The organism is Paenibacillus solanacearum, from assembly GCF_910593845.1.
Lineage (GTDB): Bacteria > Bacillota > Bacilli > Paenibacillales > NBRC-103111 > Paenibacillus_G > Paenibacillus_G solanacearum.
Genome location: NZ_CAJVAS010000006.1, coordinates 57,672 through 257,915, shown reverse-complemented (window position 1 = coordinate 257,915; position 200,244 = coordinate 57,672). Strand labels below are relative to the sequence as shown.

Below are 200,244 nucleotides of genomic sequence, written 5' to 3'. Positions count from 1 at the left end.
AGTGCCGTCTTACGGGCTGGGGATGATACTTGCCTTCTTTGAGGATTTGATGGCATTCGTACAAGAAAAGATACTCCCCTTGCTTTTCGATGTCCGCAAGTGTCTCTCCGTCGATTCCAGCTGACCCTTTATTTGCTCGTACTCTCCTCCATGCTTCCCACAGAATATCCATCCGGTAGATCTTGTCATAAAGCGCATGGAATCTACGCTTCTTGTTTTCCTTGGCCGCATGACCTAGTTTCTCTTGGAGTTGTTGAACGTTTTCCTTTGGTGTTGTTAGCCTCTCGGCATTCACTGACTCGTACCTCCTTAAGAAACATGAACAAAGCAGGACCCCTTCCCTCCCGCAGGTTGTGTTGTCCTGCGTTCCTCGGTAGTATGAGCCCCTCGGACTCCCTTCCTGCAGACGAGTCACTTCACCTTCCGGGCTTATAGAACGTCTCTTTACGGTCTCAAAAAATTGATTCCGTGCAGGGGAGGGTCTCCCCAGTTCACTGCATCCTCTTTCTTGTCATGCCGCTCCCCATACGCCGGAGGATTCTTCGTTGCTGCTCCAAGTTCCAGGCAACTTCCATGGCCTTCGTCCATATTCACGAGACTCGGCTTCCTCTTGTCCCTCTTGCGAGGCCTTTTTGACGACGCGGCAGGATTCACTTTATGTTACGGCCTGACCGGTTGCTCGCCCCGTCTCTGACGGGTACTTTTGTCGATGCGCTTCTGCGCACAGATTTCTCCGTACGCAGGCATCCTAGCTACACGGGGGCTTGGCCCCTCCCGTGACCGGACTTTCACCGGCTAGAAGATGCGTGCTTGGCTGGGCACGCTGAACAAGAAAAAGCACAAGCCCCGCGTTTGAACCGCGTTGCTTGTGCTTTGTTCGTCGCTGCCTGATCAGGACAACGATCGGTTATTTCAAATCTTTCATCGCGACCATGTCCATGTCGGAGAACTCTTGGTTCTCACCGGCCATGCCCCAAATGAACGTGTAGTTGCTTGTGCCTACGCCGCTGTGGATCGACCAGCTCGGAGAAATGACGGCTTGCTCGTTGCGCATTACGACGTGGCGGGTTTCGGTCGGCTCGCCCATCAAATGGAACACGACGCCGTCTTCCGGCATATCGAAATAGAAATAAACTTCGGAACGACGGTTATGCGTATGGCAAGGCATCGTGTTCCACATGTTGCCCGGCTTCAGCAGCGTCATGCCCATGACGAGCTGGCAGCTCTTCACGCCGTTCAGGTGAATGTATCGGTAGATCGTCCGCTCGTTGGAGTTCGTAATCGAGCCCAGATGCTGCGGATCGGCCTGGGAAATCGCAATTTTCTCGGTCGGGTAGTTTTTATGAGCCGGCGTCGAGTTGAAATAGAAGCGGGCCGGATTGGACGGGTCTGCGCTGCGGAACGTCACGTCCTTGTTGCCAAGACCGACGTATAAACCGTCTTTGCTGTCCATCTCGTATTCGGTGCCGTCAACCGTAATGTAGCCTTTCGGCCCCACGTTGATGATCCCGATTTCGCGGCGCTCCAAGAAATAGTCCGCACCCATCGTATGCTTGTCCGCTTCGAGCTTGACCGGCTCGTTCGTCGGAATGACGCCGCCTGTAATAAAACGGTCCACGTGCGAGTAGACAAGCTTCAATTCGCCCGGCGCAAACAAGTTCTCGATCACAAATTCTTTGCGCAGCTGCTCGGTACCAAGCGTCTTCGTCTCTGCGGGGCTTACGGCATAACGGATTTCCATGATTTCAATTCCTCCCGGAGTGCATTTTCTTTAGCAACTCTATTATAACCCAAATGTTTATTTAAGTTCAAATACAAAAATTTTAAACCAAAATGAACCGAATTAGTCATGAGAAGCCCGTTCAATACGAACGCCGAGCCGTTCATATTTACGTACCGTTTCGTCCGAAACGGAAGGGTCCGTTACAATCATGGCGACTTCGGATAAGCCGGCGAACGTAATAAGCGCGGTTTTATCGAACTTGGCATGATCAGCCACGCAAAATACTTGCCTGGCGGTCTCGATCATCGCCCGCTTCTGCTCCACATGCATTTGCGTGAAGATCGTAAAGCCGTAATCGGCATGAATGCCGGTCGTCGATAGAAACGCCTTCTGCACGTTCAGCTTGCGCAGGAAACGCCCCGCATCTTCGTTGACCAGCAGGTTGCGGCTGCGGAATCCGCCGGGCACGACGAGCCGGATCTCCTCTTTCTTGATCAGTTCGCCGATAATGTACAGGTCGTTGGTAATGACCGTCAGCGGAATGTTCTCGAGGCCTTTGGCGATCTCCAACGTCGTGCTGCCGCTGTCGAGCGCGATGATGTCGCCTGGTTCGATGAACCCTAGCGCGCAGGCGGCCGCCTGCTGCTTCTCGTCCTTCCGCTTGCTGCTTGGCGCGTGCTCTTGAAGCAGGCCGGAATAGTTCTCGTTCGCCAGCACGGCACCCCCGTGGGTTCGCACCAGCACGCCCTTGCCCTCCAGCTTGACCAGGTCTTGCCGGATCGTCTTGCCGGTCACGCCGAGCCGTTCCGCGAGGTCCGCCACGGACACTTCCCTGTGAGCCATAAGGAGCTCCATAATTTTCTCGTATCGTTTGATGGCTGTCACCCGAAGACCTCCTGACGCAGTAAACGCTACCGTGGTAGCCGATTCTATCGTATCACAGCCGATTTACCAAAACCAAGCCGCCACCGTGAAAATATTCGCCGAAAGTTCGGAAACCGTCGTGACGCTGCTGCGGTAAAGTGATATAATATTGGCTAATGCCAATGAAGATCATGGAAGGATGGAAGGTAATGAACCCTCTGGCCCAACAGCTGTGCGATACGATCGCACAAGAGAACCCGCATGTATATGAGATGTTATCCGAGCTAGGCAAACAAATGTATTTTCCGAAGGTCGGCATCTTGAGCCAATCCGCGGAAGCGAAAGCCAAAGCGAACAAATTCAATGCCACGATCGGCACCGCTCTGGAGAACGGGCAGCCGATGCATCTGAAAATCATTCAAGATACATTGTCCGCGTATAACCCGAAGGACATTTACGAATATGCGCCGCCGGCCGGCAAACCGGAGCTTCGCGCGGCATGGAAAGCCAAAATGTTGGAAGAAAACCCGTCGCTGCAGGGCAAGCCCCTCGGCATGCCGATCGCGACGAACGCACTGACGCACGGCCTGAGCATCGTCGCCGATCTGTTCGCCGGCCCTGGCGACGCGGTCATCATCCCGGATAAAAACTGGGAAAACTATGAGCTGACCTTCGGCATCCGCCGCGGCGCCGAGCTCGTATATTACCCGCTGTACAACCAGCAGCGCAAGTTCAACGCCGACGGACTGCGCAGCGCCCTGCTCGCCCAGAAAAGCAAAGGTAAAGCGATCGTCGTCCTGAACTTCCCGAACAACCCGACGGGCTATACGCCGGGACCCGAGGAAGGCAGCGCGATCGTTGCGGCGATCAAGGAAGCGGCGGAAGCCGGCATCAATGTCGTAGCCGTCACGGACGACGCGTACTTCGGCCTGTTCTTCGAAGATTCGCTGCATGAATCGCTCGCCGGCAAGCTGAGCGATCTGCATCCGCGCGTCCTGTCGATCAAGATCGACGGCGCGACGAAGGAAGAGTTCGTCTGGGGCTTCCGCGTAGGCTTCATTACGTATGCCGGCCAAAGCGACGCCATGCTCGCCGCACTGGAGCAAAAGACGATGGGCATCATCCGCGCCACGATCTCCAGCGGACCGCATCCGTCGCAGACATTCGTGCTGCACGCGCTGCAATCGCCGGAATACAAGGCGCAGAAGCAGGAGAAATTCGAAATCATGAAAGGCCGCGCCAACAAAGTCAAGGCGCTGCTCGATAGCGGCAATTTCGGGGACGTGTGGGAATATTACCCGTTCAACTCCGGCTACTTCATGTGCCTGAAGCTGAAGACGGTAGACGCCGAATCGCTCCGCGTTCACCTGCTCAACAAGTACGGCATCGGCACGATCGCACTCGGCCAAACCGATCTGCGCGTCGCCTTCTCCTGCATCGAAGAGAAAGATTTGCAAGAGCTGTTCGAGTTGATCCATCAAGGCGTTCTCGATCTCGATAAAGTCGCTTCCAAATAAGCGGCGCACCTCTAGCGGCACAAGGCCGGGTTTCGCGAACAATCGCTATCGTTAGCGAAGTTCGCGGGACCCGGCTTTTTAATAGTTTTCGATCCGTTTCGACGATAAGGAGGCCCGCCATGCAAGGCTATAACGTCATCATGATATACAGCAAGGACAAGGAAAAGCTGCTGATGTGCAAGCGATTGAAGGAGCCGTACAAGGGATTAAGCAATCTTGTCGGTGGAAAGATTGAGCCCGGTGAATCGGGGATGGAGGCGGCTTATCGGGAACTGCTGGAGGAGACGGGCATAGGCCAAGACGATGTCGTACTGCACCATGTCATGGATTTTCAGTATTACTTTCAGCAATGCTATGTCGAGGTGTACGCCGGTAAACTGAAACGCGACGTCCGGATTTCAGGGGATGAGAACGAGCTGTACTGGTCGGATTTGAACCCGAATTTTTTTGACATGTCCCAATACGCGGGCGAAGGAAATATCGGCCATATGATCGAGCAGGTGAAGATGTGCAAGGACATCATTCTGGCCGATTAGATGCCTTTTCAAACGATACGGTTCCAATCCAAAGCGGCAGCCTGAACCGAAACGTTCAACAGACGTTCCCGGGTTCAAGCTGCCGCTGCATGCGTCAAATCAACAAATTGAACAGATGCGGATCCTTGTTGATCTCGCTGTAGCGAAACCCTTTTTGATGCATCCGCTCGACGAGCGGGCCGTAATCGTCCCGCTGCTTCAGTTCGATGCCGACCAGCGCCGGCCCGTTCTCCTTGCTCGTTTTCTTCGTGTATTCGAAGCGCGTAATGTCGTCGCTCGGCCCGAGCACATACTCGAGAAACTCGCGCAGCGCGCCTGCTCGCTGCGGAAAGTTCACGATGAAGTAGTGCTTCAGCCCTTCGTAGATGAGCGACCGCTCCTTGATTTCCTGCATCCGGTCAATATCGTTATTCCCTCCGCTAATGACGCAGACGACATTTTTGCCGGCGATCTGTTCGCGGTAAAATTCGAGCGCCGCTACGGGCAGCGCCCCGGCCGGCTCGGCGACAATCGCATTCTCGTTATACAGCTCGAGAATCGTCGTGCACACCTTCCCTTCCGGTACGACGATAATATCGTCGACTAGCTCGCGGGATATATCGAAGGTCAGCTCGCCGACCCGCTTGACCGCCGTACCGTCGACGAACTTGTCGATTTCGCCGAGCGTCACGATCTCTCCTTTGTCGATCGACTCGCGCATGGAGGGCGCACCCGCCGCCTCTACACCGATTAATTGCGTTGATGGGCTGATGCTCTTCACATACGTGCCGATCCCGGAGATCAGGCCGCCGCCGCCGATTCCGGCGAACACGTAATCAACCGGCTCCCGCATATCGTTCATCAGCTCCAGCCCGACCGTCCCTTGCCCTGCGGCGACTTTGGCGTCGTCGAACGGATGGATGAACTGCATCCCTTCCCGCTCCCCGCATTCCACCGCTTCGCGAAGCGAATCGTCGAACGTATCGCCCGTCAAGATCACCTCGACGAACGTGCCGCCGAACAGCTTGACCTGTGAAATTTTTTGCCTCGGCGTCGTCGCCGGCATGAAAATTTTGCCCGGGATCCCCAGCGCCTTGCATGAATAGGCTACGCCCTGCGCATGATTGCCCGCGCTCGCGCAGACGACCCCTTTGCGCAGCTTGTCCTCCGGCAAGCTTTTAATCAAATTGTACGCACCGCGAATTTTGAACGAACGGACGACCTGCAAATCCTCTCTTTTGAGGAACACATTGCAGCCGTATTTTTCCGATAAAATGAAATTTTTTTGCAATGGGGTGTGATGTACGACATCTTTCAGCACATGGCTGGCGACGATGATGTCTTCCAGCCTGATTCGGTCTTGCTTCATAATGGTCTCCGCTCCTCCGTCCGATTCCCTTCGCCGTCATGCAGCCACGCAAGTTCATCTTTTATAATAATTTATATAATTATACACGCTTCATGACGGCTGTCCACCCCCGGCCAAGCGATTCGCAGGTGAAATTTGAAGAGGCCTGTGTAAAGCCCGACGACAGAGAACGACGACAATCCGTAATCAGCAGCAAAAGAAGGACCCTCCCGCAGCGTAAATCCACCGCTGCCGGGAGAGTCCTTCTCCATTATAACGCTAACCTTTTTCTATCTTCTACTTAATGATGATCGTATGCACGAGCTGGTCTTTGCCTCTCAGCTCCAGTTGGCGTCCTTGCGTCAGCTGGCTTACGTCACCGGAAATATACAGTTCGGAGGATACATTGTACACGGCTGTCGTCACGCTGCCGCTCGCCTGCTGCTGGTTAATCGAAATCGAGCCGATTTCGCCATTGGCGTTCAGCGCGTAGCTGTTGAACGTGCCTGTTGCCGTAAAGTCGACGCGCTGCTGCGAGTCGGTCGAAGCGTTCAGCACTTCCACGTAGATCGCTTTGCCGCCGTAAGTGCGGATCACCGCTTTGTCACCGGTTTGCAGCTCGCCCGCCGTCACTTTGAGGCCGTTGCGGAAAATGAATGCACCCGGATCGAGCTCGACGCTGAGCGTCTCGTTATTGCTTGTTTTGATCGACAGCAAGTTGTTGCTCACCGTGCCAGTAATCGTGCCTTTAATGGAAGCATTGTCCGGAAGCTGGCTGCCGGTGCGGTCGAGCAGCGCCGCAAGCTCCGCGCGGGTCACTTGCTTGTTCGGGCGGAACGTATTGTCCTCATAGCCGTCCACGAGGTTGCGTTCAACCGCGACCGCTACGTAACCTACCGAGCCTGCCGGAATTTGCTTCGCATCCTTGAACGGAAGCTTCGCGTTCATCTTGGATTTCGCTTCATCCTGCAGTTTCATTGCTTTGACCAGCAGCGTCGTCGCCCAGAGACGGTCGGCTTCTTTTTCCGGTTGAATCATGTCCTCGGACTCCGAGAACAGGTCGTTTTGCAGCGCTACCGATACATACCCTACGGCCCAAGGGTATTTTTGCTTCAGCTTGTCGGCATCTTTAAAGTTCAAGTTCGCTTGTTTGGCCTCGGCCGATTCGGCTTGATCTCTCAGTCCCATCAGACGAACCGCCGCCGTAAGCGCTTCAATGCGGGAGATCGTTTTGCGCGGCTGGAACGTGCCGTCCTCATAACCTTCAAATACGCGTTTGGATGCCAGAGATGCGATGTATCGTTGAGCCCACTCCACGTCTTTGCCTTTCAGATCGTCGAAGCTGAGCTTAATGTTGAGATTAACGTTGATGTTTCCTTTTACCGTCGTTTCATACTTGCTGCGATCGTTATCTTGGCGGCCCTTCCCTTTATCGTCGTTGCCTTTTCCTTTGCCGTCCGCAAACGCAGCGGCAGAACCGCCAAGCACCATGGCCAGCGTCAATCCGGAAATCATCGTTTTCTGGAAAGTTTTGTTCATAAGTTGTCATTCTCCTTTGGGTTATGTAAGTGTAAGAACTTTCGCGCGAAGAGTTCCTGGATTTACTACATCGTTCGCTATTGCGAAATCGTTTGTGGGGGTGCTGAACATTTGCTGAAAAAAAGCTTCACATTTGCTGAAAAAATCGTTTTTGAACCGTTCTATGAAACATGGTAGACTTTAGAAAGGAAAATGATGATTGTTGCGGGAACCAAGTCAGTCGCCTGCATAGTAAAGGAGCGAATTCGCAAGGGATGAGAAAAAAAGGCAAAAGGCTCTCCGTAGGCCTCGCCGTACTGGCGCTTGTGGCGCTGGCGGCGATCTACAGCGTAGTCCAGTGGAACGCCGGAGCCAAAGAACCTCGCAATGCGGCCTCGCCGACCGGAAACGGCGGTACGGCAGATCCCGGCACCGTCAAGCCGGAATCGAAACCGGAGCCAAAACCAGAACCGAAAGAGCCGCCGCCGCCCACCGAGCAGGTCGACGTCGTCGTCATCGGCAGCGAGCTGGAAGGATTGTATTTGGCCCGTGCGGCGGCGGACGAAGGACTCAAGGTCAAAGTGCTTGATCCGCGGGCGGCGTTCGGCGGTCAGGTATTGCAAGGCGAGATGCTGTTCCTGGACGAAACCCGGGACGACCAGCATCGACTGCTCGTGCAAGGGCGGGCCAAGGAGCTGTTCGACGGATTCCGCAACGGCAAAATCCGCAAGCTGAAGGAATTCGAGCAATATTTTGACAAGCTGGCCAAAGATATTCCGGTCGAGCAAGGCATCCAAATCAACGGTCTGGAGCTGGCGCCCGGCTCGTTCGGCCCCCAAGCGATCAATGCGCTCGTCTATACGGGCAAGGACGGCCAGAAGAAACGGATTACTTCCTCCTACTGGGTGGAAAATACCGACTTCGCCGCGCTTGTAGGTAAGCTGCAGGTGCCGCGGATGCCGGGTCTTGAAGCGTTCTACGGGCAAACGAACGTCGAGTACATGAGCTCCGGCATGATGATGAAATTCAAAAATGTCGATTGGGCGAAGTTCCAATCGCAGTTCAACGCAACGCCGGCGGACGAGAAGCGCACCAAATACGGCTGGGGTTCAGTGGACAACAGCTACGCGATCAGCCTGGCCGGCATGACCGGCAAGTACAAGCCGTCGAACGACCGCGTGTTTTTGCGGGGACTGAATGCCGTAAGCCAGCGGGACGGGGAAGTCATCATTAACGCGTTTCTGATCTATACGGTCGATCCTGCGGACGACAAGTCGATTGCCGACGCAATGGCACTTGGCAAAAAAGAAATCCCGCTCATTCTCGAGCATTTCCGTAAAAGCCTTCCCGGCTGGGAGCATGCCGAGCTGAACGGCTTCCCGAATTATTTGTACATTCGCGAGTACAACCATTACGAAACGGATTACGTGCTGAAGCCGTCCGACATGCTGGGCGCGCGCATGTTCTGGGACAACGTCAGCATCGCCGGCTATCCGCTCGACCTTCAAGGCACGAGCGCCAACAAATGGGGCATCGAGATGGGACGTCCCGACAAATACGGCATGCCGCTGCGCAGCTTTTTGCTGAAAGACTACGACAACGTCATCATGGCAGGCAAAAACGTCGGCTCCTCGGCGATTGCCTACGGAAGCGCGCGCATTCAGCCGAACACGAGTCTCGCCGCCGAGTCGATTGGCGTCATTCTCGGACAAATCCAGGGCAAAAAGAAGCTTCGCGAAGTTAAGGAAGCGGACATGCCCGCGCTGCATAGCTATCTCGCCAGCAAGTACAACATCAAGCTGACCGGCGTCACCGGTAACAACAAGATCGCCGGCTGGACGGCGGATGAAATCGCGAAGCTGGATACAGGCGAAATCGTCTATCCGCAGTACATCCTGAAAAGAAAAAAATAGCGTCTCGCCACGATGACGACAAATCCCCCGTAGCGCCCGATGATCATTCGGACGAGCCGGGGGATTTTGCATGGCGAGACGGAGCTTGCGAGGCGCAGGCGGTGCAGACGGCACTCGCCAGGAATCGGCTGCCGGAGCGTGGCAAACGCGGAACGTTCGGGCGGCTGCCTGCATACGCTGATAAGAAAAAGCTTCTGATTCTTATAAAAAAACAGCCAATCCAGGCGGAGGTTAAGCTATGAGCTATCAGCATCCGGTACATTCGCAAGTATTGTATCAGGCGGATTCGCAGTCCGTTCACACCTTGAAGGCGATTCGCGATCGCATCCACCACATTTGCAAGCAGCACACCAATCAATTCGTCCGTATTCAGACGGTGGAAGGGCATGTGTACGAAGGCGTAATCGTCAGCTGCGACGAAGGGCATGTGTATGTGAGGGTTTCCCAGCAGCAAGGGCATCACGGGCATCGCGGGTTCTGGGGGCCGGGAGCCGCCGCCGCTTATAACAACGCCATACTCCCGCTCGTACTCTACAATTTGCTCGTCATTACGCTGTTGTACACTTGATCGTTAACGAGCGACCGTACGGGAGGGGATGGAGCTTCTACGGAAGCCCGTCCTTGTAAGGACCCCTTCATAAATCGGTACGGAACCCCAAACGAGCCATTTTGCTTACCGCGATCAAGCGGCAGGCAGAATGGCTCGTTTCATTGTCTTCGCACCCTCCGGCCAGGCCGGCTGCCGCAATCTGCGGCGCGCGCGAATCCCTAAACGCTGACGCGCGTTGCAACACTATATGGCGATCGGTCGAACCGGGCAGCCGGAGCGGCATCGCTTCACTTGGTCAGCACCTTCGCGCCGGGCGAAGCGCCCGGCAGCGGCTGCCTTCCCGCGCGCAGCATCAGCTGGCCAAGGATCGCGGTCACGCATCCGAGCAGGCCGACGATGACGAAGCCCTGCTGCAGCGTAAGCCAGTCGCCGGCCATGCCCATGAACAGCGGCCCGCCGAACATGCCCAGCCCGTAGATCGCCTGGTAGAAGCCCATCGCGGTCGCCCGCTTGCCCGTATCCATGTGCTTGATGCTGAGCGACATCAGCACCGGCGACGTAAATCCCCGGCCGAAGCCGGCGAGCGCCTGCGTAGCGATAAGCAGCCATAACGATCCCGTAAACGGAATGATCAGCGTGAAGAAGCCGCTGATCACAAACCCGATGACGACCACCCGCTTCTCGCCGATTTTCCGGGCCAGATGATTGCCGCCGATCCACGCGGCCAGCGCCGTCGGGAACGTAGAGAAGAATGTCAGCAGCCCCATATCGAGCTTGGAGGCGCCGAGCGACTGGGCGAATACCGGCGTAAAGCCGAACACGGTCGCGAAGGTCAGCACCTGGAACAAGATGGACAAGAACGACACGGTCAGCAGCGTCCGGTCCCCCGCAACTTCAAGCACACCCTGGAACGTAATTTTTTGCGCATCCGGATCGATCTTTTCCACCAGATAGAACGCCCCGGCAAGCCCAATGACGCCGACCGCGGCTCCGATAAGAAAGGCCGATTCCCACCCGTAAGCATCGGCAAACCAGCCGCCCGTCAAAATGCCGAGCATTTGTCCGAGCGAGTTGTACACCGACAGCGTGCCCATCGCCTGCGTCGTCGCATCCTTCGCGAAATAGCTGGCGAACAAGATCGTGAAATCGACCCACGTCGCCGCCGCCGCTCCGGCCAGCGCGCGCAGTATTAAAATCCACGTCAAATCCTGCGTGACGAGAATACCGACGCCCGCCAGTATGGAGAACACCAAACCGAAGACGATGAACAGCTTTCTTTTGTGGAAACGGTCCGAGATGACGCCGACCGGGATGCGCAGCAGCATCTGGCTCAGTCCGTACATGCCGACGATCAGGCCGGCCATCTTGTGGGACGCCCCCAAGTCCTCGACGTAAGCGGCCAGGATCGGCACGCACGTGTACATCGAGAACCAGAATAAGAGCGTCACCGCGCAAAATAACGGGATGCGGTATGAAGAAGCGTTGCTTGGGCCCTTATCCATGTCGATCACTCCACCGATACTTTTGTCGAAGCGAAAAACTTGCCGATCGCAAACGAGCACGCGCCGAGCACGGTTGCTCCCGAGCCCAGCGCGGAAAAACACACCTGCAGCTGCGCCCGCGGATAAGGCCAGCAGCGCTGTTCCACTGCCTCATGGACGGCTCCGCGAAGCCAGCGCTCCGCCTCCGCCAGCCTTCCTCCGATCACGATCAACTCCGGGTTGAAGCTGTTAATGATATTGACGATCCCAATGCCGAGGTAGCCACCCAGCCGCTCGAAGCAGTCGATCGCGGCGGCGTTTCCTTCTTCCGCCTGCCGGATAAGCGTTTCTACGCTGACGTCGATGTCCGGCAGGACGGCGCGCGCCTGCTCCAGCAGCGCACTCTCGGACGCGTACAGCTCCCAGCAGCCCGCATTGCCGCAGCGGCAAGGCTTGCCATCGTAGCGGATCGAGATATGCCCCATCTCGCCGGAAAAACCGGAGGAACCGCGAAACAGCTCATCTTTAATAATGATACCCGTGCCAATGCCCATCCCGATGCTGACGTATACGAGATGAGCCGCTTCCCGGCCCGTGCCGAACTGCTTCTCGCCCACCGCGCCCGCATTCGCTTCATTGTCGATCACGACCGGGATCGCAAATTCCTGCTCGATCCGCTGCTGCAGCGGCACGTTCTCCCAGCCGAGATTCGGCGCGAACAGCACTTGGCCCTGCTCGTCGCTGAAACCCGGAATGCCGATGCCGATGCCGACGATGCCGTAGGCGCTGTCCGGCGCTCTGCCGATCACCTCGCGAATGCAGGCGATCAGGTCGGCGATCACCGCTTCCACGGACGAATTGGCATGCTTCATCCGGTATTGCTCCACCCGATTGCCATTCAAGTCCGTCAGCGCCGTCAAAATATAGTTGATACCCAGATCCACCCCGACGGCGTAACCGGCCGTTCCGTTGAAGCGCAGCATGACGGGCTTACGGCCGCCGCTCGACTCCCCCGCGCCAATCTCGTCGACAAGACGGCTGTCGATCAGCTCGGACACAAGCGACGAAACCGTCGCTTTCGTCAGTCCCGTCAGCTCCGCCAGACGGGCTCTGGATACGGGCGAAGCGCTGCGGATATGGTGCAGCACGATCGATTTGTTTATTTTTTTGACCAGATTCAAATCACCGGTTTGCTTCATTGCTTATGCCTCCACGCTTACTGCGGCGTTGATCATGAGATGACCGGCGACCGCTGCAAGCGAACCATACAAGTATATTCGTGATGACACTGATTTTAACACGAATCGGACTCATTCTGCATTAACTAAGTTTGTTTAATCAATTTACAAAGTTCGCCGCTTCGTGATATGATGACGTTTGTAAGCGTTTCTGTACGGCGGCATGCCGTGGAACGGACTCCTACCTTTTATTATCCGGAGGGATGATCAATGAGCTATTTTGGCAACGTTTCGAAAATTCAATTCGAAGGCCGGCAGTCAACCAACCCGCTTTCTTTCAAATTTTACAACCCGGATCAGCTCATTCTCGGGAAAACGATGCGCGAGCATTTGCGCTTCGCAGTCGCCTATTGGCACTCGTTCACCGCAAACGGCACCGACCCGTTCGGCAGCGGCACGGCGGTTCGCGGCTGGGATCAGTACAGCGGCATGGACCTTGCCAAAGCGCGCGTGGAAGCGTGCTTCGAGCTGCTGAACATTCTGGACGTCGACTACTTCTGCTTCCATGATCGCGACATTGCCCCGGAAGGCGCCACGCTGCAGGAGACGAACCAGAACCTGGATGCGATCGTCGCGCTGATCAAGGAACAAATGCAAGCGTCCGGCAAAAAGCTGCTGTGGAACACGGCCAACATGTTCTCCAATCCTCGCTTCGTGCACGGCGCGGCTACGACCTGCAATGCGGACGTGTTCGCCTACGCCGCGGCGCAGGTGAAGAAGGCGCTCGAGCACGGCAAAGAGCTCGGCGCAGAAAACTACGTGTTCTGGGGCGGACGCGAAGGCTACGAAACGCTGCTGAATACGGACCTCGGGCTCGAACTCGACAACCTGGCGCGCTTCCTGCATATGGCCGTCGATTATGCCCAGGAAATCGGCTTTGACGCCCAGTTCCTCATTGAGCCGAAGCCGAAGGAGCCGACAAAGCATCAATACGACTTCGATGCGGCGACGGCGCTCGCTTTCCTGCAAAAATACGATCTGCTCTCGCACTTCAAGCTGAATATCGAAGCGAATCATGCGACGCTCGCAGGCCATACGTTCGAGCACGAGCTGCGCGTATCGCGGATCAACGGCGTGCTCGGCTCCATCGACGCGAACCAGGGCGACATGCTGCTCGGCTGGGATACGGACGAATTCCCGACCGACCTATACTCGACGACGCTCGCGATGTACGAAATTTTACAGAATGAAGGCGGCATCGGCCGCGGCGGCGTCAACTTCGACGCCAAGGTACGCCGCTCTTCCTTCGAGCCGATCGATGTCGTGTACGCGCATATCGCCGGCATGGACGCCTTCGCGAGAGGGCTGCAGGTCGCAGCAAAGCTGATCGAAGACCGCGTGCTGGACGATGTGACCGACAGCCGCTACGCTTCCTTCAAGTCCGGCATCGGCGCCGACATCGTCTCCGGCCGGGCGAATTTCAAATCGCTCGAAGCGTACGCGCTGCAAAACAAGCCGATTGTCAACCAATCCGGCCGCACCGAGCTGATCAAAAATGTGATCAATCAGTACATTAGCAACGTATAATCCTAGGCCGCATCGGACGCGGTAAAGCGGATGAGAGCAAATAGCCAAGCAGCAGCGCTCCGCAAACGGCGAACACGCTGCTTGGCCGAAGCATTCCCGAGTGGGACGGCACCGAACGGTTGGATCAGGGGGACCTGAGACCAACCGTTCGGTGCTTTTGCGATGTGTGTGGCTGCTTTTGGATGCGGGATGGATGGCGGCATCAGACATGGCCTCCAATAGCTCATTCACAATTTTGCATCGTGTCACTTCTCGCCCTTTCTCGGCACTTCACCTCTTACATCGGCCTAGACCGGTTGGGGAACGATCGCTGCGCATTCCCCTTGTATCGGCTTTGACTGGTTCAGCTAGACCAGGCCGTTTTTCTGCGCATTCCCCTTGTATCGGCTTTGGCCGGTTGGGCAACGTGAACAGGCCGTTTCTCTGCGCATGGCAAGCGTTTCTCTGCACCAAGCAAGCACAGAATTCTCGAAACGAAAGACTCTGAGCTATTGGACCCATATCCAACACGCGTGAATCCCAAGCGTACGTTTCGGCGCTGCGCAGCGGTCGGTCGAACCCCACTTGGATGAATTGGGGACCGGCTTCCTTTCCGACGGACCCGACCCACAGAAGCGACGAGACAAGCGCCGCCTTGCCCAACAGTGCGGTTATCCCCATTATTCCTTGGGTAAAACCAGCTAAAACCGGCGCAAACGGTCGTCAAACGCCTTACAGTAGTGCCAACCCAATTATTCAGAGGGATGGGGCTCTGAATAGTTCGGTTTGGCTACTACATGCCTCAAATCGGTTGTTTCAACGCAAAATATTACGGTTTGGCCCACTACTTATTGGTTTTATCGAACAATGACTTTCCAGCGCATGTGAAGCCTAAGCGAGTGTTCCGCCGGAGCGGCGGTCGACCTACCTATCGATGCTGAAGACGGTGGAACTACGTAGTCGAGTTATGTTTCATCGCTGCAAGCGTTCGAGCCGCGTTTCGTTGCTTGCTGCAGGCGGCGGTTAAGGAGGCGGTTAAGGAGGCGGTTAAGACGGCGCTGCGACGGTCGAGCCACATCATAACCCCCACTTCCCTCCATCCCACATACAGAGTGCAAGCCAAAAAGACGCATCCTGTTCACTCCCAAAAGGAGTCGGATGCGTCTTTCTTCTGTTCTTCATTCTGAGGCACACTGCGATTCCTTCATCGCCTACGATCTGCCGACATGGACCACTTCATGGCGAACCTTCCGGCGTTGCGCCGCAATTCGCCCAGCTCATCACGACGGCGCGGCTAGCGCAGCTTGAAGCTCAGCCTGACGCCGGCGTTCTCGAACGCAACGCTGCGAATCGCCGCAAGGCGAGGCAAGTAGTCGTTCAAATTCGCCTGCAGCGGCTCCAGATGAAACCAGGATGCCGGGATTTTGACCTGCTTCACGGAAGTTTCCTTATGCACGGCCACCAAGTAAGGCTCCATCCAAACGAGATCGAAGCGAAGCGTCGCCGCTGCCGCAATCCGGCGCTTGATCAGCACGTTCACGTCGGCGGTGAGCTGATCTCCCTGCAGATCGAAGCGCGCGCCTGTCACCGTCACGTTCGGACGCACCTCCGGACGGATGGCCAGCGCCTTCTTGAGCAGGCCGTTTACCTCCGGCTCCGTCAGCGTGATTTCCGGCTTCCCGTTCAACACCATGCCGGCCAGTTTGTCCCGAAGCGGCAGCTCCGTGTAGGCCAGATCGAGCCGCTGCTCCGGCTTGATGAAAGCGATGACGAGGAAGGAAGCCAACATTCCGATCATGAGCAAGCTTATGATTCCTTTGACTATGGAGCCCATCGTTGACCCATCACTCCTGCCTGCAAGCCTGTCCGCGCGCTCCTGCTTCCTTGCCGTTCGCTTCGTGAAGGTTTCCGATTCGCAGCGGCGACCGGTTAAGAGCGCGGCTTATCTGATTGGTTCTTCTTTTCTTTCAACCAGCGCGGCGCGCCTTTGTTTTTGCGGTCGCGCTCGCGGTCGGCTTTCCGCTTGTCCGGCGCGGGCGGTGTGGCCGCCGCTCTGGCCGGTTTGGCGGCGCTGCTGACGGACGCCTTCCGGTCCGCAGCTGCGGCCGCCGAAGGCTTCGGCGCCTGGGCAGGCTGCGGCCTCGCCTCCGCCCGCTGGGCGAAACGGCCGTCCCGTACGGGCGCGACCGCCGCGTCGGTATCCCGCGTCTTGACGCGCGCCGCCGGTTTTCTCGCTTCCTGGCGGATCGCCTGCTCCCGCGCGGGGTCGACGATGCGCCCGTGGAACATCTCCCGGCGTTCCGGCTCGATACCCAGCGTCTTGGCGAATTTATCGATGATGAACTGTTCTTTCGGCGTAATGATCGATACGGCTACGCCTTGTCGGCCCATCCGTCCGGTCCGTCCGACGCGATGCACGTAATGATCCGCGTCCACCGGCGGGTCCAGGTTGAACACATGCGTCACCTGCGGCAAGTCGAGTCCGCGCGCCGCCACGTCCGTAGCGAGAAGCAGTTGAAAGCGTCCCGCGCGGAACATTTGCATCGCCCTCGCCCGCTCCTGCTTGAACGAGTCGCCGTACAGCCCTTCCACCGACAGCCCGGCGTACTTGAGCTTGGCGATCGCCTCGCCGATGTCGTCGGTTTCGTTAATGAACACCATCGCCGCCTTCGGGTTGTACAGCCGCACGAGCTTGCGCAGTGTATCGACCTTGTCCCGTTCCTGACATACGAAGTACACATGCTCCAGCGTCTCCGACGTGCGCTGCGCCGGCTTGACCCGCACGTAATGCGGCTCGCGCATCCAGCGGTCGACGACCTGCTGAATCGGCGCGGGCAGCGTGGCGGAGAAGAACAGCAGCTGCTTCTCGCGCAGCATGCCTTTGAACAGCGCCTCCACATCCTGCATGGAGCCGAGCTCGAATACTTGGTCGACCTCATCGACGATGACCGTGCGAATGCCGTGCAGCTTCAGCTTGCGCAGCTTGACCAGCTCCTGCACACGGCCGGGCGTGCCCACCACAATCTGCGGCTTCAGCCTCAGCTTGTCGATTTGCCGCTCGATGGAGGCGCCTCCGATCAGCTGCTGCACGCGGATACCGGTGTCCTTGGTCAACTGCTCCAGCGTCTGCACGATCTGCATGCCCAGCTCACGCGTCGGCACGAGCACCAGCGCCTGTACTTCGCGCGAAGCTTCTTCTATCTTATGCAGCAGAGGAAGCGCATAGGCCAGCGTTTTGCCTGTGCCGGTCTGCGACTGGGCCACGACATCTTTGCCTTCCATTATCGGCGGAATCGCCTCGCGCTGAATCGGGGACGGCTCCGTAATGTCCTGTTCCTGCAGCCGTTTCAAATAAACGGGATCAATATGTAAAGACGCAAAGCCGCTCATAACATCATCCTTTCATTCCTTACATTATCGGCGTTTCCCTAGTATAACAGAATGATCCTGCGAATTCTCGGGCAATTTGGCGAGCGGGACTGCCGATAATTCCGCAGGAACACGGTCCAGCTTGTCCCGTATCCAGGCAAAAATGGCATCGAGCGCCCGCTCGTCCGCTTCCTTCGGAAAACGATGCGGCAGCTGGTCATACAGCTCCATCGTATAATCTTTGCCGGCCGCTTCGAGCGCTTGTCCCAGCTTGCGGGCTTGCTCCACACTCACTTGCGTATCTCCGGTGCCATGAACGATCATGACGGGCACGCGGATCGCATCGATCCAGTAGACCGGCGAGCGCCGCTCGTACGCCTCCGGCTGCTTGCGCGGATGCCCGACGACCCGCTTCAGCATGCGCCGCATATCGACGCGCTCCTCGTACGTGTCGAACAGATCGCTAACGCCGCCCCAGATGACGACCGGGCCGGCTTGCTCGCATTCCCTGGCAGCCAGCATCGCCATGATCGCCCCGCGGGAAAATCCGATCAGCGGCACCGGACCGGGCTGCACCTCGGGCAGCGATTGGACCATCGGAATCGCGTGGCATACGTCATACCGGTCGTCCCCGCCAAATTCATCCCGGCCTTCCCCGCCTTCGTTGCCTCTGTAAAAAGGCGCGAACACGACAAAACCGCGCCGCGCCATAGCCAGCAGCCGGCGCTTGCGCACCATGCCGACTTTGCGTATGCCGCCGCGGCAGTAGATGACCGCCGGGGCGGGCAGCGGCACGTCTTGCGGGACAGCCAGATAGCCCTTGACTTTGAAAGATTCGCTTGTATATGTAACAAGGTATAATAAAATGCCTTTGGCCTGGCAGCGGAGCGGCACTTTCTCAAGCAAGGCCCCTGCCTCGGGGACGCCGCCGCATCCGCCGGCTGCCGTTTGTTGTTCGTCAGGCATCGTGATGTCCATCGCTCACACTCCATTTTTTGACACTTGCGCTCACTAGGGGTACACTAAAACTTATTATACCTGAAAGGTGGATTTTTTAAGTGAATTCCCGGTTTTCCGTTGAATTTGATGCATTGGTCGAGAAATTTTCCGAGCTGCTGACTGGGGAATCCACCCCGGATATGGTCGACAAAATGAAAGTATGGGCGATTTACAGCCACATTCATAAAACGATGCCGGCGCTGGCCAGCCACTGGAGTCAGTCGCATCCGGAAAGCAGAGCGGAAATCCGCAAACTGTTCGAGGAAGTGCGCGATTTGAACCAGAAGCTGAAAGCGAAACAGCAGAACCCCGGGCCGCAAAGCGAGGACAACGGCGAAGCCTGAGACGGACGGCAACTAACTCGAAGCAACGGTTACTGCGTCAAAGCGGACAGCCGGAAACGGTGCGTTGATATCCTTCCTTTGCCGATATATAATAGTTCATACATGAACTGTTCCAAACAGAACTATTACATATGTCGGGAGGCATTTCGATGGATTATCAAGATCCGATGGTGAAGCAATCGGCTGCCGTGCTGCAATCGTTGTGGGCGATCGGCAAGATCACAACCCGCCTGTCGCAGCAGAACGCCGCCGGGCTTGGATTAACGCTGCAGCAGATGGCCGTACTGAATACGCTCTTCTCCACGCCCGGCATCACCTTGAAAGAAGTGACGGAGAAGCTCGATTCGGCCAAAAGCACGATAAGCGTCAGCGTTGACGGACTTGTCCGAATGGGTCTGGTCGAACGAAATGCCTCAGGCGGCGACCGCCGGGAGGTCCAGTTAGAGCTCACTCCGGAAGGAATCGAGATTTCCAGAAAATCCACACAAAATGCATACGCTTACCGTGCAATGGCGGACGCCTTGACCTCCATGCCCAAGGAAGACATCGATGCGCTGCTGCGTATTCATCGAGAGCTGCAGACGCGTTTGGAACAATTTCGAATCGACGCCGAATAGATGCGCGTCCACATGTACCGAATACGGAAAGACTTGGCGAGACTTACGTGCTTCGCCAAGTCTTTTTAGTTCGTCTGAACACTTCTGCTGGCAAGCTCGACCGGAGCTGACGTGCCGCCATCAAGCGGACTGCCTGGACCGCTCGCTCTTTGGCATGCCCGCGCTGCGGCTTTTCCAGCGTACGCAAAATCCCAAGCGCCAGTGCCGGATTGCACAGTCCTGTACAGCCAACCCGCTAGGGCCGGCTTTGCGGAGCCGCGCTCAAACCTCGGGCGATCGCCGGCCATTTGCCAATCCAGAGCGCCATCGCCTGCATCAGCCTGCTCCAGAGCAGACTTCCCTGCGGCTTGGACGGCTTCAGCGGCAGCGGCAGCCGCTCGTATAAGATGCCGATCGCCGCCTCCAGCAGCGCTGCGCCGACATCGGCCGTCTCCTCTCTGCGAATTTCGCGCAGCCGCGGCAAATAATGCAGGCGAATCGTATCCGCGAGCCCCAGCGGCGCAAAATCTCCCGATGCCAGGATGCGCAGCAGCTCGCTCTCGATTTCCCGGTCCTTCTCCGCCGTGAACACATGCGGGAGATCGTACAATTCGAGTGCCAGCGCGGCGACGTACAATTCCTGCAGCAGCGTGTCCTCCAGCTCCCGGGTCAGCACGGCATCCGCCGTAAAGGCGGCAAATACAGGCTGCAATACGCCCCATTGCTTGTCGATCGAAGTCATGGTCAGCTGTAACATGGCCGCCGCAGCCGCTTCGGGCTGCAGCTTATCGTTTGGTTGCATCTGGCGTCTCTCTTCCTTTCCGGTAATATTGCACGGATATTGTTGCCCGGAATCCCTGTTTACCCGTATCCCCGTTTCCGCGCATTTCGTCGGTTGTATGGCTCAGCCTTGCCCTAACGCAGCCCGGCTCAAAGGCTGAGGCTGAGCGCGGATGCGCATGGTTTCGCTGCGCTCCATGCTCAAGCTCGGCAGCGACCTTCACTTTTTGTTCAGCAGCTTATATGCGATCCCGTCGAACAGACGGGGGAACAGCTGGTACAGCTTCACGCCCGACGCCGCCATGAACGGCGTATTAACTTCGGGGATGCGGCGTTCGATCGCCGTAAGCACCTGGGCGGCGACGCGCTCCGGCTTGAGCATGAACCATTTTACGTTTTTCACGTAATGGCCCGTCGGGTCCGCCGTATCGAAAAACGGCGTATCGATCGGTCCGGGATTGACCGCCGACAAATGTACCCCCGTGCCGACCAGCTCCTGCCGCAGGCAGTTCGTCATGCCGAGCACCGCATGCTTGGTCGCCGAATAACCGCTCGACTTGGCGGAGCCGATCTTGCCGGCCATCGAGGCGATGTTGACGATATGCCCGCTCCCGCGCTCCAGCATGTGCGGCAGCACCGCTTTCGTGCAGCGGACCGTGCCCATATAATTCACGTCCATCATCTGCTCGAACGCTTCCAGCGGCGTCGAAACGAACGGCTCGAATATGCCGTAGCCGGCATTGTTGATCAGGATGTCGATCCGCCCGTGTCTGGCGATCACCTGCTCCATCGTTTGCGCTACTTGTTCCGCCGAAGTAACGTCGAGCACATGCACATCATGCGCTCCTTTTATCGCTGCGGCCACTTCCGCCAGCTTGCGCTCCGATCTGGCCATCAGAACCGGCACCGCGCCGCGAGCCGCAAGCATTTGCGCCATAAGCGCGCCGATCCCGCTGGACGCGCCGGTGATGACGGCAATCTTCCCTTCAAAAGACATGGATTCGCCCCCTGTACCCCTATTCGCCTCATAGCCGAAATGCGTCATGCAGCCGTGGCCGCATCCGTTCAATGCAAAAAAGCGACGGCCCCGGACGTAGAAGTCCGGAACCCTTCGCTTTCAAGATTACACGTAATCGATTCCCCATTTCAACTATGCAATTAGAACCTGGATATCAAGCTCTCCGATGCCGTCCATGATGAGTGGAATCGTGAGTGCTTTCTTTACCGCGAATCCGTCGAATATTTCCGAGTGCATCAGCTTCGGCGGCGTAATGTCCACATGAACGCCCTGGTTGTACAGCATCGTGCTGGCGTTGCCGCTGATCATGTTGCCGAGCTCGGATATCGCGCTCTTGCTCATATCGTCCATCTGGGTGATCGTATAGCCGCCCATCATGGCAGAAACCATGCGCAGCGCCACTTCCTCGTGCAGCCCGAAGACGATATCCCCTTGCATTTGTCCGGTCATTCCGATCATGATCCACAAGTATTTCTCCACAAACTTCACGTCTTTAATGCCCAACTTGCCGGTGCTCGGTCTGACATTGGCGACTTGCTCAATAACGACTCTAGCAGACTCGAGAAACGGATTGATTAACTCTGCCTTCATAGGGTGGTCTCCTTTTTCGACATACGCGTTCCTTCTTAGGACTTGTTGGTTCCCTCATTATACCTAAAAATTCCAAGCAAGTATAGAACCTTTGTCATATTTAAAGGAAAAAAATTAGCATACTTATACCCGAAGCACGGTCCTATTGCCCGAGCTATAGCGCCGCAGACCCCTATGAAAGAACCATACACCCCCTGCCGTAAGCAGCATCGCCATGCCAAGCGCCGCCAGCACAAACGGCATTTCCGTTTCGCGGAGCAGCCCGATCGGCAAATAGCTGACGAAGCCGGCCGGCAGCACCGTGAACAAGATGAGCTTTCCCCACCCTTTAAAGATGCCCGTCGGATACGTCGCGAAAGTCAAAACCGCATTGAACAGCTGCTGGCCGATCCCTTCCGCATTGCCGATGTAGAACGCGAGCGACTGCGCTGCTACGGCGAAGAAGAGAAAGATCAGCATGGCAATCAGCAGCGCCAGCCCGAACTTGAGCAGACCGGCCGCTGTCCAATGGCCGAACATCGCGTACAGCACCAGCGCAAACAGCACATCGCCGATCGCGGACACCGACATCCGGCTAACGAGCAAATGCAGCAGCACCGGCTTCGGCTGCGATAAATAGACGTCCAGCTGCCCGCCGGCCACGAGGGAAGCCAGACGGTAGGCGTTGCCGAACAATACGGCCGACAGCCCGAAGCCGCCCGCGCTGACGGCCCACATCATCATGACATCTTGCAGCGTCCAGCCGTTCACGACGTTGAAGCGTTGAAAATAAATCCCCCAGAACAAGATCCACACCGTATTGTTGACCATCATCATACCGGCCGTCATCAAGAAGCTGAGCCGAAACTCCATCGCTCCTGCGACATTCAGCTTCCAGCACGTCCAGACGAACTGAAGCAGCCGGACACTCTTGCGCGCGGCATGCGCCCATGCGACCATCGGTTCCATCCCCCTTAACAAGTCATCTCTCATTGACCGTCCGTCCTTTTGACATCTTCCTCAGCGGACTAGCCGCCGTTGACATTCAGCTTGCGGACGCCGCGCCGATATATCCAGACGACGGCCAGCGCAAGCGCCCCCGCCCAAGCCCACTGCACCGCCAGCATCGAAACGAGGCTCACGTCCTCCCACCGGACGGCCGTCTTCGCCGAAAAATACAGCACCGCCTGAAACGGCAGCCATTTGCATACGTGCTGCAGCGCTTCGGGAAACAGCTCCAGCGGCATCAGCATGCCGCCGACGGTAAAAAGCAGCTTGTTGTATACGAACTCGAGCCCCCGCGTCTCCTCCACCCAGAAAGCGCAAAGCGCGAGCGACATGCCGAGCAAAAAGTTGACCGTAATCGAACCGAGGCTCATGATGACAAATCCGGCCCAGCCCGTGCCGAAGGAAGGAAACCCGAACACCGCGATGCCGAGCGTACAGCCGACCGCTATATTGACTGCCAATCGCACATACACTTCGCTCACGTAGGACACATAATGGTAGCCGATATAACTGAACGGCTTCGTCAGCTTGTAGCCGACGTCGCCGTTTTTGACTTCTTCTTCGATCCGCAGCGCGAGGCTGGGGAACGCCATCGTAAGCGACTCCGCGAACAAGATATACCAGATGATCTGCTCGAAGCTGTAACCTGCGATCAGCGGCTTGCCTTCCCCTTGGAACGTAGCCTGCCACAACTGAATGAAGATGTACATAATGACGACAAGAAAGATGGAACGAACAAGGAAGTCGTACACGTAGGCAAAATGATTGCGCAGGCTGATGCGGCCGACCGCCGTATACTTAAGCGCCTTCGTTCTCATGAAGCACCGCCTTCTTCCCTTGCGTAAATATGCGTAATGATCCGCTCCATCGGCGGGTCCTCAATCGTAATGTCGGAGACGCGGTAATGCTGCACGAGATGCGCGAGCACCTCTTCCATCGAAGCGCGGCGCGTCTCCACGGACAGATGAAGCTCGCGGTCCGTCTGACGAAGCACCCGCGTGCCCTCGAAGACAAACGGCATGCCCGGCTCAAGCAGCTGCAGCCGGATCGATTTGTCCGTGAGCAGGTCGCGTTTCATCGCCTCGACGGTGTCGTCAAAGATCGCCTGCCCGTAATTGATCACGACGGCCCGGCGGCACAACTGCTCGATATCGCCCGCATCATGCGACGTCAGGAACACGGTCGTCCCCTCCTGGCGGTTCATGTCCAGGATGAGCTCGCGAATCTTCTGCTTCACCACCACGTCGAGCCCGATCGTCGGCTCGTCGAGAAACAGGATCTGCGGGCGGTGCAGCATCGCCGCCGCCACCTCGCAGCGCATCCGCTCGCCGAGCGACAGCTTGCGCACCGGCGTGTGGAGGTACGGCTCCAGCTCGAAGCGCCGGACCAACTCATCCCGCCGGGAGCGGTAGTCGCCTCGCTTCAGCTCGTAGATGCGGCTCATCAGCTCGAAGGAATCGATCGGCGGCAGGTGGTACCACAGCTGCGATTTTTGGCCGAAGACGGAGCCGATCCGGTACGCGAGGCGTCCCCGATCCTTCCATGGACATAGCCCGAGCACCTCGGCGCTGCCCTCCGTCGGATGCAGGATGCCGGTCAGCATCTTGATCGTCGTCGACTTGCCCGCCCCGTTCGGTCCGAGAAAGGCAAGCGTCTCTCCCCGCTCCACCTCCAGATCGATCCCCTGCACCGCCGCTTTCTCCGCATATTGCGGCCGGAACAAGGAACGCATGCTGCCAAGCATTCCTTCTGCCTTCCGCTTCACCGCAAACCGCTTGGTCAAACCGTGCACACCTATCGCTTTCATGTTCCCCTGTCTCCTTTCCTCTGCTAAAGCAGAAAAGACCTCGCTCCGTTCGCACCGTTATAAACGGCGGAACTTGCACGAGGTCTTCTATCCCCTGCTGCCGGCCGTCCCGAATATTCGAGATGCGGCGGCAACGTCGCTGTAGCGCTTCTATTGAACTGCGCCCGGCTTCGCTCGGTTCGCCCGGTTACCCGTCGGATCCCTAGAAGCCCTTCCACTAATGTTTTGAATATATTACCATGTGATGTCAGGTATGACAAGATTATTTTTCCATTTTTTTCATAAGTTCCAGCGCGCCCCCTTCTGCGCCTTTGCCCGATTCAGGAGACCGGATCGCGGACGGTGCCAAGAAACAGCAAGCTGCCTGTTTCCCGGTCCTGAATTGCCATGACGAAGGGCCGGTTCACCGTCATCTTGAATACATTTTTCGGCGGTGCCGATCCAGCCATGCCGACGGACGTGACGGCGGCCGCTTCCGTCCCTCTCTCATTGACGTCCACGTATGTCTTATGTATCACTTCGTTGATCGCAAGGCGGGGCGGTACGGGCGCCATCCCGGAGAAATCCGCCTTCTGCGGATCGAACGCTTCGCCCATGCCCAGCGCTTGCAGCGTTTCGTTCAAACGCCCTCCGTATTCCAGCTTGAACCGGGGGAGCTCCAGCACGCCCTGCTGCGTCGGAAACGGCCGGTTCCACAGCTCCGCGTCGGTCCACAGCTTCGATTGAAGGCCGTCCAGACCTGTCCCCTCTTCCGGCAAAAAGAGCAGCATCGCCATGTTTCGTTCGTCCCCGTACGGCAGCCGAACCGCTTGAAATCCGGCCTCCTGCATATATTCGAAGCTGCCGGACTGCACCATCATCGGTACTTGCCGGGAAGCGCCGGGCGACGTGAAGAAGCTCCCCGGAGCCGTAGCCGATTCGTTGAAAGGCCGCGTCCATTGCCCTTTAAACCAGATGGCGTTCACCAGCATCAGCATGGTCTGCCCGTCGGGACGATCGTCTACGATGCGCTCGATCTTGCCGTTCGTATGCTTCTTAACCCAGCTGTTGATCGTGCCGGCCGCACGCGAACTCGCGAAGTCGATCGGAATCACTTCCGCGCCGTAATACTCGCGGTTTTTTTGCAGAAATCCTTCCAGCAGCGGCTTCCCTTTTCGCGTCCAGATGGAATTCGCGATCGTAAGCTGCACCCCGGCCCCCTGGTGCTCCAGCAAGTCTCTCCACACTTTGCCTGCCCGGTTAATATCGTCGATCGGCAGTCCCTGCAGCTCGAGCGCCTTGGCCATCGCTTCCCGCGTCGAATCGGCGGCCCCGTTGTATGCCATCGTCAGCGCCATCGATACGCTCGCCGGCGACACAAACACGTTGGCGTCCGGCTTGGCCGCAACCGTTGCCTGGTGCAGCCGCAAGCCGAAAGCGTTGCTCGCCTGAACGATGCGGGAGTCCAGCTCCGACGCCTTATAGCTCCGCTCGGCCAGCGTGGACCGGGCGGCCGGCTCGCTGCAGCCGGAGCATAGGGCAAGGACAGCCGCCATAACGGGCAAAACCCACTTTTTCAGCATAACGCACAGAGTTCCTTCCTTTTTTTAGAAATGGACGCAGGAACAGGGAAAGAAGTTGCGCCGCTCGCAAAATTTTATGGACTGCCCCAACATCGTTCCAACGGAACCATGCGTCAAATGACAAAATCAAGCACCTGCTCGTAGGGATAGTAATTTTTCCCCCCGCTCAGTGCCGGCGCGTACAAATGGAACGATACCGCCCGGCCGTAACCGACGTTGCGCAGCTGATGAATTTGACCTTTGGGCGAGGAATAAAAGCTCCCCGGCTCGATTATCGTCTCCCCCGCGTACACCGGATAACCGTAAGCATCCAGCCGGTATATCCGGTTGGCGATTGTGCCTTCCAGCACCTTGGCGCAGCCGATCGAATAGCCGTGGTCGTGGATGTACGTTTCACGCCCCTGCGGCAAATGAATGAGCACGGCTTCCGTTTCGGGGGTACGGTACAGCGACGTGCGGCCGTAAGGCAAACTGCCCGGATTCGCAATCGCGCCGGCCACCTTCTCCACCGACAGGTTGAGCGTTTCAATCGCCGACTTGAGCTGCTGGACGGACGGCCAGGCCGCTTCCTGCAGCGCTTTTTCCATCGTTTCTTTCCAATCCATTTCAATTTCCTCCCTGCCGCAAGCTCGCCCATGAGACGAGTGCATAGCATCAATTTTATTGAACGTTCCCATAAGGAACGCTTATATATCATTCGTGATTCAGGACTACAATCTATTTCTTGTGTATTCCGAGGGCTGCGGATCGGTGTCTGTACGAACGGCATTCGTCATAAAAATCGCACCTTCAGCCGTGCCGGGGCGATCGCCGAGGTTCTCGCCGGAGCATAGACCGAAGGTGCGCTTTCGTATGGCTTCGTAGAGGCGGTTCACGCTCTGCGTCCGGTACGGATCAGATCGTTCTGAAGCCTGGCGGCAATACGCCGGTGCGTTGGATCGTCCGGATCTGAGCCAGCGTCAGGCGGGAGCTCGAAATGATCAATGATTCCGGATCGCTCCCTGCAATAATATCGTCCAGATCGGCAATATTGACGCTTCCCCGGAAAATGCGGAATCTGCCTTGAAACCGCGGACGCGAGAACAGCACAAGCGTCGCATTCGCGCTCGGCGAGAAAAAGCGCAAGCTTTCAATGTCGTCGTACCGTCTTTCCAGGTTCCGCAGACCTACATTGCCGCGCCAGATGAACCGGCGCCCTCTGTAATTCTCTTCCCGAAACAGGGTGAGCCGCGGAAATACTTGAGAGATCGTCGCTTTCAGCATCGCGAATCACCTCCTTTCATGCCATCATTGTATGAAGATGCGCGCGAGTTGCTTGTATATTAATCTATGAAGTGCGTTTTTTAGGAAGGATGCCGTGGAAAAGGGCGTATTAAGAATGTTTTAAGATTTGCGCTATTCATCCGTTAAGATATTGGGGCTATACTAAGCAAAGCAGTTCCGTTGTCAGACGGTTTCCGGAATGATATCGTGCCTGAGTTACGGATTCAAATCGCAAGAATGGAGGGAGCGCCAATGGCCGAGCAAACGGTGCTTTTGGTCGATGACGAGAAAGAGATTATCGATCTTCTGGAAATCTACTTGAAAAACGAAGGCTATCGCCTGCTGCGGGCCGGCAATGGTCTGGAAGCGCTCAGCATGCTGCAAAAAGAACATGTCGACCTGATCGTGCTGGATATTATGATGCCAAAAATGGACGGAATCGAGGCGTGCATGAAAATACGAGAACAAAAAAATATGCCTATCATTATGCTGTCCGCCAAAAGCCAGGATATGGACAAAATTCTCGGGCTCAGCTCGGGCGCGGACGATTACGTGAGCAAGCCGTTCAACCCGCTGGAGCTGATCGCGCGCATCAAGTCGCAGCTGCGGCGGTATACGAGACTGAACGTACCCCAGCCGAACAAGGAAAACGAAATTGAAATCGACGAACTGACGATCAACACGGCCACACACGAAGTCAAGGTCGACGGCCGCGACGTGAAGCTGACGCCGAGGGAGTTCGCCATACTGGAGCTGCTGGCCCGCAACCGCGGCATGGTATGGAGCATCGAGAAAATATACGAGACGGTGTGGAAAGAGGCGTACTTCGACGCGGACAACACCGTGATGGTTCACATCCGCAAAATTCGCGAAAAAATCGAAGAACATCCGCGCAAACCGAAGTTTATTAAAACCGTCTGGGGAGTGGGATATAAAGTTGAGTAAAAAGGTGAAAGTACCCAAAGTGCCTAAAGTGCGCAAGCCGGTGCTGGAACGGTTTCCGTTCACATGGTTTCCATTCAATCTGCTGCGCAGCCTTCTGCTGTTCATCCAGGATTTGTTTCATATGGCCCGCGCGCAAGTGGAACGCAGCATTCGCCTGCAGTTGATGATCACATTTGCGTTATGTCTGTTCGCGTCTATGCTGTTCTACGGGATCACCTCCCCGCTCTTCGGCCAAATCAATAAATCGACGGTGATCGACTACACGAACGGCATGAACCGTATCGACAACGAGGCCCGCAATCTGGTTGAAATACTCGAGCCGCGGAACCGGCACTTTGAGGAAGAGGATGGGGTGCCGGAAGCGCGGGCCGTGGAAGCAGGGCAGACCTCGTATGCCGGATCGTCGCAGAGCAGCGCCGGGACGCCGGCGCAAGGCAGCAGCGCAGCCCAGCAGACCACTCCCGGAGCCGTCGCTCCGAATGCGCCGCCAGCTCCGGGAGTGCCGAATGCGCCGCAAACGGGCAGCACAAACCCGCAGGCCGAGCAGCGCAAGCGTCAGCAGGAGGAAGATCGCAAGCGGGAATTTCTGAACCTGGTCAAGCGGTTGACGACGAACGAGAAGTACAAAATCGTCATTACCGATCTGGAAGGCCGGGTCATATTCCGCAGCGATAATGCGCCGGAAACGTACGTCGACGTGCATAACGTCATCCGCAACGCTATGGAAGCGCGCGACCAAAGCTCGCGGACGGAATTCTCCAGCTTTTATCCCGTTACTTACAACAATCAGAAATCATACTTAATCGTTTCGGGCATTCCGCAGCCGGATATCAGCTATACGAAAGAAGATAGCCCTCTATCGTATTTGGGCGCGCTGGCCGTCTTTATTTTCCTGTTCTACTACTTGACCCAAAAGAAAATGCGCTATGTCGAAGAGCTTGCCTCCGGATTGCGCATCATTGCTACGGGCAATCTCGATTACCGGGTTGCGGAACGGTCGCGGGACGAGCTCGGCTCGCTGGCCAAAAACATGAATATGATGGTCGAAGATTTGCAGCAAAAAATCGAGGAGGAACGCCGGGCGGAACGGGTCAAGAACGAGCTGATCACCAACGTGTCGCATGATTTGCGGACCCCGCTCACCTTGATTATGGGCTATTTGCGGCTGCTGCACGACAAAAACTACGAATCGCCGGAGCAGGCCGCCTCCTATGTAAGCATCGCCTACAATAAATCGGAGAAGCTCAAAGCGCTCATTGAAGATTTGTTCGAATACACGAAGCTGTCCAATCACGATGTGCCGCTATACAAGCGCGGCGTCATCATCAACGAAGTGCTGGAGCAGCTGCTGGAAGAATACGTAACGATCAGCGAGGAGCAGCAGCTCACGATGATCCGCAGCATTCCCCAGGAACGGTATACCGTGCACATCGATGTGGATAAAATGATTCGCGTCTTCGAAAATTTGCTCAGCAACGCCGTCAAATACAGTCCGAAGCCGGGCATCGTTTCGGTCGGGATGGCGAGAGACCGCGGGCATGTCATCATTCGGATCAGCAACAAAGCCGACGCCTTGTCGCGCGAGGAGCTGGAGCAGCTGTTCGACCGGTTTTACCGTGTGGACACCGCGCGCACCTCGGATTCCGGAGGCTCCGGCCTCGGCCTGGCGATCGCCAGAAGCATCGTGGAGTCGCACGAAGGCTCCATCTGGGCGGAATCGGAGAACGGCGAAATCCATCTATACGTGAAGCTCAAGCTGGTATCTTAGGATACCGGCTTTTTTCATATTTCTGCAGCAGGAAGTAAGTTCTCGCGTTAAAGCGCCACGGCCGGGCCTTCGCAGTCGTTACCGATGCCGGTGCGGCGATTCCGTGCTTGGCATTCCGCTGCTTGGCAGCTCGCGAACATTTGGTGTACAGTAAAGAAAAGCTTCTGACCGAAGCATTCGATGAAGATACATTCGTGACGCAGATGAAACATCGCTGCAGCGCACACGCATAAGGGAGGACGTAAGTATGCCAGGTTTTTTGCTTGATTTGGACGGGACGCTGTATTCCGGGGACCGCCCGATTCCGTACGCCGCGGACTTTATCGGCTGGCTTCGCCGGAACGGGCATCCGTTCTTGTTTCTTACCAACAACTCCTCGCGAACGCCGGAGCAGGTGGCGGCACACCTGAAACAGACGGGCATTCCTGCATCTCCGGGCGAAGTATTCACCTCCTCGCAGGCGGCGGCGCTGTACATGACGGACGAGGGGTTGTCCGGCCAGACGGTGTTCTGCATCGGAGAAGGCGGACTGCGGCAGGCGCTGCAGGAAGCCGGCTTCACGCTGCTCGCCGACGACGCGCCGCCGGAGGCTCAGGCCGCCGCCGTCGTGCAGGGCATCGACCGCGCGTTCAGCTACGGCAAGCTGATGACGGCCGTGCGCTTCATCCGGCGCGGCGCGCGCTTCGTGCTGACGAACCCGGACCATCTGCTGCCGTGGAACGGCGAGCTGACGCCCGGCGCCGGTTCGATCGCCTCCTCGATCGAGCGCGCATCCGAGACGGCCCCGGTCGTCATCGGCAAACCGTCGCCGATCATCATGCGTTACGCCGTCGCCAAGCTCGGCTTGCCTCCGGAGGACATATGGGCCGTAGGCGACAACTTGAACACCGACATCCGCGGCGGCGTGGATGCGGGATGCCGGTCCGCGCTCGTGCTCACCGGCCTCGCCGACGAGCATAATTACAAGGCGCAGATCGCCGCGACCGGCGTCACGCCGGAGCTCGTATGCCGCCATTTGATGGAACTGGCCGACCACATCGGCAGCCGTTCGTGACGGGTTAATGGGCAAGCCCTCTTGCTTGTCCGCTATAGGTGTATTGACAAACACGCCCTTTCGCGCTGCGAGGGGCGTGTTTGTCCTTCTTATGTGACGGCGCTCGGCCACAGCACGAGCTTCGTCCGATCCGCTTCCGCGCCGAGCCGCAGCAGCAGCTCCGCCGCGGCCGAATCCCGCACCGGCGTTCCGTTCCACGTCTCGATGACGAGCTTTCTTACGCCTGGCTGGCGAAGATAAGCCCGCGCCACCATGCGCAGCGTCACCAGCCATTCCTCGGCAGACAGCCCTTCTTCATGACCCGCTGCCATCTCCTGCATCGTATACATTCGCTTGCCGCTTCCCTCGATCCACAGCAGCCACCGTCCGTCCTGGAGCACCAGATCGTTGCCCGCTTTCCGCGCGAACGACATGCCGCCCTCCGGCAAGGACGGCCATTTGGCAGACAAGCCGAACGGATTGGCCGGATCGGTAGACGGCAGCAGCCTCACGGCGGACGTGCCGCCTTCCCAGCCTTGCCCGCGCAGGCGCCGGACGAGTTCCGGCGTGGAGAACTGCATCGTCGGCACCTCCCGCACCCATAAGCCGCGCGTCAGCATCCCCCACTGCTCCAGCCGCTTGAGCGTATTGTACGCATCGTCCCATGACCACGGCAGGTGCACTGCCGCGATATCCTTGGTCACAAATCCGAAAGCGCCGAGCAGATGATGGATCCAGGCGGCCAGCGAAGCGTCCGCGTCGTACGCTTCGTCCGCAAGCGAGGACACGGCGTACCAGCGGCCTAACCCGGATTGGAAACCGCCTGCCGCCGAAGCCCGCCCCCTGCCCGGCCGGCCGGCGGCTGCGCCCTTCCCGGCGCCTTTGCCGGAGGCTGCAGCGGTCCCATTAAGCCGCAGCGGGGCGAACTGATCGTTCGAGACGAGCCCTTCCCACGCAAGGCCGATCAGTTCCGCCGTCAGCTCCGAGGGCAGCTGATCCGTCTCGCGGCTGAGCGCGGACAGGAAGCTTGCGCCCTTGCGCTCCAACAGCTCGAGCAGCCGTGCCGCTTGCTGCTCGCGGAGCTGCGCCGCCTTCCGGACAAACGGTGCGTACAGCTCCTTCGATTCCGTCAGGAAAAAGGCGACGCGCCCTTCCTTCTCCTCCGGCTCCTTCCTGCCGAACCAGAGGACCTCCCCTCCGGCGCACAGCAGGTCGAGCGTCTCCTTGCGGTAATCCGGCAGACGCAGCGGGAAGACCGAGCCCTCCCACTGGGACAGCGGGAGGAAGAGCCCCTGCAGCCTGCCGATCACTTGACGAAGTCCTTCCTCGCCGGCGAGCCGTTCTTCGCTCTCCACATGCTGCAGCTTCAGCAGCGTGCGGCCGTAGCGAACCGGATCGACCGGCTCCATCTCGCTCCGCAGCGCTTCCACCCGGCTGCGTATGCGCCGGGCGGCGGCCTGCCGGCTAATCCACGCCGGCTCGTCCGCATCCTTCGGGGACGGCTCGATCCGTCCCTCATCTTCCCATGCCTTCAGCAGCGAGTCGACCTTCGCCTGCTCCAGCCCGAACCTGCCGGCCAGCTGCGCGGCCGTAAAATCGATCCCCCGTTCGATATACCGGGTAAGGACGAATCGCTCCGCCAGCGGATCGCCGGGAAACGCGGCATACGTCTCCGCTTCATCGCTGACGATCCATCGCTCTTCGCCGGCCAATGAGACGCTGCGAATTCGGCCTTCCCGCGCAAGCTGGCGCAGCCATAGCTCCGAATCCGCGCCGTTGCCGGACGCTTGGGCCGCTTCCCCGGCCGTCATATCCCCTTGCCGCTTTAATAGCTGCAGCAGCTCGTCGGCCGATGCCGGCATGCCCGCTTCGGCTGACGTTCCGGCCTGCTCCCCTTGCTCCTCTTGCTCATTCTTGTCCTTTTGGTCCTCGCCCAGCAGCTCCCGGATCGCCTGCTCTCCGAACAGCCGGCCGGCCAGCGACCGGTCCACCCCGAGCAAATGCGCCTGCAAATCCCGGCTGACGGCATCGGACTCGTACATCTGCACGTTGACGAAATCGGCGGTGAAGAGGGCGGCCAGCGGCGACGGGAATCCGCTCTGCCGCACAACGACCTCAAGCTCCCCCGCTTCGAGCCGCTCGAGCGTCTCCTTGACGCGGCCCATTTCCAGCTCTTCCTGCAAGCACAGCCGCATCGCTTCGCCGATGAACGGAAACTGCTCGGCATACGGCAGCGATTCGCGGAGCAGCTCCTCGCTGCGCAGCCGCTTCTTCCACCCCGGTATGCGCGTGAAGCTTCGGGAGAGCAGCAGCGACGTCTCCGCCAGCCGCCGGAACGCCGCCCCGAACAGCGGTGAAGCGGGCACCGCCTGGCGCAGCAGCGCTTCGAGCCGCTCCGCCGTCACCTCGCGCAGCAATGGCAGCAGTCGGGCCGCCCCCTCCGCGCCGCCTTCCCCCAGCATGAATTCGATGCCGTTGTCCTTGGCCGTCGCATACAGGCGGAACGGCAAGCGACTCTCGATGTGGAGCTGGATCGCCAGCTGCCACGTCCGGTTGAACGTTCGGCCGAACAAGCTGTGGATGACGAGATGCTGCCGCTTCATGTCGTCTTGAAACTGCTCGATCACGATACGGCGGTGCGTCGGCACGGCCGATACCGCTTTCTGGGCATGAATGAGGCTCACAAGCTCGTCCGCCGCATGCGCGTCCATACAATACTCCGACATCAGCCATTCCTGCGTCGCGTACTTGGCATCCGACGCCGTTCTCGCCTCCAGCTCCGCCATGAAACGCCCGACCTGCAGGGAGAAGCCTACGGTGCGTCCTTGACCTTCCCCGCGCCAAAACGGGATTTCGCTGAACGTATTGCCCGCCTCCACAACGTATACCCGGTCGCCGCGAATCGACTGAATTTTCCACGAGCTTGTGCCGAGCTGGAATACGTCGCCCACGCGGCTCTCGTGGATATACTCCTCGTCGAGCTCCCCCAGATGAATGCGGCTCTCCGCGTGGTGAACCGGGTAGGCGCTGCCTTGCGGAATCGTCCCCGCGCCCATGATCGCCGCCATCGCGGTGCTGCTTCGCCGCTGCAGCCGTCCGGTATCGCGGTCCCATTCGACAAGCGGCCGCACGAACGGGAAATAGCCGGACAGCACCCGCAGCACCGCCTCGAACCGCTCGCGCGAAAAGCCGTTGTAGCCGTAGCTGCGCTCCAGCACGGCGTGCAGCCGCCAGACGTCCCATTCTTCCGCAGCAACCATGGCAACCGTCTGCTGGCAGAGCACGTCGAGCGCATAGCGCGGAATCGCAATCTCCTCGATATGCCGTCCGGCAATATCACGCGCCAGCACGGCGCATTCCGCGAGCTGACCGCGGCTGCGCGCGATGACGACGCCGCGGCTCTCGCCGCCGACGGCATGCCCCGCCCGGCCGATGCGCTGGATGCCCGCGGCGGCGCTCTTCGGGGAATCGATCTGCAGCACCAGATTGATGTAACCGACGTCGATGCCGAGCTCCAGCGACGACGTCGCCACGAGGCAGCGCAGCTCCCCGTTCTTGAGCGCCCGCTCCACTTCAAGCCGCTGCTCGCGCGACACACTGCCGTGATGCGAGCGGGCGAACTCGTATCCGACGTGCTCGTTGAGCCGCAACGTCAGGCGCTCGCAGAGCCTGCGGTTGTTGACGAATATGAGCGCCGAACGGCTCTCTTCCAGCAGCTTGAAAATGCGCTCCGTCAACGGTCCCCATACCGCTTCCTGCTTGTCCCTTGTAATCAGCGTCTGCTCGGGCATCGTCACGTAGAGCCGGATGCGCTTCTCCATCCGGCTCTCGATAATGTCGACATGCCGCGGCCGGCTCGCACCCGGCTCTCCCTCGGCATCATCGAAGCCGCCAAGAAAGGCGGCTACCCGCTCGATCGGCTTCTGCGTCGCCGATACGCCGATCCGCAGCGGAGTGCGCCCGCACAGCTCCGTCAACCGCTCCAGCGTGACGGACAGATGCAGACCCCGCCGGTCCGCCGCCAAATCGTGGATCTCATCGACGATGGCGAATTGCACCGTGCGCAGCATGTCCCGGCCTTTCATCGACGTCAGCATAATATACAGCGACTCCGGCGTCGTCACGAGCACGTCCGGCGGCTGCCTGACCATCGCCGCTCGCGCGCTTTGGGTCGTGTCTCCCGTGCGGACGCCGGACGACAGTCCCGGCCACGCGGCGCCTTCCGCCTCCGCTTTCTCGGCCAGCTGACGAATAAATTCGACCGCATGGTGGTGAATATCGTTATTAAGCGCCTTGAGCGGCGTGATGTACAGCAGCTTAACTCCGCGCTGCGGCTCCGCCGCCGCCAGCTTCGCTTCCGCGATCGCATTCAGGCAGGGCAGCAGCGCCGCCAGCGTCTTCCCCGAGCCGGTCGGGGCAGCGATCAGCGCATGCTTGCCCGAGCCGATCGCCTGCCATGCCCGGACCTGGACGTCCGTCGGCCGGCCGAACGCCGCCTTGAACCATGACGCGACCAGCGGATGAAACGCTTCGAGCGCCTGTTCCGGTTCGGTCATCCTCATCTCTCCATTTCACCAAATGTATGTTCGTGAATATTATTGCCACCATCATACCATTTTGCTGGAAACGGTTCAAAGCGCATTGCGTGCGGGCGACAAAGAAACGCCCCCCATCGCCTGATGATTCAGCCGGGAGGGCGCCCATGTTTTGCAGCTTATTTGATTCGGTTCAAGTCATTCGGCGCACGTCCCGCCGCCTTAGTTGAGACTTTCCGCGGCCCGGACCAGCCGCTCCTTCGTCATCAGGGGAGAATCGCTCCCCAAGCCGATCGTCCGCGTTCCGCCGTCGGATGCTTCCGTCCAGCTGACCGTCTGATACCGGCCGCTTCCGCTGAACACAAACTGATCGTTGTTCCAATAATGCGCTTTATTCCCCTTCACGCTTAGCTGCTCATGGAGCGCAGAGTCGGGTGCCGTTACCTGCACCGTCGCGCCGCCCTCCACAGACTCGACCGTGAGGTACATCTTCTCCTGCTGCGCATTCACGTACGTGGTTGTGTACGTAACGATCGGGGGCTGCGCCGAGGCAGACAGCTTCTTCCATACGGACTTGCTCCCCGTCTGCTTGCTTTCCTGCTTCAGCGAATCCAGCAGCTTCATGCCTTCATCCGGCACGGCGCCCCCGAATGGCGCGCCTGCCGCTCCTTCGAGAAACCGGAAATCGCCCGCCAGCGTCTCCGGAATGCCTGACGTCAGCTTCAGCCGTTTCAACTGATCGGCCCAAACCGCCCGGTCGGCGATCGTCTCCGGCTTGTTCACGACGATGAGCGGGACAGCGCGGTACAACGGATTCGCCTCCTGCTCCAGGCCGGCAAAATAGACGACGGCGGACTCTCCATCAGCCAGCTGCCGCTTCACGTCGGCGGTTGCACGCTGCACTTCTTCCGTTGAAACATGCTTCAAAGCAAAGCTGTCGCCGGTCGTCCGGTATTCGACCCGCAGCGGGCCGTGTTCTTCGACAAACAGCAGCTTGCCGCCTGCGTAAGCGAAGCCGCTCAGAAGCACGAGAAGGACCGCAAACACCGCCGCTTGGGGGACGCCGATCCGCCCCGGCCTCCAGCCCCTCTTCCCTCCTGAAGCCTGCTTCCGGTATTGTTGCAAAATTCGGTCGTGAAGCTCGGCGGAGGGCCGCAGAGCTTGCGCTTGCCGTTCCAATTGCTGCTTTAACCGTTGTTCAATGGACATAGGACGATTCCTCCCGATTCGAGTGATCCGGTTTCATCTGGCTGCGCAGCTTGTTCAAGGCCAAGCGATGCCTGGATTTGACGGTGCCCAGCGGCACGTTGAGCAGTTGCGCGATCGTCTCCAGTGAATAGTCGTGATAATACCGCAGCACAATGATTTCCTTGAGCTTGTGGGACAACGTTTCTACCAGGGACAACAGCTCGAGCCGCTCACCCAGCCGTTCCTCCATCGCTTGGCGTGGCGAATCGGACGGCAGCGTCCGTACACGCTCGATCAGTCGGAACCTGCGCCACAGCTTGCGTTTCCAGCTGCGCACCTGGCGAATGAGCAGGCCGTGAAACCAAGGCTGGAACGGCTGCTCCAGACGGTACGACGGCAGGCTGCGATGCAGCTCCATATACGCCTCGCTCATAATGTCGTCCACGTCCGCCGGAACCGGGTGGAGGAAATAAATCGTGCGGTACGCCTGCTCGCTGGTCGCTGCATACACAACGTGAAACGCTTCTTCATCGCCTTCGCTCATCCGGATAAGCCAAGGTTTTAGATCGATACTTTTCATTCGGCCGGCCTCCATTTACACGTCTTACACCTTCTATTGGCCCGATCCGGTGCAAAAAGTTCACTCCTTCAAGCATCGCTTGTCTCACCATTCGGCAAGAGCGGACAGCATACCTTTGTTTGCCCTCTCTTCCCAATTGTCATATAATGAAAAAATACGAAAAAATGAATATCGGTGCGCAAATGGAAGGACTGCCGTCATGTTCATACGCTATGCATGCGCGCTGCGGAGCTATGCAGCCCGGGGCTTGACCGGCCGTCTGGCCGCGCCGTAACTGGCGTCTGTCATGCGCGCGTCTGAACGACTTTGGCAACTCGTTACCGTATTCGTTTGCTGCTTAGCGTGAACCGGCGGCCGGCGCAAGGGCACCATGTTTTTGGGGAGAGGGGGGAACGTATGTGAATTTGAACCAACTGGAAACGTTGATCACGATCTCGAAAACGATGAGTTTCCGCAAAGCCGGCGAGCTCCTGAATCTTACGCAGCCTGCCGTTTCGGCTCAAATCAAAAGCCTTGAGGATGAATTCAAAACCGTTCTGATCGACCGTAACCAGCCGGTCACGCTCACCGACAGCGGGCGGATTTTCCTTGAGCATGCGGAGTCGATTCTGCAAACGGTTGAAGATTTGAAACAGCGGCTCGCGGACCTGAACCAAACGCCGCAAGGGCATATCCATCTGGGAACGACGACTTCCATCGCGATTCAAATTTTGCCGCGAGTGCTGTCCTACTTCCAAAATCAGTTCCCTCTGATCAAAACGACGATTCATTCCATGACGACCTCGCAAATTATGCATAACGTGGAAAACGGGTCGATCGACATCGGCATCACGTATTTGTTCGACAAGCACCCCGCACTTGAAAGCTCCGTCCTGTACTACGATACGTTCGAGCTTGTCGTTTCGTCCGACCATCCGCTTTCCAGGTACGCTCATATTCCGATTGAAAAACTGCATGATTTGCCGCTGATTATGCTGTCTCCGGAAACCGCCGGTAGGCGGTTTGTGGATCAAATCTTACGACAGCTGTTCATTACGCCTCAAGTCGTTATGGAGCTTTCCAGCAGTGAAGAGGTAAAGCGAATGGTCGAGCTTAATCTCGGCGCCGCCATTATCTCCAAGCTGTCGATTCAAAACGAGCTTCGGCTCGGATCGCTCAAGATGATCAAAGTCAATGAGCTGGCCATCAGCCATCCGGTCGGCGTGGTTTACAAATCCGGGCGCTACCTGAGCTCGGCGCTTCATCAGTTTTTGCTGGATTTGAAAGGCATGCAGGAAATCCAATTCATAGGTTCGGAGTGAGAGAACAATGAAATTCGATCTACATACCCATCACGAACGATGCGGTCACGCCGTCGGGACGATCCGCGATTATATTGAAGCCGGCATCAAGCACGGGCTCGGCGTTATCGGCATCTCCGATCATTCGCCTTATTTCGCAAGCGAGCTGGACCGCGAGCAGCCGGGGATCTCGATGGCCAAGAGCGAGTTTGCCCGTTACATTGAAGAGGTGCTGAAGCTGAAGGAAGAATACAGCGGACGCATCGAGGTACTGCTCGGCGTGGAATCGGACTTTTTCCCCGAGCATGCGCAATTGTACCGCCAAATGTACGAGCCGTATCCGTTCGACTATATTATCGGGTCCGTGCATTTATCGGGCGGGGCGAGCATCTTCAACAAGAAACGCTGGAATGGACTGACCGAGAAGCAGAAGGTCGAGCAAAAAGAAATTTACTACGATTTGATCGAGCAGTCGGCCCGCAGCGGCATGTTCCAGATTCTGGGCCATATCGATGCGATGCGCGGCTTCTACCCTGCCTTCACGGATATTCAGACCGACGCCGTCGACCGGACGCTCCAGACGATCGCAGCGCACGGCATTGCTATCGAGATCAACACTTCCGGCAAAACGAAAGACTGCGGCGGCTGGTACCCGATCGACGCCGTTCTTGAGCGCGCGCATCATTACGGCGTGAAGGTGACGTTCGGCTCGGACGCCCACAAGCCGGAACGCGTCGGCGACGACTGGGAAGAAGTCGCTCAGCGGCTGAAAGAAATCGGCTTCAAGGAATGGGTATATTACAAGCAAAAACAGCCTTATACGGTGCCGCTGTAAGCGTTGCACCAACCGTCTCGGATAGGGACAAGTAGAAAGAAAAGCTGAACCTCCGGTTCAAATGCACATTTACCAAATATATACAAAAAAATCCGGTAGGCTGCAGCCTGCACCGGATTTTTTTGTGCATCATGCGTGAATTACAACAATGGCCGGTACCCGAGCCGGTTCATCTGCTCCGCGATGGTGCGGTAGCCCTGCTTGTTCGGATGAAGGCCGTCGGCGGACAACATCTCTGGCTCCCGGCCGAGGAATTGCCCGTAGACCAAAGCCATCTTGAAATTGCCGCATTGCAGACTATCGATATGCCGGTTGAAGCGCTGTACCCACAGCGCCGCCTCCGGCACTTTCGGATACGGATTGTACAAATCGGCTGCGCGAATAATATAGCGGTTCCCGTGGCTTGCTTTCAGCGTACGAATCGTATTCACGATCTCCGCGTAATGCTCCCGGCATTCGCGCAGCGCTTCCGGGAAGACATGCGGATCCGGCTTGCGGGCGAATTGTTTGGCCGCACGGATCAAATCGTTACCGCCGGCCGTAAGCGTAATGATGTCGGCGCGAACCAGCATGAATCGCAATCTCGGGCTGGACTTGACCAACCGGAGAATGTCTCCGGTCGTCGCGCCGGCCTTCCCGAAATTGATACTCTCCACATAAGCGTTCGCTGCTTTCGACGCGAGTGCGCGATATTGCGGCACGAGCCCTGATCCCGGCCAAGCGCCTACGCCCACGGTCAGCGAGTCCCCCACCGCCACATAGATGAGCACGGCCATCCCCTCCTTATTCCTGACCTTATCCGGCTCTACCGCTTCCTGGACTTTCTCCGCGCCGGACGGCGGCTGGAGCCGGGTTTCACACTGGCCGTCTTGGCTTGGGCTCCCCCCAATAAGCCGCCCAACCCGCCAAAGCCGCCGAAGCCCCCCATCAGTTTAAAGATCGGTCCCATTTGCTGGAAGAGCGTATACATCCTTTGGACTTTGCTCATGGTCGATATGATGCCGTCGAGGCCGCCTACCTTCTTGAAGAGGAACGATAAATCGCCTCCCCCCGTTTGCGGAGCGCCAGCCGCAGCGGTGCCTCCTTCCCCGCCTAACGCACCCAATACGCCTTGAACCTCCACTTCGTTCAAATCATACCGCGGCATGGCGATTCTCGGCTTGCGCGGTGCCGCCGCGTTCCGTTTGCTTTTGCCCGAAGCGGTCGCTAAATCCCGGCCTATGCCGGTCGCCCGATCATACACCCGGCTCCTTCCCCGGCTTGCGGCATCGACGGGAATGAATACAACGGGTTTCAACTGCCTTCTTTTGCTCATCGTAATCCCTGCCTTTGAAGAACTTGTCGTTACGACAGCCTTGTTCTACTTGTCTAATTCATCGTATGCCGCGCGGTAAAAAAAGGCTTGGGTCGTTGGACCGCGTGCACGAAAATAGGTAAGCGGCTTCGCGGAGACAGGCAGTTGTTTTATAACGATTTTTTCCGTTGACGCCTGTTCGGGGGCAGTGATACAGTGGACGATGTAGTTATTTTCCAGAAAAGGACGGTTACGTTATGTCAAATGCTGCGCATCGGATATTGCTCCATCAACTGCATAGCCTCGTTAGCGTAACCCGCCGTTTCCGAAGACCCTCGTAATATGAATGGGATCGAAATCAGGTGCGCACCGGTTACGCTGCCGTAATCATGCGCCTTTTTTATGCCAGCGCTCCGTCCGTAAGGACGGCGGCACGGGCACGCCCCGTTCCATCGGGGCCTAGAAGGCATACCGCTTGCCGGCGGATGCCTTTTTTTATTTTTATTTTCAGAAGCTGCAGGAGGGAATGATTATGTTTATCGTGCTGCACAAGCTGCGCTGGTTTTTTGCCGCGCATTGGAAAAGATACGCCTCCGCCATCATCCTGCTTGCGATTGCGGGCATCATCGATGTCATTCCGCCCAAGCTGATCGGATACTCCATCGACGGCATTCATACGGGCTCCCTGTCCGGCGCGGATTTGTACCGCCTGCTGGCCTGGTGGGGCGCGCTTACCGTCATTGGCTACTCGATCAACTATGTATGGATGTACCAGCTGTTCGGCGGCGCGTTCGTCCTGGAGCGGACGCTGCGCACCGGCTTCATGAAGCATTTGCTGCGGATGACGCCGACCTTCTACGAACGGAACCGGACCGGCGATCTGATGGCCCGGGCGACCAACGACTTGCGGGCTGTGTCGGTCACGGCGGGATTCGGTATTCTGACCTTGATCGATTCGAGCTTGTTCATGCTGACGATCTTGATTGCGATGGCTGCACTCATTTCGTGGAAGCTGACGCTCGCCTCGCTGCTACCGCTGCCGCTAATGGCCTGGCTGATGCAAAAGTTCGGCAAGCGCATCCACGAGCGTTATACCCGTGCGCAAGACGCCTTCGGGCGGATGAACGACCAGGTACTGGAGACGATCGGCGGCGTGCGCGTCATTCGCGCGTTCGTGCAGGAGACGTCCAGCCAGCATCAATTCAAGCAAATGACCGACGAAGTGTACGAGAAAAACCGGGCCGTCGCCCAAATCGACGCGCTGTTCGATCCGGTGATCAAAGTGCTGGTCGGCGTCAGTTATTTGATCGGGCTGTGCTACGGGGCTTACCTCGTATTCCATAACGAGATTACGCTCGGCGAGCTTGTGTCGTTCAACGTCTTTCTCGGCATGCTGATTTGGCCGATGCTGGCGATCGGTGAGCTGATCAACATTATGCAGCGGGGCAACGCTTCGCTCGACCGCGTGAACGAGACGCTCGCTTATACGCCCGACGTGGAAAGCGCGGAGCATCCCGCTGCCGTCGGCGTCCCTCACGACATCGTATTCGACAATGTTACGTTCCGCTATCCGTCTTCCCCGACGGACAACTTGAGCGGCATCTCCCTCCGCCTGGTCCGCGGACAGACGCTCGGGATCGTCGGCCGTACCGGCAGCGGCAAAACGACGCTGCTAAAGCAGCTGCTGCGCGAATATCCGGTGGGCAGCGGATCGCTGTCCATCGCCGGCTCCGCCGTAGACCGGATCGCGCTGGAGCAGCTGCATGGCTGGATCGGCTACGTGCCGCAGCAGCCGGTGCTGTTCTCCCGCTCGATTCGCGATAATATTTTGTACGGCCGGGAAGGCGCGGGCGAGCAAGAGCTGCAGCAGGCGCTGGAGCTTGCTTCCTTCGCCAAAGACGTGCAGTTCCTGCCGGACGGTCTGGATACGCTGGTCGGCGAAAAAGGCGTGGCGCTCTCCGGCGGACAGAAGCAGCGTGTTTCCATCGCCAGGGCATTGATCGCCGATCCGGAAATATTGCTGCTCGATGACGCGCTGTCGGCCGTCGATGCGAAGACCGAGACGGAGATCGTGTCCGGCATCCGCCGCGAACGGGCCGGCAAGACGACGCTGATCACGACCCACCGCCTTTCCGCCGTGCAGCATGCCGACTGGATCGTCGTCCTCGACGAGGGACGCATCGCGGAAGAAGGCAGGCACGAGCAGCTGCTTCGGCAGGGCGGCTGGTACAAAGACCAGTACGATCGCCAGCAGCTGGAAGGAACCTCCGAATCGGAATCAGGAAAAAGGTGATACGACGATGAAAAAAACAAACCGCACCGGCGCCAGGCTGTTTCAATACGCGTGGGGCTTCAAGAGGCCGATCCTCATCGCCCTCGCCCTGCTGACGCTGGCCGTCTGTGCCGAGATGGCCGGTCCGCTGATCGCCAAACGGATGATCGACCGGCATATTCTCGGCATCGAGTTCGCATGGTACGAAGCTTCGCCGGGCGATACGGCCGCCGTCCCGTACGACGGTAAACGGTATAAACGAAGCGACCATTGGGCCGAAGGCGAAGCCAAAGGACCGGAAGCTCACGTGCTGCAAGTGGGCCGCAGCTACTATTTTGTTGCGGAACCGCTTGCCTTCGACGGCCGGCGCAGCGTGGAGGGCGAGCGGCTGACCGTTCGCTCGCAGGACGGGCGGGAAGCGGCTTATACCGCAAAGCAGCTGACTGCTGCGGAGCTGTTCGGCTTTTACCGGCCGGAATTGTCCGTCCTGCTCGTGCTTGCCGTATGCTACTTCGGCCTGCTCGTGCTGAGCGCGCTGTTCACCTACGGACAGCGGTACTTGCTGCAAACGTCGGCCAACCGGATTATCGCCCGGATGCGCACGGACGTGTTCGCCCACGTGCAGCGGCTGCCCGTCCCGTATTTCGATAATTTGCCCGCCGGAAAAGTGGTATCGCGCATTACGAACGATACGGAGTCCGTGCGCGAGCTGTACGTGAACGTGCTCGCTAATTTTTTCTCGGGCATCATTTATATGGGAGCGATTCTCGGGGCATTATTCCTGCTGAACCCGACGCTGGCGGTGATCGCGCTGCCGATGCTGCCGCTCACGTACGTCTGGATCCTCGTCTACCGCCGGTTCGCAGCAGCGTATAACCGTGTCATTCGCGCCCGGCTCAGCGACATTAACGGCATCATCAACGAGTCGATCCAAGGCATGCCGATCATCCGCGCATTCCGGCGGCAGAAGCACACGATGAATGAATTCGAGCGGCTGAACGGGGAATATTTCGCTTATCAGAACAAGATGTTGAACTTGAATTCCATTACGTCGCACAATTTGGTCAACGTCTTTCGCAATATCATATTTCTGATCGTTATCTGGATGTTCGGCGGCCAGTATCTCGGTCCCCTGGTCACCGTCGGCGTGCTGTATGCATTCGTAGACTATATGAACCGGATGTTTCAACCGATTGTCGGCATTGTGAACCAGCTCAGCAACCTGGAGACGGCGCTCGTCTCCGCCGAGCGGGTGTTCGAGCTGCTCGACGAGGAAGGAACAGACGTCGTCTCCGGCAAGCTGGAGCGATACCGCGGCGACGTATCGTTCGAAGGCGTCCACTTCGCCTACAAAAACGACGAGATGGTGCTTCAGGACATTTCGTTCGAAGCAAAGCAAGGCGAAACGGTCGCGCTCATCGGTCATACCGGCTCCGGCAAAAGCTCGATTCTGAACCTGCTGTTCCGCTTCTACGACCCGCAGCGGGGAACGATCCGCATCGACGGCCGCGACATCAGCGGTATTCCGCGGCAGCTGCTTCGCCAGCATATGGGCATCGTGCTGCAGGACCCATTCCTGTTCACCGGTACGATCGCTTCCAATATCAGCCTGAACGACCCGGCTGTCACGCGTGACCGAGTCGAGCAGGCACTCCGTGACGTAGGCGCGTACGACATGTTCATGTCGCTGCCCGGCGGTATCGACGAGCCGGTCATCGAGAAAGGCAGCACGCTGTCCGCCGGGCAGCGGCAGCTCATCTCGTTCGCCCGGGCGCTTGCCTTCGACCCGGCGATCCTCATCCTCGATGAAGCGACTGCCAGCATCGACACCGAGACCGAAGCCGTCATCCAGAACGCGCTGGACGTGCTCAAGCAAGGCCGCACGACGTTCGTGATCGCCCACCGGCTGTCGACGATCCGCAGCGCGGACCAAATTCTCGTCCTCGACCATGGCCGCATCGTAGAGCGCGGCAATCATGAGGAGCTGATGCGGCTGCAGGGCAAATACGATCAGATGTACCGGCTTCAGGCCGGCGAAGCGCTCGCCGATGGGACGAACGATGCCGTACTGCGCCCGGCTCCGGCGCGCTAAACGGCGTGGGTTCTTGCGTGCTGTGACGCAACCGCCGGATTGCACAGCACATTCGGACTGTCACTGTCACTTTGTCACCCGAACCATTCCTGGTATCGCGCCCCGCGCCCGGTACAGGTTGGCTTTGCACACAAAAGACGCCGCCATCCCCGCTTACTTAGCGGTTTGGCGGCGTCTTTTGCGTACCGCCGAAGCACCTTGCTTCGAGCTAACGCTTTTACGTCTGGGGAGGAACGACGATCCATCACTTCGTTCAGACAGCACCGTACCAATGACGAGAAACCGCTATCGAGCGGACAGCAGCTTCTCAGTCGGTTTAGTTATCCAAATCCGTCACGGCGCCTCTGGAAGCCGACGATACGAGCCGGGCGTATTTATTCAACACGCCTGTTGAAAACTTCAGCGGTGGTTTGACCCACCGTTTGGCTCGTGCCTCCAGCTCCGCTTCGGATACTTCAACATGAATTTCCTGCGTGTCGCTGTCAATCGTAATGATGTCTCCATCCTGCAGCAAGGCGATTGGACCTCCAACCTGCGCTTCCGGTGCGACATGACCGACGACAAAGCCATGCGAGCCGCCGGAAAACCGGCCGTCCGTTAACAGCGCAACCTCGCCGCCGAGTCCTTTGCCTACCAGCATCGCCGTGACGGATAACATTTCCGGCATACCCGGTCCGCCCTGCGGCCCCGCATAGCGGATAACCACGACATCCCCCTTGCCGATCTCTCCGTTCATAATTGCCTGCGTGGCCTCGTCTTCGTTGTCGAATACGCGGCACGGGCCGGTAAAGCGCGACTTTTTCAAGCCGGACATTTTGGCCACAGCTCCCTCCGGAGCGAGGTTCCCTTTCAATACGACCAGAGGCCCGCTTGGTTTTAACGGATTGTCGATAGGACGAATGATCGTTTGTCCTTCCTTTAACGGTTGTTCGGAAGCCAAGTTCTCGGCCAATTTTTTTCCGGTGACCGTCAAACAATCCCCATGCAGAAGTCCTTGCTCCAGCAGAAGTTTCATAACCCCGGGTACGCCGCCGATTTCATTAAGGTCCTGCATCGCATATTTTCCGCTTGGCTTCAGGTCGGCCAGATGGGGCACTTTTCGCCGAATGCGCTCGAAGTCGTCCAGCGTCAGGTCCACCTGCACGGAATGAGCAATCGCCAGCAAATGGAGAAACGCATTCGTTGAACCTCCGAGCGCCATGACAACTGTAATCGCGTTTTCAAACGCCCGCTTCGTCATAATATCGCGAGGAACGATGTCGTTACGCAGAAGCTCCAGCACCGCCTTCCCGGCACGTTCGCATTCGTCCGACTTGCCGCTTGCAATCGCGGGGGTGGAAGACGAACCGGGCAGGCTCATTCCGAGCGCCTCTGCTGCCGAAGCCATCGTATTGGCCGTGTACATCCCCCCGCAAGCGCCAGCCCCGGGACATACCGTACATTCGATCCGATGCAGCTGTTTCTCGTCCATCATCCCTTCATGATACTGACCGACCGCTTCGAAAGCCGTTACGATGTCGACGCTCTTGCCGTCGAGGTGGCCTGGCTGAATTGTTCCGCCATATACGTATACGGCAGGTATATTCATTCGGCCGATAGCCATCAAACAGGCAGGTGTATTTTTATCGCACCCACCGATCGCGACCAGGCCGTCGAACCGTTCCGCGTTGGTGACGATCTCAATCGAATCGGCGATGATTTCGCGGCTGGGCAAAGAAAACAACATGCCCTCATGTCCCATTGAAATGCCGTCGGACACAGTGATCGTATTGAAAATGAGCGGAGCGCCACCATGCGCCTGCAGCCCTTTTTTTGCGTGCCTAGCCAATTGATCGATATGAATATTGCATGGCGTCACTTCACTCCATGTGCTGGCAACGCCGATCATCGGCTTTTGAAAATCCTCATCCTGGAAGCCTACGGCTCGAAGCATAGCCCTGTTCGGCGTGCGGTTGACACCTTCGCTGATGACTTTACTGCGGATGCGTAAATCTTCTTTGTCTGGCATACGAATCGATCCTTTCGATATAGGTTAGATCACAATAAGCTAGATTAAAGCATACAGCTCATTCATCGGCCGCAGCAGGTTTTGCTTCATAACCGCCGCAGCACCAGCGGCATCCCCCTGTTCCAAGGCTCGGATGATATCCGCATGCTCTTGAACCGAAGCATAGGTTGCAGCGACAGGCTGCTTTAGAAAGACGTACTTGAACCGGCGGATATGAATTTGCAGCGATCCGCTGAAAGAGGTTACGTAGGGATTGTCCGCAATCTCGATAATCAGATTATGGAATTGTTCGTCGAGCTCCATCGCCTGAAAAGGCTGCCCGTGTTCGATCGCTTGGGAGAACTGGGCATTCAGCTCCTTCAACTGCTCGATTTGTTCAGGAATAATGACAGGCGCCGCCAGCTCGGCAGCCAAGCTGTGGAGTGCGGCAAGCGTAGGATACATTTTCAAAACGTCGTCTTTTTCGATCGTCTTGACTCTCGTATCTTTTCCCGGATGCATCTCGATCAGATTTTGCATTTCGAGAAGCTGCAACGCTTCCCGGATCGGCGTTCTGCTGACCCCGAGCGCTTCGGCCAGGTCCGCATCGATCAATTTTTCGCCGGGCTGGAGTGTTCCGTCAATGATCCAACGTTGGATCTGCGATAAAGCCCGTTCTTTGGCTGACATACGAGCCGGTGTTGCGAAATTACTAGGAATTGGCATCGTAATCCCCCTTCTGTAATATGCAATATATCGCATATGGATGCAGAATTCAATACTATGTTACAAAAAAACTTAGCTGCGGATTTGGCAGCCTTCGAATGCGTTTGCCACTGCCTACGTCATATGCCCTCGGAACAGCAGAGGAAAATGAACTAATTGTTGGGCCAAAGCAATTATTCTCAGATGAAAATAATAATGCAAGGCAAATAAAAGACCAAATCGAACGATTCAGAGCCATACTCCTCCGAATTATTCGTTTCGGCCTATTCAATCGAATTTTTTTTATTTTCGAACGAAAATGATAGCTCTGTCCCATTAAATAATACGTAAACTGCAAAGCGGCCAACCTCTATGTTCAGTTGTAATGCCGCGCGCTTCTAATACCCCGTGCTGCGCAATGCTTCTTCGCCGAGTCGGTCTTTTAACTGCTGCACATACAGACTGCGCGGCTCCACATGCTGCCCGTGCGAATCCCAAAAGCCGTCCGGGCCCCGGTTGCCGCCTGGATCTTTTTTTCCGATATGGCCGATCGCCCAGTTTTGAGCCGTTGGCGGCTGATGGGCGACAAGCGTCCCTTCCGTGTTCCAAGCGACGTAGTTCGCGCCGGCCCAGCCGTGACCGGAGCCCATATTCAGCCGGTTCATCAGCGAGATCATGTCATGCACATTATCGTACAAACCTCCAACGGACCAGCGGTGATGCGGTTCGCTCCATGTAAGCGGCTGTTCGCCGATACAGTCTAGGAAGACGTTAGGTCCCGTTACCCGGGAGCCGAGCGTAAAGCCGTGGCGGTTGTTTAGCGCAAAGCAGCGCTGTACCAGCCCCGATTGGCCGATCAAGTAGAAGCCGTAACGGCCGACATAAATATTCGTCTCGTAAAATGTGCGTCCGGTCGGATCGTAGCCTTTGCCGTTATAGTACTTTCGGTCCGCGATCAAGTTCGAGGAATCCTGAATCGTAATCCACTTCGAGCCTCTTCCGGTCCGGAATGCGCCGTTCGTGCTGTTGAAATGTTCCAGCGTCACATTGCGTACCCACCCGTTTTTGCAATAATCCAGATCGACGAATTCGTCGGCATGCCGCGTATCGTCCACGCCGTCCTCATTCGGCTGCCAATAGGCAATGGCTCTTAGGCTTTCGACGCCGACCTGGCTGATGCGGCCCGGGTCTTCGAATTTGTATATTCGTCCGCCGCCCCACCGCTTGTCTACCGCGTTCATCAAGGAAGAATCGACGGTGATCCGATCCTGCTCGATGGCCGTGACGACATGTTCGAACTCCAGGCCGAACGGCGACCACTGCGTAATTTTACCGCCGTCGTCGCGTGGAGGAATGCGGTCCATCCCGATTTCTCCGATCCAATCGGCGTTCCCGCTCCGCTGCACGATAATCGTATCGCCGACACGGAACCGCTCCGGATGCTCGACGCGGAACGCATTCGCTCCGGCCGGGACGTAAGAGTCCAATATTTCGCTGCTGTCGGATGCCGGTACGCGGACCGATTGCTCCGAACCATGAATCTTCAACACCCGTCGCCGTACCGAACCGGTGGCGAGCAGCACGGTCGCCTCCGTCCCGGCGAGCGCTTCCTGCAGACGCGCCAAATCATAGCGCTGGTCCGGGTCGTACCACAGCTTCCGGACATCGCCCTGTCCTTCGCCGCGCAGTACGACGCCGCTCGCCTTCACCTCAATCGAGCCGGCGATCTCATAGACGCCTTTGCGCAGCAGCACAGCCCCGCGAATGCCGCGGTCGTCCAGCGGCAGCCCTGATACTCGATCAATCGCTTCCTGAATCCGGCCCGTGTTGTCTCCCGGCGCAGGCTCCAGCGTCGCCATAACCGGAACGTCCGGGATTGCCACGCCGCCTCCGCTATAGCCGACTCCTGAAAAATCCGGCAGCCGATTGCCCCGGTAATCCGGCAAATAAGTCATGCGCCCCCGCTCGTTCACGTATGCGGCTTTGCTGCTGTTCGGCGGCAGCCCCTCGACAGCGGTAAAATAATAACAGTCTATCTCAGGCGGGAGCCCGTCGAGCCGAAGCTCCGCTTTCATGCAGCAGACTCCGCTCTTATAAGCTGTCCCCGGAACACGAATAACAGCTACCTCTCCCGCTTGCAGCGGCTGCTCGGCTGCGACTGCGATCCGTTCGCCGCTCTCCTCATGAAACACGTTCACCGATACCGTCCCTGCACGCTTGCTCGTTACGGCTAGGCTCGGATAAGTTTCGCCCGGCGCAACAACAGCCGGATACCCGATACGCGCCTCCATCGTCTCATGCAGCAGTTGCACTGCTGCCAGTTCATGCATTGCGGGTTGTTTCGTTTTCATATCGATCCCTCCGAATCAAATCCTACGAATCAAACTCCTCCGAATCAAACTCAATCCGGGCTGTCCATAAAACTAAATCTGCCATCGATCATAACGCGTCGCCGCTCCTGGCATAAATAGCCAAAGTTCAGCTTTTTTTGTACAATGCTAACAAAATCAACGAACGGGAGGAACGCCGCTTGAGCAACCAGCATCGCATCTTATGGTTCGACGGACAGGTAAGGCTGCGCAAATACCCGAACAGTGCTGCACTCGCCCGTCAATTCGAAATTTCGACCCGGCAGGCACAGCGGGATATCGAATACATGGCCGCATCGATGGGAGCCCCGCTTCAATATGTCGCAAAGCATCGTGGTTACGCCTATACGGACGATACATATGTGCTGCCGAATATGTATTTGACCGAGCAAGAACGGCAAGTGCTGTTGTTTATGTCGTACCGTTTCGAGCAAGTGAACAAAGTGACCGGCGGCACGTTTCACAACGCCAACCGCTTATCCCATCTATTCAAACAAATGAGCGGGGCGCAGGGCGATCACAGCGAGTTCCAACTGCCCGCTTTCGAATACGACCCGAAGCTGCTGCACCGAATCAGCACACTGCACACCGCCATAAAAGACAAGCGGCAGGTTCAGCTTTGGCTTCCATCCGACGACGGCGAACGGATCGTCACCGGCGTTCCCGAACAGCTGCTATACCGATACGGGGAAGATTACGTGGTCGTCCGCACTGCGGATGCCCATGCACCGAGGGAAGAATATGTGGCGCTGCAGAAGATCCGCAAGATCGTCCTCGAGAAGGATGCGGCCGTCAAGCAAGCACCGGACACGCTCGAAGAAGGCGATCATACGACGCAATTACCTGCCCCCTCGACGCAACCGGCGAATTCCAGGCTAACGCAAACCATTTCTAAAAATCTAAAGCCTTTCCGTGCCCGCATTCGGCTGCAAGCCCCATTGAACAGCGCTCATTGGAGAGGGTATCCTGCCGCTCCAACCGAGGTGAAGCATGTATACGACATCGAGTTTTTTGATCCCGATAGGTTTACAGCCACGCTCATGGAAGAGGAATGGGAGGCACTGGAGTCGCCGGGATGGCTGAAGGACAAGCTTTATCGCCGATGCCAACAAATTATGGAAAAAATTGCCCCGTCCGAATGACACGACATTTTATGTCGTACCACGTGTATTATGATAAGACTATGCAGCGAGGAAAAGGAGGGCCGACCTTGAAAAGGACTGTTCCCGGCTTAACATGGTCCAGACAATCCAAGACGTTCGTCGACTGCCTGCATGCTGTCCTTGAAGCCGCAGGCCTCTGGAGTGAGCCTAAGTATATGCTTTCCGGCAAAACGGGGATGGCGTTCAAATTTTGCGTCCATCAGGAGCTGCTACCCTTGTCCGTCACCGCATACGGCGAGTGGGTGCAAGAGCATCAGCCTGCTGCCGAAAATATCGGGATTGCCTCGGCGATTTATGCCGGGCATACGCGGCATCATACGTTTCCGTTATACCGCGAGGCTGTTATGCGGGAGATGAAAGCTTCGATCAACCGGGGCGTCGGGGTTATTTTTTGGGAGCCGGAGTTTTGCGTCATATACGGATATGACGATGATGATCAAGTGTTTTTTTATTCCGATGGGCGTTCTGGGGAAGAAAAGATCAAGCTGTACGACAATTTCGGATTGAATTTTACGCCGTATTGGTACGCTCATTTGATCCTCGGCAAAGTGGAGCGAGATCCTCTGGACGTCGTCTTGCAATCGCTGCGCACTGCTGTCCGGGAATGGGAAACGCCCTACAAAACGCCGCCGAATACCGATATTGGTTCGGGGCAGCTCGCTTACCGTTACTGGATCACCGCACTCGAGAAAGGCGGTTTCCATTCGTTCGGGGCTTCGTACATTCTTTCCTCGGCGGCGCAGTCCAAGCGCGAGCTGCACGCCTATTTCCGCGAAGCGGCTCCGCTCGTTTCCGCGCTGACCTATATCGTCCCGTTGTACGGGGAGTTGGACGCGCTCTATCAAGACCTCGTTGCGCATCATTCCAAGAATCCCACGAAACAGGCGATGGCGTTAAAGGAAGCTTCCGCCATGGAGGAGCAAGCAATGCAATGCATTCGGGCGGTCCTGGCCGAACACCCTGCAGCCGACCGGCCGATGCCGCGATGGGGCTCGGCACCCCCGAGATGAAAGGATTATCACGATGAAACCATACTCACATTACATCGATGCCCTTCACGATGCTCTAACTGCATCCGGTTATTTTCACGGTTCGGAAGCGCTGCTGAGCGGAGTAACGGCGAATGCCTTCCGATTTCAGGTAGATCGCAGACTTACTGCGGACTCCATCCACACTTACAACTGGCAAGCCGAACACTGGCTATCAGCCGATTTTTTAGGAATTCACAACACGGTCTGGTGCGGCTATACAGACAGCCCAACGTTCCCGTTGTACAAGGAAGCCGCCTGGAACGCTGTCATGAATGCGAGTCGGCTTGGCCGTCCGTCTATCCTATGGACCGGAGCGTTTGCCGTGACCGAGCCCGAACGCGACGTGCCGGGTGAAGCCGATCTGCTGGGCAGCTGTCCTCCCTACTGGTGCTGCCAGACGTTCGGAGACAAGCTCGAGGTTCGCATGGAGGAGCTGTACCGGGAATCTCTCGTACAAGCCGTCTATTTATGGGAAAGGCATGACAGCGTATTGCCGTCCGATCAATACGGCTGCGGGAAACGCGCCTATGACTTCATGGTCCACGCTTTCCGTTCGGGCGACCTCGAGCGGTCCGGTACCGCGACCGTCGTAGGATGGATGCTGGAACTGAAACGATACGTCCTTGCTTACCTGCAAGAAATCGAGTCGCATGTGCCCGGATTGGATCCGGTGATCGAACGGTACCATCAGTTGACTACGGTTTTTGAACATATGGACGCGGTGCTTTTCAAAAAAGAGACTCATGAGGAAAAGACCTTTCAACTGCTCGCTGAAGCCGCTAGTGAAGCGAAGCGGATTGAGTCGGATGCGATGAACCGGCTGAAAGCGATGTTTCGCGAAATCATCGGCAGCCGCCATCGGAATATCGGTCTTCGATAAAAGGAGTGTGCATATGGATGAATTATACGGTTCGGCCATTTCGTGAAGCGGATCTGGAACCGCTTCATGCGATAGACACAGGCACTTGGGGACACTTCAAGTGGGACCGAACGATCGATCCGCTCAGCAGGTTCTGCGCTGCGGACGAACGGGACCGGCTCATCGGCGCAGGGGCGCTCATGTACAAGGACGCAAATTTAGTCATGACCATCGTACATCTTTCTTCGCTGCCCGAAGATGAAGCGTATCGCCTAAAAGTACAGCTGGCCGATGCACTCGTGCATCGATATCGTAAGCTTCACGAGGAAAAAGCCGGCGGCGTCCCCCGTTTGCTCGCCAGAATCCGCAATGAACAGGATCGCGACTTTTACGAAGGGAGAGGATTTAGGCCCACCGGGCACCTCATTTCGCTGTATTTGCGTAACGTTTCAGCGTCTCTCCCCCCGATTCCGCAGCTTCCGCCCGGCATCGAGATTCGGCCGTGGCCGATGCGTTCCGCTGCAGAAAAGGAAGCTTACCTGGAGGCGGATCGAGCCGTGCTCCGGAACGATTACTCGATGGAGATGCTGAACTATATGCAGGGCGGTCCGGTCTGGTTCGTGATGGCTGCCTTCCACGGGGATACGCTAATCGGAAGCTCCATGAGCTGGGGCACGGAAATCGGGATTACGGAACGCCTCTTCACCTTGCCCGGCTGGCGGAGACAAGGCATCGCCAAAGGGCTGCTTGCCGCAAGCTTGCGTCAGCACCGCGAGATCGGCAGAACGCATGTATCGGCTGCGGTATCCGGTACGAATGAAGCCGGAATAGCGCTGCTCCGGGACTCCGGTTTCGAACGGGAAGCACGTGAGATTCGGATCTATGAGTACTGCTTGTAATCAAATAGGAAACTAGCCTAAAAGGAGACATCGCCTATGTCTAAAAATAATCGAGGAAAAGCGCTGTGGAAAATGCCGTCCCACGGAAGAGGCACATGCCCCGTGTGCAAAACGACCCGGATCAAACTGCTGTACACGCGCAATAAATCGGACGGCACGCAGCTCAAAGTATGCAAGCGATGCATTAACGCTTCGCAGGACCGCGTCAACGGCGCGCAAAAGGTAGTGTAAACAAAAGACCGCGCCTTATCGGCCCTGTACAGGACCTATCGGGGCAGCGGTCTTTTGCTTATCGATCTTATCGGTCGTTGAAATCAAACAGTTGGCGAGCCGCCGACTCCAAACGAGCACTGGGAAATGCGTGAGAGATAATGTGCCCCTCTAGCCGCTGCGAACGAGCGAAATACTCGAAGCTCGCCGCCTGTGCTCCCCTGCAAGGCCAGCTAAGGTGACGACGCGTTCCCCGCTACGTGAACGGTCACCTGCTTCGCGTCGATGGCGGCGCCGAGCTCCTTCAGCTCGATCCGCGCCCCGATGAGCGCCGTGCCGGCCTTATGGCCGGTGACGGTGCCGTCTTCGGCGACGGAGGCGACCTCCGGACGGCTGCTCGTATAGCGGATCACCGCTCCGGCCGTGTTGGCCGTCGATTTGCCTTTCTCCAGCAGCAGCTTCTGCACGCGCACCTTGGCCTTGTCGCTTGGCCGGATCGTATCAGACGATAGCGCCAGCTCCGCACTGACCGGCTTGACCTGCAAGGCCGGGCTGCTGTACTTCCACAGCTCGTGACTTTGCTCCTTCACGCCGGAACGCAAATACAAATTGCCGTAGTCGTCCTGCGCCAGGTTGGAAAACTTCCGGGCCGTGTCGAGCAGGGTCACCTGCTTCGTTTTGGCGTCGACGGCAAAAAATTGGCCTCTTGCCGTGCCGTATACGTTGCCGTCATTCCCCAGCTCCATATACGCGTCGGTCCATGTCGTGCCGGAGTAGCTGGCCTCCATGATCGCCGCCGTGTAGATGACGCTTTGCTTGGCCGGGTCGAATACGAACAGGTTCCCTTCGGCAAAGCCCCAGAGCATGCCGTCCGGTCCGGCCAGCAGCCCGGTCACGCCCTTCTTGCCCGGGACAGGCGCCAACTCAAACTCTTTCTTGCCGGAGGCTACGTCCCATGCGAACAGCTTGCCCTCCGTTTCCGTCGGGTTCGGCGCTCCATACGCTCCCCAGATCGTCGTCCCGCCGTACACTTTGCCGTTCAAGTACGCGAGGCTGACGACGCTCTGATGGCGGACGACATCACGCATCGTCTGCAAACGGCCGGAGCCGGTGTCATATATCGCAAGCGCGCCGGCCTGCTGGCCGTATTGAGCCACCGTTCCGACGAACAGCTTGCGGTGCGCCTCGACGCCCAGTACCGCGAACGGACGATCCTGCAAATCGGCGGCAGGCAGCTTGAACACCTCTTTCGGGTTGCTGGCGCCCCATGATCTGGTTGTATCCAGCACCGAGACTCGGGCGCTCGGGTACATGCCGAAGTACAGGCTGCCGCCGAGGGAGCCGATCCCTTCCGCCTGGCTGAGGTTTGGGCCGGCCACCGTGACGCCCGTGTTCGGATCGTATACCCCCGAGCCGCCTTGTATGCCGGAGGTGTACACTTTGCCGTCAGGCCCTCCCTTGATGCTGCGGATTTCGATCGGCTGCCCCGGCACCTGCAAGGAGCGAGCCTCCAGCTTGCCGGCCTGCATATCATAGCGCATCGCGCCGCTGTAGCCCATCCAGGCAACAAGCGTGTCGTTGGTTGAGCCGGGGAGCTTCACGAATTCAGCGGCCTTCCAGCCGTTGTAGCCGCCGACGCGAACGATAGTATTCAGCTTCTTCAAGTCGGGATCATACGCGGTCAAATACCCGTCGCCGGGATTGAACAAATATACTTTCCGATCGCCCTCCACCGGGGACTTCACTACAGAGGGCGACGCCTTATCGATCGTATAATCGATGTTCCCGGTCCGTTTGTCCCAGACGACCATCTGCGAAGATTTGTTCAGCTGAATATACAGCTTCCCGTCTATGATTTCGATGCCGTTCGGGTATTCCATCGTACTATAGCTGTCGGGCAGCAGGTTGCCGGACTTCGCGCCGGTCGTCAGATCAACCCGAATCAGCTTGCAGGCGGTACCTGTCCCTACGTACAGTGCGTTTTCGTCGAAATCGTAGGCCACCTGCCTTGCGTACTTCTCCCCTTCGTGAACAACCCCAAGATCCTTAAATGTGCCGCGGACCGAGTCATACTCAAAAATTTTCCCGCCGGGATACGTGCCCCCGTACAATTTGCCGTCCGGACCGTTCGTCAAATCGTAAATGATCGTCTCTCCCGCAACCGCCTTGCCCAATGATTCCAGACGGTCCGCTCCCGGCGTATAACGGAACAGCTCGCCGGTTCCGGCCGAACCGATGTACACCTTTCCATCGCTGCCGGTCAAGATCGCCCGGTGCGATGCCGAGCCCGGCACATCGATCAGCTTGACGAGCTCCCAGGTTTGCGCGGACAGCACCGCGAACTTGCCCGGGTTGCCGTTGACAAACACGCCGTGGTACACGTTGCCCGAGCTATCCTTGAACACCGTGCCTTCGGTCGAGACGACGCGCGTAATCTGTGTACCCAAATTGACAAACGTCCCGGCCGTTGACGGGGGAGACGTTTCCGGGCTTCCGCCCGTCTTGCAGGCGGTCCCTCCGGCAACAAGCAAGCTGATCGGGAATATCAAAGCAAGCGCCCGTCTTACGCCGTGCATGTTCAAGGGCATACTCCCTCCTTCTTTCCTTCGTCCCTTCCGATTCAAACCGCCTCATAGCGACAGCCGCATCTCTCGGCTCCTACGCACAGCACGCGTGTGTTCGTTCATCAGCGTAACGTCTTCGGTTCGGCCAATCTTCGTTACCGAATAGGAATCGTCAGCCGTTTAGCTCCGCCGTTGTCATCTTCCCGGCATCTTCCGGCTGCGGCTCGTACCGGCACACGATTTGCCGTTCCTTGGTCATATAAACATTCCCCGCGCCATCCTGGGCGAACAAGGATGTGCGTGCGGCGAGCGTCTCGTACTCCCACGTTTGCGGATCCAGGCGAAACACGTTGTCGACCGCCGTCCCGTACAAATAACCGTCTTGGTGAAAGTGCAGCCCGTGCGGCTTCAAATAAATCGAGCCCCACTCATAGGGGTACAAGCGAATGGACCGCAGCGTGCGGCACGTCTGCGGATCGAACTTAAATAAACAGCCGCTCGTTATCCCCCACAACATGCCCTCCTCGTCAAAGCAGAGCGCCGATACGGCCTTCTCCCCCGCCATCGGTGAGCCTTCCCATAGGCTGCTGCGCGTGCGGAGATCCCATATAAACAGCTTTGCTTCATCCGCTGCCGGCGCAATCCCGTAGCCGCCCCATACCGTCGTGCCGCCGTAAATGAGGCCGTCCCGGTAAGCCAGGGAGAGGACGCTCTGCCCGGGAACGATGCTGCGGTACACCTCGGTCTCGGAGGTTTCCGGATCGTACAGGCATAGGGCGCCGCCCAAGCGCCCAGCCTCCGGCACCGTTCCCACGGCAAGCCATGCGCCCGCAGGGACGAGCGCGAATGGGCGGTCCTGCTCATGTTCGCCCGCCGCAAACGGAAGCTTCCGCGGATTGGCTCCATAGGACCACGGCAGCGCAGGATCGTACGCGTAAAGGCCGGCATACGGGTACGTTCCCATATACAGCTTGCCCGGCAGCGCATGTTCGAGCTGACCAGGCTTGGCCCTGGAAAGTCCTTGTCCGGCAGCTCGATCCAGCCGAAGCCGCGGGTCGCTTCGACTCGTGAGATGTCAAGCCCTGTATCCGTCAGCCTGCGGTCTGTCAAATGATAAGCCATCAGCGCCGAGCCTTGCTTGAAATAAACATGGCCTTCGGCGTCCGGCGGCGAGACGTCCCATCCCGGTGTGGACGTCCATTCGTCGATCCAGCGCTGTGCCTGCACATCGTACACGAGTGTGACGTTATGCAGCGGGCTGCTCGCAACCGGATAAGTAAGCCGTGCAAACAGCAGGCCGCCCGCAACGGAAAGATCGTAGATCTCCTTATGCTCCCGAAACCGCTCAGGCAGAGGGATCGCCCGTTTCTCGCCGCTGACCGGGTCGATTTCGAACAGCTGCGCCTGGGCCGATCCGGTTCCCGCGTACACTTTGCCATGGCCGCAGGCGACGCTCCGCACATATTGCTCTCCGGCGGCCATCGTTCCGTAATCGGTAAACGTGCGCTGCTGCGGGTCGTACCGGTACACTTTGCCGTTCGGATACGTTCCGCTGTAAATGTTCCCCCGCTCATCGGAAGCGATCCGCCAATGATGCGTTTCTCCCGGCGGCGACCCGAGCTTCTCCGGCTTATCCCCGCCAGGCACGTAACGGTACAGCAAACCGCGCCCGGTCGTCCCGATATATAGATGGCCAAAGGGGTCCACAACGCTGCCCCACGACGCTTCCGCGCCTTCCAGCTCGAACGACTGGACGCGGCTGCCGGTTCTGACGTCGATGATCGATAAGATGGCCGGCTGACCGGTGCAGACGACATACATCCAATCTTCACCGGCCGGCCCTTTGCCAAAGCTGGCGTCCGGCGTGTTCACCATCCGCATCGGAATGCCTAATGTGCGAACAGACATCGCTCCATCCCCTTTATATGTGATAAGACGCCGCTGCGAAAGGCCAAGGCTTGCCCGCTCTCCCGCAGCGACGCGGGCTAGGCGTGCGGCTCAGCTGTAATCGACCAGCAGCCCGAGCGTTTCTTGCGGGCAATGCGCGTATTGCTCGTACGCTTCGGCGATCCGATGCAGCGGATACCGTCCTGTGATCAGAGAGCCAACATGCAGCCGCCCTTCGCTCAGCAAACGCACGTATTCCTGCATATTACGCCCTTCCGTCCATCGAACGAAGCCGATCGGATAGTCGACGCCGTCCTTCTCGTAGCTCCGGTCGTAGCGTCCGGGGCCTCCGGCCCGCGAGATGAGCAGCTTCGCTTCCTTGCGAAACATCCGCTCCCGGTCGAACTCGAGCTTGAGATCGCCGACGACGACAAGACTGCCCCGATCCCGGAGCCAGTCGAGGCCGCTGTCGATCAGTCCTCGCTCCTTGCTTCCCGCACATACAATGACAGCATCCGCTCCCGCGTTATGCGTCGCCTCCCGGACCGCAGCCTCCACTTCCTGCAGGCTGCGGCACGCCTTCGCGCTGCCCGAAGACTCCCATTTCGCGCAACGCGACTCGATGAGGTCGAAGCCGATCACACGATACGACGCCGCATTCGCGATTTGGCACACGAGCTGGCCTACTATGCCGAGACCGACGACGACGACCGTTTCGCCGAACTGCAGACCCGCTTGGCGCAGCGCATGAATCGCAATCGCTCCCAGACCGACAAAGGCAGCCTCGCCCGAATCGACATGATCCTCCAGCGGAACGGCCAAATGCTTAGGCACCAACAGCGTTTCTGCATGCCTGACATAAGGGCCGCCGTAGCAAGCGACGCGCTGCCCCTTCTGAATATGCCGGACGCCTTCTCCGACTTCCTGTACGACGCCCATGGCGCTATATCCAAGCACGACGGGATGTTCCGGCTTTCTCCGCTGCGCCGTCATCTCCGTCCCCGGGCTGATCGCCGAACATCGAGTCTGCACAAGGATATGACCCGGCAGCAGCTCAGGATCGGGATAATCCGCCGTATGCACCGTGCCGGCCTGTGTGACAACCACTCTCATGTTCACTCCTCCAGTGCGTCGTTCCTCGTCCGTTTCGCGAATAGGCTATTTTTTGTCCGATTTTAATTTCTCGATTTCCTTATTCGCTTCCTCCGTCGACTCCCTGAGCGCGGTGTTCAAGTCCACCTGCCCTTTGCCCAATTTGTACATCGTTCGTTCGTAAAATTGCGCAGCGGCACGGCTGTATGGCGATGGGGCGAACGGTGGCGCCGGCTTGTTGCTCAGCAAGACGCGCACATTTTTCCCTTGCAGCAGCGGCGCTTCCTGCGCGAAAGCTTTCTTGACGTCCGCATTGCTCGTTATCGGCAGTGCAAGCGCCTTTTTCGAAATATTCATCTGAAATTCATCGCTGGTCAAGTAGGCAACGGCTTCGAATGCAGCCTCCTTATGCTTGCTCATGCTTGTAATGTAAGCCATCGACAGCAGCGTCTGCGGCCCGACGCCGGGAAGATCGCTGAAGGTCGGCAGGCTGACTACGTCCCAGTTAACGGGGATTTCCACGCTGGGAATAAAATTCGCATACATGGCGGCGACTTTATCTTTGTTAAACAAATTGCCTACAGCACCGAACGTCGTTTCCTTCAAGGCATTGCCGGGAATTTCGTAAAATCGGGTCAAGTTTCTCGTAAACTTCGCCCACCGGTCGTCGCTGACGTACAACGGCTTATCCGTTTTCGGATCGACGAAACCGAGCGACAGCTGGCTGGTCCAGGCGAAATTGTATGTCTGCGTAATGAATCCTCTGTACTGAACGTCGTTTTCCACGCGGGTCATCGCTTTGGCCAGCTCATACGTTTCGTCCCAGGTCATCCCGTCCTTCGGATAAGGCTGCCCGAACCTGTCGAACAAATCGCGATTGTACATCAGCGCGAAGTGATTCATCGAGATCGGCAATCCGTACATGCCGCCGTTCGATAACGCCTGGATCGCTTTCACCGCGCCGGGATCGAGACGGGATAAGTCGAACCGCTCGCTCTTGATCAGCTCGCTGATGTCATACTGCAAATTGAACGGCGCGATCAGCCTGTGGAAATTTTGATCCGCGGTCATCACGATATCGATCGTTTCTCCGGCCGTGATCATCCCGGCAATATGACCTTCCGGATTCGTATCCGGGGAGGACACGTAATTCACGGTAATGTACGGAAATTTCTTCTGAATCGCATTCCCGTACTGCTCCATAAAGTTCTCGGTCAAGCCCTTGGCCGTCGGGTCATAGAACGTCAGCGTCACCGGGCTCTTCGGCTTATCCGGCGAGTTGCCGTTCCCGGTCTGCCCGCTTCCGTCCTTCGTCGCCGTCTGCCCGCCGTCGCTCGTGCAGCCGGTCAAGCCGGAAGCCGCCAGCAGCAGCGCCAATAGCGCAAATGCATTTTTTCCCACCACATGGGTTCACCCTTCCATACATGGAATCGCAATGAATGTGCCATACAACGGAGCTCGAAGCAACGATTTCAACTCGCCGGCTGAACCACTGGCAATAAAGCGGATTACGTATGCCGTAACCATGCGACTGCAGCCGTACGATCCCCCTGTGCTCCTAACGGGACCAGCCGTTAGGGCGATCAGGTTCACTTGACTCATTTCATCTGGTCTATATCTGGGTTATATCCGAATTATATAGAAGCTTTGAAAGCGATGTCAATTCATAAATCCGTCTGTATTTGGACGAAAAATAAACTAAAAAAGCAACCGTTTGTACAGAAAACGCTCTAACGCTCCTTCGGCGCCGTTTATGACGAATGTTTGCCGATTTCGCGGAAAATAAGCTATAATATTGAGAAACTTTATCGTACAAAAAAGATATACTGCCCAGATATATACCACAAATTCCACAATGCATAAGGAGTACGCCGCATGACCAACAAAACGAGCCGCTCCACCTTTCGTTCCCGCATGGACACGATGGTTACGGCCATCCGGGGACAAATCCATTCGGGCCAGCGGAGCATCGGAGAGTATCTCCCCTCCGAATTAACGCTCGCCCAACAGTTTCAGCTCAGTAAAACGTCCGTCCGCAAAGGACTTGATCTGCTCGTCGAAGACGGGATCATCGAGAAAGTGCCGCGCGTTGGCACCCGGGTTGTAAAGGCCGGGCCTGCTTCTATCGTCACGCTGAAATTCGGCTATTATCCTACGCTGACGCGCGCGGCGCAGCTGCAAGTGCTTATCAAGCAGTTCCAAGCCCTGCATCCGCATATCCGCATCGAAATGATCCCGATCCCGTACGAAGACGACCAGCCGAGCGTGAAGCAGTACATGGAGAAAGACATCATCGATGTCGCTAGTGTCAACTACCATCATTACCAGCACTTCGGCGAGGCCGATCGCAGCATCGATTTGCTCGAGCCCCTGGAAAATATCAGCGGCCTGTACCCGTTCGTGCAGCAGCCGTTCGTCGTAAACGGGGCGTCTCGGGTGCTCCCGCTCATCTTTTCGCCGGTCGTTTTGTGCTATAATAAAGATCATTTTCGAGAAGCCGATTTGCCGGAGCCGGACAGCAGCTGGTCCTGGTCGGATGTGGAGGCCGTGTCGCTCAAGCTCGCTTCCGGACGCGACCGCTCCGGTTTCTTTTACCATCTGATGTCGGATAACCGATGGCCGATTTTTTTGCTGCAGGGCGGGTACGAAGCGGGTAGCGGACAAGGCTTCAAGAGCGAAGCCGTCAGGCGGGGACTGCAAATCAGCAGAGACTTGATTTACCGGCAAGGGACGTTTCCGTTATTGTCGGAACGCGATTCCGATGCGGAAATGTTGTTCGCCCAGCAGAAGGTGTCCATGATCATGACGACTTATTTCAGCTTGAACGCGCTGCGCCGTGCCGACTTCGACTTCGACGTCGCTCCCCTGCCGACGTTTCACGATGCGAAAACGCTGCTGCTCATTATCGGCATTGCCGTTCACAGCCATTCGCCCAATAAAGAAGCGGCGATGGAGCTCGTGCGCTTTCTGCTATCCTACGAGTCGCAGCTGTACATCCGTGAACATACGCTTAGCATTCCGGCACTGAAAAAAGCGGCAGAATGGCAAGGGAAAGAAGCGGTCGCTCACCTTTCACGCTTTCACATGTACCGGGAAACGTTCCCTACGTTCCGGCTGTACACGGAACTGAATGTTACGGCGGAGGAGCTTCAGCGTATGCGGCAGGTGCTGAAGCTGTATTGGTCGCAAATCGACGATCTGGACACGGTGTGCCGCCGGCTTGAGGAAATTCCGGCACGCGGGGAGAAGCAAGCGGAACGAGGAAGCCCTTAACGCTCATGCTTATGCCACTCTGGCGGGAATCATGCGGGCAGCTGCGATACGACGGTGGTTACGACGGTGCAATTGCAGTGCTGGAGGGAAACGGATCTTTCGCAGGCGGCGGAAGCCGGATTGGCTTGTACCGCGGAGCAGTTCGTTCAAGCGCCTCGGCAAGCTTCCGGCGAAGCGGCACCGGCACTGGATGACGAGGCATTTCTGAAAAAGCTTCCTGCAACCGGCATTTCTAACATACAGGCAGGTGTATACGATATGACACGCGGACGTTTCGCTCCGACACCTTCCGGACCGATGCATCTGGGCAATGCCTTGTCGGCCCTCATCGCATGGCTGCACATTCGGAAGGACGGCGGACAATTCATACTACGGATCGAAGATATCGACATGCAGCGCTCCAAGCCGGAGTACGCCCGGCAGCTGCTGGACGATTTGCGCTGGCTCGGCATCGATTGGGACGAAGGCCCCGATGTCGGGGGCTCGTACGGGCCGTACGTGCAGAGCGAGCGGCTGGCCCGCTACGATTCGGCGCTGCACGAGCTGGAGGCGGCTGGGCGCGTATATCCGTGCTACTGCAGCCGCGCCGAGCTGACCGCCATCGCCGGCGCCCCGCACGGGATCGCCTCCGAGGGGCCGGTCTATGCGGGCATGTGCCGGCGGCTGACGCCGGCGGAACGCATGGCGAAATCCGCAGCGAAGACGCCTTCGCTGCGGTTCGCCGTGCCGGACGCTCCGCTCCGGTTCGTCGACGAGATCCAAGGGCCGCAGCAGGCGCCGGCCGGCAGCGGCGGCGATTTCGTCGTGAAGCGCGCCGACGGCATGTTCGGCTACCAACTCGCCGTCGTCGTCGACGATGCGGCGATGCGCGTCACGCATGTCGTCCGCGGCGGCGACCTGCTCGACTCGACGCCCCGCCAGCTGTGGCTCTACGAGGCGCTCGGCCTGCCCGCTCCCGCGTTCGCGCATGTCCCGCTGCTGCTCGGCGAGGACGGCCGCAAGCTGTCGAAGCGGCACGGCGCAGTCGCTCTGCGCGAGCTGCGGGAGGCGGGCGCCGCGCCCGAGCAGGTTGTCGGCTGGCTCGCGCATATATGCGGCCTGCGCGACCGTCTCCAGCCGGCGAAGACGACCGAGCTGCTTGCGGACTTCCGCCTCGATCGGATCGCCAAGCAGCCGATCGTCGCAAGCGGAAGCCTGCTCGCGCAAATCGGCCGAGTGTAATTACACGCTCGCTCCGTGACCTTGGGGCAGGTCGAGGCTGGTCAGGAGAACGGTACGCCAGAGCCAAGGCAAGGCCAGGAGCGCCTCGCGAAATAGCCGTGCCCATCACACGACGTAAGAAAGGTTTCTGACCGAAGCATCTACATTCTTATCATGAAAAAAGGAGCGCTTCATCGCCCGGCAACCGGGTTGAAGCGCTCCTTTTTTCATGCCATTGAGGGACAGAGTAGCCGACCGGGTCGAGTGAAGGCAGGCCTCAAGACTTAACCGCTTCCGCGGAACGAAGCTCTGCCAGCCTGGCAGCCCGCTGCTGCTCCGTCAGCCGCGGACATGTGTAGCAATAAGTTCCGCTGCCGGTCCGGAAGTACATACAGCAGGAGGACTTGAGCGAAATGCGCTGCTCAGGGTCCTTGACGCCTTCCACGTACCGGAGCTTGACGTCGAACGGGCTCTTCACCCGGTTCAGCGGCACCGGATCAAGCCCTTCCTTCAAGAACCGGGCGTCCGCCGCAATTCGCGTGCTTACATCTTCCTCCGCAGCGGCTATTCGCCACTGCTCGGTCTGATTGGCCATCCGGCTCGGAAGCTGGCCCCACAGCTGGCCTGCATCGCAGCCGGCCGCGGCGGCCACCGCTTCGAAAAGCGGCCGCACCGTATCTCGGTAAAAGGCCGTCAATACCCGGTCGCGCCATGCGTCCCGGTCGCCTTCTTCCTCCGGTGCTGCGTGCACTGTTCCGTCCTGCAGCCGGAAACTCAAGGCGCACCGATTTTCCTTATGTACCATTTGGATCGTCAAATCGCCGAGCGGCACTCCAAACGACGCGTTGCATACGGATACCGCATACTGCATCGCATGGGCAACGCCGCTGAACCAGCCGGCGAAATACGCCGCAGCGGCGGCCGGCTCCATCGCTCCGATCGCTGCGCCATACCGGTCGACAAATGCCTTGGCCCGCTCCGGCAGCAGCAGCTCCACCGCCGGAATTGTACAGATCGCATCCGCTTTGCCTGTCAAGCCGACCCAAAACCGCTCCTCCGCAAACTTCCAGTCCCATGCGGTCATGCTGCACAGTCCCCCTTTTTCATATTGAAACATCCGTTCAACATCGGCTGCATCTTGTTGATGAATTACCTGCGTCATATCGATGATAATGGTTCTCATTATCATCTGTCAATGAGTTCAATCGTTCATCGACAAAAAAAAGGGGCCCCCGGCCGTAAACAGCGGGGGGCGGCGCTAAACTTATTTTTTTCTTCTCGACCGCTTCTTGGACGATACTGTGCACATGACGTCTTTTTCCGAGTACGCTACGGTATGATGGTACACCGGCACGCAATGATGCTGTTTAATGACTTCAACCGGATGAATCACTTGAACGAGCTGCGGATGGTAGTAGTTTTGATATTGTTGCACAGGCGGGTCATACACTGTTTTTGTCGGGCAAGTCGGACAAAAAGCCATTAAGCTCACTCCCTTTTGGTTTATAACACAGTATACACATGTCATGACCCGATGGCTTGTGTGCTTGCCCTACAGCACACGAGCGGAGCGAGCTTGATTTGGGATGCTTATCCGACCTACCTCGAAGAAAAAGACAATCGATCATCTTCCGCTTGCAAAAAGACATTGTCGCACGCTCGCTCACTCTTATCTCGGCTGCAGCCGCAGCCGTACGTACGTCCGGTCGTCAAACGATGCGTTGCCCTTCACCAGCCCCTTGGCCAGCTTGTATTCGCGAAAGCACAGCGGGTCGCGCTTCAGAATGTCTTGAAGGGCATCTTCCGACTGCTGCAGTGTCGGCCGGATGAACGGGTAGCCGTCCGATGCGAGCGCTAGCGAACAGGCATCCGGTCTGAGCTGCACCGTCTTGATCTGGCCCAAGTCGAACGGAAATCCAGTAACCGCCGCGTACCCGTACGGATGGGGCTCCGGCAAATTTTGCATATAATACTGCATCTGAATGAACGGACGGACCGCCTCGAAACCGGTATCCCGCTCCAGCAGCTCTTCGATCGTCTTGCCTTTCAGCATCTCCGCTTCCAGAAACAGCGATCTTGTATTCGCGATAATATCGTCGACGATCTTCGGGTTCGTCTGCTCCTCTTCGTCGATCATACATTGGCAGTCGCCAACCATCCATACGGTATGCCTGCTCCGGCTGTACAAGATCATCGCTGCCGTAGGACGCGTGTACGGCGATTCCCTAACCGCATCGTACATGCCGTTCGCATCGTAATAGCGAAGCAGCGCTTCATTGATGATCCCGATCACTTCCTCGATGTCCGCACCCGCCGGCAGCAGCGGGATCGTTTCGGCGATGACGCCGGCAACGACCTGTCCGGAGGTGCGCCCGTTGTATCGGTTGCCCGACACGTCGGTCGCTCCGTCGATGACGCAAGCGTAATGCTCCGTCACACAGTAACGGTCTTCGCATGTTTGCGGATCGCCTGTTTTTGAAACGATGCTCGCTTCGACGACTTCCATACCCTCACCCTGCTTTTCTATTTGATCATTTCATCGATTTTTTTGTTCACCGCTTCCTCATTTTCCCGGAGCGCGGTGTTGACGTCCTTCCCTTGCGTGACAATGCTCTTCAAGGCTGCGGCGAGCCCGTTGATGGATGCCGTATCGTAGAGGGTCGCTTCGTAATTCGCCATTTGCGTCTTGAAGATGGCCTGAATGTTTTTCCCCTTCATGAAAGCCAAATCCTTGGCAAACGCCGACTGAATGTTCGGGTCCTTCATGATGCTCGTTCGCCCGTTCTTGGACATATCCATCTGTACTTCGTCGGAGAGCACGACGGACAGCAGGCGTACGGCGTCATCCTTGTGCTTGCTGACTTTGGACAGCACCAAAATTTGCTCGTCCGGGCTCATCCCGACTTTCGGAGCTTCCGGCCACACCGGAATGGTCACCATATCCCAAAATTCAGGAGACGTCTCCAGTCCGTAGCCGAATAAGATGTTGCCTTCGGGCAGCATAGCCAGCGTCCGTTTCTTGCTGAGCAGCTCGGCGCCGGCGCTCTTGACGGTAATGCTGCCGTTACCCGGAATTTGGTAAATGTTCGCCATCAGTCCGACGACTTTACGCCACGGGTCCGTGTTGATCAGCGTGCGGTTCGTCTTCGAGTCGACCAGCGGCAAGGACAGCTGGGCTCCAAGCCGCTCCGCTACGTTCGGATCGATCCCCCGGTACTGGACCCCGTTATCGAGACGGGTTACTTTTTTGGCCAAGTCCGTCGTTTGCTCCCATGTCATCCCGTCCTTCGGGTAAGGCACGCCGAACTTATCGAATATTTCTTTGCTGTAATACAGGACAGCGAAGCTTCTGGAGTAAGGAAGCGCCACAATGTCCTGCCGCTTCGCCCCCGTCTTGATCGCGTCGATCGTCCCGCCTTCGAACCGGTTCAGATCGATGCCGTGCTTCTGGATGAGCGCGTCCATCGAATCGAGCAGATCGAGCTGTGCCAGCTGCGGGAACCCGTTAATGTTGTTGGAGACGATCAGATCCGGCGTTTCGCCCGAAGCTACGATCTTCTCCAGATTGCCCGTTGTGTAGATGACGCGTTCCGCCGTAATCCAAGGGTACTTTTTCTTGACGGGCTCCGTAATGTACCGGTTGAATTCGTCTTCGGTCAAGTAGCCTGTCGCTTTGATCCCCACCTTGATCGTTACGGGATCGTGCTTCTCCTCTACTGCGGCTTTCGTTTCAGGCGCCGGCGATTTGCTGCATCCGGCGAACAGCAGCGCGCTTGCGGACAAAAGGCATACCCCGGCATACCACCGGCCAGACAAAAAGGAAACAGGCGGATTTCCATTGGATGGATTCATATGTATTCTCCTTCGATATGGGATTATGAATCGTTTGCGTTAACGCCAACGTTTTTTTCATCAAAATCAATCTTGGGATGGAAATGCCGTTCGGAAGCCCGATCATTCATGGCCGCGAAGATGATGCGATGGACCGACTTGTTCGTCTTGCGCAGTCGGCCGGCATGTAACCGGTTCTGGTGTGGGGTCAAGGATGCAGCGCAGTGGTCTGAAGAACGGTTTTCGAAGGCTGCGGTTCGGTATCAACCTCGTGCAATGACTGATTCTGAAGTCATATCTGCTTCTGCCTAAACGTGATGCACCATACCGTCATAGGCCACCAGTACGCCGTGCGGCGAGAATTCCTTCTCGAGATCTTCATGGAGCAGTCCGCAGTTGTGGGAGAAATGAGTGGCGATGAGCCGCCCGCCGTCGCGCAGCATCTGTTTTTGCCGGAACAGCTCGTTCATCTCGAGGATCGCTTCGATATTCATATGGTTGCGCCGTCCCGGCAGCGGGCCCTTCGTGCAATCGAGGATGGCTGCGTCGAACGATTTGCCCTCCAGCCAAGCCCACGTTTCGTCCGGAAACCATCCGGAATCGTTGCCGTACAGCAGCGCCTTTCCATTCCGCTCGATAAAATAGAGGAGGCATGTTTGTTTGCGGTCATGGTCGGCGAGCAGCGGGGTCACCTGCGTCCGGTCATCGAGCTGCAGCGTGCGGAACGGCTGGACAAGGTGAAGCTCATACAGCTTGCTCTTCAAGTCAAGCTCCCGGGCGCAATGGTGCAGCGCAAGATCATGCCCGTAAATATGCAGCGGGTGCTCGACCCCTTTGGCGCATACGGGCATCCGCTTCTCCAGATCGGCGGCAAATAAATGATCCGTATGCGTATGCGTAATGAGCAGATGCTCGACCGCCGCCATATCGATTTGATCGCGCAGCATATGGTAGTACGTGTCCGGCGGAAAGTCGACCTTGATCGTCTCGTCGATCAGCACGGACGAGCGGGTGCGAATGTTTTTCCCGCCGAGCCGTTTCGCTTCCTGGCAAAATTCGCACCGACAAAACAATCCGGGCCATCCTTCGGCCGCCGCCGTGCCTAGAAAATGAAGTTTCATTGCTTAGCCCCCCTAAATATTTAGTAGAGTTTCTCGGAAACGGCCTTTGCCGTCCGTTCGCGGAATTTCCCGGCCGCCTCCTGCAAGCGCAGCGACACGCCGGCGAGCAAGATGTCAATGACCGTCAGCTGCGAAATTTTGGCCGACAGCGAGCTCCCTTGAAACGGATTTTCCTTGGCCGCCATCAGCAGATCGACATCGGACAGCTTGGTGATCGGCGAACGGGCATTGTGCGTAATGCATAGGATGCGGGCGCCGCCTTCCCTCGCAAGCCGCAAGTTCTCGATCGTGTCCTTCGTGCTGCCGGAGACGGACAACCCGACGGCGACATCGCGCTCCGTCAGCAGCGAGGCGGACATCGCCTGAAAGTGCGTATCCTGCTTCGCGTCGCTCTTCTTGCCGATCCGCGAGAACGAGTGGGCCGCCTGCTGCGCCGTCAAGCCGGAGGACCCTACGCCGTAAAACTGGATCGTGTCCGCCTGCGCAAGCAGCTCGATGGCCTGACCGAGCTTCGCGGCGTCGAGCAGCTTCCCGGTGTCCTCCAGGATGCGGCTGTGGGAGGCGACGAGCTTCTGCCGCAGCGTCGCCGGGTCGTCATCCGCCTTCACTTCCTCGGGCGTATGGCCTGCGGGCTGAACGAGGTCCTGCGCGAGAAGCAGCTTGAAATCCTGAAAGCCCCGATAGCCCAGCTTGCGGCAAAACCGCAGCACCGTCGTCTCGCCGACACCGGCCTTCTCCGCCACATCCGTCACGGACAAATAAATGACATCCTCCGGATGCTCCAAAACGTATGCCGCGACGACGGCCTCCGTTTTGGTCAACGCGTTCAGCTGGCTTCGGATTGCAAGCAGCGTATTTCCTGTTTCATGCATCGTTTTCAACTGAGCTCCCCCTTGCCTGGCAAATTAACTAAAGGCGATATTCTCCTTTTATAATAACTTTGGTGGAGTTTTTTTTCAATTATAATTTTATATTTATTTTGTAAACGACAAAATCCCTTCCGCATCAGAAAGGAGGTTGCTCCAATCTGTTACATGGAAGGGATCAAGCAAGGGTCCTATATGCGTGTCCTTTGCCGGGACGCTACAGCTTCTTGACTCGATAAATCGTTTTCATCGGTCGCTTCGTAAAGTAGCTGTTCGTCTCGACATAATGCGCGAAGCATTCCTCTTTGGTCATAACCATCACTTTCTCGTCGCGGTTGTTCGCGAAATATTCGATCGATTCGTTCAGCACAATGATGTTTTTGTTCGCCTTGATAAACAAACCCACTTGCCGAAGCGTATACGTGTCCCCAACCACAAGCCCCGCTGGGACTTCTTCCTTATAAAGCATGATTCAATGGCCCCCCTTGCTGATCTTCATCTCATAGATACATTTTGTATCAATCAGCAAGGATTGTCAATGTACAAAAATCATTCCGTCGCCATACCCATGACTTGCCGCTTCCTGAACGCTAACTGACAGCTCCGGGTTCCTTTAGTGCTTAAGGGGGGGATTTTTCTCCAACTCGTCACGCAGAAATTGAATGAATCGAAGCGCCTCGGCTTTCGTGAGCCGCCGTCCTTCCATCGTGAAGCGAAACCGTTCCAAAATCTCTTTCTCTTCCAGATGCAGTATATCGATTAAATTGGCTATATCCTTCTCCATCATAGGTTCCCTCCGCGTCCGCCCGCGATAAATTGAAAATCCACTTCATTATAGCGCCGCACCTGGTGACGGAAAATGAAAAGTGTCACAAAAAAAAAGAAAGGAATGCTCCAAGCAACGGCTTAGAGCATTCCTTTCTGCGCAACTTTCTTCATGAACCGGCTCCGATTCGTTTGCCGCGTACGGCGTTTCCAACCACCATTAAATTTCAATATCAAGCACGATGCTGTCGACTCTTCCCGATTCGCGAATAAAGGCGGCGACCGCCTGATGGTCCGGGTTCGGTCCATACGCTTCCAGCGCCGCACGGTTCTCGAAACGGACCGACAGCAGCACCTGGTAGCCTTGGCTTTTCTCCGAGAAGTTGATTCCCGCCTGTATGTCGACAATTCCCCCAATGCGGTCTTTCAGCGCTTTATACCGGGCGCATACTTCCGCCAGCTGCTCCTGGGTTGTCGTTTCGCTGAATTTGATAATGACGATATGATCGATCATGGCTTGTCCTCATTTCTGAAAGGTTAACGATACTTTATCATTATACCAGCCGAAGCGAAGACAGCAATGTGCGGTCCTTATTATCGCGCGCCGATGCCTTCCGATGTCCCGAAACAAGCAAGCTAACCGACGGCCCGATTGACCGCTTCAATCACGCGCTCCGCCTGGAACGGCTTCACGATAAAATCGCGCGCTCCGCACTGGATGGCCTCCACTACTTTTTGCTGCTGGCCCATAGCCGAGCACATGATGACCTTTGCGAGCGGAAACTGGCCCCGGATGATTTTCAGAGCCTCAATGCCTTCCATCTCCGGCATCGTGATGTCCATGGTGACCAAATCCGGCCGCAGCTGTTTGTACTTATCGACGGCTTCCATCCCGTTTCCCGCTTCGCCTATGACCTCATGACCTTCTTTGGATAAAATCTCCTTCAGCATCATTCTCATAAACATTGTATCGTCTACCACTAGTATTTTCGCCAGTTCCAACGCCTCCCGCCTCAACGTGATTGCATTCTACCCTTCACCCCATTGTAGCAGGCGGCATCTCAACACTTTCTGAACATCGCTCCTTGCCTATATCGAAACGCATCACTCGAAGGCCATGTCGATGCCCAGCTCACTCTGAAACCGCCGTTTCATCAGCTCCGTTACGGCTTGTACCGCCACGTTGTCCCCGGCTTCCTTCAGGTCCCGCAGCAGCAGACGGTAATACGTCTCCGCATAAGGCTCGATCTGAATCATTTTCCGCAGGACGGCTTCCCGCTCCGTGCGTCCGAGCCGCTGCTGGAGCTGCTCCAGCGTGCGCAAATACGCGGTCCGCAGTTCGGCACGACGCGGCACAGCCCAGGCGTAATCATCAGCTTCCAAGTAATCTCCGCGGTAGATGGCCGTTAGCTCCGCCACAGCGTCCCGGTCCTCACCAGGTTCGTTCATCAGCGTGAACAAGCGGTTGACGTCGCTTACCGTCTGTTCCGTACGCAGCCAGTAGCGTTCATCCCCATACATGACCATATGCGGATACCCCACCTGCTTGAGCGTATTGCGCAAATGGTACAGCGTCGTATGAAACAGCGCTTGCGACCGGTCAAACGTCAATTCCGGCCACAAGTCGTCCAGAATCCGGTGTCTCTGCACCGGCGTTCCGTCATGATGCCACAAATAGGCAAACATTTCTTTGGCCTTCTTCGTGCGCCACGTTACCAGGTTATTCCCGCTGTCGTACAGCTCCATGCTGCCGAGCAGGTTCAGCCGGAAGTGTATCTCGTCCGGAACCGGCGTCTGCTCCAAACTTGCAGTCTCGCCAGATGCAACCGCCGTCGACGGTTCGGACTTTCCTTCCGTACGGCGCCGGAATCTCTCCAACGTTTTGGCGAGCCGTTCCTTGGACACGGGCTTGAGCAAATAGCCGAACGCGTTCACCTCGAACGCCTCGAGTGCGTATTCCTGGTAAGCCGTGACGAAAATAATTTGCATGTGCGGCCACCGGAGCGACAGCCGTTCCGCCACGGTCAGTCCGTTCATGCCCGGCATTTCAATATCAAGAAAAACCAAATCGACCTTCGATTCGGACAAATACGCCATGGCATCGTCCACATGAAGAAATTTGCCTTCGACGGAAACGCCGCCTACTTCCTGGAGCACAATTTCCAGCACATCCAGCGCAATTTCCTCGTCATCAATTAATACGGCTTTGAGCATCGGGTTCCTCCGCAATAAAAAACTGAATGGTTGTTCCTCGGCCTGGCTCGCTGGAAATGCTCAGCTTCTGCGCGTACAGCATCTTCAAACGGCGGTTCACATTCAACGTGCCGACGCCGCTGCCCTGATCGGCATTGAGCCTCGCCAGCATTTCTTCCTCCATACCTACACCGTCATCCTCCACTGTAAATTCTCCTCCTCCGGCTACCCGGCGGGCGCGAATAAGCACCGTGCCTCCCGCCGGTCTCGGGCCGAGGCCGTGACGGACGGCGTTCTCGACCAGCGGCTGCAGCGTCAGCGGCGGCATCATGCAGTGAAAGTCCGGTTCGATTTCGTAACGCACCTGCAAGCGGCTGCCGAAGCGAAGCTGCTCGATCGCGAGATACGCTTCCACCAGCTCCATCTCGCGGTCGAACGACACCAGCTGGCTCTGGAACGAGAACGTAAACTTTCCTCGCAAATACGTCGTCAGGTGATGGATCATTTCTCTCAGCTTATCCGTGTCCTTATAGCTCAATCCGACCAACGCGTTCAAGCTGTTATACAAAAAGTGCGGCGTAATTTGCGCCTGCAAAAAGTCCATCTCACGGCGCACCGCATGCTCCGAGGAGCGCTTCATGGACAGCAGCGACTGCACCCTTGCCTTGAGCTCGGCTAGCTCAAACGGCTTCTGCAAAATGTCGTTCGCGCCGGCCGCGAAGGCGGCGACCGTATCTCCGGTTTGCCCCGAAGCGGTCAGCATCAGTACCGGGAGCTCCGCCAGCCCGTGCGTTTTGCGAATTTCCCTGCATACCTCGAGTCCCGAGACGCCCGGCATCATCAGATCGAGCAGCACCAGATCCGGCTTCGGGTAATCGCGTATCGCCTCGATCGCTTCCTTCCCGCCATGAACCGCGGTATAACCGTAACGAAGCGAGGAAATGGCATCGACCAATATTTTTACATTGAACGGCTCGTCGTCGACAATCAAAATTTTCATATCTTGCTGTCCGCCTAGCGACGACAAAGCGGTTAAGGCTGCCGGCTCGGCAGACGGCGGAACGTAATTTTTTTTGCCGGACGCCGCTTCTTTTTGCGCAATGGGCAAATTGAAGGTGAAGCTGGTGCCTTTGCCAACTTCCGAAGTCACCTGCAGCTTGCCATTCTGGAGCTCCACCAACTGCTTCGTAATGCTGAGTCCGAGCCCGATGCCGCTCGGCGTATGCGCCCCGGTTTCCACATACTGCTCGAACGGGCGAAATATGCGGGCCAGCTGCTCTTCCGGAATGCCCCGGCCGGTATCGATAACCGATACGAAGATATCGGAGCCGTTCTGCTCCGCCGTAATCCGTACCGTTCCTGTTTCCGTAAACTTGAGCCCGTTCTCGAGTAAATTGTGCAAAATTTGCTTCAGCCGATTTTCATCGGCGTAGGCCAGCGGCAAATCGCTCGGCAAATCATTGACGAGCATCACCAGCTTGTTCGTCGGCATGATGGACAGCATCTCCAGCACGAAGCTTGTGGTCACCCGCAAATCGACCGCGGTTTTATGAATGCGCAGCTGACCGTGCTTCATCAGCGACATGTCCAATATATCGTGAACGAGCCCAGCCAGACGCCGGCCGACCAAATTCATGAGACGCACGTTTTCCTTGTGCCGCTGAGGCAAGTCGCCGCCGCGGTCTTCGAGCATCGACTGGGACAAATTTATAAGGCCATGCAGCGGGGTACGCAGCTCATGCGATGTTTTCGCCAGAAATTCGTCCTTCTGCCGGTCGTATGCGAGCAACTGCTCGGACAATTTCTCGTTCCTGAGAAACTCCTGCTGTATCCGGTTCGACATTAAGAACGCCTGGGAAAACACAAGCAGCAGCGGCGAAACGATCATATAATACGGATTGTCCAGCGCGAGCTCATAACGAAATTGGGCGAATCCCCAGCTGGTGATCAGGAAAAATACCCCCAGCGACAAGTAGCCTGTCCCCGGCACACCCTTCATTCGGCCGCGGATCAGCACGTAAAAAATATTCGCAAACGTAATCGCCTGCAGCGAAACATTCAGCAAGAGGGTTTTGGCCAAGTAATCGTTAGGAAGAACGATAAAGACGAGATAGACGTACATTGTTCTTCGGGTCCATATAAATACGATATTGTCCGGTTGTCCCAAGTACCGGAATATGTAGGAGGCAAACCATAAAAACGATAAATAGACGGAGACGAATACCGCTTTTTGCAGCAGTGCAAAGGAAATGTCAGGAAAAATGTTCCTAATCAAGATCTCGTTGTCCAGACTGAAAAAAACGCCGGTCGCCAAGCAAAACAAACTGAAATACATCAAGTGACGTTCCTTGCGCCACTGCCTGAACATGCCGCCGTAATACAGCGCGAACAACAGCATCGCCGAAATTTGCACCATGTCGGCAAGCCGGGAATTGCTTACCCGCTCGAGCACCGCCGTGTGGGTCCCGAATTCAGGCGCCTGCACCAAGCCGCCCGCCAAAAAGTTCAGGCTGGCCACCTGAATAATGATTTCCACCGTGCCGGCATCCGCCTTCTCGACGCCGAGAAACGGCAAATTGCTCGCGATAAAATCGGGCTTGTCCAGCGCCGTCTTCCCGTTCCCCCCCAGGTCGGCGCCATTGATATAAATATGGCTGGACATCCGTATTTTTTTCGCGCGAAGCGCATACACGGCACTCTGATCGATGTGCACAAGCAGACGATACGTACCTGCACCGTAGCCGTCATGCCCGTCCGTCTCCAGCACGCCCTTCCAATTGCCGGGCACCTTCAGCATGCGCCGCTCCCCTGCCAGCTCAGGGCGGTTCTTGAAATCTTCGGGGCTGAGCAGCTGGCCTTCGTAAAACTCCCACTCCCCCTGCAGCGGTACAATCCCTTGCTTCGCAAAATCCCACCCTCGGGCATCCAGCACGCCTTGGTGTGCCGAAGGATAGCCGACGGCAGGATGAAGCCACTTGTACATAAAAAATACTTGCACGGCTAAAAACACGCCGATCATGCAAAGCATCGTGACCACGGGCCTGCTGAACCGTTTCGCCTTTATGCGGTTGCGGAACAGCGGACCAACCTTAACAGCCTCATCGTTCGTTTTCCATATCATAGCAGATCATTGCCAGCCTCTCGTTGTTTTGCTTGTCTTGATCGCACAATAATCCTGCTCCTTCATCTTAATCGGTGTGCTCTAAACATTTTCTGAAACGATCTTTACTTTACGTCAATTGCTTTCGGGCAAACCGTCTGCCCGTCTTCCGCGCATGGCACCATTCCTTGTATTGCTGCGAGGAAAACCTCCGCTTTGTTGAAAATCGCCGAAACGAACGACTATAATGGAAATGAATGCCACCCGTTCGCAAAGGAGAACGACACTCGTGTTAGTCGCCACCCATATGCTGGCCGCTTCGGCCATTTACAAACTATGCTCTGTGGACCGTCTGCCTGCAAGCCGAAAAGCGGCTGCGCTGCCGATCGTCTTCGCCCTGTCCTTCGCTTCGCATTTTGCCCTGGATGCAGTTCCGCACGACGAGCTGCAGATGGGCGGCAACGTCGCCGTCGGCATTGCGGTCATTTTGTTCCTGTTCTACATCGCCTGGAGAGACAAACAAATCTTCCTTCTCGCCGCCGGATTTCTGGGCGCGCTCCCGGATCTCATGTGGGTGCTCAAGATTAGCTCCGCATACGATACGGTACATGCTTCACTGCACTTTTCCGGCGCTAACGTATCGCCTGTGTTGATGCTGCTGGAAGTCGCCGGCATGCTGGCGCTGACCTTCCTCATCTATGCCAAAAAAGCGTAGCCGCTACTTGCCATGGCAACCGGCTACGCTTATTCTTCGTCATGAACGTTAGGGAACGGCGGGGCCGGCGATGCCGTGCGGCGCTATTCGACGCGATGAATCGAAGCCTGCTGCCGTACCGCTTCGCCGCCCGTCCGATGCAAGTGATTGAGGAATTCGATCTGGAAGCTGCCAGGATGATCATCGCCCGCCACTTCCACGGCGTTCTCCGCAGCAACACCGTAATAAGCAAGCGCGGAGACAGCCGCCGCTACGGCGTCCTTCTCAACGGCCAGGAACGCGGCGATCACGGAGCTCAGCAAGCATCCCGTACCGGTCACTTTCGTAAGCAACGGCGTGCCGTTGCTGATTCGGTACGTCACCTTGCCGTCGCTGACATAATCGTCCTTGCCCGTGATCGCCGTTACGCATCCGAGCGCCTGCGCCGCTTTCCGGGCGAGCGAGGCTACGTCTTGATTCGAACCGACGGCCGCATCGACGCCTTTGATGCTCCAGTCTTCGCCTACGACATTGGCGATCTCCGCCGCATTCCCGCGGATGACCGTCACCGGCAGCTCTTGTACGAGGCTGCGGGCCGTTTCCGTCCGGTACGGCGTCGCTCCCGCGCCGACCGGGTCGAATACGATCGGCACGCCGTGCGCCGCCGCGGATGTTCCCGCTATGCGCATGGACTGCACCACCTGCTCGTCCAGCGTTCCCATGTTCAATGCAAGCGCGCCCGCGATCCGTGCCATATCGGCGACTTCTTCTTTGGCGTAGGCCATAACCGGAGAAGCGCCTAGCGCAAGCAGGCCGTTGGCCGTAAAGTTCGTCACTACAAGATTGGTGATGTTATGAATTAGAGGATTGCTGCTGCGTACATTGGCCAATATGTCGGCCGCTCTTTGGTTATCCAATGTTTGCCCTTCTCTCCTGAAATATTCGCGTCAAGCTATTGTTACTCTTACTATAGCATGATGCGACATTCTCTCCAAGATGCTGAAGCATTGGCAGATCGAGGGAATTTTATCGGATGAACTACGGATTTGAATCGGGATACCTTACGGTGCAAAGGGGATGCGTGTGATCGAGGGAGACATTCTGTACCCTCTCGCTTGAAGGCGCATTCATTATATCGGGAGCTAACGGTACAGCGCGCGGGACGTCTCGTCTTTTCAGACTTACACTGCCGCACAGTTATGGGGAAATACGCAGTCCAGACGCCTGAACGGCCGGATGAACGGACTGTCAGCCTCGTGCCGCTAACGCATCGGTTCCACGCGGAACTGCCCTTCAGCCGCCCGAACGCGATATAAAGCGTCAAATCCTTCGCTCCATTCAGGCGGCTGAAGCTTGTTGAGCGCGCTCCGGATCCCGATGGTCGGCACCTTGCTTTTCCCGGTGCGCCGATCGTTCCGGATCACCGACTCTTCGTAATCCGGTTCAAAGAAATATCCGGTCACGCGGAATCGATGCCGCTTAGCAAGCTCAATATACGGTCGTCGTTCCTCGGTGGTCGGATTCGTGTTATCGATGACAAAAGGCTGTTTCGCCTCTAAGGAAGCCATGAGGAATAGGTGCTCCCTATGTCTTGTCCGCAGCATGTCCAAATTGATTCGAACATGCGTATGAAAAAACGTTTCTTTGTAAAACGTCGACTTGCCCGAGGCTTGAATGCCGACAAAAAGAATGCATTCCATCATTTTCATCCTTATCGGATTTCTGTAATCAGCTTCCGCTCTCCCATTATACGCCGTTACGATCCGGTTTGCGAATACGCCGCCGGCTGCCGCCATCGATGCTTGTGCACCTGTCGTCAACCGCCGATGGCTGGCAATCCTCGCTCGTAAGGCTACGCTTCCCTATACGTCAACCCCTTGTTTGCGCGACAAGACGATCGCAGTCAGCCAGGCCAGCTCCGTGCCCGTCAGCTCCCGGTTATACGCCTTCTCCGCCCACGTATAGTCCGCGATCAAGCCATTGCGATACAGCCCGTCCAGCGCGTCGCCCAGCATTTTCCATTGCCAGTCATGCTCGAATTTCATCGCCATCCCCTCGTCCTCCTCCCCTGTCTCGTCATATTGTTCCAGACTGTAACTAGCCATGAGACTGCACAGTTTCGACGCATACAACGGGTCTGTCGCGTACCCGCAAGCATATAGCATAGCGGCCTGCTCGGTCGACGCCGTCGCGGCAAGTACCCGCGCATAGCGGCTGTTCCCGAAGAGCAGGTCCTGATCGCGAAAGCAATCTTCGATCGTATCGTATGCGCGCCAATTCGCCTGCACGCCGTCCACCCGCTCCCCGCCGTATACTTCCCATGTTTGCGTGCTGACGGAAACGCCTTTCCAGAAGCCGTTCGGCTGGCCTGTGCCGACCTTCAATCCGACGAGATTGTTCCAAGGATGAAGGACGCATCCCGTCTCGAGCATCGTCTGGGCAATGCGGACCGAGGGGAACAAAGCCGATCCTTCCCGCCTCAGCTTGACCGCTACAGGGGCCACCGCTGCGATGAAATCGGCCCGGTTCATGATTGTCCCCCGTTTCTTTGTCCCGGAGGATTCAATGTCTTGTTCTGAATTTGGGCGGAGGCGGCAGCGACCAGAAATGCATTGGCAAAGGTCAGCACGTACACGCGCCAATCCAGCGCATCTGCGTCAAGCGCCAGCTGCGCCAGCAGCAGCACCAGATAAGCGACCATCAGCGCGAGCAGGTCCGTCGGCAGCTTGACATAGCGGTCGATCAACACCTTCGTATACTGCACAATGAAAAAAGTGAGCAGCGACGCCCCTCCCATAGCCGAAAGCGCCTCCCATGTGAAAAACTGACCGTCCCTCATTCGATCACATCCCTTTCAGCTTGAACAGCAAATTGATTAAACCGACAATCAGCGCGCTGGCCACCGTCCGCCACAGCCATTTCTGATGGTCCTCCAGACTGTCCAGCCGCTTGTGCGCAGACTTTCCCATCTGCTGCGCCTCGCTCGCAATATCTTTCGCGCTCACCATCATATCCAGCTTCGTTTCAACCCGAGTCAGCCGCTGTAAAATCTCCTGTTGTGTTTCACTGTTTTCTGACATATCCCGCCGCCTTCCTGCCCATCAACGGACAATAAAAATAACCCCGATTCGGTCGGGGACAAGTATCGAAATATTACATTGCCTATGCCCATTTTGCGATAATTCAAGAATCTGACATATGCCTTACGAAGGCCGAGTCTGCGCTGCCCACTCCGGAAGAGATGACGGACCGGGAAGCGTCCATGGACTTAGCATCATGAACACAGAGACGCGATTTGATGCCTGATTTCTGGCTGAACCTGATTGAGAAATTCGAATCCGATCCTGATGAATACGAATATTTCGTTTTGTCGTATTGTTTGGCGAAAAGTTCTGGTTCCGTGATCTTCTGGCCGTGGATGTGCTCCCATTCTGTTTAATGCATGCTGCAGCACCGGTGACATGGGTGCTGCCATGCTCGCCCCGTTCATATAGCCGTAGGACTTTGGCCTCGGCATCGTCAAGAAAGAAAATCAATTCTCTAGGTGCAATGATGTCGATTTCATCATTCGTGTTGCTGAACCCGATCCGACGCTCACGACTACATGATAACCGGACGGATAGTTCACGCTGTTCGGTCCCTAGTTTCGGCAGCTGCCCACTACGAGAATGTTTGCGGCCACCGCTTCCCCTGTCCAGTGAATCCTTGTTCGTGTAAGTTCTACCCCAGTCACTAAAATGTTATCTGGATAAAATGACATTGGTTATTGTCGCTCCTTTTGTATAAATTCAAAGGGAGACCCTTTTCAGGATCTCCTTCGTTTACTTTGATATTGACTTGATTCCTCCGGCGGTTATTACTCGGATCGGTGACGCGTTTTGATCGTTAGTCGGTATAATCTCAAAACAGCCTACAGAGCCATTCGTTGTCGTGATTCGAACCTGTTTATTCCCCAGAACACCCGAATTAGGATCATATATCGGTATTGCGAGTACTGCATCACCGGCGAGCAGCATGCGCATTTCGCCTATCTTCTTCTTAGTAACAAATTCGCGCCATGTATATGCGCTCTGATTGTCCGCTTTATCGTAATGTGCGACCGTGTACCTGTAACGTTTACCCGGGGTTAGTCCGGAAACATACTGGGTTGTTACGCTTGAATCCGTTGCGACTACATTTCCGTTATAAAGCATAGCCCCGACCCAGTTCGATCCGTCCCATTCACCTAACCATAGCTTAGTATCCATATACCCCGATGAAGGAGGCGGATCGGAGATGCCGCCCCATAAAATAGTTGCATTCGTCTGCCCCCATACAGCTGAGGGGTTCGGATCGTTGGCACGCACGGAGTCCACAAAGAAGCGAACCGCCACCACAGGAGAAGTGTTGCCTGATCTGTCTTGCGCCTGAAATTCCGCATACCATTCCCCCTGAATGTTCGATAGCGGGACATCAGCATACCAGTCAGACCCCGACTGACCTGCGTTTCCATAGCCCACGACCGCCCCTTGGGCGTTATATGCGGTAAAGTAGACCATGCTGATTCCTGACGATGTGTCAAGCACGCCATATATCCACACTCGCCTATTTCCCGTGGTTTGGTTCGTATAACTATAACCCTGAGGGCTGGTGATGATCGGTGGCGTCGTGTCCGATATGAAGTATCGATTCGTTGACTCTATGGGCCCACTCTGTTCGCCGGCTTGGTCGCGAACCAACATGCGAAGGAAGTAGCCACTATCAGCCGTTATTACGCCCGCTGGCAAGGTGTAACTTTTTTGGCTACCGGATATCCACCCAGAGCTCCAGAGAACCGTGCTATAGGCTCCGTCAACTAGCTCGATAAGGAAGGCGGTTTGCGCGTCCTCGGGATCGTTAAATGACCACTGGACGGTCGGGGTCCTTGTGTTGAGCGATTGCCCCTCTGTCGGGCTCGTAATGGTGACGGACGGCAGGACGTTGGTCCTAAACGTCTTGTATACATAGTTCGATTCGAGATTGGCATTATCGTGATAGGTGACGGTATAGCGGTACTGTGTTCCCGGCTTGAGTCCGGTGATATTCAGGCTCGTAATATTCCCGACATCGCCACCGCTGTGCTTCATTTCCCCAGTAAACCCAGCAGTATTCCCCTCCCCGAAATAAACGTCAGTGGTCTTCCTTCCGGAGCTGGGGGCTGGATCATTGAAGGCATTCCAAGAAAGTGTGCATGAGGTGGTCTTGATGTTGCTGACTGTCGGGTTTGGATCGGCCGCTTTGACGGTATCGCGAAATACAGTAGTCAGGACACTGCCACCGTTATCCGCATTGTCCCTTGGATATATCCAGATTGACCAGTTGCCATCGATGTCGAAATTGTTGTAGGTAGAACTCCAGTTCCCTCCGCCGACATTGGTCGCCTGTAAACCCGTGGCCCTTGCCGCCCCGTCTGGTTTGAAGATGTCAACATAGACGACCCGCATTCCCGACCCAGCCTCAGTAAGGTTTACTGTTACGGTTGCGTCGTTTTCGGCTATATTCTGCCGCGGAGAGACGGAGTTGATTGTTGGCGGTGTGCGGTCAACGATAGTAATAACCTGTCGAACCATCTGAACATTCCCTGCATTATCGTAGGCATAGACATGAGTTTCGTACTGTCCCTCATTGTTGTTATACGCACTGATCGGAATGTCACAGGTCCATCTCCCACCACCCCGATTCACGCCGTCTCGCCATTGGAAGTCATAGCCCGGACCCGCCGTCGGAAATCGGACGATAGAGACTCCGGACAGATTATCGGTGACTGTAACCTCGACTTGGAAGGTATTGTTAGGCTGGACATTGATGTACCGCGGTGAAGCAGTCCCTCCTGAGACGGTCGGTGGCGTCCTGTCTATCTGGATGTTGCCGAACCCCCCCCAGTCAGACCACACGTCTCTGGAGTCCCAGACACTAACGGCAAACTGCCAGTTACCTTCGCCAACGGATACTGCTCTAGACCGTGCATTACCATCGGCCACCTTCCCGGAGTCGTACCCCCAGCTGGCCCAGCTATTATTAGATCCTACGATTTGGTATGCAGTCTGGTAGTCGCCCCCGTCAGGATCGCTAAAGCCCCAGTTGACGTTGAAGGTCCCAGCGTTCGTCGGGCTTGATACACTATATGACACTGACGGAGGATTCGGTTTGACGTTAGGCGGCGTATAAGTTACAGCAATGTACGAGTCGTATGTGGCGTTCTCGCCGTATGCATATTCATACCAATAAGTGGCAAGCGATACGGAACCACCCACCCCAGTTCCTGCATTGAGTGCTTGTTGTACTGCGCTTGTCACATCTAGTGTAATTTGTGAACCACTGTAACCAAAGTCGAAGTCTGTCCAAGCTGAACCAGCCTCAAATCTGTGAGTAAATCCCGGAAGTCCCCAAGGCCAATAAATGGCGTTCAAGTAGGCTGTTGCGGAGTTTATTGTTGACCCTGCTGGGATATAGTTTGCTATTCTATTGTAATTAAAATCAGTCCCGCCGCCATATAGGTTATTACTATTATTATCCCAAGTTCCAGTAGATGTTATCTCTCTATCAGCTGGAATATTAACAGTTGCCATTGGCTCACCCCCTATTCCAAATCACTGCGATACCAGATCCGCCCCACGACCGGGCTTGCCGGATCGCTCGTCCGCACTTCCAGCACGAATTCCTTGGCACTGTCCTTCCGGGCGTTATCGGCCTTGGCCTGTGCGCCTGCCGGCGTTTCCGCGCCGATCTGGGCCGCAGTTACGTTATGCGGATTCGAGGTGTTTGTGGCATGAGCGTACGCAGCAGCCAGCGTGGTCGCCGCTTCGTCTTTCCAGTTTTCCGTTCCTTTCACGGACTTCAGCGTTTTGGCCATGAAAGACAGCAGCTGCGTAACGCTGCCCGTATCGGCAAGCGCTGCCGCAATCGCCTGATCGACGGTCCGGTTGCCGATGACGGCATCGGTTGCGGCACCGTTTGCCAGCGCGCTTGCCGTAAGCTTCGGCCCGTTCCCTGCCGTCCCGTCATGCTTATGCCCTGCGGTCACGTCGAATTTCTCATCGATGACATCCGCATTGTCGTCAAGATACGTCTTCGTGTTGAATGTCGTCGTCGACGGCGACGTTCGGTCGATTTTATTTAATCCCAGGTTCGGTGTTTTCGGATTGGCCATCAGGATCACCCCCATGCAAATTTATCAAGCGTTACATTGTCAATCTGGTCAATCGTGAAAGCATCGACTTCCGCAACCATCAAGTAGCGGAAATGAAAACTCATCGCCAAGTGCGCAGGCTTGATTTCTTCGATCGCCGCCTTCAGATCGTCCAAATTCGGCGGAAGTCCCACCGTATCCACGAAATTGATCTCTATGGCATACTGCCCCGCCGTATCCACAACTTCCACCATGCCGCGATCATACGATTGCGCGACGCTTTGAATCAGTTCGACGGTCACGGTTCCTGTACCGCGCAGCTTCGACTTAATGACAGATCGGCGCTCGTTGACAGGCTTGCTGTTATCCTGCGGGATATCGAATTCCCTCTCCCACTGGACCAACCCCCAAGTAGCCGTATCAACGAAAAATTGGTTTAGCGTCCCTTCGAGCGCCGCCTCCAGATCGCCGAACTCCTGCCCCTCGGTGTCCATAATTTCGTTCATTTCGCGAACTTCCGCATAGTACTTCGGCAAGTAGCTGATCAAATGTCCGGTCAATTCAAGCTCACCGTCCCGCGTTTCGGTATTTCGGTTTCAAGCAGGGCAACGTTGCCGGTTCCGCCGTTAACCGTAAGATTCGAGTGGTCAATGACGCTGGGCAAATTGAGCAGCAACGCCCCGATTTGCGCATAGCGGACGACGGTATCCTTGAATGCGATCGTTTTCAAATAATCGTCAAGGCTTTGCTCCGCTTCCTGCTGCGCCTCGGCCAGCGTCCTCCCGGGAGCGAGCGTCAGCGCAGCAGACAGGTCAATCGTTTTCTCCGTCGCGCTCTCTACCGTCACATGTGCGCCAATCGGTGCCATCCCCGCTCCTTTGCCCTGCTCCGGCAAGGGGTCGATATATTGCTGCACTTTGTCGACAAGCTCCTGCGAAGCAGGTGCATAGGTCGCATCGACGATGACCACTTTTACCGTCTTCGGTCCGTCCCAGAGCGGGAATACCTTCGCTCCCCCGACACCCGGCACGTCGCCGGCCCATTGCAAATAGTGGCCTTTATTGCCGCTTGTTGCGGGACGGGTTATTTTTTGCTTGTATCGTTCCTTCAGCGAGGCATTCGTTTCCGTGTCTGTGCCCGGAACCAGAATCGTACCGATGACCGCTGTAGTAAGGCCGGGGATATTTTGCACAGGCAGTAAAGCGCCAAGCGGCCCATTGCCGATCGCTCCCGCCGTTTCGCATTCCAGCTTCGCCTTTATGCCCGCTTCAATTACCTTGTAGTGCAGACCGTCGATATAGAAGCGCTCTCCTGCTTTCACGGCAATATTGAACGTGCCTTCCCGGATCGCTTTGGTCGCCTGCCGTTTCACGATATTTTGCTCCTCGGCCCTTCTTTCCAGATACTCCCCTTCCGACGTGCTGACATATCCGAGACGCAATACGCGATCAAGCTCAATATACGCTTGGGCCAGTTCCGCCGCCGCCGGGGCCAGCGCATCGTAGATGATGCTTCCTTCCCGTTTATCGATACTGTCAGGAACACGGCCCAGCATTCGCTGCAAGACGGCTTCGTAGCTTTGGTTCTCAAACATCTTGTCCCACCTCCTTGGTCAGTTGGAAATTACCGTATTGCGACAAAACCGTGAATGTAACGAAAGCCTCGCTGCCATTGACCACAATCTCCATATCTCGTATATCCTTGATGCGATCGTCCTGCATCAGCGCCTCCCTGACGCGCCTGGCCAAGTCGGAATGGATGTACGAAGAGCTGCTCCCAGGCATACTCTGCAGCTCGCTGCCGTAATTGCTGCCGTAGATAGCATGCTCAAAACGCGCCGTTTGCAAAATTTTGAACGCAGCTTGCTTGACGGCGTCGACACGGTCAATTTTGCCTGCGATACGCTGGGTTTCCGGGTCCAGCCGGTACGTCAGTGATGGCTGCTGCGTCAGCTTAACGTTAAATTGATCGATGCTGCTGCGCGGGATCATGACATCACCACCTGTCCAAAACAATGAACTGCTGGCCGCCCTGTATGCGCAGCAGCAGCACCTTGTCGTCTATTTCCAGCCCGCGTCGAATCACAAGAGGCTCGGCCAGTGCTTCCGCCGTATTTTCACCATGCGCATGTTTAAGATCTGCTTCATATGGCGTAAGCCGTTCCGGCACGATCAAAAAAGGCTCCGTTAACGTAAAGCGTTGATCGACGTGAATCTCCAGCGGTGCATCGTTCAATACGACGCCGAATAAGATCGATACCGGATACCCCGCTTCCACCGCTCCGGCACCTGCTTGCTTAATAATCTCCAGTAAACCCACCTTGAAACACCCCTATCAGCTCCAACGACATCGTATGGTCCATGCCGTCGAATTTATGCTTGCACTCATTCACGAGGAAAAATTGATCCAGCCCAAGCTCCGAAATATTGACCGAAACGTAAAATCCCGCGCGAACGCGGGAATCGCCTAGAGCATCCATATGGAAGCTGCGTTTCTCACGATTTCTCAAACGCATGGTCGTCTCCAGCTTTTCATTGACTTGGGCCGTATTCAGCTTCTCGTCAATGATTTGGAAATACTGCAGCTTCCCCCATTTCCTGATATTGTTGCTGTTCATTAGAACGTATTCACGATGCAACTGCTTTTCCTTGTTTTCTTGAACCAGCTTTACGACATTGTACGCATCCTCGATCGAACGTTTATGCTTGTAATCGTACAGCAAGCTCATATCTCCAAGGGAGCAATCCAATGTCAACTCTTCGATATTGCGCAGCGTGAGCTCTCCGAAATTGTCAAACAACACATAGTTGCGTCCTGTGGATTGTAGAGTGAACGTCAGCGCTTTGCAGATGATATCGAACAGCTTCTTATTGTCTTCAATCATGGCGGGAATTTTATACCCCGTATCATCCAGTGTTCCGACATTCAGCTCAAAATCTTTAGCGATAAGCCTGATCATATCGGTCGCGGTCATATCGAAAAACTGATAGGACTCATTGGCCTGCAAGTAGCGCAGCTGATCGTATGCCGAAACGCTCACTTCCTCACCACGGCCCTCCTCGATCGTAAAAATGAACCCGTAAAATAAATTCGTCTCGTTATGCCGCACTCGAACGATATCGCCTACATTGATTTTAAAATCGGCCGATTGATACAAACCGCCGTGAACGAGCTTGAATTCAAACGTGGACGCTTTGCCGATCCGGCTTGTTTTGTACGACGCCTCCGGAACGATTCCGGAAATATCCCACATCATGCCGTCTTTATTATCGATGATGATCGTTAACATGCCGCCTCACTCCTAATTTTGAGGAATCCTGAGCACCATACCGACAGGGAGTCGTCGCAGCTGCACATCCGAAATTCCGTTCAGCTCCTGAATTTCCCGGTATCGGCTCTCATCATTCAATAAGAGACGGGCGACATGCCACAAGCCTTCCCCCGGACGAAGGGCATACATTTCCGGCCTAACCCGCTCGTCGGGCCGATCCGGCGGAAGCTGCACGACCGTTTCCTCCCCGAACTCGTTCCTTCGCACCACCGCTTTGCGCGCCGAGTAAAATACATACTCTTTTAAGGACAAGCTGTACTCGATGTCCCCGGGCGAACCGGCAACTTCTTTCCATTCGAAGCTTTCGATCGAGGCCGGGATGACAATATCTTTTTTGATATCGTTGTCCATTACCTTTTTCAACGTCGCATATTGCTTGACAAAAATGAACCGGATCGGATGCTTCGTCTCCATCCATCGTCGGATGTCGTTGACGTACTTCATTGGCGGAAACAATGTCGCCTTATCATGAACAAACGGATATTCCACCGCCGGAAAAATGCTGCTGAATTGAATTTCTTTGAGCTTCGGACTTAGAATGACGTTGATCTCTCCGGCCCTCGTTTCGTCTGTGCTGCCGCCCGGACCGACAATGTTATACGTCTTGCCCTGCCCGGACTCCTTCACTTCCAGCGATTCCGGATTGACCGGTATGCGGAAGCCTTCCTCCTGATTGTTCCAGCTTAAAAAAATGCCGTATCCGCCGGTCTCCACTACGTGTACACCCCCTGCGCCGAATTGGAGATCTCTTGCTGCATCACCTGCTCAATGCGGAAAATCATATCGTTGACATCCATTTCATGGCGAATATCCCCCGTCGTCACTTGAACCGTCGGAGTAAGCGTAACGAAGTTCTGTATGTTCTCCATCTCCGCAAGATCGCGCATCACTTTCAGATCTTCGCTGGACACGTCTACCGTATCTTTAATGGACCCGATTTCATTGACGCGATTAATGTTCGACAGCTTGTTGGAATATTCCGGTTCTTCGTCTGACGGCGACTTAATGGATAGGCTGTTCGTGAATTCGTGCCCAATTTTGTAGCCATAGTCAAACTCGTTTTTCAAGTCTTTATAGCCCATGCGGGGGATGGACACAACGAACTTATTGGTGGTCGGTTTTTGCAACAAGTCCATTGTGTTCTTAAGCTCGTCACTTAATGCATGTATATTGGAAGAATTGAACAAGCCGGCTTGCCCCAAATCTACACCCGTCATTTTTTTTATGGCGTCACTTAACCAGTTAAACCCTTTAAGTGCTTCGTTTATTCCATCTAATATGCTTGTCATAAATCCGCCCGCAAAATCCTCTGCACTTCGAAGCATAGAGTACATATAACCACCGAAAGTGACGACTAGATCGTAAAACAATTTATTGATTGCATACACCGGATCGAAAAACATATTTGCTATAAATTCAACCAAACTGAGAAAATAATTCACAATAAGTGCCAGCGTATTCCATACAATACCTACCAGCGTCATAAACGAGCCTGTAATAAATCCAATGATTTCAGCAAAGGTGACGCCGCATTGCAACAGCACATAAACTAAAAAGCCTATTAACGCAGCAACAAGCAAGATCGGCCAGGTCGCAGTAAGCCATAGGCCTGCTTGAGTCAAAATCGGCGGAATCATCGCTAGTAAAGGAGGAATCATCGCCCACAATTGAGGGATCAACATTACCCCGATCATCGACGCTATTCCTGCGAAAATTTGACTAATTAAGGGCCAGTTATTTTGAATCATGCCTACAAACCATAATGCTCCTTCAGCTAGCGGGACGATAAGAACTGCCGCAGCTCGCAATCCCGTTTGCAGCGCATCAAAGAAAGGTTTAAACTTGCCTTCGTCAAACGCCTGGTTCAGCTTCTGGAATAGAGGGAGGATCGCCGCGATTGCTCCTCGTCCGGCTTCCGCCAGCGAGCCGGTCAAATTGTTTTTCAGTTTTTCCACTTGCTTTAACGGCGAATTCAGAACTCTGTCGAAGGCCTGCTCGCCCAAGTTATTTTGCTCCAGCAGCTTACCGATTGATTCAATCAGTCCTTTATTATCGCCTTTCTTTGCCAAGCTCTCCAAACCAGCGGATTGGATTGACGTTTCGCTAACATTAAACTTTTCCTTGAGGGATTTAAAATCGCCCTTCATCATATCTTTGACGGAAGAAACCGCACCGCCCATCCCTTTTCCTTCGGGATCAAGCGCAGCAAGCCGCTGGGCCATATGCGTCATATCGGATAATTGTTTGGTGTCCTCTGCGACGGGCATGAAGGAGAGAACTCCTTTAATATTATCTGCCACGCTAACCCCGGATTTAAGACCGTCCTTTTTAAACTTATCGAACATAGCGGAGCCAAGCTGTTCATCGCCTGTCCGCGCAATAAGCAAATCTCGCAAGGACTCCTCTTCCATGGCTGCTTTCATTGAAGGCATAGCCAACTTGTCAAACGCTTTACCTGCGAGCCCTTTGACACTGCCCAGCAGATTAAAGCCTTTACCCTTTTTCGGATTATCTGATGCTGCCTTTTCCCCGGCGTCTTGAGGTTTATCGGCGATGGCATTCTTTGGAGCCCAAATACGTTTGACCGAGTCGAACAGACGACGAGCTTGCGTTTTAACTCCTTTAAATGCGCTCATAAGCGTCGAGGGGAGCTTGAGAAAAAACTGCAGTATGCCATTTCCAAGTACTTGCAAAATGTTTTGCCGGATTTGCTGCGCTTGAACCAGGATCGCCGCTGCTGCAAAGACAACTCTGACAGGCACCACGATTTGGATTCGAGCTAATTGCCGTATAATATCGCTTTTATTGATCGCGAATCCAATCCGAATCATGGATACGCTGCGAATGCTGCGGACTAACAGCAGTATTCGTTCCAAGTGGTTCACAGTCGCACTTGTATCGATATTAAACTGAAACCGGGCCTGCAGCGTCCTTTGCAGCCTTTCGGCCACTCTGACGGTCGACTGCATGTTGTTTTGCGAACGCTCCATCGTTCTCGAAAACTGAGAAAACAAATCCAGACTGGCGGATACGGTTGCCATAAGGATCTTCCTCCTTTCTGAAACTATGAAAAAAAAGCGTCTCGCGGAGAGACGCTTTGGCACTGCTTACTTTCTGGACTTTCGCATACGTTCCTGCTTCTCCTTCTCCACCCGGACATCGATCATCGCATAGATCGCTGCCTTTTCCCGGCGTCCGAGCCGTTCCAGATCATGCGGCATAATGTGAAGCTCAAAGAGGGCGTAGTAAGCATAGTTCGCCCCTGCATCGCCCTCTTTGATCAGTTTTTTACTTCGTCCACCAGCTCGTTCATGTCTTTGTCGAAGCCGTTAATTTCTTGCACTTTTTGCAGCAGCGTCGTGTACTCGCCCGGCAGCAGCATTTTGCGCAGCAGTGATTCGGCGCCGAGTACGCCGTACGATTTTTGCAGATCGACGTCTTTCAAATTCGGGAAGACGACGCTGGTCACCGCCAGCTTGGCGAGATATTCGTTATGATCCGTCTCGGTTGTATAGACGCCATTCTTCCCTTTCACCCGCTTCGTTACCGCTTTGCGGATATATTCATCCTCTTCTTCCGTCATACTGCGAAGCTTCCAAGGTACCGGCTGGGTGCTGTCTTTCGCCTTGAAGCGCTCCGAAACGACCACTTCCTCCGTCACCTCAATCGAAGCATTTTGCGCAAAAAATACGCTTAAATCACTCATATCTCCATTCCTCCCAAGTAAATTAGCCTAAAATCGGCGCGTTGAATGTTTTTTCCAGATCGATGTCTTCGAATGTGAACGACACTTCCTCTTCGAGCACCTCGCTCTCGGAATTAAGGGAAGCCATAATGACGCTGTCCAGGTTGACGCCGCGCAAAATAACTTCTTGCATGCCTACCGTCGATACCGGGTCCTCGTTGATCACCTTGATGCTGAAATACGTATCTTTGCCGTTCTTGATGTAATCGAACATCATTTGGCGGAATTTGGAGGTGACGTAGTAGATCGTCATCGTACCTTTGCCCGTCCAGCCTGTCGCCTTATGCTGCACCCCGCGCCGGCCGATCGTCTTGATCTCCGCCTTTTGCTTTTCGACGGTCGCCTCCAGCGACTTGATGTAGAACATTTCCTCCGATAGCTGATTCACAATGGCGTAGGCACGCCCCTCTTGCCCCGAAATCGTATCGCCTGCTCTTAAAAATGCCATGTTACTTCACCTTCACTTTCATATAAATTTTTTCAATCGAATCTACCGGCTGTGCGTGAACTTCCACATACACGCTATCCGCATCTTGACCTTCCAGCACCGCAATGTCCGTTTGCGAATTGAAATTTTGAATCGCACCGATCTGCTGCAGCGTGTTCAGGTAAGACACGATTTCGCTTCGCAGCAAGCCGCGGCCGTCGGGATTGTTGTCCACTTTCCCCACATAGAACGATTCGAAGATTCGTTTCACATCGTTGCCGATGCCATCCAGTACCCGGATGACGCGATTTTTGGAAAACTTCATGTCCTTGTTCGGGGAAAAGCTGCGGAACGTGTTGATGTCCTGCTCCACGATGGCCCTGCCGTTATTCGGGACGAAGACGAGCTCGCCGCTTACAATGGCAGCTTCGATCTGCGAATTCGTATAGCGCGGCGTTGCGTCAATCGCATCGTCGTATGCTTTGTACGTCAACGATTCGTTCATTTGCGCGCTTGCCGTCGCTGCGGCTACCCATGCCGTAGCTTGAGCCGCTGTCAACGTCGTGCCGTCGGCAAGAACGACGCCGTTCTTCACGCTGATGACGCCTTCGGAATCGGCGGCCGAATAATTTTCCAGCACCGCCTGCACCTTCTTGCCCTCTTCTTCGCGCAAACGGCGAATATAGGCCGTATAGATCGACTTCAGCGTTGCATCCGTCGAAGGCAGCGCGATCGTCTGGAACTCGAACAGCTCCGCCGCCGCAAGAAAATCGGAATGGTCCTGATTCGTGACCGTGCCGTCCGCACCGCCTGTAAGCGGCGCGCCAGCCGTCGCCGTCAAGGCCCCGGTACCGCTGAACACGATCCAATCGTTCGCAGCAAGCTCGGTAATGGAAGCAACCGTCTGACGGTCGACTTCATTTCCCGACAGCAGCGTCTTAACGTCAAACACATTCTCATCGTCAATATTCTCCTGAATGACGATCGTCAAATCATTGCCCCGCGAGCCGCCGTGCTTGGCTGTTGCCGTCAAGCCGCCGGATGTAACGGATGCCTTGACACCTGCATTCAACCGGTAGAGGAGCAAGGTGTTCGACCGCTTGAGCGCCTCTTTCGCCAGCAGCAATTGCGGCGCCGCCAAATCGTAGCCAAGCAATGCGGAGATATCGTCGCCGGCTTGAATCGCAAGCAGTTGCTTCGAAGGTCCCCAAGGCAGAGAGAGCGCAAGCGCCATGGTCCCGCGCCCGCTAGCCGTGCCGGCCGTACCGCCTTCACCTGTAAAGTTAATATAGACGCCCGGGCGCGTTTTGTTTTGTGTTGTCCATTGTCCGCCTGCCATATTAGCTCACCGTCCTCTTCGAAATGTCCTGGAGCATTTTTTTGACCTGCTCCAAGGTATACGTTTGATCTTCTATTAAAAGCGCGTCCAGTACATCTTTTTGCGGAGCGCTAAACTGCTTCGACTGCATGAACTGCTCTTTCGCATAAGCTGCCGCCGATTTGCCTGCGGCTGCTGCGGATTCCTTTTTCGTACTCACTGGAGATGCCACCTCTGTTCTATTTTTTTCATGGTTGGCTCCGGTTCCCGGGTCAGGATGAGATACACGTCAAAGGCAACGTAAAAATGAAGCTCGCCCTCCTTGATCTCATGCCGCATGCTTTGCCCGCGGTAGAGCCGTCCGCCCCATTCGATGTACGCCAACTGCTCCAGCAGTTGTTCGGCGATTTGCACGCATTCCTTGTTTTTCTCCATGCTGTTCGGATCAGGATCGTATCGAATATCGAAGCGATCCGTTAGTTTGTAACGTCTTCCCAGCAGCTTCACCTGCGAGCCTTCGAGCAGACTTACATAAAAGGCAGGACCCTGGACTCCCTGTCCCGGCTGCTCGACATAAACCGGCAGTTCCGGAAATGTCGCCCGAAGCCGCTGCACGACGCTCTGTTGTAATGATTCCACCTTCACCACCCCGATTGCGTACTGCTTTTATCTCCTGCAATGCATGACCGGCCTGTTCATCCCTCCAACCGCTGCACCACGATCAGCGCAGGCTACAAAAAGTTCCCGCCGAGCAGCCGCCAACGGATGAATCGTTCGAGCGACAGGCTTGCTGCCGCGACAACAGATACCGGATTGCCGTTATTCATGGGGTTCACCTCCTCTCAAGCGGATTTTGGTAAAACAAAAAAGCCGTTTATGGTTCAAGCGACTTGTTCGGCTGCTGCGATATTGAATGGTTTGCCATGTTAGCATAGTAGCACGGATAAAATCGTCCGTATACGACACCTTTGACGACAATGTTACGACAGCCTTGCGACATCGTTACCGCTCGGTTCTGCGTTCCAAAACCGCGCACATTGCTGCATCAGTCTGCCGATACAAAACAAAAAGCCGCTCTGCTATACGAGCGACTTGTCCGGCTGCTGCGGTATCGAATTGTTTTCCATACTAGCATATTAGCACGGATTTTTTCGTCCGTATACGACACCTTTGACGACAATGCTGCGACAGGTTTGCGACGGGTCTCACGGCTTACGATGCGCTGAAGATTTTACCGTACTCCTCGAACGCTTTCGGCTTCCAGCGGTCATACGTCCTTCGGACGATATTCAGCGCGTCCGCGACCTCGTCGATCGATTTCCCCTCAATGAACTGCAGCTTCAGCAGCTGCGCGTATTGCGGCTTGTACTCCGCCAGCACCTCCAGCGTATGCTCGATGTATTGCTTCTGCTGCTCTAATTCCTGCAGCTCGCTGACTCGCTCGATCATGGCGTCAAAATCGTTCAAGCGGCCGGCCCGCGCCTCGATCACCTTCTGGATTTTACTGCGCAGCTCCCGCAGCAGCTTCTCATCCTCCGCGTCGTGGCCCACAGTAGGAATGGCATTCAGCTGTGCTTTCGTTCCGGTCGGGTAGTGTGTCAAATACGTGTGAGCGACCGTTTCCAGCTTCTGCTCGTGCTTGGATAAATACATATAAGACGGAAGATGCTTCAGCTGCCGATGAAGCGTCTGCAAATTATCGTCCTCTTGAAATTGGCTTAAATACATGCCGTTGCCGATCGGATACTTTTCCAATACCTTCATTCGAAGAGTAATTTGTTTGTAACTTTTCAATTGTTGGATCGCTTGATTATCCGGCATATGCGTCGCACCCTTCCTTTTCATTTTCTTCATTTCATCTTGTATTTCCGACATTTAAGCTGCAAAGTTTTGCTTCCACCTTCATATGAACCTGCAGCCATCCACAAACTACAATTTATCACCGGGCCGCTTGTCCCTTGTAGCCAAAATGTACAGTATTCACGACAATTCGTAAAGCAGTGTATCAGACTATTAACGGCCAAATTCATAATAAAACACATAATTTCCTAATAATTACTTATAAATGCCCATTTTTACTTGTATTTCCGGCAGTCCGAATACTTGTGCGTTCGACATCACCTGTGTATAATAAAACCAACCGTCGGATATACCGACATTCGAAGGGTTGGCGTTAAAATGTCGATTGGTGAACGAATCAAATTTTTTCGCAAGCAGCAAACAATGACGCAGGTCCAGCTCGCCGAGCGGGCGGGCCTTTCCAGATCTTATTTGGCCGATGTGGAAGGCAATCGCTATAACCCCAGCGTCGATACGCTGAAATCGATAGCCAAAGCGCTTCACATTGAAGCCCACCAGCTGCTGGACGAGCAGTGGAATGACGATCCGGCAGGGCAGCCAGGGCCGAAACCCGCCTTTACCTCCAAGGAGGAGCGAGATATCGCCAAAGACCTCGAGCGCATTATGTCCGATCTGGAGAGCGGCGAAGCGCTCGCGTTCCACGGCGAACCGATCGATGAAGAGAGCAAGGAGCTCCTGAGAATATCTCTCGAAAATTCGATGCGTCTGGCCAAGCAGATGGCCAAACAGAAATTCACCCCGAAGAAATACCGTAGAGAATAATATCATTAGGGGGCTGACGGATGCGGTTACCGAAGCAATCTGTCTTGCAATTACTCAAAATATATAAGACCAACAACCCTTTTACAATCGCATCCAGAAAAGGCATCACGGTCTTGTACGAGCAGCTTGGCGATATTTTGGGCTACTACAGCACATACAAACGGATGAAATTCATTCATTTGAACCGCGACAACGGCGAATCCGTGCAGCGGTTCGTCATCGCTCACGAGCTCGGCCATGTCATGATGCATCCGAACCTCAATACGCCATTTCTGCGTAAAAATACGCTGTTATCCGTCGACCGGATTGAGCGGGAGGCCAATGAGTTCGCGGTCGAGCTGCTGATCTCGGACAAGCTCCTGCTGGAAGGCGTCTCGATATACGATGCAGCGGCGGCTTGCGGCGTTCCGGAGGAAGTCGCTCATTTGAAGAGCAAGCCCGACGGGATGAAAGCATCCGTCCGGAAGTTTTGGACGAAGGAAGACTCGTATTTTACGCTCTGAGTCCGCATGGCAGGGGTACGGTTTATAAAAATGAGCTTGATAACATAAAAAGGAGCCGCCGGCTCCTTTTTTTTCATTTGCTAACCTGAAGCATTCAGGATTTCGCTTTACTATAGATCCGATATTTGTTGAAATCCAGCTTTTTCACGATAATGAAGCGGCTGCCGGGACTTCCCTTGCCGTTTTTCATCACCATGACCAGCTTGGTCAGCCAATACGAGCAATAGGCGACGGCCACATCGATCAGCAGCAAATGGAATTGATTCATTCCTTTGCGTACGTGCAAAATCCCAATCATTTTCGATATAACGGCAAACCCGAATGCAAACAAACAACTCATGAGCAGCGCATACAGGTAAAAGTTTTTGTTATGGTTTATGCAATACTGGTACACCAACAGAAAGGCTACCGGCAGAAACGAAGCGGTCGAGCTGATGCCGAACGGCAGGAACGGAGCCAACATGTAGGTATGCACAAAATAATTATCCAACTCCAGGATCGTGTCCGCATAGTTCCAGAGCATATGGATGGTATATCCGAAAAACAATACCTCCCATATTTTTTTGCGGTCGAGCGCAAAATAGAGCACGATCAGCGGAATCGTGAGCATCGCTACAGCAACCCAAAACTGCCACGTTCCCACATGGGAGTAACGATGCCAATATGCGCTCAGCAGCGAGCTGACTTCTTCTCTTCTTGCGTAAATCTCGTTCCAATAATCCTGCTTGTTCATACAAACCTCCAAGACAGCAACTTTTTCCTATTATGCCTCTTGGTGGATGTTACTATTCCTCGGCGTCTTGTCAGCTGCGTCTCAAACTTCCCGCGCTAAGCTCCTTTTCATTTCTTTTTCATCCATACCAAAAAAATAAATGCCATTAATCGACATTTATTGCCGTTTTATGATAAAATCATAGTGCAATATAACTATATGCGGTCCTTTAGGACTACTTCTTTCATTGGAGTGATACTTGTGCAAAACAAACTCTATAACCAAATTTCTCATGGAACAGAAAAACGGTTGGAACAGGTTCTCGAAACATCAAAAAAGCTACTCGTTAAAAGGAATAAACGCCCTATATTTTTAAAATTACTTAAATCTAAACCCAAAACGACACCTAAATGGCATTAACTATACTCCTCATTAAATGCCGCAGCTTTTCCGACAAGCTCCCTGCATTAGCGACCCATTCTTTTCCTTTGTGTGGTTGAATCACCTTTCGCTTTGGCCATGCGACAGCAGCCCATCAATTTACCGATTAGCCCTCTCGTCTCCAAACCATCCCCCAAGCCTAACTTTCCAGCAGGCAACCTCTCCTTAAATCCTTTTATAAAGCTTCTAATCCACCAAGACAAAAAAAGAGACTCGCCAACGGGGCGAGCCTTAAAGGTGTATATATTAAAAAGGGGGTCTTGGGTATTATTGTATACCTTGAATATGATAGAACGATAACAGAAATATTTCATTTGTGTAACAAATGTGAAGGCGCTATCAGGGAAGTTTTATCCTGCATTCCCATCTTACGAGAAATCCAGATTAATTCATTGATAAAGCTTCTCAAACCAGTGATAATACCTCTCAAATGCCTGAAAATCGCTCTCAATTAAAGTATTTGCCAAAATTCCGACCTTGACGTATAATCCCTACATGAGAGAAACAGAACAAGAAGGTTAGGTGAAATCCATGTACGATTACCACCACTTACATCACGTCAAAGAGCAGAGCCAGTCGAAGAAGGCACTGTGGGTTACGCTCATATTGACTGCTTTTTTTACGATTGTTGAAATTATCGGCGGCATTATGTCCAACTCGCTCGCGCTGCTGTCCGATTCGGCACATATGATATCCGACGTCATCGCGCTCGGATTGAGCATGATCGCCATCTACTTGGCGACGCGCCCGCCGAACGCCAGATTTACATTCGGGTACCTCCGGTTCGAAATCATCGCATCGTTCCTGAACGGGCTCGCTCTCGCCATTATTGCGGTCGGTATCTTCATCGAAGGCATCCGCCGCTTTATTCATCCGGAACCGATCAACTTCAAGCTGATGCTCGTTATCGCTTCCATCGGCTTCATTGTGAATCTGGTACTCACGCTGGTGCTCAGCCGCAGCATCAAGGAAGAGGAGAACTTGAATGTTCAGAGCGCCCTGTGGCATTTTATCGGCGATTTGCTCAGCTCGGCCGGCGTCATCGTTTCGGCGATCATTATTTACTTCACCGCCTACCAATGGGTCGATCCGCTGATCAGTATGGTCATCGGCGGCATCATTTTTATCGGCGGTTCCAAAATCATCAAAGAATCGTACTTGATCTTGATGGAATCCGTTCCGCAGAAGTTCAATCTCGACGAAATCCGCGCCGACATCGGCAAAGTGGAAGGCGTCGAGGACGTTCATGAAATGCATCTGTGGGCCGTCTCCACCGATCATTATTCCTTGACGGCGCATGTCTTCATCGACGATAAAATTCAGCCATTCTGCATTATACTTGCGATTAACGAAACGCTCAAGGAGAAGTACGGCATCGAGCACTCCACGATCCAGATGGAGCACGCAGGCATACACCCGCACGGCGAATACGGCAAAGAGTTTTTGCGCAGAGCCGAGCACTAAGCCAGCCTCCTTGCCGGCGATGGACCCGCACAATAAGCAAACCTCCTGTCTCGGGACGCTCTAGCGTCCGAATCAGGAGGTTTTGTGCTTTACTTGCGCTCGTACCAGTAGCCCGGGATGCCCCGCTCCAGCCGCAGCAGCGCTTCAAGATAATAATAGTCGCCCCAGATCATATAATCATCCGGCGCATTGTTCCCTCTGACGCTGTAGGAACCGTGCTCCAGCAGCCCTTCCGCTTCCGGCTGCCCGATCGTAGAATAATTCTCGACGAGCGACGTCATTGTGCGCTGCAAGCCGTCTTCCAGAAATGCCCGATCGGCATCGTCAGGTTCCAGATGCGATAACAGCTCCAGAACGCCGGCCGCCGTAATCGCGGAGGCGGAACTGTCCCGCTTCGTCTCGGCGTTCACCGGGGCGTTGAAATCCCAATACACAACGTCGTCTTCCGGCAGGCGCTCCAGGAAATAGCGCGCCATCCGCCGCGAAGTCTCCAGGTAAAGCGGATTGCCCGTATAGCGGTACGACAGCGCGAAGCCGTAAACGCCCCACGCCTGGCCGCGCGTCCAGGTCGATCCGTCCATGTAGCCTTGGTGCGTACCGCCCCGCAGCGCTTCCCCGGTCTCTTGCTCGAAATAGAACGTATGATAGGACGAGTCATCGCCGCGCACAAGGAACCGGCGGGACAGATCCGCATGGATGACAGCCGCGTTGAGATACTTGTCATCGCCCGTATGCGCGTATGCCCAGTACAGGAGCGGCAAATTCATCATGCAGTCGATAATGATGCGGCCGCCGTTGCGCTCGTCCCCTTCTTTGCCCCAGGCCTGAATGTACCGGCCTTTCGGTCTCCAGCGTTTCATCAGCGTGTCAGCCGCTTGCAGCGTCAACTGCTTGGCCGCTTCGTCCTTCTCGATAATCCACTGCGCTTTCGATGAAAGCGAATACAGAAAACCGATGTCGTGGTGATCCAGCTGCCGATGCTCGTCCAGCCGGCGGTGGAAGCTGTCGACCGTACCCACAGCCGCCTTCCGGAACGCATCATCCTGCGTGTACTCGTAGCACAGCCACAGCATACCCGACCAGAAGCCGTCGGTCCATTCGTTGTTGTCATTCAGCGCATAGGTCCCGTTGCTGCTGACATGCGGGAACTGATCCCCGAAACGCTCAATATTCGCTTTCGTTTTCCGTACCGCGTCTTCAATCGCCTTTTGCCATAAACTCATGAGGACCAACTCCTTCTAAAGGTAGGTTGACAACGGAGATCGCCGTCATCGCGCCAACCGCTCTCCGCTGCAACATATGGGAAAATGATTCTATATCGCAGGCTGCCGTTTATCTGCGCCGCATTATCGTCCAAGAGTGGACATGCGGGGAATAAGCTGCAGCGGGATGCGTATTTCCTGTTCACTCGCCGAACAGCCATGCGGAAGCTCGCCGTCCACTTGCTTCAGCCGCTCCGTCTCGCCGAGCTCGAGCAGCATCAGCCGAATCGCCAGCCGCACTTGCTCCTTGTACGGTATATCGATCGTGGTCAGCGGCGGATAAGCCAGCTTCGAGACCGGATCGTTGTTAATGCCGACGACGAGATAATCTTCCGGTACCCGGTACCCCCGGTGGAAGACGGCCGACATCACCGCAAGCGCGTCAACGTCGTCGAAGGCCAATATGCCGACAGGACCCGCAGCATCGCTGGACGAAGCGGTAATGACTTCGTCCATCAACTGATCCAATGATTTCGCATCGCGAAACTCGACGATCGCGGCCGGCACCGCTTCGGGCAGCCGCTGGACCCCTTCGGTGAAGCCGATGCGGCGCTGGCGGTCCGTCGCATGCGCTGCGGCTTTGCCGAAGTAATACAGCTTACGGCTGCCCTGGTCATACAGATGGCGCACCGCATCGATACAGCCCCCGGCAAAATCGAGATTGACGGCGCATGCCGCAATGTCGCTCGGCCATCCCCAGCCGTTGAACAGCACCAGCGGCGTGCCTTCGCCGACGATCTTGCGCGTCGTCTCATGCGACATCGCCAGGCCGTGACAGAACAGCCCGTCCACCCGGCGCTGAAGCAGCACCTCGAGATGCCTCTGCTCGATCTCCGGATCGAAGCCGGCGGCGGAGAACACGGACAAGTGGTACCCGTACAAATGCGCTTTGCGCTGCATTTCTTCCGCGAACCGGCCATAATAGCCTCCGAAGCCCGGCACAAGCATCCCGAGCTCATACGTCTTGCGGCGGCTCAAATTGGCCGCCATCACATTGCGCCGGTAGCCGAGCCGCTCCGCCGCTTCTTCCACCTTACGGATCGTGTCTTCGGACATCGGCACGTTGCGGCGGTTCAGCACGTTGGACACCGTCGCGATCGATACGCCGGCCGCCTCCGCAATATCTACGATCGTCACTTGTCTTTTACTGCTCATGCGAGACAGCAAGCCCCCTTTGCACTAAAACCTATAATTTAAACGTTTAAATACATTCTATACCTAAATAAATCCCCAGTCAACCCAAATAAAACCGTCATAATATAAAAACTCCCCTGTCCCGCCTTTCGGCGGAACAAGGGAGCTGCAGTTCATTGAGTTTCAATTACATGCCGAGCCATTTCTTGAATAAATGCTTCGTCGTATCGAGGTTCATCGCCGCGATGGACGTTGTAAGCGGAATGCCTTTCGGGCAGGAGCGCACGCAGTTTTGCGAGTTGCCGCAGCCTTCGATGCCGCCCTCGGACATCAGTGCTTCCAGACGCTCTTCCTTGTTCATCTCGCCCGTCGGATGCGTATTGAACAAGCGCACCTGCGAAATCGCGGCCGGACCGATGAAGTCGGTTTTGTCATTCACGTTCGGACAGGATTCAAGACATACGCCGCATGTCATGCATTTGGACAGCTCGTACGCCCATTGGCGCTTCGATTCGGCGAGGCGCGGGCCCGGGCCCAAATCGTACGTGCCGTCGATCGGAATCCATGCTTTCACTTTCTTCAGCGCGGAGAACATCCGCTCCCGGTTAATGACCAAGTCGCGCACGACCGGGAAGGTGGCCATCGGGGCAATCCGGATCGGCTGCTCCAGCTTGTCGACAAGCGCGGAGCAAGCTTGGCGCGGCTTGCCGTTGATCACCATCGAGCAGGCGCCGCATACTTCCTCCAGACAGTTCGACTCCCAGCATACCGGTGTCGTTTTCTTCCCTGCCACATTCGTCGGGTTACGCTGAATCTCCATCAGCGCGCTGATCACGTTCATATTCGGACGGTAAGGAACTTCAAACTCCTCCGTATACGGACTGCTTTCCGGCGAATCTTGACGAGTGACGATAAACTTCACTTTTTTGCTTGCAGTTGCGGTTGCTTCGGCCATGATCAATGACCTCCCTTCTTGTCCGTTGTGTAGTCGCGCTTACGCGGCTGGATCAAGGATACGTCAACGGCTTCCCACTCGATTTGCGGGCCGTCCGGCGTCCACTTCGCTTTCGTCGTTTTCAGGAATTCTTCGTCGTCGCGTTCCGGGAATTCCGGCTTGTAGTGCGCGCCGCGGCTTTCGTTGCGCAGCAAGGCGCCGAGCGTCATCGCATGGGCAAGCTCAATCATGTTCCAGAGCTGACGCGTATAGGCCACGCCCGGGTTGTTATAGCGAGCTGAGTCGTTGACGTTGATGTTTTTCCAGCGCTGCTTCAGCTCGTTGATTTTATCGATCGTTTGCTCCAGGTTTTTGTTGAAGCGAACGACCGTCATATTATTGTTCATCCAGTCGCCGAGCTCTTTGCCGAGCACGTATGCATTCTCCGTGCCGTCCATTTTCAGGATGCTCTCGTAGCGGTCCGTATGCTGCTTCTTGTAGCGTTCGAACACCGAGGAGGAAATATCGTCGGCATGCTTCTTGAGCCCTTTGATATATTCGATGGCCTTCGGTCCGGCCACCATCCCGCCGTAAATCGCGGACAAGAGCGAGTTCGCGCCGAGCCGGTTCGCGCCGTGGTATTGATACTCGCATTCGCCGGCGGCGAACAGTCCCGGAATGTTCGTCATCTGGTTGTAATCGACCCACATGCCGCCCATCGAGTAGTGAACCGCAGGGAAAATTTTCATTGGAATTTTCCGCGGGTCGTCGCCCATGAACTTCTCATAAATCTCGATAATGCCGCCGAGCTTGACGTCCAGCTCCTTCGGATCTTTATGGGACAAGTCGAGATATACCATGTTCTCGCCGTTGATGCCGAGCTTCTGGTCTACGCACACCGAGAAAATTTCGCGGGTCGCGATATCGCGAGGAACCAGGTTGCCGTAAGCCGGATATTTCTCTTCAAGGAAGTACCATGGCTTGCCGTCTTTGTAAGTCCAGATCCGTCCGCCTTCGCCGCGCGCCGATTCGGACATGAGCCGCAGCTTGTCGTCTCCCGGAATCGCCGTCGGGTGAATTTGGATAAATTCGCCGTTGGCGTAATATACACCCTGCTGATACACCGCACTGGCAGCGGTGCCGGTGTTAATGACCGAGTTCGTTGTTTTGCCGAACACGATCCCCGGGCCGCCGGTTGCCAAAATGACCGCATCCGCCGAGAATGTATTCACTTCCATGCTGCGCAAATCTTGTCCGGCAATCCCGCGACAGACGCCGTCGTCGTCGATCACTGCGCCGAGGAATTCCCAATGCTCGTACTTCTTCACAAGCCCGGCCGTTTCCCAGCGGCGCACTTGCTCATCCAGCGCGTACAGCAACTGCTGCCCGGTCGTCGCCCCGGCAAATGCCGTGCGGTGGTACTGCGTTCCCCCGAAGCGGCGGAAGTCGAGCAAGCCTTCCGGTGTACGGCTGAACATTACGCCCATCCGGTCCATCAAGTGAATGATGCCCGGTGCGGCTTCGCACATTGCTTTAACGAGCGGCTGGTTGGCAAGGAAGTCGCCGCCGTATACCGTATCGTCAAAATGTTCCCACGGGGAATCGCCTTCCCCTTTTGTATTGACGGCCCCATTTATGCCGCCTTGAGCACAGACAGAGTGGGATCGCTTCACTGGCACCAAGGAGAACAGGTCTACGTGAACTCCGGCTTCCGCTGCCTTCACGGTGGCCATTAAGCCCGCGAGACCTCCGCCGACTACGATGATTTTAGAATTCGCCATGTTCGCTTTCTCCCCCTTAACCTTTCGCTACTTTCGGCATCTCTTGGAACTGCGGGTCCACGAAAGCCGACAAAGACATAATGAACATGATCGTCATGACTACGAATACGCCCATCCAGACGTACGTAGATACGCGCTGCGCGCGCGGTCCCACCGTAATGCCCCAGCTCACCAGGAACGACCACATGCCGTTGCTGAAGTGGAATACCGCCGAGACAATCCCGATACAGTACAGCACAAAATAAACGGGATTGCTTGCAATCTCGTTCATACGCATACCGATATGTTCCTGTGGCAGGCCGAGCGTAATTTGGAACCGCGTTTGGAAGAAATGCCATGCAACGAACAGGAACGTAAGCACACCGGTAACCCGCTGCAAGAAAAACATCTGGTTGCGGAAGTAACCGTAGTTATTCACGTTATTTTTGGCCGTATAAGCTACGTACAACCCGTAAATTGCATGATATGCCAGCGGAATCCAGATGCCGACGATTTCCAGAAGCAGTACCAGCGGCAATCCGTGAAGCCATTCGACATGTTCCAGGAAGCTTTCATGACCGCCCTTGACCGCCGAATAGTTTGTCAGCAGGTGTTCGATCAAAAAGAAGCCGACCGGAATGACCCCCAACAATGAATGCAGCTTTCGAGAGTAATACGAGTTTTTGAACATTGAATTTCATTCCCCCCTTAAATTAAGGCTTGTCACCGCATCGTCAAAACCATCTACCATTGTACTCCCGCATATTGGGAGCGTCAACAAAAAACGCTACGACTATTTTCCATGAATCGACATTCTTTTATGCAGGCATCGACGAAACTTGTGTACAAAGAGTGACATATACATACTACTCCTGTTTCGCTTATAATGGAAGTGCTTATTAATTATAATGACTTATAACTTTAGTGCATATAGAGCGTGAAGAGGTGTATGTAATGGAACTGTTCGATGTGTTTGCCACCGTGGTGGAGCAGCAAAGTCTGAATAAAGCTTCCCTGCTGCTGAACATTTCCCAGCCGGCGCTGTCCCGCAAAATCATGCGGCTGGAGGAGGAGCTCGGCGTCCCGCTGTTCAAGCGCAAAGGCAAGCGGCTGGAGCTTACCCGGGCAGGTGAAATATGTTACGAGCATGCGCTTGAGCGAAAACGGCTGGAGCGTAAGCTGGAGCAGGCGCTGCAGGGCTTCAAGGCGCATACGCCGCCGGCCAGCATCATTATCGGGGCGAGCCTCACGACCCTGCAATCCACTCTTCCCGATTTGATCACGATTTATACGCGCGAATACCCGATGACCGATGTGAAGGCGGTAACCGGTAAGACGCATGAGATCGTGCCGCTCGTCAAGGAGAAGAAAGTCAATATCGGCCTCGTCGCCTCCAGCATCAGTGAGCCGGGCCTGACGTGCGTGCCACTGTTCGTCGACCATCTTTGCCTCGTGCTGCCGGTCAAGCACCCGTTCGCCGATAGAAGTACACTGACGATTCAAGACCTGCACGAGCTGCCGATGATCTTATTTTCGCGGGGAACATGGTACCGCGTGCTGATGGACGAAATGTTCCATCGCTGCGCCGTGTACCCCGACGTCAAGATGGAGATCGATTCGTTCGAGGCGATTACACGGCTCGTAACCACCTGCGAAGCGGCGACGCTGCTGCCCGAATCATACTTGCGCCATACGTTAATGGAAAACAACCAGCTGACGGTCCGCTATATTGCCGAGCTGGAGCAAACCAAACGAACGACTTCCCTGCTGTATACGGAAGAAGCCTTTCACGAGCCGTCCATCCGGCAGTTTATCGACAAAGCGATGCAGCATTATCATGCGGAATTCCCCGCCGATTAACGCGGCTGCGGCCGGATAGCCGGATGGCGCTCTTCGAGCCCGAGCTTGCGGGCGACCGCCCCGGTCGTCCCGGCTTGCAGCAGGATCGTGAGGAGCACTGCGAGGAACGTCACGGAAGCAATCACGTCGGCGTGCTCGACGCCGAGCCCGGCCACCATGCCGGATAATGCCGCCGGGATGACGCCGGTTTCCCTCACCCAGAACATGAACACGATCTCGTTCCACTTCCAGTCCGCCCGACGATCCGGCAGCGCCGAGGCAAGTACCGCGAGCGGCCGGGCAATGAACATGAACACCGCGATGACGCCGAGGCTTGGCCACAGATGATGAAGGATGACCGTAAAATTCACCTGGCTGCCCAGCAAAATAAAGATCAGCATGCGCATCAGCACCGTCGTGTTCTCCGTGAAATGCGCCATCTCATTCAGCTTGTCGTTCAAGTCGAGCTTGAACAAATCGACATTGCCCCAGATCAGCCCCGCCGCGAACGTTGCCATAAAGCCGCTCACCTGCAGCGTCGTTCCCAGCCAATACGTTCCGAGCGCCGTCACGACCAGCGCGATCGTCGCATATTCGCGCAAATACCCCAGCTTCAGGTGCGCCGTGGCGAACGCAAGGAGCAATCCGACGATAACGCCGACCGCGACTCCCCCCAGCGCTGTCTTCACAAACTCGAGGATGCCCGACGACACAGAGAATGCTTGTCCGCCCGTTACGATCGCGAGCACCGAGAACGTCAGGATCGACCCCGTCGCATCGTTGAAGGCGGACTCGCTCTCCACCGTTTCGCGCACCTTGTCGCGAATCTTCACCTGCTTGAACACGGGAATCAGCGTCGCCGGATCCGTGGAGGATATGATCGCACCGAGCAGCAGCGCGTACACCATTGGCAGCCCCAGGAGCGCATGCGCCGCAACCGACACGGCCGCGCATGTGATCAGCACGCCGGGCACGCTCAGCAGCGATACGGTGATCCATACTTTGCGCAAGCCGGACAAACGGATATTACGCCCGCCGTCGAACAAGATAAGCGCCGAACCGACCGTCAGTATAAACTGGTTCGTAAAGGAAGCGCTGGACTCGCTTACGAGGTGAAGGCCGGGGCCAACCAAGATCCCCGCAACTAAAAAAAGAGCGACGTCCGGCAATTTCAGCCAGCCCGCCACTTTTCCGAACAACATACCCATGGTGAGAATAATCACGATCAAAAACAGAACATGGTCCAGCTGCGCTCCGTGTTCCACGAATGTTTCCTCCAATGCTCGAAAAGCTTATGCCCTTATATTCTGAACGTTCCGTTCCAGCACGTCAGACCACCCTACCGTGCGCGTTCTCGCCATGGTAGCCCGACTGACGCGCCAATAAGCCGTCTAGCGACGGTTTACCTCATGCTCGAACGATTCGATTTGCTCATTCGTCCCGATAATGACCATGACATCCTTCTCTTCGACGACGTCGTGGGCGGTCGGCGCAATGACGATCCCGGTTTTCTTGTTGATGGCGACAACGCTGCAGCCGTACCGCGCCCTCGGGTTCAAATCCTCCAGCGTGCGGCCCGACATCCGCTTCGGAACAGCAATTTCCGCGATGGAGTATTCGCTCGACAGCTCGATAATATCAAGCAGGTTGGGCGATACGAGCTGGTGCGCTACGCGGATGCCCATATCTCTCTCCGGGTAAATGACGCGGTCGACGCCTACCTTCGTCAGCACTTTGCCGTGCAGTTCGGACAGCGCCTTCGCCACGACCGTTTTGACGCCGATGTCCTTGAGCAGGATCGCCGTCAAAATGCTCGCCTGCATGTCGTCCCCGATGGCGACGACGGCGCAATCGAAATTGCGGATGCCCAGCGACCGGATCACCTCTTCATCGGTGGCATCAGCCACGACCGCATGCGTGAGCTGATCGCTCATCTCGTCTACGGCTTCCTCGTCCCGGTCGATGCCGAGCACCTCATACCCGAGATCGACAAGCTCCTTCGCCAGGCTTGATCCGAATCTTCCCAATCCGATGACCGCGTACTGACCACGTTTCATGATTTCTCTTTTCCCCTATCCAATCGTAATTTTCCCCTCGGGATACCTATATAATTCCTTTTCCGTTTTTGGACCGAGCGCATAAGCCAGCGTCAGCGGGCCGAGACGGCCGGCAAACATCGTAAGCGCGATCAACACTTTGCCGAAATCGGTCAAATCCGGCGTCAGACCGAGCGACAAGCCGACGGTGCCGAAAGCGGACGTCACCTCGAACAAAATAACCAGAAACGAGTGACTCTCCGTCGTCGACAGCAGCATCGTCACCGTAATGACGAGGAACAGCGCAATCATCGTCAGCGTAATCGCCTTCAGGATGCGGTCCTTGCCGAGCCGCTGGTGGAAAAATACGATATCTTCCTTACCGCGGATCATAGCGATCATCGCGCCGATCAGCGTCGTGAAGGTCGTCGTCTTGATCCCGCCCCCGGTGGAGCCCGGCGAAGCGCCGATAAACATTAATATAATGATAAAGAACTGCGTTGCCTGGCGCAGGCTCGCAAGGTCAACCGTGTTGATCCCGGCCGTCCGCGGCGAAACCGATTGCGTGAACGAGGCGAGCAGCTTGCCGTACCAGCTCAGTGAGCCGACCGTTTTCGTATTGGAAAACTCGAAGACGAAGATCACGATCGCCCCGACGAGAATCAGCGTGCCCGTTGCGCTCAATACCACCTTGGAATGGAGCGACAGCCGCTTGTTCCGCTTGAACTCGAGCAAATCCGAGATGACGACAAAGCCGATGCCGCCGAGCACGATTAAAGCCATCGCGACGAAATTCACAATCACATCATCGGCGTAATGCGTCAGGCTGCTGAACGGACCGGTTACGGAACCGAATAAATCGAACCCGGCATTGTTGAAAAAAGAAATCGCATGAAAGATACCGTAATAGATGCCCCTAGCCGGACCCAAATCGATCGACCAGCGAATCGAAAAGATGACGGCGGCGATAAACTCAATCGTCAAAGAGTAGCGGATAACTTTCCGGATCAAACGGACGATGCCCTCCATGCTCCCCTGATTCATCGCTTCCTGCAAAATAAGCCGCTCCTTGAGCGAAATACGCTTCTTGAGCATAAAGGCGAACACCGTCGACATCGTCATGAACCCGAGGCCGCCTATTTGAATCAATAAGATGATGACGATCTGCCCGAACGTAGAGAAATAAGTGCCGGTATCCACAACGACCAGACCGGTTACGCAAGTCGCCGACGTCGCCGTGAAGAGCGCATCGAGAAACCGCAGCGGTGTCCCGTTCGCCGATGCGACGGGCAGCATCAGCAGCACCGCTCCCGTCAAAATGATAGCCGCAAACCCGATCACCAGTATTTGCGGAGGCGTTAGCTCGATTTTTTTGGCCGGAGCGCTCATGTTGCACCTCAATGTTGAATTTCAGGCAATAAAAAAAGACACTGGAAACCCAATGTCGTCTTGTCAGGTTCCTGTAAAAGTCGCGACGTCAGCGGCGTGCACACCGCCCGATCGCAACGCAAGCCTACGAGGTTAGCTGACGGATTCGGATGTACAGTCACCCTATCAGCGGCCGGCTGCGGCTGCGCTGAATTCACCCCTAAACTCATGGTTCCCCCGTTTTCGTTAAGAAATTCGGCTTTATTCAATTGATATGAATTATAATCGTGTTTATCGTGAAGTACAAAGTCTTAAAAATCGGAAATGCAGAGGATTACGCGAATATTACCGAAATGTAAGCGTTCCACTGGATGCGGCACTCCGCTTTGCTTCGATTATCCGCGCCGCGCTCGCGAAATCATTGGAATTCCGCAGCGCATGTATGCTACGTTTAATGAATATAATGAAATAATTCAATAACAATGGAGAAGGAGCAACCTATGCAGAGAAAACGGTCCGAACCCCCGCTGCTGCTGCTCGCCGTCCTCGGTTTGATCATGTATATGGGCGTGTTGTTCATCGCTCCGTTCATGGAGGGAGCCGACCGGCTGGATGAGAATAACATTGACAAGCCCTCCGTGACGAAACAACAGGCGGCGGATGCTGCGCTCAAGTTCGCGCAGAACCGGTTCCAGCTGTCAAGCGACGTCGAGACAAGCACGCTCTATCAATCGTACACGACCCGAAGCGGCTACTTGCAAAAAGAGCATTTATACGACGATTATGTAAAAAAATACGGCACACGGTTTCCGCTCGATTATTACGAGGTCGAAATCAACGACCGCGCAACAGGCGTCAATTATTTTATTGCGGTCCATTATAACACGCTCGCGGTCATCGGCTTCGAGCGCAACAAGCCCGCTGGGGCAAAAACAAACCGCGTCAGTTCGGCTGAAACGAACTTGAACCAGCTGCTGGGACAAACGATCACCGACATGGGCTATAAACCGGCGGACTTCACCATGGAGCCGGACAGCGCCGCCAACGGAACGTATACGTTTCATAGCCGGACGGATTCGATCGGTGAAGCGAAGCTCGTACTCGTCATGAAAGCCGAGAACGGTCAGACCACGGCATTTCGTCCCGCCTTCTCCATTCCCGGCTCGTACGGCGAATGGAAAAACGCCCAAGATGCCAAATCCGCGCTCATGACCCGCATCAGCATGCTGATCTCGTTCCTGATGACGATTGTCGCGATCTGGATCGTCATTCGCTGCCGCAAAGAAATCGGGTTTGCCAAAGGTCTCCTGCTAACGCTCGTTTTTCTCGCGGTATATCTCATCAACAATTTCAATATGATGCCTGCGTTCCGGACAACCCACGGCAGCGGGCCGACGGAAGCAGGCGCGCTCTTTTATTTGTGGTTTGTCAACGTGTTCGTCGTGTTGATGGGCGTATCGACCTATTTCACGCTGCTGGCCGGCCGGCATATGTGGCATGACCACGGCTGGATCGCCTGGTCCACCTGGAAGGATCACGTGTTCGGCGATCATGTCCGCACCGCCATGATTCGCGGCTACCTGCTTTGTTTGTTTTTGCTCGGATTGCAGCAGGTCATGCTGTTTACCGCCGGAGAAGCATTCGATGTCTGGGCCATCAGCGATCCGGCCGATTCCGTCTACAACATGGTATATCCGGCGCTCTTCCCGCTGATGGCGTGGGCGGCGGCGATTTCGGAGGAAGCGGTGTACCGGCTGTTCGGCATTGCGCTATTCCTGAAGCTGACGCGCAACCGGTTCCTTGCCGTGCTGCTGCCCAGCTTGATTTGGGCGGCGAGCCATACGCAGTATCCGATTTATCCGGTATACACTCGGCTTGTGGAAGTGACCGTCATCGGCTTAATCTTCGGCTGGGCTTTTCTGCGCTTCGGCTTCCTCACCGTCGTCTTTGCCCATGCCGCCATGGACAGCATATTGATGGGGCTGTCGCTCCTGTATATGGGCGAGCCGCTGCAGGCGCTGCTCGGCATCGTTTATCTGGTTGTTCCTGCGCTGGCCGGCTGGCTGCTTTCATGGCTGCACCGTACATATGCCGACGGCGGCCGTATCCGCCCGTTTCCGCGCTAACCCTTGTGCATAATAAGGTTCAGCATAAAAAGACGTTTCCAGCGCCGCCGTTCAAGCGGGGATAGAAACGTCTTTTTTCATTCGATATGGCGTGTTCAACGCGGGTATCCCGCTTTACATTTCGAGGCCTTCTGCGGTTTGCGAATCCGCCCCGTCGTCCGATGAGTCCGGCTCGTCGCCCGGCTGATCCGGGTTCGGGGACGTTAGCGCCTGCAATATTTGCGCCGCCAGCTTCTCGCCGATGCCGAGCGGCTTGAAGTCTTCGACGGCGGCCTCCTTTATTTTCTTGAGCGAGCCGAAATGCTTCAGCAGCGCCTTGCGTCGCTTCTCCCCGATGCCGGGAATTGAATCGAGCATCGATACGGTCATCGATTTGCCGCGCGTCTCTCGGTGGAACGTGATCGCGAAGCGGTGAACTTCCTCCTGGATGCGCTGCAGCAAATAAAACTCCTGGCTGTCGCGCGGAATCGGCACGACTTCGGCCGGATCGCCGATCATCAGCTGCGCCGTCTTATGCTTCGCATCCTTCACCAGGCCGCACACAGGAATGTACAGTCCAAGCTCGTTCTCGAGCACGTCGACCGCAGCGGAAATTTGGCCGCGCCCCCCGTCGATGACGACCAGATCGGGCATCGGCAGCTCTTCCTTTAAGACACGCTCATATCTGCGGCGAACGACCTCGCGCATCGTTTCGTAGTCGTCCGGCCCTTTGACCGTACGAATTTTGTATTTGCGGTATTCCTTGCGGTCCGGCTTGCCGTCCGTAAATACGACCATAGCCGATACCGGGGACGAGCCCTGAATGTTGGAGTTATCGAACGCCTCGATCCGGTGCACGGCGCCGATCCCCAGCCATTCGCCGAGGTTTTCCACGGCGCGCACCGTCCGCTCCTCATCCCGCTCGATGAGGCGGAACTTCTCCTCCAGTGCGACATTGGCATTGTCGCACGCCATCTCGACCATATTTTTTTTCAGGCCACGGCGCGGGAAATGCACTTTCACCTTCAGCCAGCTCTCGAGCGCTTCCTTAACGTCCGTCTTCGCCTCGAACGGCTTGGCGGCTTCCTCATCCGCCGATGCCGCCGGCGCCGGATCGGCCGCAAGCGCAGCAGCTGCGATCGCCTCGCTCTCCACCGCCGCTGCATCCGTTCCGTCGGCAATGGCAGTGCCGTTTACGGATGACTCAGCCTTACTCTCGTCAGCTGCCGCGTGATCCGCGAGGCTTCCGGCCTGATTCGCGCCGGATACGGGCGCGGCCGCTGCCTCCGCCTCTTCCGCGGGCATGAAAATCTCTTTCGGCAGCGCCGGATTATCGCTGTAATACTGCGTGACGAACGTCAGGAAGTCGTCGTACGCTTCGCCGTAATACGGGAACATCGTCGCTTTGCGTTCGATCAGCTTGCCTTGGCGCATGTACAAAATTTGCACGCACATCCACCCTTTTTCGACAGCAAAGCCGAATACGTCACGGTCGACGATATCGGCCGTATTGATTTTTTGCTTTTCCATGACGGCGTCGATATGGACGATTTGATCGCGAAATTCTTTGGCACGCTCGAAGTTCAGCTCCTCTGCCGCCTCCTGCATTTTTCGCGTCAGATCCTGCTTGATCTCGTCGTGACCGCCGTTCAGGAACCGGCTGATCTCCTGCACCATTTTATCGTACGTCTCCCGCTCCACTTCGTATTCGCATGGGGCGACGCATTGGCCCAAATGATAATAAAGACAGACGCGGTCCGGCAGCGTCTTGCATTTGCGCAGCGGGTACAGCCGGTCGAGCAGCTTCTTCGTCTGCTGCGCAGCGAAGGCGTTCGGGTACGGGCCAAAATATTTCGCTTTATCCTTATACACCCGGCGGGTCACTTCCAGCCGCGGATGCGCTTCATTCGTGATTTTAATGTAAGGGAACGACTTGTCGTCCTTCAGCAGCACGTTATAGCGCGGATGATGCTTCTTGATCAGATTACATTCCAAGATGAGCGCTTCGACGTTGCTCGCCGTAACGATATATTCAAAATCAACGATCTCGCTGACCAAATGCTGCGTCTTCGCCGTATGGCTCCCCGTAAAATACGAGCGCAGCCGATTGCGCAGCACCTTGGCTTTGCCGACGTAAATGATCGTTCCTTCCCGGTTTTTCATTAAATAGCAGCCCGGCTGCTCCGGCACAAGCGACAGCTTCGTCTTGATCGCATCCAGTCGTTTCTTCCGTTCGCGGTCCCCTTCAATAACAGACATGCGGCTTCTCCCCTTTCTCCGCAACAAAAAAAGCTCTTTTTCCAGAATACCAGAAAAAGAGCTTTTTCTCATCTGCCATTTGCAACCGTTGCATGCGTGCAGCAATGCCGGTTGTCAACAGATTTGCAACCGTGATTCCTTATTGATGGCGGCCGATTACGTTTTTGAGCGCGTCCTTGGACTGGAAGCCTACGACTTTATCCACCGGCTGGCCGTCTTTGAACACGATCAGCGTCGGGATGCTCATTACGCCGAAGCGGGAAGCGGACTCCGGATTGTCGTCCACGTTCACTTTTGCGATTTTTACATTGTCGCCTACTTCTTTATCAAGCTCTTCCAGTACCGGAGCGATCATTTTGCAAGGACCGCACCAAGGTGCCCAGAAATCTACAAGAACCGTACCAGAGCCTTCCACTTCATTCGAGAAGGATTGGTCAGTTACGTTTACGATAGCCATGATTCATATCTCCTTTTTTGACGAATAATAAAAATCAACATGTAAAGTATACCACACTGAAGTCCTTTTTCAACCGCGCCAAAGTTTGCACAATTGTCACTTTTCCCGTCCTTTACAATTGTTCGGCAAGTTGGGTATACTAATCATAATAAGATGAACTGGCACGACTTAAGGAGGAACTATTCCGATGACCGATTCCAAACATCCGGAGCTTCACGTATATGAAGAACAGCGCGACGACTTAATGGACGTTGCCATGGGCTTCGGCGTCTTTTTTGCGGTGTTGTTCGTGATTGCCATCGTGGCCACGATCATTACGATTGCGATGAGATAACGATTGTGAAGAAAGCCTTATCCGACCTTCTCGGATAAGGCTTTTTTTAATGTTCACAGACTCCGATCCGGAGTTATTTTGCGCGCATCGGCTTAGAGGTAGCCCGTCAGTCATCGGGACTTCCAGACCGGCAGTGACGGCATCGCAACAAACTGCCGACCGTCTGCTACTTGCCGCGCTTGTTGTGCCCGTTCACCTTCACCAGCTCGACAAACGGCCGAATCCGGTCCATGATGCGCCGCCCTTTAAACTCCTCGTCGCCGTCCTTGCTCGTAAAGCTGAAGTGCTTCTCCAGCGCGTCAAGATCGTGGTTGGAGGTGAAGAAGGTCGGCTTCCGGTTCATCCGGTAGTTCAGAATCGCGCCCATCACATGATCGCGCAGCCACGGGCTCAAATTTTCCGCCCCGATATCGTCGAATACAAGCAGATCCGTATCTTTCAGTATGTCGATCGTTTCCTTCATCTTGAGCGGATCGTCGAACATCGATTTCAAATCCTCGGCAAAATCGGGCATGTACACGATCGCTCCCGTGTAGCCGTCCTTCGCCAGCTCGTACAGCATGTAGCACATCAGGAACGTCTTGCCCGTTCCGAGTTGGCCTGCCAAGTAAAGCCCGTTCTTCTGCAGCCCATCCTCGCGCATTTTGAATATATAGTCGATCACTTGCCCGACAGCTTCTTCCCGCTCCGGGTCCTTGTCCAATATTTCAAGAGACGAATAGCCTTGCGACAGCGCCCGTTCGTCGACGTAGAAGCTGCGAATCCGGCTGCGCACGGCATCCTGGGTCGATTTAGCCAAAAACTTTTTGCAGGCGACCTTCTGGTCGAACACCCGCGTTCGGTCATCTCCCCGCTCCACGGAAAGAAGCGTGTAATGCCCTTCCAGATCGTTCGGGCAGCGGTCGAGTCCAGGGCACTGCGTGCAGTTGCCGTACTCCGTCACATATTGGTGCAGCTTGTTCAAGTTCAGCTTCATCGTCTCGTGGTCAAGCTCCGGGTGCTTCGCACGCAGCTTCGTAACGAGCGGATGGGAAGCGACCTGCTGCAGCTTCTCCTCCGCCTGCTTCAGCAGCTTCCGGCCCTGCATCCCGCCGCGCAGCAGCTCTCCTAACGATTCCATAAGCGTCCCCTCCTTACCTCATGATGCTAACGAACGGCTCATGCCGTTATATTTTGCCGTCGAGCTGCTGCGCTTTTTTGCGCAGCGCTTCCCGTTCCGCAGCCGTCCGCTGCTTGGCGGCAGGCGCATCCTGCACGGCCGGAATGACCGGCTTCTGCCGTCCGCGCGCGCCTCCGCGGTTGCCCGGCTTGTTGCTGTAACCGGCCGCGCTTGGCTGCGCGCCTCGCGAAGCTTTCTTCTCCTGGTACGACATCTGCTCGCGAATGTAGGCTACGGCCTGCTCGAACGAGCCAACCTGCTTGCCGAGCATGTCCGTCACGCTGAATTCGATCGACGTTTTCGACCATGACCGCTTGTTCGTATAAATAAAATGGATCAGGACGTTGATAACTTCTTCCTTCAAGCCGTAGTTCAGGTCGACCTTCGCCAGCGTATCCAGCAATCCGTCCGGCACCGAGCCTTTGGAAAAAATCTTTTCCAGCAAATACGTATACGGCTCGTTCCGCAAAATGTAATTGTATTGATGCTGATTGCATTCGCCCTGGAACAAATCCGGCACCTCGAGGTAAAACTCCATCTCGACAACCTTGTCCTTCACGGCGCCCGGCGTGACCGATTCGTCGCTTACGACGCCCTGCTCGGCAAGCTTGGCCAGCAGCCGCGTGCGTTCGTCGGACCGCTTCTTGTCCTGGCGAAACACTTGGTTCGCCTTATGCTGCAGCAGCTCCAGCGCGATTCGGCCTTCTTCGTTGAACACGCCGTCCTCGTCGAGAAGCCGGCACACGTCGGTGAGATACAGATTATATTTTTTCGCTACAAAATTAATCGTCGCCATCTGCTCAGGCTCGTACTTCAGCCGTTCGACGTACTCGCGGTTCAGCGATTCCCTTGGGAAATGCATAATAATGTCGGCGTACTGAAAGCCCTTGTTCGTCACGTCCGGCTTCGTTTCCCCTGCGGGCTTCGTCACGGCCGATTCGAAAAACGCCCGTTCCAGCTCGTAATCGATCACCTGCGTATTCAGCCGGAACAGCTCGTAGAACGGCACCGATAAATTCTCGCTATTGGCGTCTTCCAAATTCTCCGAAGCATTCTGCACCAGCTCGTCGCGAAGCGCGAATACGGCATATTTGCCGACCTTATCCCGCAGCAGCAGCGTCAAATGCTGGTTTTTGAAAAACTCGACAGGCGACAGCGGCGCATACAGCGTATATTCATAGACATAATCCTCCGACGCTTCGGCAAACCGCCGCGTCGTCTTCAGCAAGCCGACCGCTTCCAGCCGGGACGTCTGCTCGATGAACAGATTGCGTCCGCGCTCGCCGGTTTCAAGCTCCAGCGCCAAAAACAGCTTGCGCTGCTGCTCGACCGCGGAATACCCGACCTTGTCCGCCGGCAGCTGCTGGAACAACGTATGAAAGATGGCGATCGCATACGCGCCGATCATCGGCTGGTATACGCTGCTGAGCATTTTGTAATCCATCGCGCTCAGCGCAAAATCCCGTCCGACGTAAAAACGGTGATACTCGGAAAAGTGGAGCAAATTCGTAATCCGCATTCGTGCAAAACTCCATCCGTCATTCATCTGTTTCAAGTGTTTCTCCATTTTACCACAATCCCCGACATCTCGGGAGAAGAAAAAGAAGGCTTGGAAAAGAAGAAAAACTCCGCAGCGGAGTCCTTCAAAGGGGAACATGTCGTTGGAAGTGTATCCTACTTCCTATGTCGTACGGCGAAATTCGCAAGCTCCAAGCTCCGCTTCGTGCGGCTTCAGCTTGCTGGGGATTAGAACATCCGGAAACCTTTTTGACGCAGCGAACGAATCGTTGACCCGCTCAGAATCGCGCCGATCAGCCCGCCGATGGCAGGCACGTAGTCAATAACCGAATATTCGGCGAGGTTGGAAGCAAGCGATCCGGTCCCCCAGCCCCAATACATGACAAGGCCGATGACCAGTGCGATATAACCGTATATGGGAAACCAGGTTGTTTTCATCAGCATGTTCAGAATAAAGCCGAGCCCGAAAAACAACACGAACAACAGCACGGTGACGATAATCAACTGCAGCAAACGAACCGCTCCTTTCATAAATAGGCGAATGCGCAAAAGCATCTATCTAATCTATATTATAATAAATAAGGCCGCCCGGTAAAGTGAACGGTTATTGAACGGACTCGCGCTTGATTCCTGTGAATTTCTGCGTCATCAGGCGCTTTCATTTGCCCTTTGCACCCGATTTCGCTACAATGAAGGGAAATTCCGCAATGCGTTATAAAGGAGATGGAATGCGATGAGTGAAGCTGTACATACATTGGAAGGCTGGTATTGCCTGCATGACTTCCGCGCAATCGACTGGAACATATGGAAAAGCCTGACGGCTCAGGAGCGCCAGCGCGCAGAGGACGAGCTGTACTCCCTGCTCGGCAAGTACCAGCAAACCGAAGACCAGAAGCAAGGCAGCACGGCGTTCTATTCGATCGTCGGGCAAAAGGCCGATTTCGTATTCATGCACCTGCGCGAAACGCTGGAAGAGCTGAACGAGCTCGAAACCGAGTTTAACAAGTCGCTCTTCGCCCAAACGACGGTGCCGACCTTTTCATACGTCTCGATCGTGGAGCTCGGCGGATACATGGCCAAGCCAGGCGTAGATCCGATGGAAGATCCGGAGCTTGTCGCGCGGCTGAAGCCGACCTTGCCGAAGGCGAGACATCTGTGCTTTTACCCGATGGACAAGCGCCGCGAAGGCAGCGACAACTGGTACATGCTCTCCGTGGAGGAGCGCCGCAACTTCATGCGCAGCCACGGCATGATCGGCCGCAATTATGCCGGCAAAATCAAGCAGATTATCACCGGCTCGATCGGCCTCGACGATTGGGAGTGGGGCGTGACGCTGTTCGCGGACGATGCGCTGCAATTCAAGAAAATCGTGCATGAAATGCGCTTCGATGAGACGAGCGCCCGGTTCGGCGAATTCGGCGACTTCTACGTAGGCAACCTGCTCGATCAGCAGAAGATGGAAGCGATGCTCCGTCTGTAATTACAATTTCCATCACAAGGATAGAGCAGCAAACGCCGCTCTATCCTTTTCTTATAAAATTGTTCATATGGGCCAAAAAAAGACGTGCTGCAAAGACTTTAGCAGCCTCTGCCACACGTCCGTCCCGGTCGCGCCGGTTATTCCTCGTCTTCCTCATCCATGTCCACAAACCCGGCTTCCTTTTGCCGCAAATACAATTCCGTGTCCCGGTCGCGCTGCCGCGACTTTTCCTTGAGCCGCTCAATGGCGGGCAGGATCAAAATGTCGATTTCTTTTTGAACGGTATACACCAGGTCGTAACGGTTCTGCGTCTCCAAATAATGCCCGACGTCGATGAGCGCGTTATAACGGTCGAGTTCTTCCCGGGTGAGCAGTCCGCGGACTTGAACGCTGCAATGTCGCATATTAGAATCGGCCTTTCTTGAGCACAAGCGGGATTCCGCCGATAATGTAAAGATAGCGAAGATCGATAATTTTTTTCATGGCGGAGGCTACGCCGCCCTTGATCTTGCGGGATCCGACGATGCCGATCGCTTCGCCCCGTCCCAGGGAAGCCACTGTCCCCTTCGGCTTGTATTCGAACTTCTTCAGATCGGCGCCGCGAATCTGGGAGATGAGGTTGTGTCCGCACACTTCCGCCTGCTGCATCGAAATTTGGGCCGTAGGGGGATATGGTCGGCCTTCCGGACTCATCACGATCGAGCAGTCGCCCAGCACATAAATGTTGTCATGACCCGGTGCGCGAAGATCGTCTTCCACCTTAATCCGTCCGCGCATCGTCTCAAATCCTGCTTCCTCCAGCATATGGTTGCCGCGAACGCCGCCGGTCCAAATGACCGTAGCGGATTTGATTTCTTCTCCCGTAGCGAGCGTGACGCCATCCGGCGTGCATTCCTTGATCGCCGTTGCGATTTTGAACGTGACGCCTTTATTTCTCAGCACGTTCATCGCATATTCGACCAGTTCCGGGTCGAAGCCCGGCAGCGCCGTCGGGGCGGCTTCGATATTGTAAATTTTCACAAGCGCCGGATCGACGTCGAACTCCTTGCACAGCTCCGGCATCCGGTCCGCCAGCTCGCCGACAAACTCAATGCCGGTGAATCCGGCCCCGCCGACAATGAAGGTCAGCAGCTCCGTACGGGAAGGCTCCCGCTTGAACTTCGCAAACTGGTATTCAATATGTTCGCGGATATAGCGTACACTGTTGATCGAGCGAATATTCAGCGCATGCTCCTTCAGCCCGGGAATGCCGAACGTCTCCGGCTCCCCGCCAAGCCCGATGACCAAATAATCGTAGGAGAGCGTCCCTTCCTCCAGCACGATTTTTTGATCTTGCGTGCGGATTTGCACCGCCGTAGACTTGACGAAATCAATCTTGAATTCGTCGATCAGCTTCGTAATGCTGACCCTTGCATTGTCCGGCTTATCCGTTCCTGCTGCCGGCATGTGCAGATGGGTCGTAATGTAATGATAGTCGTGCTTGTTGACCAGCGTGACGTCCGCTTCATTGTAATTCAGCTGCTTTTGCAAGCGGAGAGCCGTAACAATGCCCCCATACCCCGCTCCCAAAATAACGATTCTCGGAATTCGGCTCATGGTTGTATCCCTTCCATCCCGTATATTGTAATCGATGGACTCAAACCGCATGTGAAAAAATACACAATCCTTGCCAAAGCAAGTTTGAATCCTTCATTTCTTCTCTGGCTAATACCAATATAAGCGCTATACAGGGCAAATGTGTTTCATGATTTGCACAGTTTTATCCAAGTTTAAAAGAATGATATAATGTAACGCCCCAAAAGGCAAGCGTTATTTTCCCTTCTACAATAAGGAATTTGCCGCACTGCCGACACCGCATCAATTCATATCCTAACGGGGGCATTGCGCCAGGTTACTGCCTTGTGAAACGTTGTCGCCCCCTGCCTGCCCCCATTGCTTTCTTGAAAACGAAAAAAGTTTTTTTCATTTAAATAATCCTCGCGACTATAATATAGTGGATAAATAAGTGAACCGGAGGTGTTCATCCGATATGAGCATGGAGATGGTTGACATTATTATCGTCGGAGGCGGTCCGGCCGGTATGTTCGCCGCTTTTTACGGCGGCATGCGTCAGGCGTCGGTCAAATTGATCGAGAGCATGCCGCAGCTCGGCGGGCAGCTCGCAGCCCTGTATCCCGAGAAACATATTTATGACGTTGCCGGCTTTCCGAAAATTACAGCGCAAGAGCTCGTTTCGAATTTGGAAAAACAGATGAAGCATTTTCCGCTCGATATTCGCCTCGAAGAAAAGGTGCTCAAGGTGGAGAAGAAAGATGAGCGGCTCTTCCAGGTGACGACGGACAAAGGGGCACATCTGTCCCAAGCGGTCATCATTACCGGCGGGGTCGGAGCATTCGAGCCGCGGAAGCTGGAGCTTCCGGAAGCGGCCAAGTATGAGAAGAAAAATCTGCATTACTTCGTCAGCGATCTGCAGCAGTTCAAAGGGCAGAACGTACTGATCAGCGGCGGAGGCGATTCGGCGGTTGACTGGGCGCTTATGCTGGAGCCGATCGCGAAGAAGGTTACGTTGATCCACCGCCGTGACAAATTTCGAGCTCATGAACACAGTGTTGAAATGCTGAAGCAATCGAAGGTTGACGTATGCACGCCAAAGGAAATTACGGCTTTGCATGGAGAGAGCTTCATTGAGAAGGCAACGCTGAGGGATTGCAAAAGCGGAGAAGAAACGGTGCTCGACGTCGATGCCGTCGTCGTCAATTTCGGTTTTGTCTCCTCGCTCGGCCCGATTGCCGAATGGGGCCTTCGTATCGACAACGGCTCCCTGCTCGTCGATTCGCGAATGGAGACGAATGTATCCGGCATATTTGCAGCCGGCGACATTACGACATACCCGGGCAAGCTCAAGCTGATCGCGGTCGGCTTCGGCGAAGCGCCGACGGCCATCAACAACGCGAAGGTATACATCGATCCTACCGCCAAACTATCCCCAGGGCACAGCAGCAATATGAAGCTATAGGCAGCACATATACACAAGCTGTGTATAAATTCGTGAAATATTCTGAATAAATACGCATTTGAACCGGGCATTTCTTCTCCATTGTTGACAACGCTGCGGAATACCGGAAAGCTTGGCAGCGATTGTGGATGGAATGATGCCCGTTTTGCATTTTGTCCACAGTGCAGGGCGCGAGCAAAAAAAAGGCCCGGTCAGCTGACCTGGGCTCCGCCATTTTTGTAATAATCCAAGTTGATTTGCCGGCGTCTAATCTCTTCCAGCAACAGTTCGACAAAATCCTGCTCCAATTTCAAACTCACGGCTTTGAAATAAGAATCCACCAACATTTCATTGCTTATAAATTTCATTCAGGGACCACCTTGTCCTGTAATTTAAAATTATATTAACATGGCGCCGAGAATAGAACAAGCGTTCCGTTATCCACAAATTCATGTGAATAACCTGTTAGCAGTTTGTTGATAACTGTAGAAATATGGATGATTATGCGGTGGGTTATGTGGACAATGTTATACACAGCCAACAGCAGGAAAATTTCGATAAAAAAGAGTAATCAACTTTAGGAAACTGACGGTGAGGTGAAAAGCATTTTTTTTCGGTTTAGCCGCTTTCCATGCCTCCCCCCGCTCTCCGCCTAATTCGCCGTATCGCTGCATCGATCAGCGCTCCCATAAGCACGAAGGACAAGAAGTGCAGCGCGTAGGCCGGGAAGCGGACGCCGACGCTTGCGCTGTATTCCGGATGCGGCACATTGGCGTAATCGAATATCCAATGCCGCAGCGGCTCCGTGTAGGCGATGGCATGCAGGATCGGATTCAAGCCGATCAACAGGATGTTGCTCTCGTCGTTCCCCACGTATTTGTTCAATCCGATGCATATGCTCGCGGCAGCGAACCAAAAGGTCCATTTGCGTACATATTTCATTATTTCCCCGCCTTCCTTTGATGCGCGCGTTTCCACCTTTCATTTCTAAGGCAGCCGGACGAAGGATTCGGCGATCGCCAGGACATCTTTTTCTGGCAAATGCCTTGTTTCTTCGAGCACAATGTAGTTCGTATCGATCTGGAACCGTAAAATCCGGTTTCTCGGTAAACCGGATTTGTCGCCGATCCACTCCCCCTTGAGTCCGTTCTTCATTTCGACCCTCTTTGACACAGCTTCTTGTGATTCTTCAAAGGGCTTCGCGCTTTGGATCACGGTCATGTATTTATAATCCAGCTCCACCCCATTTGCGAGAACTTTCCCATCGATCAGTGGACAATCGTCCACGGCGATCTTAGGAATGTAAACTGTGCCAAGACTGGCTGCTTTGGCTTCCGCCGCAATCGAAGCGATTTGCTGCTCCGAATAGACGATAGGTCGAAGCACCTCTTCTTTCGCTTCTGTAACGACTTCCGCAAGCGAGAGCTGCCGGCGCTGCGCCTCCCTTTCGTTATGGCTTTCGCCGCTGCAGCCGCTGATCATCACAATGTTCAAGGCAAGCAAGAGGCATAGGCTCAACTTATGTTCCATGCGGATCCCCTTTCCTTATTTTACAAAACTAGACGCTGCGACAGCCTGTAAAGTTACAAAAACCTCCTGACGAATCGAATCGTCAGGAGGTCGTTATGGTGAACCTATGGAGCTTGCCTCATCACACTGCCTTGGCGAAGCTTAATCCTCGCAAGGCTGCGCTTTTACCGCGTCTTCTTCTTTCGTACGGAAACTGGAGCCGCACCCTCAGGTTGCTACGGCGTTCGGATTATGGATGGTGAATTTTCGTTCGGATAGCGGTAGGCTAAAAGTCAAGCGCTATAGTAAATGACGTCTCTTCACAAACGGAAGCTGACGAAGTATACTTTCGGCAACGAACGTATATTTCCTCGAATGATGGGCGTTTTACATATGGGTAAAAAATTAGATATATCCCTGAGTGAAAATTTGAGGCATCTCCGTTAAAATTAATAGTATTGCTTTAACGTTTCTACTCTAATTCCATTATAGTTAAATTCCAGGGTACCGTAAAGTAAACCCCGTTTTATAATCACTGTAACTATGTCCCCCTTTTCGGCCCCATACTTTATGGTGCCTGTTAAAATTAGCTCTTTCGGTATAAGCAACCCATCATAATTATCTTGAACTTCCCCGTCAATTATAAGTGTCATCTTAGTTAATGGGCTATCAACGGTAATTATGTGTCCCTTGTGTTGAATGACGTGTTTCACTGAAATCTCTCCCTGTTGTTTTTCGAACGATGTCTCTCACTCGCAGCCGAGATCTCCGACCATTGGAAACGATTCGACGAGGCGAGCGGTTAATCCTCTTTCGATAAAATTAAAACGGCTGTACCGTGGGGAAGACGGCCAGCCGCGTTAAGAGTTGTCACCGAATGCACCGGCGAAACTCGTTATTTAGTTATAACCGGGATAGGTGGTGTTTAAACACGCTCGGACTCCGTTTTTTCTGTTGACTCAGTAGCGCTCGCGGAATCAGCCGAATTCTCCCGCGGCCTGTTGACCCCCTGAGTGAAGACTTGATGCGTAGCTTGTATGCGGGCTTTGCCGACGTGCCTGGAGGCCAGGCCTTGGGGGTCCGGTACTTTCTCGCATTAACGCATTGGCATATTCAAAAAATACAATTAGGATAAAAAATTCCAAGTTTCGTTGACCAGCCCTTGATTCTACTGTATTTTCTTTTGTGAAAATAAAGTGAGGAGGAGAAGAGGTAATGGCTTCTGCTAATAACAAAGTCGATCGCCTGCTCGAATGTAAGCCGCGGATAATCGTTTTGCGATACAAGCGTACCGGCCGCAACTCGCCTTTCACGTTTCTTAAGCGTCAAAATAAAAACCTCCCGTCGAAATTTCGCGTAGAAATTCCGTCAGAAGGTCTGTAGTCCGCAACCCAGAAACGATAAATTTCGAGTTGTTAACATTCAATACTCAGGGTTGTTAATCCGCTAAATTATCGAAACAATCCGCAATCCACCGAGTCTGCTACCGTTTAGGCTATCGTTACAGGTCACCGCTAACATTACCGAAGCAAAAACGCCCATAACCCGCACTGCTCCGCCCCTTAATCCTCGCAAGGCTGCGCTTTTACCGCGTCTTCCTCTTTGGTCCGGAAGCTGGAGCCGCACCCGCAGGTTGCTACGGCGTTCGGGTTATGGATGGTGAACCCTCCGCCCATGCCGGAATCCGTAAAGTCGATTTCGACGCCGTACAAATATTTGGAGCTGTCGCTGTCCACGACGACTTTCAGCCCGTGCACTTCAAACGTTTTATCGTCCGCAGTCTCTTTATCATCAAAGCCCATGCCATAAGAATAGCCGCTGCAGCCGCCGGACTTCACGCCGATACGCAAGAACAGGTTCGGCATTTGTTCCGCCGCGAGCATTTCTTTGATTTTATCGCTAGCCGATTCGCTAATCGAGATCATGTGTAGGACCTCCCTATAGTTGAATAAAAAAAAGAAGCACAGCTCAAGACAAAAGCTTCTGTCTTTAAGTATACTCCTTCTAACGCCGCTCCTCAAGAGCAGCCGCCTCTTTTACGCGTTGTTTCATCTCATAAAAACGCAGCAACAGGACATCCAGATGCTGGCTGCACTTCTGCACCTCAGGATGCATCAAACCGAATTGATCACCGAGCTTTACCATTTGTTCGCGGACTCTTTCAATTTCGCCGGAAATGACGGAGTGCGAATCGGAGGATACCGAAGACAAGAACTTTGCACCGCCCGTTACGAAGATTCAATGTAAAATTATACTAGAATGATTTGACAAAAGATATAGCGATTCTGCATATTTCAGCCAGAATCTGCAATATTTTATGACATAAACCGGAACCTGTTTCCTGATCCCGCGATGAAAACGCTTTTGTTGTGCCGGCGTATTGCCCGCCTCTTGACTTGAGGTTTATAATAGGGTGTATTGTGTTTATGAGTCATCGTCCGGCGGTGCTTGTGCAAGCTTTCACAGCTTCCCGTGCGCCGCTCCGCTTGTACCGAAGCAGGCGGTCATGCATCGCACGGCCCAACGGCCCGGCAGCAACGGACATTCGCTCGTGAATACGTTTCGAACGTTAGACTGTATATGCGTCCCTGCCATGCGCAATGGGGCCAAAATCGTTATGGAGGTGTCTTTATGAGTATCGCAACGGATCAATCGGAACTTCGTATGGCCGAAATCGCGGAAAAAGTGGAACACGGCGAACGGTTGACGGTGGAGGATGGCGTATTTTTATATGAATCGGACGATTTGCTCACCATCGGCCAGTTGGCGAACAAGGTCAATCTGCGTAAAAACGGCAAAAAGGTGTTTTTTGTCGACAACATGAGTCTTTATTTCACGAACGTGTGCGAGGAGCACTGTGCGTTCTGTCATTTCCGCCGCGATGAAGGCGAGGAAGGTGCCTATACGCTGACCGCCGAGGAAATGTTCGAATTTATCGACGAGCATTATCATCCGGATTTGCGCGAGTTTCATATTTCCCAGGGGCATAACCCGAATGTGCCGTTTCAATATTATGTAGACAACATCCGCAAGCTGAAGGAGCGCTATCCGAGTGTGACGATCAAAGCGCATACCGCCGCGGAGATCGAGTTTTTTTCCAGACTGAGCGGGTTAAGCTATAAAGAAGTGCTGCAAACGCTGATGGATGCAGGACTGAGCACGCTGCCCGGCGGCGGTGCGGAAATTTTGTCCGACCGTTACCGCAAAAAAATGCGCCTGAAGGACAAAGCCTCCACGGAGCAATGGCTTGAAGTGCATCGCAGTGCGCATCAGCTCGGCATGAAGACGCATGCAACGATGCTGTTCGGCGCAATCGAGACGCTGGAAGAGCGCATCGAGCATATGACCCAGCTCCGCGAGCTTCAGGACGAAACGGGCGGCTTCCTCGTGTTCATTCCAAACTCCTTGCAGCCGGCCAACCGCGATGCAGGAATCAAACGGCGCGTATCCGCCTATGATAACTTAAAGACGATTGCGATCAGCCGTTTGATGCTCGACAATATTCAGCATGTAAAAGCCTACTTCATTAATCTCGGCGTGCAGCTGACGCAGCTGGCCTTTGCCTACGGAGCCTCCGATGCGCACGGCACGATCATCAAGGAGCGCATTAGCCACTCCGCAGGCGCGCAATCACCGGAAGGGATGACCCGGGAAGAGCTGGTATGGCTGATTAAAGGCGCAGGCCGGATTCCGGTGGAGCGCGATACGTTTTACAACGAAATTAAGGTTTACTAATTCCGCAGCATAGAAAGGGTTTGCCTGGCAATGAAGAAACTTGTGATATTGGGCGGAGGATATGGCGGCCTTACGGTTGCGAAAGAACTGCTGGACGGCGAATTGCCTTCAGATACGGTGATGATCCTGGTCGACCGGATGCCGTTCCAAGGTCTGAAGACGGAATATTACGCGCTTGCCGCAGGCACGGTCTCGGATCTTGACATTCGGGTTCATTTTCCCGTAGATCCTCGGCTTATACTGAAATACGGCGAAGTGACGGCCGTCGATCCGGAGCGGAAGCTGATTTTATTCGAGAACGACGATCCGCTTTCCTACGACTGGCTCGTTGTTGCGCTCGGATGCGTGGACAAGTATCACGGCATCGAGGGGGCGCAGTCGTTCTCCCACAGCATTCAAACGCTGTCGTCCACGCGAAAAACGTATCAGGTCGTCAATGACACGAAGCCTTATGGACAAGTGACGATCGTCGGCGGCGGCCTGAGCGGCGTCGAGATGGCGGCGGAGTTGCGGGAAAGCCGCAAAGATCTCAACATTCGCATTCTGGACCGCGGAGCAAGCGTCCTGTCTCCGTTCCCGGAGAAGCTGCAGCGGTTCGTCCGCGAATGGATGCTTGAGCACGATATCGAGCTACGCTCGCACATCTCGCTCTGCCGGGTCGAGCCAGGCGTGCTCCACAACGGGCAGGAGCTGATTGAAACGGATATGACGATCTGGACCGCCGGAATTCAGCCGAGCCCGATCGTCCAGCTGCTGGACCTGCCCAAAGACAATCAAGGACGTCTCGTGATCAACGAGTATCATCAGCTTCCCGATTATACGAACATTTACGTGGTCGGCGACTGTGCGGCGCTCCCGTTCTCTCCCAGCGGACAAGCTGCGGAAGCCCAAGGCAAGCAAGTGGCGGAAGTGCTGCAGGCCGTCTGGAACAACGAAACTCCCCGGCTCGGCAAAATCAAGCTCAAGGGAGTTCTCGGGTCGCTTGGCAAAAAATGCGGCTTCGGCATGATGGGCAAACGGACCGTCATGCTCGGTATGGTGCCGAGGGCGCTCAAAAGCGGCGTACTCTGGATGTCCAAAAAGCATTTGGGTTAACTTAATCGCCTAGGAGGTCGAGCATCGCTTCGATCTCTTTTATTTTGTTATCGATGGCGACCTCCAGCTCTTCCACGGTCGCCGCGGGGACGATCTCCCCGTTGACGAGTGCGTAAGGCGCTAGATAGCACTCGCCGCAGTTACCGAGACAGCCGTATTCGATTACGTCGTAATCGGGATTTTGCTCGAGTTTTTGAAATAAAACATGAGTGCCGTGATGCATATTGTTCGTACAAAATTCGATAATCGGTCTCATCGGTCCTAAGCCACCTTGTAAACCATTTTATTTTTAACTGTATTGTAATATAATAAGTTATAGAAGGGAGATGATGCAAATGAGTGAAAATACACAGCAAAGCACGATGTATGACGAGGTGCTTGAAGTTTTAGATAAGTTGCGCCCGTTCCTGCAGCGCGACGGCGGAGACGTGGAACTCGTAGACGTCGAAGACGGCATCGTGAAACTGAAACTGATGGGTGCATGCGGCAGCTGCCCGAGCTCGACCATTACGCTCAAAGCCGGCATCGAACGCGCCCTGTTGGAAGAAGTGGAAGGCGTTCAGGAAGTCATGCAAGTATTTTAAATCGTCGTGAAGAAGCCCCGTCGTCTGGCACATCTCAGGATGCTCCGGACACGGGGCTTTTTTTGTTGTTGCAAGAAGAATGCGATTCAATAATGGCCGTGAACGCTTACCCGAATGTGGTACAGAGCTTGCCTCGGCTTTCCTGCGAACACGCGTTATTTGCTGCCGATAATGGCGCGGATCGGATCAAGACCGCCGGAGACGTCCATAATGTTGCCGGTTATAAAATCGGACCGCTCCTCGCATAAGAAGGCGATGACCCTGGCAATGTCCTCGCCTGTGCCCGGCCTTCCGCGCGGCGACTCCTCGTCGGTGAGATGCTCCGCCTCTGCGATCGTCTTCTCCTTGTTGGCGCCTTTAATGTCTCCCGGGCAAATCATGTTGACGGTGATGCCGTTCGCCGCTTCTTCGACGGCAAGCGTTTTCGTAAATGAAACGAGCCCGACCTTGGCCGCGGCATAAACGGCGCGATGCGGCCATCCGCGGGATTCCGCCGCATGCCCGAAACCGAAGTGAATGATTCTCCCCCATCCGCTCTTGCGCATAAGCGGGATGACCAGTTGATCCAGATACATGACACCGACCAGGTTGCCCTGCATCAAATATTGTATTTCATCCGGGCGATATTCGCTGAACAGCCGGCGCTCGCGTACGAACGGTCCGGCGTTATTAATCAGGATGTCAACCGTCCCGAACGCCTCAACCGCCTTTTCCACCAGCCGCTTCATGTCGTCGTAGCTGGCTGCGTCGCCCTGCACGGCGATGCACCGCACACCAATCCGCTGAATGTGCTGGCACAGCTCTGCCGCTTCACGCTCGCTGCGGACATAATTGACGATAATGTCGCAGCCCTGCTCCGCCAGCCGGATGGCCGTCATTTTCCCCAGACCTTTGGCGCTTCCGGTAATTAACGCCACCTTGCGTCGTTGCTCCATCTGCTTCCTCCCGGTTCTCTCCCTGACTATACTACAAAGTATAGTGCAACCGTCGGATGGATTCAACCTTGCCGGTGAGGCGGTCTGCTTCCGGCCGCGGCGGGATGCTTGATCAGATAGCGGAACACGATTGTGACCGCCCGCAGCGTCATCTCGCAGCCTTGCTCCAAATCGGCAATATGGCTGCCGATGCTGTCCGTGTCGATCCGTACCCGCTCCCCGTACTTGGATTCGGCGGCTTTCATCAGGTCATCGAGCAAATCGGCATTGATCGTATGAATTTCCATGTTACGCTCGTTACGAAGCCGTGCTACCGCATCCTTATACTTCATCTTCAGCTCGTATAATTGCTGCTCCAAATCGGTATAAAGCCGGTGCTCATGCATTTTGCGCAGCACGGTGAAATAGGAGAAGCGGGACTTGATTCGCTCCGTCTGCAGCGCCAGCCGCTCGTTCATGAAATAGCCGAGCTTGTCCAATATAGCGAACAACCGAATCAAAGCATTTCTGTAAAAATACAGATGCCGATGGTAGTCGTCCTTTTCCTCCCGCGACATCTGATCGACGTAACGCTGCTTTACGTTTTGTCCGAACCGTACGGCGGCGTACTGGCTTTGCTCCATTTCATCGATCGCCCGAACGAGGCTTTGACTCAAAATAACGAAACGCCGCTCATACGGCGTCTGCTTGTCCGAAGGGATCAAAGTTAAACTGTTCATATATTTGTGAATCGCGTGGAATGCGTCCTGCAGCGGGCCGCTGTCCACCCGCGGCGGATCGCCGAATAAGGCTCTCAGCATCGAACTGCCCCCTCTCGATCGTCGGTACTTGTATCGTTAAGTATAACCGATTCCGGTTTTTTATAACAAATAAAGCCCCTTGCCAGGGGCTTGGAGCTTTGTCGGGAGCCGGATACAGGCGGTGCTGCCGCCTCTTGCTCCGGCATTGCTGGATGAAAAAAAGCTTACGGCAGCCTCGGAGCCGCGTAAGCCTGAACTTTGGATCGTCCCGTCGATTGCAAAGACGTTATTGACAAGTAACACAGCATGCCGAACAGGCAAGAAACGATCAAGGTGTGCAGCAAGCTGGCAAGCAGATACACGTCGTAACCGATCGACAGCGTGACGAAGCCACCGCTTAAGATTTGCAGGACGACGAAGATAAACGACAGCCGCGTCGCCCGGTACAGACTGCTGTCCGAGCTGGCCTGCATCCGAACAGCCAAGTACAGCAGCAGCAAGGAAATGCCGAGAATGGCGGCTGCAAGCCGGTGAACGAACACGATCGCGGTCGCTCCCGTAAGCTCCGGAATCACTTGACCGTTGCAGAGCGGCCATCCGATACAACCGCCGAGCGCCTCCGTGTGGCGTACGAAAGCGCCTAAGTACACGACGACGTAAGTGAAGACGAGCGTGCTCCAGATCGCTACGCGCACGCCTTTGGTTAGCGTCGTTCCATCGCCCCTCTGCATCGAATCGCCGAAACGCGTATAGACGAGCGCGAGCAGCAGCGTGAAAGCAAACGACAGCAAGGAAAATCCGAAATGCAGCGCCATAACGAGCGACGACTGCGGCATGATGACCGCAAGCGCGCCGAGCACGGCCTGCAGCAGCGTAAAGAACATCGCGCCGGTAATGTACCACTTGGCGTCTTTGCGATTGCTGTACATAAACACAAGAATCATCGTCGCAAGCAATACTAAACTGACGACGCCCACCACGAAACGGTGACTGTATTCGATCATCGATTCTATCGTATAGGCCGGAATGAACTTGCCGTTGCACAGCGGCCAGTCGTCGCCGCAGCCGGCTCCCGATTCCGTCTTGGTCACAAGAGCGCCCATCAGCAAGATGAGGAACATTCCGATCATGCTGGCAAAGGAAAAACGTTTAAGCCAATGATGCATAGTCATGAGGCGAAGTCACCTGCTTTATGTGCATTTGATCGGCACCGTCAAGCTGGGCCCGATCACTTTAGTAACATTATAACGATTAACGCAGGGCAAATCCATGCGGAAATGTTACAAAGCCATGAAAGAACAAAAACCCTGCCGAAATTGTGTCGGACAGGGGAATTTCGCTGCGCCTTCCCGGCTTTTCTTCCATAGAATCGGGGGAACATCGCTTGGCGAGCTATGATTCGCTCGTTACTTGTTCATGGCATTGGCCACTTCGACGGCCCGGTCCAAAAATTGCTCGATTTCATCGCGGGTTTTGCGAAGCTTGCTGACAAACCGGATCAGCTCCTGACCTTCGCGGAAGGCGATAAAGCTCGGAATGCCCAAAATATTCAGCTCAGAGCACAGGTCCGGCAAGTCGTCCCGGTCGATATGAATGAACTCCAGACGATCGCCATACGCTTCTTCGATCTGCGGCATGAAAGGATCGATAAAATGGCAATCTTTGCACCAGGTTGTTTTAAATACGGCAATCGTCGGCTTGGAGCCGGCTATGATTTCGCGGAAGCGCTGCTCCGTCGTCACTTTTTCCAAGAAAAGCACCGTCCTTCTCGATAGGTATAAGGTTTTTGCGACTTATCCAACTTATAGCACTGCGTATCCTTTCTGTCAATAAGCGGCCGGAGGAGCCGGGTGTCGAAGGAGTCTTGTTCAGATAGGCAGCTTGACCAAGTATTCGGAAATGGGTTTTTATAACGGTTTACATTATTTTGTAAAAGTGATATCATAAAAATATCAAATCAATATTTAATCAATCTCATCTAAAAGGAGTTGGTACGTTATGAAAGAAAGAAATGCCTGGAAGGTAAATGGATATTTAGGCATATTGGTTATCTTTGCTCTGTTCGTGCTCGGCTTCGTCCTGCTGGTTCCCGCCTCTTCGCCGATTGCCGGCGTGGCGCTGATCATTATCGCCGCTCTGTTAACCTCGTCCATCACGGTCGTGCAGCCGAATCAAGCGCAGGTCGTTACCTTCTTCGGAAGTTATGCCGGTACGATCCGCGAGAGTGGCCTATGGCTTACCGTTCCATTTTCTCTCCGCAAAAAGCTGTCTATGCGCGTGCGCAATTTCAACAGCGCCAAGCTGAAGGTGAACGACATCGAAGGCAACCCGATCGAGATTGCCGCCGTCGTCGTCTTCCGCGTCGTCGATTCGGCCAAAGCTTCCTTCGATGTAGACAACTACGAGCAGTTCGTTGAGATTCAAAGCGAGACCGCCTTGCGCCATGTGGCGAATAAATATCCTTACGACAGCTTCGAAGAAGCCGGCTATTCGCTGCGCGGCCATTCCGACGAGGTCGCTTCCGAGCTTAGCCGCGAGCTCCAGGACCGCTTGTCCGTCGCCGGCGTTGAAGTGCTGGAAGCCCGGCTGACGCACCTGGCGTACTCCACCGAAATTGCCAGCGCCATGCTGCAGCGTCAGCAAGCCGCAGCCATCATTGCGGCGCGCAGCAAAATCGTGGAAGGCGCCGTCGGCATGGTGCAGCTCGCCATTGCCCAGCTGCAGCGCGAAGGGGTCATCGAGCTGGATGAGGAACGCAAGGCTGCTATGATCAACAATCTGCTTGTCGCCATCGTTTCGGATCGTTCCGCCAATCCGGTCATTAACACGGGAAGCTTGTACTAACCGGCGGCATGGCGGCGAAAAAAAATTTCCCGCTGCGGCTCGATCCGAAGCTGTACGAGGTGCTCGAACGGTGGGCGGCCGATGAATTCCGCAGCGTCAACAGCCATATCGAATATTTGCTGCGCGACGCCGCCGCCCGGGCGGGCAGACTGTCGTCCGGACGTCCCTCCGCCGCTCCTTCCGGCCCCGAATCGGATCACGACGGGATGCGCCCCTCCGGCGATGGAGACCGCAACAATTGAAAAAGCCTTCCTTTTGTTCCAGGCGGAGTCAAAAGGAAGGCTTTTGTCGTATTTCATTTAGAAATGCCGTATTTTACTAATGGTTCCTGTCATTTCAGTGCATACTACTCTCTGGTGATGCTGACCGTTTGCGTTCCCTGGTCCCACTTGACTTGAGCGCCCATGTTTTCCGTCACGAACCGCACCGGAATGTAAGTCGTCCCGTCTACAAGCGCAGCTGCTTTCTCCAGCGTTTGCGGCATGCCGTTCACCGTAGCGGTCGTGCTGCCGACCGTCAGCGTAATGACGCTTCCTTTGAGCGGATCGGTGATTTTGACCTGCTTGGCCGCTTCATCCCATTCCACTTCGGCATCCAGCCGCTCCACGACGAAACGGTCCGGCACCATTACGTTTCCGTTATCGTTGTAAGGCTTCGTGCCGAAATATCCGTAATCATCGCTGTCGTCGTTCATGATTATCGTAATTTCTTTTTTCGTAATTTGCAGCTCGTTGCGGAGCAGCTTGTACAGCTGGGAATTCGGATCGAGCGAAGCGACGATCTTGCTCGGCGTCATCCGTCCGGTCGTGCCGTTCAGATCGATGACGCCTGCCGATGTATCGATCTTGTCGGCTTTGACCGCTTTGTTGATATTCCACATTTCCGCTGCGGAAGTAATCTTGATGCTCTTGAGCCCGTCCGCCTTACCTTCCGGCGCTGTGATCATGAGCTCGGTCACCGACTTGCGGGTCATGCCGTCGCGATCGAAGTACAGATCCGTTTTGATGTATTGCCCGCCGTCCAGCCATGCTTTAGTCGCAGCCCCTTCTTCGGTGGCGAAATAAGCGGCGACGGTCGCATCATACTTGCTCAGCACCATACCGAGCTGTGTTTTCAACGTCGTAAATACAAATTCGACCGCCAACGTTTTATTTTGCAAATACGGCATGATCATGGCGGTCATCTCGTCATTCTCAGACTCCCCTACCTGCTTCAGCACCGCCTGCAGGAACGGAGCATACACATCGTACAGTTGGCCGATAAACTCCTTCAAGCCTTTTTCATCCGCCAGCACGTTCGTCAAAAATCCTTTGACCAGATCGATCAGCTCGCTGCCATGCACTTCGGCATGCAGCTTCTGCAAGCTTAAGGATTCTCCGTGAATTTTCTCCGATACGTTCTCGACCGAGATCTTATTCGGATTCGGGGAGCTTCCCATGAGGAAGGAGGCAAGCGAAGGTGAGGCTTCAACCATCCTTTTGCTCATCTTCTGAATCTCCTCCTGCAGCGCTTTGGCCATCGGCGACGGCATATCGGCCGAACCGAGCGCCGCAGCTCCGGTGCGAAGGACCAGCGGCTTCTTCGCGCCCTCAACCTGCAGTATCATGTTCTGTTCGTCCAAAGAAAGCTGGAACGGGATGCTGCCTTTTGCGTAATCCAGCGTTCCTTTCATCGAAGCATGGAACGGATCTTCCGTCTTTGCGTCGGTGATCGTCAGCTTCATATTACCGAATAAATCGAACACTTTTTGCGCTTCCGGCGACAGGCCGGTATGGTCCGGCGTCAATTCCACCGTTATGGTCTGATTGCTCTCCGCCGACTTCACGGCAAAGCTGTTCGTCAGCACTTTATTCACGTCCAAGCCGCCGACCGGCTGACATCCCGCCAGCACCAGCAGCACCAGCACGAGCAAGGAGCTGAGCAACACGTTACGTCTTTTCTGTTTAAACAATGGAACACCCTCCAACCGAATAAATTCGATACAACGCAGCTCGGCGCTGCACCGTAACACCTATCAGGAACTTCTAGCAATTGGCCGAAATACCTGTCATATACTAATTCAACACGTTTCAGTAAAACCCTTTTTCTGCGGGAGGCGGCGGCATTGCAGCAAAACCGGCATAAGAGCCGTTGGAACGGCATCGACCTGCTCCACAAGCTGGCGGAGCTGCCGCTTGAAGCGGTCCACTGGATGAAAGCAAAGGCGCAAACCGCGCTGCTCGAAAAAAAGCTGCTGGAGCCTGCCCGATCCATCCGGCTGCAGGACGAGGCCAAGGCCATGCTCGGCAAGCGGCTGCAGCGGCTGGATCAACTGGCCGGTTGGCAGAAGCCGTCCGGAAGCGGGAGTTCAGGGAACTGGAGCGCATCCGGCTTCCCGGGAGGGCTCGGAGTTAATCCGAGCGGCGCCGAGCTTGCGCTGCTCGAATCGATTCGCAAGGAGCGCGACCGCTGCAACCGCAACAACGTTACGCGTACTGCGGCATACTGGGAGATGTACCGCAAGCATCCGGAGCTGCACTGGGCGCTGCTCGCGCACATGGTATCCCGCAACGGCGGCTGGTTCATGACCGATTTGCAGGGCGAGCTGCTGCCGTTTCTGCTCAGCCCGGAGCAGCGAGAGCAAGTATTCCGCTTCCTGGAGCGCTCCAATGCGCTCATCTTTCACGATGCTTATCCCCAGCTATTGCTGTACAGCGCCAGTGTCAAGGCGCGCCTCCCCCTCTTCCACCTGCTCCCGCAGCTGGACGTTTCCCGATTCATGCGCCCGGTGTGGGACTGCTTCTGGGAGCGGCGCGATTCGGCCTTGCTGACGACCGGACTTATCGTCAACGAGCAGCATTTTATCGAGTCGCGCGTTGTCCGGCATCCCGATTTCCGGCACAAGGTGCTCGATACGCTGTTTTTCCAAACGCAGTCGCTGCTGCAGCTGAATCAGGTCGTATTCCCATTTGCAGACGAAGGACGGACGCGTCTGGCTGGGGTGATCCTGGACAATTTCAGCTCGCTTCGGGAACGAATCGAGGCCGGCAAAACGCTGTACGCGATCTTGTTCGGCATCCCAGCGGTTGCCGAAGGTGCGCTCCGCTTCGCGCAAATCACGCGGCACAGCGGCTCGCGCGCCGACTATTGGCCGCACCTGTTCGCCGCCGTGCGCAAGCAGCCTCCCGTGCCGCGCGGCCAGCTGCAGGAGCGGCTGGACGGATGCAAGCTCCGGCCGGGTGCGGCCCCGCTGTACAGTCCGCGGCTGAGCGACAGCTGGGCGGACCGCCGCGTCGCCCCCGCCGAGCCGGGCGACTGGTACGAAGGCGCGAAGGCGCTCGGTTATTTCTCCGACATCCGCGCGCCGTTCGCCTTTGAGATGACGGGCGAATTTTGCTTCGGCTTGAACAAAATCGAAATGGCGGTGCTGGCGGGGGATTTGCTTGTATAGCGCGGAAGTAAGGCCAGCCGTCGAGCACGCCGCGCGCTGCGGGATTGTTCGGAACGCGCGGCAGCAACGTGCCGCGGCGCTGCCGCGCGGCGACAAAGACAAAGAAGCCCCGAGCCTCGGAGATCGACATGCGATCTCCCGGTTCGGGGCTTCTGCCGCTAAACGCGGCTCTCTATATTGTATACGGTACGGCTCGTCCGATCGCTAGGTGCGCTGCCAACGTTCGTTACGGCGTTTGCCGCTGCTTGCGGTCCAGCCTGGCGAGAAGCGGCTTCGCCAGCTTGCGCAGCGGACCTGGCAGCTGCTGCAGGTCGCTCGGCGTCATGACGCGCGTCAGGAAGAGCAGCAGCGGGTAAGCCGCGCCGATGACCGCGCAGAGCACAACCGTTTGCACCATGTCGTCCCAGCGCATGCTGGCAAACGGATGAATATAGGCGCGGCACAGCGCATCCAGCCCGATGCCGACCGCGCAGATGATGATCGTCGAAACCGCCAGCGCCGCCCAGCGCCGGGTACCCAGCACACGGAAGCGTACTTCCCTGCGCAGCACCAGCAAATTGATCGCCGTCATCACGATAAAGCACAGCGCCGTCGCCGCAATGATGCCGTAGATGCCGAAATACGGAGCAAGGGCGAAGCTTGCGGCCAGCTTCACGGCGATGCCGATCACTACGCCGAGCACAAGCGGCTTCATCCGCCCCATCCCCATCAGGACAGCGCCGGATGTTTGCATGACGATCTGGAATATGGCGCTTACCGTAAGCGCCATAATGACCGGCGCCGCGTAATCGGCGGCGATCGGAGATTCGCTCGGGTTGCCGAATATAAATCCGTTGATCGGGCGCGCCGCAAGACAAATGACGAGCACCATCGGCAAGCCCGACAAGATGGACAGCTGCAGCACTTTGCCGGTTTGTCCGGCGACTTGCTGCATATCCTTTTGCGAGTAGGCCGATGAAATAATCGGCACGATCGACTGGCTGAGCGCCACGGCAAGAATGATCGGGATGCCGGCGAGCGACTGCGCCCGTCCGGTCAGGATCCCGAGAATTTCGCGCGCCGGCTCCTCGCCCATGCTGTCCTTCAACAGCAGCGTGACGATCGAGGAATCGATCGTATAGATGAGCGTCACCGTCATCGAGAAGATGACGATCGGAACGGACAGCTTGAACAGCTGTGCGTAGATGGAGCGCAGCGGCTGCGCGGCGGTCGCACCCGCTTCCGGCTGAGCCCCCAGCTCGCGGCGGTCGCTGCTTCTCAGCCGCATCGCGTAATAGAGCATGACAGCGGCTGCCGCGATGCTGCCGATAACGCCGCCAAACGAAGCGCCGGCGACCGCGAATTCGAGGCTGTGGCCGAGCAGCAAATAGGCGAGCGCTACCGACGTGGCGACGCGGAAAATTTGCTCGATAATTTGCGAGATGCCGTTAGGCATCATCATGCGGCGGCCTTGGAAATATCCCCGCATGATGGCGATGAGCGGGAACAGGAGCAGCGCCGGAGCGATGGCGCGAATCGGCAGCGCCGCCTGCGGGTTGATGATGCTCTCGGCAAAATAAGGCGCGCCGATATAGAGCAGCAGCGTCATGACGACGCCCGCCCCCGCCGCGAACAGCAGCGCCGCTTTGTAGATGCGGTCGGCTTCGGCATGCCGCCCGAGCGCGGTGCGCTCGGAGATCATTTTGCTGAGCGCGCTCGGGATGCCTGCCGTGGCGACGACGAGCAGCACGGAATATAAGTTGAAGGCGATGCCGTATGCGGCCATACCGATATCGCCGAGCAAATAGACGAGCGGAATGCGCTGCACCACGCCAAGCGCCCTGGCTACGAGCGCAGCCAAGGTGAGGATCAGCGTTCCTTTGACTAACGAATCCTTGGACAATTGCGTTACCTTCTTCCCGGTCAACCTAACGGCCGAAATGGCGCAAACAAGAAGACTCTCCTCCCTGTAAGGCGACGATTATTCACGTGTATATTCCACCGAATTAATATTTCACGATCCAAATAATAAACAGGATGATCATGAGCAGCTGCAGCGCGAACTTGACGACAAACCCGGAGAAAAAGCCGACGAGCGCGCCGACGCCCGCGCGCAGCGATTGGCGCATATCTTTTCCGGCGATCAGCTCCCCCGCCACGGCGCCGAGAAACGGACCGGCGATCAGTCCGACGACGGGAATGACGAACGGCCCGATCAACAGCCCGATCGTGCTGCCGATGACCGAGGCGCGGGTGCCGCCGAACTTTTTCACGCCCAATGCGCTCACCGCGTAATCCGCTATCATCAGTACGACGACAATCGTCGTTTGGACAAGCCAAAACCATAAGCCGAACGATTCGAAGCCGATCATCCAGCCGTAAACGAAAAATGCGGCATAGATCGCCAGCGCCCCCGGCAGCACCGGATAGACCGCCCCGGCCATGCCGACGGCAAACAATAATACGATCAAGATCCAAGCTGTGGTGATTAACATCGAACCACCCTCCTTCTTCGATCAGACGAGCGCATATTTGCGGATGGCATGCGCTACGCCATGCTCCTCGTTGGTCAACGTCACCGTATCGGCGAATTGCTTCACCGCTTCCTGCGCGTTGCCCATCGCGATGCCGAGTCCCGCTTCCCGAATCATCGACTCGTCATTCAAGCTGTCCCCCATGGCGATCACCTGCGACATCCCGATGCCAAGCATCGCGCATACTTCGCGAACACCGCTCGCTTTGGTGACCCCCTTCGGATTGACCTCGATATTGGACGGATGCGAATTGGTCAGTTCAAGCAGCCCCCAAGCTGCGAGCTCCTCGTGGATTTTCCCGAGACTGTTCATATCTTCGGTGAAGTAACCGAATTTCAACCATTCCTTGGCTTCCGTCTCTTCGTCCGTCAGCCACTGTTCCTTATTGTACAGCCCGCCTACGCTGTATCCCCAGAACCAGGTATCGTACTGCTCGGCCAGCTTGTGCATCCGGCGGATCAGCGCCGCATCCAGCGTACGACGCACATGCAGCTCACCCGGCCGCTTCCATACTTCGCCGCCGTTAACGGTGACGAGCGGAGAAGTCAGCTGCAGCTCCTCAATGTACTGCAGCACATTTTGCACGCCGCGTCCCGTCGAGAACATGACGGTGATTCCCGCCTCTTGCGCTTCCGTCAGCGCCGCGCGATTTTCCGTGGAAATCGTCTTCTCCTCCGTCAACAGCGTGCCGTCCAAATCCAATGCAATCAGCTTGTAGTTGCCCATCGCTTCCAATTCCCCCGCTTCTTGATATATACCGTCCTTATAGGATATTCGTCTTCGCCTTAGTGCGCGTGCGCCAAAGACGGTGACGGCACCTCTTCCATATACGTTTGATGCCACAGCGCAAACATATAAATCGTCCAAATGCGGCGGGCGTAGTCGCCTTCGCCGCTCCGATGGCTGCCGATCATTTTGCGTACGGTTTCCATCCGGATGTAATCTTCAATGCCGCTTCCTTCGATCTGTTCCAAAATGACCTGACCTTGCGGCCCCTTCATCCAATCGCGCATCGGCACCGGAAATCCGAGCTTCGGCCGGTTGAGGATAAAATCGGGAATGATGCCTTCCATCGCTTTGCGGAAAACATATTTGGTCGTGCCTTCGGCGATCCGGTATTGGGCCGGGATGCGCCGCGTCACCTCGTACAATTCGACGTCAAGGAACGGTACGCGCAGCTCAAGCGAGTGGGCCATCGTCATCTTGTCGGCTTTCATCAGAATATCGCCGGGCATCCACAAATTCATATCGATATACTGCATCCGGGATACCGGATCCAGATGCTTGCTCTTATCGTAAAAGGCTTTGGCGACCTGTACCGGGTTCTTGTAGCTTCGCAGCATTTCCCGGTCGACCCGCACCACTTCCGCCTTCATGTCCTCGCTGAAAATTTTGGCATTGCCGAGGAAGCGTTCCTCCAGCGGCGTCGTGCCGCGAAGCACGTAATTGCGGCCGTACGTGCCTTCCGGCAGCAGGCGCGCAAGCGCGCGCAGCATCCGCTTGACCGGCAGCGGCAGCCGCTCGACCGGCGCAAGCGAGCCTGGCTCGCAGTAAATCCGGTAGCCGCCAAACAGCTCATCCGCGCCTTCGCCAGAGAGCACGACCGTGACGTGCTCTCTGGCCAGCTGCGCGACATGGTACAGCGCGATCGCCGACGGATCGGCCACCGGCTCGTCCTGATGCCATACCGCCTTCGGCAGCGTGGCGAAATAGTCACTTTGCGTTATGATTTTATCATAATGCTCCGTATCGAGCGCCGACGCGGTTTGCCTCGCGATGACCGTCTCGTTGTTCGCTCCTTCGAAGCCGACGGAGAACGTGCGAATCGGTTCGATGGCACGCATATGAGCGGCGATCGCGGTCGAGTCGATGCCGCTGGACAAGAAACAGCCTCGCTCCACGTCGCTTTGCATATGGTGGACGACGGAATCTTTGAGCGTCTCGCGAATTTGCTCCACGCATGATTCGAACGGTTGCTCCTCCGGAGCGAGCATCGGGTCCCAATATTGCCGGATCGTCATCTCCCCGTCGTAGCTCAGCGAGATCGTATGTCCCGGCGGCAGCTTATGTATTCCGCGAAACATCGTATCCGGCTCCGGCACGTATTGAAACGTCAAGTAGTTCAACAAGCTTTCCGTATGAATCGTCCGCTCCATGCCGCCGGCCGCCAAGATGCTTTTCATCTCCGAGCCGAACAGGAATCGTTTGCCGTCCTTATAATAGTAAAAAGGCTTGATGCCAAAATGGTCCCGCGCGCCGAACAGCTTCTTGCGCCGGCGGTCCCATATGACGAAGCCGAACATGCCGCGCAGCTGCTTCACGCAATCCTCGCCGTACTCCTCATACAGATGAACGATGACTTCCGTATCGGAGTGGGTTTTGAACTGATGCCCTTTGGACTGCAGCGTGTTGCGCAAATATTTATAGTTATAAATTTCGCCGTTGAACGCGATCCATACCGTTTCGTCCTCGTTCGCAAGCGGCTGGTGTCCTTCCTTCAAGTCAATGATGGACAACCGGCGAAATCCGAGGCCGATACGGTTGTCGCTCCAAAACCCGACATCGTCCGGACCCCGGTGAACGATGCAATCGGTCATGCTCTTCAGCAATGACGGGGAAGGCTCTCTATCTTCAAAATACATGACGCCGGTAATCCCGCACATAGCAAGTAACTCCTCCTATATTGCAACTGGCACGTCTGCTAATGTGACAGTTGTCAATCATATTGCAACTGGCACGTCTGCTATACATGACAGTTGTCAATCATTTTGCAACTGCACGCTTTTGCCGCGCGTGTCAGTTGCCAATCCACTAAAATAGTCCGATATAACAGTATACCATATTCGTCCCGAATTGCGGAAATGGATTCGTATACGGCCAAATTCGCTTCATTTTCCGGATATGCAGGGCATTTCGTACCGTAAGCGGGCACACCTTCTTGTCGCGATTTTCGAGTAGACAGTCCCTACCCTATTGGATATGATGTGGTCAGATTAACCATATTGGCGATAAGGAAAGGAGCATGATTCCGTGATCAAAGGGTTAACAAGAGCAGGTCTGGGGCAAGTCGGGCCGGTGGAGCGATTCGCAACGCTCGCTTCGCAGTTCGGTTTCGGAGCGATCGACGCCGGAGGCAAGGAGCTGGAGGACTGGATTGCGGCCGCCGGACTGGACGGAGTAAACAGCGTTCTGCAGCAAGCTAAGGTACAGATCGGTTCCATCGGCTTGCCGGTCGAATGGCGGCAGAGCGAGGAGAAGTTTCGGGAAGGTCTTCCGCGTCTGGCCAAGGATGCACAGACGGCCGCACAGCTTGGCGTGACTCGCTGCTGCACCTATGTACTGCCTTCAACCGATGAGAACGCCGCCCATTTCATGGCGATCGCCACCCGGCGCCTGCGGACTTGCGCCGACATTCTCGGGGCGTACGGCATTCGTTTCGGGTTGGAGTTCGTCGGACCGCATCATTTGCGCACTCGCTGGGCTCATCCTTTTATATGGGATATCAACAGCACGCTCGACTTTATCGAAGCCATCGGCAAAAGCAATGTGGGACTGCTCTTCGACGCTTACCACTGGTATACAAACGAAGCAACCTTTGAGGACATACTCAAGCTGCGCGCGGAGCAAATCGTCCACGTGCATATCAACGATGCACCGAATGTGCCCATCGCCAAGGTGCTGGACAATAACCGTCTGTATCCCGGCGAAGGCGCGATTGATTTGGTTGCGTTCCTGAAGGGACTTCAGGCCATCGGTTACACCGGCGTCGTATCGCAGGAAATATTAACGCCTCAACCGCCGACTGCACCGGCCGAGGAGCTGCTCGCCCGATCGCAGCGCGCCTTTGCGAGCGTATTCGCGGCCGCCGGACTGGAATAAGAGCATCATAAGCCTCTGTATGAACGACGACACGGGCTGCATCGTGCGAGTTTCGACGCTTATCCCATGACCCGGACAGCCACAGAACTAAGGCAGAAAAGCTCACGCCCCGTTGCCCGATGAAATTCCCAAAAAGATTCCAGTCTGGAATCTTTTTTCGTTTTTCAGACGCTCTTCCAAAGGGAGGCACCGCATTCTCATTGAAAAGCACTCTCGATTCCGTCGTCGGTCACTCCAAGCGATGCTTCCATCACTGTGCCGGGATCATTTGCTTATAACCGGTCTTTACATAGACTTGACGGAAAAGAACCTGTAAAATCAATATGTTATCGCCATTTTGGAAAGAGGTGGAAATTGTGTCTTTTGTGGTTCGGCTGCAGTGGTTTTTTAAAAGAAGATGGGGCAGCTACTTGCTGGCGATCAGCCTGATGGCCGGCGTCAGCTTGCTTACGACGATTCCGCCCAAAATGATCGGAAATACGATCGATTTGATGCGGAAAGGAACGTTGACCTCGACCGGCTTAAGCCAAACCGTACTGCTTCTCGTCTGCCTGTCCCTGCTCTTATATGCGATGGTGTACGTCTGGATTACGACGTTGTTCGGAAACTCGGCGCTCATTGAGAAGCTGCTCCGCGGGCGACTGCTTGCGCATTTGACGAAGATGACGCCGGCATTTTTCCAGCGAAACAGTACGGGGCAGCTGATGGCGCTGGCGACCAACGATATTCTCGCCATCGGACAAACGTCCGGCTACGGCGTCATGACGCTGGTCAATACGCTTGTCGGGGCATCCGTCGTCATCATCACGATGATTTCTTACATCAGCTTTAAATTAATGCTTGCGGCGCTGATCCCGCTGCCCTTTCTCGTTCTGGTAATCAGTAAGCTGGGCAAAAAAGTAAGGTCTCGGTTTCTCGAAGCGCAAGCTTCCTTCGGCAAAATGAACGATCACGCGCTGGAGTCGATTTCAGGCATTCGCGTCATTCGTTCCTATGTGCAGGAAGCTCACGACTTGACTGCCTTCGATAAAGTAACGACCGACGTGATGAATAAGAACAAGCGCGTAGCGGTCATGAACGCTCTGTTTCAGCCGCTCATTTCGCTTATTGTCGGGGTGAGCTACTCGATCGGAATCGGCTACGGCTCGTATCTTGTGTTTGACGATCAAATTACGCTTGGGCAGCTGATTTCGTTCAACATCTATTTGGGCATGCTGATCTGGCCGATGATTTCGTTCGGCGAATTTATTAATGTGCTGCAGCGCGGCAGCGCCTCGGCCGACCGGCTGGAAACGGCGCTGACGCAGCAAGCCGACGTCCAGGATGCGGAAGCTCCCGTTGCCGTCAGCGTGCCGACCCGCATCGAAATGAAGCGGTTATCGTTTACGTATCCGACTTCCAGCCGTCCGAGTCTCGAACAAATTTCTTTTGTTTTGGAGCGCGGCCAAACGCTTGGCATCGTCGGCAAAACCGGCAGCGGCAAAAGCACGCTCTTGAAGCAGCTGCTGCGTCAATATCCGGTCGATCCGGAGAAACTGCTGTTTTCCGGCATTCCGGTAGAACAAATCGCGATCGACCAAGTCAAGCGCTGGATCGCCTATGTGCCGCAGGAGCATCTGCTGCTGTCCAAATCGATTCGCGACAATATCGCACTCGGCAAGCCGGATGCGAAACCGGAAGAGATCGCCCGAGCCGTCGAGATGGCTTCTTTTACGCAGGATATCGAACAAATGCCGGAAGGCCTGAAGACGATTGTCGGCGAGAACGGCGTCATGCTGTCCGGCGGGCAAAAGCAGCGTCTTGCGATCGCGCGGGCACTGCTCATCGATTCGGAAATATTGCTGCTCGACGATGCGCTGTCGGCGGTTGATGCGCGGACGGAGAGCCTCATTCTTCAGCATATTCGTCAGGCGCGTGCGGGAAAGACGACCTTGATCACGACACACCGCTTATCGGCGGTAAGCCATGCGAACTGGATCCTTGTGCTTGATGACGGGCGGATTATCGAGGAAGGTACGCATGAAGACCTCATGATGTATGGCGGCTGGTACAAGGAACAATGGGACCGCCAGCAAATGCAGGCCAGTCTGGAGGAATGAATGATCACTACATTTTATGCGAAGGAGGCCGATCCGAATGCCGCAGCAACCTACGGCGAGAAGACTGTTCAGCTATGCTTTAGTGTATAAATTCAGAATCATCTGCGCGCTGCTCATCCTTTGCTGTGCGGTAGGCGCCGAACTTGCCGGTCCTTATATCACGAAGACGATTATCGACAAGCATCTGTCGACAGACACGCGCGAACTGCTCCCTGTGCTCGGGCTTCTTGGCATGTACTTAGGTCTATTGTTAACCGCCAGCGTAGGCAACTTTGTTCAAGCGTACATTTTGCAATCGACTGCACTGCAAATTATTAAGAACATGCGCATGGATTTAATGCGCCACATTCAGCGCATCTCCCTGCGCTATTTTGACAATACGCCCATCGGGCAGGTCGTCTCGAGAATCGCTAACGATACGGAAGCGATCCGCGACTTATTCATGAGCTTTATGGCTACATTCGTTGTCAGCCTGGTGCAATTGACCGGCATTTTTACAGCCCTGTTTATATTGGATGTGCGGCTGGCTCTGTTCTGTCTGCTGCTGCCCCCATTATTCGCGCTGATTATGAAGATCCATCTGAAATATTCCAAAGGATTCATCAGCATTATGCGTGCGCGGCTTAGCGATATGAACGCGATGATCAATGAATCGATCGTCGTGATGCCGATCATTCAAGCGTTCCGCCGGGAAAAAGTAACGCTGGACGAGTTCGAGACGCTGAATCAGGACCGCTACGTCAACCAGATCAAACAGTTCAAGGTGTTCTCCCTGTCCTCCCGCAATATCGTAGGCACGATCGGCAGTCTGGTTACCGCAATGGTCGTCTGGCATTTTGGCCAGGAGTCGCTGCAGTCGGCGATTTCGTTCGGGGTGTTTTATGCGTTTATCGATTATTTGGGCCGTATCTTCCAGCCGATTATCGGGATCTTCGACCAATTGACGAATGCGCAGCGAGCGTTCGTTTCGGCGGAAAAGGTATTTGCGATTCTCGATATGGACGGAACCGAGGTCGAGCAAACCGACAATGTCCGCCGCCCGGAGGGTACCGTCAAGTTCGACAATGTCACCTTCGGCTATAAAGCGGGAGAGCCGGTACTGAAAAACATTTCGTTTGAAGCCGGCAAAGGGGAAACGGTCGCGCTGGTCGGGCACACCGGTTCGGGCAAAAGCTCGATTATGAACCTGCTGCTCGGCTTCTATGAGCCGAATGACGGAAACATCACGATTGACGGACGCGATATTGCTTCCTTCTCCAAGCAGGAGCTGCGCAAGCATATGGGCATTGTTTTGCAGGATCCGTTCCTGTTTGCCGGCGATATTAAATTCAATGTGAGCTTATACAACGAGAACATTTCGCTGGACCGTGTCAAAAGCGCATTGAGAGACGTGGGCGCGGCATCGTTCGTCGAACAGCTGCCAAACGGTTATGACGAACCGGTCGTCGAGCGGGGAAGCACGTTATCCGCCGGCCAGAAGCAGCTCATTTCGTTTGCGCGTGCGCTTGCTTTCGATCCCTCCATTCTTATTCTGGACGAAGCGACGGCCAGCATTGACAGCGAGACCGAAGGGTTGATTCAACAAGCGCTCAAAGTCGTTAGCGAAGGCCGAACGACCTTGGTAATCGCGCATCGATTGTCCACCATTCGTGAAGCCGATCAAATTCTGGTACTGCACCGGGGAGAAATCGTCGAGCGGGGCAATCACGATGAACTCATGGCGATTGAAGGCAGATACTACAAAATGTATCAGCTGCAAAAAGGAGAGCAGGCGTCGCCGGTCATATCTAGCGGTTAAGGATAAAACAAAAAATAGAGTTGCAGCAGCCTTGACGTAATAATTCGATTGGCTTAGGATAGAATTATAAAGAGAGCCATGCGCGAACATGACTCCCGGGCAATATCCGCTACAAGGGCGGACGGCTTGTTAGAGGGCCTGTCTCAAAGAATAGACCGCATACCTCGTCACAGGGCGGTCTATTTCTTTTTGAGGTAAGTTAGCAAAGCCAGAATGAACATGCCGAACATGATCATTAAGGAAATCGCTTGGTAAACCTCCATGGCATCACCTCCCTTCCGGGAGATTAGCCGACCGCCCATTGCAAGCCGATATATTGCTTGTCCCATATTATACCATAATGCCGCCAACCGGTCGGCATTTTTATTTTGCCAAGGAGTAGAGGTACGCGGACTACGATTTAGGTATCGAATAGTGTAGGCAAACTTTCCACAATGATAAAATGAGCGCCTTCAACCGATTGGTCACGGTGAAGCGCTCATATTTTCAATTTACACGGCGAACATCTTGCCCGCTCTACGCCCTGCCTTTCAAAAAAGCCTCTACTTCCTCCGCATCCGGGATCGAGCTTTGCGCTCCAGCGCGCGAAACGGCGATGGCCGACGCCGCGCTAGCCCATTGCAAGCACGACTCCGTTGACATCCCTTTCTGCCTAGCGGCAAGGAACGAGCCGATAAACGTGTCCCCCGCAGCGGTCGTATCCTCGACGTTTACTTTGAATGCAGGCGTATGAATGATTTCTTCCTGCTCGTTCATATAGAACGATCCTTTGTCGCCAAGCGTCAAAATGACCTCTTTCACGCCGGAACGGATCAGTGCCCCCGCGGCTTGCCGTAGTGCGGATTCATCGCCGTCCAGCTTTACCCCGGTCACCCACGCGGCTTCCGTTTCGTTCAGCACCATGGTGTCGATGAGCGGGAACAGGCGCAGCGGAATCGTTAGTGCCGGAGCCGGGTTGAAGCATACCGGCACTCCGCAGCGATGGGCCGTTTCGATCGCGTACTGCGTGCAGACCCAAGGGATTTCGTTTTGCAGCAGCATGACGGACGATGGTTCGAACAGCTCCGGAAGCCGCGTCAAATCTTGCACCTTTAACTGTGCGTTAGCCCCTCCGTTCAGCACAATGCTGTTTTGCCCCGATGCGTCCACCGTAATAAACGCGGTGCCGATGGCCCCGTTTACGAGCACAATGGAGCTTGTATCAATGCCGTGTCCATGCAACCCGGCCAGCACGTCTTCGCTGTACGGGTCTTTCCCAAGCGCGCCGACCATCGTCACTTCGGCGCCGGAAAGCGCTGCGGCCACCGCCTGATTCGCGCCCTTTCCGCCCGCCTTCGTTTCCGTTCTGACGCTGTGCACCGTCTCCCCTGGCAGCGGGTGGCGGCTTACATAATACACAAAATCCATATTCATGCTTCCGACGGTAATGATGTTCCCCATCGAGAACGCCTCCTTATTCCTTCGAGCCGGTATTGGCGATGCCGTTCACAAAATAGCGCTGTAGGGGCAGCAGCACAATGACCGGAATGATCACCGCAATGACGGCTCCTGCGAACATCTCGTTCCAATACGTCGCGAATTCGGTAATGAAGTCGCTCAGCGCCACTTGAATCACTTTATAATCTTTCGACCGGGTCGCAATCAGCGGCCACATGAACGATTCCCATTGGTGGATAAAAATGAGCAGTCCGGCGCTGACCGAAACCGGTTTGCACAGCGGCATAATGATCCCTGCATAAATTTTGAACCACGAAGCGCCGTCGATCCGCGCCGATTCGATTAATGCCTTGGGCAAATCGAGGAAAAACTGCCGGTACAAAAAGATAACGAGTCCGTTGGCGATGCCGGGAATAATGATGCCGGAATACGTATCGATCCAGCCCAGCTTGTCAACCAGACTGTACAGCGGAATCGCGATGACTTCGAACGGAATCATGAACGTCAGCAGCACAAGCAAAAACAAAAACGATTGGCCGCGGAACGAAAAATAGACGAAGCCGAAAGCGGCCATGGAAGCGACGATCAGGCCGACCAGTACATTAACCGCCGACACGTAGAACGTATTGAAAAAGATTCTTCCGAAGCCTCTCTCCGTAAACAAGGAAACATAAGCATCAAACGTAATATGGGTTGGAATAAACGTCCTCCACGAAACGGGCGACATATAGCGAAAAATTTCGTCGAGCGGCCGCAGCGAGGAGACAAGGGCAAAAGCGAGCGGCAGCAGCACGACCAGCGCAAGAACGATATGAATCGCGTACTGCAGCGGGACAGCGCCTTTTCTTTTGTGCATCAAGCCCACCTCCTAGTGTTTGGCCTTGAAAAATTTAAACTGCATCGCCACGACGCTGAGCGTAATCAGCAGCAGCACAATAACAATGGCCGACGATCTGCCCATGTCCGAATACATAAATGCGCTGTTGTAGCTTTCAAGCATCAGCACGTTGGTGCTGTGCTCTGGTCCGCCGTGCGTCATAATGTACATCGGCGAGAACAGTAAAAAATTGGAGGTTGTAACGGAAACGGCCACAAACGTCAGCGAGCGGCTCATCATCGGAAACGTCACCTGCTTGAACTGCTCCCAGCGGGAAGCGCCGTCCATAGCCGAGGCCTCGTACAGCGATTCTGGAACTTCTTGCAAGCCGGCCAGCAGAAAGATTGCCCAATAACCGACGCCTTTCCAGCTGGCGATGCCGATGATTGAAGCAAGCGCCTGGCTGCTACTGGATAAAAACGGCTGCGGGTCAAGACCCAGCCCTACGAGTATGGAGTTGATGACGCCTTGCTCCGGGCTCAGCATAATGTTCCATAAAATGCACGCCGTCGGAATCGACACGGCTACAGGGACAAAATGAATGCCCCGGAACCAGCCGATGTGCTTCAGCTTGGCATTAAGAAGAAGCGCAAGCCCGAATGCAAGCGCGACTTGAATCGGATTAATGAAGACGTTGAACAGAAGCGTTATTTTAAGCGAGCTCCAAAATACCGGGTCGGTAAATAGAGATACATAGTTTTGCAGGCCGACGAACGCTTTCCCCGCATTTAAAAACTCCGGTCCGTACAAGCTTAGCTGCAGGCCGTTGAACACCGGGTACAGCTTGAATAAGAGGAGCCCCAGCATGGCGGGAAACAAAAACAAGTATGGCGTGAGCTTTTCCGCTTTCATCTATTCTCACCCTCAGTCTATTAGCTTTATCGATTGCCGCACATGGAAGAAGAAAGGAAGGGATCGCTCCCTCCCCAAACATTACTTCACGACGGATTGATATTTTCGAAGCTGGCTATCGATCAGCGTCGCGGCATCATCCAGCGCTTTTTTCGGGTCTGTACCGTTTTTAATGTCTTCGAATGCTTTGTTTACGTTGTTTTCCCACTCCAGATAGCCTGGCGTTTTCGGCCGAAGCGCCGCGGTTTGCCTTGCTTCGCTCGAGGCCAGCTTCATGATCGTGTTCGGAAACTCGTTGTATTTGGCATCTTTATCGATGTGATCCAACAGTTCCAGCGTTGCCGGCAGCGCGCCGTTTTCCTCGAACCAAATTTGCGAGCCTTTGCCCAGCGTCAAATATTTGACGAACTTGGCGGCCGCTTCTTTTTTCGTGGAATATTTGGAGATTCCGATATGCCAGCTTCCCGTCGGCGTCGCCACTTTGCCGCCTTCAAAATACGGATGCGGAGCAATGCCGAAATTCATCTTCGCGTCTTTAATTCGCGGCAAGTTTTGCGTGGAGGCGAGGAACATCGCTACTTTGCCGGAAATGAAGTAATCCAGCGCTTCCTCGCGTTTGATTTTCGGGCTGACCTTATATTTGTTGAACATATCGGAGTAAAACTGGAATGCGCTTACCATTTCCGGAGAGTTCGTATACCCTTTGGCCGTAAGCCCGTTGTCGCTGAGCACCTTGGCGTTTTTGCTTTGACCCAGCGCGAGCAACTGATACGCTTTGCCGACTTGGTCGAAGCTGAAGCCGAATATATCGTTTTGGTTATCACCGTTCGTATCTTTCGACAGCTTTTTCGCCGTCTCGACGAGCGCTTCCCACGTCATCCGGTCTTTGATCTGCTCGGATGGAAGCGGCACGCCCGCCTGCTGCAGCAAATCTTTGTTGTAGAACAGCACGACGCTCGACGTGTTCATCGGCGCGGACATAAGCTGTCCGTTATACGAACCGGCATCGACCGTGGAAGGAACCCATTTCGACTTGGCTTCCGCGCCGAGCAGGTTATCTAGAGGCTCCAAGTAGCCTTTGAGCGAATAACCCATCGTCAGCGGCACATCGACGGATACGACATCGAGGTCCTGCGCCTTGGAAGCGAGCTTGATCTCGATCGTTTCGGTCAGTTTTGTCGTCGGGCTGAGCTGCAGGTTCACTTTGATGTTCGGATTTTCTTTTTCGAATTCATCAATGACTTTTTTGATCGGCTTCTCCCAGATCGAGTTGGCCAAATACGAAATTTCCGTCACGCCGCCCGAATCCGCTTGTTTATCCGGCGAAGCTCCCGGCTTGGCTGTGTTCGAGCAGCCTGCGGCAAGTACAAGAGCCAGCGATCCGATGAGGCCCGTCTTTATCATGTTCATGGCAAGAAATCCTCCTCTAGGATGATGTTCGTTATCCGTAATCAGCTCAGCTAAATACTCTTTGCCGCAGCAAACGCAGGAACGCATCGCGGTCGACCTCGAGGCACACTTCAACGTTGCCGTTTTCGTTCAGCTCACCGACGGTTGTGCCGGTCGGATGACGATGGTCGTAGTCGACACGAATGTCCATTTTTCTCGTCTTAACGAGATCCCGCCTAATCAGCAGCGCGACGGCTAACGGGTCATGCATAAACGTAAAATCACGCTTCCGGTAATCCATGTACCCGGTAATTTGCTGTGTCAGCGTCAGGGCTAGCGGCGTACCCGAGGCGGCCAGCTCGTCTTTATCGGCCCGCGTAATGGATACTTGTCTGGTCACGTCCAGTCCCACCATCAAAATTTTCGCCCCGCTGGAAAACACGAGCGAAGCCGCTTCCGGGTCGCATTTCACGTTATGCTCTATGGCAGGCAGCTCGACGCCGACGCTTCCCAGACGCGTGACGCCACCCATCATGACGATTTCTTTCACCGCTTTGGCGACGCGCGGCTCGCGAATGATCGCCGCCGCGATATTGGTGAGCGGGCCGATGGTCACAAGGGTGATTTCACCGGGATTTCCCATCACTGTCTCGATGATATAATCGACGGCATGCTTCGTTCCTTCCTCGCGGTCATCCACGAGGTCGAGTCCTTCGCCCTCGATGCCCGCCCAAAACACTTCGCGGTTATGCAAAAGCGGCTTCACGATGCCGGCATATACCGGCGCCTCCCCGGCGCCGGATAACGCCATAATTTTTTGCGCGATTTTCGACCGTACGATCACGTTCCCGTACACTGTCGTCACGCCTTCGACAGTAATTTCCGGAGATCTCATCGCCAGCGCCAGCGCAACGGCATCATCCGAATCCGTGCCAATATCCGTATCCAAAATCATGCGACTCATGAAGACGCCCCCCGTAAAAATGTTTATTTTCGTTCACACTTGTAATTATAAAAGGGAATCGAGAGGCGTCCTACGGATGATATTTTAAGAAAATAGATGACAATTTAAAGCTTTTCTATATTTCATACGGAGGCTCTACGATATTCTTGCGGGGATACGCCGTAATAGCTTTTGAACAGCTTCGTGAAATAAGGAGTGTACTGATAGCCGATTTGAGCGGCGATTTCGTAAATTTTCGCATTCGTATTCCGCAGCAAATAAGCCGCCTTATCCATGCGGAAGCGGTAAATGTACTCGCTTAAATTTTCGCCGGTTTCCTGCTTGTACATCGCCGATATGTATGTCGGGTGAAGCCTTACATGCTCGCTGATCGCCTGCAGCGTCACATCCTCGGACAAATGCTGCTCAATGTATTGATGAACCTGCTTGACGAAAGCGCCATGATGCTCCTGTGCCCCTTTCCGCGCACGCTCCTCCATCTTTCTGAGCAGCTCCAGCGCCCACTCGTGCAGTTGCCTGACCGAACGGAACATGGTCGGATGGAAAGGCCGGCCGTACTGGCCTTCTAGCACATCCGACAGTTGCAGGCCGCTAGCATGCACCATGTAAGTAAAAGCGTTGGACAAATAGTAAAACAGCTCCGACATGTTTTCTGCCGTATCCATCCCGCTTAAAGCCAGTTCGTCCATCATATAGCTGAGCCTCGCCTCCGCATCGTTCCATCTCCCCGCTTCCATCAACTGCAGCACAGTAGGTGGCTCGTACATGCGCTGAAGCGAACGCTGAGGCGTTGCTGGCGGCTGATCCCACAGCCGGAGCATATAGCTTTGCTCGCTTTCCGGCAGCTTTCGCAGCAGGGCAAGCACTTTCGGGTACGATTTGGACACGGACTCGGGAAATGCGTGGAAATCACTCATGGCGGCTGAAATATGGCCCTGCAAATATTGCGTTACGCTGCTCTGCAGCTCGCGCACATTACGTTCGAGCAGCTTCCTTGCGCTGCCGCCGTCCTCCGGCTGCTGCCGCGGCTGGGCGAGCAGCGCCAAATATTGATTGTCGTCCTTGCATACCCACATATGGAAGTGCTCTCCGAACAGTTCCTCCGCGATATTGACGATCGCGAACTCGAACAGCGAAATGCTGTGTTCGTCGTAATCCAAGAAGCGGTTTTCGATCCGCAGCAGGATAACCGCCGCCTGCTCCCCAACGGCAAACGGAATATCGAGCTTGCCCATGTCTTCGATGAGCTGAGACGCGGAAGCTTTCCTTGCGCCAAGCAGCTCGCGCAGCAGCGCGGCCTGCAACTGCAGCAGATGGGTCCGAAGCGTCTGCTGCGCCTTTCGGCTCGCCGCCTCCACTTCCCGTTTTTGCCGCAGCGCTTCCGCTGCCTGCCGTACCGTAAGCAGCAGCTCGTCCTTTTTGACCGGCTTCAGCAAGTAGGCGGCCGCCTTCGTTTTCAGCGCTTGCTGCGCGTATTCGAACTCGGCGTAGCCTGACAGCAAAATGCACAGTGTGCCCGTGTCCGACCGGTCCACGTACTCGCACAGCTCAATGCCTGACATTCCCGGCATCCGGATGTCCGTTACGACGATATCGATCTGCTGCCGCTGGAGCAGTCCAACCGCCTCCTGTCCGGACGCAGCAGTGTATACATGCTCAACCTCGGAAATATGTTGAAAATATTGAGCCAAGTCTTCGAGGATGACCGGCTCGTCGTCTACCAGCAGCAGTTGAATCATTGACGCAGCTCTCCTCTCCAGTGCATCGTAATCTTGAGTCCTCCCAGCGTCTCTGACCGCTCCAGCGTCAACCCGGCCGTTTCGCCAAATGCGTACTTCAATCGCTGGTACACGTTCCATACGCCGGTCCCCGTCGATTCGTCCATCGGACGGCGAAGCTGTTCCTTCAACTGCTCCAGCCTCTCTCCGGATAGGCCGACGCCGCTGTCTTCCACCGTAATCTGCACGCGATCGCCTCTTGTTTTCCCGCTAATGACGATCGTACCCCCTCCCGGCTTCGGCTCGAGACCGTGCACGATGGCGTTTTCAACGATCGGCTGGATGAGCAGCTTCGGCATTCGAATGTCCAGCATATCCTCCGGGATGTCGATTTCGTATCGAATCCTTTGCAGCCGCAGCAAGTGGATTTCCAAATAATTTTTTACGAGCTTCATCTCGTCTTTCAAGCGTGTCCCCGTATCGTCCAGCCTTGTAATATAGCGGTAATAGTCGCTTAGGTTGTACGCCATCGCGATCACCGAATCGTTGCGCCCGAGATTGGCCGAGCTGATGACGAAGCTTAAGCAGTTGTACAAAAAATGCGGATTGATCTGCGCTTGCAGCTGCTTTAAGGTCGCCAGCCGGGACCGGCTCCTCTCTTCCAGCACGTTCTCGATCAAATATTGGATTTGCCCGGCCATATCGTTAAAGCGGACGACGACCGTGTCAAATTCGTTGCGAAAATATTGGTTCAACCGAACGCCGAAATCGCCGTTCTGAAATCGTTTCAACACACCAATGAGCGCCTGCAGCGGCACTTGGACGTTTTTGTACAGCAGAAAAGAAGAGATGATGCCAACCGCCAGCAGCAAGGCGATGCAGCCGTAAAACCAATTGCGGATCGTCGTAATCGGCATCAATATTTGCTGCATCGGCGTGTAGTCCACCAAATAATATCCGAGCGGCTGCGAATACACGTAATTGACTAAATAGGTCTGACCGCCGACGCTTTTCGTAAAGCTCCCGCGATCCTGCTCCGGCTCAAGGAACAGCGCTTCCGCCACCGCACGGGTATTCTCCTCATCGGAGGTCCGGTTGAAAGCGATATGCCGCTGCTTGCTCACCATGAACGGGTCGCCTTTGCCCCCCGTTTTGAGCTGATCGAGCAGCGACGTAATATTTTGCTCGTAAAACGCCAATTCCACAATGACGTTGCTGTCTTGAATTTTTCCCGATTCGTTGATCGGACCGCCGGCATAATAGACGAAGGAAGATAAATCCGGCCGATACGTCCAGCTGTTGCGCCGCACCTGCTGTTCCAGTTGTTTCTCGTCATAGGCGGGCGCGGGACGGTAGGCGGTGGTCATCGTTTTTTGTACAGACGGAAAATAGAGCGTAATGTCGTTGTACCAGTTGCTAGCCGAGCTTTGCAAAGTCAGCTTATCCTGCACGCTCGTCTCGGTTTGGCTGAGCGCCCGTTCATCGCCGATCAGCGACGTTCGTTCGATTCCAAGAACGGTCGGATCGCGCGTTAACGTGACGGCGTTCATCGCCAAGCTTAGCGCCATGGAATCGAGCTGCTTGCGGACGAAGTCCAGCTGGTTTCCGTTCTCCTTTTGCAGCAGCGACTGCACGACGTGCACGCTGACTTGATGCGATATGCCGTACAGCAGCAGGATTGAAATTAAGAAAAAGAAAATGACCGCATTCATTTTCGAAAAAATCGTGTTTTTGATTTTCATGCTGAACCTCCCTTTGCTTTCGCACCCCATTGTACCAGAAAAAGAAGGGAGCGGAGGATTCGATAGAGCGCACCTGAGCTTCGATGCTCTTATTATTGCAATTTTAGCCATAATGACTCTGAGCATAAGATAAAAAACGGATTGTTCTCGCGGCGGATGGCAAAAAAATGACCGCCATATCGGCGGTCATTCATCAACGGGCCTATTTCATGTAGTAAAATATTGATATCGTTTAAGATTCGTCTACAACGCCGCTTGCTTTTGCCGCAGCTTGCGCCAAACGACACCGTGTGAAGGAGACAGCAGCAGCGCTGCGACGAACAGGAGGCCGGCTACCGTAATCATGCATCCGGCGATCGATGCGTCGAGCAGCACCGACAAGTAGTACCCGCCCGTTGAGCTCAGCAGGCCGATGACCATGCTGTAGCCGATCATCCGGCTCAGCTTTTCGGTCAACAGGTAAGCGGTAGCCGCGGGAACGACGAGCATGCCGACGACGAGAATCGCGCCGACGCTTTCAAACGAAGCGACGGTCGTGACGGAGACGAGCCCCATCAACACGTAGTGGAACAGCGCCACCGGGATGCCGACAGCTGCCGCCATGGCGGGGTCGAAGGCACATATTTTGAACTGCTTGTAAAACAGCGCGATGACGGTGCCGCTCAACAGCAGCACGAGGCCGAGCGCCCATACCGCCTTCGGTCCGATGTCGACGCCGGCGAACGTAATCGTATCCCACGGCACATGAATGATTTCGCCGTACAACACGCAATCCAGATCCAGATCCACCTGGCGCGTATAAATGCTGACGAGCACGACGCCGATAGAGAACAGCGCAGTGAACACGACGCCGATCGCGGCGTCCGACTGCACGCCGCTCTGATGAAACATTTGGATCAAGAAGACGGTGATCAGTCCGATCACCGACGCGCCCAGCATCATGAACAATGAATCGCGCGAGCCGCTGAGAAGGAAGGCAATGACGATGCCGGGAAGCACGGAATGACTGATCGCGTCCCCGATCATCGCCATGCGCCGCAGTACCAGGAAGCAGCCAAGCAAGCTGCAGGAGCAGGCGACGAGCGCCGCGGTGAGTAAAATCCAAAAGTCGTTCATGCCTGCCCCTCCTTTTTGTGCACCGGCTGTGTGTGTACCGCGATCCGCGGCCGCTCCTGCAGCTCCGCCAGCACCTCGCGCTTCACGGCCAGACGTTGAAGCAGCTTAGGCAGCAGCCCGCGCTTCGGCGCGAACAGCACGGATATGACGAACAGCAGCGTTGCCGCCAGCACGCTGAACGGCCCTGTCGGCAGGTTGTTCGCGGTTGTGCTGATCATCGTGCCGACCAGTCCGCTGACAGCGCCGAACACGCCCGATAGCGCGACCATGACGCCGAGCCGTTCCGTCCAGTAGCGGGCGGATACCGCAGGGGTAATGAGCAGCGCAGACATGAGCACAACCCCTACCGCCTGAATGCCGACGACAACGGCGACGACGATCAGGAACATCATGAACTGATCAAGAAACGCGACGGGATAGCCGAGTCCTTTGGCAAATCCTGCATCAAAGCTGAGCAGCTTGAATTCTTTGAACAGCAGCGCGCATACCGCAACCAGCAGCAGCGCGACGACGGCCATCGTGATGACATCCGACAGCACCATCGATGCCGCCTGACCGAACAAAAACTTGTCGAGTCCGCTTTGGTTGCCGCTGCCGCTGTGCTGAATTTGCGTCAGCAGCACGATCCCGAGCCCGAAAAAGACCGATAAGACGATGCCGAGCGCCGTATCCTGCTTGATTCGCGTATTGCGCGTTACATAACCGATGCCGAATGTAGCCGCAAGGCCCGCGATCACGGCGCCGATCAGGAAAAAGAAGATCGACTTGGAGCCGGTCAGCATAAAGGCGATGCACACGCCCGGCAAAGCCGCATGCGCAAGCGCGTCGCCCATCAGGCTCTGCTTGCGCAAATAGGCAAAGCTGCCGAGCACGCCGCTGCTAAGTCCAAGCAGCACGCTGCCGAGCAAAATCCACTGCGTATTCGGATCGAGGAATAAATCCACGAGTGCGTTCCACATCACCGATCACCTCGACCCGACGATGATCGCATCATCGTCCCTGTTTAATAGCGTTAATCTTCCGCCGTACGTCGCCTGCAGCTGTTCTCTCGTAAACACCTGCTCGGTCGGTCCGACCCCCATCAGCCGCACATTCAGCAGCATCACCCAGTCGAAATACTCTTTGACGGTGGACAAGTCATGATGCACGACAAGGACGGTTTTCCCCTGGTTCTTCAGCTCGCCGAGCAGCGTGATGATCGCTTTCTCCGTTGCCGCATCGACGCCGACGAATGGTTCATCCATAAAATACAGCCGTGCGTCCTGGACGAGCGCCCTCGCCAGAAAGACGCGCTGCTGCTGGCCGCCCGAGAGCTGGCTGATTTGCCGGTCGGCAAAATCGGCCATGCCGACTTTGCCGAGGCATTCCAGAGCCAGCTTCCGCTCCGCGGCGCCCGGACGCTTGAACCACCCGAGATGGCCGTACCGTCCCATCATCACGACATCCAGCGCGCTTGTCGGGAAATCCCAATCGACCGACTCCCGCTGCGGCACGTAGCCGATCAGCTTGCGCTGCTCGCGGTAAGGGCGCCCGTAGATCGAGACTTCCCCGCTGACGCGGGGGATCAGCCCGAGCGTCGCCTTGATCAGCGTCGATTTGCCCGCGCCGTTCGGCCCGACAATGCCGATCAGCTTGCCTTCCGGAATATCGAATGTAATATCGGTCAACACCGGCTTTTTTTGATAAGCTACCGTCATGCCGCGTACGGATAGCGGCGATTTGCCTTGCGTCTCCATCATCGGTATCACTCCCCGCTTATTTATTTCAATGCCTTCACAATCGTGTCCACATTATGCCTTACCATGCCGGTATACGTGCCTTCCGGCGTCCCTTCCTTACCCATCGCGTCCGAGTACAGCTCGCCGCCGATCGTAATCGTGTGCCCCTGCTTCTTCGCGCCCTGGATGACGGCTTCGATCGATTTCTTCGGCACACTGGACTCCACGAACACCGCTTTGATTTTATTTTTCACGAGGAAATCCCTCAAGTCGCTCACATCTTTGGAACCGTATTCTGACGCGGTGCTGATCCCCTGCAGCCCCATCACTTTAATGCCGTACGCATCGCCGAAGTAGCCGAACGCATCATGCGCGGTGACCAGCACCCGTTGCGATTCCGGGATCGAAGCGATTTGCTCCTTCGCGTACCGGTCCAGCTCCTCAAGCTGCTTCGTGTATGCCGCGGCGTTCGATTTGTAAGCTTCCGCATGGGCTGCGTCGAGCTTGCTCAGCTCCTCTCGCACCACCTCAGTTGCACTGATCCAATGCTTCACATCGAACCAGATGTGCGGGTCATGGGAAGCTTCTCCGCCGTCCCAGCCGCGCAGCTTCGATTCCGGGATCGACCGCGATACCGCAACGGTCGGCTTCGTCTTGCTCATCTTCTCGAACATATCCACCATCTTGCCTTCGAGATGCAGCCCGTTGTAGAAGATGATGTCCGCCTGCTCCAGCTTCTTCACATCGCCTTGCGAAGCTTTGTATAAGTGAGGGTCGACGCCTGATTTCATCAATCCGGTCACCTTCACATGCTCTCCGCCGACCTGAGCGACGATATCGCCGATCATTCCGATCGTAGTCGTTACTTTCAATTTTCCGTCAGCCCCGGCTTCCTGCGATGAGCCGCAAGCTGCGGACATGGCCGCCAGCGTCAAAAACAAAAGCGTCATAATCAATCTTTTGAATGAAGACGGCATCGATTTACTTTTGTGCATGATTTTACACTCCCAACCTTTTTATCATATGACCATCTATACACTTGCGAATGTTGTCTCATACCTTCTTTTTTAGCCAAGACAACATTTGTTTGCTAAATGACTATATTTTAATTATATACAAATATGTTTCCTTAGTGCAACATTTAATTTAAAAAAAAGAAATCTCCCGTTTTAATCAGGAGATTTCTCTACGGTGCCGTTTACGGCTTTTTCGTGCCGGTCCCTGCCGAAGTTCCTTTCGGTACGCCGTCCAGTCCGACATATTGATCGTACGCATCGAAAATTTTGCGCGCGATCGGCGCTGCGCCCCACGAACCGAACCCGCCTTCCGGCACGACGACCGCTACGGCCAGCTTCGGATTATCCGCCGGAGCAAAGGCGAGAAATACCGCGTTATCGACTTCCTTACCGCCGCCGACGCGCTGCGTGGACGTTCCCGTCTTTCTGGCGATTTCGTAAGGAAATCCATCGAAGCCTTGGACACCGACCTGCTTCATGCCGGTAATGACCGCATCCCAATACGACTTCGGGAACGTCGTCTCGTCCAGCACTTCCGCCTCGTCGAATTTTTTGACCAGTTCTCCTTCGTACGTCTCGATCCTATCCACAAACTGCGGTTTCAGTCGTTTGCCGCGCGTCGCCAGCGTCGTTGCATACTGGGCAATCTGCAAGGTTGTATATTTTTCGTTCTGGCCCCACGAGGCGAATACCATACGGGATTGCACCGTTTCCTTCGTGTTCGTCTTGAACTCGCTGAGTCCTGCGTATTCTCGCGGCAGTCCGCTTCCGGTCGACACGCCCAAGCCGAATTTACCCAAATATGTCTCCCACAGCTCGACCGCCTTATTGCCGTTGCGCAAGTAAAGCGCATTACCGATCATCGCCGACATGAACGTATTGGAAGAGCGGCGGATCGCCTCCGTGGCGTTGATGTTGCCCCACGCGGCACTATCCGAGTTAGAAAGCCGCGCATTGTTGTCTTTCCCGTAATAGAAGACGCCGGTATCGTTGTATTTCTGCGACGTCGTAAACAGCCCCTCGTTCAAGCCGATCAGCACGGACAGCGGCTTGACGACCGAGCCCATATACACGATCGAGGTCGGATGCTTGGCCAGCTCGGCGTCCGGGTAATCCGGGTAAGCCGTTGTGATCGTTCCGTTATTAATAAACGGTTTGATCCGCTCGTACTCCGCCTGCGGGATACCGCCGAACCATACGGTCGGATCGTAGTCCGGCATACTCGCCATTGCAACCACTTTCCCCGTGTCCACTTCCATCGCCACCGCGTAGCCGGCCACCGCATTACGTCCCTTATTCGCGTACGGGTTGTTGCGCGCCTCCGGTCCCTTGAGCCACTTGAGGTGATCGACGATCGCCTGCTCGGTGATGAGCTGCACGTTTTTGTCGAGCGTCAAGAACAAGTTGTTGCCTTTGATCGGCTTCGTGATTTCGACTTTGCCGATAATTTTTTGCGACGCGTTCACCGGATACGTCTTGTACCCGTTCTTGCCGCGCAGCTCCTCCTGGTACATCAGCTCGATGCCGTCGTAGCCGACATCCTCCGTATCGAGATATCCTTCGGACTTCTTGTCTTTATAGAACGGCAAGCCGTACTTCGGCTCCCTTGCCGCCGAGAACGGACGCATATAACCGACAAGCTGCACGGCCGGCGTCGTATCCTGGTCGTAAGTCCGTATGCTTTCTTCGGTAATCTCCAGCCATTTCAGCTCGTCGCGATGCTCGTAAATGTACGCCATCTCTTTCTCGGACAAACCGGACTTAAGCCGCCGTGGCACGGCGAAATAACTTGGAGCCGTCGTTTTGTTCTGGTCCAAATCATAGCCGACATCCATGGCCTTGATAATATCCTCGGCCGTGAGCGGCTTCGGCGTAGAAACGCCGTATTCGGCGAAAATTCTGGCCAGCTCGTTGGCGAGCCAAATCACTTCTTCCTTCGGCTGCTCCTGCTCAATTCGGAAATACAGCGACTGCGTCGAGGTCGTGTAAGCAATCGGGGCTCCTCCACGGTCATAAATATTGCCGCGAATCGGGGGGATTGGCGTGTCCGCTTTATTTCGAGCCGCTTTCTCCGCCTTCATCTCGTGGCCTTCCACGAACTGCAGCATCGCCAGCCTTACGATGAGAACGGAAAACAGGAAAAACGTAAAGAAAAAGAACAGGTTGATCCGAAACGTAAACTGCCGGCGCTTGTTATGCTCCTGCTTCTGCGGGTCGTCCATGACAACAGGCTTCTTCATGAGACTGAAACTCCTTTACTGGGATTACAGTGCGAACAATTCGCGAAGGGAGTGGATGCCCTCTCCTGTATGGTAATCATAGCGTTTGATTTTCACGGCATCAATGCCGACCTGGGCCGGCGCCCAAATGTCATTGCGGTCGTGGTCGCCGATATACAGCACATCCCGCGCTTCCAGTCCCGACCGCTCGAGCGCCAGACTGAAAATCGCCGGGTCCGGTTTCTCGAGGCCGACCTCGGTCGACACGATGACGGGATCGAAGTAATGCAGGATCCCTTTATGCTCCAGGATGGATGAGAGCGTCGGGGCAAAGTTCGAAATAATGCCGAGCTTGTAGCCTTCCCGGCTTAATCGTTCGATGCATTCCTTCACATCCTCAAACAGCGCATACTGCTCCGGCGCGGTAAACAAATGATACAGCTCGTGGCAGCATTGATGCACCTGTTCTTCGGTCCATTGCTCCTCGTCCACGCCCAATCGCTGAAGTATATAGTGATACAGCTTGACCCAGAATGCCCTGTCCGATTCCGGCGTGCATACCTCGAACGGATCCAGCTGTTTGCCGTAATAAAATAGACGGAACGCTTCGGTAAAAAGTTCACCGATCTGCTCCTCTCCCCGGTGCATCGCCTTGCTTGCCAAATACTGCTGCATAATGACGCGCGCGGCGGGGATCGTAATTAACGTATCGCCTACGTCGAAAAATATCGCTTTATAGTCGCGGAGTGACTTGACCATCGATGCTTCACCTCGTATCTGACCGGTTAACCGGCCCTGCTCATCTTTTCTAGTTTACCATAACTTTTTCGCGCGCAAAAGAAAAGCCGGAGACGGTCTCTCTTGCGACCCTTCCGACTGGCTCCAGTGTGCTTCGGCTTACGTTTCTTTAATATGTGTGTCTTTGAAGTTCGGCGGATTGAACCAGTTGCCACCGCTCGCCACCCATGTCGAATCGAGCGGCACCCATTCATTGCTTTCCGACAAATATACTTCGTTCCAGGCGTGGGGGCCGTACCCGCCGCGGCCGTCATACCCGAGTCCGGTTACGACCTTGACTTCCAAGCCGACCGACCGGGCCATGACCGCGTACAACCGGGAATAGTCGATGCACACGCCTTTCTTCGAATGGAACGTCTCTTCCGGCGTCTGCTCTTTCCAGATGCGCTGCTCTTCATACAGCTTGACCTTGTCCCAGTCGTACTTCACGCGTGTGCCGACCCACCGGTACAACAGCTTCGCCTTCTCTTCATCCGTCTTCGCGCCCGCCGCGACCTCCTTCGCCGCCAGCGCAATATCCGGCGGGACTTTGGCGTCCAGCACCTCGTATTTGCGCTGCAAAATGTTGGCGAATTCCTGCTCCACCGCACGGGTAAACACGGGCAGTCGGCTTGAAATGAACTCGCCTGCGGCCGGCTCGATCACTTCCTTCGCGCCTTTCTGGTAAATCGAGGAGGCCTGAATGTAGCCCGCCGCCGGTGTTTGCGGGAACAGCGTCGTAACGACGAACAGCGCCGCGATCATCACCATCCCCCGGCCCAAGCCGGTCACCGCGCCGAGTACGCCGCCGATCAGGCTGCTGAGCAAGGACGGCGTTCCTTCCCCGAGCTTGCTCCGGTCACTGCGGAGCGCCTCCCAGCGATCCAACACCGGATCGACGATCCGGTAGACGATCTGCTTAATCGCGCCGTAGCCCAGCACGAACAATAAGCTGAAGCGCAGCAGCGAGAAATCGCGGATCGCGGTAATCAAGGTATAGTACAGCTGCTTCCAGAACCCGAGCGCTTCGGATGGAATGACGATGTTCAGTCCGATTAGAAAGGCTTGCAGCATGGGCGACAGCCAGCTGCTGAGCTTCCAAGCGAGAAATAAGCTGACCACCGTTACCGCTCCTTCCATCACCATAAGCAGCAATCGTCTGGCGGAGGAGGAAGCGCCGCGGACGAGCCCCTGCACAACCGACGCGATCATAACGACGCTGATCATCACCGTAATCCAGTTCCACTGCTGCAGCTGCTGCCAAACGCCCATCCGCTCCCCCTCCTTTTCACGGCATCCGATATGAACAGGAAACTCGTAACATTGTGTCTCTCTACATGCCCGCGTTCTTCTTCGCCTGTTCTATGAACGTTTTCACCATATCGTCCACCTTCACGGTGAACGTCTGATTCATGAACGTCACCTGCACCTCCGCGGCGCCGGGCTTACCTTCGACCTTCACGCTCTTGGTCATGATCGTGAACGAGCCGTCGGCATTTTGCGAATATTTCGCTTCCTTCACTTCCTGGCCGATCGCGTTCATCGCCTGCGTCTTCGCTTCGGCGGCGACCTTGGCGCCTACCGTCGTGCCAAGCTCAAGCAGCTGATCTTTGTAGCTCGCGCCATAGAAAAACAGCCCGGCGACAATCGCCAGCACGATGACCCATTTGATCACCGTCTTCACGATTTTTATGACCAGGAATAAAACGATGAGCGCCCCCAAAATAATGTACCAGCGTTCCGCCAAAAAGGCTGTTAAAAAATCCAAAGCCATCTCTCCCTCATTGAGCTCATGCGCATCTGTTACTCATCATACAATAATTTCCTTTTACTCTTCATCTCTTTTTTTCCGCAGTTCCGCCAGCTTTCGCTGGATTTCGTCGCTCCGGTCCCGCTGCGAATGGCGGAATGTCCTTCTCAGCCTCAGCAGCGCCAGAAGCACGACGATAGTCAGGACCGCTACTACAAGCGTATCCATGGGCTCCCCCTTCAAAAAACTTGTACTATTCCGGCCCCCGCAGGCGTAAACGTAGTAAGGATAGGCAACGGACAACCAACAATGATGTGTGAGGTGATTTGGGTGAAAACCGCTGTATGGCTGTACTTGTTTATGTTCGTAGCCTTCTTCGACCTGCATGCGCAGTATCCGATTCTTTCTCCATTTGCCATATCTCTGGGGGCTGCGCCGTCCTTCATCGGACTCATTCTGGGCGTGTACTCGATTACCCATTTGCCCGGCAATCTGATTGCAGGCTACGGCGTCGACAAGTACGGCAGCAAAGCATTTATTGTATTCAGCCTGATTGTAGCAGGAATCGTCCTCCTAATTCAATCCCGCGTCACCGATCCGTGGGACCTTTTGATCATTCGTTCCATCAGCGGATTCGTGCTCGCTTTTTTATCGCCGGCCTGCCTGACGCTGCTGGCGAAAATCGCCAAGGATCATGTGCAGCAAGGAAAGCTGATGGCCGGCAACGGGATGGTGCATACGATCGCTTCCGTGCTCAGTCCTGCAGCCGGCGCTTTTCTCGTCGCGGAGTTCGGCTTTGCCGCATCCTTTACGTTTCTGGGATGGGTCCTGATCGTGACCGGTATCCTCGCCTGGTTCGGCGTCAACGAACAGCAGTACAAGCAGGCCGCGGCAGAGATGTTCGCCCCGCACGGGGCGGCAGCCGCACTGCCGCCGGGCAATCCTGCGCTCGGCGATCCGTCAAGCCGGATTCCATGGCTGTTCTACGCCGTTCCGCTCGGCATTTCATGCTCCCAGGGCATCTTGTTTTTCGAGCTGCCGCTCATGAAAGAAACACACGGCTCCATTGTCACGTCCGGCGTCTTTTTCTCGCTGATCAGCCTTGGGTCGCTCGTTACGCTGAGTATGCTGTTTCTCAGCCGCGTATCTCCGGTCTTGAGAACATCCTTCGGCAGCCTGGCATTGGCGCTTGTCTTCTTCGGCATGTCGGTGCATTGGCCGCTTCCCGTCTCCGCCTCGCTGTTCTTGATCGGCATGGCCAAAGGGGTCATTTTCCCGGCGATCGCTTCATTTCTTGCCAGTGTGACCAGCTCGAACAAATACGGGCGCGTCTTCTCCATTTTATCGATTTCGTACTCGATCGGCGCCTTTATAGGCCCCATTGTTGCCGGACAAGTGCGGACGCATACATCGCCGTATTTCATCGCGTTCCTGTTTCTGATGCTTTCGCTCTGCCTGCTTCCGATCAACCGGATCAGCCGAACGGTTCGCGCTTAACGCCGCAGCTATATCTTTCGACAAATCTCGTCATCCCGTCTTAGTCCATCAGCCCGCCCCTGCCGCCTTGCGGTCGGGGCTTTCTTTTGGCCCAAAATCGAAAAAAAGGTAGTGCCCGGGTCTGATGTTCCTGGTACTTTAGTTCAAAAATCGAAAATGACCGCAACCTTTGCGAAATGTTGTGCGTTTCACTCTGTCGAGATGTTTAGCAGCGGGCCGTCCCGGTTAAGTACTGATTGCGAGCTGAAAAGGCGGCTTAGTAATTTTTGCCAGCCAGGACAGAAAATACTTGTCCGCTTCGAACCATCTATATGGAACACCGCAAAGGAGGTGAAATACATTTGTCGAGGAAGCCTGATTATCGCAATAAGAAACTATTTGCCCAAAGAGATAGGAGTGAATCCTGCATGAAGCCAGCTGTTTTTAAAAAGACAGCGCAAGTAACCGTGATGATGCTGATCATCTCGATTATGCTTCCGGTACTCGCCTTCGCCGCATCGGGGTTTAAAGATGTGAAGTACGAGAACGGAACCGTGACCGGTACGGTCTATTCCGACGTTTACAGCGTCAATTCGCAAGTTTATATGTACAGCCCAAGCGGCACCCAGCTTAACGTAACCGATGTGACTTACAGCGTGTACGACGGGGTTTACAACTACAAGTTTACCGCATCGGGGCTCGGCACTTATGATTACATTAATTTGTACGGCCCTGTAGGTTCGTCCGTCTATGGCGAAGCCATCACGGATTCGGTTTATAAAGCCGTTTACCGGACCAGCACGCCTCCGACCGGCGGCGGCGGTATTATTGGTGGTGGAGGCGGCGGAGGCGGCGGCTGGATGTCCGGTTCCGAGACCATTATCGTATATGCCGACGGTTCCGTTAACGCCGACCGGCTGAAAGACTCGTTTGAGAAGTACGATACGGTCACGCTGTCGCTGAACGGCGATTTCGTCCTGATTCCGGCCAAAGCACTCGTAAACTTTGTCTCGAATCCGGATAAAATGCTGAAGATTACGAACAGCACCGGTACATACAATCTTCCGCTGAACGTACTGAAGCTGGACGATCTGGCAGCGAAGCTGAATGTAACCGTTGATGAACTGATCATCAAAGCATCCATCAGCAAAGCAGACGACGCAACGACCAATGCAGTGAATGCTGCTGCAAACGCAATCGGCGGCACGCTCGTCAGCTCCATTGTCGATTTCAGCATCACAGGCCTTGGCAAAGAAGACAATAAAGTGGCGGTCGACTTTGGCAGCAATTACATCAGTCGAGTGCTTCCGATGGTGAAAGCAGTCAACCCGGGACAAACGACAGCTGTATTGTACGATCCGGCAACAAGCAAGTTCAGCTTCGTTCCGGCATTGTTCTCCGAGAAGGAAGCGCTGATCAAGCGTAACGGCAGCAGCATCTATGCCGTGATCGAAACGAGCAAAACATTTGGCGACATTAACGGGCACTGGGCGCAAAACTACATCACGCTGCTCGCGAACAAACTGGTTGTAGACGGCGTGACAGACACGACGTTCGAGCCTGAGCGCAGCATCACCCGCGCCGAATTCGCAGCACTGGTTGTACGCTCCCTGGGCTTGTCCACCAGCAGCACAGGCACAACGTTCTCTGACGTCGCATCCGATGCTTGGTACGCAGGCGTGGTAGACGCAGCGTCCAAAGCGAAGCTGATTGACGGCTATGAGGACGGCACGTTCAAGCCGAACGCGACGATTAACCGCGAAGAACTGGCGGCCATGGTTGTACGCGCATTGAACTACGCAGGTGCGAAACCGGCCGTTACGTCCGAAGAGCAGGCTCAGCTCCTTGGTAAATTCAAGGATGCAAGCAGCATCGTCTGGGCGAACGAAGAAGTCGCAACCGCAATCAAAGCAGGCATCATCGACGGCATGACGGACGATATGCTTGGCGCCCGCAGTACGGCGACTCGCGCACAATCGGCAACAATGCTGAAGCGTCTGCTCACAACGGCTAAATTCATCAACTAAGAATCAGCTTAACGGCCACTCTCCTTTTGTAAAACGGTCCGGCGATCAGCCGGACCGTTTTTTTGCTATACAGCAAGGTAAGCACCGTGACTCGCTACGAATGAGTTCCCCTGTTCCGCCCCACGAAATCTCGCTCTAACGCAAGTTTACGCTTTGGAATAATCCGCTAAGGATTAACTTCTTCGTGAGGCCAGCCGGTTCCTTAATCGGCGCCGGACACGGACAGACATCCTCGTCCCATCGTTGCTCCCCCCGAGCCTGCTGCCGCCGCCATCCTGTCATAGCCTAAGCGGATTCAACGAAGTCCAGCGCTTGCATTTCGGAGCTAAGTCACGGCCGGTCAAGCCAAAGCAGCGATCACACATATTTTTCGACATTTCCTGGGAAATACGAACACAAAAGTATGGGATGGGACATCAAAAGGGGATATACTACAAAAAAGATCTTATCTACTCGTTGAACGGAGGATTGCCATGTCGATCGCCATCATCGTAGAGGGGAAAAACGACAAAAGCAGGCTTCGCCGCCTGCTGAAGGATGACATTGCGATTTACTGCACCTTCGGTTCCTTAAATACCGAAAGGCTGGAAAACTTGAAAAAAAAGATCGGCGAAAGCGAGGTCTTCCTTTTTACGGACAACGACTCCTCCGGCAAAAAAATACGCGGCATCCTGCGGGATACTTTCCCCGACGCCGAGCAGATCTATACGCGCCGCGGCTACGCCGGTGTCGAAGGAACGCCGGACGAGTACCTGATTCAGCAATTGGAAAAGGCCGGGCTCGAGGAGTATATTGTCTACCCTCCGGAATACCCGACCTTCGATTCGTTATGACGCTGTCCGTCAACCGATGAACTTCAATAAATAAATGACCAGCGTGACGGTAAATATGCTGAAGATTGTAGAGGAAAACACCACTTGCGACGAAAACTCCGGCTCATTGTCATACTCTACGGCAATGAGCACGCTGCTCAGCGAGGTCGGCACCGCGCACGACAGCACGAGCGCTTGGGCCATCACGCCGTCGATGCCAAGCAGCAGGACAATCCCGAACCCGACGGCGGGCCCGGCCAGCAGCCGCAGCACGTTGGACAGCATCACATCGGACAGCTGAAACTTCCACTTCATGCTCCCGAGCTGCACACCAAGCGTCAGCAGCGCTGTGGCGATAAACGCATTCGACACGTAATTGATCGGCGTATACACCGGCGCCGGAATCGGGATATGCAGCCCATTCATCAAAAACGCGACCGGGATAATATAAATGACCGGCAGCGTCAAGATCGTCCGAATCGTTTGGCGGATATCGCCTTTTTTGTGCGCATTGACGGAGTATATTCCGTACGTGTTCGGCAGCAGGCTCTGCATCATCATAATAATAATTTGAATCGACATCGTGAAGGCGTCGCCGACAAACACAAGCTGGTTGAGCGGAATGGCGTAATTGGCGCTGTTATAAAACAAGACGCTGTTTCTGACAGCCGGCACCATGCCGCCCTGATAGCGGCGAATACGGATTACGATTTCCACGAGGATATACATCGCTGCAAAGAAAAGAACGAAGAACAGCAGCGTTTGTCCCAGCACACTTAAGGAAAGCGTGGATTCATACAGCATCTTGAAGACGACCGCCGGAGAAAACAAATAAAAGTTCAGCTTGGATAACGTTCGTATATCCAGTTGAAAGGCTCTGTATAACACAACGCCAATCGCGATCATAATCGTAAGCGGTATAACGTTGCTGAGCAAAATATGCGTGAAGTAACCCATCCTTGCAATAAAGCCCCCGTTCGATTGCGATTATTCTTTGCTGATCTTGATCAGATCGGAGACGACTTTATCCAGGTCGAGATCCTCGTCATTTCCGCTGTAATAAGTCCGCAGATCGCCCTTCCCGTCCACCAGCAGGAACAAGTTGCTGTGGGTATACGTTCCTGTTTTCGGATCTTTCACGACAAGCACGCCGAATTTTTTGGCCAGGTCGATGACCGATGCTTCTTCTCCCCGCAGAAAATACCATCCTTTATAATCGGCATGAAACCGTTGGGAAAATTCCTTCAGCTGCGCGGTCGTATCGTTTGTCGGATCGAACGTAATGGACATGAGTGCAGTTTTCGTACCGAATACGCCCTTCTCGACCAGCTTGTCTTGAATTTTCGACAACGTAAAGGTTGTCGGCTGGCATACGTCAGGGCAGGTAGAATAGTAGAAATAAATCAGCTTGGCTTTCCCCGTCGTGTCGCCGAGCGATACTTGCTTTCCATCCAGGTTCTCCAGCTTGAAATCAGGCGCTTTTTGCAATACGCCGATTTTTTGATCTGGTCCTTTCATCAGCATGTAGCCGAATGTGCCGATCAGACCGACCAGCAGCACAATGACAATGATTTTGAAGCCGTTTTTTTGCACCCTCTCCACCCTCTCGTTCTCGCTATTTAACCATCTCGCGCACCTGCTGCGGCTGCCGTCAAAAAATAAATCCCAGGCGAAGAAGCCGCCGTGGGATTATATTTTGACTGGATCAACGCGCCGCGTTACACGGTGTTCACAACCATAATAATGAAGAGCAGCGTCAAATAATTAATCGAGAAAATAAACATCTTCTTCGACCACTGCACCTCGTCCTCCGCCTTGAAGCCTTTAATGCTGAGGAATGCCCAGTACAGCCCCATCAATGCGGCGAACGCCAAATAAATTTCGCCGACATAGCCGTACACATAGAGCAGCAGCGATACGGGAACGAGCAGCACGATATAGCGGACCATGCTCAGCTTCGTCACATACGTGCCTCGCACGACGGGTAGAAGCGGAAACCCGGCTGCACGGTATTCTTCCATGCGCCGAATGCCCAGCGCCCAGAAATGCGGCGGCTGCCATAAAAACATAATGCCGTAAAGAATGATGGCACCTGCGTCAAATTGCGGGTTCACGGCGCAGTAGCCGATGACCACCGGCATCGATCCGGAGAAGCTGCCAACAAAGGTGCTCCACACCGAAGTGCGCTTAAACCATGCCGTATACAGCCACACGTAAAGGAACAAACCGATCAGACCTAGCAAAGCCGCTAACGGATTCGTACCGAACCACAGTACTGCAAGGCCGACAATGCCAAGAATAATCCCGTATAACAGTACCGTTTGCGGGGCGATTCTGCCCGTGGCGAGCGCACGCTTCTGCGTACGGGCCATCTTCGTATCCATGTCGCGGTCCAAATAATTGTTCAACACGCATCCCGATGCCATCACCAGCGCTCCGCCGAGCAATGTATATATCATCAACAGCCAGTTGATATCCCACTTGGACGCCACCCAAAATCCGCCAAACGTCGTGATCGAATTGGAAAACAAAATACCGGGCTTCGCCAGTTGGACGAAATCCCTCCAGCTCACCGGCAAGCTTTGTACCGCATCGTCGGCAGCGGCGGCCGTCTCCGCGCCAAGCTCCAAACTTGCTTGCTCTTTCAATCTTACAACCCCCTTATATGAAGGATCCGTTCCGCAGCCACTTCATCAGTATAGCTCATACATCCCCTTTATAATAGCAACCTGCCGAACATTTGACAACAAACACATCCTGGTGTTCAAAATATTGTCGATATGTGCGCTCGAAGTTGTGACAATAAAATAAAATCCGTCCGGTGAAAAACCGGACGGTAAGTGATGGGCGCTGTCTGCTGTTTTGTTCACTATATATTATAGAAGAAATACGTTTTACTTATTGCCGAATGTTAGCCAAAGCTAATGCATCCAGCTCTTGCAAAGCTTATTTTCCGAGCTTCGGTCCCCGTTTCGTACTAGAACCGCCGGACCTAATTGTCCGGCAAAGCGAAGCGGAGCAGCCCGTTACTTCGGCACGGACAACGGCGGCTTATGAAAAGACACGGAGCGGATGATGCTCCAGGCCTTGTCGAGCAGCGCAGCGATCTCGTATACGCGATGGCCGAGCACCGAGACGGCGAGTCCGTGTTTGTACGTCAGGCTGATGCCGTAATACAAGCTGCCGTCCGAAGGGAATTCTCGCTCCAGCCGCTCGCGCAGCTTCTCGGCCAAGGCGGCATCCGCGGCTGTTGAGAACAAATACAGGGCGCCCAGATGCGTATAGCCGTCCCAGCGTCCTGCGACGGCCGGGGCATGCCGGCCCGGCTCCGTCTGCTGCTTCGCCGAGAAAATCAGCTCATCGTCATACCGGACGGACAGGCGCGACCGGTAAAGCTCATATTGGAACTGCTCGCCGCGATGCGTTCGCCCCGGGCATACGATCTCGCTAAAGATCAGCGTCGAGTCCCGCTCCATGCGAATATCCGTCTCGCTCACATAATACGCCTCGCGGTACAGCATTAACGGTTCCGGCATGTATTCGACATAGGCACCGGAAGCCAAGTGCAGCGTTTGCCGCTGGCGGGTCGGGACGGCTGGGTCGCCTTCGCGTTTGCGCGCCGGATGCACCTTCGTATACGACTGGTTCGTAATGAAGACATCGGTGCCTTCGCCGAAACGCCACTGCTGGTCGTACACGTCGCCGGCCATCATACCGGGAGACGCGTCCATGACGTACACGCCAAGCTGCCGTCCGTCGAAGCGGAACGTTTTGGCGATTTTGAGCGGATACGATTGCTGATGGCGCAGCAGCTGCGTTCCGTCCCCGCTGAAAGTAAATTCAGCGGCGATCGCCCCGGTCACCTCAGGCATGGCTGAACTCGTGCTCCACCCAATGGACGATATCATCCAGCCCTTGACCGCCGAACAAGTTCGAGAATACGAACGGCTTGTCGCCGCGCATCCGAATCGTGTCCTCCTCCATCACCTTCAGGCTGGCGCCGACATGCGGGGCAAGGTCGATTTTGTTAATGATCAGCATGTCGGAGCGCATAATGCCCGGGCCCCCCTTCCGCGGGATTTTCTCGCCTTGCGCCACGTCAATAATATAGATGAAGCGATCGACCAGCTCGGGGCTGAACGCCGCGGCCAAATTATCGCCGCCGCTCTCGATGAAGATGATATCGAGATCAGAGAACCGCCGTTCCAGCTCCTCCACCGCCTCGAAGTTCATCGAAGCGTCCTCGCGGATCGCCGTATGCGGGCAGCCGCCGGTTTCTACGCCGATGATGCGCTCGGCAGGCAGCGCCTCGGAACGAATCAAAATATTTGCGTCTTCCTTCGTATATATATCATTGGTGATGACGGCAATACTGTACTTATCCGTTAATTTGCGGGCAAGCCTTTCGACCAAAGCGGTCTTGCCCGAGCCGACCGGACCGCCGATCCCGATCCGCATCGGACGGCCCAAATGGATGTGATCCGGTGTTTCCCATTCGTGATGATGATGCGCTCCTCCTTGACACATGACGCGTCAGCCTCCTTCAAGTTATCAATGAATACGTATATTAATGAAGCGAAATAAATGATTCAGGACATAAACAATCGCGAGTACAGCGCTTCGTGCCGCATCATAGCGATTTCCGCATAAGGAACGCTTACGTACCCGTCCTCCAGCGGATCCAGCGATTCCGTCTGCCGCGCCGCTTCCGCAATCGCGGGCAGCAGCGAAGCCAGCAGCTTCTGACCGTCCGTCTGGCCGAGCGACATAAGGCGCAGCCCGCTGTTTATACACGTTATCGTACACGTGTATAAATACCCTTCCACGGCAACGGGCAGCGGTGCCTGCAGCTCATGGCTGATCCAGCCGTGAATGAACGGATGCGTGCCGATGCACTGCTTCGACTGCATTGCTTCGTCCAGCGGCTCCCACGCCAGATTCGGATACATCGCCCGCGCCAGCTGGTACAGCCGCCGGCCCATCTTGGCGACGCCGTCTCGGGTTTCCGCCGCGATCCGCTGCACATGCTGTTCGCGGTCGATCCGCCACAGCTCGGCGTAGCGCTTGTCGGGAGCGAGCAAGTAGACGGCTTTGACTGCCAGCGCGTCGACCGGCCCCCAGCTGTGAAACAGCATCGCTTCGATATATTGCCTCAGCTGCCCGGCATGCTCGATGCGTCCGCTTTGCACCATCGTTTCCAAACCGAATGAATGCGAGAACCCGCCGATCGGCAGAGCCGAGTCGAGGAATTGCGTATAGGCGAGCCAAGTAAAGGTTGAAGTATTGTTCATCAAAATAGAAAATACCGCTGCGCCATCGGCAGCACGCTGACCGGCTCGCAGGTGACCGCCACGCCGTCCACCTTCACCTCGTATGTCTCCGGGTTCACTTCGATGTTCGGCGTTTCACCGTTATGGATCATATGTTTTTTCGTGACGGAGCGGCAATGCTTGACCGGCTCGATACGCTTTTGCAGGCCAAGCTCGAGGTGTACGCCGGCATCGTAGGCGGCTTGCGACACGAATGTGATGCAATGGTTCAGCGCCCGGCCGAACGCGCCGAACATCGGGCGTCCGAATACCGGCTGCGGCGTCGGAATGGAAGCGTTCGGATCGCCCATTTGCGCGAAAGCGATGATGCCGCCCTTGACGACCATATCCGGCTTGACGCCAAAGAAGGCGGGGCTCCAGACGACGAGATCGGCGAGCTTGCCGACCTCGACCGAGCCGACGAGATGCGAGACGCCGTGCGTAATCGCGGGATTGATCGTGTACTTGGCGATATACCGCTTGATGCGGAAGTTATCGTTGGCGCCTGCGCCGTCATCGCCGGAGTCGGCCCCCGTGGCGGCTGCGCCCGGTTCGGGCAGCGGGCCGCGCTGCTTCTTCATCTTATCCGCCGTCTGCCACGTGCGGATGATCACCTCGCCTACGCGGCCCATCGCCTGGGAATCGGAGCTGATCATGCTGAACACGCCGAGATCATGCAGTATATCCTCCGCCGCGATGGTCTCCGGGCGAATCCGTGAATCCGCGAAGGCAACGTCCTCCGGGATACGGCTGTCGAGATGATGGCAAACCATCAGCATATCGAGATGCTCCTCGACCGTATTGATCGTATACGGGCGGGTCGGGTTCGTCGAGGAAGGCAGCACATTCAGTTCCGAGGCGATCCGAATAATATCCGGCGCATGCCCTCCCCCGGCGCCTTCGGTATGGTACGTATGGATCGTGCGCCCGCCGATGGCGCGGATTGTGTCTTCGACAAAGCCGGACTCGTTAAGCGTGTCCGTATGAATCGCCACCTGCACGTCGTAGCGGTCGGCCACGGCCAGGCATGCGTCGATCGCAGCCGGCGTCGTGCCCCAATCCTCGTGCAGCTTCAGCCCGATCGCGCCGGCCTCCACCTGCTCGGCGAGCGGCTCCGGGAAGGCGGCGTTGCCTTTGCCGGTGAACCCGAGGTTCATCGGGAACGCCTCCGCCGCCTCCAGCATCCGGCGCATATGCCATGCGCCCGGCGTGCAGGTTGTGGCGCTGGTGCCCGCCGCGGGTCCCGTCCCGCCGCCGATCATCGTCGTTACGCCGGAGGCGAGCGCCGTTTCGATCTGCTGCGGACATATATAATGAATATGTGTGTCGATGCCGCCGGCCGTCACGACTTTGCCTTCGCCCGCGATCACTTCCGTAGAAGCGCCCACGATCATGTTCGGATCGACGCCGTCCATAATATCGGGATTGCCGGCTTTGCCGATGCCGACGATCAGGCCGTCCTTGATCCCGATATCCGCCTTCACGATGCCGGAGTGATCAATAATCAATGCATTGGTGATCAGCGTGTCGAGCACGCCTTGATCCCGCGTATGCCGGCTGGACTGTCCCATCCCGTCACGGATCACTTTCCCGCCGCCGAACTTGCATTCGTCTCCGTAACGCGTGTAATCGCGCTCGACTTCCGCCCACAAGTCGGTGTCCGCCAGGCGGACGGCATCTCCGACCGTCGGGCCGAACATGAGCGCATACGATTTGCGGTTCATCTGTACCATCTACTCGCCCTCCTCCCATTGGCCTAGCCGGATGCGCACCGGTTCCGGCAGCGCGCCGCGGCGCGCCTCGCCCTGCGATAATCCGTTCAGGCCGAAGGACAGCCGGTCGCCTCCAAGTTCCGTCAGCGTGATCGGCTTCTCTTCTCCCGGTTCAAACCGGACCGCCGTGCCCGCCGGTATATCCAGACGCATGCCGAAGGCCGCAGCACGGTCAAACGCCAACGCCCGATTCACTTCGAAAAAATGATAATGCGAGCCGACCTGTATCGGGCGATCCCCCCTATTAATGACGACAATTGCCGCTTTCACTTTTCCGGCGTTCAGTTCCACGGTTCCTTCCCGAACGCGGTATTCTCCCGGTTTCATTGCGTCGTTCCTCCTCCTAAGCTAGATGTTCGGCTGCCCGCTCATTCAAATTATTGGCGAATCGGCTGATGCACCGTAACCAGCTTCGTGCCGTCCGGGAACGTCGCCTCCACCTGCACTTCATGAATCATGTCGGGCACCCCGGACATCACCTGCTCCGCACGCAGCACGGTCGTCCCATACTCCATGAGCTGCGCAACCGTCATCCCGTCGCGTGCGCCCTCCATAATCTCCGAAGTAATAAGCGCCACGCTCTCGGGATAGTTAAGGCGCACACCGCGCGCAAGCCGGCGCCGGGCCAGATCAGCTGCAACCGTAATGAGCAGCTTCTCCTTCTCCCTTTCTGTAAGGTTCATGTTAGATCCTCCTCAACAAAACACGAATAATGCACTGCTAATAACTTTATTATATTCGCGTTTTGCTCATCTGTAAATCTATTTATGTTATATAAAATCACACAAAACACGGCATAACATCAAAAAATCCCGCGCATTTTCTTAATGACGTGGAAAACCGATAAATAAGTGACGCATTTACCGCGTTCACATGTTTAGGAAAAATAAATTTATGTAATATATATTGACATGTAAATCACATTTGAATAAGATATGGCATGTAAGCCATACTGACATACCGACATGATGGATTAAAAAAATTAGGGGAGTGGATGAAACATGTTATTCAAAAGAAAAAGGCTTACCGCACTGATGGCAGTCTCACTGACGCTATCCGCCTTCCTGGCGGGCTGCTCCGGCGCAGCCAAACCGGCCGCATCCGGCACCGACGCCAAAACGGAAGCACCCGCAGGGGACAACACCGTTCCCGTCGGAATCGTTCACTCCTTGACCGGCACCATGTCCATCAGTGAAGTATCCGTGAAAGATGCGGAAATGATGGCGATCGAGGAAATCAACAAAGCCGGCGGCGTTCTGGGCAAACAGCTGAAGCCGATCGTCGAAGACGGCGCTTCCGACTGGCCTACGTTTGCAGAAAAGACAAAAAAACTGCTGCAAAAAGACAAAGCCGTCGTCATCTTCGGCGGATGGACTTCCGCCAGCCGCAAAGCAGTGCTGCCGGTCGTAGAGCAGAACAAAGGGCTCTTCTTCTATCCTGTCCAATACGAAGGCTTGGAATCATCGCCGAACATCTTTTATACCGGCGCTACGACGAACCAGCAAATTGTGCCGGCCGTATCATGGCTGCTGCAAAACAAGGGCAAAAAGTTTTTCCTGCTCGGCTCCGATTACGTATTCCCGAGAACGGCCAATAAAATCATTAAAGAGCAGCTCAAGGCGGAAGGCGGCACGCTGATCGCCGAAGAATATACGCCGCTCGGCCATACGGATTACAACACGATCATCAGTAAAATCAAAAAGGAAAAGCCGGACGTCGTCTTCAATACGCTCAACGGCGACAGCAACGTCGCGTTCTTCAAACAGCTGAAAGACGCAGGCCTCAGCTCCAAAGACTTGACGACGCTGTCCGTCAGCATCGCCGAAGAGGAAATCCGCGGCATTGGCGCTTCCATTCTCGAAGGCCACTACACCGCATGGAACTACTACCAAACGACGGATACGCCGGAAAACAAAAAGTTCGTCGAAGCCTACAAAGCGAAGTACGGCAAAGACCGCGTGACGGACGATCCGATCGAAGCAGCATACACCGGCGTCTATCTGTGGGCTGAAGCCGTCAAGAAAGCCGGTTCCTTTGAAGTGGATAAAGTGAAAGCGGCGGCGAAGGGCATCGAATGGAACGCTCCGGAAGGCAAAGTCAAAGTCGACGGCGACAATCAGCACATCTATAAGACCGTGCGGATCGGCCAAATTCAGTCCGACGGCATGATCAAGGAAGTTTGGAATTCCGGCCAGTCGGTTAAGCCGGATCCGTTCCTCAAAACGTATCCTTGGGGCGCAGCCGTAACCAAGTAGTCTTACAGAGAGAGAACCGGTAAAACGGGGACTGCCGAAGGCAGTCCCTCTGTTTTCCGACCGTTAAAGGAGGTATTCCGTTATGAGCCTGATTCTGCTTCAGTTGTTTAACGGGGTGTCGCTCAGCTCCATCCTGCTGCTTATCGCGCTTGGACTGGCGATTACTTTCGGGCTGATGAACGTCATTAACATGGCCCACGGCGAATTCATTATGATCGGCGCCTACATGGCGTATACGATCCAGCAGCTGTTCCAGAAGATGCTGCCGGCTTCCAGCTTCGGCCTCTACTTCCCGCTCGCGCTGGTCGTCGCCTTCGGCGTCGCGTTCGTCATGGGCTGGCTGCTGGAGGCGCTGCTCATCCGCTTCCTGTACGGACGGCCGCTGGATAGCCTGCTGGCCACCTGGGGCGTCAGCCTCGTGCTGCAGCAGCTTGCCCGCTCCATCTTCGGCGCGCCCAACGTCGCCGTCACCGCGCCTTCGTGGCTGGAAGGCGCGATCACGATCGGCGATGATCTGACGCTGCCTTACAAGCGGCTGTTCATCATCGCGCTGGTCATCGCATGCCTGGCCGTCATTTACTGGTACTTGTATCATACGCGGGGCGGGCGCAACATGCAGGCCGTCATGCAAAATCGCAACATGGCCTCATGCCTCGGCATCTCCACCCGCCGCGTCGACGCGCAGGCGTTCGCCTTCGGCTCCGGCATGGCCGGCATCGCCGGCTGCGCCCTGACACTGATCGGCCCGATCGGTCCGACGATCGGCACGTATTATATCGTCGATGCGTTCATGGTCGTTGTGCTCGGCGGCATCGGCAAGCTGATCGGCACGGTCGCCGGCGCGCTTGGCATCGGCGTGCTGAATACGGCCTTCGAATACTCAACCAGCGCGACGCTCGGCAAAGTGATCGTGTTTACGCTTATTATCGCCTTCCTCCAGTGGAAGCCGTCCGGTCTTGTCACCATGAAATCGCGGGCGCTCGACTGATCGCGCTCGCGCGGTGACCGTTAACGAAAGGGGTTTGTGCCATGAACACTCTGCTTAGCAATACAAAAGTAAAAATCGCGCTCAGTGCGCTGCTCTTCATTCTTATGCTGCTGGCGCCGGCGTTTTTGTCCGAGTTCCGGCTGTCGCTGCTCGGCAAATTTCTCGCCTATGCGATCCTCGCCATGGGTCTGGATCTCATCTGGGGATATACGGGCATTCTGAGTCTGGGCCACGGCGTTTACTTCGGGCTCGGCGCTTACTGCATGGCGATGCACCTGAAGCTGGTCGCCTCGAACGGGCAGCTTCCCGACTTTATGTCATGGAGCGGCGTGGAGCAGCTGCCCGCGTTCTGGCTGCCGTTCCACTCCGCCGGCACGGCGATGCTGCTCGCCTTGCTCGTACCGGTCGCCGTCGCCTTCGTGCTCGGCTACCTGACCTTCCGCAACCGGATCCGCGGTACGTTTTTCTCCATATTGTCGCAGGCGCTCGTCATTATCACCATCACCTTGTTCGTCGGCCAGCAGGGCTACACCGGCGGAACGAACGGCCTTACGAATTTCGATACGTTCCTCGGCCTGAAGCTGGGCGAACCGTCGACCAAGCTTACGCTGTATTACATTACGGTCGTCGTCGTCGGACTCGTACTGCTGCTCTGCCTATGGCTCGCGTCGAGCCGTCTCGGCAAAATTCTCGTCGCCATTCGCGACGCCGAGAACCGGGTCCGGTTCATCGGCTACAACCCGGTCGCCTACAAAGTGTTCATCTACTGCGTGTCCGCTGCGCTCGCCGGACTGGCCGGCGTCTTGTTCGTCCTGCAGGAGGGCATCATCTCCCCCGCGCAAATGGGCATTGTCCCGTCCATCGAGATGGTGCTGTGGGTTGCCATCGGCGGCCGCGCTACGATCTTCGGCGCGCTGATCGGCGCGGTGCTGACGAACTCGGCCAAGACGACGTTCAGCGAAGCGTATCCCGAATGGTGGCCGATTCTGATGGGAGCCATGTTCATCATCGTCACGCTGTTCCTGCCCAAAGGCATTACCGGCACGGTGAAGGACTGGGCTGCCGGCAGATCGCGTCACACTGGGGAGAGGGCCGCTCCCGCCGCATTGAAGCCGGCGCCGCCGCTCGGATTCGCCGAGCTTGAAAAATCACAACAGGGAGGCTAGTCGTGATGAATGCTATGAATGTTTCGTATCGTGAACCATCGACCGCTCCTCTACTCCGCGTCGAACAGCTAGAGGTCGATTTTGACGGGTTCAAAGCCATTCGCGGATTGAATCTGGAGCTGCTGCCGGGAGAGCTTCGTTTTCTCATCGGACCGAACGGCGCGGGAAAAACGACGCTGCTGGATGTGCTGTGCGGCAAAGTTAAGCCGTCCAAAGGCCGGGTGCTGTTCAAAAATTACGATATTTCGCGAAACCAGGAGCATCAGCTCGCCCAGCTCGGCATCGGACGGAAGTTCCAGGCGCCTTCGATCTTCACGACGCTGACGGTGCAGGAGAACCTGCTGCTGTCCATGCGCCAGAAGCGCGGCCTGCTCAGCACGCTCGTAGCGGCCACCAAGCCGGAGCAGCGGGAACGTATCCGCTATTACCTGGATTTGATCGGCCTGGCGGATAAAGCGAAAGACAAAGCCGGCGGCTTGTCCCATGGCGAAAAGCAGTGGCTGGAAATCGGCATGCTGCTCATTCAAGAGCCGGAGCTGCTGCTGCTTGACGAGCCGGCGGCCGGCATGACCGATAGCGAAACAGAAAAAACCGGCGAGCTGCTGCACGCGATCAGCAGCCGGCAAACCGTCGTCGTCGTCGAGCATGACATGGAGTTCGTCCGCCGGTTCGCCAGGACGGTCACCGTGATGCATGAAGGCGCGGTTCTTCGCGAAGGCACGATGCAGGACATTCAGAACGACGATCAAGTCGCGGAAGTGTACTTGGGAAGAAGAGGTGAACGGCATGACTAAGGCAGGAAACACGCTAACGATCGATAAGCTCGCGTCCGGTTACGGCGAGAGCATGGTGCTGCGCGAAATTACGATGAAAGTACGGCCCGGTCAGGTCGTCTGCCTGATGGGCCGCAACGGTGTCGGCAAGACGACGCTGATGAAGACGATCATGGGCCTGATCAAGCCGAAGAACGGCACGATCCGCTACGGTGAACAGGAGCTGACCGCCGCCCCTCCGTACCGCCATGCGAGAGCCGGCATCGGTTATGTGCCGCAAGGCCGCGATATATTTTCCCAGCTGACAGTGGAGGAAAATTTGAAGATCGGGCTCGAAGCGGCCGGCGGCAGCCTGCGCAAAGCCGGGATCCCCGAATCCGTCTACGAGAAATTCCCGGTGCTGGGACAAATGCTGAAGCGCAAGGGCGGAGACCTCAGCGGCGGCCAGCAGCAGCAGCTCGCCATCGCCCGGGCGCTTGTGGCCGAGCCGAAACTGCTGCTGCTTGACGAACCGATGGAGGGCATCCAGCCGTCGATCGTCATGGACATCGAGCGCGTCATCGAGTCGATCAAAGCGAACCAGTCGATGTCGGTGCTGCTCGTCGAGCAAAGCCTGACGTTCGCGACCAGCATCGCGGATTACTACTATGTGCTCGACAAAGGCATGATCGTCGCCGAAGGCACCCCCGCCTCGCTCAGCGAAGATCAGGTCCGCAAGCATTTGGCGGTATGACGCAGCGGCGCGGCAGGCCGAACCTCACAACATCGTTATTCCGATCGCGCATACGTGCGGCTTCGACGGAACAACGATGTTTTTTGATGGAACCGGCGATTTGCTTTCTCGGGAAAACAATGTTTATCATAGAGAGGTCACCCGTTGAAGCTACACCGACAAATACATAACCAAGGAGGAATTACTGCATGTCCACCATTTCGCAACTCAACGACACGACGACGTTAAACAACGACGTCCGCATGCCGTGGCTCGGTCTCGGCGTTTGGAAAACCCAGGAAGGCGACGAAGTCGTCAATGCCGTAAAATATGCCGTAAAAGCCGGCTACCGCTCCATCGATACCGCGGCCGCCTACGGGAATGAAGCCGGCGTCGGGCAAGCGATTCGGGAATGCGGCGTCCCTCGCGATCAACTGTTTATTACGACCAAAGTATGGAACGCGGATCAAGGCTACGATTCGACCCTGCGCGCTTTCGACGAAAGCCGCCGCAAGCTCGGCCTCGACGTAATCGACCTGTACCTCGTCCATTGGCCGGTAAAAGGCAAATATAAAGAAACGTGGAAGGCACTTGGCCAGCTGTACAAGGATGGCCGCGTCCGGGCGATCGGCGTAAGCAACTTCCATATGCACCACCTGAAGGACATTATCGAAGACAGCGGCATCGTGCCGGCCGTCAACCAGGTGGAATTCCATCCGCTGCTGAATCAACCCGAGCTGCGGAGCTTTTGCAAGGAGCAAGGCATCCAGCTGGAAGCGTGGAGTCCTCTCATGCAGGGCAATCTGGAACACCCGACGCTGACCCCGATTGCCGCCAAGTACGGAAAAACGCCGGCGCAAATCATTCTTCGCTGGGATTTGCAGCATAACGTCGTAACCATTCCGAAATCGGTCAACGAGCAGCGCATCATCGACAATGCGAAAATTTTCGATTTCGCGTTATCGGCGGAAGATATGGCGCTGATCGACGGCATGAACCAAAACAAACGGTTCGGGCCAGATCCCGATAACTTCAACTTCTAAGCAACCATCATAGAAGCGCCGCCGGACGGCAGCTGCGAGAGCAGCTGCCGTTTCTTTTTTTCCCAAAAGATCCGTCACCAAACATCCGCCTATGCCATAGTATAATCTTGTGCTAAAGCCTACTGAGCGGCGAAAGCTGCAAGTTATTTTTCTTTTCAAGGAGGATTTTATAACATGTACAATCCGATCAAAACGGGGATGAGTCCCTACAGCGGTTATCCGATGACAGGCATGCAGCCGACAGGCCAGGGCCAAGGCCAGTTCCCGCCTATGGTACCTAGCGGCTCGACGCTTTCTCCGCAGGGCTTCCCTGTGCAGACGCCGGCTGCGCCGAGCTCGCCGGGCCAGCTGCCGCTGGAGCAATCGTTCATCGAGAACATACTCCGCCTCAACCTCGGCAAGATAGCAACGATCTACATGACATACGAGAACAACTCGGAATGGAACGCCAAAATTTTCAAAGGCAAGCTGGAAGCCGCCGGCCGCGACCATATCATTATCAGCGATCCGCAAACCGGCATGCGCTACCTGCTGCTCATGGTAAATCTGGATTACATCACGTTCGACGAGCCGCTTCAATACACATATCCGTACGGAACGCCTTCGGGCCGCTGATCGCCGGTCCCGCGCCGTGCCCGGTTCGGCCAGCGCTTGACCGCATCACTCAATAAAAGTCCGGGAGCCTGCGAAACAACAAGGGCTCCCGGATTTCATTTTTATACCGTTCCGCATGACTTTCTCCCATTCGCCCATACTATGGTTAACATTTCATCTGATGAGGACGGATAAAGCATGCATCCAATCAACACGCCGCCTTTTTCCCGCAACTTCACGCTTCAATTCCTGATCGCGGTCTATGCGATCTATTGGATCGTGCTGGCCTTTCACCCGACGAACCGTGGACAATGGCTGATGGAAAATGTGATCCCGATCGCAACCGTTGCCTTGCTCGGCTGGACGTACCGCCGGTTTCCGCTATCGAACCTCTCCTACGGGCTGCTGTTCGTCTTTTTATGCCTTCATACCTATGCCGCGCACTATACATACCAAGGCACGCCGGTCGATGTTTGGCTGAAATCGTCCTTTCATACGAAGCGCAGCTACTTCGACCGGGTCGGGCACTTTGCCTTCGGGCTGTTGCTCGCCTACCCGTGTCGGGAAACGCTCATGCGCTTGACCGGCATTCGCGGAAAAGGGTCGTATGTATTGGCGGCGGCTATCATCTTAACGTTCAGTGCCCTCTTTGAGATCGTCGAAGCGGCGGTCGGCATCCTCGCGGGGTCCGTCGGGGCTCAATATGTCGGGCTGCAGGGCGACGTATTCGATTCGGAGCGGGACATGGCTCTTGGCTTGGCCGGAGCAATCATCGCCATGGGCATCCTCGCCCTTCGCCATCGACGTCGCCTGCGCACCTGAACCGGCGCATCGGACCGGAATGATTTTGGCTATACGGCACTCGTCAAGCACCGGGTCCCCACGAGGTGAATAACGATCAAAAAGAGCTTAGGATTCGATATCGCGCATGCGTCCCCCTGTTCTTATAATGAATGGTAATGTCAACAAAACATACAGGGGGTCATGTCATTGGTATCAAAAACAGGAAAAACTCTTCTCGCAGCTCTACTCGCAGCAAGCTTGCTGACCGCATGCAGCAAGGCCGGAAATGGAAGCGTTTCCGATCCGAAAGAAGCGGTGAAAGTCGATCTGTCGACGCCGGTTACGCTGACGGTCGCTTCCGGGCTCGGGATGAGCGTCGAAGATTTCAACAAAAGCTACGGAGACAAAATCAAGGCCAAATTTCCGAACGTCACGATCAATTTTATCGCCCGCGGGCAAGGCACGACCATTCCGGAGCTGGTGACCGCCGGCATCTATCCCGATATCGTGTTCGGTATCGTATCGGACATCGACAACTACCTGATCAATCTGAACCTGCATGAGGATATGGGCCCCCTCATCAAAAAGCATAACTACGATATGAATCGCTTCGAGCCGCTGCTGATCGACGCGATCAAAACCACCAACCCCGAAGGCAATGTCATCGGCCTTCCGATGCCTTACGGCGGCATGCAGGTGCTGTTCTACAACAAGTCGATCTTCGACAAGTTCGGCGTCCCTTATCCGAAGGACGGCATGACGTGGGATGACACGTACGAGCTTGCCAAGCAAATGACCCGCGTCGACGGCGGCGATGTGTACCGCGGCTTCGCTTCGTTCTACGGGGCGCTGCTGCGTGATAACCAGCTGTCAGTGCCTTACCTTGACCCGAAAGCGGACAAAATGTACGACCCCGAAAAATGGAAGACGCTCTTCAACAACTTCTCCCGCTTTTACCAGATTCAAAACAACAAGCGCGCCGACGGCACATCGCAAACGGCCGAGGCCGCGGCGTTCGAAACTTCGCAAAAAGTCGCGCTGAACGCCAACCAATTCGGCCGCTATGCCGGATTTCCCGCCGAGATGAACTGGGATATGGTCACGATGCCGACCTTCAAGGAAGCGCCCAACACGACCGGCATGATCGTCGGCTCCAGCGGCTACTGGTTTATTACGAAAACGAACAAAAATCAGGACATTTCCTTTAAAGTCATCGAGTTTCTGCTGTCCGACGAAATGCAGATCGAAGAAGCGAAGACCAAGGCCAACATGCCTTCCGTCCGGACCATCAAAGACTTGGACAAAATCGTCGGCTCGGAGCTCCCGGCGTTGAAAGGGAAAAACATCAGTGCGCTGACGAAGATGAAACCGGCTGCCGTTCCGCCGGCACGCGCCCAAGGTCTTGTCGGCGCCAACTTGAACGAGCTGAAAAAAATCGTAGAAGCGACGATGAACAGAATCATCATCAACAATATAGATGTAAATACGGCGCTGCGCGAAGCCGAGGAAGCGATGGCGAAGCAGGTGGAGGCCAAAAAGGCACAGTAAGGATACCGGTTGAAAAAAGCTCAATGTTAAATAAAGGCCGTCCTGACCCATATGGCAGGACAGCCCCGATAATCGAGTGTCGATTAAATCCTGCCTTGGATTTGATCGGCACTTTATTTTTTATGCAGTAGATCCGTGCAGCCGGCTTTTTGAGCAGGTCTCCATCGAAGCCTTTCCTTTAAGAGTCGTGGGTGGCTTACCAAAATAAAAAGAACTCCTTGCGGAGTTCTTTTAACGGTGAATTGAATGTTGGTAACAGCTTTTGACCCAGTCGAATCTCGGGCTACCTTATTGACCAAATGCAGCTTATACTACATTAATGTCTCTTGGGCACAACCCCTCGCTTCTTATTGGATTCAATCACAGTGTCCCCGGTATTGCTCGTTAGTAAGCCCAACGGAACCACACCTCTCTTTCCACCGTCGCTATTATGATGTCCGTTTTTCCCCCGATTATACATCCGTACATCCCGTTTTTTTGCAGTTGCCATTTGTTTTGAAAGTTGTCATTCGTTGCGATTCGCTGAACAGCTGCACGAAATCGCGAAACATGTGCATATCTTTCATGCGCCCTGCCGTTTACGATGAAGCGGAAGCTGTGAAAACAAAGGGGGAGCATGCATGAGTCCTATCGATGAATCCGAACGGCCGCCGGCGGCAAACGAAACGCCGGAGCGGAAGGAGACGACCATCAGCCGCCGCGGCGTCATGATGGCGCTGGGCGCCGCCGGCGTCTCGCTGGCCGCGCACGCACTGCTGAGCGGTAAAGCATTGTACGCGGACGGAGGCACCGTCACCGGATCGGTCTACGATCCCGGCGGAAGCCCGCAGCCGTCCGCCCATCTGGACTGGCTGAATGTGAAAGATTACGGAGCGCAGGGCGACGGCGCGGCCGATGATAGCAATGCCTTCCAGAGCGTGCTCGATCAGGCGCTGTCCGGCGCCAGTCCCGCAATCTATGTGCCCAAGGGCGTCTACCGTCTGACGAGAATGCTGCGCATCTACCGCAACACGAAGCTGATGCTGCATCATGAAGCTGTCATCCTGCGCTGCCACAACGACAGCTTCCTGCTGAACGGGCAGTCCGGCGCCGCTTACGCTGCGTATACCGGGCACGGCAACATCACGATCGAAGGCGGGATATGGGACGGCAACATTCTCCAGTATCCCGACGCGTACGTCGGCTTCAACTTCGGCCATGCGGCCGACGTTACGATCCGCGACCTGACGATCAAGGACATCGTCTGGGCGCATGCCATCGAACTGAACGCAAGCCGCGACGTGCTGGTGGAGCATTGCCGGTTCCTCGGCTACAAAAATGCGGACGACGGCTCGCGCTTTTTTTCCGAGGCGATCCAGATCGATGTGCCGACCCGGCTGAGCTTTGGCGGCTTCGGCCAGTACGACGGCACGCCGTGCCGCAACGTTACGGTGCGCAGCTGCTACTTCGGCGCGAGCGGCACCGCGGGAACAGCGGCCTGGGCATGCGGCGTCGGCACGCACGGGGCGATTCACGACGTCTGGACGAGCAATGTCAAAATTGTCGGCAATACGTTCGAGAACTTGACGTATTGGGCGGTCCGCTTATTCAAGTGGAATGATTGCCTCGTCGAGGGCAATACGATGGTCAACTGCGGCGGAGGCGTTCTGGTCAGCGTGCCGACTCCGGGCAGCGAGTCGACCAAGGACAAGGACGGCAACCAGCGCACGACGCCGCAGGCGGGCAAAGGGATTCGCATCGTCAATAACGTGATCACCGGAGCATCCGTCTACGGCGGCATCGGCAGCTATGGCGATCAGGCGGCGCCGATGGCCGACCTGTACGTCACCGGCAATATCATTTATGACACGGGAACGCAGAAGCACGCCATCACCGCCTCCTGGTGCCGGGCGGCGATCATCAACCACAACATCGTCTACAGCGCAAGGCGCGGCATCCATCTGGAAAATACGTCGGACTGCCATGTCACAGGCAACCGGCTGGAAGGCATCGTCGTGAACGGCATCGAGTCCGCCAAATGCGCGGATCTCTCCATCGAGAGCAATTTCGTGCGCAATAGCGGGTTTTACGGCATTCTGGTCAGCGAGACAGCCCGGTTCTCCGTGACCCGCAACATCATCGACGCGGTCAGTCAGAGCGAGCATAACCGGTATGACGGCATTATCGTCAGCACCCGCAACAGCAACGGCTCGGTGCACAGCAACACGGTGCGGAAAGCGGCGGCAAGCCCCCAGAACCGGTATGGCTTGCAAATTTCGGCCAGCAGCGAGCAGATCGACACCTCGCAGAACATACTGGAGGGCGCGTCGGGCGCCTACTTGAACGCTTCGCCCACATCATCCGACCGGCTGCTGCTGTACACTGCCGGCGGGACCTGCTACAAACTGACCGTCGACGCCGCAGGGCAGCTCGTCACAACCATTCTATAATATACATGGGGGTTCATAACCAATGAGAAAATCAGTGCAACTCTTATTATCCGGCACGATCACGATGACGCTGCTGGCAGGCTGCGGTTCCGGCAGCGGCTTGGGCAGCGGTGCCGCAGGCGGCACCACCGATCCCAAAGCGGCGGTGAAGGACGTCAAGGACGACGCACCTGCTACCGTCTCGATCGGCATTCGCGCCGTCGGCTATTTGACCGAGGACGAAATTCAGCGCTACATTATCGAGCCCGTCAAGAAAAAACATCCGAACATCACGATCAACCGCATTGTGCTTGACGATAAAAACAACTCGTTCGAAAACTTGCTGGCCATCAATGAGCTGCCGGATATTATTTTCCATACGTCCCTGCTGCTCCCCGATTTGAAAAGGCTCGGCATTGATCAGGATCTGGACCCGTGGATCAAAAGCAACAAGATGGATTTGAACAAGTTCAACAAGACCGCGCTGGACGCCGTGAAAATTACGAGCGAAAACAGCTTTCTGATGGGCATTCCGTATACGATGCATTTCAACGCGCTGTACTATAATAAAGACATCTTCGACCGTTTTGGCGTCGCGTATCCGAAGGACGGGATGACGTGGCAGGAGTCAACCGAGCTGGCAAGGAAGCTGACGAGACTCGATAGCGGCACCCAATACCGCGGATTCGAGCCGGATTCCGTCTATCGCGCCGGTTCCCAGCAGGAACTCCCGCTTGTCGACCCGAAAAGCCTCAAATCGCTGGGCAATACCGATCCATGGAAGAAGACGGTGGAGATGGTTCGCGACATTTATGAAATTCCCGGCAACTCGACGATTCAAACGTTCAGCTCCGGCGTCAACGCCTTCGTCAAGGACCGGAAGCTCGCCATGCTCGCCGGCCTCAACTGGCTGCCGAACTTGGCCGAGGTCAAGGAACAATTCTCCAACTGGGACCTAGCCACATATCCGGTCTGGCCGGAGAAGCCGGGCATCGGCACCCAGATCGACCTGCACGTCATGATCGTGCCGAAGACGAGCAAGAACAAGGATGCCGCGTTCAAGGTCGTGAACACGGTCGTCTCTGACGAAGTGCAGCTGGAAATGGCCCATAACGGCCGCGTATCCGTGCTGAGCGACAAAAAATACCAATCCGAATTCGGTAAAAATATGGACATTTTGAAAGGGAAAAACGTTCAGGCCATCTTCAAAACCGCTCCGGCCAAGCCGTTCCCTTCCACGCTGTTTGCCAACAAAGCGTTCAATGAAATTACGAAAGTGATGACGCAAGTGGTGAAAAATAAAGTGGACGTCAACACCGCGCTGCGCAGCTATGACGAGCTGATGGATAAATTCATTCGCGAGAACAAGCCGAATTAAGCATTCGAATGCCGCTCCTGCGCGGTACCGCTTATTCCATCGTGCACGGGTGGTTGATATAATAAGGAAGAATTAAACCATTCGGCTAAAACGGGGGTTCGGGAATGAAGGCTTATAAATGGCTGCTGCCGGCGGCGCTCCTGCTCGTCATCGCCGGATCGGTCGTCCTGTACGTCGACCGGCAAGCCCAGCGCGCGGCGGCCGGGCCGGAGGAGCCCCCGCTGCTGCTTCCTGAGGGACTGCCGATCTTAAGCAAGCCGGTCGAGCTGACGTTCCTGACCGGCAAGTCCGCGACAAGCGGCTCCAACTGGGATGAAATATTGCAGTGGAAGCAATATGCCGCCGCAACGAACATGAACGTCCACTTCCAGCTCGTCCCGTTCGAAAGCATGGGAGAGGAGCGCAAGCTGGCGCTAGCTACCGGCAGCTACCCGGACGGCTTTTACGCCGCTCGGCTCACCGCCGCCGAGCTGATGAAATACGGGAAGGACGGCGTCTTTTTCCGCTTGAACGACTGGATTCCGCGCTACGCGCCGAACTTCCACAAGCTGCTCGAGCGGTATCCCGAGCTGCGCCAATCGCTGACGATGCCGGACGGCGGCATTTATTCGATCCCTTCCTTCTACGATCCGGAATTTTTGTCGATGCTGATCGGCACGCCGCTATGGCTCAACGGCGCATGGCTTGAGGCGCTCAAGCTGCCCGAGCCGCAGACGACAGGCGAGCTGTACGCCTACTTGAAGGCCGTGAAGGAACGCGACCCGAACGGCAACGGCGTCGCCGATGAAATTCCTTTCGGCAGCCTCGGCATCAGTATGTTCGTTCATCAGTTGAAGGGCGCCTGGGGACTCGGCAACCGCGGTCTCGCCCATCCCCTCGTCGATGTGGATGAGTCGACGGGCCAGCTGCGGTTCATCCCGGTCGATCCGAAATATAAGGAAGTGCTGGAATATGTGCATACCCTGTATGCCGAAGGACTGATCGAGAAAGACATCTTCACGATCGGCAGCAGCGAGTTTTACACCAAAGGCGCGCACAATCTTTACGGGGCGATGGTGACGCCGAGCCCGTACACGCAGATGAAGCAGCCGGGCTACATCGGCGCGCCCGCCCTTCAGGGGCCGCACAGCGACAGGCTCTACTCGCATGTCAAAGCGCCGCTCGTACACATCGGCGCGTTTGCGATCACGAACAAAAACAAGTATCCGGAAGCGACGCTGCGCTGGATCGACTACTTCTTCGGCGACGAGGGCAGCAAGCTGTTCTACATGGGCGTAAAAGGCGTGAGCTACGAGGAAGCGCCCGACGGGTCGCTGCGGTACACGGAACGCATCTTAAACCATAAGGACGGCTTGACGATCGAGCAGGCGCTGACGCCCTATGTGACATGGCTCGGCGGGAGCTATCCAGGCTTTGTCCGTCTGCCGATGTTTCAGGGCTCGGAAAGCTACCCCGCATCGATCGAAGCCGCCAGAAAAGTAAAGCCGTACGCCGTGAAAGAAATATGGCCGCCGTTTCCGTATTCGCCGGGAAGCCTAGGCACGGAAATCGCATCGTACGCCAGTCAAATGCAAGCCAAGTTCGTAACCGGCGAAGTGCCTTTCTCGGATTGGGACAAGTATGTCGGCAGCATGCGGATGATCGGCCTCGACAAGTACATGACCATGTACGAACAGGCCTATGGAGCATACTTGACGAGCAAGCGGGGGGAATAATCGGACAAACGCGGAAGCAGGAACGGCAGTGGTGGCAGCCGTCGGAGCTGAGGTACTGCTGCCAGCCGCGCCCGGGGCATGAAGTTCGAATGGCAGCCGGGCTTCGCCGCTATGCATGCTTGAGCTGGGCGCTCACTGGATAATCGGCCGCCGCGGGCGAGGTCATCCGCCGCTTGCTTCCAGCGCTCCCCTTTTGCGATAATCGCCGGGCGTCAGCCCGGTGATTTTTTTGAACATGCGAATAAACGAGGTCACGTTGCGATAGCCGATCCGCTCTCCGATCTCTTGGACGCTGTAGTCGGTTTGCTGCAGCAGCTCCTTCGCTTTGCGGATTCGCACGTTGTTCAAATGGTCGCTGAAGTTGGTTCCCGTCTTTTCTTTAATATACGCCGACAAGTAGCTGCTCGACATGTTCATCCGGTCGGCCACGGCGTCAAGCGACAGCTCCTCGGAATAATGCGCCTCCAGAAAAACGGCGAAAAAATCGACGACCGGGTCCTTCTCGTCCCGCTTCGCCCGGATGGACTGAGCCGCACGGGTCAGAAACCGTTCGAAAAACCGCTTGTATTCCTCCAGCGTCCAGCATACCTCCAACTGCTGCTCCAGCATATCGTTCAGCAGCCCCCACTGCTTCGGCTCCACCTTGGCTCGTTCCGCGATTTTCAGCATCTTGACGGACACGTTTTGGGCAAAAGCGCGAAATTGCAGCCGCGTCGCTTCCTTCCGGTACATGTAATCCAGCATTCTTTCTACCGCCTGCGCGCATGTTGCGCCGTTGCCTTCCTGCATGTTGACATGCAGCTCCTGCTCCTGCTCGGCCGTGAACACATAATGGCTCGCAGCGGGCGCATCGTCCCAAATCCACTGCGTCTCGTCCAGCAGCCGGGTCTCCTTCGCCCGCTCCACCGCCTCGACGTAGGCGCGATTGAAATCGGAGCCGATCGGATAGTGCGAGCCGACCGACGCGGAAATCAAATAGTACGCCTTATCCTGGTCAAAAATCGTCTTCAGCTGCGAGAGCGCTTGCTCCAGCCGGTCTTGGGACGGCTCCCCAAAGACGACCGACAGCAGCTGGTTGCTCTCCATCTGCAGCGTACGCGGCTTATCGAACGTCCCGGACAGCACGAGATCGATGCATTCCCGCACCGTATACGTCAGCCGGTCCGGCTTCGTCGACGCGGTCAGCGGGTCGGCGCTGCGGAAATGCAGCTGGAACAGCACGATCCGGAACGGACGATGCTGCACCATCGTGTCCGTCCAATCGGCCGGACCGGACCGGATCATCTTCAGCCGGTTGATGTAGCCGTAGTCGGTCAGCAGCGACTGCTTGCTCTGCAGGTCGCTGTGATATTCGTTGCGCTCGCGGATCAGCTCGCTCGAAATGTCGCCGATCAGCGCGAACTCGTGAATGCTGCTGCGGACGACTTCCGTACTGCGGCGGCGAAGCGAAGCGATGATCTGCGCGACGGGATGGTTCAGCTTGCGGCTGAAAATAACGGAGGCCGCGCCCGCGATCATGATCGAGACGACGAACAGTAGGAACAGCGTCCACTCCAGCTTCCGGATTTGCGCGGCGATCGACGAATAAGGAACGACCGTGACATAGGTCAAATTCGTCTCGTCGCTGTGGTGGTAGAAGTAATAGCGGTTATCGCTGACGACGTAATCATTTCCTTGCATTGGCGGCATCGATACGGCGGCCGCTCCCTCCGCCGACGAGTTGAATACCGTCGAGCCGCCAGCCTGTACGATGAGCAGCTGCGGGTTGTCCGCGCCATGGAACGATTCGAACAGACGCCCTGCGTCCAGCATCCCGATAATCAGGTGGTTGTAAGCGGGCAGCTTGACGGTCATCGGAATGAGATGGCGGCTCTGCTGATCGGAAGACATAATCGAGAACAAGGCGCCCAGATGAAGCTCGGTCGTATTCGGCGATTCGAACTGCTGCTGCCAATACGAAGCCGGGTACGGCTCGCTGACATAAAACTGCGAGAACAGCCGGGACGCGTCCCCCGTCCCGTTCTTGTCGACCGTGAAGGGAACGGAACGGTATACAATGATCACGTTATCCAAATAAAGGAACGGATTATTCACTTCGCTGCGGATGCTCTTGATCATATCGGCCGGCTTCAAATAGTTGACCTGCGCCGGATCGTTCGCGGCCAGCTGCCTGCCGAAGGCGACCACGTCCTCGTTCTGGTACAGCTTGAACAGCATGCTGCGAATGATGGCCAAATGCTTCTCGTACCGGTCCGCCGTATTTTTGAGCGTCAGCCGGTTGTTGCGGATAATTTCCTGCTGGATGTTCGTCTTGAAAAATGCGAACGACAAAAAGTTAAACGAGGCGAGCAGCAAAATGATCGTTAAAAAGCTGACAAGGCTTTTGAAAAATAATGAATTCGTATTGATGGGCAGCTTCAGCATTGTCGTTTGAACCCCTTTTTGCTTCAATCCATCGCTTCGCAGCGGCTTCTGTACCCCATTGTAACCGATCCCATGCGGTTCGAAAACTTACCATTTTGTAAATGATTGTCTTTGGATACGATTTGTGCGGGAAAAACGCAAAAAAGGCCGGGACGCCTGTATGCGTCTCCCGGCCTTGCCGATGGGTTCTTATTCCGCCGCAGCCTGAATGTTCTTGAACTGGTTCGTGAACATCCGGTTGTAGGCGCCCTTTTCCTTGATCAACTGATCGTGGCTGCCCCGCTCCTCAATCTCACCGCGGTCGATGACCATGATCGAATCCGCGTCGCGGATTGTGTTGAGTCGGTGCGCGATGATGAACGTCGTCCGGCCCTTCATGACCTGCAGCAGCGCGTCCTGAATATGCAGCTCGGTGCGCGTGTCGATGCTGCTCGTCGCCTCGTCGAGAATAAGTATCGACGGCTCCGCCAGAATGACCCGCGCGATCGCGAGAAGCTGGCGCTGGCCTTGGCTGAGGTTGCCGCCGTTCTCCGTCAGCATCGTATCGTACCCGTTCGGCAGGCGGCGAATGAACACGTCCGCATTGGCCATCTTCGCCGCGGCGACCACTTCCCGGTCGGTCGCGTCGGAGCGGCCGTATTTGATATTCTCCTTGATCGTGCCGGAGAACAAATACGTGTCCTGCAGCACGATGCCGAACGTCCGCCGCAGGCTATCCCGCGTATACTCCTTGATGTCTCTGCCGTCGATCAGGATGCGCCCTCCGGTTACGTCGTAAAAGCGCGTCAGCAAATTGACGATCGTCGTCTTCCCCGCTCCGGTCGGCCCGACCAGCGCCGTGCTGCTGCCTTCCGTCGCTTCGAAGCTGATGTTTTTCAATATCGGCACATCCGGCGAATAGCCGAACGTGACGTTCTCGAACACGACATGGCCGCGCGGATGCTCCAGCATGACGGCACCCGGCGCATCCTTGTCTTCCTCATTCTCGTCCATGATCTCAAACACCCGCTCCGCGCCGGCGACGCCCGATTGCATGATGTTGTAGATGTTGGCCATTTCGTTGAGCGGCCGGACGAACTGTCTGGAGTAGCTCAGGAAGCTGGCGATGACGCCGATGGTAATGTCCCCGTTCACCGCCAGCACGCCGCCTACGATCGCCACGGCGGCGAAGCCGATATTGTTGATGACGCCCATGATCGGCATCAGAAAGCCGGAGAAGATTTGCGCCTTCAAGCCGACTTCATACAGCTTCGTGTTCACCTCTTCGAATTCCTCGATCGCCTTGTTCTCGTGATTGAACGCTTTGACCACGAGCAGCCCGGTAATCGTCTCCTCGGCATGCCCGTTCAGCTTGCCGAGCTGCGCCTGCTGCTCTCGGAACAACGCGCTCGTCCGCTTCGTAATGGTGCGAGCCAGCAGCATGACGAGAGGCACCGTAATCAAGCTGGCGAGCGTAAGCAGCGGGCTCAGCACAATCATCATCGTCAGCGAGCCGAGGATCGCGATGGAGCCGGTCATCAGCTGCGCGGTCGATTGCGAGATCGTGTTGCTCACGTTATCGATATCGTTGGTCAGCCGGCTCATGACTTCCCCATGCCGGCGCGTGTCGAAAAACGATAGCGGCAGCTTCTGCAGCTTGCCGAACAAGGCGCTGCGCAAATTCATCACGATGCGCTGCGACATCCCCGCCATCAGCCAGCCTTGCAAAAATGTCAGAAAGGCGTCCGATATATAAGCGGTCGTGAGCGCGATAATGGCAATCTGCAGCAGATGGAAATCGACCCGTCCTCCGGAGACCGACATCGCATCGACCGAAACCCCGATCAAGTAAGGTCCGGCCAGCGTAATGACCGAATCGATCAAAATAATAAGGAAGATGAAGGAGAGCAGCTTCTTTTCCCTGCCGAGATACTGCCACAATCTTTTCAAGGTGGCGCGGAAATTTTTCGGCTTCACGACAGGTCTGCCGCGACCGCCGCCGAATCCCCCCATCGGCCGCCCCGGACCGCCCATCATCTGCGGCATATCCTGCGGCGTTTGGCTCGGTCTTGCCGGTTCGTTAGGCTGAGACATCGGACTGCATCTCCTTTCCTACTTGCGATTGGCATATTTCCTGATAGACGCGGCACGTTCGCATCAGCGTCTCGTGCTTGCCGACGCCTACGATTTCCCCGTTATCGAGCACGATGATTTTATCCGCGTCCATGACGGACGTGATACGCTGGGCGATCAGAAGACAGGTCAAGTCGGCGGCATACGTCTTCAGCGCTTCCTTGATTCTTGACTCCGTAGCAACATCCACCGCGCTCGTACAGTCGTCGAGAATAAGAATTTCCGGCTTGCGGACGAGCGCTCGAGCGATCGATACGCGCTGCTTCTGCCCGCCCGAGAAGTTCACGCCGCCTTGTCCGAGGATGGTGTTGTAGCCATCGGCAAACGAACTGACGAAACCATGCGCCTCGGACATCTTGGCCGCCTGCTCGATTTCCGCCATCGTCGCGTCTTCCTTGCCGATCTTAATATTGTCGAGCACGGTGCCGGTGAACAGCACCGTCTGTTGCGGGACGAGCGCGATCTTCTCACGCAGCAGCTGCGGGTCGATCTCCTTGACGTCGACGCCGTTCACCTTCACCGTTCCCGCAAGCGTATCGTAGAAGCGGGGGATGAGTCCGACGAGGCTGCTCTTGCCGGAGCCGGTCGAACCGATGATGCCGACGGTTTCTCCGGCATGACAGGTGAACGAGATGTTTTTCAGCACCGGTTCGCCAGACGTGCCTTCATACGTGAAGTATACATTTTCAAAATCGATGCGACCTTTCATTTCCGGATTCGGCCGCGTGTCCGCATTCCAATTCATCGTATTCTCCTGCGCGAATACCTCGTCGATCCGTCCGGCCGAAGCTTTGGCGCGCACGAACATATTGAACACGTTGGAGATCATCATCAGCGAGAACAAAATTTGCGTCATATAGTTGATGAAAGCGATGATCGTGCCGACCTGCATCTGTCCGCCGTCCACGCGGACGCCGCCCAGCCACAGCACCGTAATGATGCCGAAGTTGACAGTCAGCATAATGGCCGGATTGAAGATCGACATGCGGCGCATCGCCCGGACCGAGCGGGCCCGGTACTCCTGGTTCGACTGCTCGAACTTGTCGACCTCGTAATCGAACCGGTTAAACGCTTTCACGACACGCACGCCGGACAAGTATTCCCGGGACAGACTGTTCACCTGGTCAAGCGCCTTCTGCACCTTGATAAAGAGCGGGAAGCCGATCTTCATGTTCAGCGCGATCAGCAGCGCGACGATGGGAACGACGACTGCGAGCACGATGGCGAGCTGGGAATTCAGGCGCGTCGCCATAATAAGCGAGCCGATGCAGATGAGCGGCGATTTGACGAAGATGCGCATCAGGCCGTTCATGAAGTTCTGCACCTGCGTCACATCGTTCGTCAGCCGGGTAACGAGCGACGCCCGTTCGAACCGGTCGATGTTATCGAACGACAGCGACTGAATTTTGCGGAACATGTCGGACCTCAGTTCCGCGCCGAACTTCTGCGAGACGCGGCTGGCCAATATATTGCGCCCACAGGCCGCGACGGCGCCGAACGCCGTAATGAGCAGCATCAAGCCGCCCATCCGCAGTACATAATCCATCCGGCTGTGCGCCACGCCGACGTCGATGATTTTGGACAAAATCGTCGGCATCGCAAGATCGCAGAGCGCTTCGAACGTCAGGCACAACACGGCGAGACAAAACATCTTCCAATATTTCGGAACATACTTTTTCAGAAAAGGCATGCAGTGATTCCTCCGCGCTTTGAGAAATGTAGGAAACCTATATAAAATAAAATACACCTATCCGGCATGATTGTCACCCTGTTATTTGCCTTTTTACAAAAATATTTTTGTGTCGCTGCTGCTGCGCCCACAGGCCCAATTTGTGCCAAAGTATTGAAATATCGAACCGTTGCACTACAATGGATACATTGCCTGTTGTTTTCCAATCCACATGAAGTAAGGAATCGAACCGATGCGAAAAAGTAAAATCGAAGAAATCGAATATTTGCGCGCCTTTGCCTTTTTGGCTGTCGTGCTGCAGCACGCCATCGCCCACTACGCCTACCTGCCCGAAACGGAGCTCGCCGACGGCGTATCGCTTGTCATCCTGCTGATCGCCTCCAAATTCGCCGTGCCCCTGTTCATTTTCATTACCGGGCTCGTGCTGTTCTACAACTACGACGGACCGTTCTCCTATGGCAGCTTTTTGAAAAAACGGTTTTACGATATCGCCGTGCCGTATTTGCTATGGAGCGTCGTTTACGGCTTGCCGCAGGTCCTTCACCAAGGCGGCGGACCGGCTGCTGTCATCGACATGCTCCGCCTGTTTCTTACCGGCAAATCATCGTATCATCTATGGTATATCGTCATGATCCTGCAATTTTACCTGCTGTTCCCGTTGTACCGTTCCGCCATCGGCTGGCTGAAGCCATGGGTCCGCACGCCGAAGCGAATCGGACTCGCCCTGCTCGCGGCTGCTGCGGTATATATGTACTTAATGAAGCTGGTCGGACCGATTTATGTAATGGCGGAGCAGTGGCGCATCCCGATCATCACACCGATGTTCACCGAATACGAGGACCGGAACGCGCTGTTCTTTTTCTTCTACTTCGTCCTTGGCGCCGTCGCCGGCTTGACGCTTCCCTATTGGCGGGAATGGCTGCTGCGGTACGACCGCGCCATACACATCGCCTTTTACGCCATGTCGGCTTATCTCGGCTATCGCTGCGTCGCCAGCTTCGAAACGTCGCCGGCCTTTGCGATCCATTACGACGACTTGTCCTTGCTTCGCCCGGTCATGGCAGGGTTCCTGATCTTATCCATTCTCGTGCTGTACCGGTTCGGCATGCGCATGGCGGCAGCGGAAGGCAGCTCGCCGGCTCACAAGCTTCTGACGGCTGTGGGGCGATACTCGTACGGCGCATATTTGGCGCACGCGCTGGCGCTGACATTCGCCACCCTGGCGGCCGATTGGATGCTGCCGGGCGTGAACGTCACGCTCCGCACCGCGCTGGCGTTCGTATTATGCGCCTTCGCCTCGGAGCTGGCTTCGTTCCTCTTGTCGAAGCTGCCGTTCGGCAAGGCGGTCACCGGGATCGGCGGAGCAAGGAAGAACCGCGTTCCCGCCACATCGGGCGGGTCGCGAAGCGCCAGCGGCTGATCGCCTGCCTTATAAAGGCAGCATGAGCATTAAGATTAAGGGCATACGGCGCAAAAAAAACAGCGGCGACTAAGAATGGAATTCCATTTCTTAGCTGACCGCTGTTTTTCTCGTTGCATCATCGCTTGGGAGCTGCTCTCCTGGCTAGCCGTGGCGCACCTTTACTTCTAATAGCCTCGTTTTGTTTCGACGAAGCGATTGGTGCGATGGTCCGGTTTCGCAGGAACGTCGCCTTTATTTTACCGCCGTAATCATGAAGCGTTTGGAATTGGTCATGATGCCCTTGCTCGTGCGATGCCGCTCAAGAAATGCTTCCAATATGGCAAAATCATGCTCCAGCTTCCCGAAGTCCGGTATGATCGGCGCGTGCTTCAAAAGAAATAATACATCCTCGTAAGTTTCGTAATATTCCGTTGCATCGTATTCAAACGATTGAATGTCGCGAAATCCGGCTTCCCGCAATTCGGCGATATATTGGTTTTGCAGCGTGCCGTCGGTATGAACCTCCCGGTTTCTGCCGAATGCCGACTTGAGATTCAGCTTATCGTCTTCACTGACTTGCTGCGTCAAGAACATACCGCCCTTGACCAGCACTCTGCATGCTTCCTTGGCGGAAAAGGGCGCGTGTCGGCATGAAACCACGTTGAATAACGACTCGGGGAAATCCAATTCGCCCGCATCCATCTGCAGCATGCGCACGTTCGATTTTCCAGAAGCAGCCCTATTCGCCTGGGCCGCTTCGATCATTCCGGGAGAGCTGTCGATGCCTATCAGCAATAACGCCGCACCGGCTAGACCCAGCAAAGCCTCCCCGCCGCCAGTACCGATATCCAGCAGCAGATCCGATGGTTTGCATCTACGCATGACTTCGCCGTAAAAATCCCATTGTTCGCCCTCGGAAATACATTTCACCTTGCTAAAATTCCAGCCGTTCATTCTCCCGATGCGATCATAAAAACACTTGAATTCGAATTCGTTCATCCTGACTCTATCCTCTCCATGAAATGATAGAAGCCAGCGGTATGGACATCGTGCAGGAATAAGCCGCTTATCGTTCGCACGTCCGTTCCTCTACTCCGCTGCCAGTGTCCCCTGGCTTCTTCCGTGACGACAAACCGTTCCTGTACTCAAGGCTTTGCTTCCTCTGGATCAAAAGGGCATAGAACCCCCTTGATAGCCGGCACGCGTTTCTCCCGGCCCGAAAGCTATATACCTCGAACGATGCGGATTGTCATCCCTTCACCCCATTTTGAAAGATATTCCCATTATAATGGTCGCACCGAACGGCTTTCAAGCGTGTTTTATGAATTGTTCCTATTGACTACGAACAAACGTTTGGTATAATAGAGCTATAGAACAAGCGTTCGCAAATTTGAGAGGGGTGTAGACGATGAAGGTGACCATTGTTAGATTTATTGAGCGTGATTATTACAAGAATGTGATGCTGACAGGCAGCGAAGCCATGCCGGACGTTCGGATTGATAAAATTCTTGATGTCGCAGGGCAAACCTGGGCAGATCTCACGTTCAAATTCAACGATAACGGATCGGTAACGATTATTGATAATCATACAGACCAGCAGGTTCCTCTCGCTCACCTGAAGGGCGTAGCTTATGACTTCTATGTGAAACAA

General features: G+C 55.4%; 181 protein-coding genes, 1 pseudogene and 1 riboswitch (1 of these 183 cut by a window edge). Of the genes and pseudogenes, 56 read left to right on the top strand and 126 right to left on the bottom strand.

Features of this window, described 5'->3' with window-relative positions; all coding sequences use genetic code 11:
* From KXG62_RS10130 to KXG62_RS10120, 3 genes and pseudogenes are all read right to left on the bottom strand, one after another.
* Positions 1-295 (bottom strand): annotated as a pseudogene (locus KXG62_RS10130) (group II intron reverse transcriptase/maturase); the annotation flags it as partial.
* Between the two features lie 612 nt (positions 296-907).
* Positions 908-1,741: a 5-dehydro-4-deoxy-D-glucuronate isomerase gene (gene kduI, locus KXG62_RS10125; protein ID WP_218091822.1), complete on the bottom strand. Its 834-nt coding sequence runs from the start codon at positions 1,739-1,741 to the stop codon at positions 908-910.
* Between the two features lie 102 nt (positions 1,742-1,843).
* A complete protein-coding gene (locus tag KXG62_RS10120) occupies positions 1,844-2,608 on the bottom strand; it encodes a DeoR/GlpR family DNA-binding transcription regulator (protein ID WP_218091821.1) in 765 nt (254 codons plus the stop codon).
* A 188-nt stretch (positions 2,609-2,796) separates the two neighbouring features.
* Between KXG62_RS10120 and KXG62_RS10115 the strand changes: the two genes are divergently transcribed.
* Complete coding sequence (locus KXG62_RS10115) at positions 2,797-4,104, top strand: aminotransferase class I/II-fold pyridoxal phosphate-dependent enzyme (RefSeq protein WP_218091820.1); 1,308 nt, start codon at positions 2,797-2,799, stop codon at positions 4,102-4,104.
* Between the two features lie 119 nt (positions 4,105-4,223).
* Positions 4,224-4,640 carry an NUDIX hydrolase gene (locus tag KXG62_RS10110; RefSeq protein ID WP_218091819.1) on the top strand — a complete coding sequence of 139 codons (417 nt, stop codon included), beginning with the start codon at positions 4,224-4,226 and terminating at the stop codon, positions 4,638-4,640.
* Between the two features lie 94 nt (positions 4,641-4,734).
* Here KXG62_RS10110 and ilvA read toward each other — a convergent pair whose 3' ends face one another.
* Together ilvA and KXG62_RS10100 are read right to left on the bottom strand one after the other, a co-directional pair.
* Entirely contained in the window at positions 4,735-5,988 is a 1,254-nt protein-coding gene (gene ilvA / locus KXG62_RS10105) for a threonine ammonia-lyase IlvA (protein ID WP_218091818.1), read from the bottom strand.
* Between the two features lie 276 nt (positions 5,989-6,264).
* Positions 6,265-7,506 carry an S-layer homology domain-containing protein gene (locus KXG62_RS10100; protein ID WP_218091817.1) on the bottom strand — a complete coding sequence of 414 codons (1,242 nt, stop codon included), beginning with the start codon at positions 7,504-7,506 and terminating at the stop codon, positions 6,265-6,267.
* 254 nt (positions 7,507-7,760) lie between these two features.
* Between KXG62_RS10100 and KXG62_RS10095 the strand changes: the two genes are divergently transcribed.
* Together KXG62_RS10095 and KXG62_RS10090 are read left to right on the top strand one after the other, a co-directional pair.
* The gene (locus KXG62_RS10095; RefSeq protein ID WP_218091816.1) at positions 7,761-9,398 is read left to right on the top strand and encodes an FAD-dependent oxidoreductase; all 1,638 of its coding nucleotides are present in this window, start codon (positions 7,761-7,763) and stop codon (positions 9,396-9,398) included.
* A 238-nt stretch (positions 9,399-9,636) separates the two neighbouring features.
* Positions 9,637-9,966 carry a hypothetical protein gene (locus KXG62_RS10090; protein ID WP_218091815.1) on the top strand — a complete coding sequence of 110 codons (330 nt, stop codon included), beginning with the start codon at positions 9,637-9,639 and terminating at the stop codon, positions 9,964-9,966.
* Between the two features lie 269 nt (positions 9,967-10,235).
* On the opposite strand, the gene KXG62_RS10085 is transcribed toward KXG62_RS10090, so the two are convergent.
* Entirely contained in the window at positions 10,236-11,450 is a 1,215-nt protein-coding gene (locus tag KXG62_RS10085) for an MFS transporter (RefSeq protein WP_218091814.1), read from the bottom strand.
* A gap of 5 nt (positions 11,451-11,455) precedes the next feature.
* A complete protein-coding gene (locus tag KXG62_RS10080; RefSeq protein ID WP_218091813.1) occupies positions 11,456-12,628 on the bottom strand; it encodes an ROK family transcriptional regulator in 1,173 nt (390 codons plus the stop codon).
* Between the two features lie 249 nt (positions 12,629-12,877).
* On the opposite strand from KXG62_RS10080, the gene xylA reads away from it, so the two are divergent.
* Positions 12,878-14,194 (top strand): xylose isomerase, encoded by a 1,317-nt coding sequence (gene xylA, locus KXG62_RS10075; RefSeq protein ID WP_218091812.1) that lies wholly within the window; start codon positions 12,878-12,880, stop codon positions 14,192-14,194.
* Between the two features lie 1,273 nt (positions 14,195-15,467).
* Here xylA and KXG62_RS10070 read toward each other — a convergent pair.
* The 3 genes from KXG62_RS10070 to KXG62_RS10060 form a co-directional block, all read right to left on the bottom strand.
* Complete coding sequence (locus KXG62_RS10070) at positions 15,468-15,971, bottom strand: hypothetical protein (RefSeq protein WP_246627374.1); 504 nt, start codon at positions 15,969-15,971, stop codon at positions 15,468-15,470.
* Between the two features lie 131 nt (positions 15,972-16,102).
* A complete protein-coding gene (locus KXG62_RS10065) occupies positions 16,103-17,563 on the bottom strand; it encodes a DEAD/DEAH box helicase (protein ID WP_218091810.1) in 1,461 nt (486 codons plus the stop codon).
* A gap of 24 nt (positions 17,564-17,587) precedes the next feature.
* Positions 17,588-18,508: an alpha/beta hydrolase family protein gene (locus KXG62_RS10060; RefSeq protein WP_218091838.1), complete on the bottom strand. Its 921-nt coding sequence runs from the start codon at positions 18,506-18,508 to the stop codon at positions 17,588-17,590.
* Positions 18,509-18,600: 92 nt separating this feature from the next.
* Here KXG62_RS10060 and KXG62_RS10055 point away from each other — a divergent pair, with 92 nt between their 5' ends.
* A complete protein-coding gene (locus KXG62_RS10055) occupies positions 18,601-18,885 on the top strand; it encodes a DUF2573 family protein (protein WP_218091809.1) in 285 nt (94 codons plus the stop codon).
* A 149-nt stretch (positions 18,886-19,034) separates the two neighbouring features.
* Complete coding sequence (locus KXG62_RS10050; protein ID WP_218091808.1) at positions 19,035-19,502, top strand: MarR family winged helix-turn-helix transcriptional regulator; 468 nt, start codon at positions 19,035-19,037, stop codon at positions 19,500-19,502.
* Positions 19,503-19,737: 235 nt separating this feature from the next.
* Here KXG62_RS10050 and KXG62_RS10045 read toward each other — a convergent pair whose 3' ends face one another.
* The 9 genes from KXG62_RS10045 to KXG62_RS10005 form a co-directional block, all read right to left on the bottom strand.
* Complete coding sequence (locus KXG62_RS10045; protein WP_218091807.1) at positions 19,738-20,283, bottom strand: hypothetical protein; 546 nt, start codon at positions 20,281-20,283, stop codon at positions 19,738-19,740.
* Positions 20,284-20,481: 198 nt separating this feature from the next.
* Positions 20,482-21,258 carry an SDR family NAD(P)-dependent oxidoreductase gene (locus tag KXG62_RS10040; RefSeq protein ID WP_218091806.1) on the bottom strand — a complete coding sequence of 259 codons (777 nt, stop codon included), beginning with the start codon at positions 21,256-21,258 and terminating at the stop codon, positions 20,482-20,484.
* A 153-nt stretch (positions 21,259-21,411) separates the two neighbouring features.
* A complete protein-coding gene (locus tag KXG62_RS10035; protein WP_218091805.1) occupies positions 21,412-21,870 on the bottom strand; it encodes a chemotaxis protein CheX in 459 nt (152 codons plus the stop codon).
* Between the two features lie 123 nt (positions 21,871-21,993).
* The gene (locus KXG62_RS10030) at positions 21,994-22,809 is read right to left on the bottom strand and encodes an ABC transporter permease (RefSeq protein WP_218091804.1); all 816 of its coding nucleotides are present in this window, start codon (positions 22,807-22,809) and stop codon (positions 21,994-21,996) included.
* A 68-nt stretch (positions 22,810-22,877) separates the two neighbouring features.
* Positions 22,878-23,675 (bottom strand): ABC transporter permease, encoded by a 798-nt coding sequence (locus KXG62_RS10025; RefSeq protein ID WP_218091803.1) that lies wholly within the window; start codon positions 23,673-23,675, stop codon positions 22,878-22,880.
* A complete protein-coding gene (locus tag KXG62_RS10020) occupies positions 23,672-24,664 on the bottom strand; it encodes an ABC transporter ATP-binding protein (RefSeq protein ID WP_218091802.1) in 993 nt (330 codons plus the stop codon). The genes KXG62_RS10025 and KXG62_RS10020 overlap by 4 nt, the downstream gene beginning before the upstream one ends.
* A 320-nt stretch (positions 24,665-24,984) precedes the next feature.
* A complete protein-coding gene (locus KXG62_RS10015) occupies positions 24,985-26,226 on the bottom strand; it encodes a serpin family protein (RefSeq protein WP_218091801.1) in 1,242 nt (413 codons plus the stop codon).
* A gap of 113 nt (positions 26,227-26,339) precedes the next feature.
* Positions 26,340-26,831: a cysteine dioxygenase gene (locus KXG62_RS10010; protein ID WP_218091800.1), complete on the bottom strand. Its 492-nt coding sequence runs from the start codon at positions 26,829-26,831 to the stop codon at positions 26,340-26,342.
* A gap of 289 nt (positions 26,832-27,120) precedes the next feature.
* Entirely contained in the window at positions 27,121-27,489 is a 369-nt protein-coding gene (locus KXG62_RS10005; RefSeq protein ID WP_218091799.1) for a hypothetical protein, read from the bottom strand.
* A 252-nt stretch (positions 27,490-27,741) separates the two neighbouring features.
* Here KXG62_RS10005 and KXG62_RS10000 point away from each other — a divergent pair, with 252 nt between their 5' ends.
* The 3 genes from KXG62_RS10000 (at position 27,742) to KXG62_RS09990 (ending at position 31,256) form a co-directional block, all read left to right on the top strand.
* On the top strand, positions 27,742-28,434 hold the full coding sequence (locus tag KXG62_RS10000; RefSeq protein ID WP_218091798.1) for a response regulator transcription factor: 693 nt from the start codon (positions 27,742-27,744) through the stop codon (positions 28,432-28,434).
* Positions 28,427-30,202 (top strand): sensor histidine kinase, encoded by a 1,776-nt coding sequence (locus KXG62_RS09995; protein WP_218091797.1) that lies wholly within the window; start codon positions 28,427-28,429, stop codon positions 30,200-30,202. The genes KXG62_RS10000 and KXG62_RS09995 overlap by 8 nt, the downstream gene beginning before the upstream one ends.
* A 247-nt stretch (positions 30,203-30,449) precedes the next feature.
* Complete coding sequence (locus KXG62_RS09990; RefSeq protein ID WP_218091796.1) at positions 30,450-31,256, top strand: HAD-IIA family hydrolase; 807 nt, start codon at positions 30,450-30,452, stop codon at positions 31,254-31,256.
* Positions 31,257-31,345: 89 nt separating this feature from the next.
* Here KXG62_RS09990 and KXG62_RS09985 read toward each other — a convergent pair whose 3' ends face one another.
* The 3 genes from KXG62_RS09985 to KXG62_RS09975 form a co-directional block, all read right to left on the bottom strand.
* The gene (locus KXG62_RS09985; protein WP_218091795.1) at positions 31,346-35,791 is read right to left on the bottom strand and encodes a DEAD/DEAH box helicase; all 4,446 of its coding nucleotides are present in this window, start codon (positions 35,789-35,791) and stop codon (positions 31,346-31,348) included.
* 201 nt (positions 35,792-35,992) lie between these two features.
* Entirely contained in the window at positions 35,993-36,979 is a 987-nt protein-coding gene (locus tag KXG62_RS09980) for a hypothetical protein (protein WP_218091794.1), read from the bottom strand.
* Entirely contained in the window at positions 36,969-37,538 is a 570-nt protein-coding gene (locus KXG62_RS09975) for a sigma-70 family RNA polymerase sigma factor (RefSeq protein WP_218091793.1), read from the bottom strand. Before KXG62_RS09975 ends, KXG62_RS09980 begins: the two co-directional genes overlap by 11 nt.
* Positions 37,539-37,936: 398 nt before the next feature.
* Here KXG62_RS09975 and KXG62_RS09970 point away from each other — a divergent pair, with 398 nt between their 5' ends.
* The gene (locus KXG62_RS09970; protein WP_218091792.1) at positions 37,937-38,839 is read left to right on the top strand and encodes a LysR family transcriptional regulator; all 903 of its coding nucleotides are present in this window, start codon (positions 37,937-37,939) and stop codon (positions 38,837-38,839) included.
* 7 nt (positions 38,840-38,846) lie between these two features.
* On the top strand, positions 38,847-39,653 hold the full coding sequence (locus KXG62_RS09965) for a histidinol-phosphatase (protein WP_218091791.1): 807 nt from the start codon (positions 38,847-38,849) through the stop codon (positions 39,651-39,653).
* 140 nt (positions 39,654-39,793) lie between these two features.
* Here the strand turns inward: KXG62_RS09965 and KXG62_RS09960 are convergent, their stop codons facing one another.
* Together KXG62_RS09960 and KXG62_RS09955 are read right to left on the bottom strand one after the other, a co-directional pair.
* Entirely contained in the window at positions 39,794-40,429 is a 636-nt protein-coding gene (locus KXG62_RS09960; protein WP_218091790.1) for a GDSL-type esterase/lipase family protein, read from the bottom strand.
* Between the two features lie 29 nt (positions 40,430-40,458).
* Positions 40,459-40,968: a hypothetical protein gene (locus KXG62_RS09955; protein ID WP_218091789.1), complete on the bottom strand. Its 510-nt coding sequence runs from the start codon at positions 40,966-40,968 to the stop codon at positions 40,459-40,461.
* 511 nt (positions 40,969-41,479) lie between these two features.
* On the opposite strand from KXG62_RS09955, the gene KXG62_RS09950 reads away from it, so the two are divergent.
* Together KXG62_RS09950 and KXG62_RS09945 are read left to right on the top strand one after the other, a co-directional pair.
* Positions 41,480-43,240, top strand: coding sequence for an ABC transporter ATP-binding protein (locus KXG62_RS09950; protein WP_218091788.1), 1,761 nt, complete (start codon positions 41,480-41,482; stop codon positions 43,238-43,240).
* A gap of 7 nt (positions 43,241-43,247) precedes the next feature.
* Complete coding sequence (locus KXG62_RS09945; protein WP_218091787.1) at positions 43,248-45,311, top strand: ABC transporter ATP-binding protein; 2,064 nt, start codon at positions 43,248-43,250, stop codon at positions 45,309-45,311.
* A gap of 316 nt (positions 45,312-45,627) precedes the next feature.
* Here the strand turns inward: KXG62_RS09945 and ilvD are convergent, their stop codons facing one another.
* The 3 genes from ilvD to KXG62_RS09930 form a co-directional block, all read right to left on the bottom strand.
* On the bottom strand, positions 45,628-47,319 hold the full coding sequence (gene ilvD / locus KXG62_RS09940) for a dihydroxy-acid dehydratase (protein ID WP_218091786.1): 1,692 nt from the start codon (positions 47,317-47,319) through the stop codon (positions 45,628-45,630).
* Between the two features lie 39 nt (positions 47,320-47,358).
* Positions 47,359-48,024 carry a GntR family transcriptional regulator gene (locus KXG62_RS09935; protein WP_218091785.1) on the bottom strand — a complete coding sequence of 222 codons (666 nt, stop codon included), beginning with the start codon at positions 48,022-48,024 and terminating at the stop codon, positions 47,359-47,361.
* 377 nt (positions 48,025-48,401) lie between these two features.
* The gene (locus tag KXG62_RS09930) at positions 48,402-50,354 is read right to left on the bottom strand and encodes a hypothetical protein (RefSeq protein WP_218091784.1); all 1,953 of its coding nucleotides are present in this window, start codon (positions 50,352-50,354) and stop codon (positions 48,402-48,404) included.
* A gap of 179 nt (positions 50,355-50,533) precedes the next feature.
* On the opposite strand from KXG62_RS09930, the gene KXG62_RS09925 reads away from it, so the two are divergent.
* From KXG62_RS09925 to KXG62_RS09905, 5 genes are all read left to right on the top strand, one after another.
* Positions 50,534-51,514 carry a helix-turn-helix transcriptional regulator gene (locus KXG62_RS09925; protein WP_218091783.1) on the top strand — a complete coding sequence of 327 codons (981 nt, stop codon included), beginning with the start codon at positions 50,534-50,536 and terminating at the stop codon, positions 51,512-51,514.
* A gap of 68 nt (positions 51,515-51,582) precedes the next feature.
* Positions 51,583-52,545: a hypothetical protein gene (locus KXG62_RS09920; RefSeq protein ID WP_218091782.1), complete on the top strand. Its 963-nt coding sequence runs from the start codon at positions 51,583-51,585 to the stop codon at positions 52,543-52,545.
* A 13-nt stretch (positions 52,546-52,558) separates the two neighbouring features.
* Entirely contained in the window at positions 52,559-53,446 is an 888-nt protein-coding gene (locus KXG62_RS09915; RefSeq protein ID WP_218091781.1) for a hypothetical protein, read from the top strand.
* A 17-nt stretch (positions 53,447-53,463) separates the two neighbouring features.
* A complete protein-coding gene (locus KXG62_RS09910; protein ID WP_218091780.1) occupies positions 53,464-54,324 on the top strand; it encodes a GNAT family N-acetyltransferase in 861 nt (286 codons plus the stop codon).
* Between the two features lie 36 nt (positions 54,325-54,360).
* On the top strand, positions 54,361-54,555 hold the full coding sequence (locus KXG62_RS09905) for a hypothetical protein (RefSeq protein ID WP_218091779.1): 195 nt from the start codon (positions 54,361-54,363) through the stop codon (positions 54,553-54,555).
* Positions 54,556-54,767: 212 nt separating this feature from the next.
* On the opposite strand, the gene KXG62_RS09900 is transcribed toward KXG62_RS09905, so the two are convergent.
* The 5 genes from KXG62_RS09900 to KXG62_RS09880 form a co-directional block, all read right to left on the bottom strand.
* Positions 54,768-57,116: an NHL repeat-containing protein gene (locus KXG62_RS09900; RefSeq protein ID WP_218091778.1), complete on the bottom strand. Its 2,349-nt coding sequence runs from the start codon at positions 57,114-57,116 to the stop codon at positions 54,768-54,770.
* A gap of 154 nt (positions 57,117-57,270) precedes the next feature.
* Positions 57,271-57,615, bottom strand: a complete 345-nt coding sequence (locus tag KXG62_RS09895; protein ID WP_218091777.1) for an NHL repeat-containing protein — start codon at positions 57,613-57,615, stop codon at positions 57,271-57,273.
* Complete coding sequence (locus tag KXG62_RS09890) at positions 57,600-59,006, bottom strand: NHL repeat-containing protein (RefSeq protein ID WP_218091776.1); 1,407 nt, start codon at positions 59,004-59,006, stop codon at positions 57,600-57,602. The genes KXG62_RS09895 and KXG62_RS09890 overlap by 16 nt, the downstream gene beginning before the upstream one ends.
* 90 nt (positions 59,007-59,096) lie before the next feature.
* Positions 59,097-60,098, bottom strand: coding sequence for a zinc-dependent alcohol dehydrogenase (locus tag KXG62_RS09885; RefSeq protein ID WP_218091775.1), 1,002 nt, complete (start codon positions 60,096-60,098; stop codon positions 59,097-59,099).
* Positions 60,099-60,143: 45 nt separating this feature from the next.
* The gene (locus KXG62_RS09880; protein WP_218091774.1) at positions 60,144-61,481 is read right to left on the bottom strand and encodes an extracellular solute-binding protein; all 1,338 of its coding nucleotides are present in this window, start codon (positions 61,479-61,481) and stop codon (positions 60,144-60,146) included.
* Between the two features lie 471 nt (positions 61,482-61,952).
* Here KXG62_RS09880 and KXG62_RS09875 point away from each other — a divergent pair, with 471 nt between their 5' ends.
* Both KXG62_RS09875 and gluQRS read left to right on the top strand, forming a co-directional pair.
* Positions 61,953-63,350: an extracellular solute-binding protein gene (locus KXG62_RS09875; protein ID WP_218091773.1), complete on the top strand. Its 1,398-nt coding sequence runs from the start codon at positions 61,953-61,955 to the stop codon at positions 63,348-63,350.
* A 258-nt stretch (positions 63,351-63,608) separates the two neighbouring features.
* Positions 63,609-64,571, top strand: a complete 963-nt coding sequence (gluQRS, locus tag KXG62_RS09870; protein ID WP_218091837.1) for a tRNA glutamyl-Q(34) synthetase GluQRS — start codon at positions 63,609-63,611, stop codon at positions 64,569-64,571.
* A 256-nt stretch (positions 64,572-64,827) separates the two neighbouring features.
* Here the strand turns inward: gluQRS and KXG62_RS09865 are convergent, their stop codons facing one another.
* From KXG62_RS09865 to KXG62_RS09810, 12 genes are all read right to left on the bottom strand, one after another.
* Positions 64,828-65,634 (bottom strand): (2Fe-2S)-binding protein, encoded by an 807-nt coding sequence (locus KXG62_RS09865; RefSeq protein ID WP_218091772.1) that lies wholly within the window; start codon positions 65,632-65,634, stop codon positions 64,828-64,830.
* Positions 65,635-65,814: 180 nt separating this feature from the next.
* Complete coding sequence (locus KXG62_RS09860; protein ID WP_218091771.1) at positions 65,815-66,033, bottom strand: hypothetical protein; 219 nt, start codon at positions 66,031-66,033, stop codon at positions 65,815-65,817.
* 186 nt (positions 66,034-66,219) lie between these two features.
* Positions 66,220-67,056, bottom strand: a complete 837-nt coding sequence (locus tag KXG62_RS09855; RefSeq protein ID WP_218091770.1) for a hypothetical protein — start codon at positions 67,054-67,056, stop codon at positions 66,220-66,222.
* Positions 67,057-67,073: 17 nt separating this feature from the next.
* Positions 67,074-68,402 (bottom strand): ABC transporter substrate-binding protein, encoded by a 1,329-nt coding sequence (locus KXG62_RS09850; protein WP_218091769.1) that lies wholly within the window; start codon positions 68,400-68,402, stop codon positions 67,074-67,076.
* A 287-nt stretch (positions 68,403-68,689) separates the two neighbouring features.
* Positions 68,690-69,502 carry an MBL fold metallo-hydrolase gene (locus KXG62_RS09845; protein ID WP_218091768.1) on the bottom strand — a complete coding sequence of 271 codons (813 nt, stop codon included), beginning with the start codon at positions 69,500-69,502 and terminating at the stop codon, positions 68,690-68,692.
* A 20-nt stretch (positions 69,503-69,522) separates the two neighbouring features.
* Positions 69,523-70,374, bottom strand: a complete 852-nt coding sequence (locus KXG62_RS09840; RefSeq protein ID WP_218091836.1) for a MurR/RpiR family transcriptional regulator — start codon at positions 70,372-70,374, stop codon at positions 69,523-69,525.
* A 211-nt stretch (positions 70,375-70,585) separates the two neighbouring features.
* On the bottom strand, positions 70,586-70,837 hold the full coding sequence (locus KXG62_RS09835) for a hypothetical protein (RefSeq protein ID WP_218091767.1): 252 nt from the start codon (positions 70,835-70,837) through the stop codon (positions 70,586-70,588).
* Between the two features lie 144 nt (positions 70,838-70,981).
* A complete protein-coding gene (locus KXG62_RS09830) occupies positions 70,982-71,155 on the bottom strand; it encodes a hypothetical protein (protein ID WP_218091766.1) in 174 nt (57 codons plus the stop codon).
* A gap of 198 nt (positions 71,156-71,353) precedes the next feature.
* The gene (locus KXG62_RS09825) at positions 71,354-71,647 is read right to left on the bottom strand and encodes a Dabb family protein (protein WP_218091765.1); all 294 of its coding nucleotides are present in this window, start codon (positions 71,645-71,647) and stop codon (positions 71,354-71,356) included.
* A gap of 122 nt (positions 71,648-71,769) precedes the next feature.
* On the bottom strand, positions 71,770-72,129 hold the full coding sequence (locus tag KXG62_RS09820) for a response regulator (RefSeq protein WP_218091835.1): 360 nt from the start codon (positions 72,127-72,129) through the stop codon (positions 71,770-71,772).
* Between the two features lie 108 nt (positions 72,130-72,237).
* Entirely contained in the window at positions 72,238-73,347 is a 1,110-nt protein-coding gene (locus tag KXG62_RS09815; protein ID WP_218091764.1) for a response regulator, read from the bottom strand.
* Positions 73,325-76,447: an ATP-binding protein gene (locus KXG62_RS09810; protein WP_218091763.1), complete on the bottom strand. Its 3,123-nt coding sequence runs from the start codon at positions 76,445-76,447 to the stop codon at positions 73,325-73,327. The genes KXG62_RS09815 and KXG62_RS09810 overlap by 23 nt, the downstream gene beginning before the upstream one ends.
* A 268-nt stretch (positions 76,448-76,715) precedes the next feature.
* Between KXG62_RS09810 and KXG62_RS09805 the strand changes: the two genes are divergently transcribed.
* Positions 76,716-77,141, top strand: coding sequence for a hypothetical protein (locus KXG62_RS09805; RefSeq protein ID WP_218091762.1), 426 nt, complete (start codon positions 76,716-76,718; stop codon positions 77,139-77,141).
* A gap of 83 nt (positions 77,142-77,224) precedes the next feature.
* On the opposite strand, the gene thiM is transcribed toward KXG62_RS09805, so the two are convergent.
* From thiM to KXG62_RS09705, 20 genes are all read right to left on the bottom strand, one after another.
* Positions 77,225-78,037, bottom strand: coding sequence for a hydroxyethylthiazole kinase (gene thiM, locus KXG62_RS09800; RefSeq protein ID WP_218091761.1), 813 nt, complete (start codon positions 78,035-78,037; stop codon positions 77,225-77,227).
* 345 nt (positions 78,038-78,382) lie between these two features.
* Positions 78,383-78,820: an ATP-binding protein gene (locus tag KXG62_RS09795; protein WP_218091834.1), complete on the bottom strand. Its 438-nt coding sequence runs from the start codon at positions 78,818-78,820 to the stop codon at positions 78,383-78,385.
* A gap of 162 nt (positions 78,821-78,982) precedes the next feature.
* The gene (locus tag KXG62_RS09790; protein ID WP_246627372.1) at positions 78,983-79,651 is read right to left on the bottom strand and encodes a glycoside hydrolase family 73 protein; all 669 of its coding nucleotides are present in this window, start codon (positions 79,649-79,651) and stop codon (positions 78,983-78,985) included.
* Positions 79,648-79,959, bottom strand: coding sequence for a hypothetical protein (locus tag KXG62_RS09785; protein ID WP_218091760.1), 312 nt, complete (start codon positions 79,957-79,959; stop codon positions 79,648-79,650). Before KXG62_RS09785 ends, KXG62_RS09790 begins: the two co-directional genes overlap by 4 nt.
* A 4-nt stretch (positions 79,960-79,963) precedes the next feature.
* On the bottom strand, positions 79,964-80,200 hold the full coding sequence (locus KXG62_RS09780; RefSeq protein WP_218091759.1) for a hemolysin XhlA family protein: 237 nt from the start codon (positions 80,198-80,200) through the stop codon (positions 79,964-79,966).
* A gap of 741 nt (positions 80,201-80,941) precedes the next feature.
* Entirely contained in the window at positions 80,942-83,707 is a 2,766-nt protein-coding gene (locus tag KXG62_RS09775) for a GBS Bsp-like repeat-containing protein (protein WP_218091758.1), read from the bottom strand.
* Positions 83,708-83,718: 11 nt separating this feature from the next.
* The gene (locus KXG62_RS09770) at positions 83,719-84,288 is read right to left on the bottom strand and encodes a hypothetical protein (RefSeq protein ID WP_218091757.1); all 570 of its coding nucleotides are present in this window, start codon (positions 84,286-84,288) and stop codon (positions 83,719-83,721) included.
* 5 nt (positions 84,289-84,293) lie between these two features.
* Positions 84,294-84,827 carry a YmfQ family protein gene (locus tag KXG62_RS09765; RefSeq protein WP_246627371.1) on the bottom strand — a complete coding sequence of 178 codons (534 nt, stop codon included), beginning with the start codon at positions 84,825-84,827 and terminating at the stop codon, positions 84,294-84,296.
* Positions 84,824-85,861 carry a baseplate J/gp47 family protein gene (locus KXG62_RS09760; RefSeq protein ID WP_218091756.1) on the bottom strand — a complete coding sequence of 346 codons (1,038 nt, stop codon included), beginning with the start codon at positions 85,859-85,861 and terminating at the stop codon, positions 84,824-84,826. Before KXG62_RS09760 ends, KXG62_RS09765 begins: the two co-directional genes overlap by 4 nt.
* Entirely contained in the window at positions 85,854-86,258 is a 405-nt protein-coding gene (locus KXG62_RS09755) for a DUF2634 domain-containing protein (protein WP_218091755.1), read from the bottom strand. Before KXG62_RS09755 ends, KXG62_RS09760 begins: the two co-directional genes overlap by 8 nt.
* A gap of 4 nt (positions 86,259-86,262) precedes the next feature.
* Positions 86,263-86,586 (bottom strand): DUF2577 domain-containing protein, encoded by a 324-nt coding sequence (locus KXG62_RS09750; RefSeq protein ID WP_218091754.1) that lies wholly within the window; start codon positions 86,584-86,586, stop codon positions 86,263-86,265.
* Positions 86,564-87,556 carry an XkdQ/YqbQ family protein gene (locus KXG62_RS09745; protein WP_218091753.1) on the bottom strand — a complete coding sequence of 331 codons (993 nt, stop codon included), beginning with the start codon at positions 87,554-87,556 and terminating at the stop codon, positions 86,564-86,566. The genes KXG62_RS09750 and KXG62_RS09745 overlap by 23 nt, the downstream gene beginning before the upstream one ends.
* 12 nt (positions 87,557-87,568) lie before the next feature.
* Positions 87,569-88,312: a trp operon repressor gene (locus KXG62_RS09740; RefSeq protein WP_218091752.1), complete on the bottom strand. Its 744-nt coding sequence runs from the start codon at positions 88,310-88,312 to the stop codon at positions 87,569-87,571.
* Positions 88,312-90,639, bottom strand: coding sequence for a phage tail protein (locus KXG62_RS09735; protein ID WP_218091751.1), 2,328 nt, complete (start codon positions 90,637-90,639; stop codon positions 88,312-88,314). Before KXG62_RS09735 ends, KXG62_RS09740 begins: the two co-directional genes overlap by 1 nt.
* A gap of 239 nt (positions 90,640-90,878) precedes the next feature.
* On the bottom strand, positions 90,879-91,304 hold the full coding sequence (locus KXG62_RS09730) for a phage tail assembly chaperone (protein ID WP_218091750.1): 426 nt from the start codon (positions 91,302-91,304) through the stop codon (positions 90,879-90,881).
* A gap of 22 nt (positions 91,305-91,326) precedes the next feature.
* Positions 91,327-91,791 (bottom strand): phage tail tube protein, encoded by a 465-nt coding sequence (locus KXG62_RS09725; RefSeq protein WP_218091749.1) that lies wholly within the window; start codon positions 91,789-91,791, stop codon positions 91,327-91,329.
* Between the two features lies 1 nt (position 91,792).
* The gene (locus KXG62_RS09720; RefSeq protein ID WP_218091748.1) at positions 91,793-93,109 is read right to left on the bottom strand and encodes a phage tail sheath family protein; all 1,317 of its coding nucleotides are present in this window, start codon (positions 93,107-93,109) and stop codon (positions 91,793-91,795) included.
* Between the two features lies 1 nt (position 93,110).
* Positions 93,111-93,308, bottom strand: a complete 198-nt coding sequence (locus tag KXG62_RS09715) for a hypothetical protein (protein WP_218091840.1) — start codon at positions 93,306-93,308, stop codon at positions 93,111-93,113.
* Entirely contained in the window at positions 93,305-93,727 is a 423-nt protein-coding gene (locus tag KXG62_RS09710; protein ID WP_218091747.1) for a phage tail terminator family protein, read from the bottom strand. Before KXG62_RS09710 ends, KXG62_RS09715 begins: the two co-directional genes overlap by 4 nt.
* 573 nt (positions 93,728-94,300) lie before the next feature.
* A complete protein-coding gene (locus KXG62_RS09705; RefSeq protein WP_218091746.1) occupies positions 94,301-94,909 on the bottom strand; it encodes an ECF-type sigma factor in 609 nt (202 codons plus the stop codon).
* Between the two features lie 357 nt (positions 94,910-95,266).
* On the opposite strand from KXG62_RS09705, the gene KXG62_RS09700 reads away from it, so the two are divergent.
* Both KXG62_RS09700 and KXG62_RS09695 read left to right on the top strand, forming a co-directional pair.
* The gene (locus KXG62_RS09700) at positions 95,267-95,710 is read left to right on the top strand and encodes a helix-turn-helix domain-containing protein (protein ID WP_218091745.1); all 444 of its coding nucleotides are present in this window, start codon (positions 95,267-95,269) and stop codon (positions 95,708-95,710) included.
* 20 nt (positions 95,711-95,730) lie between these two features.
* A complete protein-coding gene (locus KXG62_RS09695) occupies positions 95,731-96,213 on the top strand; it encodes an ImmA/IrrE family metallo-endopeptidase (protein WP_218091744.1) in 483 nt (160 codons plus the stop codon).
* Between the two features lie 94 nt (positions 96,214-96,307).
* On the opposite strand, the gene KXG62_RS09690 is transcribed toward KXG62_RS09695, so the two are convergent.
* A complete protein-coding gene (locus tag KXG62_RS09690; protein ID WP_218091743.1) occupies positions 96,308-96,946 on the bottom strand; it encodes a hypothetical protein in 639 nt (212 codons plus the stop codon).
* Between the two features lie 951 nt (positions 96,947-97,897).
* Here KXG62_RS09690 and KXG62_RS09685 point away from each other — a divergent pair.
* Positions 97,898-98,830: a cation diffusion facilitator family transporter gene (locus KXG62_RS09685; protein ID WP_218091832.1), complete on the top strand. Its 933-nt coding sequence runs from the start codon at positions 97,898-97,900 to the stop codon at positions 98,828-98,830.
* A gap of 89 nt (positions 98,831-98,919) precedes the next feature.
* Here the strand turns inward: KXG62_RS09685 and KXG62_RS09680 are convergent, their stop codons facing one another.
* The 5 genes from KXG62_RS09680 to KXG62_RS09660 form a co-directional block, all read right to left on the bottom strand.
* Positions 98,920-100,053 carry a glycoside hydrolase family 88 protein gene (locus KXG62_RS09680; RefSeq protein WP_218091742.1) on the bottom strand — a complete coding sequence of 378 codons (1,134 nt, stop codon included), beginning with the start codon at positions 100,051-100,053 and terminating at the stop codon, positions 98,920-98,922.
* Positions 100,054-100,176: 123 nt separating this feature from the next.
* Entirely contained in the window at positions 100,177-101,247 is a 1,071-nt protein-coding gene (locus tag KXG62_RS09675; RefSeq protein WP_218091741.1) for a LacI family DNA-binding transcriptional regulator, read from the bottom strand.
* Between the two features lie 166 nt (positions 101,248-101,413).
* Positions 101,414-102,181, bottom strand: a complete 768-nt coding sequence (gene sdhB, locus KXG62_RS09670; protein WP_218091740.1) for a succinate dehydrogenase iron-sulfur subunit — start codon at positions 102,179-102,181, stop codon at positions 101,414-101,416.
* Positions 102,182-102,183: 2 nt separating this feature from the next.
* On the bottom strand, positions 102,184-103,941 hold the full coding sequence (sdhA, locus tag KXG62_RS09665) for a succinate dehydrogenase flavoprotein subunit (protein WP_218091739.1): 1,758 nt from the start codon (positions 103,939-103,941) through the stop codon (positions 102,184-102,186).
* A gap of 16 nt (positions 103,942-103,957) precedes the next feature.
* A complete protein-coding gene (locus KXG62_RS09660; protein ID WP_218091738.1) occupies positions 103,958-104,611 on the bottom strand; it encodes a succinate dehydrogenase cytochrome b558 subunit in 654 nt (217 codons plus the stop codon).
* A 263-nt stretch (positions 104,612-104,874) separates the two neighbouring features.
* Here KXG62_RS09660 and KXG62_RS09655 point away from each other — a divergent pair, with 263 nt between their 5' ends.
* Positions 104,875-105,780: a LysR family transcriptional regulator gene (locus KXG62_RS09655; protein ID WP_218091737.1), complete on the top strand. Its 906-nt coding sequence runs from the start codon at positions 104,875-104,877 to the stop codon at positions 105,778-105,780.
* Here the strand turns inward: KXG62_RS09655 and KXG62_RS09650 are convergent.
* From KXG62_RS09650 to KXG62_RS09640, 3 genes are all read right to left on the bottom strand, one after another.
* Entirely contained in the window at positions 105,777-107,024 is a 1,248-nt protein-coding gene (locus tag KXG62_RS09650; protein WP_218091736.1) for a cation:proton antiporter, read from the bottom strand. The two genes, KXG62_RS09655 and KXG62_RS09650, sit on opposite strands and share 4 nt — an antisense overlap.
* A 126-nt stretch (positions 107,025-107,150) precedes the next feature.
* A complete protein-coding gene (locus KXG62_RS09645; RefSeq protein ID WP_218091735.1) occupies positions 107,151-107,816 on the bottom strand; it encodes a potassium channel family protein in 666 nt (221 codons plus the stop codon).
* A gap of 15 nt (positions 107,817-107,831) precedes the next feature.
* Positions 107,832-109,184, bottom strand: a complete 1,353-nt coding sequence (locus tag KXG62_RS09640; RefSeq protein ID WP_218091734.1) for a TrkH family potassium uptake protein — start codon at positions 109,182-109,184, stop codon at positions 107,832-107,834.
* Between the two features lie 105 nt (positions 109,185-109,289).
* Positions 109,290-109,434, bottom strand: a riboswitch (cyclic di-AMP (ydaO/yuaA leader).
* Between the two features lie 229 nt (positions 109,435-109,663).
* Between KXG62_RS09640 and KXG62_RS09635 the strand changes: the two genes are divergently transcribed.
* Positions 109,664-111,289, top strand: a complete 1,626-nt coding sequence (locus tag KXG62_RS09635) for a CPBP family intramembrane glutamic endopeptidase (RefSeq protein WP_218091733.1) — start codon at positions 109,664-109,666, stop codon at positions 111,287-111,289.
* Between the two features lie 114 nt (positions 111,290-111,403).
* Here KXG62_RS09635 and uvrC read toward each other — a convergent pair whose 3' ends face one another.
* Positions 111,404-113,527, bottom strand: coding sequence for an excinuclease ABC subunit UvrC (gene uvrC / locus KXG62_RS09630; RefSeq protein WP_218091732.1), 2,124 nt, complete (start codon positions 113,525-113,527; stop codon positions 111,404-111,406).
* A gap of 139 nt (positions 113,528-113,666) precedes the next feature.
* Positions 113,667-113,984 (bottom strand): thioredoxin, encoded by a 318-nt coding sequence (trxA, locus tag KXG62_RS09625; protein WP_218091731.1) that lies wholly within the window; start codon positions 113,982-113,984, stop codon positions 113,667-113,669.
* Positions 113,985-114,171: 187 nt separating this feature from the next.
* Between trxA and KXG62_RS09620 the strand changes: the two genes are divergently transcribed.
* Entirely contained in the window at positions 114,172-114,318 is a 147-nt protein-coding gene (locus tag KXG62_RS09620; RefSeq protein WP_218091730.1) for a YqzM family protein, read from the top strand.
* 166 nt (positions 114,319-114,484) lie between these two features.
* Here KXG62_RS09620 and dnaI read toward each other — a convergent pair whose 3' ends face one another.
* From dnaI to KXG62_RS09605, 3 genes are all read right to left on the bottom strand, one after another.
* Positions 114,485-115,438, bottom strand: coding sequence for a primosomal protein DnaI (gene dnaI / locus KXG62_RS09615; protein WP_218091729.1), 954 nt, complete (start codon positions 115,436-115,438; stop codon positions 114,485-114,487).
* Positions 115,439-115,484: 46 nt separating this feature from the next.
* Positions 115,485-116,996, bottom strand: a complete 1,512-nt coding sequence (locus KXG62_RS09610) for a replication initiation and membrane attachment family protein (RefSeq protein ID WP_218091728.1) — start codon at positions 116,994-116,996, stop codon at positions 115,485-115,487.
* 227 nt (positions 116,997-117,223) lie between these two features.
* Positions 117,224-117,508, bottom strand: a complete 285-nt coding sequence (locus KXG62_RS09605; protein ID WP_218091727.1) for a YuiB family protein — start codon at positions 117,506-117,508, stop codon at positions 117,224-117,226.
* Between the two features lie 220 nt (positions 117,509-117,728).
* Here KXG62_RS09605 and hemQ point away from each other — a divergent pair, with 220 nt between their 5' ends.
* Positions 117,729-118,475: a hydrogen peroxide-dependent heme synthase gene (gene hemQ, locus KXG62_RS09600; protein WP_218091726.1), complete on the top strand. Its 747-nt coding sequence runs from the start codon at positions 117,729-117,731 to the stop codon at positions 118,473-118,475.
* Between the two features lie 137 nt (positions 118,476-118,612).
* Here the strand turns inward: hemQ and KXG62_RS09595 are convergent, their stop codons facing one another.
* Both KXG62_RS09595 and KXG62_RS09590 read right to left on the bottom strand, forming a co-directional pair.
* Positions 118,613-118,879, bottom strand: a complete 267-nt coding sequence (locus KXG62_RS09595) for a hypothetical protein (RefSeq protein ID WP_218091725.1) — start codon at positions 118,877-118,879, stop codon at positions 118,613-118,615.
* Position 118,880: 1 nt separating this feature from the next.
* Positions 118,881-120,071 (bottom strand): NAD(P)/FAD-dependent oxidoreductase, encoded by a 1,191-nt coding sequence (locus KXG62_RS09590; protein ID WP_218091724.1) that lies wholly within the window; start codon positions 120,069-120,071, stop codon positions 118,881-118,883.
* Between the two features lie 433 nt (positions 120,072-120,504).
* Between KXG62_RS09590 and KXG62_RS09585 the strand changes: the two genes are divergently transcribed.
* Positions 120,505-121,491 (top strand): NAD(P)/FAD-dependent oxidoreductase, encoded by a 987-nt coding sequence (locus KXG62_RS09585; protein ID WP_218091723.1) that lies wholly within the window; start codon positions 120,505-120,507, stop codon positions 121,489-121,491.
* Positions 121,492-121,682: 191 nt separating this feature from the next.
* Here KXG62_RS09585 and sda read toward each other — a convergent pair whose 3' ends face one another.
* The 6 genes from sda to KXG62_RS09555 form a co-directional block, all read right to left on the bottom strand.
* Positions 121,683-121,838: a sporulation histidine kinase inhibitor Sda gene (gene sda, locus KXG62_RS09580; protein ID WP_218091722.1), complete on the bottom strand. Its 156-nt coding sequence runs from the start codon at positions 121,836-121,838 to the stop codon at positions 121,683-121,685.
* A gap of 250 nt (positions 121,839-122,088) precedes the next feature.
* On the bottom strand, positions 122,089-122,412 hold the full coding sequence (locus KXG62_RS09575; protein WP_218091721.1) for a hypothetical protein: 324 nt from the start codon (positions 122,410-122,412) through the stop codon (positions 122,089-122,091).
* Positions 122,413-122,457: 45 nt separating this feature from the next.
* Positions 122,458-123,000: a hypothetical protein gene (locus KXG62_RS09570; protein WP_218091720.1), complete on the bottom strand. Its 543-nt coding sequence runs from the start codon at positions 122,998-123,000 to the stop codon at positions 122,458-122,460.
* A gap of 428 nt (positions 123,001-123,428) precedes the next feature.
* Positions 123,429-123,692, bottom strand: coding sequence for a hypothetical protein (locus KXG62_RS09565; protein ID WP_218091719.1), 264 nt, complete (start codon positions 123,690-123,692; stop codon positions 123,429-123,431).
* Positions 123,693-124,541: 849 nt separating this feature from the next.
* The gene (locus tag KXG62_RS09560; RefSeq protein WP_218091718.1) at positions 124,542-124,904 is read right to left on the bottom strand and encodes a HesB/IscA family protein; all 363 of its coding nucleotides are present in this window, start codon (positions 124,902-124,904) and stop codon (positions 124,542-124,544) included.
* A 79-nt stretch (positions 124,905-124,983) separates the two neighbouring features.
* Entirely contained in the window at positions 124,984-125,190 is a 207-nt protein-coding gene (locus KXG62_RS09555; protein WP_218091717.1) for an aspartyl-phosphate phosphatase Spo0E family protein, read from the bottom strand.
* 420 nt (positions 125,191-125,610) lie between these two features.
* On the opposite strand from KXG62_RS09555, the gene mqnE reads away from it, so the two are divergent.
* Entirely contained in the window at positions 125,611-126,714 is a 1,104-nt protein-coding gene (mqnE, locus tag KXG62_RS09550) for an aminofutalosine synthase MqnE (protein ID WP_218091716.1), read from the top strand.
* 30 nt (positions 126,715-126,744) lie between these two features.
* On the top strand, positions 126,745-127,809 hold the full coding sequence (locus KXG62_RS09545) for an NAD(P)/FAD-dependent oxidoreductase (RefSeq protein WP_218091715.1): 1,065 nt from the start codon (positions 126,745-126,747) through the stop codon (positions 127,807-127,809).
* A 1-nt stretch (position 127,810) separates the two neighbouring features.
* On the opposite strand, the gene KXG62_RS09540 is transcribed toward KXG62_RS09545, so the two are convergent.
* Positions 127,811-128,065 carry a YuzB family protein gene (locus KXG62_RS09540; protein WP_218091714.1) on the bottom strand — a complete coding sequence of 85 codons (255 nt, stop codon included), beginning with the start codon at positions 128,063-128,065 and terminating at the stop codon, positions 127,811-127,813.
* Positions 128,066-128,144: 79 nt separating this feature from the next.
* On the opposite strand from KXG62_RS09540, the gene KXG62_RS09535 reads away from it, so the two are divergent.
* On the top strand, positions 128,145-128,393 hold the full coding sequence (locus KXG62_RS09535) for a NifU family protein (protein ID WP_218091713.1): 249 nt from the start codon (positions 128,145-128,147) through the stop codon (positions 128,391-128,393).
* Positions 128,394-128,548: 155 nt separating this feature from the next.
* Here KXG62_RS09535 and KXG62_RS09530 read toward each other — a convergent pair whose 3' ends face one another.
* The 4 genes from KXG62_RS09530 to KXG62_RS09515 all read right to left on the bottom strand — a co-directional run bounded on the left by KXG62_RS09530 (position 128,549) and on the right by KXG62_RS09515 (position 131,819).
* The gene (locus KXG62_RS09530; RefSeq protein ID WP_218091712.1) at positions 128,549-129,328 is read right to left on the bottom strand and encodes an SDR family oxidoreductase; all 780 of its coding nucleotides are present in this window, start codon (positions 129,326-129,328) and stop codon (positions 128,549-128,551) included.
* 62 nt (positions 129,329-129,390) lie between these two features.
* Positions 129,391-130,128, bottom strand: coding sequence for a Cthe_2314 family HEPN domain-containing protein (locus KXG62_RS09525; RefSeq protein ID WP_218091711.1), 738 nt, complete (start codon positions 130,126-130,128; stop codon positions 129,391-129,393).
* Positions 130,129-130,292: 164 nt separating this feature from the next.
* Complete coding sequence (locus KXG62_RS09520; protein WP_218091710.1) at positions 130,293-131,240, bottom strand: COX15/CtaA family protein; 948 nt, start codon at positions 131,238-131,240, stop codon at positions 130,293-130,295.
* Between the two features lie 234 nt (positions 131,241-131,474).
* A complete protein-coding gene (locus tag KXG62_RS09515) occupies positions 131,475-131,819 on the bottom strand; it encodes a thioredoxin family protein (RefSeq protein ID WP_218091709.1) in 345 nt (114 codons plus the stop codon).
* Positions 131,820-132,066: 247 nt separating this feature from the next.
* On the opposite strand from KXG62_RS09515, the gene KXG62_RS09510 reads away from it, so the two are divergent.
* Both KXG62_RS09510 and KXG62_RS09505 read left to right on the top strand, forming a co-directional pair.
* Positions 132,067-132,912 carry an SPFH domain-containing protein gene (locus KXG62_RS09510; RefSeq protein ID WP_218091708.1) on the top strand — a complete coding sequence of 282 codons (846 nt, stop codon included), beginning with the start codon at positions 132,067-132,069 and terminating at the stop codon, positions 132,910-132,912.
* 8 nt (positions 132,913-132,920) lie between these two features.
* Positions 132,921-133,154 (top strand): type II toxin-antitoxin system antitoxin, encoded by a 234-nt coding sequence (locus tag KXG62_RS09505; protein WP_218091839.1) that lies wholly within the window; start codon positions 132,921-132,923, stop codon positions 133,152-133,154.
* 104 nt (positions 133,155-133,258) lie between these two features.
* Here KXG62_RS09505 and KXG62_RS09500 read toward each other — a convergent pair whose 3' ends face one another.
* Complete coding sequence (locus tag KXG62_RS09500) at positions 133,259-134,863, bottom strand: copper amine oxidase N-terminal domain-containing protein (RefSeq protein ID WP_246627370.1); 1,605 nt, start codon at positions 134,861-134,863, stop codon at positions 133,259-133,261.
* A gap of 153 nt (positions 134,864-135,016) precedes the next feature.
* Between KXG62_RS09500 and KXG62_RS09495 the strand changes: the two genes are divergently transcribed.
* Positions 135,017-136,342 carry a DUF2515 domain-containing protein gene (locus KXG62_RS09495; RefSeq protein WP_246627369.1) on the top strand — a complete coding sequence of 442 codons (1,326 nt, stop codon included), beginning with the start codon at positions 135,017-135,019 and terminating at the stop codon, positions 136,340-136,342.
* Between the two features lie 226 nt (positions 136,343-136,568).
* Here KXG62_RS09495 and KXG62_RS09490 read toward each other — a convergent pair whose 3' ends face one another.
* From KXG62_RS09490 to asnB, 4 genes are all read right to left on the bottom strand, one after another.
* A complete protein-coding gene (locus KXG62_RS09490; protein WP_218091707.1) occupies positions 136,569-138,224 on the bottom strand; it encodes a putative polysaccharide biosynthesis protein in 1,656 nt (551 codons plus the stop codon).
* A 103-nt stretch (positions 138,225-138,327) separates the two neighbouring features.
* Positions 138,328-138,816 (bottom strand): DUF456 domain-containing protein, encoded by a 489-nt coding sequence (locus tag KXG62_RS09485; protein WP_218091706.1) that lies wholly within the window; start codon positions 138,814-138,816, stop codon positions 138,328-138,330.
* 21 nt (positions 138,817-138,837) lie between these two features.
* Positions 138,838-139,581: a Cof-type HAD-IIB family hydrolase gene (locus tag KXG62_RS09480; RefSeq protein WP_218091705.1), complete on the bottom strand. Its 744-nt coding sequence runs from the start codon at positions 139,579-139,581 to the stop codon at positions 138,838-138,840.
* 59 nt (positions 139,582-139,640) lie between these two features.
* Positions 139,641-141,518 carry an asparagine synthase (glutamine-hydrolyzing) gene (asnB, locus tag KXG62_RS09475; RefSeq protein ID WP_218091704.1) on the bottom strand — a complete coding sequence of 626 codons (1,878 nt, stop codon included), beginning with the start codon at positions 141,516-141,518 and terminating at the stop codon, positions 139,641-139,643.
* 367 nt (positions 141,519-141,885) lie between these two features.
* On the opposite strand from asnB, the gene KXG62_RS09470 reads away from it, so the two are divergent.
* The 3 genes from KXG62_RS09470 (at position 141,886) to KXG62_RS09460 (ending at position 146,631) form a co-directional block, all read left to right on the top strand.
* A complete protein-coding gene (locus KXG62_RS09470; RefSeq protein ID WP_218091703.1) occupies positions 141,886-142,734 on the top strand; it encodes a sugar phosphate isomerase/epimerase family protein in 849 nt (282 codons plus the stop codon).
* A 356-nt stretch (positions 142,735-143,090) separates the two neighbouring features.
* The gene (locus KXG62_RS09465; RefSeq protein ID WP_281426711.1) at positions 143,091-144,833 is read left to right on the top strand and encodes an ABC transporter ATP-binding protein; all 1,743 of its coding nucleotides are present in this window, start codon (positions 143,091-143,093) and stop codon (positions 144,831-144,833) included.
* 37 nt (positions 144,834-144,870) lie between these two features.
* Positions 144,871-146,631 (top strand): ABC transporter ATP-binding protein, encoded by a 1,761-nt coding sequence (locus tag KXG62_RS09460; RefSeq protein WP_218091702.1) that lies wholly within the window; start codon positions 144,871-144,873, stop codon positions 146,629-146,631.
* Positions 146,632-146,810: 179 nt separating this feature from the next.
* On the opposite strand, the gene KXG62_RS34360 is transcribed toward KXG62_RS09460, so the two are convergent.
* From KXG62_RS34360 to KXG62_RS09380, 17 genes are all read right to left on the bottom strand, one after another.
* A complete protein-coding gene (locus KXG62_RS34360; protein WP_281426719.1) occupies positions 146,811-146,894 on the bottom strand; it encodes a putative holin-like toxin in 84 nt (27 codons plus the stop codon).
* A 253-nt stretch (positions 146,895-147,147) separates the two neighbouring features.
* Positions 147,148-148,071, bottom strand: a complete 924-nt coding sequence (gene rbsK / locus KXG62_RS09455) for a ribokinase (protein ID WP_218091701.1) — start codon at positions 148,069-148,071, stop codon at positions 147,148-147,150.
* A gap of 13 nt (positions 148,072-148,084) precedes the next feature.
* Positions 148,085-148,924 (bottom strand): carbohydrate ABC transporter permease, encoded by an 840-nt coding sequence (locus KXG62_RS09450; RefSeq protein ID WP_218091700.1) that lies wholly within the window; start codon positions 148,922-148,924, stop codon positions 148,085-148,087.
* Positions 148,925-148,936: 12 nt separating this feature from the next.
* Positions 148,937-149,797 carry a carbohydrate ABC transporter permease gene (locus KXG62_RS09445; RefSeq protein WP_218091699.1) on the bottom strand — a complete coding sequence of 287 codons (861 nt, stop codon included), beginning with the start codon at positions 149,795-149,797 and terminating at the stop codon, positions 148,937-148,939.
* 81 nt (positions 149,798-149,878) lie between these two features.
* Complete coding sequence (locus KXG62_RS09440; RefSeq protein ID WP_218091698.1) at positions 149,879-151,207, bottom strand: ABC transporter substrate-binding protein; 1,329 nt, start codon at positions 151,205-151,207, stop codon at positions 149,879-149,881.
* A gap of 46 nt (positions 151,208-151,253) precedes the next feature.
* Entirely contained in the window at positions 151,254-152,150 is an 897-nt protein-coding gene (locus tag KXG62_RS09435; RefSeq protein ID WP_218091697.1) for a nucleoside hydrolase, read from the bottom strand.
* 122 nt (positions 152,151-152,272) lie between these two features.
* On the bottom strand, positions 152,273-153,889 hold the full coding sequence (locus KXG62_RS09430; RefSeq protein WP_218091696.1) for a response regulator: 1,617 nt from the start codon (positions 153,887-153,889) through the stop codon (positions 152,273-152,275).
* On the bottom strand, positions 153,886-155,610 hold the full coding sequence (locus KXG62_RS09425; RefSeq protein ID WP_218091695.1) for a sensor histidine kinase: 1,725 nt from the start codon (positions 155,608-155,610) through the stop codon (positions 153,886-153,888). Before KXG62_RS09425 ends, KXG62_RS09430 begins: the two co-directional genes overlap by 4 nt.
* Before the next feature lie 243 nt (positions 155,611-155,853).
* On the bottom strand, positions 155,854-156,726 hold the full coding sequence (locus KXG62_RS09420; protein ID WP_218091694.1) for a metal ABC transporter permease: 873 nt from the start codon (positions 156,724-156,726) through the stop codon (positions 155,854-155,856).
* The gene (locus tag KXG62_RS09415; protein ID WP_218091693.1) at positions 156,723-157,685 is read right to left on the bottom strand and encodes a metal ABC transporter permease; all 963 of its coding nucleotides are present in this window, start codon (positions 157,683-157,685) and stop codon (positions 156,723-156,725) included. Before KXG62_RS09415 ends, KXG62_RS09420 begins: the two co-directional genes overlap by 4 nt.
* A gap of 6 nt (positions 157,686-157,691) precedes the next feature.
* Positions 157,692-158,462, bottom strand: coding sequence for a metal ABC transporter ATP-binding protein (locus KXG62_RS09410; RefSeq protein ID WP_218091828.1), 771 nt, complete (start codon positions 158,460-158,462; stop codon positions 157,692-157,694).
* 23 nt (positions 158,463-158,485) lie between these two features.
* Positions 158,486-159,439 carry a metal ABC transporter solute-binding protein, Zn/Mn family gene (locus tag KXG62_RS09405; protein WP_218091692.1) on the bottom strand — a complete coding sequence of 318 codons (954 nt, stop codon included), beginning with the start codon at positions 159,437-159,439 and terminating at the stop codon, positions 158,486-158,488.
* A gap of 203 nt (positions 159,440-159,642) precedes the next feature.
* Complete coding sequence (locus tag KXG62_RS09400; RefSeq protein WP_218091691.1) at positions 159,643-161,700, bottom strand: peptidoglycan D,D-transpeptidase FtsI family protein; 2,058 nt, start codon at positions 161,698-161,700, stop codon at positions 159,643-159,645.
* Between the two features lie 24 nt (positions 161,701-161,724).
* A complete protein-coding gene (locus tag KXG62_RS09395) occupies positions 161,725-162,438 on the bottom strand; it encodes an HAD-IA family hydrolase (RefSeq protein ID WP_218091690.1) in 714 nt (237 codons plus the stop codon).
* A 138-nt stretch (positions 162,439-162,576) separates the two neighbouring features.
* Positions 162,577-163,728, bottom strand: coding sequence for a transglutaminase-like domain-containing protein (locus KXG62_RS09390; RefSeq protein ID WP_218091689.1), 1,152 nt, complete (start codon positions 163,726-163,728; stop codon positions 162,577-162,579).
* Positions 163,729-163,789: 61 nt separating this feature from the next.
* The gene (locus tag KXG62_RS09385) at positions 163,790-164,230 is read right to left on the bottom strand and encodes a hypothetical protein (protein ID WP_218091688.1); all 441 of its coding nucleotides are present in this window, start codon (positions 164,228-164,230) and stop codon (positions 163,790-163,792) included.
* A 54-nt stretch (positions 164,231-164,284) separates the two neighbouring features.
* A complete protein-coding gene (locus KXG62_RS09380; protein WP_218091687.1) occupies positions 164,285-164,434 on the bottom strand; it encodes a hypothetical protein in 150 nt (49 codons plus the stop codon).
* A 102-nt stretch (positions 164,435-164,536) separates the two neighbouring features.
* On the opposite strand from KXG62_RS09380, the gene KXG62_RS09375 reads away from it, so the two are divergent.
* From KXG62_RS09375 to KXG62_RS09365, 3 genes are all read left to right on the top strand, one after another.
* Positions 164,537-165,703 carry an MFS transporter gene (locus KXG62_RS09375; RefSeq protein ID WP_218091686.1) on the top strand — a complete coding sequence of 389 codons (1,167 nt, stop codon included), beginning with the start codon at positions 164,537-164,539 and terminating at the stop codon, positions 165,701-165,703.
* 407 nt (positions 165,704-166,110) lie between these two features.
* Positions 166,111-167,709 (top strand): S-layer homology domain-containing protein, encoded by a 1,599-nt coding sequence (locus tag KXG62_RS09370; RefSeq protein WP_218091685.1) that lies wholly within the window; start codon positions 166,111-166,113, stop codon positions 167,707-167,709.
* Between the two features lie 473 nt (positions 167,710-168,182).
* Positions 168,183-168,542, top strand: a complete 360-nt coding sequence (locus KXG62_RS09365) for a toprim domain-containing protein (RefSeq protein ID WP_218091684.1) — start codon at positions 168,183-168,185, stop codon at positions 168,540-168,542.
* Between the two features lie 9 nt (positions 168,543-168,551).
* Here KXG62_RS09365 and KXG62_RS09360 read toward each other — a convergent pair whose 3' ends face one another.
* The 9 genes from KXG62_RS09360 to KXG62_RS09320 form a co-directional block, all read right to left on the bottom strand.
* Positions 168,552-169,478: an AEC family transporter gene (locus KXG62_RS09360; RefSeq protein WP_218091683.1), complete on the bottom strand. Its 927-nt coding sequence runs from the start codon at positions 169,476-169,478 to the stop codon at positions 168,552-168,554.
* Between the two features lie 30 nt (positions 169,479-169,508).
* Positions 169,509-170,114: an SCO family protein gene (locus tag KXG62_RS09355; RefSeq protein ID WP_218091682.1), complete on the bottom strand. Its 606-nt coding sequence runs from the start codon at positions 170,112-170,114 to the stop codon at positions 169,509-169,511.
* Positions 170,115-170,239: 125 nt separating this feature from the next.
* The gene (gene cyoE / locus KXG62_RS09350) at positions 170,240-171,169 is read right to left on the bottom strand and encodes a heme o synthase (protein WP_218091681.1); all 930 of its coding nucleotides are present in this window, start codon (positions 171,167-171,169) and stop codon (positions 170,240-170,242) included.
* Between the two features lie 378 nt (positions 171,170-171,547).
* The gene (locus KXG62_RS09345; RefSeq protein WP_218091680.1) at positions 171,548-172,393 is read right to left on the bottom strand and encodes an urease accessory protein UreD; all 846 of its coding nucleotides are present in this window, start codon (positions 172,391-172,393) and stop codon (positions 171,548-171,550) included.
* Positions 172,386-173,048: an urease accessory protein UreG gene (gene ureG, locus KXG62_RS09340; RefSeq protein WP_218091679.1), complete on the bottom strand. Its 663-nt coding sequence runs from the start codon at positions 173,046-173,048 to the stop codon at positions 172,386-172,388. The genes KXG62_RS09345 and ureG overlap by 8 nt, the downstream gene beginning before the upstream one ends.
* Positions 173,049-173,110: 62 nt before the next feature.
* On the bottom strand, positions 173,111-173,812 hold the full coding sequence (locus KXG62_RS09335; RefSeq protein ID WP_218091678.1) for an urease accessory protein UreF: 702 nt from the start codon (positions 173,810-173,812) through the stop codon (positions 173,111-173,113).
* Positions 173,812-175,563, bottom strand: a complete 1,752-nt coding sequence (gene ureC, locus KXG62_RS09330) for an urease subunit alpha (protein ID WP_218091677.1) — start codon at positions 175,561-175,563, stop codon at positions 173,812-173,814. The genes KXG62_RS09335 and ureC overlap by 1 nt, the downstream gene beginning before the upstream one ends.
* Positions 175,564-175,929 carry an urease subunit beta gene (locus KXG62_RS09325; RefSeq protein ID WP_218091676.1) on the bottom strand — a complete coding sequence of 122 codons (366 nt, stop codon included), beginning with the start codon at positions 175,927-175,929 and terminating at the stop codon, positions 175,564-175,566.
* Between the two features lie 50 nt (positions 175,930-175,979).
* Positions 175,980-176,285, bottom strand: coding sequence for an urease subunit gamma (locus KXG62_RS09320; protein ID WP_218091675.1), 306 nt, complete (start codon positions 176,283-176,285; stop codon positions 175,980-175,982).
* Positions 176,286-176,603: 318 nt separating this feature from the next.
* Between KXG62_RS09320 and urtA the strand changes: the two genes are divergently transcribed.
* The 12 genes from urtA to KXG62_RS09260 all read left to right on the top strand — a co-directional run bounded on the left by urtA (position 176,604) and on the right by KXG62_RS09260 (position 190,965).
* Positions 176,604-177,857 (top strand): urea ABC transporter substrate-binding protein, encoded by a 1,254-nt coding sequence (urtA, locus tag KXG62_RS09315; RefSeq protein WP_218091674.1) that lies wholly within the window; start codon positions 176,604-176,606, stop codon positions 177,855-177,857.
* Positions 177,858-177,939: 82 nt separating this feature from the next.
* A complete protein-coding gene (urtB, locus tag KXG62_RS09310) occupies positions 177,940-178,845 on the top strand; it encodes an urea ABC transporter permease subunit UrtB (protein WP_218091673.1) in 906 nt (301 codons plus the stop codon).
* A 41-nt stretch (positions 178,846-178,886) separates the two neighbouring features.
* Positions 178,887-180,011, top strand: a complete 1,125-nt coding sequence (urtC, locus tag KXG62_RS09305) for an urea ABC transporter permease subunit UrtC (RefSeq protein ID WP_218091672.1) — start codon at positions 178,887-178,889, stop codon at positions 180,009-180,011.
* Between the two features lie 14 nt (positions 180,012-180,025).
* Positions 180,026-180,805, top strand: a complete 780-nt coding sequence (gene urtD / locus KXG62_RS09300; RefSeq protein ID WP_218091827.1) for an urea ABC transporter ATP-binding protein UrtD — start codon at positions 180,026-180,028, stop codon at positions 180,803-180,805.
* Entirely contained in the window at positions 180,798-181,517 is a 720-nt protein-coding gene (urtE, locus tag KXG62_RS09295) for an urea ABC transporter ATP-binding subunit UrtE (protein ID WP_218091671.1), read from the top strand. Before urtD ends, urtE begins: the two co-directional genes overlap by 8 nt.
* 188 nt (positions 181,518-181,705) lie before the next feature.
* Positions 181,706-182,539: an aldo/keto reductase gene (locus tag KXG62_RS09290; RefSeq protein WP_218091670.1), complete on the top strand. Its 834-nt coding sequence runs from the start codon at positions 181,706-181,708 to the stop codon at positions 182,537-182,539.
* A 174-nt stretch (positions 182,540-182,713) separates the two neighbouring features.
* Entirely contained in the window at positions 182,714-183,154 is a 441-nt protein-coding gene (gerQ, locus tag KXG62_RS09285) for a spore coat protein GerQ (RefSeq protein ID WP_218091669.1), read from the top strand.
* A gap of 177 nt (positions 183,155-183,331) precedes the next feature.
* Positions 183,332-183,955 carry a DUF2238 domain-containing protein gene (locus KXG62_RS09280; protein WP_218091668.1) on the top strand — a complete coding sequence of 208 codons (624 nt, stop codon included), beginning with the start codon at positions 183,332-183,334 and terminating at the stop codon, positions 183,953-183,955.
* Between the two features lie 168 nt (positions 183,956-184,123).
* Positions 184,124-185,464 (top strand): ABC transporter substrate-binding protein, encoded by a 1,341-nt coding sequence (locus tag KXG62_RS09275; RefSeq protein ID WP_218091667.1) that lies wholly within the window; start codon positions 184,124-184,126, stop codon positions 185,462-185,464.
* A 620-nt stretch (positions 185,465-186,084) separates the two neighbouring features.
* On the top strand, positions 186,085-187,893 hold the full coding sequence (locus KXG62_RS09270; RefSeq protein ID WP_218091666.1) for a right-handed parallel beta-helix repeat-containing protein: 1,809 nt from the start codon (positions 186,085-186,087) through the stop codon (positions 187,891-187,893).
* A gap of 22 nt (positions 187,894-187,915) precedes the next feature.
* Entirely contained in the window at positions 187,916-189,250 is a 1,335-nt protein-coding gene (locus KXG62_RS09265; protein WP_218091665.1) for an ABC transporter substrate-binding protein, read from the top strand.
* Between the two features lie 104 nt (positions 189,251-189,354).
* Positions 189,355-190,965: an extracellular solute-binding protein gene (locus tag KXG62_RS09260; protein ID WP_218091664.1), complete on the top strand. Its 1,611-nt coding sequence runs from the start codon at positions 189,355-189,357 to the stop codon at positions 190,963-190,965.
* 162 nt (positions 190,966-191,127) lie between these two features.
* Here KXG62_RS09260 and KXG62_RS09255 read toward each other — a convergent pair whose 3' ends face one another.
* From KXG62_RS09255 to KXG62_RS09245, 3 genes are all read right to left on the bottom strand, one after another.
* Positions 191,128-193,389 (bottom strand): helix-turn-helix domain-containing protein, encoded by a 2,262-nt coding sequence (locus KXG62_RS09255; RefSeq protein ID WP_218091663.1) that lies wholly within the window; start codon positions 193,387-193,389, stop codon positions 191,128-191,130.
* 189 nt (positions 193,390-193,578) lie between these two features.
* Entirely contained in the window at positions 193,579-195,414 is a 1,836-nt protein-coding gene (locus tag KXG62_RS09250) for an ABC transporter ATP-binding protein (protein ID WP_218091826.1), read from the bottom strand.
* 34 nt (positions 195,415-195,448) lie between these two features.
* Positions 195,449-197,191, bottom strand: a complete 1,743-nt coding sequence (locus tag KXG62_RS09245; protein WP_218091662.1) for an ABC transporter ATP-binding protein — start codon at positions 197,189-197,191, stop codon at positions 195,449-195,451.
* A 232-nt stretch (positions 197,192-197,423) separates the two neighbouring features.
* Between KXG62_RS09245 and KXG62_RS09240 the strand changes: the two genes are divergently transcribed.
* Complete coding sequence (locus KXG62_RS09240; RefSeq protein ID WP_218091661.1) at positions 197,424-198,611, top strand: acyltransferase; 1,188 nt, start codon at positions 197,424-197,426, stop codon at positions 198,609-198,611.
* A 234-nt stretch (positions 198,612-198,845) separates the two neighbouring features.
* Here the strand turns inward: KXG62_RS09240 and KXG62_RS09235 are convergent, their stop codons facing one another.
* Complete coding sequence (locus KXG62_RS09235; protein ID WP_218091660.1) at positions 198,846-199,592, bottom strand: class I SAM-dependent methyltransferase; 747 nt, start codon at positions 199,590-199,592, stop codon at positions 198,846-198,848.
* 409 nt (positions 199,593-200,001) lie between these two features.
* Between KXG62_RS09235 and KXG62_RS09230 the strand changes: the two genes are divergently transcribed.
* Positions 200,002-200,244: the 5' portion of a hypothetical protein gene (locus KXG62_RS09230; RefSeq protein ID WP_218091659.1), read on the top strand. It continues 54 nt past the right edge of the window; only the first 243 of its 297 coding nucleotides appear in the window; the start codon lies at positions 200,002-200,004; its stop codon lies beyond the right edge, outside the window.

Bases quoted from the DNA above. Each gene is read 5' to 3' on its own strand.
- KXG62_RS09480 (WP_218091705.1), bottom strand. From the start codon at position 139,581: ATGGGCAACTACAAGCTGATTGCATTGGATTTGGACGGCACGCTGTTG.
- KXG62_RS09645 (WP_218091735.1), bottom strand. From the start codon at position 107,816: ATGAAACGTGGTCAGTACGCGGTCATCGGATTGGGAAGATTCGGATCA.
- KXG62_RS10060 (WP_218091838.1), bottom strand. From the start codon at position 18,508: ATGCCTGACGAACAACAAACGGCAGCCGGCGGATGCGGCGGCGTCCCC.
- KXG62_RS09325 (WP_218091676.1), bottom strand. From the start codon at position 175,929: ATGAAACCGGGAGAATACCGCGTTCGGGAAGGAACCGTGGAACTGAAC.
- sdhA (WP_218091739.1), bottom strand. From the start codon at position 103,941: ATGGCGAATTCTAAAATCATCGTAGTCGGCGGAGGTCTCGCGGGCTTA.
- KXG62_RS09450 (WP_218091700.1), bottom strand. From the start codon at position 148,924: ATGCACAAAAGAAAAGGCGCTGTCCCGCTGCAGTACGCGATTCATATC.
- KXG62_RS09980 (WP_218091794.1), bottom strand. From the start codon at position 36,979: ATGTCCATTGAACAACGGTTAAAGCAGCAATTGGAACGGCAAGCGCAA.
- KXG62_RS09365 (WP_218091684.1), top strand. From the start codon at position 168,183: ATGTCGATCGCCATCATCGTAGAGGGGAAAAACGACAAAAGCAGGCTT.
- KXG62_RS09725 (WP_218091749.1), bottom strand. From the start codon at position 91,791: ATGGCATTTTTAAGAGCAGGCGATACGATTTCGGGGCAAGAGGGGCGT.
- KXG62_RS10025 (WP_218091803.1), bottom strand. From the start codon at position 23,675: ATGAGAACGAAGGCGCTTAAGTATACGGCGGTCGGCCGCATCAGCCTG.
- KXG62_RS09675 (WP_218091741.1), bottom strand. From the start codon at position 101,247: ATGAGCAGTAAAAGACAAGTGACGATCGTAGATATTGCGGAGGCGGCC.
- KXG62_RS09360 (WP_218091683.1), bottom strand. From the start codon at position 169,478: ATGGGTTACTTCACGCATATTTTGCTCAGCAACGTTATACCGCTTACG.
- KXG62_RS09935 (WP_218091785.1), bottom strand. From the start codon at position 48,024: ATGCCAATTCCTAGTAATTTCGCAACACCGGCTCGTATGTCAGCCAAA.
- KXG62_RS09795 (WP_218091834.1), bottom strand. From the start codon at position 78,820: ATGGAATGCATTCTTTTTGTCGGCATTCAAGCCTCGGGCAAGTCGACG.
- KXG62_RS09570 (WP_218091720.1), bottom strand. From the start codon at position 123,000: ATGGAACATAAGTTGAGCCTATGCCTCTTGCTTGCCTTGAACATTGTG.
- KXG62_RS09760 (WP_218091756.1), bottom strand. From the start codon at position 85,861: ATGTTTGAGAACCAAAGCTACGAAGCCGTCTTGCAGCGAATGCTGGGC.
- KXG62_RS09840 (WP_218091836.1), bottom strand. From the start codon at position 70,374: ATGCATGAAACAGGAAATACGCTGCTTGCAATCCGAAGCCAGCTGAAC.
- KXG62_RS09895 (WP_218091777.1), bottom strand. From the start codon at position 57,615: ATGTTGTGGGGGATAACGAGCGGCTGTTTATTTAAGTTCGATCCGCAG.
- KXG62_RS09930 (WP_218091784.1), bottom strand. From the start codon at position 50,354: ATGAAAACGAAACAACCCGCAATGCATGAACTGGCAGCAGTGCAACTG.
- urtC (WP_218091672.1), top strand. From the start codon at position 178,887: ATGAACACTCTGCTTAGCAATACAAAAGTAAAAATCGCGCTCAGTGCG.
- KXG62_RS10115 (WP_218091820.1), top strand. From the start codon at position 2,797: ATGAACCCTCTGGCCCAACAGCTGTGCGATACGATCGCACAAGAGAAC.
- KXG62_RS09865 (WP_218091772.1), bottom strand. From the start codon at position 65,634: ATGACCGCATGGGACTGGAAGTTTGCGGAGGAGCGGTTTTGGGTCGGC.
- KXG62_RS09695 (WP_218091744.1), top strand. From the start codon at position 95,731: ATGCGGTTACCGAAGCAATCTGTCTTGCAATTACTCAAAATATATAAG.
- KXG62_RS09545 (WP_218091715.1), top strand. From the start codon at position 126,745: ATGAAGAAACTTGTGATATTGGGCGGAGGATATGGCGGCCTTACGGTT.
- KXG62_RS10045 (WP_218091807.1), bottom strand. From the start codon at position 20,283: ATGCAACCAAACGATAAGCTGCAGCCCGAAGCGGCTGCGGCGGCCATG.
- KXG62_RS10085 (WP_218091814.1), bottom strand. From the start codon at position 11,450: ATGGATAAGGGCCCAAGCAACGCTTCTTCATACCGCATCCCGTTATTT.
- KXG62_RS09610 (WP_218091728.1), bottom strand. From the start codon at position 116,996: ATGCGGATTACGAATTTGCTCCACTTTTCCGAGTATCACCGTTTTTAC.
- KXG62_RS09735 (WP_218091751.1), bottom strand. From the start codon at position 90,639: ATGGCAACCGTATCCGCCAGTCTGGATTTGTTTTCTCAGTTTTCGAGA.
- KXG62_RS09905 (WP_218091779.1), top strand. From the start codon at position 54,361: ATGTCTAAAAATAATCGAGGAAAAGCGCTGTGGAAAATGCCGTCCCAC.
- KXG62_RS10070 (WP_246627374.1), bottom strand. From the start codon at position 15,971: ATGATCGGAATGTTGGCTTCCTTCCTCGTCATCGCTTTCATCAAGCCG.
- KXG62_RS10110 (WP_218091819.1), top strand. From the start codon at position 4,224: ATGCAAGGCTATAACGTCATCATGATATACAGCAAGGACAAGGAAAAG.
- KXG62_RS09445 (WP_218091699.1), bottom strand. From the start codon at position 149,797: ATGAAAGCGGAAAAGCTCACGCCATACTTGTTTTTGTTTCCCGCCATG.
- gerQ (WP_218091669.1), top strand. From the start codon at position 182,714: ATGTACAATCCGATCAAAACGGGGATGAGTCCCTACAGCGGTTATCCG.
- KXG62_RS09320 (WP_218091675.1), bottom strand. From the start codon at position 176,285: ATGAACCTTACAGAAAGGGAGAAGGAGAAGCTGCTCATTACGGTTGCA.
- KXG62_RS09815 (WP_218091764.1), bottom strand. From the start codon at position 73,347: ATGCTCAAAGCCGTATTAATTGATGACGAGGAAATTGCGCTGGATGTG.
- KXG62_RS09585 (WP_218091723.1), top strand. From the start codon at position 120,505: ATGAGCATGGAGATGGTTGACATTATTATCGTCGGAGGCGGTCCGGCC.
- KXG62_RS09955 (WP_218091789.1), bottom strand. From the start codon at position 40,968: ATGAGCAAAAGAAGGCAGTTGAAACCCGTTGTATTCATTCCCGTCGAT.
- KXG62_RS09685 (WP_218091832.1), top strand. From the start codon at position 97,898: ATGTACGATTACCACCACTTACATCACGTCAAAGAGCAGAGCCAGTCG.
- KXG62_RS09345 (WP_218091680.1), bottom strand. From the start codon at position 172,393: ATGCCTGAGGTGACCGGGGCGATCGCCGCTGAATTTACTTTCAGCGGG.
- KXG62_RS09280 (WP_218091668.1), top strand. From the start codon at position 183,332: ATGCATCCAATCAACACGCCGCCTTTTTCCCGCAACTTCACGCTTCAA.
- KXG62_RS09485 (WP_218091706.1), bottom strand. From the start codon at position 138,816: ATGTTAATCACCACAGCTTGGATCTTGATCGTATTATTGTTTGCCGTC.
- KXG62_RS09390 (WP_218091689.1), bottom strand. From the start codon at position 163,728: ATGGGCGTTTGGCAGCAGCTGCAGCAGTGGAACTGGATTACGGTGATG.
- KXG62_RS09690 (WP_218091743.1), bottom strand. From the start codon at position 96,946: ATGAACAAGCAGGATTATTGGAACGAGATTTACGCAAGAAGAGAAGAA.
- KXG62_RS09705 (WP_218091746.1), bottom strand. From the start codon at position 94,909: ATGCCGGATAATCAAGCGATCCAACAATTGAAAAGTTACAAACAAATT.
- KXG62_RS09430 (WP_218091696.1), bottom strand. From the start codon at position 153,889: ATGATTCAACTGCTGCTGGTAGACGACGAGCCGGTCATCCTCGAAGAC.
- KXG62_RS09560 (WP_218091718.1), bottom strand. From the start codon at position 124,904: ATGATCTCGATTAGCGAATCGGCTAGCGATAAAATCAAAGAAATGCTC.
- sdhB (WP_218091740.1), bottom strand. From the start codon at position 102,181: ATGGCCGAAGCAACCGCAACTGCAAGCAAAAAAGTGAAGTTTATCGTC.
- KXG62_RS09535 (WP_218091713.1), top strand. From the start codon at position 128,145: ATGAGTGAAAATACACAGCAAAGCACGATGTATGACGAGGTGCTTGAA.
- KXG62_RS10030 (WP_218091804.1), bottom strand. From the start codon at position 22,809: ATGGTCGCATGGGCGCATGCCGCGCGCAAGAGTGTCCGGCTGCTTCAG.
- KXG62_RS10015 (WP_218091801.1), bottom strand. From the start codon at position 26,226: ATGCTGAAAAAGTGGGTTTTGCCCGTTATGGCGGCTGTCCTTGCCCTA.
- ilvD (WP_218091786.1), bottom strand. From the start codon at position 47,319: ATGCCAGACAAAGAAGATTTACGCATCCGCAGTAAAGTCATCAGCGAA.
- KXG62_RS09975 (WP_218091793.1), bottom strand. From the start codon at position 37,538: ATGAAAAGTATCGATCTAAAACCTTGGCTTATCCGGATGAGCGAAGGC.
- KXG62_RS09950 (WP_218091788.1), top strand. From the start codon at position 41,480: ATGTTTATCGTGCTGCACAAGCTGCGCTGGTTTTTTGCCGCGCATTGG.
- KXG62_RS09265 (WP_218091665.1), top strand. From the start codon at position 187,916: ATGAGAAAATCAGTGCAACTCTTATTATCCGGCACGATCACGATGACG.
- ureG (WP_218091679.1), bottom strand. From the start codon at position 173,048: ATGTGTCAAGGAGGAGCGCATCATCATCACGAATGGGAAACACCGGAT.
- KXG62_RS10090 (WP_218091815.1), top strand. From the start codon at position 9,637: ATGAGCTATCAGCATCCGGTACATTCGCAAGTATTGTATCAGGCGGAT.
- xylA (WP_218091812.1), top strand. From the start codon at position 12,878: ATGAGCTATTTTGGCAACGTTTCGAAAATTCAATTCGAAGGCCGGCAG.
- KXG62_RS10000 (WP_218091798.1), top strand. From the start codon at position 27,742: ATGGCCGAGCAAACGGTGCTTTTGGTCGATGACGAGAAAGAGATTATC.
- urtB (WP_218091673.1), top strand. From the start codon at position 177,940: ATGAGCCTGATTCTGCTTCAGTTGTTTAACGGGGTGTCGCTCAGCTCC.
- KXG62_RS09270 (WP_218091666.1), top strand. From the start codon at position 186,085: ATGAGTCCTATCGATGAATCCGAACGGCCGCCGGCGGCAAACGAAACG.
- KXG62_RS10100 (WP_218091817.1), bottom strand. From the start codon at position 7,506: ATGAACAAAACTTTCCAGAAAACGATGATTTCCGGATTGACGCTGGCC.
- KXG62_RS09770 (WP_218091757.1), bottom strand. From the start codon at position 84,288: ATGGCCAATCCGAAAACACCGAACCTGGGATTAAATAAAATCGACCGA.
- urtE (WP_218091671.1), top strand. From the start codon at position 180,798: ATGACTAAGGCAGGAAACACGCTAACGATCGATAAGCTCGCGTCCGGT.
- KXG62_RS09590 (WP_218091724.1), bottom strand. From the start codon at position 120,071: ATGAGCCGAATTCCGAGAATCGTTATTTTGGGAGCGGGGTATGGGGGC.
- KXG62_RS09860 (WP_218091771.1), bottom strand. From the start codon at position 66,033: ATGGCTTTTTGTCCGACTTGCCCGACAAAAACAGTGTATGACCCGCCT.
- uvrC (WP_218091732.1), bottom strand. From the start codon at position 113,527: ATGTCTGTTATTGAAGGGGACCGCGAACGGAAGAAACGACTGGATGCG.
- KXG62_RS09640 (WP_218091734.1), bottom strand. From the start codon at position 109,184: ATGAGCGCTCCGGCCAAAAAAATCGAGCTAACGCCTCCGCAAATACTG.
- KXG62_RS09755 (WP_218091755.1), bottom strand. From the start codon at position 86,258: ATGATCCCGCGCAGCAGCATCGATCAATTTAACGTTAAGCTGACGCAG.
- KXG62_RS09405 (WP_218091692.1), bottom strand. From the start codon at position 159,439: ATGCACAAAAGTAAATCGATGCCGTCTTCATTCAAAAGATTGATTATG.
- KXG62_RS09945 (WP_218091787.1), top strand. From the start codon at position 43,248: ATGAAAAAAACAAACCGCACCGGCGCCAGGCTGTTTCAATACGCGTGG.
- KXG62_RS09250 (WP_218091826.1), bottom strand. From the start codon at position 195,414: ATGCCGCAGATGATGGGCGGTCCGGGGCGGCCGATGGGGGGATTCGGC.
- KXG62_RS09700 (WP_218091745.1), top strand. From the start codon at position 95,267: ATGTCGATTGGTGAACGAATCAAATTTTTTCGCAAGCAGCAAACAATG.
- KXG62_RS09915 (WP_218091781.1), top strand. From the start codon at position 52,559: ATGAAACCATACTCACATTACATCGATGCCCTTCACGATGCTCTAACT.
- KXG62_RS09850 (WP_218091769.1), bottom strand. From the start codon at position 68,402: ATGAATCCATCCAATGGAAATCCGCCTGTTTCCTTTTTGTCTGGCCGG.
- KXG62_RS09790 (WP_246627372.1), bottom strand. From the start codon at position 79,651: ATGAACCGGGCCGATTTCATCGCAGCGGTGGCCCCTGTAGCGGTCAAG.
- KXG62_RS09775 (WP_218091758.1), bottom strand. From the start codon at position 83,707: ATGGCAACTGTTAATATTCCAGCTGATAGAGAGATAACATCTACTGGA.
- KXG62_RS09425 (WP_218091695.1), bottom strand. From the start codon at position 155,610: ATGAAAATCAAAAACACGATTTTTTCGAAAATGAATGCGGTCATTTTC.
- KXG62_RS10080 (WP_218091813.1), bottom strand. From the start codon at position 12,628: ATGAAGCAAACCGGTGATTTGAATCTGGTCAAAAAAATAAACAAATCG.
- KXG62_RS09290 (WP_218091670.1), top strand. From the start codon at position 181,706: ATGTCCACCATTTCGCAACTCAACGACACGACGACGTTAAACAACGAC.
- KXG62_RS09510 (WP_218091708.1), top strand. From the start codon at position 132,067: ATGAAAGAAAGAAATGCCTGGAAGGTAAATGGATATTTAGGCATATTG.
- KXG62_RS09460 (WP_218091702.1), top strand. From the start codon at position 144,871: ATGCCGCAGCAACCTACGGCGAGAAGACTGTTCAGCTATGCTTTAGTG.
- KXG62_RS10005 (WP_218091799.1), bottom strand. From the start codon at position 27,489: ATGCTGAAAGCGACGATCTCTCAAGTATTTCCGCGGCTCACCCTGTTT.
- KXG62_RS10010 (WP_218091800.1), bottom strand. From the start codon at position 26,831: ATGGATTGGAAAGAAACGATGGAAAAAGCGCTGCAGGAAGCGGCCTGG.
- KXG62_RS09990 (WP_218091796.1), top strand. From the start codon at position 30,450: ATGCCAGGTTTTTTGCTTGATTTGGACGGGACGCTGTATTCCGGGGAC.
- urtA (WP_218091674.1), top strand. From the start codon at position 176,604: ATGTTATTCAAAAGAAAAAGGCTTACCGCACTGATGGCAGTCTCACTG.
- KXG62_RS09240 (WP_218091661.1), top strand. From the start codon at position 197,424: ATGCGAAAAAGTAAAATCGAAGAAATCGAATATTTGCGCGCCTTTGCC.
- KXG62_RS09680 (WP_218091742.1), bottom strand. From the start codon at position 100,053: ATGAGTTTATGGCAAAAGGCGATTGAAGACGCGGTACGGAAAACGAAA.
- KXG62_RS09890 (WP_218091776.1), bottom strand. From the start codon at position 59,006: ATGTCTGTTCGCACATTAGGCATTCCGATGCGGATGGTGAACACGCCG.
- KXG62_RS09505 (WP_218091839.1), top strand. From the start codon at position 132,921: ATGGCGGCGAAAAAAAATTTCCCGCTGCGGCTCGATCCGAAGCTGTAC.
- KXG62_RS10040 (WP_218091806.1), bottom strand. From the start codon at position 21,258: ATGTCTTTTGAAGGGAAGATTGCCGTCATCACCGGCGCGTCCAGCGGG.
- gluQRS (WP_218091837.1), top strand. From the start codon at position 63,609: ATGACACGCGGACGTTTCGCTCCGACACCTTCCGGACCGATGCATCTG.
- KXG62_RS09335 (WP_218091678.1), bottom strand. From the start codon at position 173,812: ATGAACAATACTTCAACCTTTACTTGGCTCGCCTATACGCAATTCCTC.
- KXG62_RS10050 (WP_218091808.1), top strand. From the start codon at position 19,035: ATGGATTATCAAGATCCGATGGTGAAGCAATCGGCTGCCGTGCTGCAA.
- KXG62_RS09530 (WP_218091712.1), bottom strand. From the start codon at position 129,328: ATGGAGCAACGACGCAAGGTGGCGTTAATTACCGGAAGCGCCAAAGGT.
- KXG62_RS09595 (WP_218091725.1), bottom strand. From the start codon at position 118,879: ATGCGACATTGCAGCGTTCAAGTCCGCGGACTGCTCACCCGGGAAGAA.
- KXG62_RS09720 (WP_218091748.1), bottom strand. From the start codon at position 93,109: ATGGCAGGCGGACAATGGACAACACAAAACAAAACGCGCCCGGGCGTC.
- KXG62_RS10020 (WP_218091802.1), bottom strand. From the start codon at position 24,664: ATGAAAGCGATAGGTGTGCACGGTTTGACCAAGCGGTTTGCGGTGAAG.
- KXG62_RS09960 (WP_218091790.1), bottom strand. From the start codon at position 40,429: ATGGCCGTGCTCATCTATGTGGCGGTGGGGGACTCGCTGACCGTGGGC.
- KXG62_RS09620 (WP_218091730.1), top strand. From the start codon at position 114,172: ATGACCGATTCCAAACATCCGGAGCTTCACGTATATGAAGAACAGCGC.
- KXG62_RS09885 (WP_218091775.1), bottom strand. From the start codon at position 60,098: ATGAGAGTGGTTGTCACACAGGCCGGCACGGTGCATACGGCGGATTAT.
- KXG62_RS09255 (WP_218091663.1), bottom strand. From the start codon at position 193,389: ATGCTGAAGCTGCCCATCAATACGAATTCATTATTTTTCAAAAGCCTT.
- KXG62_RS09730 (WP_218091750.1), bottom strand. From the start codon at position 91,304: ATGAGTGATTTAAGCGTATTTTTTGCGCAAAATGCTTCGATTGAGGTG.
- KXG62_RS09875 (WP_218091773.1), top strand. From the start codon at position 61,953: ATGACCAACAAAACGAGCCGCTCCACCTTTCGTTCCCGCATGGACACG.
- KXG62_RS09525 (WP_218091711.1), bottom strand. From the start codon at position 130,128: ATGCTGAGAGCCTTATTCGGCGATCCGCCGCGGGTGGACAGCGGCCCG.
- KXG62_RS09825 (WP_218091765.1), bottom strand. From the start codon at position 71,647: ATGATCGATCATATCGTCATTATCAAATTCAGCGAAACGACAACCCAG.
- KXG62_RS09435 (WP_218091697.1), bottom strand. From the start codon at position 152,150: ATGAGTCGCATGATTTTGGATACGGATATTGGCACGGATTCGGATGAT.
- KXG62_RS10095 (WP_218091816.1), top strand. From the start codon at position 7,761: ATGAGAAAAAAAGGCAAAAGGCTCTCCGTAGGCCTCGCCGTACTGGCG.
- KXG62_RS09855 (WP_218091770.1), bottom strand. From the start codon at position 67,056: ATGGAAGTCGTCGAAGCGAGCATCGTTTCAAAAACAGGCGATCCGCAA.
- KXG62_RS09395 (WP_218091690.1), bottom strand. From the start codon at position 162,438: ATGGTCAAGTCACTCCGCGACTATAAAGCGATATTTTTCGACGTAGGC.
- KXG62_RS09745 (WP_218091753.1), bottom strand. From the start codon at position 87,556: ATGTTAACGATCATCATCGATAATAAAGACGGCATGATGTGGGATATT.
- asnB (WP_218091704.1), bottom strand. From the start codon at position 141,518: ATGTGCGGGATTACCGGCGTCATGTATTTTGAAGATAGAGAGCCTTCC.
- KXG62_RS09245 (WP_218091662.1), bottom strand. From the start codon at position 197,191: ATGCCTTTTCTGAAAAAGTATGTTCCGAAATATTGGAAGATGTTTTGT.
- KXG62_RS09385 (WP_218091688.1), bottom strand. From the start codon at position 164,230: ATGGCTTTGGATTTTTTAACAGCCTTTTTGGCGGAACGCTGGTACATT.
- mqnE (WP_218091716.1), top strand. From the start codon at position 125,611: ATGAGTATCGCAACGGATCAATCGGAACTTCGTATGGCCGAAATCGCG.
- rbsK (WP_218091701.1), bottom strand. From the start codon at position 148,071: ATGGGGAACATCATTACCGTCGGAAGCATGAATATGGATTTTGTGTAT.
- ureC (WP_218091677.1), bottom strand. From the start codon at position 175,563: ATGGTACAGATGAACCGCAAATCGTATGCGCTCATGTTCGGCCCGACG.
- KXG62_RS09235 (WP_218091660.1), bottom strand. From the start codon at position 199,592: ATGAACGAATTCGAATTCAAGTGTTTTTATGATCGCATCGGGAGAATG.
- KXG62_RS09520 (WP_218091710.1), bottom strand. From the start codon at position 131,240: ATGACTATGCATCATTGGCTTAAACGTTTTTCCTTTGCCAGCATGATC.
- KXG62_RS09830 (WP_218091766.1), bottom strand. From the start codon at position 71,155: ATGATGGAGAAGGATATAGCCAATTTAATCGATATACTGCATCTGGAA.
- KXG62_RS09415 (WP_218091693.1), bottom strand. From the start codon at position 157,685: ATGTGGAACGCACTCGTGGATTTATTCCTCGATCCGAATACGCAGTGG.
- KXG62_RS09370 (WP_218091685.1), top strand. From the start codon at position 166,111: ATGAAGCCAGCTGTTTTTAAAAAGACAGCGCAAGTAACCGTGATGATG.
- dnaI (WP_218091729.1), bottom strand. From the start codon at position 115,438: ATGGAATCGTTAGGAGAGCTGCTGCGCGGCGGGATGCAGGGCCGGAAG.
- KXG62_RS09810 (WP_218091763.1), bottom strand. From the start codon at position 76,447: ATGATATGGAAAACGAACGATGAGGCTGTTAAGGTTGGTCCGCTGTTC.
- KXG62_RS09540 (WP_218091714.1), bottom strand. From the start codon at position 128,065: ATGAGACCGATTATCGAATTTTGTACGAACAATATGCATCACGGCACT.
- KXG62_RS09965 (WP_218091791.1), top strand. From the start codon at position 38,847: ATGAAATTCGATCTACATACCCATCACGAACGATGCGGTCACGCCGTC.
- KXG62_RS09400 (WP_218091691.1), bottom strand. From the start codon at position 161,700: ATGAAGAAGCCTGTTGTCATGGACGACCCGCAGAAGCAGGAGCATAAC.
- KXG62_RS09780 (WP_218091759.1), bottom strand. From the start codon at position 80,200: ATGTCAGAAAACAGTGAAACACAACAGGAGATTTTACAGCGGCTGACT.
- KXG62_RS09845 (WP_218091768.1), bottom strand. From the start codon at position 69,502: ATGAAACTTCATTTTCTAGGCACGGCGGCGGCCGAAGGATGGCCCGGA.
- KXG62_RS09440 (WP_218091698.1), bottom strand. From the start codon at position 151,207: ATGAACATGATAAAGACGGGCCTCATCGGATCGCTGGCTCTTGTACTT.
- KXG62_RS09910 (WP_218091780.1), top strand. From the start codon at position 53,464: ATGAATTATACGGTTCGGCCATTTCGTGAAGCGGATCTGGAACCGCTT.
- KXG62_RS34360 (WP_281426719.1), bottom strand. From the start codon at position 146,894: ATGGAGGTTTACCAAGCGATTTCCTTAATGATCATGTTCGGCATGTTC.
- sda (WP_218091722.1), bottom strand. From the start codon at position 121,838: ATGAAATTTATAAGCAATGAAATGTTGGTGGATTCTTATTTCAAAGCC.
- trxA (WP_218091731.1), bottom strand. From the start codon at position 113,984: ATGGCTATCGTAAACGTAACTGACCAATCCTTCTCGAATGAAGTGGAA.
- KXG62_RS09655 (WP_218091737.1), top strand. From the start codon at position 104,875: ATGGAACTGTTCGATGTGTTTGCCACCGTGGTGGAGCAGCAAAGTCTG.
- KXG62_RS10035 (WP_218091805.1), bottom strand. From the start codon at position 21,870: ATGAAGGCAGAGTTAATCAATCCGTTTCTCGAGTCTGCTAGAGTCGTT.
- urtD (WP_218091827.1), top strand. From the start codon at position 180,026: ATGAATGTTTCGTATCGTGAACCATCGACCGCTCCTCTACTCCGCGTC.
- KXG62_RS09380 (WP_218091687.1), bottom strand. From the start codon at position 164,434: ATGGATACGCTTGTAGTAGCGGTCCTGACTATCGTCGTGCTTCTGGCG.
- KXG62_RS09835 (WP_218091767.1), bottom strand. From the start codon at position 70,837: ATGCTTTATAAGGAAGAAGTCCCAGCGGGGCTTGTGGTTGGGGACACG.
- KXG62_RS09420 (WP_218091694.1), bottom strand. From the start codon at position 156,726: ATGAACGACTTTTGGATTTTACTCACCGCGGCGCTCGTCGCCTGCTCC.
- KXG62_RS10065 (WP_218091810.1), bottom strand. From the start codon at position 17,563: ATGAGCGGCTTTGCGTCTTTACATATTGATCCCGTTTATTTGAAACGG.
- KXG62_RS09635 (WP_218091733.1), top strand. From the start codon at position 109,664: ATGCAGAGAAAACGGTCCGAACCCCCGCTGCTGCTGCTCGCCGTCCTC.
- KXG62_RS09785 (WP_218091760.1), bottom strand. From the start codon at position 79,959: ATGAGGGACGGTCAGTTTTTCACATGGGAGGCGCTTTCGGCTATGGGA.
- KXG62_RS09575 (WP_218091721.1), bottom strand. From the start codon at position 122,412: ATGAAATATGTACGCAAATGGACCTTTTGGTTCGCTGCCGCGAGCATA.
- KXG62_RS09260 (WP_218091664.1), top strand. From the start codon at position 189,355: ATGAAGGCTTATAAATGGCTGCTGCCGGCGGCGCTCCTGCTCGTCATC.
- KXG62_RS09660 (WP_218091738.1), bottom strand. From the start codon at position 104,611: ATGTTCAAAAACTCGTATTACTCTCGAAAGCTGCATTCATTGTTGGGG.
- ilvA (WP_218091818.1), bottom strand. From the start codon at position 5,988: ATGAAGCAAGACCGAATCAGGCTGGAAGACATCATCGTCGCCAGCCAT.
- KXG62_RS09985 (WP_218091795.1), bottom strand. From the start codon at position 35,791: ATGACCGAACCGGAACAGGCGCTCGAAGCGTTTCATCCGCTGGTCGCG.
- hemQ (WP_218091726.1), top strand. From the start codon at position 117,729: ATGAGTGAAGCTGTACATACATTGGAAGGCTGGTATTGCCTGCATGAC.
- KXG62_RS09410 (WP_218091828.1), bottom strand. From the start codon at position 158,462: ATGGAGACGCAAGGCAAATCGCCGCTATCCGTACGCGGCATGACGGTA.
- kduI (WP_218091822.1), bottom strand. From the start codon at position 1,741: ATGGAAATCCGTTATGCCGTAAGCCCCGCAGAGACGAAGACGCTTGGT.